A 164,776-nucleotide genomic window follows, 5' to 3' on the forward strand; every position below is an offset into this window, starting at 1 on the left:
GCCCGCCAGCGACGCTGGCGGGCCACCCGCATCTTCAGGGCCTTTAAACCATCCACGCTGATCATCAGTGAGCGACCCGTCTGGGCCACGCCGGCCCGAAACGAAGGCCAACAGGCGGGCAGCCAACACGTCCGGCTGAAACCCGACGTCGGGTTGTGGATCCCACGGACCGACTTCTGCACACTACGAACGGCGGACCGCCGGCGAACGGCTCCGCTACTACGACACGGCGATCAGCCGACTTGAGCCGCTTCCGCAGCACGTACTTCCAGTCGGTCTCAGGTGCTTTGGGGCCCCTCAGGCAACTGCCGGCCGAAGAGCGGAACCGTCTCAGAGGTCAGCCGCAACAGCACCACTCCGTCAGGCCATTTCACTCTTCAGCGCATGATGAACGGGGTCAGTCGAACTGCTCAAGCGTGCCTTGTGACGGCATCGCCGCCAAGCTGCCACATCTCATAGTTCCCACATTCTGCCGTGATCTCGGCCGTCGACTGAGCCGCAGTGACGAAGTCATCCACTACCGGTGAGGTGTGCGATGCCGCCACCGCGAGGCACACCTGTTCGGGCGCCAGATCCGGGATGGGCACATAGACGACGTCTGGATGCGAGTAGAACACGGACGCCGAACGGGCCAGGAAGGAGATGCCCCGTCCGGCCGCGACATGCTCGAGCGTCTCGTCCACCCCGCGCACCGGATACCCGGCATTGCGGAGCGGGCGCTTGGTGGGCTGCGTGCTCGGGTCACCGTGCCAGACCAGCGGTTCACCGGCCAGGTCGGCCTCGGTGACCTCCCCCTTGCCGGCAAACCGGTGTCCGGCGGGCAGTACCGCTACCCGCGGTTCGGTGTACAGCGGGGTGACGCGCAGGCCGGCCTCGTCGATGGGCAGCCGCACATAGCCGACGTCGATGCGGCCGTCGAGCAGCATCGCAGCCTGGTCATCCCCTTCGATCCGCTGCACGTCCACGACCACGTCCGGGTGCCGGTCCTCGAACGCACGGGCCGCCGGGGTGACGGCAATGCCGGCCCGGAAACCAACCATCAGCCGCCGCTTGCCGCTGGCGGCCGCGGACACCCGGCGGCGGATCGCGTGGGTTGAGGCGAGCAACGGACCGGCGTCGGCCAGCAGTTGCCGGCCCGCGTCTGTCAGCTCTACACCGTGGCGATCCCTGGTGAACAGCGAGGCGCCGAGATCCTGCTCGAGCGCGCGGATCTGCCGGCTGAGCACCGGCTGTGCGATGTGAAGCTCATCGGCGGCGCGGCCGAAATGCAGTCGGTCGGCCACGGTGACGAAGTAACGCAGTTTGCGCAGATCCAGATCCATAGAACCCCCAGCCCGGTGATACCTCCAGGGTATCACCGCGGCTTCAATAGGTCTTGGACGCCACTCAGACCCGATGGCAGCATGAAAAACAGGCGCTTAAGGGCGTCGAAGTGAATTCAGCACAAGAATTCGACACTGGAATTTGACAGCAGGGTCAAAGCCCGGAAAGCAGGAACACCGATGAGCAGCATCAGCATTATCGGACTGGGAAACATGGCCCGTGCTTTGGCCGGCCGTGCGCTCGCCGGCGATAACGCCGTCGAGATCATCGGCCGCGACCAGGCCAAGGCCAAGGAATTGGCCGCCACGCTCGGCGGCGCCACGGTCGGGATGGCCGGGGCCGCCCCGGCCGGGGACATCGTGATCCTCGCCGCGCCGTACGCCGGCGCGGCGGCGGTGGTGAGGGAGTACGGGGACGCACTGCGCGGCAAGGTCATCGTCGACATCACCAACCCCGTAGCCCCCGACCTGCAGGGCTTCGTCGTCCCCGACGGCAGTTCCGGCGCACAGGAGATCGCCAAGGCGGCTCCCGACGACGCGCATGTCGTCAAGGCGTTCAACACCGTGTTCTCCCACGTTCTGGTGGCCGGCCCGGCCGAGGACCGCTCTCTGGACGTGTTCATCGCCGGCGACGACGCGCAGGCGAAGGCACGCGTGTCGGCGTTCGTCGAGAGCCTGGGGCTGCGCCCCTGGGACACGGGGGAGCTGTCCATGGCGCGGGCACTGGAGAACGTCGGCCTGCTGGAGCTGGGCCTCATGAACCACTCCGTCAAGCACACCAATTTCTCCCTCGGCATCACCCTTCTCGGCTGAGCTCACCCCTACCACTACCTCTCGTGCCGCATTACGCCAGTTCACTTACGGCACGAAAAGACCCTGCACCTACCCTCACAAGGACAGTTAGATGCGCGTATTCGTCGCTGGGGGAACCGGCCATTCCGGTTCGTACATCATCCCCGAGCTCATCGCCGCCGGGCACGAGGTCACCGGCCTGGCCCGGTCGGACGCTTCCGCGGCGACCCTGTCCGCGCTCGGCGCGAAGGTGCGTCGCGGCGACCTTCAGGATCTCGACGGGCTCAAGGAGGCAGCCTCGGGCTCCGATGGCGTCATCCACGTCGCCCACAGGCAGGATCTGCTGCCCTCCGGCGGGATGGACGCCGTGGCCGCTGCGGAGCTCCCGATCATGCTCGCGTACGGCGAGGCACTCGCGGGAACCGGAAAGCCGCTGGTCACGGCGGGAAGCATGGGCTCGCCCGGGAACCTGGAGCGGCCGGCCACCGAGGAGGACCCGGCCCTCCCCGCCGGCGAGGAGCACAAGGGCACCCTGCGGGTCCGCAACGTCGTGGAAAGGGCCGTTGTCGACCTCGCCGAGCAGGGGGTGCGGTCTTCGGTCGTGCGGATCGCCAACATCGCGCACAGCACGACCGATCGTGTCGGCTTCCTCCCCACGCTGATCGCGCTCGCGAAGGAAAAGGGGTTCGTCGGCTACCACGGCGACGGCGCGAACCTGTGGAACGCCGTGCACATCCGCGATGCCGCCACCTTGTTCCGCCTGGCGCTGGAGAAGGGGCCGGCCGGCAAATACTGGCACGCGGTCGAGGATGGGGGCATCACGTTCCGCGACATCGCCGAGGCCATCGCCAGCCGCCTGGGCCTGCCCGCCGTGAGCGTTCCCAACGATGCCCTGATGACGCCGGGGTACTTCGGGTTCCTCACGAATATCGTCACGCAGAGCTACCCGGCGTCCAACACCATCACCCGCCGGGCCCTCGGCTGGGAACCCGCCCGGCCCGGCCTGCTCGCCGATCTGGACAACGGCCATTACTTCCCGGCCGGCTGACGGCGGGAACCCGGATCGTAACGAGCCCGGCAACCGGCAAGTTCGGCTCTTCTGAAGGACGTTGAGATTATGACGACTGTGGGATTCATCGGAAGCGGAAGCATCGGCAGGACCCTCGCGCGACTTGCTGTCGGGGCCGGGCACCGGGTGGTGCTCAGCAACTCGCGCGGTCCCGAAACGCTCGTGGACACGGCCGAGGAACTGGGGTCGCGGGCGTCCGCGGCGACGAGCGAAGAGGCCGCGGCGGCGGGTGACATTGTCGTGGCCACGGTGCCGGTCAGCGCCTTCCCCCACGTGCCCGCCGCGCCACTGGCCGGGAAGACGGTCATCGACACCTGCAACTACGGCCCCGAGCGTGACGGGCACATCCTCGAGCTCGACAGCAAGTCCCTCACCTCGAGCGAGCTGCTTCTGCGGTACGTCCCGGACGCCCTGCTCGTAAAGGCGTTCAATAACATCTTCTTCAAGCACCTGCTGTCACTCGCCCGCCCGGCAGGGGCGGCCGACCGCTCCTACCTGCCGATCGTCGGGGACTCCGCACCGGCGAAGGCGGCGGTGACCGAATTCATCGACTCCATCGGCTACAGCGTGGTAGACGCGGGAACGCTGGCCGACAGCTGGCGGCAGGCGACGGGCACGCCGGTGTGGGGAACACCGTACGGGCCGTACTCGAACGAGAAGGGCCAGCCGGTCGGCGAGGGCGCCATCCGCGCGGCACTGGCCACCGCAACGCGGTAACCGTCAATTATCGCGGACCGTGATGTGGTCCGGCCGTGCCATGCCCCCGTCCGGGGGTTACCGGGCGGGGGCATATTTCGCACGCAAAGGCGTCGAATCCAGCGAAGGGTTTGCCCCTGCGTCTCGTCGCGCGGAGTCAGGTTCGATGTCGCTGGGTCAGGTCGCGGACTGCTCCCTGGGCGGCCAACTGCCCGCGCAGATTCGTGTTGGCCTCCTTGAGCTGGTGGTTCTCGATCTCCAGGACCTGGACGATCCGGGCCAAGAGCTGCGCCTGGCTACGCAGATCGTCGCGTTCGGCGCGGACCCGGGTCAGGTCCTGCTGCTAGAACAGGTCCTTCAGGCCGGTGTGCTTGTGGGTGAGCTTGTTGCGGCGCAGGTCGGCTTCCGCGGCGAGGGAGACGATGGTCAGCTTGCCGTCGGAGTGCAGCGGGGCGCCGATCAGCAGGCGCACCATGGCGTCGGTGATGGCTCTGATCTCTGCGGCGTCCGCGTCGATCCTCGCGACCTCGGCCCGTAGGGCGGCGATCTGGCTGTCAGTGCGGCTGATGTTCACGCACGCCGGATGGCAGCGGGAGTGGTCCGGGGTATGGCGGCCGCCGTCGCGCGCTCGGTCGCGGTCGGGGGTTGCACAGGGCGGTGAACGCGTCGTGGTTGCAGGTCAGGAACGCTTTCGGGTCTTCGAAGACCTGGAGGCGAGGATTGGCAACCAGCGCGCGCAGCTCGCATTTGCCCAGGTAGGTCCCTGCATATCCGTCGGAGAACTCGGGCTCCGCTGCCGGGTGCTCTCCTTCCTCGACACCCCCTACTTCGACGACGTTCGCAAGACGAGGCCAGAGATATCTGCACCAGGCTTCGAGCTGGTCGTATTCGGTTTCCTTCAGCCGGGTTGGAAGAATGCGAGCAGTTTCTGGCCGGCGTCCGGCGACATCAGCAGTTCCTGCATGTCCGCGGACATCCGGGCGGCAGCGCCGGTGCGTTCGAACATCTCGCGTTCGTATTCTTTGACGGCGGCGGGATGGTCGTCCGGGTGCGCGGCCAGCGCGAGGCCGAGCAGAGCGCCGTCGAGCAGCGCCATGTTGGCGCCTTCCCCCACCGGGGGCATCAGGTGCGCGGCATCGCCGAGCAGCGTGACGCCCGGCGTCGACGGCCAGGTCAGGCCAGCCGGCAGAGTGCTGATCGACCGTGGCAGGACCGTGTCGTCGCAGGCTGCGATCAGTGCGGTGAACCGTGCGTCCCAGCCGCTGAGTTCCTCGATCAGCCGCGCCCGGGCGGCGGCTGGATCGTCGAACGGGATCCCGCTGGTGGCGAACCAGTCCTCGGCGGTGTTGTAGAAGCTGAGGCCGATGCGAACGCGGCCGTCGCCGTTGCGCTGCGCTGCCAGGGACTTCCCGTCGCCGAGCACCCAGTAGTTGCCGCGCCCGACCATCGCCGCGAGGTCGGGGTAGGTGCGGTCGATGTCGGGAATGCCGAGCTCGACGACGTTCTGGCCGATGTGCGCCGGTCGAGCGTCGGTGAGCAGTGCACGGACTCGGGAGCCCGCGCCGTCGGCGCCGACCAGCAGGTCATACGTCGCACTGCTGCCGCCGGCGAAGTGCAGCACGCCGTTGTCAGCGGACTCAAACGCGTGTCCCCAGCGCACCGCGTGTTCAGGAAGGGAGTCCAGCAGCAGGTTGCGCAGATCGGCACGGTCCACCTCGGGTCGCTCGAGCGGGGCGCCCTCGGGTGTGTCCTCCTGCAGCAACAGGGTGCCGTCCGGCTCCAGAAGCCGCATGTCCTGCCCCTCACCGCGGGCAATCGCGTAGAACTCGTCAATCAGACCGGCCTCGCGCAGCGCCCGCTGCCCGGAGTGGATGTCGAGCATGCCGCCCTGACCGCGCGCACCACGCGACGATTCACGTTCGTACACCACCGCGTCGATGGCGTTCACGTGCAGCACCCGGGCAAGGGCCAAGCCACCCAAGCCGGCTCCGACAATGGCGATGGTCATAGTTCCCCTCGATTCACCGTATCCATCAATACACTGTATCGCTCCTAGCACCGTATCGCTCCCAACGCTGTATTGTCGTCGGCATGTTGGTGTGGGAGCGGCCGGAGCCGCCGGATCGACCGATGCCGGCCCCGCTGAGCCGGGAGCGGATCGTCCAAGCGGCGATCCAACTCGCCGATGCGGACGGCCTGGACGCGGTGTCGCTGCGCAAGGTCGCCGCGGCGCTGAACGTCGGACCGATGCGGCTGTATGGCTACATCGCCACCAAGGAGGAGTTGCTCGACCTGATGGTCGATGCGGTCCACGCGGAGATCAGGCCGACCGGAGACGGTTGGCGAGAGGTGCTGCGTTCCCTTGCCGAAACCATCCGGCAGGCCGCCCACCAGCACGAATGGCTCGCCGACCTGCTCGGCGGGCGGCCCCAGCTCGGGCCGAACACGCTGGCCAGCGGAGAGTCCGTGCTGGCCGCGATGGGCGACGTCGACCTGGACACCGTCGTGCCGGCGGTCGCCGCGGTCAATGCGTACGTGATCGGCGCGGTACGCCGGGAGGTCACCGAGCGGCGCGCCGAGCGGGTCTCCGGGATGGACCAGAGGCAGTGGCAGGCCACCTTCGGCCCTTATCTGCAGCGGACCTTCGCCACCGGCCGATTCCCCGCGCTGGCCTCGCTCGTCCACGATGGCCCCCACCTGGGCGCCGACCAAACCTTCTGGATCGGCCTCGACTTCCTCCTCGACGGCATCGAAGCCCGCATCTCAAGCTGACGCGCGGCCGAAAGACCAGACGAGCGCCGCCCGCGGCACCAGTTCGGCGCTGACGCATTGAGACGACGCAATCCAGCCAAAACCGAAGAAATGCCACGGAACTGAGATTCAAGCCGCATTGCATCCCGTGAGGCAACCGAAGGATCCACTGGTCAGCGGAGATCAACATGTCACGCGATCTGAGGCCCTGCACCAGAGGTAGGCGGGTCGCACTCGTCGCGCCCCGCCAATAGGTCGTCACCGCTCCCGTGGTTGTGCGGTCCGGGATCTCAGGGGCTGTCGGCCTCAGAGATGTTCTTCACGACATCACCCAGGACGTCGAGGATTCCCTGGCCGAACCCGGTCGGCGCGATCAGCACGCCGAAAACCAGCACGATGGACACGGTCAGCCACTGGTCGGATCGGCTTCGGGCCTGCACACGGCGGCGTATGCGGAAGTAGATGATCACGGCAAGCAGGGCCGCCACGTTGAACGTAAGGATCACTGGGCCACCTCCCCCTCTGGTCAGGACAGTGCCGTCGGGCGGCGTGGCGGTGGGATGCGACCGAGCAGGTCCCACAGCGGCCGTGATCCGGCGGCCCACTCGCCCAGCACGCGACGGTCGACCAGGTGGATACGGTGCTCCCGGCCCCACGGGATGGCCTTCGAGGAGAAGCGGCCGTTGGTGAGGACGACCGCGATGTCCGCGCCGTGGACCTGTCGGGCAGTGCCGTTGACCTGTTGCAGCACCCCGACGCCGACGGCCGAGCCGCGGTCCCCGTCGCGGCGGTGCTTGCACTGGATTGCCCAGATGCGGCCGGCCGGGTCGGTTGCCCGTACGTCGCAGGCGTCGTCGCCGGCGCCGCCGATCTGCTCGGCCGTGCAGCCGTCTCGGCGCATCAAGTCCCTTATGGCGAACTCGAATGCGCGGTGGTCCAGGGCGTCGATCTCGGCGATGCGCATCCGCAGGGCCTGGGCGCGTACGCGTTGCCACTCGCCTCGCTGTCGGACCTGCTGGAGCCAGAAACCGCCGGCGACCGAGGCAATCACGGCCATGAGAACGAGGAGCCACCAGTGAGCGAGCAGCCACTGCACGGCGGCGACCGCCAAGCCGACCGCCACGACAGCGCCGACCAGCAGAGCGATCTGCTCGTCCTGCTTCTTGGAACGACGGGCCGCACGGCGGCGCACGGTCCGCCGTGCGGGGCGACGGCGGCTCATCTGGCCACTCCCCATGCGACCGGGGCGCCAGAAGTGGCGTTTCGTGGCAAGCACTTGGCGTCACCACTGAACCTTGGTTCGCCGCGTATGTGTGCCTTCACCTGTGCCGTCATGATCGAAATCCCCCTCTGTCCAGATGCGTTGGCATGCCCCTCGCGCAGGTCGTATGACACCACGCGTCACTGACGTGGCGTAAGGATGTGATCGCTTAGGGTGATGGGGTTTCGGTCAGTGAGTGCCGCTCATCCATCCGCCCGAATGGAAGCCACTTGCGCGTTCGATGGCAATGCCGATCAACTTCCAGCCGATTCAGCGTCCTTGAGCTGCGCCACGAATGTGTGAGCGTGACCACGATGTGTGTGAAGCGGGCGTTCAAGTACCGCTTCCATCGGACTGATGTGCAGGCGGCCGAGCTGTCGCGCACGTTCGGATGCGTACGCAAGGTCTACAGCCTCGCGCTGGTCGCCCGCACAGAGGCGTGGGCGCGCCAGGATTGGGTCAACTGCAACGCCACCTCGGCGACGCGGCGAGCGCATCCAGTTCACTGCGGCGAGCGGTGATCCGCTCCAGCTACTGAGATCACTGCGGTCTACTTCGACCCGCCTTCCGCGGGCAGGGCCTGGCCGCCCGCCTGGTCCTGGCGGTGGCCCCCGGCGTCCGTGCCCGCGACGAGAGGCCCTTCCTGCACACCTGCGCGCGCAACACCAACGCCATCCGGCTGTACGAGTCGCCGGGCTACCGGCTGCGCCACGGCACGGCGTTCCTCGCGGCGCGGGTGCCGGCGACAGCGCGGCAGCAGTAACGCAGATGTGCGGACGAGCGGTGGGCGATTGCCCTTGCGGCTGGACGTACACTCCACACATGGGTCGTACATGCGCAGTGAGGGAGTGCCTGTTCCAGGCCCCTCATGCCCTGTGCCCGTCCGCGGCGTGCGCGACGACCGTCGGCCGCGTGAACGCGCCGGCGATCTACTGTCGCGCGTTGCACGGCCACGGCTAGCGATTCCGGGTAATTCTCGGCATTTCCCAGATCATTCCGCCCCTGCAGGCGGGCCATTTTCTGCGCTGCTGCCCCTACCTCTGTAGCCGTACGGCGACGGTCCTCGCCGCAATTTCCTGCTTTGTCATCCTTTGGCGCTCTGGCGCCGCCTGCGCGCCGACCGCCGGACGACCGGCAGCCGGTGCATCTTCGAGAGGACCCTTGTGAAGTTGAGCGAGCTGCTCGCCGGGCACGATCATGAAGTCATCGAGGGCGATCCGGAGACGAGGATCACCGGAGGCACCTGCTTCGACGCCCACCGCGCCGCTCCGGGATCGCTGTTCATCGCGGTACCCGGGCATCGCGAGGGCGGCCCCGAGTCCGTCGGACCGGCTCTCGCGCGCGGCGCGGTGGCTGTACTCATCGACTCCGCGACGGCGCAACTTCCGGTCGCGACCTGGGCGTCGGCAGCTGGTGTATGCGTCGTAGCCGTCGCGGACACGCGCAAGGCGGCGGCGGTCGTCGCCTCCCGCTACCACGGGGAGCCAGGCCGGCAGATGAAGATGGTGGCCATCACGGGCACCAACGGGAAGACGTCGGTTTCCTCCATGGTGGAGTCGGTGCTGAGGGTCGCCGCGCGCGCCAGGGTGGGGGTCATCGGGACGGGCGGCAGCCGGATCGGCGACGAACTGATCCCGATGCCGCAGTCGGTACTGACCACACCGGAGTCGCCGGACTTCCAGTATCTGCTCGGGTGCATGCGCGACCGCGGTGTCGGCACCGTGGCGCTCGAAGCCACGTCGATGGGCCTGCTGACCCACCGCCTCGACCACTCGTTCATCGACGTGGGGGTGTTCACCAACCTGACGCAGGATCACCTGGACGACCACGGCACCATGGAGAACTACCGGGACGCCAAACTGCGTCTGTTCCAGGGGCTGTGCCGGCGTGCGGTGGTCAACGCCGACGACCCGGTCGGAGCCGGCATCGCGGCGATGATGCCCGGCGCGGTCGTCACGTACGGCATCGACGCGGAGGCGGACTACCGGGCGACCGACCTCACCATGGACGCCGTCGGCACCCGCTTCACCCTGCACCACGCCGGCCACAAGTATCCGGCGGCCATCCCCCTGCCTGGACGGTTCTCCGTCTCCAACGCACTGGCCACTGTCGCAGCCTGCCACCTCATCGGGCACAATCTGGCCGGACTGGTCGCCGCCCTCGAGCAGATGCCCCCGATCCCGGGAAGGTTCGAACGCTACGAGACCCCGGACGGCACGTCCGTCATCGTGGACTATGCGCACTCGCCGGACTCACTGGAGAAGGTGCTGACCACCATCCGCGGCTTCGCCTCTGGCCGGGTTGTCACGGTCTTCGGCTGCGGCGGTGACCGGGACGTCACCAAGCGCGCCCGGATGGGGGAGATCGCCGGCACCTACTCCGATCTGTGCGTTCTCACTTCGGACAATCCCCGCAACGAAGACCCCCGGGCGATCATGGATCAGATCGTCCCGGGCCTGCTCGCGAGCGGAACCACTTTCGAGCGGTTCGCAGACCGGCGCCGCGCCATCTCCTTCGCCCTGTCCGCCGCAGGGCACGGCGACGTCATCCTGATCGCGGGCAAAGGCAGCGAGCCCTACCAGATCGTCAATGAGGAACTGCTGCCGTTCAGCGACATGGCGACGGTACGCGAACTCGCCACGCGGTAGGCGTACCGGCCTTCTTGACGCCCGGCGCTGGTTGCAGTGCCGGGCACGAGGACGTGCAGTGGTACCGAGACACCCTCCGTACCCGCCGTGCTACAGCCGGGTGCGCAGGATGAAGTCCAACTCCGAGGGTGCGCGATGAATGCACCAGACGGTGGTGTGCAGTTGGGGGACCTGCGTCTTCGCCCCCTGGCCGTGGGCCGCATGGCGTCGGACGGACGGTGGCTGGACAACACCTTGAGGCTGGAGACCCAGGTGTCAACGGTGATCGCCAGTCCTGGCGTTCCCCAGTACGCGCCACACCGCAGGAAGCGCACCCATTGCCAGGGCCGCTTTGAGAGCATCGCCCACCAGATAGGGAGCGGCGCCAAGGGCCACCGCCCGGTCCAGGGAAAGATGCAGGGACAGCGCGAGATACGGCACTCCGACGGCGTACACGCACAAGGTGCCCAGGGCCATGACACCGGCCGTACGCAGCGGGCTCCGGTCGCCGCCGCGGCGGGCCAGGCCGCCCACCACGGCGGCGGCGAGAACCAGGCCGAGGACGTAGCCGAAGGTGGGTATGGCCGCGCCGGAGGTGCCCTCGGCGAACCAGGGCATGCCGCAGACGCCCACACCGGCGTAGACGGCGAGCGCCAGCGCCCCGCGCCGCGCCCCGAGGGCGATGCCGACCAGCAGAGCGGCGAAGGTCTGCCCTGTCACAGGGACCGGCGACCCGGGCACCGGCACCGCGAACTGCGCGGCGATCCCGGTCAGGGCGGCGCCGCCGAGGACCAGCGCGGCGTCGCGCGCCCCGGTCCGGGCGGCGCCGTCGGCCGACAGCAGGTCGGCGAGGACCCGTCCCGCAGGACGGGGTGTCGGCGAAGTGATGGTGGAGGCAGTGCTCACGTCAGGGGTGTCCGTTTCTGCGTGTTCTGTGGGGCTGTCGTGCGGGTACCGGTGCGCGCGGCGGCTACGGGTACGGGTAGAAGCCGCGGCCCGACTTACGGCCGAGCAGGCCTCCCTCGACCATGCGGGAGAGCAGCGGCGGAGCCGCGTAGAGGGGCTCCTTGAACTCCTCGTACAGTGCGTCGGCCACGGCCGCCACGACGTCGAGGCCCACCATGTCGGTCAGCCGCAGCGGGCCCATCGGGTGCGAGCAGCCGAGCACCATGCCCTGGTCGACGTCCTCGACGGTGGCGAAGCCCGTCTCCACCATGCGCACGGCGGACAGCAGATACGGCACCAGCAGCGCGTTGACGACGAAGCCGGCCCGGTCCTTGGAGCGGATCGGCTGCTTGCCCAGGGTCTGCGCGACCCATGACTCGGCCCTGTCCATGGTCACGTCGGACGTGTGCAGGGAGCCGACCAGTTCCACCAGGGGCATCGCCGGTACGGGGTTGAAGAAGTGGGTGCCCATGACCTGGGCCGGGCGGCCTGTGGCCCCGGCCAGCTTCATGATGGGGATCGAGGAGGTGTTGGAGGCCAGGATCGCCTCCGGGTCCTCGACCACCTTGTCGAGGGTGGCGAAGAGATCGAGCTTGAGCGTCTCCTCCTCGCGGACCGCCTCGACCACCAGCTGGCGGTCGGCCAACTCGCCCAGATCCATGGTGAATCCGATGCGGGACGCGGCCGCGTCCCGCTCGGCCGCGGTGAGCCTGCCCTTGGCGACGGCGCGGTCGAGGGAGGCGAGGATGCGGTGCCGCCCGGTGGTCAGCGACGCCTCGCGGGAGACCGCGACCAGCACGTCCATGCCTGCCAGGGCGCTCACTTCGGCGATTCCGGCGCCCATGGCGCCCGAGCCGACCACTCCGATACGACTGATGGGGCTCATCTGGTGTATCACTTCTTCCGTTTTGGTCTTGCCTTGAATGCGTGGTGCCTGGTGCCTGGATGCAGTACGGGTGCGGTGCGCGGCCGGTGCGGGTGCGCGGCTCAGGCGGCCTCTTCGCGCTGTTCCGGCGCGATGACGACGAGGACCTGGTCGGCCGAGACGATGTCGGCCAGAGCGCAGCGGACCTCCTCGACCACGCCGGAGGCGGGGGCGAGCACCCGGTTCTCCATCTTCATCGCCTCGACGATCGCCACCGTGTCGCCCTGCTGTACGAAGTCGCCCACCCTTATGGGCAGTTGGACCACGGTGCCGGGCATGGGCGAGGTGACGGCGTCGCCGCCGGCCGTACTGTCGTCCTCGCCGGCGACATCGAGCGTGAGGGTCAGCCGGCGGCCGTCGACGACGAGTTCGCAGCCGTCCGCCCGGCGCAGGCCCGTCCACAGCGCCTCGCCGACCGTGCCGCGCAGCAGCGCCCCGTCCGGCGTGCAGGTGACGGTGAGGGGTTCGCCCGCCACGGCCACCGTGAGCGCGTTCTCCCGCCGGGAGAGCAGTGCCGCTTCGAGGGGGCGGCCGCCGACCCGGCAGGCGACGCGGCCCAGCGGAGCGTGCCGGTCGAGCAGTTGCCGGTCGAGAGCGCCGAGGGAACCGCTCCACGGTGACTCCGCTCCGTGCACGGTGGGGCGGGCGGGCAGGCTCATGGCGGCCGCGCAGGCGGCCGCCACCGGCTCGAGGTCCCGCCGGTTCTCGGCGCCGCGGGCGGCGAACTCGTCCACCAGGTGGGTGTCGATCAGCCCGGCGCTGACCCGGGGGTCCCGCAGCAGATCGGCGAGGAACCCGAGGTTGGTGGTGAGGCCGAGGACGGCGGTGGAGCGTACGGCGTGCAGCAGGCGGGCGAGGGCAGCGGGGCGGGCCGGGTCGTGCGCGATGAGCTTGGCGATCATCGGGTCGTAGAAGACCGGGACGTCGCCCGCGCCGTCGAAGGCCGCGTCGACCCGCAGATCGGTGGGCCACAGGGTGGCCAGCGCCCGGCCGGGGGCGGGGCGGAAGTCCGCGTCCGGATCCTCGGCGTACACGCGGACCTCGATGGCGTGACCGGTCGTCGTGATCTCGCCCTGTGCCAGGGGGAGTTGTTCGCCCGCGGCGGTCCGCAGCTGCCATTCGACCAGGTCGAGGCCGGTGATGGCCTCGGTGACCGGGTGTTCGACCTGGAGGCGGGTGTTGACCTCCAGGAAGTAGAACCCGCCTTCGCCGTCACCGGCACTGTCGAGGATGAACTCGAAGGTGCCCGCGTTGGTGTAGCCGATGGCCTGCGCGCCGCGTACAGCGGCCGACAACAGTGCCTCCCGGACGTCCGCCGGGAGATTGGCGGCCGGCGCCTCCTCGACGATCTTCTGGTGGCGGCGCTGCAGCGAGCACTCCCGCTCGAAGAGGTGCACCACGTTGCCGTGGGTGTCGCCGAAGACCTGGACCTCGATGTGCCGGGGCCTGCGCAGATACCGCTCGACCAGCAGGCGTCCGTCGCCGAAGCTCGCGCGGGCCAGGCGGACCGCGGCCTCGACGGCGGGGGCGAGGTCGCGCTCGTGCTCGATGACCTGCATGCCCTTGCCGCCGCCTCCGGCGACGGGCTTGAGGATGACCGGGTAGCCGATACGGTCCGCGTGCGCCCGGATGTCGTCCGCCGACTCCGTGGCGTCCGCCGAGCCCGGCAGGACCGGCACGCCCGCCTCGGCCATCAGCCGCTTCGCGGTGGCCTTGTCGCCCATGGCCGCGATGGTGCTCGCGTCGGGCCCGACGAAGACCAGGCCCGCCGCTGCGGTGGCGGAGGCGAACTCCGCGTTCTCCGAGAGGAATCCGTAGCCCGGGTGGACGGCGTCGCAGCCGGTGCGCAGGGCCGCGTCGATCAGGGCGTCGGCGCGCAGGTAGCTGTCGGCCGCCGGGGAGGGGCCTATCAGGACCTGTTCGAAGGCGCCGTCCAGGTGGGCCGCGGCGCCGTCAGCCTCGGAGTGGACGGCCACGTACTCGATACCGAGGCGCCGGCAGGTGCGGGCGATACGGCGGGCGATCTCGCCCCGGTTGGCGATCAGGAGTCGTTTCACCATGACTGACCATCACATCCTGAACACGCCGAAGCGCGTCTCTCGTTGGGGCGCTGCCGCGGCCAGGGCGAGGCTCAGCGTCAGCCATTCACGGGTGTCGGTGGGGTCGACCACGGCGTCCACCCACAGGCGTGCGGCGACATAGAGGGGCTGGCCCTCGCGGTCGTAGTTGTCCCGGATCGGCTTCTTGAAAGCCTCTTCCTCCTCCGGGGTCAACGAGCGGCCCTCCTTGGCCAGTTGCTCGTTCTTGATCAGCGCCAGAACGGTCGCGGCCTGCTCTCCGCCGACCACGGACGTCTTGGCGTTGGGCCACATGGCCATCAGCTGCGGGCCGATCGAGCGGCCGCACATGGCGAGGTTGCCCGCGCCGTAGCTGCCGCCGATCAGCATGCTGAACTTCGGGACGGCGGCGCAGGACGCGGCGTTCACCATCTTGGCGCCGTGCTTGGCGATGCCGCCCGCCTCGTACTCGGCGCCGACCATGAACCCGTTGATGTTGTGCAGGAAGAGCAGCGGGATGCCGCGCTGCGAGCACAGTTCGATGAAGTTCGCGGCCTTCTGGGCACTCTCGGAGAAGAGCACGCCGTCGTTGATCAGGACGCCCACCGGGTAGCCGCCGATCCGGCCGGTGCCGCACACGATCGTCGTCCCGAACCGGGCGCGGTACTCGGTGAATTCGCTGCCGTCCAGAAGGCGGGCGAGGATCTCCCGGGCCGGGATCGGCTCGCGCGGGTTGGCGCTGACGATGCCCGGCAGTTCGGCGGGGTCGTACAGCGGCTCCGCCGGTGTCTCGGGCGGTGCGGCCGGGGTGCCCGTGCCGCTTCGGGCGGCGATCTCCCGGACCAGGGTGAGTGCGTGCTCGTCGTCGAGGGCGAGGTGGTCGGCGACGCCGCTGGTCGCGGTGTGCAGGTCGGCCCCGCCGAGGGTCTCGGCGTCGACGATCACGCCGGTCGCCGCCCGCACCAGTTGCGGACCGCCCAGGAAGATCGACCCGGTGCCCCGTACGATCACGGTCTCGTCGCACATCGCCGGGATGTACGCGCCGCCGGCGGTGCACGAGCCCATCACGGCCGCGATCTGTGGCAGGCCCATCGCGGACATCTCCGCGATGTTGCGGAAGATCTTCCCGAAGTGGTTCTCGTCCGGGAAAATGTCCTCCTGCATCGGCAGGAAGACGCCTCCGGAGTCGACCAGGTAGATGCAGGCAAGGCCGTTCTCGCGGGCGACCTGCTGGGCCCGCAGGTGCTTGCGGACCGTCAGCGGGTAGTACGTACCGCCCTTCACGGTCGCGTCGTTGGCGAACACGACCGTGGGCCGGCCCTCCACCATGCCGACGCCGGTGATGATGCCCGCCGACGGCACGGCCTGCTCGTACACCTCGTGCGCGGCGAGCTGGCCGATCTCCAGGAACGGGGTTCCCGGGTCGAGCAGCCGGGTCACTCGCTCCCGGGCGGTGAGCTTGCCGCGCTCGGCGTGCCGGGCCTGCGCCTTGGCGCCGCCGCCGGCCGTCGCGGCGGCGCGGGCCGCCGCGATCTGCTCGCGCAGCGCTCCGTAGGCCGCACTGTTGCGGCGGAACACCTCGCTGGAAGGGCTGATGTGGGAACGTAGAACCGCCATGTCACTTCCCTTCCTTGGGGACTGCCGTGGGGACGGCGATCCGGGTCAGGAGCCAGGCCGCGGCGCCCAGTGCGGCGGCGACCGTGGCCCAGGCGAGGTCGGCGTGCAGCAGCGCGGCGCCCGCCGCGGCCACGCCCGCCATGGACTGCTGGAGGAAGCCGCACAGCGAGACGGCGTAGGCGCCGTGGCCCTGCTGGCTGGTGACGGCGGTGGCCATGCTGTTGGGGAACAGCACGGACTGCCCGAACGTGGTCACGCAGTACAGCGCGACGAAGGCCACCAGAACGCCGGTGTCCGGCAGGCCGGGCACCGACCACAGCACGATCATCAGCACGCCCGCCGCGGTCATCACGATCGATCCCGCCGTCATCAGGCGGCCCGAACCGGCCCTGGCCACCAGCCGGTTGACGGTCATCGCCCCGGCGAAGTAGGCCGCGCCGAGCAGCAGTCCGAGACTTCCGTACTGATCGGTGGCGAGCCCGAAGTGCTCCTGGAAGACAAACGGGCTGACCTCCTGCAGCAGCACGATCGTGGCGAACCCCGCGCCGCCGGCCAGGGCCGGCAGCAGGAAACCGGGCTGCCTGCTGATGGTGAGGCAGATGCGCAGCACCTCGGACGGCCGCTGCACGGTACGGCCCGACTCGAACGGCACGGTGAAGGTCAGGGCTGCCGCGATCGTGCCGACCGTGGCGAGGACGACGAAGCCGGCTTCCCAGTGCGCGTACCTGCCGATCAGGCCGCCGAGGAACTGGCCGCCGCCCATCGCCGTGATGAACGCGATCGACAGAACCGAAAGGCGTCGGGCCAGCTCGTCGCCGCTCCAGCGGTCACGCACCAGGATGCGGGCGATGATCGCACTGCCTCCGGCGCCGATGCCCTGCAGCGCACGCAGCACCAACAGCCCCTCGGGGGAGCGGATCAGCGCGATCGCCGCGCTGGTGAGCACGAACAGCGCCAGCGACGTCAGCAGCGGGCCCCGCCGCCCGTACCGGTCCGCCGCCACGCCCCACAGGACCACCGGAGCCGCGGCGCCGATCACGAAGGCCGAGATGGAAAGCGCCGCATAACTGCGGGACATCCCGAAGTCGTGCGCCACGATGGGCAGCGAGGGCAGGTAGATGGTGGTCGCCATCTGGGCCATGAACACCAGGAGGCAGGAGAGCGCCATGATGCGCCGGTTCACGTGATGAAGCGTGGCCTGCTTTCCCTGGGCCATCCTGTCTTCATCTACCGTCAATGTTCTTCCGGCCTGCTGCTTTTCGTCGACCTGTTGCTTTTCATCGGCCGGAGAAGTTTTCTGCTCAGTCATTCTGGCTCCGCAGTTCATTGACCAGACGGCCGAAGTTCTCAATGTCGGTACGCGTCATGTCCGCGCGGAGCATGATGCGCAGCCCCGCCTTTCCGCGGGCGATGACGGGGAAGAAGAGGGCAGAGGTGTAATAGCCCGCGGAAAGGAGGGCCCGACCGATACGGACGGTCTTCTCCTCCGAGCCGATGTCGATGAACCGGATGGGCAGTCCGTCGCCGCGGTTGGCGGTCGCCACCAGCGCGTCGAAGCAGTCGATGTTCTCCTGCAGCCGGTGCTGGAGTTCCTTGAGCTCGGGCGAACGGTGCAAGGCGGCGGAGGCGACGATCGCCCCGAGCCCGGCCGTGTTGATCCGCTGCGACCAGGTCAGCGGACCGCCGTAGCGCAGGGCGAGATCACGGCGGTGCCGGGAGCCCTGCGGCCCGAGGAAGATCGCGCCACCGGACGCGCCGAAGCCCTTGTTCAGGGAAGTGATGATCAGCGTACGGTCGTTGATCTCGCCCATGGCGTCGAGGACGACCCCGCGCCCCTGGTCGCCGCAGGTCGACATCCCGTGCGCCTCGTCGAAGAACAGGAAGAGCCCGTACTTCTCCTGCAGCGCCAAGAGTTCGCGAACCGGCGCCTGACCGCCCGTGCTGTACACCCCGTCTGCCACATAGGCAACGTTCGGGTGGGTGCGGCAGAGCTCTTCCAGGGCGTCGAGGTCGTTGTGCGCGATGGTCCTGACCTCGGCCTCGTCGGCGACGCTCGGCTTCATCGCGTTCAGACAGAAGTGCGCATGCTTGTCGAACACCATGAGCGGCGGTACGCCGTCGGTGAAGGCGCCGGACGCCACCAGGGGCAGCGCGGACCAGGCGGCCGCGGCGCAGGAGGCGAGGGTGACCGCCTCGACCCGGAACAGGTCCGAGAGCGCGTCCTCGGCGTCCTTGAGAATCCCGAAGTGCACACGCATCCGGGAGACCGAGGTGTTCAGCGAGGCGTTCTGGGTGACGGCGTCGGCCGCCGCGCGGATCAGCGCCGGATGGGAGTCCAGGCCGAGATACGAGTACGACGACATGTTCAGGAACTCGTGGCCGTCGGCCCGGGTGGCATAGCGCCCGGCGCCGACGTTTTCGGCGACAATCCCCGCCATCCCGGAATCGGCGGTGACGTTCCAGAACTCGTTGCTTATCCCTATCGTCTTCTTGATGTTCATGAAGGCATGCAAAATAGCTCCCGAAGTATTCCTCAGTCGAGTCCGAGCCTGGAATCAAACCAGAGCGGGGCGGACGGGTTTCACCACCGTCCACTGCCATGTACTCCGCAAGCGGGAGGGGTTCCTATGGGCCCGGTCGTCACTGAGATTCGCAACTTGGCGTAGCGAAAGTCAACGGATTCGACCGGCAATGTTCTGCCGGTTGCACCCGGGCGGCAGAAAACGGACCGGCAGAAAATTGCCGGTATCCGGACCGGAAAAAATTTGCCGGTCGGCACCTGTTGAAAGCGCCGCCGGCATCGGCCAGAGTGAGAGCTCAGACGTCCAGGCGGTCGGCGCCGGTTTCCACGTCGGACCCCGGCAGCAGGCTGAGGAAGGTGAGCCGAAGACCGGGATGTCCGACGGGATGCAGTACTTGGGTGACGACGTCGACAGCGTGCGGAGCGAAGCGGGGGATGCTCAGACGGAACGTGTGCCCGTCCCGGTTGGCGATGATGACCGGGCCGTCGTCCCAGATCCGCCGGCACTGAGGGTCGGCGAGTGCCGTCAGCAGGATCTCCGCGAGTTCGGGGTGCCCCGGGTACTGCGCCATGGCGTAGCGCAGCATCGCGAGGTAGGCGCGCCCGTGCCGCGGCCAGTCGGCCAGCTGCTGCCGGGCCTCGGTGTCGGTCAGCCCCCAGCGGATCAGGTTCGCGCCGGGGACCTGCACCCACGGGAACCACTCGGCCATGGCCTCGTTGTGGGCGAGCACGTTCCACGCGTTGTCGGTGAGATAGGCGGGCTGCGTGGGCTGCAGATCGAGCAGGCGCTGCAGCGGTGTCAGATCGACGCCGTCGGCGGGCGAAACGGCGGGGAAGGGCTCCCCGCCGGCAGCGAAGAGGAACAGGGTCGCCCGCTCGTCCGCGCACAGCCGTAGCGCGTCCGCCAGCGCGGTCAGGGTCCGGGCGTCCAGGCGGGGCGTCGCCCCGCGTTCGAGGTCCCGGTACCAGCGTTCGCTCATACCGACCGCGGCGGCGACCTCCACCTGCGGAAGCGGTCTGCCAAGGCCCAGCTTGCGGCCCGCTCGCGCCCGCCACGCCCGCAGGAGTACCGCGAGCCCCACCTCTTCGTCTGGCAGATGCCCGAGGCCGGGTCGGTCTGTGAAGTTTTCGCGCTGCATGAATGGGGCCCTACTCTGGCTGCTTCCTGGTGCCGTGGCTCAGGCGGGAGCGGCCGGCGTGGAGTTCCGCATACGGGCGGCGCCCGCACTGCCACGAAAGGATCAGTGCAGGTCAGGTACCCCGGACAAGGGTAACCCGGCGTGCCCGTACTGGTTCCGCGCCAACAACCGGCCAGGTTGAAGGCATCGGCCTTCGTAGCGCATCCAATTGGCGGGCGGTGGTTCTCTACGCCGCGCACCGGGGCCACCAGCTCGCGGAACCGGGCCGCGTAGTAGTCGTTGGCCGCCGCCTTGTGGAATGTCGCCGCTCAACTTCCAACAGGCCCGTGGCTGGACGCCCGGCGCCACAGGCCGGGCCCTGCTCCCGATGACCGTCGACACGGTCATGGCCCCGTTCATCCTCTACCGTCCGCTGCCCAAGCGCTTCGGGCACCCGGTCGCGCTGGTCACCGGCTTCGTCACGATGCTGCTCGGCGCGCTTGCCCTGTACGGCACCGACACCTGGACGCCGTAGGCGCGTTCCGCCGTCGGCACCTTCCTCATCGGCGCCGGATCCACCTTCGTGCCTTCCGCAGCCGCCCCGATGGTGGTCTCCAGCACCCCCGGACAGCACCCCCGGCGAACAGGCGGGGCCCGCCTCCGGTGCAAGAACACGCTCCGCCAGAGCGGCGGAACTCATCTCCGTCGCCAGGTTCGGCTCGGTCCTCAATACCGCCGACTTCGTCGGACGGATGGGCGTGGCCCTCACTGTCATGACGGCGGCCGCGCTGCTCTGCATCGCCAGCGGGCGGGTCGCCAGCCGTCAGTCCGACTTCTGTCGAAGGACGCGGCGAGCCGCCTCGGCCTCGGCTGCCGGCGGGGACACCTCGTCGAGGACATCAAGCTCGTCATCGCCCTCCAACTCCCGTTCCCAGGCTGCGGCGAGCCGCTCCAGCTCCTCCCCGGGCCTGGCCACGACGGTCTCTCTGTCCTCAGGCGACAGGGCCGCCAGGAAGCGTGCCACTGAGTCGTTCGGCATGCTGAACACCCTTCACTGGGCACGGTGCTGGTCCGGGCTCAGCATGGTCAATCGGTCCCGCGATCGCGGCCCGACACAGCCGCAGCACACTCGGATGGCGCCATCTCGAGTGCCGAGCCTCACCCGCCCCGCACCGCCCGTACCGCCCCGCACCGCCCCGAGTACGCCCTGCAGGCGCTGTTCCTTGCTCACGCGCTCGTGCGGGCGATCGACGGGTACTCCCCAAACCTCAAGAAGAGAGTGGCGAGCCTCGATGAGACCCCCTGGCCCCGTTCTCAGCGTCCAGTGACGGACGGGCGATGCACGAGGCAATAGACGTCAGCGAACTATCACCAACACCGTAAATGCCCACGCCCTGGCCCCCCTGAGGCTGCGAGTTGTGGGCAGCATCCGATGGACGGGGGCCGCGAGCGCTTCCGGGGCTACCGCGAGGTCCTGAACCCCGGGACCGAGATGTGCATCCACGCTCACCGCAACCTCGCCCCCGGCGTCGCCGACTCCGTCGTCGCCGTGGAGAGCGGCGCGATCACCTGACCTGACCGGTTGGCTGGGTGACGGGATGCGGCAGGCTGCGGCTCGGCGGGACTGTCACCGGCTTCGTGTTCAGCGTCGGGAGCGGAACGTGTTCTGAGGGACCCTCTCCAGGTATTTACTGGTGCAGTCGGGGCACGAGCACGGCCCGGGCTCGCACCTGGCCGCGCCGTAGGCGGGCGAATGCCTCCGGTGCCGCGGAGAGCGGAAAGCGTTCCGTCTCGACCCTGACAGCTCCCGAGCGTGCCAGCGCGATGACCTCGGGGAGCTCGGGAAGAGGCCCCCAGAAGGGCAGCGAGAGCCGGAAGCCGGGGGGCAGGAATCCCGGCTTGCGTACGGTGAGTCGGCCGCCGCCGCTGCCGACCAGCGCGAGCCCGCCGCCCGGGCGCAGCGCCGCGGCGGCGAGCTCGAGGGTCGCCGTGGTGCCGGCGAAGTCGAGCACGGCGTCCACCCCCACACCGTCAGCCTGAGTGCGCAGTACACGTGCCGTGTCCGCTCGCGGCAAAGTGGCGAAGTGCGCGCCGGACCGCTCTGCGAGGGCCAGGGCCTCTTCGCGGACGTCCACCGCGAGGACGCGGCTCGGGGTCGTCGCACGCAGGATCTGGATGGCCACGTGGCCGAGCCCGCCGACGCCGATGACCGCGACCGTGGTGCCCTCGCCGAGCAGGTCCCGCAACCCGGCGATGGCGTGGTACGAGGTGAGGCCCGCATCGGAGAGCGGCGCCGCCTGATCGGCCGACAGGTCTCCGATCGGCACCAGGTGGCGTGCCGACGGCACCAGTACGTACTCGGCCATCCCGCCGTCCCGGCCGAGGCCGACCCCGTGCCAGGACAGGGTGCCGCGACGATCGCAGTAGTTGTCCTGGCCGACGGCGCAGCGCGCGCAGGACCCGCAGCCCCACGGGCCGTACACCACGAAGCGGTCACCGACGCTCAAGCCGTCGGCATCCGCGTCGGGGCCGAGTGCTTCGACCCGCCCCGCGACCTCGTGTCCGAGGGTGAACGGCGGCTCGTAGGGGAGCGTCCCCGCGGGTGCGTCGACGACATGTACGTCCGAGTGGCAGAGCCCGGCGGCCTCCACCCGGAGCAGTACCTCGGCCGCCCGGGGCACTGGTCGCTCCACCTCCGTGACCACAGGCTCCCGCTGCCAGGCCGTCAGTCGTACCGCTCTCATGTTCACCGTCCAGGCTCTTGTCAGTAGGCCGCCGGTCACGGTAACAGAGACGAAGTCAGTTCAATATCAGGCGACGACGAGGGAGTTCGGGATGAGTGGCGGTGCGTGGCAGCAGGGCCGGTTCGCGGGCAAGGTCGCGATGGTGACCGGGGCAGGATCGGGCATGGGAGCGGCGGTGGCACGGCAGTTGGCCGCCGAGGGGGCGCGGGCCGTGGTCCTGGCCGACGTCAAACCCGAGGGTGCCGAAGCCGTCGCCGAGGGGATCGGCGTCGCGAGCGCGGTCGCCCTCGACGTGGCGGACGCGGCAATGGTGGACGTGGCCGTCGAGGACGTGGTGCACCGGCACGGGCGGCTCGACGTCCTGGTGCACGCCGCGGGCGTCGACGACCCCAAGTCCAAGCAACTGATAGCGGACGCGCTGGTGGAGGGCCGTCCGCCCGAGGTGACCGACCGGCTCGAGGACGCGGACTGGCAGCGCGTCATGCGGATCAACCTGGACGGCACGTTCCACGTACTGCGCGCCGCGGTACGGGCGATGAGGCCGGAGAGGGCCGGGGCCATCGTGGTCATCGGGTCCTCGTCCGTCTTCGACACCCCCGTCGGATATCCGCACTACGCGGCGTCCAAAGCGGGTGTGCACGCGCTGAGTCAGGCCGTCGCCAAGGAGGTCATCGCCTCGGGGATCCGGGTGAACGTGGTGGCACCGGGACCGACGGAGACCGGCATGGCGGCGCGCACGCCCGCGGCGCTGCGCAGCGGATTCGCCGACCCGCGAGTACGCCCGTACGCCACGGCCGGGGAGATCGCCGACATCGCCCTGTTCCTGGCGAGCGATGCCGCGGCGAACCTGGTCGGCGCGGTGCTGCTGGCCAACGGTGGCCGGTTCACCGCCTGACCGAAGGGCTGGGTGCGGACGTGCCCGCCGGCGAAGCCGGGACTCGACGAACTCGTGCACGGGTCTTGCCCGCCGGGCCGCGGCTGCCTACGGTGCATGAATTGAGTTCAGTTTGCGATGCGCTCGTGGAGGCGCCGAGGTGCGGGGCGCGAGGGCGCCCGGTGCGAGGAGACGGTCGACGTGGATCAGTTTCTGCTCGTCCTGGTGAGCGGTCTCGCCAGTGGTGCGGTGTACGGCCTGATGGGTCTGGGGCTTGTGATCATTTATCGGGCGACGGATGTGGTCAATTTCGCGCTGGCGAGCCTGGCGACCGTCGGGCTCTACGCCGCGTTGGCGCTGTACGACAGCGGCCTGCCGCTGCTACTCGCCGCCGTGGCCGCGATCGCCGTGACCACGGCGGTCGGCCTGGCCGCCCGGGAAACGGTGATCAGGCCCCTGGCACAAGGGGAGTTGCTCTCGGCGCTCGTCATGACGATGGGCCTCTCGCTCATCGCGGAGAGCGTCATCAGCACGATCTGGGACGACCAGCCACGGCTCTTCCCGAGCCTGGTGGAGGGATCCGTAGCGATCGGTGGTTCGGCGATCCCCGCCCAGAGCCTGCTCACCCTCGCTGTCGCGGCGGTCGCGATGGCACTGGTGGCGTACCTCTTCGGACGCACGACCATCGGTTCCGCGATGCGCGCCGTCGCCGAGTCGGCCGAGACCGCGCAGATCCTCGGTCTCGGCTCGCAGCGCATCGCGCGGATCGCCTGGGCGCTCGGGCTCGGCCTGGCCGTGCTCGCCGCCGTCCTGTACGCGCCCCGCGCCGGACTCGTCCCCACCGTGCTCAGCGCGCCCCTGTTCCGGGCCTTCGCCGGGATCTTCCTCGGCGGCCTGACGAGCATGTACGGCGCCGTCGTCGGCGGCCTCACGGTCGGCGTCCTGGACAACCTGGCCGCGAGTTACGTCTCGGCCGGCTACCGGGACACCTTCGTGTTCTCGTTCACCATCCTCGTGCTGCTGATCCGCCCGCAGGGGCTGTTCGGCGTGCGCACATTCCAGCGGGTCTGAGGGAGCGCTCCATGTCCGCCATCAGTCGTTCCACCCTCGCCAGAGCGGCGCTCGGCCCACTCGCCGCGGCCGCGCTCATCGCCGTACTGAACTCCGGGGTCATCCCGCCCTACCAGGCCTACTCCGTGGGACTCGCGGCCGTCTACACCGTCCTCGTCCTCTCGGTCGGCCTGCTCGCGGGATGGGCCGGGATCTGGTCGATCGCCCATCCCGCGTTCTTCGCCCTGGGCGCCTACTTCGCCGCCTACGGCAGTGGACACGGCTGGTCGGTGGAGGCCGTGGTGCTCGGCGCGGTCGGGTGCAGCGCCGCCCTCGGAGCGTTCCTGGGCAGCGCGGGCGCCCGCTTCTCCATGCTGTACGTGGCCCTGCTGACCCTCGCGTTCACCATGGTGTCGCTGGAGGTGATGGGCCAGTGGACCGACGTGACCGGCGGTGACCAGGGCATCCCGATGACGAAGCTGCACAGCGCCCTGGGTCTCGGCACACTGGCCAGCGCGGGCACGCAGGCGCAGTACCTCGCCGTGGGCGTGGCCGGGATCGCGCTCGCGGTGGGCGCGCTGGCCCGGCCCGGCGCCCTGCGGATGCGGCTCGTAGCCGCCAAGTCCCATCCGATGGCGGCGCGTTCGATCGGGATCGCGCCGGAGGCCCAGTCGGCGCTCGCCTTCGCGGTCAGCGCCGCGTTCGCCGCCCTGGCGGGCGTCCTGCTGGCCGTGGTCGTCGGATTCGTCAGCCCCGACCCGTTCTCCCTGACGCTGGCGATCTCGCTGATCGCCGCGTGCGTCCTCGGTGGCGCCGGCACGCTCATCGGCGCGGTCGTCGGTGGCGCCTACCTGACCTGGGCGCCGACCGCCGCCGAGAGCGTGGGCGTTCCGCAGCCGATCCTTCAGGGTGTCGTGCTGATCGCGGCGCTGCTCTTCCTGCCGGGCGGCGTGGTGCTCGCCGCCGGGCGCCTTGTGCGCCGACTGCTGCGGCGGCCCGCCCGACAGGCACCGACGGCGGTGGAACTGACCGAAGCGCCCGCAAAGACCGTGCCCGCACCCTCGGCGACCGCCCCCGAACTCCTGCGCCTCGACGACGTGGCCGTCACCTTCGGCGGGCTCAAAGCACTTGAAGGCGCGTCCATGTCCGTACGGGCCGGCGAGACCGTCGCGATCATCGGCCCCAACGGAGCGGGAAAGACAACGCTGTTGAACGTCCTGTCGGGGCTCGTCGGAGGCGGACGGGTCGCGGGCGGCGCCCGCTATCAGGGCAAGCCCCTGCTGAAGAGTCGCGCCACCGCACGCCGACGGCTCGGCATCGGGCGCACCTTCCAGCACGCCGAGACCTTCCCCGAACTGACGGTCCTGGAGAACGTGCTCTGCACCCGGCGACGTATCACCGCACAGCACCGTGCCGCGGCCGCCGAACTCCTCGACCGCGTCGGCCTCGCGCACGTCGCCGACCGCTACCCGGCCGAGCTCCCGTTCGGCCTCCACAAGCGCCTCGACCTGGCCAGAGCACTGGCCGAGGAGCCCGAACTGCTCATCCTGGACGAACCGTTCGGCGGCCTCGACGCCACCGAACGCACACTCCTCGCCCGGCAGATCGTGCGCCAGCAGGAGCGCGGCACCGCGGTCGTGATCATCGACCATGTCCTCGACGACCTGTTCGCCGTCGCCCACCGCGTGGTCGCCTTCGACTTCGGGCGGCCGATCGGCGAGGGCGAGCCCGGCAAGATCCTGGACGATCCCCGGGTGCGCTCCTCGTACCTGGGCGAGGGCGGCGCCCGGGACGCACTCCCGGCCCGCGACGGCACCGAACGCGCCGCGGTACGACTCGAGGGCGTGGGCCACAGCTACGGCGGGGTCACCGCGCTGCACGGCGTCGACCTCGCCGTCCCCCAGGGCAGCGTGATCGGCGTGGTCGGCGCCAACGGTGCGGGCAAGAGCACCCTCGGCCGGATCCTGCACGGCACGCTCCCGCCCACGCTCGGCGGGCGCACGGCCGCCGAGGATCTGCGGTCGGCGCTGGTGCCCGAGGGCCGCGCCCTGTTCAAGACGCTCTCGCTGCGGGAGAACCTGGAGGTCGCCGCATACGCTGCCGGCATCAAGGGAGCGGAACTGCGGACGCGACTCGCGGGGACCGCCGAGTGGCTGCCGCCTCGGCTGCGCGAGCGGATGGGAATGGCCGCCGCCGGGCTCTCCGGCGGCGAGCAGCAGATCCTGGCGATCGCCCGCGCCCTGATGGCCCGGCCCGATCTGCTGATCGTCGACGAACCGGCGCTCGGCCTGTCCCCGGCGATGGTCGACGAGGTGTACGCGCGCCTCGGCCGCCTTGCCGACGAGGGCCTGACGGTCGTCCTCCTGGAACAGTCGCTCGGCCGCGCCGCGTCCGCCTGCCACGAGGTGATCGTCCTGCACGAGGGCGGTATCGCAGTCCGCGGCGAGCCCGCCGACCCGGTGTTCCTCGCCCGAGCCGAACAGGCCTACTTCGACGGGCAGGACGATGCCTCCGTCCCCGTCGGGCAAGGCTGAGACATCCCCGTCGGGCAAGGCCGAGACACCTCCGTCGCGCAGGGCTGAGACACCAACCCGCCACGCCCACACCTCTAGACCTCAGGAGAGCCGCATGACCACCGAAGCCGTCGACCTGCTGATCATCGGCGCGGGCATGGCGGGCCTGACCGCCGGTGCCCGCGCCGTCCGGGACGGCCTGTCCGTCGCGATCACCGAGACCGGCACGGACGTCGGCGGCTCGGCGCGCTTCGCCGGCTACGCGTGGACGGCCCCGGACCACGACGTCATGGACGAGCACAACCCGCGCGGCGACACCGCACTCAAGCGGGCCCTGGTCGACCGGTTCGCCGACGGCATCGCCTGGATCCGCTCCATCGGCGTGGAGGCGAAGGACGCACAACGCATCCTCAGCTTCGGCCGCGGGCACCAGTTCGACACCCATCACTACCTCGACACCTGTCGGCGTCTCGTTCTCGACGGCGGGGGCGAGGTGCTCCTGGAGACCGACACCGAACGCCTTGTGGTCGAGCACGGCGCCGTGGTCGGAGCGGACCTGAGGGCGGCCGACGGCACGCACCGACGGATACGGGCCCGGAGCACGCTCATCGCGACCGGCGGATTCCAGGGCGACCTCGCCCTGCGCACCGCACACGTGCACCCCCGGGCCGACCGCATGCAGCTCCGCTCCAACCCCCGCAGCACCGGCGGCGGTTACCGGCTGGCCACTCAAGCGGGCGCGGTCACCGGAGTTGACGACGCGGGCTTCTACGGACACCTCATCCCCAGCGGCATCCCCTTCGCCGACGGGGCCGACTTCGTCGACATGTCGCTCTACTACAGCGAGCACGCACTGCTGCTGAACCTGCGCGGCGAGCGGTTCGTCGACGAGACCCGGGGCGACCACCTCACCGCCATGGAACTGCTTGAACAGCCGGAGGGCCGCGGCCTCCTGATCGCCGACGCACGGGTGTTCCGCGACTGGATCGTCGGCTCCTACGTCGAAGGGGCCGTCGCCGTCGACAAGTTCGCCCTCGCGAGCAAGCGGGGCGGCCGCGTCGGACTCGCCGAGGACCTCGACGAACTGGCCTGCCTGCCCGAGGAGTGGGGCTACGACGCCGAGGCCGTCCGCGATGCCGTCGCCCTGTTCAACAAGCAGGTCGCAAAGGGGCGCGAACCGGTGCCCGGCCGGGAGCTGGACCGCCTGCCGCTCGACGAACCGCCGTACTACGTCATCGAGACGGTCCCGGCCATCACCTTCCCCTTCCACGGTGTACGCATCGATGACAGAGCCCACGTCCTGGGCCAGGACGGGCGGCCACTGGCAGGCCTGCTCGCCGCCGGATCGGACACCGGCGGCCTGTGGCACCGCGCCTACGCGGGCGGCCTCGCCTCGGCCCTCGTCTTCGGACTGACAGCGGCGGAGACCGCCGCTGAGCAGGCGCGCCGCTCGTGACGCCGCCGTCGGCCATCCGCACACCCGAGCACGTTGGAGATCCCATGCACCGCCGTCACCCTGAGATCGACCCCCAGCTGTTGTCCGAGACCGAGGAACAGCGAGAACTCCGCACCGTCCTGCGGGACTTCTTCACCGAGACGAGCGGCCCGGAGGACGTCCGCAAGCATCTCGCCACCCCGCGCGGATACGACGAGGCCCTCTGGGCGCGGCTCGCGGGTGAGATCGGTGTGCACGGTCTTGCCATTCCCGAGGAGTACGGCGGATCGGGCTACACCTTCGCCGAACTCGCCGTGGCCCTGGAGGAGTCGGGGCGCGCCCTGTACAGCGCGCCGCTGCTGCCGACGGTGGTCCTCGCCGCGCACGCCCTGCTCGCCGCCGGGGACCGGCAGGCATGCGAGCGCTACCTGCCGCGCATCGCGGACGGCACGCTCACCGCGACCGTGGCCGGCTTCCGCGACGGCGAGCCCGGCGTCAGCGCCGAGCCCACCGGAGCGGGCATGGTGCTGCGCGGCGCGGTGGACTTCGTGCTCGACGGTGCGGGTGCGGATCTGATCCTCGTACGGGCCCGAACTGCCGAAGGACCGCGGCTGTTCGCCTGCGAACCCGCCCCGGAGACCTGCGTGCGCACCCCGCACCGCGTCCTGGACGAGACGCGCCGGCAGACACGCGTGGAGTTCCACGGCGCACCGGCCACACCCATGGGGGAGTCCTGCGAGGTGGCGGCGGTGCTCGACGCGGGGCGGGCCGCACTCGCCGCCGAGCAGGTCGGCGGCAGCGGCCACGCGCTGGACGCGACGGTCGCATTCGTCGCGCAGCGCCACCAGTTCGGGCGCCCCATCGGCTCGTTCCAGGCCGTCAAACACCGGCTGGCCGATGTGCTGGTCGCACTCGAAGCGGCGCGCTCGGCAGCCACGTACGCGAGCGCCTGCATGGCCCTCGGCTCGCCCCAGCTGCCGGTGGCCGCGAGCGTCGCCGCAGCAGTCTGCTCCGAGAGCTTCCGCCTGGCCACGGCCGAGTACGTCCAGCTGCACGGCGGGATCGGCTTCACCTGGGAGCACTCCGCGCATCTGTACGTGCGGCGAGCGCGCAGCAGCGAGGTGCTGTTCGGCACGGCGGAGCAGCACCGCGCCCGGCTCGCCGGACTCGTCGATCTCGCCCCACGATCCGCCGCCTGAGACGGCAGGGAGAGCCACATGACCGAACAAGACACACCCACACTCAGCCTCGCCCACCCGTTCACGCTCGGCGGGCACACCCTTCGCAACCGCCTCGTCGCCACCGCGCACGCCACCGCGGCCGTCGCCGACGGCGCCCCCACCGACGCCGACACGGCCTACTGGCGACGCCTCGCACAGGGCGGCGCGGGCCTGGTCATCACCGGCGGAACCGCCGTTTCCCCGGAATCGACCCTGCCGCAGCGGTACTTGACCGAGGCATGGCGCCCCGAGACCAAGGACGCCGTGCGCCGCCGAGCCGAAGCCATCACCGACGGCGGCGCCGTGGCCATAGCCCAGCTCGTTCACCTGGGCCGCGAGACCCTCGGCGCGGGCACGTACTACGCGCCGGTCTCCGCGGCCGCAGTCCGCTCACCCCGCGAGGCGAGCGCACCTCACCCCCTGAGCGTCGAAGAAGTACGCCGTGTGGTCGACGCGTTCCGCATCTCGGCGGCCAACAGCGTGCAGGCCGGCTTCCACGGCGTCGAACTGCACGCGGGCCACGGCTACCTGCTCGCCCAGTTCCTCTCCAGCGTCAACAACACCCGCACCGACGAGTACGGCGACCGCATCACCCTGCTCGCCCAGATGATCGACGCGATCCGCGGCGAGATCGGTGAACTCCCCATCGGGGTACGGGTGTCGACGGAACCGGGCGAGGACTCCGGGCTCGGCCTCGACGACCTGGCCGAACTGTTGCCGCGCCTTTGCGCCGCCTCGCCCTTCTCGTACGTCAATGTCACCACCGGCGTCCGCAACACCTACGTCCCCGGCATGGCCACCACCCGCCCGCCTCTCCTTGAATCCGTGGCCCGGCTGCGCGCCGCGGTCGCGCTGCCGCTGCTCGTCAGCCAGGGATTCCGGTCGGTGGCCGACATCGAAGGGGCGCTGCGCGCGGGAGCCGATCTGGTCGGCATGGCGCGGCCGTTCATCGCCGACCCCGACTTCGCCCGCAAAGTGATCGCGGGCGACGAGCGTTCCGTACGTCCTTGCACCGGCTGCAACGAGGGCTGCCGGACGTTCGAACCCACCGGGTCGTGCTCGGTGAACCCCGAACTCGGCCCGCCAGAAGCCGAGTTCCGCCCCGCCGTGCCCCTGCGGCTCACCCCCTTGCAGATCGACCGCGCCGGCCCCGTGGCCGTGATCGGGGCTGGCCCCGCCGGCATGGAGTGCGCGATGACGCTCGCCCGCACCGGCGCCGAAGTCGTCGTCTTCGACACCGCACCGGAAGTCGGAGGCCAGGCCCGCATCGCAGCCCGCGCCGCGCACCGCTCGGGCTGGCAGAAGATCGTCGACCACCAGCGCGACCAGCTCGCCTACCTCGGCGCCCGCGTCGTGCTGGGGACGACGCCGACGCCCGCCGAACTCGCGCGGTACTCCAGGATCGTCCTCGCCACCGGCGCCCGGGAGGCGGCCGTGCCCGTACCCGGGGAACTGCGGACCCTCACCAGCACGGACTTCCTCCACCGGTATGCCGACCTCGTACCGGACGCCCCCAGGGTCGCCGTCCTCGACGACGGCTTCGGCTGGTGGCAGGGCATCAGCGCCGTGGAGAGCGCGCTGGCGGCCGGGGCCCGTGAGGTCACCCTCATCACGCCCGGCCACGGATTCGCGACCGGTCTGTCGCCGGAGAACCGCACCCAGTTGATGAACCGGCTCACCGGAGCGCCGCTGCGCGTCGTCGTGATGAACACCGTCACGGCGACGACCGCCGACGGGCTGCGACTGCGGCACGTCATGGACGGCCATGAATCGACCCTGGCCGCGGACCTCTTGGTGACCGTCGGCGAACGCCTCCCGCACCGGCCCGACATCACGCCGGCCGACGGCCAGAGTGTCCACGCCGTCGGTGACTGTGTCGTACCGCGCCGCATCGCCCACGCCATCGCGGAAGGGCGGGCGGCGGCGGAGGCCGTCGGGACCCAATCTCTGTAGGAGAAAGGACTTTCGCAGCAAACGCTGGATCAGCGCTGCCGGTACTGCCGCCTTCGGACGGACGGCTCTCCGGCGTCGGCGCTTGCACTCGCGTGTCAAGGCCATCGATGAGAAGACCTGACTCCTCGCATGCAAACCACGCTGAGGTTCGCGAGAGCCGGTCAGGCGTTCGTACGTGACAGGTGGTCGGGGAGGTCGGTGAGCCGTTCGATACGGAGCACCGTCTCATCTGACCTCTGCGATGGTCCACCGGTGACGAAGTCGACGCCGCGGTCCAACCAGATGCCGGTGAGCCCGGCGAGGGCGGCCGCGTTCACGTCGCTTTCCAGCATGTCGCCCACGTTGACCGCCTGCGCGGGGTCCGTCCGCATCCACCGGCAGGCTGTGGCGTAGGCGACGGGCTTGGCCACACCGAGCTCGGTCGGGGTCAGGACGGCTTCGAAGTATTCCAGGAGGCCGAAGCGGGCGAGCTTGGCGCGCTGCTGCTCAGGATCCCCGTTGGTGAGAACGGCCAGACGCGGTCCTCGGGAAAGCCGTTTCAGCTTCTCCAGGCAGGGCTGGACATCGGGATAGCACCGCCAAGCCTCCTCGAACACGGTGAGGTAGCGCTCGGCGATCCAGGCGTCCAGAAGGCCGGGGCTTTCCGGAACCGGCTCGCCGAGCATCGGCAGGAAGGAACGGAGCCTGCGTCGGTGATGCTCAGCGAAGGAGCACTGACCGGCCAGGTATTCCCGCATGTGGCGCCCCTCGAGCGTCCACCACAACGTCACCAGCTCCTCCGGCGGAGCCGTCGCGTTCGGCGCATCCTGGACGATCTGGCCGATCGCTTCCCAGACCGCGCTTCGATGATCGACCAGGGTGCCGTCCAGATCGAAGAAAACCACATCCGCCATAGGTTGATCATCTCGTGACACTTGTCCCCGACCCCAGAGGGATCGCAGCACCTTGGCCCCCGGTCCGGCGGACCACGCCACCTGAGGGGCTCAATCCGCCAACTGAAGTGCCGACCACAGAGCCTGCGCCGAAGAGGGTGCCATCGTCTGCCGACACTCGCGACCGTGATCACGAACCCGCAGGTGGGCAGTGTCGGTAGCGCGCGTCAGAAATCAGCGTCGGAGAAACCTACTGTCACGCCGTCGGCACCTGCCTCATGGGCGGCGAGGGCACCCCATGGCGGTCGTCGATCAGATGGGCAAAGTGCATGGCGTCGACGGGCTGTACGTCGTCGACGCGTCGATCATGCCGGACATCCCGGCGGAGCCGACCAACACCACCGTGATGATGACGGCCGAGCGCTGCGCGGACGAACTGCGCCGGAACGCCTGACCGTCGACGGTACGCACCCCCACGGCACGGCCGGCCGCCGAACCCTGGCGGCCGGCCGTGCCGTTCGCGCTCAGCTGTCGTACGGGTAGAAGCCGCGCCCGCTCTTACGCCCCAGATGCCCGGCCGCCACCATCCGCTGGAGCAGCGGGGGAGCGGCGTACAAGGGCTCCTTGAACTCCTCGTACATCGACTCGGCCACCGCCTGCGCCGTGTCCAGGCCGATCAGGTCGAGCAGTCGCAGCGGGCCCATCGGGTGGGCGCAGCCCAGTTCCATGCCGTGGTCGATGTCCTCGGGGTGGGCCGCGCCGGACTCCACCATGCGGATCGCGGCGAGCAGATACGGCACCAGCAGCGCGTTGACCACGAACCCTGAACGGTCGGGCGCATGGATGACCTCCTTGCCGAGCAGCTCGGTGGCGAACGCGCGGGCGCGGGTCACTGTGTCCGCGCTGGTGGTCAGAGCGGGGATCACCTCGACGAGCTTTTGTACCGGTACGGGGTTGAAGAAGTGCAGGCCGACGACATGGGAGGAGCGGCCGGTGGCGACGGCGAGGTCGACGACGGGGATCGAGGAGGTGTTGGTGGCGAGGACGGCGTCGGGGTCGGCGATCACCTTGTCCAGTTGGCGGAAGATGTCGAGCTTGACCTCCCGGTTCTCGGCGACGGCCTCGATGACGAACTGCCGGTCGGCCAGCTCGCCGAGATCGTGGGTGAAGGACAGCCGGGCCAGGGCCCGGTCGCGCTCGGCCTCGGTGAGCTTGCCGCGCCGCAGTCCGCGGTCCAGGGACGCGACAAGGCGGGTCCGGCCCGCGACGGCGAGCTCGGGCGTCGACTCGGCGACGGTGACGTCGAGGCCGCGCAATGCGGCGACTTCGGCGACGCCGGAGCCCATGAGCCCGCAGCCGACGACGCCCAGGCGGGAGATGTCAGTCATGAAGATCTTTTCTGAAGGAGGGACTTCACCGTTCATGGACGCCAAGGACGGTCATGCCCGCGACGTTCCGCGAGGCCGTTCCTCGATCGCGCAGCCACTCCCGGAGAGCGAACTTCTTGATCTTGCCGCTGGCCGTGTACGGCAGGGAGTCGACGACGAACAGGCTCTCGGGGATCTTCTGCGTGGCCACCTCACGGACGGTCAGGTGCGCGCCGATGTCCTGCAGGGTGAGTTCTCGCTCCCCGCCGGTCACGACGAACGCGCAGGCCCGCTCCCCGGTGCGGTCGTCGGGCCCGGCGACGACGGCGACCTCGGCGACGGCGGGATGCTCGCGCAAGAGGTTCTCCACCTCGTGGACGCTGATCTTCTCGCCCGAACGGTTGACGACGTCCTTGATGCGGCCCTTGATGTGGAGGGCGCCGTGTTCGTCGAACCGGGCCAGGTCGCCGCTGCGGAACCAGCCGTCCGGGGTGAACGCGGCCTCGTTCAGCCGCTCGTCGAGATAGCCGAGGCAGGTGTCGGGACCACGCCAGAGCACTTCGCCGAGGACGCCCGGCGGGGCCGTCCCGCCCGCCCCGTCCGAGACCACGACTTCGGTCGGGACGAGGGGCGTGCCGTCGGTACGGCTACGGACCCAGGCCGGGTCCCAGCGGTCGGCCGCGGTCACCGAGGGGCCCTCGGTCGCCCCGTACATGCGGGTCACCACACCGAGGCGATCCGCGGACCGACGTGTGAGGTCGTCGGGGATGGCCGCGCCGCCGCAGACGACGTATCGGAGTGTCGGCGCCGTCACGTCCGCGGCCTCGGCGGCGGCGAGCAGGCCCGTCAGGAAGGGCGTTGAGAAGATCGAGAAGCTCGCCCTGTTCCCGGTGATCCGGCGCAGCGCGAGCACCGGGTCCCACAGGTCCTGGAGGACCACGGGGGCGCCGAGCAGGAAGGGCAGTACGAGGGCGCAGTTGACCCCGGTGATGTGGGTGACCGGGGAGGGGTTGAAGATCACGTCCCGCTCGTTGAGAGCGAATTGGTCGATCATCGAGAAGTTCTCGAAGACCAGGGTGTTGTGGCTGTGCAGCACTCCTTTGGGGTCGGCGGTCGTGCCGGAGGTGTAGAGCAGCAGGCAGACCTGGTCGGGGTCCGGCTCGGGCAGTGCGTCCACCGCAGCCTCGGGATCAGGTCCCGCTGAGCCGAGGAGCGTCTCCCACGACGACGCTCCGTCGTCCGCGTCGCCGCCGACGACCACCACCTCCCGTAGTTCGGGGAGGTCGTCGCGCAGGCGCCGGTAGAGGTCCGGATAGTCGAAGTCCCGGTAGCGGCCCGGTACGAACGCCATCTTTGTTCGCGCCTGGCGCAGGATGAAGCGGAGCTCATGGCCCCGGTAGATCGGCACGATCGGATGGGCGACGGCGCCCACCTTCATGATCGCCTGGACGAGCACCACGGCCTCGGCCCGGTTGGGCAGTTGGAACGACACGACGTCGTCCTGGCCGATCCCACGGGCGTGCAGGGCGGCGGCCAGCGCCGTCGCCTGCCGGTCGACGTCGGCGAACGTCAGGCGCCGGTCACCGTCGACCACGGCGAGGGCGTCCGGCCACAGGGCGGCCGCGCGGCGCAGATACCCGGCGACCGGGCGGTCCCGCCAGTCTCCGCGGGCGCGGTACCGGGCGGCGAGTTCGGCCGTGGGCGGACGCGTCGGCCGCATGGATGCCTCCTGGGTTGGCTGTCTCTGGTCGGTCGGCCGGCTGCGGACGATCCGGCGTCCGGCTTGTGCACGGTGTGTCAGACGTTGCGCCGGTACGCGCCGCCCACCTCGAAGAACGCCTCGGTGATCTGCTGCAGCGAGCAGACGCGCGCGGCCTCCATCAGCACGGCGAACACGTTCTCCCCGCCGGTCGCGGCACGCCTGAGGTCGGCAAGGGCGGTGCGCGCCGCGTCCTCGTGACGGGTCTGGAAGTGGTGGACGCGGGTGAGTTGGGACTCCTTCTCCCGCTCGGTGGCGCGCGCCAGCTCGACCGTGGCCGGGGCCGTGTCCTCGGCGTGCGGCTTGCGGAAGGTGTTGACGCCGATGACGGGCAGCGTTCCGTCGTGCTTGCGCTCCTCGTACAGCATCGACTCGTCCTGGATACGGCCCCGTTGGTAGCCCGTTTCCATCGCGCCGAGCACGCCTCCGCGCTCGCTGATCCGCTCGAACTCGGTGAGGACCGCCTCCTCCAGGAGGTCGGTGAGCTCGTCGATGATGTACGAGCCCTGCAGCGGGTTCTCGTTCATCGCGAGCCCCCACTCGCGGTTGATGATCAGCTGGATGGCGAGCGCCCGCCGCACGGAGTCCTCGGTCGGGGTGGTCACCGCCTCGTCGTAGGCGTTGGTGTGCAGGCTGTTGCAGTTGTCGTAGAGCGCGATCAGCGCCTGCAGGGTGGTGCGGATGTCGTTGAAGTCCATCTCCTGGGCGTGCAGGGAGCGGCCCGAGGTCTGGACGTGGTACTTGAGCTTCTGGCTGCGCTCGTTGGCTCCGTAGCGGTCGCGCATCGCCACCGCCCAGATGCGCCGGGCCACCCGGCCGAGCACCGAGTACTCCGGGTCCATGCCGTTGGAGAAGAAGAACGACAGGTTCGGCGCGAAGTCGTCGATGTCCATGCCGCGCGCCAGGTACGACTCGACGTAGGTGAATCCGTTGGCGAGCGTGAACGCGAGCTGGCTGATGGGGTTCGCGCCGGCCTCGGCGATGTGGTAGCCGGAGATGGAGACCGAGTAGAAGTTGCGTACGTCCTGCTCGATGAACCACTCCTGGATGTCGCCCATCATGCGCAGGCTGAACTCCGTGGAGAACAGGCAGGTGTTCTGCCCCTGGTCCTCCTTGAGGATGTCGGCCTGCACGGTGCCGCGCACGCTGCTCAGCACATGGGCCCGGATCTCCCTCGCCCGTTCGGCGTCGGGCGCGTGGCCGTGTTCGGCGGTGTACGCGTCGAGTCGTTGGTCGACGGCCGTGTTCAGGAAGAACGCGAGGATCGTCGGCGCGGGCCCGTTGATCGTCATGGAGACGGAGGTGGTCGGCGCGACCAGGTCGAACCCCTCGTACAGCGCCTTCATGTCCTCCAGCGTCGCCACCGAGACACCGGAGGTGCCGACCTTGCCGTAGATGTCGGGGCGCCGGTCGGGATCGCGTCCGTAGAGGGTGACGGAGTCGAAGGCAGTGGACAGACGCGTCGCCTCGGCCCCCTGGGACAGCAGCTTGAAGCGGCGGTTGGTACGGAACGGATCGCCTTCCCCGGCGAACATCCGCGCCGGATCCTCGCCCTCCCGCTTGAAGGGAAACACTCCGGCCGTGAAGGGGAACGAGCCCGGCAGGTTCTCCGCCCGCAGATACCGCAGCAGCTCCCCGTGGTCGGTGTACCGCGGCAGTGCGACGCGGGGGATCCGGCTGCCCGACAGCGACTCGCGCACCAGAGCCGTGCGCATCTCCCGGTCGCGTACGCAGACCACCCACTCGTCACCGGAGTAGGCCTGTACGGTCCCGGGCCACTGCTCCAGGGCGCGGCGCGCGTCGTCGTCGAGTCGCTTCCGTGCCGCGGCGAGCAGATGGTCGACATCGGCCGTCGGTGCCTGGACTGCCGCCAACTCCGCGCGGACGGCGGTCAGTTGCTGGAGTCGGCGGGCGGCCTCGGTCTGGTCGAGGGTGTGCGCATGGTACGTACGCACCGTCTCGGTGATGTCGGCCAGATAGCGCGCCCGCTGCGGCGGCACGATCTGCGCCGCGCCGCTGGAATGGCGTACGGACACCGCGGGCAGCGCCCCGGCGCCGACCGGCAGGCCGCGTTCGGCGAGCAGCGTGCGCAGATGCTGGTAGAGCGCGGTCACACCGTCGTCGTGGAAGGTGGCGGCACTGGTGCCGAACACCGGCATGTCGTCGGGCCGCGACCCGAACGCCTCACGGTTGCGGACGAGTTGGCGCCCGACGTCGCGCAGGGCGTCCGCCGCTCCGCGCCGCTCGAACTTGTTGATGGCGACGACGTCCGCGAAGTCCAGCATGTCGATCTTCTCGAGCTGCGAGGCGGCGCCGAACTCGGGCGTCATCACGTACAGCGACACATCGGCGTAGGGCACGATCGCGGCGTCGCCCTGGCCGATGCCGGGTGTCTCGACGACGACCAGGTCGTAGCCGGCCGCCTTGCACGCGGTGACCGACTCGGCAAGGCCGTCGGGGAGTTCACCGCTGCCGCGGGTCGCCAGGGAGCGGAAGAAGACGCGGTCGCCGTCCAGGGAGTTCATCCGGATGCGGTCGCCGAGCAGTGCGCCTCCGCCGCGCCGTCGCGTCGGGTCCACGGCGAGGACGGCCACCCGCAGCCCGTCTCCCTGGTCGGTGCGGAGCCTGCGGACGAGCTCGTCGGTGAGCGAGGACTTGCCCGAGCCGCCCGTGCCGGTGATGCCGAGGACCGGCACCTGGCGCGCCGCGGCCGCCTTCTCCAGCGCCCGCAGGTCCGCGGCCGGCACGGCCTTGGCGGCGGCGCCGGACAACAACCGGGCCAGCGCCGGGCGTTCACCGGCGAGCACCCGGCCGAGCTCGGCCGGTGACTCCTCCCAGGGTGCGGTGTCGCACGCCTCGATCATCGACCCGATCATCCCCGCCAGGCCGAGCCGCTGCCCGTCCTCCGGCGAGAAGATGCGCACGCCGGCCCGCGCCAGTCGCTCGACCTCCTGCGGCACGATCACGCCCCCGCCGCCGCCGAACACGCGTACATGCCCGGCACCGCGCTCCCGCAGCAGCTCCATCAGGTACTCGAAGTACTCGATGTGACCGCCCTGGTAGGAGCTGACGGCCACGCCCTGGACGTCCTCCTCCAGGGCGGCGTCCACCACCTCGCCGACGGAGCGGTTGTGCCCGAGGTGGATCACTTCCACGCCCTGGGCCTGCAGGATGCGCCGCATGATGTTGATCGACGCGTCATGGCCGTCGAAGAGGCTCGAAGCGGTCACGAAGCGGACGGGATGCTGTGCGCGGTACGGCCGCGCTGCCGCGTCGCCGGCGGACATGGGCACTCCAGACTGCCCCTCCCGCGGCGGCAGGGGCGGATACGGGTGGGCGGACGCTCTCCATAGTGAACCGAAGTAGGTGCAAGTCTCAAGGAAAATATTGAAGTCAGTTCAGTTCGGTGGCAGTGTCGAAGTGTCGTACAGGAGCGATTCCTAGGAGGAACGATGCTGGCCGCCAGGCTGTACGGAGCCAAGGATCTGCGGATCGAGGACATGCCCGAACCCGAGCCGGGCCCCGGCGAGGTGAAGATCCGCGTGGTGTACGCGGGGATCTGCGGAACCGATGTGCACGAGTACTTCGAGACGCCTCGTGCCACCCACGAGCCCAACCCGCTGACCGGGGCCACCCTGCCGCAGACCCTGGGTCACGAGTTCGCCGGGACCGTGGTCGCCCGCGGAGAGGGTGTCGACCGGGTCGCGCCCGGCGACCGGGTCTGCGTCCGGCCGATCCGCACCTGCGGGGTGTGCCCGCGGTGCGCGGCCGGACTGGACCACCTGTGCGCAGCCCTTGCCGCGATCGGGGTGACCTCGCCCGGTGGTGGCCTCGCCGAGTACGTGGTCGTGCCGGCCGGGTCCGTGCACCGGCTGCCCGACGGGCTCTCGCTGGAACAGGGCGCCCTGGTCGAGCCCATGGCCGTGGCCCTGAACGCCGTGGAACGCGCCGGCGTGCACGGCGGCAGCGCGCTGGTGACGGGCGCGGGCGCGGTCGGCATGGGGGCGTTGTTCGCGCTGAAGGCGAACGGGGTCGACGACGTGCTCGTGGTGGAACCCTCGCCGTCCCGCCGGGCCGCAGCCGAGCGGCACGGCGCCCGCGTGCTCGATCCGGGAGCGGTCGACGTGGTCGATGAAGTCATGCGGCACACCGGCGGCCGGGGCGTCGACGCCGCCATCGAGTGCGCTGGTCGGCCCGACGCGCTGAACACCGCCATCCGCTCGCTCGCCGCCCGGGCGCCGGTCGTGATGGTCGCCTTGTACTCGGGCCCGGTCGCGATCGACGCCTCTGTCGTGCGCCTGGCCGAACTCGCGCTGCTCGGCTCCGAGGCGTACCCCGACGGCGTCTTCGAACGGGTCCTCGCGCACATGGCCGACGGCCGTTTCCCGACGGACGGCTGGCTGGAGCACATTCCCCTCACCGACGCCGTCGCGGGACTGCATGACGTGCGCGACGCGCGGCGGACCAAGGTGCTCGTCGACATCCCCGCGGGCAGCGGCAGCTGACCCGACGCGAAGTCGGCCTGATTCCACTGAACCAGTTTCGAAGTGGGCCTTGACAGTGGATCACCAGCTCCGCAAACTCGTAATGAATTCAGTTCAGTTTGGAACCGGAGGGATCAGAGATGGCAGTGGAAGACGAGATCCAGTTCGAGCGTGACGGTCATGTCGCCCGCGTCTGGCTCAACCGCCCGTGGAAGAAGAACTGCGTCACGGTGCAGATCCTGGACCGCCTCGACGAGATCATCACCGAGGTCGACGAGGACCCCGAGCTGCGCGTCCTGGTGTTCCGCGGCCGCGGCGGCACCTTCTGCTCGGGCTTCGACCTCGACAGCCTCAAGGCGGACTTCGTCGGCAAGTCGAACGCTATCGACGTCGCGGTCAAGTCCGCGAAGGTGTGCGACCGGCTGTACTCGATGAAGACCCCCTCGGTCGCGGTCCTGGAGGGGCACGTCACCGCGGGCGGCTTCGAGATCATGATCTCCTGCGACTTCGCGATCGCCGCGGACGACGCACAGATCGGTGACTTCCACATCCGCCGCGCGCTGTTCGGCGGAGCGGGACCGATCTACCGGGTGCCGCGCATGATCGGCATCCGCAAGACCAAGGAGCTGATGCTCACCGGCAAGCTGCTCTCCGGCATCGAGGCAACCGAGTTCGGCCTGATCAACGACCACGCGCCGACGGAGAAGCTGGACGAGACGGTCGAGGAGTTCATCTCCCACCTCACCGACAAGAGCCCGTTCACGATGTGGCTCACCAAGATGACGATCGACCGCAGCCTCGACGCCGACACCCAGTCGCTGATGGTCATGGAGCACCTCGCCGTCGGTGTGGCGCTCAACTCCGAAGACGCCAACGAAGGTGTCTCGGCGTTCCTGGAGAAGCGCGAACCCAAGTGGACGGGGCGCTGATCCGGATGACCACGCTTCCGCGGAGTCCGGCCGCCGGACTCCAGGGCTCGCACTGCTCCGGCTGCTCGGTGACCGTGTACCCCGCGGACGAGTCGTGCCCGCGCTGCGGAGGGCCGGCCGTCGCGGCGGCCCTGTCCGGCGCGGGCACGCTGTGGACCTGGACGGTGCAGCGGTACGCGCCCAAGTCACCGCCGTACAAGGAACCGCCCGGCGGCTTCGTGCCGTTCGCCCTCGGCTACGTGGAGCTGACCGAGGGCGTGCGGGTGGCCGCGGTGCTCGACGTCGACGACCTCGACGAGGTCCGGATCGGCATGCCCCTCACCGTGAGCGCAGGCGACGGGGTGCCGCGGGCCCGGCCCGTCAACACCCGAGAGGAGGCCTCATGAGTGGCGGCGACGTCCTGATCTGCGGTGCCGGACGCACCCCGTTCGGCCGGTCGGAGGCCAGTGGCCGGCAGCTGGCCGTCAGTGCGGTGGGCGCCGCGCTCGCGGACGCCGGGATCGAGTGGTCGCGGGTGCGGGCCGCGTTCGGCGGCAGTGACAGCGCCGGGCTCGCCGACACCCTGGTGGCCCAACTCGGCCTGACCGGGCTGCCGTTCGTGAATGTCAAGAACGGCTGCGCGACCGGCGGCAGCGCGCTGATCTCCGCCGTGAACGCCATCCGCTCCGGCATGGCCGACGTCGTCCTCGCCGTCGGCTTCGACAAACACCCGCGCGGCGCCTTCGACCCGCGGCCCGAGGACTGGGGCCTGGGCGAGGAGTACGGCCGCGACGGCCTGATGGTCACCACGCAGTTCTTCGGCATGAAGATCCAGCGCTATATGCACGACCACGGGATCACCCCGCACACCCTCGCGCTGATCGCCGAGAAGGCGTACCGCAACGGCGCCCGCACCCCCGAGGCCTGGCGCCGCAAGCCCGTGTCCGCCGCGGAGATCCTGGACTCCGGCATGGTCAGTGATCCGCTGACCCGCTACATGTTCTGCTCCCCGGGCGCGGGCGCCGCGGCCCTCGTGCTCTGTTCGCCCGAGGTGGCCCGGACCCTGGACGCCCCCTCGGTGACCCTGCGTTCGGCGGCGGTACGCACCCGGCGCTTCGGCTCGTTCGAGGTGTTCAGCCCCTGGATCCCCGGGGGCGCGCTGACCAGTGTCAGCCGCGACGCCTCGGCCGCCGCCTTCGAGGAGGCGGGGATCGGCCCCGGCGACGTCGACGTCTGCCAGTTGCAGGACACCGAGAGCGGCGCCGAGGTCATGCACCTGGCCGAGTGCGGCTTCTGCGAGGACGGCGAACAGGAGCGGCTGATCGCCGCCGGCACCACGGAGATCGGCGGGCCGCTGCCGGTCAACACTGACGGCGGCTGTATCGCCAACGGCGAACCCATCGGCGCGTCCGGCCTTCGCCAGGTCTACGAAGTCGTCCAGCAGTTGCGGGGAGCGGCGGGCGAACGCCAGGTGCCCGGCGCGCCCAGGGTCGGCTTCACCCATGTGTACGGCGCCCCGGGCGTGAGCGCCTGCACCGTGCTGTCCCGCTGAACGGAGGTGAGGAAGACATGACGGGAATCCCCGAACCCGAGGAGTTCCGCGCGCAGGCCCGGCAGTGGCTCGCCACGGTCGCCCGGCCGCGCGCCGCCGACGGCGCCTGGGGCAGTGGCTCCGACTCGGTCGCCGTGTTCGAGAACCGGACCGACGAGCAGGAGCGCGAGCACACCGCCCGCACCCAGGAATGGGAGCGCACCCGCTACGACCAGGGGTGGGGGGCCCTCAACTGGCAGGCGGCGTACGGGGGTCGCGGCCTGCCTGCGCACTACGAGCAGCTCTACCGCTCCGAGGAAGCGGCCTTCGACGTGCCGCACCGCACCGAGATCTTCCCTGTGACACAGCAGCTCGTCGCGCCGGCGATCGGCATCTGGGGCACGGAGGAGCAGAAGCAGCGGTGGCTGCCCCCGATGCTGCGCGCCGACGAGCTGGCCTGTCAGCTCTTCTCGGAGACCGAGGCGGGATCCGACCTGGCCGCGGTGCGCACCAAGGCGGTGCGCGACGGCGACACCTGGGTCCTCGACGGGCACAAGGTGTGGACCTCCGGGGCGACCGTCGCGACCTGGGGTGTGGCGGTGTGCCGCACCGACCCCGACGTACGCAAGCACGCGGGCATCACCGTCTTCCTCGTCCGCATGGACGCGCCGGGTGTGACCGTGCGGCCCATCCGGCAGATGACCGGGGGTGCCAGCTTCAACGAGGTCTACCTCGACGGCGTCGTCGTCCCCGACACCGACCGGCTGGGCCCGGTGGGCGAGGGCTGGCGGGTCACGCTCAGCGTGCTCGCCGCCGAACGCCTCGACTCCGGCAACCTCGGCCTGGGCAACGCCGACCGGGCCCTGGACCTGGCGCGGCACCTGCCCCGCCCCCTCACCGGCGGCGAACAGCAGCGGGCCGCGGACCTCTACGCACGCGCCCTCGTGCAGCGGCTGATCGGGCTACGGGTGACCGGTGCCCTCGTCGCCGGACGCGAACCCGGCGCGGAGGCCTCGGTCGGCAAGCTGTACGCCACCGAGACGATGCGGCGCACCAGTGATCTGGTGTCGGACCTGCTCGGCCCCTCCCTCGTCGCCGACACGGGGGAGTGGGGCACGTACGCCTGGACGGAGCATCTGCTCGGCGCGCCCGGATACAGCATCGCGGGCGGCACCGACGAGATCCAGCACACCATCCTCGCCGAGCGCGTGCTCGGCCTGCCCAAGGAGCCCGTCCGATGAGCACGGCCACCCCCGTAGCCGCACTCGCCCTGCGCGTCCGTGACCGGCTCGCGGCATGTCATCCTGGCGTGTCCGTCGGGGAGCTGGCGACGCTGCCGGGCGGACACTCCGGGCTGACGTACTCGGTCACGGCGGGCGAAGCGAAGTACGTCGTCAAGGCGGTGCCTCCGGGGCAGCGGCCGATCGGGCGCAACGACGTGCTGCGCCAGGCACGGGTGCTGCGTGCCCTCTCCGGCTCGGCCGTGCCTGTGCCGGGTGTCGCCGCCGTCGACGAGATCCAACCCGCATGGTTCGCCATGGAGTTCGCCGCCGGTGAGGCCGTCGAGCCCGTGCTCGACGAGCCCGAGGTGCCCGGCGCGACGGCGCGGGCGCGGATGCTGGACAGCGCCCGCGTCCTGCGCAAACTGCATGACACCGACGTAAAGGGACCTGCTCTGGAGGCACCCGAACCCCTGGATGCCGCCGGTGAATTGGAGCGGTGGAGCCGCACGATGCACGCCGTCCCGGCCGAACTTCGGCCGGGCGGTGAGGAGTTGCTCACGCGTTTCGCCGAGGAGGTGCCCGACGGCCTCCCGCCCGTGCTGCTGCACGGCGACTTCCGGCTCGGCAACGTGCTGTACGTCGACGAGCGCGCCGTCGCCGTCGTCGACTGGGAGATCTGGAGCGTGGGAGACCCGCGCATCGACCTCGGCTGGTTCCTGCTTTTCGCCGACCACCACAACTTCCCGCAGCTGGGGCGGGCGGTGCCCGGCCTGCCCACCGAGGCCGAACTCCTCGACGCCTACCGCGACGGCGGGCCCGAGCTGCCCGCGATGAGCTGGTTCCGGGCACTCGGCCGCATGAAGATGGCCGCGATCATGGGCCACAACCTGCGCCGGCACCGCGAGGGCAAGCACCACGACCCGGACCAGGAGCGACTGCCGCCGACCATCGCCGCGATGATCCGCACGGCGCGCGACCTCCTCGACTGACCCAAGCGGCCCCGGGGAGGTCCAGGCACGCCCCCACGCCGCCCGGCACGCACGCTCGCCGCACCGGCCAAAGGCACGAGCAGCTCCGCTACCAGGACCTACGTCCGGCACTCTCCCAGCCTTCGGCCGGGGGACCCCCAGAGCACGCACCGAACGACGCGGGAACGCACCTGGACCTCCCCGGACCCGCTCAGACCCACAACAGGAGCCATCGTGGACTTCGGATTCTCGCCGCGCGCGAGTGAACTCCAGGACCGCATGCGGTCGTTCATGGAGCAGTACGTCTTTCCCGCGGAAGCGGTGTACGACCGGCAGCTCGCCGAGGCGGACGACCCGCACGCGCTGCCGCCGGTGATGACCGAGCTGAAGGAGAAGGCCCGCGCCGAGGGCCTGTGGAACCTCTTCATGGCGCACGGCGACTGGGGCGCCGGACTCACCAACCTCGAATACGCGCCACTCATGGAGCTGGCCGGGCGCTCCATCATCGGGCCCGAGGTGTTCAACTGCTCGGCGCCCGACACCGGCAACATGGAGCTGCTCGCCCTGTACGGCACCCCAGAACAGCAACAACAGTGGCTGCGGCCCCTGCTGGACGCGGAGATCCGTTCCTGCTTCGCCATGACCGAGCCCGAGGTCGCCAGTTCCGACGCCCGCAACATCCGTACCCGCATCACGCGCGATGGCGACGAGTACGTCGTCAACGGCCGCAAGTGGTACACCTCCGGGATCCTCGACCCCGACTGCCGGCTGATCATCCTGATGGGCAAGACCGACCCGGACGCGCCCGCCTACCGGCAACAGAGCATGCTGCTCGTCCCCCGGGACACCCCGGGCGTCACCGTCCTGCGTGACCTGCCGATGTTCGGCTACACCGACCGGCTCGGCCACGGCGACGTGCTCTTCGAGAACGTCCGCGTGCCCGTGGGGAACATCCTCGGAGGCGAGGGCGAGGGGTTCGCGCTCGCGCAGGGGCGGCTCGGCCCGGGACGCATGCACTACGCGATGCGCGCCGTCGGATTCGCCGAGCGCGCCCTGCAGTTGATGTGCGAACGCGTCACCGAGCGCGAGGCCTTCGGCGGGCCACTCGCTGATCAGGGCGTGGTGCGCGAGTGGGTCGCCCGCAGCCGCATCGAGATCGAGCAACTGCGGCTCCTGGTCCTCAAGTCGGCCTGGCTGATGGACACCGTCGGCAACGCCGCCGCCCGCATGGAGGTCGCCGCGATCAAGGTGGCGGCACTGGAGGTCGCTCACCAGGTCGTCGACCGCGCGGTCCAGGCCCACGGCGCGGCCGGGGTGAGCGACGACACCGTACTGGCACGGCTGTACTCCATCACACGGGCCCTGAAGATCGCCGACGGCCCCGACGAGGTGCATCTGCGGACCGTGGCCCGCCAGGAACTCGCCCCGTACAAGAAGTACAAGAAGAAGTCCGAGACGCAGGCTCCGACGCATTCCCAGACGAAGGCAGGTGCGGCGTGAGCGCCCACACCCTCGACGGCAAGGTGGCCGTCATCACCGGCGGGTCCCGCGGCATCGGCCTCGGCATCGCCACCGCCTACCGCGCGGCCGGCGCCCACGTGGTGATCGCGGCCCGCAAAGCACCCGGACTCGACGCGGCGCGCGAGGAGTTGCTGCGCGTCAAGGGCGACGGCGACCTCCACACCGTGGTCGCCAACGCCGGTGAGCCCGACCAGGCCGAGGCCTGCATCGACGAGACCATGACCCGCTTCGGCCGGGTCGACATCCTCGTCAACAACGCGGCGACCAACCCCTACAACGGCGACCTCATCGACCTGGACCTGCCGCGCGCGGAGAAGACCGTGCGCGTCAACCAGTACGGCATGCTCGCCTGGACCCGCTACGCGTGGCGGGCCTGGATGGCCGAACACGGGGGAGCGGTCGTGAACATCGCCTCCGTCGGCGGACTGATCGTCGACCCGCACATCGGCTACTACAACGCCACCAAGGCCGCCATGCTGCACATGACCCGGCAGCTCGCCTACGAACTCGGGCCGCGGGCACGGGTGAACGCCATCGCGCCCGGCCTGATCAAGACGGAGCTGGCGCGGGCGGTGTGGGAGGTCCGCGAGCCGCTCCTCACCGCCAAGCTGCCGATGCGGCGCCTCGGCACGGTCGAGGACGTGGCGAACGCCGCCCTTTTCCTCGCCTCCGACGCCTCGTCCTGGATGACCGGCCAGACCCTCGTCCTCGACGGCGGCGCGACCGCACTGCCGATCGGGGTGGACGAATGAGCGCGCCGCCCCCCGCCGCCGAACTGTTCTCCCTGGAGGGCCGGACCGCCCTCGTCACGGGCGCCTCCGCCGGGCTCGGCGCACGGTTCGCCGCCGTCCTCGCGCAGGCGGGTGCCACCGTGTTCGCCGCCGCACGGCGCATCGACCGGCTGAAGGAGCTCGCCGACTCCGATGCGCGCATCCGCCCCGTGGCCTGCGACGTCTCGCGGGAAGCCGACCGTACGAGGCTGGTGGACACGGCGCTGGCCGCCACCGGACGCATCGACATCCTGGTCAACAACGCGGCCACGTCCGGCGAGACGCGCGCCGAGGACGAACCCCCGGACGCCTTCGCCGACGTCCTCGACGTGAACCTCACCGCACCGTTCCACCTGGCCCGCCTGATCGCCGAAGCCCCCGCCCCCGCCCCCACCAAGGGATCCCCGGCGGGCCGGAGCATTGTCAACATCTCCTCCATCCTCGGCCTGGTCTCCGCAGCGCCCCTGGGTGGCGCGAGCTACGCGGCGTCCAAGGCCGGACTGATCGGCCTGACACGGGAGTTGGCCGGGCAGTGGGGCCGCGCCGGTACCCGCGTCAACGCGCTCGCCCCGGGTTGGTTCCGCACCGAGATGACCGCGGACCTCTTCGGCGACGAGCGCTCCAGCCGCTGGGTCGACCGCAACACCCTGCTCGGGCGCGGCGGCGAGGCCCAGGAACTCGACGGCGCTCTGCTGTTCCTCGCCTCGGACGCCTCCACGTACTGCACCGGACAGGTCCTGACCGTCGACGGCGGATGGACCGCGCGATGACGGTCACCGCGGAGATCGACGACGACGGCCTCGCCCATGTCACCCTGCGCCGGGGCGAGGCCGGCAACGCCATCGGCCTGGAGACCGCGCGCGGACTCCTCGACGCGGCACGGGCCTGCGAGCGCGCGTCCGTACGAGCCGTCCTGCTCACTGCCGAAGGCAAGTCCTTCTGCGTCGGCGGCGACCTCAGGGAGTTCTCCGTACTCTCCGGCGAGGCACTGGAGAAGCACCTCATCGCGGTCACGGACGCGCTGCACGAGGCACTGCGCACGTTCGCCGCGCTCGACGCGCCGATGGTGGCCGCCGTGCAGGGCGCGGTCGCGGGCGCGGGCATCGGCCTGGCCGCGGCGGCCGATGTGACGCTCGCCGCCGACAGCGCCTCGTTCACCGCGGCGTACACCGGGATCGGCTACTCGCCGGACGCCGGAGTGAGCTGGTTCCTGCCACGTCTGCTCGGCCCCAAGCGAGCCCTTGACCTGCTGCTGACGAACCGTCGGACATCGGCCGCCGAAGCCGCCGCGCTCGGCCTGGTGAGCCGCGTCGTCCCCGCCGGACACCTGCCCGAGGAGGCCGCGCGGACGGCCGAGGTCCTGCGCCGTGGACCCACCGCCGCCTTCGGCGCCACCCGGCGGCTCGTCGCCGCCGGGCTGACGTCGCCGCTGGGCCCGCACCTGGACCGCGAGGCCCGCGCGCTCGCCGCCGCGGCCGCCTCCGACGAGGGCCGCGAGGGCGTCGCCGCCTTCCTCGGCAAGCGGACACCCGACTTCACGCGCGCCGCGTCCGGCACCTGATGCCATCCCCTGTCCCCATTGACGTCGAGAACTTCGTGGAGCCCACCATGTCGGAAGCATTCATCGTCGACGCCGTCCGCACCCCGGTCGGCCGCCGCAAGGGCACACTCAGCGGTGTACACCCCGCCGACCTCGGCGCACACGTGCTGCGCGCCCTACTGGAACGCACCGGCGTCGACCCGGCGGCCGTCGACGACGTGTACTTCGGGTGCGTCAGCCAGATAGGCGCCCAGAGCGGGAACATCGCCCGCACCGCCTGGCTGTCGGCGGGGCTGCCGCAGCACGTGCCCGGCACCACCATCGACCGGCAGTGCGGATCGTCCCAGCAGGCCGTCCACTTCGCGGCCCAGGCTGTCGGATCGGGGGCCGCCGACCTGGTGGTCGCGGGCGGGGTGGAGGTGATGAGTCTGGTGCCCATCGCCAGCCCCATGTACCTCGGTGAACAGGCGGGCCTCGGCAGCCCGTTCGCGGGCGAGGGCTGGCGCGAGAACTTCGGGGAGCAGGAGGTGTCGCAGTTCCGCGGGGCCGAGCTGATCGCCGAGAAGTGGGGTATCACCCGCGAGGACATGGAGCGGTTCGCGCTCGGCAGCCACCAGCGGGCGCTCGCCTCCCAGGCGGCCGGCGACTTCGACGACGAGATCGTGTCGGCCTTCGGGCTCACCGCTGACGAGGGCCCGCGCGCCGACACCACCCTGGAGAAGATGGCGGGCCTGAGGCCCCTCACCGAGGACGGACGGCTGACCGCCGCCGTCTCCAGCCAGATCTCGGATGGCGCCGCCGCCCTCCTGATCGCCTCCGGGGAAGCCGTGCGCCGCCACGGTCTGACCCCGCTCGCGCGGGTGCACAGCATGGCCGTGGTCGGCTCCGACCCGATCCACATGCTGACCGGCCCGATCCCCGCCACCGAGAAGGTCCTCGACCGGGCCGGTCTGACGATCGACCGGATCGACCTGATGGAGATCAACGAGGCCTTCGCCTCCGTCGTCCTCGCCTGGCAGAAGGAGATAGGTGCTCCCCACGAGCTGGTCAACGCCTTCGGCGGGGCGATCGCGCTCGGGCATCCGCTCGGCGCCACGGGCGCCCGGCTCATGACCACACTGGTTCACCAGCTGCGCAGGACCGGCGGTCGCTATGGTCTGCAGACGATGTGCGAGGGCGGCGGCATGGCGAACGCAACCGTGCTCGAACGGGGATGAGCCATTCGGTTGGCAACTGAGTTCAACTTGGGTTTACTCTCGGGTACGACCACGGTGGGTGACGGCCAGGAGAGAAGTAATGACAAGGATCGTTGAACCGGAGGCGGGACCCCGGTCCAAGCGTGCCGCCATCCTCACGGCCGCTGTGGACTGTTTCGGGGAGGCCGGCTACGAGGCCACCAAGTGGTCCACCGTGGCGGAGCGGGTCGGTATCGGCCAGACCGCCCTCTATCACTACTTCGAGTCGAAGACCCACTGCCTGCTCACGATCATGCGGCTCGAACTGGAGCGCTCGCACGACCGGTTCGTCGAGGCGACCAAGGACGTGGAGGATCCCGTCGAGGCGCTGCGGACGGCGGTCCGCGCGGCGTACGACGTCTCCCCGCACGAGGTCCTGCAGATGCGCATCCTGCAGAACCACATGGATCTGCTCTCGGGTTCCCGCAGGTCCAAGCGCGAGGAGGCCGAGCGGGTGGCGGCCCGGCAGCTGGTCCAGGTCGTCGAGAGGGACTGGACGAACCTGCTGGTGAAGGGCATGTCCCAGGGCTCCTTCCCGCTGCGGGACGCGCAGCTCCTCGGTTCGAGCGTGCTCGGCCTGATCGTCAGCGTGTGGCGGTGGTACCGGCCGTCGGGACCGACACCACTGTCGGAGATCAGCGAGCTGATCGAGGGCGCCTGCGTACGCATGGTCGCTTCCTGACGCCGATATCGATGCGGAACCGCTGAGCGGTCCCGCCCTGCGCGGCCCCCTGACGGACATCCGTCAGGGGGCCGCGCTGTTGTCTCGGGTCACCCCGACTGGAGCGTGGTTGATCGGTACGTGACCGGCCATTGCCAGGTGCGTTTCCCCGGGATTAACATCCGAACTGAATTGAACTTAACTCAGGTTGATCTGAGGGAGGGGTCATGCGACGACGCACGACTCGCGCGCTCATCGCCGCGCTGGCCGCCACGCTCGCCCTGATGGCGAACGCCTGCGGCACGGAAAGCCCCTCTGCGGGCGACGACAAGGTCATCAAAATCGGTGCGTGGTACCCGCTCACCGGCCCCCTGGCATCCTTCGGGATCCCCGAAAGGGCAGGAGCCGACGCCTACTTCAAATCGGTCAACGCGCAGGGCGGGATCAACGGCCGCAAGATCGACTGGGTCGTCAAGGACAACGCCAACGATCCGCAGCAGACCGTCCAGATCGCCCGTCGACTCGTGGACCAGGACGGGGTCGTGGCGATCGTCGCGACCAACGGCACCTCCCAGACCCAGGCCACGTTCCCCTTCGTCCTCGAGCAGTCGAAGGTGCCGGTCCTCAACACGCTCGGCGGCGACGCGTCCTGGTACGAGCCGGCCCGCGACGGGCTGTTCGGTCTGCAGACGCTGTACGAGGACCAGGCCGCCGCCCTCGGACAGTGGGTGGTGCGGGACGGCGCCAAGAAGGTGGTCGTCGTGCACAGTGATCCGGCGGCGTTCGTGAACGTGGGCAAGCAGATCGAGCCCGCCGCCCGCAAGGCCGATCCGTCGGTACAGGTGAAACGGCTGACGGTGAAATACCAGACCACCGACTACAGCCCGGTGATCAGCAAGGTCAAGGCCCAGAAGCCCGACGCCGTCGTGCTGATCCTCACCGCCGCCGAGACCGCCTCCTACCTCAAGGAGGCGCGGCTCCAGCGGCTCACCGCCCCGGTGTACGGCTACGCGCCCGTGGCGGCACAGGCCACGCTGACGCTGGCCGGCAATGCGGCCGAAGGGCTCAAGGCGCTGCAGCTGGTCAAGTCGCCGCATGACGACGACCCGGCCATCAAGGAGTTCCGCACGGCGATGGCGAAGTACGAGCGGGGGCGGCCGGCCGACTTCATCGCCCTGTGGGGCTGGGAAGCGGCCAAGGCCTTCGTGGAGATAGCCAAGACCATCGACGGGCCGGTCACCAGCGAGTCGCTGACCCGGGCCTTCGCGAACGCGCGCCACGTCGACACGGGCGTCGGGCCGGTCCTCGACTTCAGTGCCGGCCGCCACCTCGGCACCCGTGACCTGCAAAAGGTCGTCGTCAAGAACGGCCGCTGGGAGTCGCAGGGCGACTTCTTCACCCCGGCGACCCGCGACTGACATCCCTCGTGTCGCGCACGGCTCCCACCCTCAACGAGAGGACCACCCATGGCCGACGTACTGCTCGCTTACATGGCACGCATGGACAGCGAGGACCCCGAGCAGGCGCTCGACCTCCTCGAACCGGACTTCCGCTACCTCATCGCCCTGCCGGGCCGCGAGGCGACGGGACGGTCCAAGGCGGACTTCGCCGCCTACATTGCGGGCCGCAACGCCGTGGAGAGGGAGCACAAGATCCTCCGGCACAGCTCCGACGGCGATCTGGAGACCGTGTACGGGGTCGTGACCGAGTCCGGGAAGGCCGTCGGGTCCTTCCTGTCGGCGGCCGTGGTCACGCCCGGGGGGCGGATGGCCCGCTACCAGTCGTACTTCACCACGACGTACGACCTCATCGACCTGCCGGAGTAGCCGCGTACGCGGCTACCGACACCGAGCCGAAAGGAACCCGACATGACGGAGACGACGACCGCCGCCACGGCGCCCGCCCCCTTTCTCACCGCCTGGTTCGAGATCCTCGACAGTGACACGCCGAACAGGATCCTCGATTTGATCAGTGACGACTTCGAACTCTCCATCCTGTTCTCCACTGGCGACGGCAAAGCGACCGACTTCGCCGGGGACCGCGCCGCGCTGGTCGGCTATCTGGAACAACGCGAGCGGGGAACGCGTACCCACCATCTCCTGTCCGCGACCACGCTCGGCCAGGACGAGCTCTTCCTCGGCGAGGTGCGCCGCGCAGGTGTCCCCGAGGCGAGTTTCGTCGCCGCCGGACGCGTGGACGACAAGAACCGGCTGCAGCGGCTGCTGATCGGCCGGTCGTCCGAGATCCGCTTCGAATGACCCCGTCGCCCCTCAACTGACTCTGTTTGGAGAGTGGTTATGTACAACCTCGTCCTGCTGGCAGCCCGGCCTCCGGAGTGGACGCACGAACGGTTCATCGACTGGTGGCGTGGCGACCACGCCGAACTCACCTACCGCCTTCCTGGGTTGCGCGCCTGGCGGCACACCGAGATCGACCAGGCCCTGGAGCCGCGCTCCGAGGGCTGGGACGGAATCTCCGTGCTCAGCTTCGACTCCCCGGAGGAGCTGAAGAAGGCTCTGGAGAGCCAGGAGTGGGCGGACGCCATCGCGCAGGTGGGGGACATGAAGGGACGCCGTATCGCGGTGATGGGCCATGAGGCGGAGATGTTCACCGGCTGAGGCCTGCCCGTATTTCGGCAGTACAGCACCAGGCACCACAGCACCAACACACCACAGCACCAACGCACGACGGCACCACAGCACGCGCCACACGGTCATCACGGAGTTCGGTACAGCGTAGCGAGGAAGCGGGATGCGACAGGTAGTGCGGGAGTTCCAACACAGGGCCGAGCGGGAGGACTTCGTCGCTGTCATCGACGACACGGGCCCCCATACGGCGCGCGAGCTGCTCGCCGAGGCGGCCCGGCTCGCCGAGGCGATGTTCCCCGGGGGAGGCGAAGGGGCGGGCGGCACCGTCGCGCTGCAGGCCGACAACTCATGGCGCACCGTCGCCGGCAGCCTCGCCGTGGGCCTGACGGGAGGTGTCCTCGCAGTGGTCAACCGGCACACCACGCGTGCGGAGTTCGCCGCGGCCTGCGAGGACATCCGACCGGACACCGTGATCGCCGAGCCCTCGGCGATGGAGGAGTGGGGGGTGTCCGACCTGGTTCCGGAGGGCCGGGCGGGCACGGTGCTCGAGGGCTGGGCCTGCCGTTCGGCGCCCGGACCGTACGACGTGGCGCGCTGGTCGGGTGGCGCCCTCATCGGACTGACGTCCGGTTCGACCGGGCGGCCCAAGGGAGTCGTACAGTCCGAGGCCGCCCTGCGCTACGCCGGTACGAGCACCATCGAGATCAACGGCCTGGCGCGCGGGGACGCGGTGGCCGCGATCGTGCCGCTGTCGTCGACGGCCGCGTACTGCTTCGGCGTCTACCTCTCCCTTCTGCTGGGCGGCCCGCTCGTGCTGACGGCGAAGTGGGACCGGGCCGTGGCGTTGCGGCGGATGGCCGAGACCGGGGTCCGCTGGACCATGTGTGTCCCGACGATGGCACTCCAGTTGGGCGCCGAGGCGGCTGGTTCCGGCGCCCTCGGGGGAGTGCGCGCCATCACGGTCGGCGGCGGACCGATGGACCGCGGAGCCCTCGCCCGCGCCGAACAATCCCTGGGGACGAAGATCCTGCGCGTCTTCGGCATGTCCGAGTGCCTCGGACACACCTCCCCGAGCCCCGACGACCCCGAGGAGATCCGGCTCGGTAGGGACGGCCGCCCCTTCCCCGGCACGGACCTCCGCGCGCTCACCCCCGACGGCGCCCAGGCGGCACCGGGTGTGTCCGGGCGGGCGCAGGTCCGCGGCCCGTCCCTCTTCCTCGGCTACGCCCGCGACGGCCGGGTCGAGCCGCCGGAGCTGACGGACGACGGCTACTTCCCCACCGGCGACCTGCTGATGACCCACGAGGACGGCACCGTCACCATCATGGGCCGCGAGAAGGACATCATCATCCGCGGCGGCCGCAACATCGACATCACCGAGATCGAGCGGGCGGTGGCCGCCTACCCGCGCGTGGCCAGGGCCTGCGTCGCCGCCGTCCCCGACGAGGTGCTCGGCGAGCGGATCGCGCTGCTCGTCGTCACCGAGGACGGCGGCGCCATCGACCTGGCGGAGATCACCGCACACCTCGAACACCTAGGCCTCTCCAAGAGCAAATGGCCCGAATTCGTCTACGGCATCGAGGAGTTGCCCCAGACCAAGGTCGGCAAGCTCGACCGGTCCGGGGCCGGTGAACTGGCCCGCAGGCTGCGTACGCGCACCCCCGACCCGGCCTGACCCGGCGGCATTACCGAGGGCCGCGCCGCCACGCGACCGGCGCGGCCCGCACCACGAAGGACAACCGACAACGGCACAACAGCCGGCAAGGGAGAGTCATGACACCGCGGTTCGACCAGGGCCCATGGGCCGCAGCCGGAGTCCAGACCGTGCAGCCCGGGGTGCACCGCGTTCCGCTGCCGCTGCCCAACGACGGTCTGCACGCCGTCAACGTCTATCTGCTGGAGAACCTGGCGGAGGACGACGGCATCGTCATGATCGACGGCGGCTGGGCGATCCCCGAGGCCCGCAAGGCGCTCGAAGAAGCCCTCGCCGCCATCGGCCGCGACCTCGGCGACATCCGCCACATCCTCGTCACGCACGTCCACCGCGACCACTACACGAACGCGGTGGAGCTGCGCCGACTGCTGGGCTCGCGCGTGTACCTGGGCGCGGGCGAGCGGCCGGGCCTGGAGATGCTCGACCGGCTGCGCAGCGACGAACCCGCGGGTTCCCTGGAGACGCTGCGCCGGGCGGGCGCCGGTGAACTGGCCGACCACGTCCAGGCGATGGACCACGGCGGCTACGACCCGAGCATGTGGGAGGCCCCGGACCGCTGGCTCGGAGCGGAGACTCTGCGCTTCGGCGACCGCGAGCTGCGCGTCGTACCAACTCCCGGACACACCAAGGGACATGTGGTCTACCTCGACGAACAGCGCGGGCTGCTGTTCTCGGGGGACCACGTGCTGCCGCACATCACTCCGTCCATCGGTTTCGAGCTGACCGAACCCGGCGGACGCCCCCTCGCCGACTACCTGGACTCGCTGCGGCTCATGACCCGGTACGCCGACACGCGGCTGCTGCCCGCCCACGGGCCGGTCGCCGACAGCTCCCACACGCGCGTCGCCGAGCTGCTCACGCACCACGACGACCGGCTGGCCAAAAGCCTGGCAGCCTTGGGGGACGCCACACTCGACGCCCACGCGGTGGCGCGCGCCCTGGGCTGGACGCGCCGGGAAGTGCCGTTCGGTGACCTCAGCGCCTTCAACCAGATGCTTGCGGTCAACGAGACGGCGGCCCACCTGGACGTCCTGGTGCTGCGGGGGCGGGTCGCGGTGAAGGTCGTGGGCGGGGTGAACCAGTACACGCGGGTGCGCTGACGGGTAACGACCGCAGGGGGCGCGGCAGTTGCCGCGCCCCCTGCGCGTGTCAGCGGGCCGTCCAGCCGCCGTCCACGTACAGCTCGGAACCGGTCACGAAGCTGGAGTCCGGCGAGGCGAGGAAGGCGACCGCGCCCGCGACCTCGTCGGGCCGGCCGAGCCGCGCCATGGGGGTGCCCTCGACCATCGCGGTGTGCCGGGGCGTGCCGCGCCGCAGCTCGCGCGAGAGCGGCGTCTCGATGAAGCCGGGATGGAGGGAGTTGACGCGGACGCCACGGGTGGCCCAGTGCAGCGCGGCGTTCTTCGTCATCAGCCGGACCGCGCCCTTCGCCGCGTGATACGAGAACTGGCTGCCGAAGCCGCCGACCGTGCCGAAGATCGACGCGATGTTCACGATCGAGCCGCCGCCGGAGCGCTCGATCGCGGGCCCGCCGTGCTTCATGCCGAGCCACACACCGCCCTGCGTGACACCGATGACCTTGTCCCATGACTCCTGGGTCTCGGTCTCCACGGTCCGCATCTCGGCGATCCCCGCGTTGTTGACGAGGACGGACAGGCCGCCCAGCTCGGCCACCACGCGCTCGATCGCTGCGCGCCAGGCCTCCTCGTCGCTCACGTCAAGGGCGAGGCCCAGCGCCTGCACCCCGTCGGCGGAGAGCTCCTTCGCGAGTTCCGTACAGCGGTCGGCGTCGACGTCGGTGACCACCACGGTGGCGCCCTCGGCGGCGAGCCGCCGTGAGACGGCATCGCCGATGCCTCCGGTCGCGCCGGTTACCAGGGCGATCATTCCGGACAGTCGGTCTCGCACGGTCTCTCCTTCGTTCGCGGGTGCGGTGGTCACGACAGCAGCTCCAACCCCGAGCGCAGCAGCGCGGGGACCGCGGAGCCGACCTGCTCGAATCCGGTGCCGACGGTGCGGCCCGCGAGATAGCGGGCGTGGATGCCCTCCGCGATCACGGCGAGCTTGAAACAGGCCAGGGCCTGGTAGAAGGGCAGCGCGGTGATGTCCCGGCCGGAGCGCGCGGCGTACCGCTCGGCCAGCTCGTGGCCGACGGGGAAGGCCGGATGGGCCGTCGGTACGTGGCGCGCCCCGAGCACCGGTTCGCAGGTCGGGTCCCAGTACATGAGGAGCATGCCGAGGTCGGCGAGCGGATCGCCGAGTGTGGCCATCTCCCAGTCGACGATGGCGGCGATCCGCCCGAAGTCGCCGGGCGCTAGGATCGTGTTGTCCAGGCGGTAGTCGCCGTGCACGATCGCCGGTACGCCGCTCGCGGGCACGGTGCGGGCGAGAGCGCCGTGCAGAGCGTCGAGGTCGGGCAGCGCCCGCGTCGCGACCTTGTCCCACTGGCCGCGCCAGCGTCGCACCTGCCGTTCCAGATAGCCGTCCGGGCGGCCGAAGTCGCCGAGTCCGACGGCCGCGGCGTCGACCGCGTGCAGGGCCACCAGGGCGTCGACAAGTGCGTCGGCGGATCCCCGTACGTCCGCGGACGGCAGCGCCGCGACCTCGTCACCGTCGCGCAGCACCGCCCCCTCCACGAAGTCCACGACGCAGAACGGCGCTCCGATGACGTCCGGGTCCGTGCACGACAGGACGGCCCCGGCGACCGGCACCCCGGTGCCGCCGAGCGCGGCGACCACGCGGTACTCGCGGTCCATGTCGTGCGCGGTCGGCGTCAGCACGCCCAGCGGTGGCCGGCGCAGCACCCACCGGTGCGTTCGGTCGGTCACGCGGTACGTCAGGTTGGAGCGCCCGCCGTGCAGCAGCTCGATCCCGAGAGGGCCCGCGCACTGGGGGACATGGCGCTCGAAGTACCGCTGCAGCGCGGGCACATCGACGCCGACGACGGCTGCCTCGGGCGCGGTCACAGCGCGGCCCGCCGCTCCCGCGCCGCGCGCACCGCGCGCTTGGCGATGGCCCAGCGGTGCGTCTCGGACGGCCCGTCGTAGATACGGAACGGCCGCACTTCTCGGTACAGGCGCGACAGTGGGGCGTCCCCGGAGATGCCGAGCGCGCCGCACACCTGCACGGCCCGGTCGACCACCCGGTTGACCGCCTCCGACACGTACGTCTTGGCGATCGAGGTGTGCTGGGCGGCCGAGCGGCCCTGGTCCAGTTCCCAGCAGGCCCGCCACAGCACCGCCCGGCTGGTCTCGATGTCGATCTCGGAATCGGCCAACAGCTGCTGCACCATGCCCAGTTCGGCCAGCGGCTTACCGAAGGCCGAGCGGTCCGCCGCACGTTCCAGGGCGATGTCCTGTGCCCGGCGCGCCACTCCGAGCCAGCGCATGCAGTGGGTCATCCGCGCGGGTCCGAGGCGTACCTGGGCATAGGTGAAGCCCTCGTCGACCGTGCCCAGCACGGCGTCGTCGCCGACCTCGCAGTCCTCGAAGACGACCTCGCTGTGCCCGCCGAACAGCCCCTGGTCCAGCGTGTCGATGTTCCGGACGATCTTCATGCCCGGGTTGTCGGCCTCGACGAGGAACATCGTCGCGCCGCCGGCGTCTCCTGCCTCGCCGCGGGTGCGGGCCATGACGATGGCGAAGGCGGCCCCGTCGGCGCCGCTGATGAACCACTTGCGGCCGTCGATCCGCCAGCCGCCGTCGATCCTCGTGGCGGTCGTGGCAAGCGCCCGGGGATCGGATCCGGCGCCGGGCGCGGGCTCGGTCATCGCGAAGCACGAGCGCACCTCACCGGCCGCAAGCGGGCGGAGGAAGCGCTCCTTCTGCTCCTCGGTGGCGACCACTTCGAGCAGATGCGTATTGCCCTCGTCGGGCGCCGCGCAGTTGAGCGCGAGCGGCCCGAGCAGCGAGTACCCGGCCGCCTCGAACACCACCGCCTGCCCGCACAGATCAAGGCCGAGCCCACCCCACTCGGCGCCGACGTGCGGGGCGAACACCCCCGCCGTGCGTGCCGCCTCCTGAAGCCGACGGCGCAGCGGCTCCGGCCCGTCGTGGACGTTCCCGTCGCACGCCTGCTCCTCGGAGATCACCACATCCCGTACGAACTCCGCGGTGCGCCGCGCGACGTCGGCCACCCTCTCGTCGATCTCGAATCCGATGGACACGCTCACTCCCGAGTTCGGCTAATGACCATTAGCCATCAGAGAGGGGGAGGGGGTGATGTGTCAAGGGCGCGACCGCTATCCTTATGGAAGGAGAGGTCAGATGGCTGCGTTGAGTAACACTCAGTCGGCTAACCATGAGTAGCTTCGGAGGGGTGGCGTGGGCGTAGTACACGATGGGCAGGACGGTCGCTACGAGCGTGCTCACCGTCCCGCACGATCCGAGGAGGGGTCTCCGGCGGACCGCCGGTCGGGGATCCGCCTGGCAGCGCTGCGACTCTTCGCGGCACAGGGCTACCGGTCCACGACCATGACAGACATCGGCGCCGCCGTCGGCATCCGCGGCCCGAGCCTGTACAAGCACGTGGCCTCGAAGCACGAACTGCTGGCCGAGATCATGATCGGCACGATGGAGCAGCTCATCGCGGACAACATCGCGGCCGTCAGCGGCACGGACGATGTACGCGAACAGCTCCGCCGCTCGGTGGAGGCACACATCCGCTACCACGCCCGCCATCGCCTCGAGGCCTTCGTCGGCAACCGTGAGATCGGCAACCTGGAGCCGCCGGACCAGGAGCGTGTCCTCAGCCGCCGCAGCGACTACGAGCGCCGCTACCGCGAACTCATCGAACGGGGCGCGGCCGAGGGCGCCTTCGAGGTCCGGTCGGCCAGGATCGCCTCGTACTCGATCCTGGACATGGGCATCGGCGTGGCCAGCTGGTTCCACGAGGGTGGCGAGTTCTCCGTCGACCAACTCGCTTACCAGTACGGCGATATCGCCCTGCGCATCGTGAACGCTTACTGAGTTTCCGGTCGTGGTGTCGTGGTGTCGTGAGAGCCGACGGGCGTCGATCCTCGCGGTCGTCGTACGCGGGTGTCATGAGGTATCGGGGAGTCGGAAAGTCGTCGCTGCAGGTCATGAGGCGTAGCGGTATTCGGTGAGGTGCCGCCGAGGACTTGGGTGCGGAGGGATTTACGGGGTGTCGGGGTCGTACACGGCTGACGGCTGATGGCGGGCGTCGGGCGGTAGGTGTGAACGGTCTGCGGGTCTGTAGTGGACCCGGCGATCTGACGACGCAGCACAGCGTTCTCGTGCCGCAACGCGAGAACCGCCGGCAGTTGGCCGACGGTGGCCGCGGCGCTGTCCAGGTTGCGTCCACTGGGCGACCAGTTCGCGGGTCGGGCCGCGGTCGCGCTGGACGTGGAGATGGAACCAGAACGGGGACGTTCCAGTGCCGGCGAGGTCACGCCGAGACACGCTCGATTCCATATGGCCGGTGTCGAAGCACGAACTGATCGTGCTCGGCAATCATGAAGCGAGTGTTGATGAAGAATGTATCTGGACAGCGGCAGGGGACTTCTGTCGTGGGGCTGTCAAAGTTCATGCATCTGCAATGAATCCTCGGTCGTGTGCCTGCTAGACATGGGCAGGTGAGCCAAAGCCCTCAAGCGCTGTACCGCAGGTTGTACGTGGATCTGGCACGTGTGGACTCGTCCACGTGTCGATGCTTTTGACGTTCCCTCACCATCCGTCGAGGTGTGAGGCGACGACCCGCGTCATTCCCGTACGGCGCCCGGTCCATCGCATCTCGATGCCTGCTCACGCATCACGAAAGGCCTCTGTTCCGTGGCGTATCCGATCGACGTTCGTGGCGACGGAGCCGCGATCACCCCGAACACACGACATCTGGACAACGCCGTTTGGGCCGCACTGACCGGACCGCACATCCACTTCGCCGAGAGGCTGGGCAGGGCCGCCCGTTATCCGGCGGACATGTACGGGTTCGCCGCGCTCGCCGATCCCGCGGACCCGGCCGCCTGGGCGGATCTGCACGCGCTCGCCGGACCGTCGACGACCGTGCGTGTGAAGGGGGTTGACCGGGTTCCGTCGGGGTGGGAGGTGGTCGGCGGCGGGCGCGGAGTCCAGCTGGTCGATGTGTCCCTCCGGCCCGAGCACGCGCCCGAGGCGGTGCGGCTTGGGCCCGGTGACGTACCGGCGATCCTTGAGCTGGTCGCCCGCACCCGACCGGGGCCGTTCCTCGCGCGGACCGTGGAGCTCGGCACCTACCTGGGCATCAGGCAGCAGGGGCGGCTGATCGCAATGGCCGGTGAACGGCTGCGGCTGCCCGGCTGGACGGAGATCAGCGCGGTCTGCACCGACCCGGCCCACCGCGGGCGGGGCCTCGCGACGCGACTGGTACGCGCGGTCGCGGCGGGCATCAGAGAACGCGGGGAGACACCGTTCCTGCATGCCGCGGCCACCAACAAGACGGCGATCCGCCTGTACCGGTCGATCGGCTTCACCCTGCGCACCCGCACCCGGATCCTTCAGGTGCGCACGCCAGGAACAGACGGCGGGCCGAGGCCTTTGTGATGGACGACGACCGGCGGCGCACGGCGCCGTCCAGGTCGGCCCGTTCGTCGCCCAGTCCGACGGCCGGCTGCGCGGGGTGGCCGGCGCGGACCTCGCCCGGCCGGTCCAGGCGGTGCGGGAACTGCGCCGAGCCGTCGAGGAACTCGGCTTCGTGGCCCTGCGGATCGTGCCCTGGCGGTGGCGGCTCCCGCCCACCGACCGGCTGTACTACCCGCTGTACGCCGCCTGCGTCGAACTCGGCACCCCCTTCTGTACCCAGGTCGGGCACACCGGTCCACTGCGCCCGTCCGAGACCGGCCGCCCCATCCCCTCCATCGATCAGATCGCCCTCGACTTCCCCGAGCTGACCATCGTGTGCGGACACATCGGCCACTCGTGGACCACGGCTGGTCGACTACATGGTGCGGCCGCGGCCGCACCAAGGTGCTGTTCGGCACGACCTACCCCATGATCACCCCCGCCCATGCGCTGGAACACCTCGGGGAACTGGGCCCGGACGAGGAGGCCACCGAGCTGTTCCTGTCCGGCAACGCACGACGGATCTTCCGTCTCCGACCGCTCCCCGCTGCGTCCCTTGAGCGTGTGCGGTGTGTCATTGGACGGGCGTTCCTGCAGCTCGGTGCAAGGGTGACAGCACGGCCCTGAACGGCCAGCAATGCGAAACCGGGTAAATAATGTGACTCGGTTGCGTTATTCTCGACGTAGTGACAACACCTGATCCCGCCCTCGACGTGATGCGCTTTCTGAGCCACGGCGAGGCGGACGGACGTACGGGAGGTCCTGGTGACCAGCAGTGCACAACAGGCCGACGACGAGCTAAGCAAGATGAAACCCGTCCTGGTGACCGGAGCCACGGGCCGAATCGGGCGCGCGGTGATCGCCGAGCTCTTGGCTGCGGGCGTGCCGGTACGGGCGCTCACGCGCACACCTGCGGCGGCCGGGCTTCCGGCGAACGTCGAGGTCGTTGCGGGCGACTTCGCCGAGCCCGAGTCGCTCGACCCCGCGCTGCGGGGTGTGGGCTCGGTGTTCCTCCTGTGGACCGCGCCGCCCGCCACCGCTGAGGCCGTAGTCGAACGGCTTGCGTCGAACACGCGGCGGGTCGTCTTCCTCTCCTCGCCGCACCAGACACCGCACCCGTTCTTCGAGCAGCCGAACCCCATGGCCCGGTTGCACGCCGAGATCGAGCGCCTGATCACGGCCGCCGGACTCGAGTCGACCTTCATCCGGCCCGGGATGTTCAACTCGAACGCGCAGTTCTGGTGGGCGCCCACGATCCGCGACGGCGGCGTCATCCGGTGGCCCTACGGCGCAGCCGAGACCGCACCGGTCGACGAGCGTGACCTCGCGGCTGTCGCGGCACGCACCCTGTTCGAGGAAGGGCACTCCGGCGGCGACTACGTCCTCACCGGCCCCGAGTCGCTGAGCCAGGCGGAGCAAGTGGGCGTGATCGGAGACGTCCTCGGCCGCCAGATCCCGTTCGAGGAGCTCTCGCCTGAAGAGTTCCGGCGTGCGACGGAAGGTGTCTGGCCGGGTCCGGCCGTGGAGATGCTGCTCGACGCGTGGGGTGCGACGGTCGGACGCCCGGCGTACGTGACGTCGACTGTGGCCGACGTCGTCGGTGCACCGGCACGGACGTTTCGTCAGTGGGTCTCCGAGCACGCCGACGCGTTTCGGAAATCCCCGTCTTGATGCTCCGTCCCTTCCGCAAGCCCTCACGGCATCGGCCAGTTCACGATTCTTGAACGCGCTCGACTTACGGGATCGGCGTCATGTGCCGGCGCTGTCCGGCCCCGGAGGTGCGCAGGCGAGGGCAACGCGGACAGCCGCGAGGAGCTCGTCGGCGCCTACCCCCAGGCGGCGGCCGGTCGCGACATAGGCATCGGCGGCCTCAGCGAGCTGCGACCCCGGGGTGCGCGCAGGGCCCGGAGTGGCGCGGGTTCCTGCTCCACGTCGACTGATGACCACGCGGGGAGTTCTCTGCCGTACGTTCCGCTATCGGTCGACGACGGTCAGTTCCCTTGGGTGGGGCGAGAGCCCGGATTCGGTGAATCTGCACATTGAATGCGCAACTGCGGCACGAGTGCGTTGGTTTCGCCCAAGTGACTGCCGGATGATGCCCTGTTGGTGCGGAGTGTCCCGTTCGGGCTCACCGTGGCATTATCTTCACCTCCTGGTGCGTTGCGGCATGTGGAGAAGCTGCCCCCAATTCGTGCTCGGGCCCGCACGGATGAGTAGCCAGGGCATTCAACTGCTATGGCAGGAGCGCCGATTGATTGGGTGCCGGCGCGTTCCGTGGTTTGATCCTTTGCGCCGCCGGGCTCGCGCGAAGGTTTCCGAAATCGGATGTTGCGCGCCCGCGGTAGCGGCCCGCCGTCTGTCCCCAGCGGGGGCCGCTCCCCTTGTAGAACACCCATGCGAAGGGAAGTTTCATCATGAACTCCGCTCCCCAGGTTCAGACCGTTGAGATCTCCGATGCCGAACTCGCCAACGTCTCCGGCGGCCTGAGCCCGCACGCCAGCCTCACCGCCGGCCCTGCGACGGTCAGCGACGCGAGTGTCCTGGCTCAGCTCGGCACAGTCCAGAACGAGGCCCTGGGCGCCATCGGCCAGTACCACCAGGCGGGCGTCAGCGTCTCCTTCTGATCGGCCGCCTGCCCGTCGATCGGTGAGGTCCCTTCCGGCCCAACGGCGTGGTCGGCGGGGCAAGGCCTGCGCAGGCTGAGTGGTACGACAAGCTCCTGGCGGGCACGGGTTCTCGATCAAGATTGCCTGTGCCTGTCAGGAGCTTCGCGTTCTCGTGCACCTGCGGCCGTTGGTAAGGGGCCGCAGGTCGGAGGCCGTTCTCTGGTGATCGAGAGGGCGGCCTTTTGTGTGTCCGGGGGCGTGGCGGTCTGTGTGGTCGCATGCCCCGGCCGGGGCCCGTCCCGCGCGCGTTGCCCTGCCCATCGCCGCTGGTCACCCGGCCAGGCCGAGTTCTGGAATCCCACAGGGTTGCGAAGACGTCCGCGCCGCCACCCTCGAGTGTCTGGGCAGCTGCGTGTCGGTTGCCGATGCACGACCATGGAGGTACAGGACCAGCCGGTCCTGTAGTTTCCCGGCCCGCATACTGCCGTGGCGCGCCGAGGACTGCGCGCGGAGGGAGTTCGTTGTGGACCCGCCCGCCGCCTCCGGTCCGGCCGGGCATGGCCGGCACCAGTCGAGCGGCCCTTTGGACGATGCCGAACGAGCGGAGTACGAGCGACTCCGGCGCGCTGTCGGCATGCGACACCGTCGCTTGCGCCTCTGTGCAGCGTCCCTGCTCCTCGTGCTGGCTGTTCTGCTGGCGCCCATCAGCGTCGTCGCCACCTGGGTGAATTCCGAGGTCACCGATATTGATCGGTATGAGCAGACCGTCGCACCGCTCGCCAGAGACCCTGCCGTCCAGGCCCTGATGATCAATCGTGTTACGGACGAGCTGGTCGACAGGATTGACGTTCGCAAGATCACCGACACACTCGCCGACACTCTGGCCGCCCATGATGCACCCCGCTTCCTTGTCGACGCGGCGAGGTCGATGGACGATCAGCTCAAGGGCGGACTGAGGACCGGCGTGCGCTACGCGGTTGCAAAGGTGGTGACGAGTGACGCCTTTGCCAAGGCGTGGGACAGCATCAACCGCGGTGCGCACACCGCCGCGACGAATGTGCTCACCGGGGAGGGCGGCGGAGCGCTCGAGGTCAAGGGCGACACCATCACGCTGAACGTCGGCACCGTGACCGAGCAACTGCAGAAGCAGCTGATCGGTGTGACCCTGGTCGGCGCAGAAGACATTCCCGGGGCCGACAAGCCGATCGTGCTGGTGCGGAACGAGCATCTGAGTGAGGCCCGTGATGCTGCCCGCTGGCTCGGCGTCGTCGGCCCGTGGTTGCCTTTGGCGGTGGTCGTGCTCGCCGGGCTGGGCATCTGGGCGGCACCTTCACGCCGGGTTGCGCTGATGGCCGCCGGCATCGGCATCGGCGTCATGATGTGCGGGCTGCTTGTCGGACTCTCCGTCATGCGCCAGATCTGTCTGGATGCGCTGCCTGCGGCAGCCCAGTCGCAGGACGCCGCAGCAGCCGTATACGACACCCTGATCAGGTTCCTCCGTCAGGCCATCTACACCGCGCTCCTCACCGCCCTACTCACTGTGATCGTGGGGTACCTGTACGGACTCGGCCGCGGTGCCGTCGCCGTGCGCTCGGTCGCGGCTCGAAGTACCGACACCGCCGGGCAAGCGCTCGCCCGGAGGGGCTTGAAGCCAGGTGCCGTCGGTCAGTGGCTGCGTACGCACCGGCCCCTGACCACTGGCGCCGTCTTCGGGGCCGGGGGCCTCGCCGTCCTTCTGTGGAACTACCCCACGCCCGCCTCCGTGGCCGTTGTGGTCCTGCTCGTCGTGGTTGTCCTGGTGATCCTGGGCGTCCTTGCCGCTGCGGCCGGAGCGGAGCAACGCTGACGGATGCGCCCCTGTGACTGGGTGCCGTGAGGTCCACCCATTCCTGCAGATCATGCAGCTTGCCGACTACAAGGGCCTGGCCCTGGCCCCGCACTTCGTCATGGAGATCCGCTCCCACCTTGCCGCCGCCTACCCGAGTACCGCGTGGGTGGAGCACTTCGAGTGACTGGAGCCGATGTTCAACGAGCGCCTGGAGATCGCAGACGGCCGTCTCGTCTTCCCGAACCGACGGGGGTTCGGCCTGTCCCTCAGCGATCAGAGGGCGGCGTGGACGGTGGATTCGATCCGGATCGGCTGAGTTGGAACCTTCGGCCTCTCATGATGTCGTCTCTGTGGCGCCGCTGGGATCGGTGCTGTGGAGACGATGCCGCCCCGGCAACCTACGCTTCGGCGATATCCGCAAGGCGGTGGTCTGACGGCCGGAACAAGAGCCTCGGGCGAAGGTGGTCTTCGGTACCCGTTGTGATGGCGTACCGTTGGGTTCACCGACGCGGGGTGGAGCAGCTCGGTAGCTCGCTGGGCTCATAACCCAGAGGTCGCAGGTTCAAATCCTGTCCCCGCTACTGCCGTTCAGGGCCCGGATCCGCTTGGATTCGGGCCCTGACGTGTCTGTGCCACGGAGGGCCGGGCGGCTGTGCCCACGTCAGCCGTCCGACGCCGTGTCCGCGATGTGGTGTCCAGCGCCAAGAGGCCCTCTGAATCTGCTTCCGCGAACGCGGCGATCGCCTCGTTGTGCCGACTCGGTACCCACACCATCGACCGCAGCCCTGCCAGGGGCGCGTCCTGCAGCGGCCGCCACACCAGCCCGTCGGCGAGAGGTGTCGCGGGGGCCGGGATCGGGCCCTCGGTTCGTCCGGCGACCGTGACGTCGATGGGCTCGCTGAGCCGGTCGGGCGGCGGCCGGACGCGGCCCTTGCCGCCCTTGCGGCGCAGGGCCAACTGCCGTTGCCTGTCATGGGACTTCAGGTGATGTATCTGCGCGGTGGAGAACTGGGCGACCCGGCCGGCCAGGGTGTAGATGAGCACGGGCACCACGGCCTGCCGCGGGGTCTCGGCGGCGGGCGCGACGGCCTGGAACTTCGGCATCGCCAGGATCGGGGTGGCGGTGGTCTCGTCGCGCGGATGTGCTCGCGGCGGCTCGTCATTTTCCTTACCGTTTGGAATCTGACGTTCACCAACTGGAAGGGGAGGCCGCTTAGTTGAAAGGGGACGGAGGCTACCAGGCCGAGTCGTCCCACTGATCCAGAAGAGCTTCGTCCGTGACATCGGACAGGGGCTGGGCGCCAGGCGTCAGTGACTGTTCGGTCCAGATGATCTTGCCCCGTTTCGTATAGCGCGTGCCCCACCGTTCGGCGAATTGGGAAACGAGGTAGAGCCCGCGGCCGCCTTCGTCCGTCGCCGCGGCTCGGCGCAGGTGCGGGGCCGTGCTGCTGCCGTCCGTCACCTCGCAGATCAGGCTGCGGGCATGCAGCAGCCGGACCGTGATGGGCCCGGTTCCGTAGCGGATGGCATTGGTGACCAGCTCGCTGAGGATGAGTTCGGTGGCGAAGCTGAGCTCCGCCAGGCCCCAGGCGGTGAGCCGGCCGGTCACCTCGGTACGGATCCGTGCAACTTCGGCCGGGTCGCGGTCCACGGCCCACTTCGCGATGCGCTCGGCATCCAGCCGACGGGTGCGGGCAACGAGCAAGGCGACGTCGTCGCTCGGTTGTGGCGGCAGTACCGCGTCGAGTACACCCTGGCAGGTCTCGTCCGGAGTCCGGCCGGGCAGCCGGGCCAGCGCTGTGCGCAGCTGGTCCAGGCCAGTGTCGATGTCCCGATGCCGGTCGGCGACCAGGCCGTCGGTGAACAGGACCAGTCGGCTGCCTTCGAGCAGCTCCAGCCTGGCGGTCTCATACGGTTCGCCGCCGAGCCCGAGGGGCGGTGATACGGGGATGCCGGGGAAGGACACCGTGCCGTCGGGCCGTACGAGCGCGGGGCCCGGGTGGCCTTTCGTCGCTGTCGTGCAGTACCCGGTGGTCGGGTCGTAGATGGCGTACAGGCATGTCGCGCCCGAGATTTCGGCCGCACCGGCGCCGAGGCTCTCGTCGATCGTGGTGACCAGTTCGTCGAGGTAGCTCAGCAGCTCGTCCGGCGGCAGGTCCAGTGCGGAGAAGTTGTGGACGGCGGTGCGCAGCCGGCCCATCGTGGCGGCCGCGTGCAGGCCGTGTCCGACGACGTCCCCGACGACCAGCGCGACCCGTGCGCCGGGCAGCGCAATGACGTCGAACCAGTCGCCACCGACCTCGGCCGCTTCGGCCTGCGTGGGCAGATACCGATAGGCCGCATCCACCGCGTCCTGGTCCGGCAGCGCTTCGGGCAGCAGGCTGCGCTGCAGCGTCACGGCAGTGGCGTGGGCGTGGGTGAAGCGGCGGGCGTTGTCGATGCAGACGCCCGCCCGGCCTATCAGCTCCTCGGCCAGGGAGAGATCATCCTCGTCGAACGGATCGGACTCCTGGTAGCGCCAGAAGTTGGCCACCCCCAGCACCACGCCGCGGGCCCGGACTGGAACGGTGATGAGGGATCGTAGCGCCGACTCGTGGATGTGCCCGGCCTGCTGACCTGAGTGCTCCGAGCATGCACAGGTGTCGGCGAGAACGGGAGCGAGCACGGCTTCACGGGTCTCCAGCGCTTGCGCCTGGGGGGTGGGTGGGGCGTAGGTGACCAGCTCGTCCGTGGGGAAGCAGGTGGGGGAGGCGGCGGCTTCTTGCCGTGGGCTGTCGCCGGTGGGGGAGGCGTCGGAAGCAGGCACACCACCCCCATGACCGCCGGTGGCGTGCTGCTCGCTCGCAGCGTGCTCGTCGGCCGACGCCCCAGTGCTCGTCCTCCTGCCGCGATGCGGCGGCGCAACGCTGACTGCCACGCGGCGCAGCGGCCCGCCCAAAGCCGTCGGCTCGTCGCCCTGCAGTACCGGGACCGCCAGCTCGAGCGTGACGAGGTCGGCGAACCCGGGAACGGCGACGTCGGTCATCTCCTGGGCGGTCCGGCGCACGTCCAGTGTCGTGCCCACCCGCGCGCCGGCGTCGTGGAGCAGGCGCAGCCGCTCTCCGGCGGCCTCCGCCCGGCCTGCGAGCGCGCGCAGCTCCGTGGTGTCGCGCAGGGTTGCCACGCTGCCCGCCGGGCCGCTGGGCACGTCTGTGGGCCGGACATTGATCGCCAGCAGCCGGTCGCCGGCCGGGCACACGGCGTCCGAGACGACGCGGCCGGAGGTCAGCAGCTCGACGGTCAGCGGGTCCACCCCCAGGTCGGTGGCCAGCTTGCCCTCGGCGTCGGGCCCCAGATCCAGCAGGCGCCGCGCTTCGTCGTTCGTCAGCAGCAGGCGATGGTCGGCATCCATGATCAGTACGCCCTCGCGGACCGAGTGCAGCACCGCGTCGTGATGCTCGTACATCCGTGTCATCCCGGCCGGGCCCAGGCCATGCGTCTGCCGCCGCAGCCGCCGGGCGAGCAGCACCGTACTGCCCGCGGAGAGGATGAGGGCACCGGCCGCGCCACCCAGCATCAGTGGCAGCAGGGCCCATGCGGTGTTCTGGACCCGTTTGACCGTGATCCCCACCGAGACCAGCCCGGCGACCGTACCGTTGTCCCGGGTGACCGGCGCGATCGAGATCACCGTGGTGCCGGTGCTCGCCGTGAAGGTGCGGGTGAACGTTCCTTGCGTCAGGGCCTGTTTGTACGGGCCGACCACGTGTTTGCCGATCAGCTTCGGGTCGGGGTGGGTGTACCGGATTCCCTGAGGACTGAACACCACCACCGCGTCGACATCCGTCCGGCGCCGGATCTGTTCAGCCTTCGGCTGGAGGACCGCGGTGGGATCGGGCCCGTCCAGTGTCTGCACCATGCCGGGCGCTTCCGCCACGGCTTCGGCCACCGCCCGTGTACGGTGCTCCGCCTCCTGAGTGGCCGCGCTGCGCGACTGGAACACCAGCGTCACCACCGCGACGGTGACGAGTACCACCACCAGCCCCAGCTGCACCCACATCGATTGGCCGGCGAAGCTGTGCAGGCCCAGGGGCGGGAGAGCTCGCCGCGGTGCTGGGTCTGCTGCCTGGTGGCCGCGCTTGCGCATTCGGCCTCCTCGACTGTCACGACACCCGCGACTGCCCTTCGGCCTACTGCCCTTCGGCGACCGAATTGGGACAGCCGGATCGCGGCAAAAACTTGCCTATATATATCTTGCCGTTCTTGCGTTACTTACGTCGTATGCCCTCTGTTGGGCCTTACATCCGAAATAATTCAACAGAATGTCAATATTCGTCGACTTGCTTTGGTTTCGTTGACATTCCACTGAGCGGCGCGTTGACTTCACCATAGCGGAAAGAAACTTCCACATGGCGGATGTTGTGCGGCTCGCACGCTCCGTCTTCCGCTGGGGCCTTGAATGCCGGGCCACAGGCGTCGGGATGTACTCATGCATCGGCGGCGTTCCCCCGCTCCACCCGCGGGTGCCGGCGTACGGCTCAGCCATCGACCGCACCCGCAGTTCCGGCCATGCCGCTTGCTCATGCGGTCGTCCGCGACTGCATGACCGACCCGACGCACTGGCAAGATCCGCAGCGTCGCATGCGGGCGAACCACACCCCCGACATTGCGCACGCCCGCCGCGGGATCTTCCAGGTTCCGACCGGTGCGCCCCCGCGTCTCGACGTCGACAGCCTGCGCCAACTCCGCCTGCCTGGTCCTGACCCGGACAGCATCACCGTGGTCCAGCTCCACCAGGCTGTACACACCGCCACCCGCATCGGGCCATGGCGCACCTGGTGCGAACAAGACCACCTGTCGCTCCAAGACATCGCCGACCGCGAAGGGAGAGCCTGGCCACGGTGCGCTTCGCGCTGCTCAAGTACGGCGTCGTACTCCCGCCCCGCCGTGTCCCAACCGGGCCGTCCGAGAAGAAGGTGACCCGACACTGAGCACCGGATCTGCAGCAGGACTCGAGCACGGAGGCGAGCCAGAACGGCTCGGTGCCAGCCGCTCTCGACCATGTCTCGCCCGACCACTGACGTCCGCCTCGGCCTGGATGACGCCCCGGCAGGCGGGCGCACGTCGGCAGCACGGCGAGGCCCCGGCCTGCCATGGCGCAGGCCGGGACTAGGGGGGCGTGGGGTCAGTTGATGGCGCCCGCGGCTGCTTCGACGAGGCGGGCGGTGACGGCCGGGTGGCTGATCATGACGACGTGGGATGCGTTGGGGACCTCAACCCTGGCACACCATCCCCTCCTGGGGACTGGTGGCCGGTACCGACAAGGCTATCCCGCCCGCCCTGGAACGCTTCTTCTACCACCGCGCGGGCGCCCACCAGGTCCGGTGGTGACGTCGGTAAAGCAAGCGGCGCTGAACGGCCGCTGCGTGGCCTGCATCAGGCGGGTGGTGGCGACAGGCAGGTCGGCGGCGAACGCGGCACGGAATTTGTCGGCCTGCAGATACAGGTCGGTGCCCGTGGTGCCGTCGGGGCCCGTGTACGGCACCGGCCGGGTTGCGGCCTGGATGATGCTGCCGGGGTACTTGTCGATCAATACGCCGAGTTGCTCTCCCTCGTCGGGGACGAAGGCGGCGATGTAGACCAGGGCCTTGATGTTGGGCAGGCCGGCCGCGGCGTTGGTGATGACGGCGCCGCCGTAGGAGTGGCCGACCAGCACGATCGGGCCGCTGATCGACTTGAGGACGCTGTTGAGGTAGGCGGCGTCGGTGGGCAGGCTGCGCAGCGGGTTGGCGGGAGCGATGGTCGGATACCCGGCGCGCTGGAGTCGCTCGATGACGCCGTTCCAGCAGGACGCGTCGGCGAACCCGCCGTGGACCAGCACGATGGTCGCTCTGCTGCGGGCGGAACGGTCGGCGGCGGAGGCGGTCGAGGAGAGGGGGCCCGTCATCGTTGCCGTTCCTGCGACGGCGGCGCCGGTGGCGAGCAAGCGGCGCCGGGTGAGCTCAGGGCCCATGAGGGGTTCCTTCCACAATGGCTCGGGAGGGGAGAAGCGGCTCGCCCGGCTCCGGGCCGGGCGAGTTGTTGCGGTGGCGCGGTGTGGCTTCCTCGGGCTATGCCTGGCCATTGGCGCCGGTGGCGGCTTGGGCGATGACGGCGGCCACGACGGCCGGGCGGGAGACGTAGACGGCGTGGCTGCCAGGGGTCTCGGTGACGGTGGCCTTGGCCCGCTCGGACATGGCGCGCTGGGCGGGTGGCGGGATCATGTGGTCGTCCGTGGCGACCAGGTACCAGGCGGGCTTGGTCTGCCAGGCCGGTTCGGAGACGGCGCCTTCGAGGGCCTCGACGCCCCAGGGGACCTGCGAGTCGGCCATGAACGCAGCCTGCTGCTCGGGCACGTCGGCGGCGAAGGAGGCCGCGAACCTGGCCCGGTCCAGGAACAGGAACCCGTCCCGGGGCGGCAGGATCGGCGGGACCGGAGCACCGGGCGGCGGGTCGGCGATCAGGGAGCTGACCGACTCCCCCTTGTCCGGCGCGAACGCGGCGATGTAGGCGAGCGCCGCAACGTTGGGGTGACTGCCGGCCTCGGTGATGACGACGCCGCCGTAGGAGTGGCCGACCAGTACGGCCGGGCCGTCGAGGGAGTCGAGGATCTGACGGGTGGCGGCGACGTCACCGGCCAGCGACAGCGTGGGGTTCTGCACGACGGCCACCTGGTATCCGTCCTCGCTCAGGTGGTCATAGACCCCCTGCCAGCCTGATCCGTCCACGAAGCCGCCGTGCACGAGCACGATGTTCTTGATGGGTGCCATGGTCACTCCTGACCTGGAGGGACAGCGCCTGGGCGGCTGCCCCGGTGGCACGCAAGTCAACCCGTGGCAGGGGCGGGGGGACCACGCAGAACAGCACGCAGAAGTAGTCCGCCTGCACTCCATAGGCCGACGCTCTGGAGGTGGTCAACAGGTGGCTTCCGCCCGGGAGATGCAGCGACCGCTCGCCCCGGTGTCACCGATCGCTTCGAAGACCTGCGCCGCGCGCAGGTAAGCGCGGCGGCTCTCGTCGGTCCTGCCTTCCTCGGCCAGCAGGCCGGCCCATGTCTCCAGGGCGCCGGCCTGCCGGTAGTCGGCCATGCGGAGCGTGGCCATGAGGTCGATTCCCTCGCCGAGCACGGTGATCGCCTCCGCACGGCGGTCGAGGTGTCCAAGACACGTGCCGATGCGGATCAGCGCGACGGGCCGGCAGTGAGCCGCGACACTCGGGGTCATCCCCGAACCCGGATCATCCAGCACAGCCAGCAGGCCCAGGGTCTGCTCCAATGCCTCGGCGTAACACCCCTCGTCCAGACGGTACTTCGCTATCGCCGCACGGGCCTGGACGTAGGAATCGATGTCGCCGACGCTCTTGAACATCTTGGCGGCCCGGGTGGAGGATCCGACGGCTTCGGCGCCCTGGCCGAGCAGCCCCAGCGCCGTAGAGGTGTACTCGTGCGCCCAGGCGATCTGCAGAGTGGCGTCGGCCCGGGTGGCCAGCTCCAGGGCCTGAGCCGCGTACCGCAGGACGGCCTCGGGGGTGCTGGGCGGCACCGAATGAACCCAGGCCAGATAGTTCAGTTGGGTCGCCTGCTGCGTCAGGTCGCCCAAGGCGGCGGCGGCCTCGGCTCCCCGTGCGAAGACCTCCCGCCAGTGCGGACTGTGCGCCCACCGTTCGGAGAACCAGTGCATCGACTCGGCGCAATCGAGCACGAGGGAGTGCCGCCCGCTGTCTGCTGCGGCGCTCATGGCGCCCAGCCAGTTGTCCGCGTTCGACCGCAGCCACCCGTCGGCCTCCCCCGCCGTGGAGGGCACGGCGAGGTCGATGTCGGGCCGCACGGGGCGGCCGTAGCCGGGCTCGAACCACCTCCCGCACGATGTGGCCATCCGCAGCAGCCACGACGCCACCCTCACCGCCAGCGCCTCGCGCTCGACCGCGGACTCCTCCTCATGAAGCCGGTCGCGAGCGAACAGCCGAACCAGGTCATGGAAGCGGTAACGGCCCGCGGCGCTGTCGTGGAGGAGGCCGAGATCGACCAGGTCGTCGAGCGCCTCCCACGCGTCTTTGCTCGACACTCCTCCGGCAACAACGGCCAGGGCTGCGTCGAAGTCCTGCCCCGGCACCACGGCGAGCCGCCGGAACATCCGCCGCGCAGCATCGGAGAGTTGTGCGTACGACATCCCGAACGCGTTGGCGATCTTGAGGTCGCCGGCCGTGAACTGATCCAGCCTGCGCTCCTCGTCGGCCAGCCGGGCGGCCAGTTCGGCGGCGTCCCATCCGGGCCGGCTGACCAGCCGGTTCCCGATGATCCGCAGGGCCAAGGGCAGGCCACCGCACAGGCTGGCCAACCGCGTGAGCGCCAACTCCCCGTCGAGTGCGGCGCGTTCGCCCAAGATCCCGGTCAGGAGCGCTCGGGCCTCCGGCAACGGCAAGGGTCCCAGGACGAGCCTGCGCACTCCCTCCAAACCTGCCAGCAAACGCCGGGTGGTGATCAACGCCCGGCCCGCGCCGCCTCCCGGCAGCAGCGGGCGCACTTGTTCCTCCGACCCGGCGTTGTCGAGGACGACCAGGACACGCTTGTCCCGCAGCAGGGCGCGGTACAGGGAGGCGCGCCCCTGGGTGTCGCCCGGCATCTGCTGGTCGGTGGCACCGAGCGCGCGCAGCATTAGCCGTAAGGCGTCTTCGGCGGGCAGGGGACGTTGGGACATGCCGAGCAGATCGACGAACAACACTCCGTCGGGAAAGCTCGCTCGTACCGAATGAGCCGCGCGGACGGCGAATGTGGTCTTCCCCAGGCCTGCGGAGCCGGTGACGAGCCCGACCACGCCGACCCCCGGCGAACTCTCGGCGTACACCAGCTCGCTCACCCAGACCAGTTCCGCGGCCCGGCCAGTGAAGTCAGCGACCGAACGCGGCAGTTCGCACAGACCTGTCGGCCGCGTCCAGTGATCCCGCAACCGGCCCTCGCGCGCCAGCTCGACCAACTGCTCGCGCTCATCCCCCTCAAGAGCGAGCGCGCCTGCCAAAGCCGTCACGGTCCGCTGCTGAGGCCCCCTGCTTCGCCCGCGCTCCATGTCCGACAGCGTTCGAGCGCTCACCCCCGACGCCTCGGCCAACTGCTCCAACGTCAGACGCGCCGCGCGCCGATGACCACGTAACACCTCGCCGAAACCGAGACGTCCAGAGATGACGGCACCCCCTCACCGGCCAAGTTCCCACCCGCCGCAACGATCCGCAATCCCGCTCAGACCATCCGTTACGGCACGTTCTACCATGGCCGCCTCACCGGGAGGAGTGCGCCGTCGAGGCACTGGGGACCTGCCTCTCGAAGGTCGCAGTCTTCCGCTGGATCACCCGCTACAACACCAGGAGAAGGCCCTCAGCGAACGGCGAGGTCAGCCCGATCGCTTTCGAGCAGCGAACCCGATTCCCCACCCTCCACCGATCCGGACGTCAACGTCTGCCTGTCGCAAAAGAGTTAGAACAAACAGCACGTCGTCAGATGCGGACTAGAAGCGTCCGCCTGTGGTAACGAACGAATTCCATGTCCCCCGCTACGTCGTAGACAGCACACCCGGCCTCCAGGGGAGCGGGGGAGTAACGCGGTGTGCGGCCCCGGCGCGACCGGGCCCGCACACCGTGCTCTCAGCAGGCAGACAGCGAACGTCAGTAGCCGCCGTAGCCGCCGTAGCCGCCGTAGTCGCCGCCGCCGTAGCCGCCGTAGCCGCCGTAGTCGCCGCCGCCGTAGCCGCCGCCGTAGCCGCCGTAGCCGCCGTGTCCGTAGCCGCCGTAGCCGCCGTAGCCGCCGTAGCCGCCGTAGCCGCCGTAGCCGCCGTGTCCGTAGCCGCCGTAGTTGTAGTAGCCGCGGCCGTAGTTACCGTGTCGGTTGTAGCAGCCGTGGTTCCAGTTCCAGTTCCAGCCGCGGTTGTAGCAATCGCGGTATCCGGAGTCGTGGTAGTTCGAGCCCGAGGCCGAGGCCGAGGCCGTCCCGGCTGAGCCGATCGCAGCGCCACCAGCCATCAGAAGTCCGGTGGTGGTCACCGCGAAGATGCGCTTCACGCGAAGTGCTCGCATGGGACCTTTCTCCCTTCCATCGTCTCGCGCACTCGAGCGCAAGGTGGATGGCCGCGCACGCAAGAAGGACAGGGCGCGCGGTCGAAATGTCACCGCTTTGGAAATTGAGAGACACGCCGTGGCCATCCACCGGCCGTGCCGGCCAAGTACGGCTCCACGCGCGAACCCCGCAGCAGCAGTCGTGCTGCCCACCGCGAGAAGACTTCGCCAATGTGGCGTGTCCCGGTTTGCGGTCTCAGTAATAAACGCTACTCCCTATCCGCTATACGTCATCTTGAGAGGGCACTCATCTCGGCACCGAACCCGGTCGACCGGCGTCTCACGGCGTCTCGCGGCGGGCAAACCCGCTGGTGGCACAGCCTTCTGAGCGCTCACCTGATGTTCCGGCCGCTGCAGCGACACAGCCTCACGCCAGCGGAGCTGAAGGGAATGAATTGCCCCGAACTCCAACCGTTGCCGCCTTCTCGGAGTCCGGGGCACCGCTTCCTGCGAACCCTGCCCGACAGCAGTGACCCAAGAGATGCACACGCTGACCGTCAGCCACCGAACCCCGCGTCAGGCGTCACCATGTGTCGTCGCCGGCCGTGGCGACGCCGGCTGCTGCGCTGCTGGCGATGGCGGTGAAGCGCGCGGCGAGCACTTCCGCGGCTGCGTGTTGGTGGGCCCGCACCGCTGTTGAGTCCACCGACCCCTTGCAGGCCCAGTCGCCTCATCGTCTGTCCGGCTCGGGCGGTGGGACGATGTCCCGTTTGAGGATCTTGCCGGTGGGTCCCTTCGGCAGCGCGTCCGCGATCCATACCTTCCGCGGATACTTGTAGGCGGCGACCTGACGTTTGACGTATTCACGCAGCTCCTCGGCTGTCGTTCGGGCGCCAGGCTTGAGAACGACCGCCGCGCCGACCTCCTCACCGAGGTCAGGGTTGGGGAGGCCGATGACTGCGGCGTCGGCGACCGCAGGGTGCTCGTACAGCACATCTTCGACTTCGTGGGGGTACACGTTGTACCCGCCCCGAATGATCACGTCCTTCATCCGTCCGACGATCCAGAAGTAGCCGTCCTGATCGACCCGGCCGAGGTCGCCGGTGTAGAACCAACCGTCCCGGATCGCGGCGGCGGTCTCCTCGGGGCGTTGCCAATACCGCTTCATCACGTTGTGCCCGCGGATCGCGATCTCGCCGGTTTCCCCGTGCGGTACCTCCGTGCCGTTGTCGACCACCCGCATCTCGACGCCCCGGATCGGGGTGCCGACCGAACCGGGCTTGGGTCCGGCCTGCAGGGTGTTGAACGAGGCGACGGGCGAGGTCTCCGACAGTCCGTACCCTTCAAGCACAACGCAGTTGAACGCGGCCTGGAAGTCGTGCAGCACCTGGAGGGGCATCGCAGAGCCGCCCGCGAGGGACACGCGGAGCCGGGAGTCGTCGTAGGCGTCGCGGTCGGGCTGCCGCAACAGCCTGCTGAATACCGTCGGCACCCCGGCGAAGACGGTCACCCCTTGCTTGTCGAGGATTCCTAGCGCCTTGCCGGCGTCGAAGCGCGGCAGCAGTGTGAGGCACGCGCCGCAGGCGACGGCGGCGTTGAGGGTGCAGGTCTGTCCGAACGCGTGGAACAGTGGCAGCCCACCGAAGATCACATCGTCGGCGGTGAGCTGGAGCAGCTCGGTGGCTACGATGTCGCAGTTGCGGGTGAGGTTGGCGTGGGTCAGTTCGGCGCCCTTCGGGTGACCGGTCGTCCCCGAGGTGTAGAGGATCACCGCCGTGTCGTCCTCGTGCCGGTCGGTCAGATCCTCGACGGGTGGGGCGGACTCCAGCAGCTCGTCGAATGCGCCGGGACTGACGACGACCACCTCGGCCTCGGCCTGCTGCGCACCGGTCCGTGCCTCGTCGGCGAAGGCGTGCCAGGCGAACAGGAGCCGGGCGCCCGAGTTGCCGAGGTAGTAGGCGACCTCGCGGGACTTGAGCAGGGGATTCATCGGGACGACGATGCCGCCGGCCCGGAGTACGCCGAAGTAGGCGAGGGCGAACTCGGGCACGTTGGGCAGCATGATCGCCACTCGGTCGCCGGGCTTCACACCACGGTCGTGGAGCAGTCCGGCCATGCGGGCACTGCCCTGGTCGAGCATGCGATAGGACACGGCGGCGTCCTCGAGACGGAGCGCGGCACGATCCGGATATGTCCGAGCGCTGCTCACCATGTGCGATGCGAGGTTCATGTCGGCTCCTCTCCTCGACTTTGTGGGTCTTTCGGCCACGGAGCCCCATCGGGGTCGGGACGGATGCCGGTGTCGCCCTCGACGGGCATGGGCAGATCTTGTTCCGCCCGGACGACCTTGCCGCCTCTTGTCCAGCGGCAGCCCCACCTTCGCGACAGCTGGGAGACGAGGAGGATGCCGCGGCCGGCCTCGTCTGTGCTGCGGGTGTGGCGAAGGCGTGGGCAGGTCCTGCCGGCTCCGGTGACTTCGCAGCTCAGCAGCTGATGTTGATCAGACACAAGGCAGTGGGCCCGGCGCCGTGACAGATCGCGTTGGTGACCGGTTCGCCGGCGATCAGGGCCGTGTCGGTGACCAGACTCTCCAGTCCCCACCGGATCAGTTGCCAGGTCACCAAACGGCGGGCACACCTCACGACGGCCGGGTCCCGGGGCCGGTAGTTGCCAGATGCTTCGGAGAGAGGGCAGCACGGACGGGGCGGGCCTGCCCAGCATCTCCCCAGCCGCGTAACCGACAAGCCGCTGCGCGGTGTTCGTCCAACCGGCCACCGCCTCCGCGCCGTCGATCATCGCCATCGCAGAGTCGGGCACTTCTTCAGGGCCCAGCGCCTCTGTGAGGCTGTATCGGAAGGTATCGGTCAACGCCGATCACCCCTAGGACGTTTCTGAAGAACGGCTTGAAGGCGAGTTGCCCCCCAGGTCGCGCGCCGAAGGGTCCCGTCGGTAACCAGAGGCTAGACGTGGACCGCACGACAACCACTGGGCTCGCGGTACGACCTTCGGGTGGGAATTGGTGCCGATGCACCAACCCGTCGGCGGAATTCGTGCCGGCTCGCCGGAGTGCGGTCTGTCGCGTCCCGAAAAATCTGATGGGCCACGGACCACCCCGGTAGGATCGAGATATGGCTGCGGAGCATCCAGAGGCCGCAAAACAACTTTCCGTGGTCGCGGAGAACATAGGGTCACGCCTCCCGGAGGTCAGCCGCGACGTAGGGGACTATGTTCTTTCCGAGATCTCGGAGCTCAGGGGCGACGCAACCGTCATTAAGATCCTGCAGGCGAGCGTCGCGGAAAATGTCGCTACGTTGCTGCACATTTTCGAGAACGACATATCTCTGGACCAGATCGAGGCGCCCGCGGCTGCTCTCGAGTACGCGAGGAGGCTGGCTCAGAGGGGTATGCCCCTCAGCGCGATGGTCAGGGCCTACAGGATCGGCCATTGGCGTTTTCTGCAGTGGTGTTTGGACGAACTCAACCGGCAGGACGCCCACGAGGATCTCGCCACCGCGACCAACCGGCGCATGCTGCAGGTGAGCTTCGGTTACATCGACCGCGTAACCGAGCATGTCATCGTGGTCTACCAACAGGAACGCGATCACTGGGTGCTCAGCCAGACCGCGGCGCGTGCGGCGCGCGTGCGAGACATCCTCGCCGAGAAGGACGTCGACCTCAACTGGGCTGAACCAGCCCTTGGTTACCGGCTCCGGCAGCATCACCTCGGGCTCGTGGCCTGGCTGCCCACGCTGACCGGTGAGGGAGAGGGTGAGGGACTTGCCCGACTCCACCGGATCACCGATGAGATCGGCCGGGAGCTCGACTGCCCCGCCAGGCCGCTGTTCGTCGCCCGAGACGCAGTCTTGTCCTGGGCTTGGCTGCCGCTCGGCTCGCGCAACGACGTTTCCTGGGAACAGCTTTCGAATGTGGTTGAGCGCAGTGACCCTTCCGTGCACGTGTGCGCCGGGTCCGTGGGGTGCGGCGTCGAGGGATTCCGGTCCACGCATCGGCAGGCAGTGCGCACGCAGGAACTTGCGGCAGTGGCCAAGCCGGCCCCCCAGTTCACAAACTTCTCCCGTGTCGGTCCTCTCGCCTTGATGGCTACGAACGTCGGCGACATGCGTGCTTGGGTGTGGGGCGTCCTGGGTCCGTTGGCCGTCGATGACGAACACAGCGCACGGCTTCGGGAGACCGTACAGATATTCCTGGGCACCGGCTGCAGTTACACCGCCACCGCCAGCGCTCAAATTCTCCACAAGAACACCGTGCAGTACCGCATTCGGAAAGCCGAAGAAATGCTGGGATACAGCGTCCAGCAAGAGCACGCCGATCTGGAAGTCGCACTGCTCGCCGTTGAGTACCTCGGCTCGACGCTCCTTCGCGTCAGCCCCGCATGAAATGCATCGGTAATGGGCTCGTGCCCTACAACATGGCTGTCTGGGGCTGTGTGGGGACTACCAGGACGGTGGTGGTGTCCGCGGTCAGGGCCGCCTTGAACTCCCGCTCCAGATCCTCGGTGGTCTCCACGTCGACCGCACGGCATCCGAAGCCGCGGGCTACGGCGGCGATGTCGATCCCGGGCAGGTCGAGTCCCGGAACGCCTGGCGTTTCCTCGAGTACCGCGAACGACTTGAGGATGGAGTACTCCTGGTTACGCATGACCACATACACGATCGGGAGGTTGTGCTGGGCCGCCGTCCAGATGGCCTGTACGGAGTACTGGAAGGAACCGTCGCCGATCAGGCCGACCACCGGCCGTTCGACGCCCCTGTCCCGGTCGCCCAGCGCGACCCCCACCGCGGCCGGGGTGCCCCATCCGATGCCCCCACTTGCCGTGGCGAAGAACGATCCGGACCTGACCGTGGGAAGCCACTCGACCTGTTGCGCCATCGTGGAGGTCGATTCGTTGACGATGGCCGCGTCGGGCGGCCGCACCCTGCTCAGGGCGGCATAGACCTCCGGTGGGGTGAGTGGGCTGTTCGGCACCTGCGGCAGCTCACGGGGCCGCGCCATCGGCTCGGGCATGGTGCGTGCGGATCCCTCCGTGACCGTGTCCAGGAGCAGCTCGATCGCCGTCGCGGGATCGCCCAGGAGGCTGTCGCCCACACGAGCCGCCGCGGCAACCCCCGGATCGCTGGTGATCTGCAGGAGCTCCGTACCTTCGGGAAGGTAGTCGCCGGGCACGTAGGGGTAGTACCGGAACACCTCCGCGCCGACCACGACCACCAGGTCGTGTCCCGCCAGCCGGTCGCCGACGGTCTTCACCGACATCCCGAGCGGGCCGCCGAAGAGCGGGTGGTCCTCCGGGAAGGAGGCCCGGTCCAGCAGCGGGGCACCGTAGACGGAAGCGCGCAGCTTCTCCGCCAGTGCGACGGCCGCGTCCCAGCCGCCGCTGCGGTCGACCTCCGGCCCAAAGACCAGTGCGGGACGTCGGCTGGCGGAGATGCGATCGGCGAACAGCCGCAGGCGCTGCGCGTCGGGGGCGACGCGGTCGGTGACGGTCCGGATCCGGGTGAAGCCGGACAGCGGCCGCTTCCAGTCGTCCATGGCGATCGACAGGTACACCGGTCCCGCCGGCGGCTGCAGCGCCTCCGCGTAGGCCCGCATGAAGGCCTCGGGGACGTCTTCGGCGCGGGCCGGCTCATAGGACCACTTCACCCACGGCTTCGGCAGCGTGGTGGACTCCCGGTTGCCGAGATACGGCTCACCGATCACCAGTTCACGGTGCTGCTGTCCCGAGGTGATGATCAGGGGAGTGTTTCCGTGGTAGGCCGCCACCAGGTTGCCCACGGCGTTTCCCAGTCCGGCCGATGAGTGCACGTTGACCAGTGCGGGTCGGCGGGTTACCTGGGCGTAGGCGTCGGCCATCGCCACGACGGACGCCTCCTGCAGCGCCAGGACGTAGGTGAAGTCCTCTGGAAAATCCTGCAGGAATGGCTGTTCGGTGGAGCCGGGATTGCCGAAGACCGTGGTGAGGTTGAGGGTCCGCAGCAGATCGTAGGTCACGCTGCGGACGGTGGGTTGCTCGGTCATCGTTGGTCGCCCTCTCTTGCGGCGCGGAGGTGGCTGTGCCCGAGCGGCGGCCCTGGGCGGGGCTCAGGCACCGGCCGGGCGGGGCTGGTTCAGGTGCCCTGCCAGTGCGGTTGGCGCTTTTCCGCGAAGGCGTGGGCGCCCTCCTGTGCGTCGTGGGACGCCAGAACCGGTGCGACGATCCGGTCCTGCTCGACGAAGGCGTCCTGGTCGCTGAACGCGTGCCGCTCGTTGACGACGCGTTTGATCGCTGCCACGGCCAGGGGCGCGTTACGCGCGATGCTGGTGGCCAGTTCCAGGGCCCGTTCCAGGGCCTGGCCCGGTTCTGTGAGGTAGTTGACCAGGCCCAATCGCTCGGCGCGCTCGGCGGGCAGTGGCTCGCCGGTGAGCAGAAGCTCCAGGGCGATGTTGCGCGGGATGCGCTCGGGCAGGCGCACCATGCCTCCTTCGGGCGGCACGATGCCGTAGTGGACCTCGGTCTGGCCGAAGGTGGCGTTCCGGGCGGCCACGATCATGTCGCAGGCGAGGGCCATCTCGGTTCCGCCGCCCAGCGCATAGCCCTCGACGGCGGCGATGAGCGGGGTCTTGATCTGGGCGCGGGTGATCCCCGCGAAGCCCCGTCCTTCGACGATGGGCTTGTCCCCGGCCGCGAAGGCCTTGAGGTCCATGCCGGCGCTGAAGACGCCGCCGGCACCGGTGAGGATGCCGACCAGGAGGTCGTCGCGGGCCTCGAGGCGGTCGACGGCGGCGGCCAGGGCTCGGGCGGTGGCCCCGTCGATGGCGTTGCGGGCCTGCGGCCGGTCGATCGTGATCACGAAGATGCCGTCGCGCTCCTCGGTCCGTACAGTCGGCGTATCTGAAGCCGTGGTCATGATGGTGGTTCCCTTCTTCCCTGGCGCGGCTGAGCCGTCGCTTCAGCCGATGGCTTCGGCCTTGCGCAGCTCCTCGATTCCGGCGGCGTCGAAGCCGAGGTCGCGGAGCACGGACTCGGTGTGTTCGCCCAGGTCGGGAGCCGGGCCCGGACGGACCTTCGGTTCCTGGACCAGTTGGACGGGGCTGTCGATGGTCAGGTGCGGGTCGTCGCTGCCGTCGTCGATCGACACGAACACCCGGTTGGCGAGCAGCTGGGGATCCTGGGAACACTCTGCGAGCGTCTGGACGACTCCGTACGTGAGGCCCGCGGTGTCGAGCACCTCGCGCCACTCGGCCAGGGGACGGGTCGCGAACGTCTTGTCCAGCAGGGCGACGATCTCGCCGGCGTGGGCGCGGCGGCTCGGGGTGTCGGCGTAGCGCGGGTTCTGTGCTGCCTCGGGATGACCGATGGCCTTGAGGAAGGGCGGGACCTGCTTGTCCTCGTTGGCGAAGCCGAGGACGATCCAGCGGTCGTCCGCCGTCCGGTACATGTTCACGAGTGCGTTGGGCGGGTCGGACCGGTCGATGGGGCGAGGGGGCTTCGCCCCGACCAGTACAGCCTGCAACCACATGCTCGCCGCCCAGGCGCCTTCGGCGAGCAGCGAGGCCGTGACGCGTGCGCCCTGGCCGGTCTTCTCCCGCCGGTACAGCGCGGTCATGATCCCGGCGAACAGGGTGATCGCCGTGGAGTGATCGCCCGATCCGAACGCGTTCGTGGCCGGCGGCACGTCCCTTTGGCGTGTGAGGTCCATCAGGCCGCTGCGCGCCCAGTACGCCGTCACGTCGAAGCCGGGCAGATGCGCATCCGGACCTTCCTCGCCGAAGCCGGTGACATCGGCGTAGATCAGCCGGGGATTCAGGGGGGCCAGAGCGTCGTATTCCAGGCCCAGCTTCTCGCGTGTATGCGGCGGGAAGTTGGTCACCAGCACATCGGCCCACCGCACCAGGCTCTCGAGCACGGGCCGGGCGCCGGGCGACTTGAGGTTGAGCGCAATGCTGCGCTTGTTGCGGTTGTCCAGCTGCCAGGGGTAGTTGACCCCTTCGACATGGGGGTTGGGAGGGATGCGGCTGAGCGAACGGTATGCGTCGCCCACGTGCGGTGGTTCCACCTTGACGACGTCCGCACCGAAGTCACCGAGGACGGTGGCCGCGGCGGGCCCGGCGATGAAGCTCGCGAGATCGACGACGTGCAGTCCCTCCAGGAGGGGTGGGTTGCTCATGACTGTTCCTTGTCCTCAGTGGGGTCGCGCGCGGCGCCCGAGGGTGACCCGCTGTTACGGGGCGCCGCGATACGCGCCGGGGTCAGTGGCTGCTCGGCGCCATCGGCACGAAGGCGCTGTAGCCAGTGATGTCACGGCCGACGATGAGCGCCTGAACGGTGTCGGTGCCCTCGTACGTGTCGATCGCCTCGATGTCGCAGAGGTGCCGGGCGACGTGGTAGTCGAGCAGGATCCCGTTGCCGCCGAGCATGTCGCGAGCATCGGCGAGGATGGCCCGCGCGCGTTCGGTGTAGTGCATCTTGGCCAGCGCGACCCGCGGCATCGAGTACTCGCCCTCGTCCAGGAGCTGGCTGAGCCGGTACTGCATGCACAGCATGTCGGTGATGTCCGCCAGCATCCGGGAGAGCCGGTACTGGATGAGCTGGAAGGCGGCCAGCGGCATCCCGAACTGCTTGCGCTGCTTGGCGTAGGCCAGAGCCGTCTCGTAGCCCGCGATGGCGGCGCCGACCGATTCCCAGGCGACGCAGAAGCGCGAGGCCAGCAGGACCTTCTCGGTATCGCGGAAGGTGTGCACGTTCGCCAGCCGGTTCTCGGCGGACACCCGGACGTCGGTGAGGGAGATCTGCGCGTTCTGGACACAGCGCAGAGCCATCTTGCCCTTGATGACCTGGGCGTCGAACCCGGGTGTGCCCTTCTCGACCACGTAGCCGCCCACATGCCCGTCTTCCCCGCGGGCCCAGACGATCACGTAGTCGGCGAAGGTCGCGTTGCCGATCCACCTCTTGTAGCCGTTGAGGACGTAGGAATCACCGTCCCGGCGCGCGGTCGCCTCCAGCTTGACCACGTCCGTGCCGTGCGCGGGCTCCGTCAGGCCAAAGGCGCCGATCTTCTCCAGACGTGCCATCGGCGGCAAGAAGCGCTGCTTCTGCTCCTCGGAGCCCAGCAGTGCGATCGACATCATGGCCAGGGCCGAGTGGACCCCCGCGAACGTCGACATGCTCAGATCACCCCGGGCCAGCTCGAGAATCACCAGGCCGGCCGTCACATTGCTCATCCCCGGGCAGCCGTAACCGGAAATCTGAAAGCCCGCGATGTCCAGCTGCCCCAGCTTGGGCACCAGCTCGAAGGGGAATTCCGCCCGCTCCCAATACGGGTTGATGATCGGGGTGACCTCCTCGTCCATGAACTCGCGGACCTTCTCGCGAAGGGCCCGCTGCTCGTCGGTGAGCAGGTTGTCCATCAGGTAGTAGTCGGTGTGCTCCGGTCCGCCCAGTACCGGCGGCTCCACCCCGGCGTGTCCGTTACCGCTCGCGAAAGCGCCGTTCGGCACGGTCTGGCCCAGGCCGGCTGCTGTGCCATGTGTCGCGTTCATGTTCCGCTCCTTCCGATCGCAGATCCGATTGCGTCAGTGAGAACGACGCTAGGAGCGAGCAGCGGCACGGCCATCGTGCGCGGAACACCACATTCGGTTTCACCTTGGTGCCCCTGGCCCAATTCGCCCGGTGGTGCCTGCGCGTCAGCCTTGGACCACGGCTCGGGGAGAGCCGCGGCGCCGCCTCGGCTGCCCGAGCTGACCCGAGCCTGCCGGTACCAACCATGACTCGCCAGCGGTCCGGGCCGGCACGACCTGAAGTCGCAAGTGCGGGGAAACCGGCTCCCCAGTGGTCCCCCGAGATGCCCCGGATGGATAAGCGCCACACCCTGGAACGGAGCCACACGAGTCAGGCGGGCCGCCGTTCGCCAAGTCCTCGTGCCAGCCCACACGAATGCACGAGGGGGGAAGAGGTCGGTGGGCGGGCCCGGGCCACATGTACTGACCGCGCGAGAGAAGGGAGAACCGCAACGTCCGTGAGCTCCGGCTCCCTCAGGCCCTACCGTCGCGCCACCGTCGTCAGGTTCAGTGTCATCGAGCTTCTCCCCGCCTTGCGCTTCGAGGCCGATCCACTCGCAGCCGTCGCCGATGTCGCCGATGTCGACGTCGTCCAGGAGCTGACAATTAGTGAACGCGTAGTGAACGCTCGCCCAGACGCGCCACGGACAACGCGAGCAGCGCGCGAGCCGACAACGTGACCGACGCAGTACGGCCGCGCCGTCCTGGCCTCTGGCCACCTGGCCGTGATTCCCCTCGCCCGCAGGCGCCCGATACCCAGGAGCAACGACAGCCATGAACGCGTACAAACCCGTCCATCGCATAGCGATCGTCGGCACTGGCACCATCGGAGCAAGCTGGGCGACGCACTATCTCGCTCGGGGCTTCGACGTCACAGCAACGGACCCTGCCCCCGCCGCGGAGAAGGCTCTCAGGTCGTACGTGGACGCAGCTTGGGATGCGGCAGCCACGCTCGGGGCCGAACCCGGAGCCACACCCGATCGCCTGAGGTTCACCACCGACATGCGACAGGCCGTCGCGGACGCCGATTTCGTGCAGGAGAACGCGCCGGAGCGCCCGGAGCTGAAGGTCAAGCTGTTCGCCGACATCGACGACGCCACGCCACCGGACTCGATCATCGCGTCGAGTTCGTCGGGCATCACGATGAGTGTCATCCAGGCCGAGTGCCAGCGGCCAGAGCGCACTCTCATCGGGCACCCCTTCAACCCGCCGCACATCATCCCGCTGGTCGAAGTCGTCGGCGGCACGAAGACCGCCCCGGAGACGATCCGGGACGCAATGTCCTTCTACGCCGCGATCGGCAAGAAGCCGATTCACCTCAAGAAGGAGCTCCCCGGGCACGTCGCCAACCGTCTCCAGGCCGCGCTGTATCGCGAGGTCGTCCACCTGATCGAGCAGGGTGTGCTCGATGTCGCGGACTCCGACGACGCGGTGTCCTGGGGTCCAGGACTCAGGTGGGGTGTCATGGGACCCAATCTGCTGTGGCATCTCGGCGGCGGCGAGGGCGGCATCCGGCACTTCATGGACACCCTCATGCCTCGGTTGACCGGGATGTGGCAGGACCTGGGCACCCCGGAGCTCACACCCGAACTCAGAGAGAAGATCGTCGACGGCGTCCTGGAAGAGGCGAACGGCCACTCGGTCGACGAACTGGCCACTCAGCGTGACGCGATGCTGCTCAGTCTGCTGGCCGTGCGCGCCGCATCCGGCCCGCACAGCGACACAGCCGGCCGGGCATGAGACAGCACCCGTGGCACTGGGTTCTCACCCGAGAGGAGAGACGGTGACACAACGACAGGAAAGACTGTTCGTGCTGGAACTCAGCGGTGACGGCCGCGTGTTCTGCGTGAACCCCGACGGTTCCGACAAGAAGGTCATCGTCACCGGATGCAGATACCCGGATGGTGTGTCCGTCGATGTCGGGGCAGGTCACATCTACTGGACGAACATGGGGTCTCCGCCGGTGAACGACGGCTCGATCGAGCGCGTCGACCTGGACGGAAGCAATAGGACGACGATCGTTCCCAGCGGCGGAACGCACACGCCGAAGCAGCTGCACTTCGAGGCCGCCGGCCGAAAGCTCTACTGGGGCGATCGCGAAGGAATGCGCGTCATGCGCTGCGACCTCGATGGGTCGAACGTCGAGACGCTCGTACAGACAGGGCAGGGAGACGACGACTGCCGCGACCAGACCAAATGGTGCGTCGGAGTCGCCGTCGACCCTGGTGGCGGGCACCTGTACTGGACACAGAAGGGCCCGAGCGATGCGGGACTGGGGAAGATCCTGCGGGCCGGAATCGACTTGCCCGCCAGCGAAACCCCGGCCGACCGCAGCGACATCGAGGTGCTGCTCCAGGGGCTGCCGGAGCCGATCGACCTGCAGCTCGACCTCGCTGAGCGCATGCTGTACTGGACCGACCGAGGGGACCCGCCGCGAGGCAACTCCGTGAATCGCACCCCATTGGATCCGCCGGACGGGCAGCGAGAGCCCGAGATCCTGTGGACCCACCTGATGGAAGGTATCGGCATCGCTCTCGATCTGGACGGCGGCCGTATGTTCGTGACCGACATGGCCGGGACCGTCTACGCGGCGGATCTCGACGGATCGAACCGGCGGGAGATCCTCATTGCGCAGGGCAACCTCACCGGGATCGCCCATGCCCTGATTCCCGCCGAGGAGCCGTAGGAACGACAGCTGCCGCAATGTGTTCCACCTACTGCTACAGGCTGTATCTGGATCACAGAGGCGCTTGCAGCGGCGAGAGTGGCGGCGTCGGGCTTCCGCTTGCTGCGCTCGTCGTGGGGCTGCCCAGTGGTTGCTTTTGAAGTGGAGGCTCCCAGTGGCCTTGCTGTGTGACGGCGGGGGCATCCCGGCGGACGCCCTCGGTCCACGGCAGTACGGCGCGAGTTCCCCCGTACGGGGCTTCGACTCCACGCGCCGGACACCGGACCGTGCCGTGACCGTCTTCGAGGAGTACCCACAGATCGCGCTGCTCGGCACGGTGAAGGACACTCCGGCGGACTGGCTACGGGCCGGGCAAGCGATGCAGCGGGTGCTCCTTCAGGCCACCCTCGAGTGGCTGGAGCCGATGTTCAACGAGCGCCTGGAGATCGCAGACTCTCGTCATGCCGAACCGATCGGGGCTCGGCTTGTCCCTCAGCGAACAGACGGCGGCCTGGGCGGTGGATTCGATCAGGATCGGCCGAGTTGGAACCGTCGGCCTCTCATGATGTCGTCTCTGTGGCGCCGCTGGGATCGGTGCTGTGGAGACGATGTCACCCCGGCAACCTACGCTTCGGCGATATCCGCAAGGCGGTGGTCTGACGGCCGGAACAAGAGCCTCGGGCGAAGGTGGTCTTCGGTACCCGTTGTGATGGCGTACCGTTGGGTTCACCGACGCGGGGTGGAGCAGCTCGGTAGCTCGCTGGGCTCATAACCCAGAGGTCGCAGGTTCAAATCCTGTCCCCGCTACTGCCGTTCAGGGCCCGGATCCGCTTGGATTCGGGCCCTGACGTGTCTGTGCCACGGAGGGCCGGGCGGCTGTGCCCACGTCAGCCGTCCGACGCCGTGTCCGCGATGTGGTGTCCAGCTGCCACGAGGCCCTCTGAAACTGCTTCCGCGAACGCGGCGATCGCCTCGTTGTGCCGACTCGGTACCCACACCATCGACGTCAGTCATGCCAGGGGCGCGTCCTGTAGCGGTCGCCACACCAGCCCGTCGGCGAGAGGTGTGGCGGGGGCCGAGTTGAGGTGGATGCCGTGGCCCGCGAGTACCAGGTCGTGGACGAAATCCGGACGCGCGTGTCTGGTGGAGCCGGGCAGGAACCCCTCGTCACGGCAGATGGTCAGCATGTGGTCGTACAGGCGCGGTGCCATCGTGCGCGGGAAGATCACAAGCGGAGCTCCGTCGAGGTGCCGCAGCCGGACGGGGCCGCCGGGCGCCGCCGCGGCCTGGTCCGACCGGAGGATCACGCCCAGTTCGCGCCGCGCCACGGGCCCTGACTCCAGACCCACCGTCTCCGGCGGGTGGCGCAGCACGCCCGCGTCCAGCTCGCCCTCGCGTAACCGGGTCAACTGCTCGTCCGTGGTGAGCTCGTGGAGGTCGATCAATACGTCGGGCACGCGGTCGGTGAAACCCGCGGTCAGGTTCCCCAGACCGCCAGACCGCCAGACCGCCGATCACAAGCGGTGTGGTCAGCGGACTGGCAAGTGCGGATCCCAACACCGCGACAACCATGGTCGGTTGGTCGCCGGAGCCTTTGGCCGTCCACACAGTGACATCGGCTGCCACCGGCATCAGCACCATCGCCGTGACGATGCCGCTGCCGTGGTCGGAATCCGGCGCCTTGAGACGTCGGTCAGCCAGCTGCTCATCGGCTTCCACAGCCCGGCCCAGAACATTGCCGATGTGCGTGGTGGCCGTGAGCCCGTCGTCCTTGTTGTATCCCTCCTCCCAGGGCATGGTGGGAGCTATCTGGCTGAGGCGGTCGTATTCCTTCTTCAGGTTCTGCCGGTCGGTGGCCAGCGAAATCGCCGAGTCAGTCTGGACTCCGGTCTCCGACGGCGTTGGCCTGCGCCGGTCATCGCTAGTCTCGATATCGGTCTCGCTCTGAAGCAGGCCCTTCCGGCAACCGGCCACGTCGCTCCTGTCCTGGTCAGCGGCCTGATCCAGCACCGAGGCATCACCAGGAACTGCCGGTCCTGCTTGCCCCGGCGACCAGGACGGTGCCGACCAAGCCGGGGCGCCCGGCGGCGACGATCGTGCCAGCACCGGCGAGGCCCTCTGCGACGACGGCGGGTCCAAGGGGGCGAAGGTCATCGACTCGATCGAGATCGGCGAGCATCGCGGCGGCGGCCTCCCGTTCCCAAGCACTGCGGGCTCGTTCCTCACGGAGCTCCCCGCCCAGCGAGCCTGCCGCGATCTCCCCACTCCCGCCGCTTATGAGAGTCGCCTTGGGTGACTCAGAGAGCTGTCAGCGCCTCGATGAACGATTCCGATCCAATCGAGGTCTGCCAGTCGTCCGTCAGGGGGAAGCAGGATCGCTATCAGGTCTGCCTCAGTTGGCGCGCCTCAAACCATCGATACCTTGCCTGCGCAGTCGGCAGGCGGGCCACGGTCATGCGGCGGCCCCACGGAGTACCGCACGAGAGCGGAAACGGAATGGCAATCCCACGTATCAGGACGGCCGCACGCCTTGGCCTCTGCGCCGCCATGGCGACCGTCTGGCAATTGGTGCCGCTGTCGGCCCAAGCGAAGCCGTCGCACGAGCTGGTGGTCCCCAAGAGCTACCCCACAATTCAGGCCGCAGTCGATGCCGCCCAGCCCGGGGACCGGATCAAAGTCAGGCCGGGCGTGTACCGGGAGCAGGTGGTGATCGGCAAGAATGTGTCGATCACCGGCTCGGGCGCCCGGAAGACGACGATCCTGGCTCCGCAGACCCTGGTCGCAGGCGAGGACGGCGGTACCTCGATCGTCGAGATCCACAACGGCGCGTCCGTCGCGCTGTCGCAGCTCGCTGTCAGCGGGCCGGGCTCGGGGACGTGTGAGAGCGGCGCACTGGGCTCCGGTATCCGAGTACTGGGAGATGCCCGGCTCGACCTCGGTCACGCCCGCGTCACCCACATCACCGACACACCCGCGGCGCCCTGCTCCCACAGCGCGGTCGCCGTCTTCGTCGGCGACCTCCCAACCGGAACGGGTTCGGTGACGATCCACGACACCAAGATCTCGGACTACCAGGGCTCGGGCGTCACCGTCCTCAACGAGGGGTCGAGCGCCACGATCGTCGACAGTGCCGTCACTGGGCACCCGCGCCTGTCGACCGACGGGATCGGGTTCGTCGCGGGCGCGGTCGGGCGCGTCACCCGGAGCACCGTCAGCGACAACGACTGCCGGGAACCGGATCCGCTCTGCGGCCCGGACTTCTTCGGCGAGACCCAGCATGTGGGCATCTTGGCCGGTTCAGCGGGCACGGTGGTGAAGGGCAACCGGCTCGCGGGCAACCACATCGGGATCTACGCCGTCGGTGGATCAGACAGCATCGGGCACAACGACATCACGCGGAGCTCATACTTCGGCATGGCCTTGCAGGATGGTTCGTTCACGGTCCGCAAGGACCGGATCGAAGGTGGTGTCGCGGTAGTCGCCGCTTCGGCCGACACGAAGGCGTTGCTCGACGGGGTGCGCATCAAGCGGACATCCGGGGCGCAGGTACGGATCTTCGAGTGCTGCGGCTTCACCGCCACCGTGACGAAGGGCCGGTGAGGTAGCGAACCCTGATGCCGATGCTGCTGACGCCACCGCTCGTCCTGCTTGGGCGGCCTGGCCGAAGCCCTCGGCGGTCGGGTTCTCGTCTCGGAGCGCGGTGAAGTCCATGTCCAGCTTGGCGTCGTACGCCTCGGGCTGGACGCCGAGCCCATCCAGAACCGCTACTCGTGAAGGGGGCCAGGGCGCCGAAGACCGCGTAGACCAGTGGGCCGGACAGCCCACCGAGCCCGTCGGTGATCGTGTTCATGTGTGGTCGTCCGGGTCATGGGAGGGGTGCGGCGCCGACTCCGGTGCCGACGGCGTCCCTGAGTTCGTACAGGCCGGCGCCGGTCAGGTCGGGGATGCCCAGGAAGAAGGAGAGGCGCGTCGCGGCGACCCCGAGGACGACACCACCTTCAAGGACGCCATGCTGGTGGGCTGTTCGCAGAGGCTGGCGCTGCTCTTCCCCGGCTTCTCCCGCTCGGGGGCGACCATGTCCACCGCTCTCATCCTCGACCTGGACCGGCGCGGTGCGCTGACTCTGTCGGCCGGAGTCGGAGCGCATCCGCCGGTGCGGCGCGGTCGGGGGCGCCTACTGGGCGGAGTCCTCGCGGTGTACGGGGACGAGCAGCGTGAAGGTCGTGGGGCGCCTGCTCGACACGACCATTCGGCCGCCCAGGGAAACGGCCAGATCGCGGGCGAGGGCGAGGCCGATCCCTGTGCCAGCGTTGTCGGAACCTGTGTGTCCGCGGTCGAAGAGGAGGGCCGGCTCGACGCCCAGGGTGCCCTCGTCGGACACGTCGAAGGCAAGGGCGTCATCGAGATCTCGGACGGCGACGCGGACGCTGCCGTGGCCGTGCGTGCGCGCGTTGTCCAGGAGGACGCCGAAGATCTCCGCGACGGGCCCGCCTGGGACGCGCACGTCGGCGGGAGCGTCCTGGACGGCGAATTCCAGACGTCTTCCGTCCTGGGCGAAGAGGCCGTGCCATCGCTGTTCGGTCTCCTGCAGAAGCTGGGTGACCAGTCGGTCAGGCACCGCCCGGCGCGCCGGTTCGGGCGAGCCCGCCAGGCGGAGTACCTCCTCGACCGTGTGATGCAGCCGCCGTGTCGACGTCAGCGCCTCCTCCAGGACGCGACGCAGCTGGGCGTCGTTCTGTTCGAGGCCCGATTCCAGGGTGAGCTGGAGGCCGGTCAGCGGGGTGCGCAGCTGGTGCGATGCGTTGGTGGTGAAGTCCCGTTCGTGACGCAGGAGTTCCGAGAGGCTGTGCAGCATGTCGTTGTGCGTCCGGGCGACCTGGTCGATCTCGGGGATGGTGCTGGGGGCCGCGCGGGCCGTCAGATCGCCTTCGATGACCGCGCGGCTGTGCCGGGACAGATCTTCGAGTGGCGCGGCGAGCGCCCGTGCCTGACGGCGGGCGACGAGGACGGCGACGGTGAGGGCGAGTACGGCCACGCCGAGCAGGGCTGCCCAGCCGAGCAGCACGCGGTTGCGGACGGCCGACACGGCTGAGGAGGCTCGGACGACGCCGATGACTTTCTCGTCGTGCGGGACGGGTACGGCGACGACGAGGTCACCGCCGGTCTGTGTCCGCGCGACCAGCCCGCGAAGCGCCCGCCGGACCGCCACGTCGCCGTTGGAGGGTCCGTTGCCCGCGTGCAGGGTCAGCTGCGGGTCGTACAGGCCGAGGCTTTCGCCGGTCGCGGGTGGCGGCAGCTCCGCCGGGTCACCGCTGCGGTAGTCCGGGTTCACGTGGACGGCGGCGGCCAGGGCTGCCCGCTCGAGGGTGTCTCGCTGGTCGGCGTACAGGGAGGACCGGATGGCGAGGGCAAGCGGGACGGCGAGGAGGACCAGCGCGACCAGCACCGCAGTGACGGCCACCCGCACGACACGCTGTCTCATGCCCTCATCATGCGGGCCATCCGCCAGGTTGCACGTAGCCCGCCACGCGCTTTTGCCGTCGTCTAACCCTCGCCGAGCCAGGCGTTAACCGGCCGGTTCCTAGCGTCGGTGGCATGACCGTCCGGTCACCTCAGCAGAGTAATCAGGAGGGCAGTGGCCATGGCACGCGTACAGACCATCGGTGTTGTCGGGCTCGTACTCACCGCGGCGCTGACCGCAGGGTGTTCCGGCGCAGGCGGGGCCACGGGAGCGGGCTCGAGCTCCGGGGGTTCCGCCGCACACAGCGGCGGCACCACTCCGGTCCCCACCGAGTCGAACCCTCCCGGTGACATCCCCGACAACCAGGCCTACGTCACCTACAAGCCGCTCGGCGGTGGCTTCACGGTGAAGGTGCCGGAAGGGTGGGCGCGCACCGACAAGGGCGGCACCACGACCTTCACGGACAAGCTGAACCAGGTCCAGATCTCCGCCGCGACCACCTCGTCAGCGCCCACGGCTACCTCTGTCACATCCAAAGTCGTCCCCCAACTGCGCCGCCAGGTGAATAAGTTCGCCGATCCGAAGGTGTCGCAGGCGGCACGGAAGGCGGGACCCGTCGTCCTGCTGAAGTACCGGGGTGACTCCGCTGCGGACCCGGTCACCGGCAAGGTCGTGCGGGACGCGTTCGAGCGGTACGCGTTCTATCAGCACGGCCGAGAGGTGGACCTCACCCTGTCCGGGCCGGTCAACGCCGACAACGTAGACCCCTGGCGCATCGTCAGCGACTCCTTCGCGTGGAAGTGAGGCGCGGGATGCTGAGCGCTCCGCAGAGTCCCGTCAGTGCCGCACGCGAATCCGCGTCGCAGGCCACGGCGGCCGAAAGCGCCCTCTCCGCACGGGAGCTGTACCGCTTCTTCCGGTCGGGGGAGGAGGAGACACTCGCGCTGCGCGGTGTGTCCCTGAGAGTGGGGCGCGGCGAGACAGTCGCCGTCGTCGGTCCGTCCGGGGCGGGCAAGTCCACGCTGCTGTCCTGCCTGGCCGGTCTCGACGAGCCCTCGGGGGGTGAGGTGCGGGTCGGAGGTGTTCGCATCAGCCACCGGCCTGAGACCGAGCGCGCCCGGCTGCGGGCCCGCCACATCGGTGTGCTCCTGCAGACCAGCAATCTCGTCGCGCATCTCAGCGTGCGCGACAACGTGCGCCTCGCGCACAGTGCGGTGCGCGGTCACCCGGCTGTACCCGCACAGGACTTGCTCGAGCAGCTCGGGCTGGCGCAGCGTGTCCACGCGCTGCCCCGCCAGCTCTCCGGCGGTGAGCTGGCGCGGGCGGGGCTGGCCGTCGCGCTCGCCAACTCACCCGGCGTTCTGCTCGCCGACGAACCCACCGGCGAGCTCGACGGCGACACCGAACGCGTGATCCTCCAGATGCTGCGCGACCGTGCCGCTGCGGGTTGCGCGGTACTGATCGTCACGCACAGCGCGGAAGCGGTCCGGGTCGCCGACCGGGTGATCGCCCTGGACGACGGAAAGGCCAGCGATGTCTGAGCATGAGGACAGGGCGCCCTCGAGCGAACCCGCAACGACTCGGGGCGAACCCGGAACGCCCGCCCGCGCGTCCGTGAGCACCCGCCAACAGCCTGTGCCGCCGCACCGCGAGACCGCGCGGGCCTCGGCCGAGCGCGCGGTGTCACCCGGCGACCTCTCGGCGGCCGCTGCACGGCTCACCAGGGCCCAAGAAGCGTCTGATTCGTCCTCCATCGGGCCCTGCACACCTCATGACGAGCCCGTCTCGCAGTCAGGGGAGCCTTCCGCGACGCCGGGCGATGTCCTGGTCGCCTGCGAGGACGCCGCCCTCACCTTCGGCCGCGGTGCGGGCGCAGTGGTAGCCGTCCACGGCGCGAGTCTGCAGGTGCGGGCCGGGGACAGGCTCGCGGTCGTCGGGCCCTCTGGGTCGGGCAAGTCCTCGCTGCTGCACCTGCTGGCCGGGCTGGAGCAGCCCACCAGCGGCATCGTCGTGTGGCCCGCTCTCGGTGGCCCGCGCGACATCGGGCTCGTCTTCCAGGGAGACAGCCTGATCCCCGCCCTGGACGTCGCCGAAAACACTGCGCTGCCACTCGTCCTCGCCGGGATGCCGGACGCCCGAGCGCGGGAAGCGGCCGAAGCCGCGCTCGCCCTCGTACACGCGGCCGACCTGGCCGACCGGCTACCAGAGGAGATCTCCGGCGGCCAAGCACAGCGTGCCGCGGCCGCCCGGGTGATCGCCCAGGCTCCCCGGTTGATCCTTGCCGACGAGCCCACCGGCCGGCTCGACCACACCACCGGCGGCCTCGTCCTGGACGCCCTGCTCGCGGCGGCCGACCGCACCGGCGCGGCCCTCGTGGTCACCACGCACGACCCGGTCGTCGCCGCTCGTCTCGACATCCGGCTGACCATGTGTGACGGCCGTCTGTCCAACACCACGGCGAGCGCCACGGCCCCGAAGGAAGCGTCATGAACACTGCATGGGCGGGCGGCCTGGCCCGACACCGCACCGGGCGGCTCCTCGCGGCCCTCGCTGGAATCGCGCTGGCCGTCGCGCTCATCGCATCGCTCGGATCCTTCCTCACCGCGTCGAAGGCGACCATGACGCAGCGCGCCGTGCGGTCGGTCGCCGTCGACTGGCAGGTCGAGGTCCAACAGGGCACCGACCCGAACACACTGCTCTCGCTGGTGCGCAAGACGCCCGGCGTCCAGTCGGCACTCCCGGTCGGATTCGCCCACAGCAGCTCGTACACCGCTCGAGCACAGGGCACCGTGCAGACGACCGGGCCCGGCGTGGTCCTCGGCCTGCCAGACGGCTACCAAAAGCTGTTCCCAGGCGAGATCCGGTCGCTGACGGGAAGCACCAGCGGCGTGCTGCTGGCTCAGCAGACCGCGTCCAACCTGCATGTCGCCCCCGGCGACACGATCAGCGTCCAACTCCCTGGGACAGGCGCGCACCAGGTCCGCGTTGCCGGAGTCGTCGACCTCCCGCAGGCCGACTCCCTGTTCCAAAAGGTGGGAGCCCCCAGCCAGACCCAGCCCACCGCGCCACCGGACAACGTGCTGCTGGTCCCCACCGCAACCTTCTCCTCCCTGACCGCACACGCGTCAGGTGCCGCCGTCACCACCCAGATCCACGCAGCACGTGACGCCAAGCTGCCCACCGACCCTGCCTCCGCGTTCGACAGCGTGACCCGCGCCGCCCACAACCTGGAGGCCCGCGCCTCAGGCCAAGCCGTCGTGGGGAACAACCTCGGCGCCGCCCTCGACTCCGCACGCCAGGACGCGCTGTACGCCCAGATCCTCTTCCTCTTCCTAGGCGTCCCGGGCGCGGTGCTAGCCGGCGCGCTCACCGCCGCGGTGGCCGCCGCGGGCGGGGAGCGGCGAGGCCGCGAACAGGGCCTGCTGAGGCTGCGCGGGCTGCGGCCCCGGCGGATCGCCTCCTTGTCCGGCCTGGAAGCCGCGATGGTAGGCGTCACCGGCGGCGCCGTGGGGCTCGTTGCCGCCGCGCTGACGGGCCGGATCGCCTTCGGATCGGCCTCCTTCGGGACGAGTACCGGCCAGTGGATCGCCTGGTACGTCCTTGCCTTCGCACTCGGTGCCGCGGTGGCCACGGCCGCGGTCCTCATCCCCGCGCTGCGCGATCTGCGCACCGTCACCGTTGCCGACACGCACCGCACCGAGCGTCGCACGGGCTTCCCGTGGGTCCTGCGTTATGGGCTCGACTTCGTGCTGCTGATCGGCTCCTGGCTCATATTCCGGGCCTCGTCCGGCAACCAGTACGCGCTGGTCCTTGCCCCGGAGGGCGTGCCGAGCATCTCCGTGTCCTACTGGGCCTTCCTCGGCCCTGCTCTGCTGTGGATCGGCTCTGCGCTACTGCTGTGGCGGCTCACGCTGCTGGCTCTCACACACGCACGCCCGATCCTGACCCGGCTGTCGCGGCCGCTGGCGTCCAGCCTGGCCGGGACGACGGCCGCGGTGCTCTCCCGGCGCCGGCGCCCGCTGGCGCGTTCGGTGGTGCTGCTCGCCCTCGCGGTGTCGTTCGCGGTGTCGACGGCAACCTTCAACGCGACGTACCAGCAGCAGGCCGAGGTCGACGCCCGGCTCACCAACGGAGCCGACGTCACAGTCACCGAGCCGCCCGGGGCTCAGACGCCGGCAAGCGCCGGAAGCGCCTTGCGGGTCTCCGGAGTCCGTCATGTCGAGCCCATCCAGCACCGGTTCGCATACGTGGGCTCCGACCTCCAGGACCTCTACGGTGTGCGCCCGGCCACGGTCGCCTCGGCCACTTCGCTGCAGGACGCGTACTTCTCCGGAGGCAGCGCTGCCACACTCATGAAACGGCTGGCTCACCAGCCCGACGGACTGCTGGTGAGCGCGGAGACCGTCCACGACTTCCAGCTCACACCCGGCGACACGGTCAACCTGCGGATCCAGGACGCACACACCAAGGCACTGCGCACGGTGCCGTTCCACTACGTGGGTGTCGCCAAGGAGTTCCCGACCGCGCCCAAAGACAGCTTCTTCGTCGCCAACGCCGCCTATGTAGCCAAGGCAACCGGCAGCGACGCGGTCGGCGCGTTCTTGCTGGACACCGCAGGCACTCATCAGAAGCAGATCGCGGAGCGGCTGCGCCATCAGCTGGGCACCAGTGCCACGGTCACCGACCTCACACAGACCCGCGGCACCGTGGGAACCAGCCTGACCTCCGTGGACCTGGCCGGGCTCACCCGGATCGAGCTGGCCTTCGCGGTACTCCTCGCGGCCGGAGCGGGCGGACTCGTCCTCGCGCTCGGGCTCGCGGAACGACGGCGCACCTTCGCCATCGCCAGCGTGCTGGGTGCCACACCACGTCAGCTGCGCGGCATGGTCCTCACGGAGGCTCTCCTGCTGACCGCGGGCGGCCTCGCCGGTGGCGCGCTGATCGGTTGGGCGCTGTCGGAGATGCTGGTCAAGGTCCTGACCGGGGTGTTTGATCCGCCACCGGCAGCCCTCTCGGTGCCCGGCAGCTATCTGGTGTTGACCGCGCTCGCGGCGACGCTCGCCATCTTGGCCGCAGCCCTGAACGGGGTACGCCGGGCCGCCCGACCCGCCGTCGAGGAACTCCGGGATCTGTGAACACCCGCTCCCGCTCTACGCTGCCCCTCATGCGCACGCCCGCACCTGCCCCCGCCCGGTTCCGGATCCTTGTCGTCGAAGACGACGACACCATCGGCCGTCACCTGGAATCCGGACTGCGCAGCAACGGCTACGCGCCGGCGTGGAGCCGGACCGGAGCGGGCGCGCTCACCGAGGCCGCGCAGTCCCGGTACGACGTGCTGCTCCTGGATCTCGGTCTGCCCGACATGGACGGACTCGACGTCGCCCGCCAATTGCGAGCCCGCTTTCCCGACCTGCTGATTCTCATCCTCACCGCCCGCACCGACGACATCGACGTCATCGCGGGGCTCGACGCCGGAGCGGACGACTACCTGGTCAAACCCTTCAGCCTGACCGTGCTGCTGGCCAGACTGCGAGCCCATCTGCGACGCCGGACCATCGCGGCACCTCCCCAGGAGCCGCTCCGGGCCGGCGATGTCGTCATCGACGTCACCGCGCGCCGGTGCACCCTGCACGATCAGGAAATCGAGCTGCGCCCCAAGGAGTTCGAGCTGCTCGCCGTGCTCGCCCGGCACGCAGGCGAGGCCGTGTCCCGCGAGACGCTGATGGCCGAGGTGTGGGACGAGAACTGGTTCGGCTCGACGAAGACACTCGACGTCACCATGGCGGGGCTCCGACGACGTCTGACCGACGTGATGGTGCGGCCGCACGGAGTATCACCCCCGTACCGGATGCCGCGCATCACCACCTTGCGAGGGCACGGGTACCGGCTCGAACTCTGACCACAGCTGTCCGTAGACGTCGATCAAGCTCACAACCGGCCTCCTGCGAGCGGGAATTGAGGCATCCATGGGGCCGTCGGGGACAGCTGCGATATCGCCCTCGCGGAAAATCTCTGGATGCTGATCAAGACCGAATGCGTCCGCGGCCGGATCTTCGCCACACATGCCGAGGCGAACCTCGCCCTCTTCACGTACATCGACGGCTTCTACAACAGCCGGCGCGTCCAGCAACGACTCGGCTACCTGAGCCCCATCGAGTTCGAGGAGAAGTACTACGCCGGGCAGGCGACGACCGAACCAGATGAGCTCCGCTCTGGCCTGCGTCGACAGCTCGTCGAGTCGGCGGAGCAGGGCGATGTTCGTCCGTGGTGAGGTGAGAGGGGTGCGCAGCTCGTGCCTGGCGCGGGCCGGACTGCCCAGCATGTCGTCGGAAGCGCGCCCGCGCCGTCTCGCTTCGTCCGGGCCGCAGACTGGCACGGCCAGTTCGAGCCGCGATGATCCGTCTTGCGAGCCACCAGCTGACCGGGGCTGTGGCCGGCAGGACCGTGAGCGTGAGCACGGTCGTGCAGCGTTGCCGACAACGGGACCGACGCTTCTCACTCAGCTCTCACTGTCACCACGGCGTCGGCTTACCTCCGTTCGTCAGCGTAGTGACGGCCGCCGCGCCCGCGTGGCCCCGAGCAGTACGTCTGGGTGAGCCGCATGCCATAGACGCTGCCCCGAAGGGAGACATGACCAGGCTGACGTCCATCACACGTGACTGTGACGAGTCCGACGACGCCCTGAGCGACCTGACGGATTCACTGCCAGAGAATGAGGATGAGGGTCCGGACGGGGACACGGACGACGACGCTGAGACGTCCCTCGTCGAGACGCTGCGAGCCTACTTCGAGTAGGCATGGCGACGAGCGCGGTGGTAACGAGCACGATGCAGTCGAGGAGAAGAGCACACCTCGCGTATGAGTACAGCGGACCACCGCCACGCACCGCCCGCCCGCATCGCCCGGCGCCTCCACCACTATCTCGACCCACCGGACTATGTCTCTCCGGTCGGCTGCCGCCTGCGTGCGGTGGACGGGCTTCGACTGGTCGCCGCTTTGCTGGTGGTCGCATACCACTTCGTCGCCTCCGGCGCCGGGAGCACACGGGGCGCCTGGGAGACGCCCACCACCAAGGTGTTCCCGGCAGCGCACCACCTCGCGCAGTACGGGTACCTCGGCGTCGAGATCTTCTTCGCCGTCAGCGGGTTCGCGATCTGCTTGTCGGGGTGGGGGCGTACCATGCGCCAGTTCACTGCCTCTCGTATCTCGCGCCTTTATCCGGCGTACTGGCTGGGCGTGCTGGTCACCACGGCCGTGCTCACCGTGTGCCCCACCGTCAACAAGCCGAAGTCGCACCGGGCTGTTCTGGTCAACCTGACCATGTTCGAAAGACCTCTGGGAGTTTCCGAGGTCAGCGGCGTGTACTGGACGCTGTGGTCGGAGATGCGGTTCTACCTGCTGTTCGCAGTGGTGCTCTTCTTCGGCGCGACGTACCGGCGGGTGCTGTTGTTCTGCCTGGCGTGGACGCTGGTGTCGATCCCGGCAGAGCTCTCTGGCTCCGCGTTGTGGGACGCGGTCTTCGAGCCGTCGTACAGCCAGCCGTTCATCATGGGCGTCTGCCTGTATCTCATCCATCGCTTCGGTTCGCGTGCCGAGACGTGGGCAGTCTTCGGCTTCTCCTGGCTGGTCGAGGTCCACGAGCTGGCCCGCCGCTCCACGTGGGCCTCCAACGCCCTGGGCTGGCACGTCTCCTGGCTCGGCTCGGTCGCGGTCTTCACCGTGCTGTTGACGCTGCTCGTGCTCTCGGTCATCGGCCCGCTCGCCCGTCTCGATGTGCGCTGGCTCAGCACGGCGGGTGCCATGACGTACCCGCTGTACGTGCTCCACGACGAGATCGGGTACACCGCGATCCGGGCGTTCCGCCACGACGTTCCGCGGTGGCCGCTGCTGATCGCGCTGCTGGTCGTGTTGCTGGCGCTGTCCCACGCGGTGGCCCGATGGGTGGAGAAGCCGGTGGGCAGGCGGCTGCGCCGCTTTCTGGAGACCGCCCGCTGCCGCTGACCGCTCGCGCCCGTAACTGACCCAGGGACCGGCGGCATTCAACTGGGCCCGCCCCACGGACAGTACGCCAGCAGCTCGTTGTGCGGGCTGGTTACGACGCCTGCACGCCACACGGTCGCGTTCCCACCGCGCTCTAGCTTGTTTCGCGTCCTGCTCTTACATCGCGAGGCAAAGCTGGGGCGAGTCCTGGCGAGTACCCGCGGACCGTCGGCGTATGACGTCGCCCTCTCCGGTCACGAGGTCTCGCATTCACTCGACCCCGGGGTCCGCATGAAGCTCGATTTCCAGCCGCGCCACGCCCTCGGCGCGATCAGCACCGACATCAGCCTCGCAGCTCTCTCGGCGGTTTCATCGTGATGCGCGACAGCACAGCGCGTGGCGCTGAGGTCCCCGTACGGAACCGTTCCGGTCGAGCATGCACGACCACCGGGCACGTCAGTGTCGTGGTGATCGTTTACAACGACGCGGAGCACGTACCCGACGCGGTGCGTTCGGCGCTCGCTCAGGGAGAGACGGTGGCCGAGGTCATCGTCGTCGACGACGCGTCGGTCGACGGGACACGGGACGCATTGCTCGTCTTCGCCGACGACGACCGGGTGCGGGTGCTGTCAAGGGAGCGCAACAGTGGCGGCTGTGGAACCCCGCGCAACGACGGCATGGCTACCGCACGTTCCGAGTACGTGATGTTCCTCGACAGCGACGACATGTTCCTGCCCGGCGCCGTCGACGCGCTGCTGGCGGCCGCGGACGCTCATGACGCCGATGTCGTGGCGGGCCAGTGCCTGCGCCGTGAACTCCCCGACGGTCGGACCACGGGGTGGCAGCCCCAACTCTTCGACCGGTCTGCCGGCGCTGAACTGCCGGGACAGGTACTCGAAGGGATCGGACAGCAGCCTGGGCTCCTGTGGGACACCCTGTCGGTGAACAAGCTCTACCGCCAGGATTTTCTCGCCGAACACAACGTCAGGTTTCCGAGTGGTGCCTTCCACTACGAGGACTTCGTCTTCACCGCCCGGCTCTACGCCGCCGAGCCGCGGCTCGCGATCGTGGACACCCCGGTCTACGTCTGGCACGTGCGCAGGCAGGCGCCGAGTCTGTCCATCTCTTTGCGCCGCGCGGTGATCTCCAACTGGGAGCACCGGGTGGCTGCCCACCGGCAGGCCGTGGAGGTTTTGCGGACAGCCGGACACCCGGATCTGGTGGCCGCCGCGCAAGGCAAGTTCCTCGACTACGACGTGGCCATGTACACACGAGAACTGCCACTGCGTACCAGGGAGTATCAGGAGAACTGGTGGAGGGTGACCGGTGGATACCTCAGGACCTTCGGCGCCGCCGGCTACGCCGCCGCACGCGTGCCTTCCCAGTGGCTCGGCCGTGTTCTGGAGGCACTGCCCGAGCCCGCGGAGACCGGCCGCCTGGTGGAGCTGGCGGCCCGGCCGCCGCGCCTGGCGCCGCCGTACAGCACCGACGGCGCCACGCCCGTGTTCGGGCCGGGCCCGGCGTCCGTTCCCCTGGAAGGACTCGACCAACTGGCCCCCCGCGAACTGCCGATAGCGATCGACGGGCGGGTGACAACAGGTCGGGTCACCCGGCTCACCCTGCGGGTGCATGACCTGTACGGCAGGCTTGCCGCTCTCGCCCCGCAGACTGTACGCGTCGTCTTTCGGGAACGATCCGGGACATGTGCCGATCGCGTCACCGAGGTTCCGCTGGTCCCGGGTGAACAGGGCTGGGCCGCGGAGGCCCGGCTGCGCACCAGTGAACTGACCGGTCCGGCGGACCTGATGGCCTGGGGCATCACGGCCGAAGTACGTTGTGCCGGAGGCGAGGCCGTGCAGGCCGAGGTGCGCGCGTCGGGGGCCGAGCAGGCATGCCGCCGGACCGTCGTACGTCTGGGACGCCCACTGTTTGTGCAGGCACATGTGACGCCGGGATCGGCCCTGAGGCTACGTGTGGTGGACAGTGTCCGTGGGCTGAGGCGCATCGCCGGGGGGCGAGCCCGCAGGCTGATCCGGCGGTTCGGGTAGCTCACGCGGTACGCGTCGCCGGCGCATGGCCACGCAGGATGAAGCTCCCGCTGCGGCAGAGCCTGCTTCCTCTGTGCCGTGGCGGCCCACCAGCACACCGGCATCCCTTACGCGGCCGTTTCCGCGCTGATCTGTCATGGCGCGCATCACCGCACCTTCCGTCAATCCCCGTAGCACTTCGAAGTCTTCGCAAGACAGGAGATAGTCAGTGGAAGCCATCCTCTTGGTCGGCGGGAAGGGGTCGCGCCTGTACCCGGTCACGGAACACACACCGAAGCCGATGGTCCCGACCGCCGGGGTGCCTTTCCTTGCACACCAGCTCGGCCGGGCGCGGGCCGCGGGCGTCGGCCACGTGGTGCTCGCCACCTCCTATCTGGCCGAGGTCTTCGAGCCGTACTTCGGTGACGGCGCGGACTTCGGCCTTCGCATCACGTACGTGCACGAGACTGAACCGCTTGGCACCGGCGGCGCGATCCGCAACGCCGCCACGGTGCTGAGCTGCGGCCCCGACGAGCCGGTGCTGGTCTTCAACGGCGACATTCTCACCGGGCTCGACATCGCTGCTCTGGTGGAGCACCACCGCGTCGCGCGCGCCGACGTCTCGCTCCACCTCACCCGGGTCGAGGACCCCAGTGCGTTCGGCCTGGTCCCGACCGACGCAGCCGGGCGTGTGCTGGCCTTCACCGAGAAGCCCGATCGCCCCGAGGAGATCGTCACCGATCAGGTCAACGCCGGGTGCTATGTCTTCCGTCGCTCGGTCATCGCCACCATCCCGGCCGGCCGGCCGGTTTCGGTGGAGCGGGAGACCTTTCCCGGGCTGCTCGCCTCCGGGGCACTGTTGCACGGGGTGGTCGACCAGACGTACTGGCTCGACCTGGGCCGGCCTGCGGCGCTGATCCAGGCTTCCGCCGACCTGGTGCGCGGAGTTGTCCCCTCCCCGGTGCTGCCCGGCCGGGTGGGCGAGTACCTGATTCTGCCTGGGGCGCACGTCGACGACGGCGCCAAGCTCTTGGGCGGCACGGTGGTCGGCGAGGGGGCCCACATCGCCGCCGGTGCGGTGGTCGATGGTTCGATCGTGCTCGACGGCGCACGGATCGAGGCGGGTGCGTGCGTACGCTCCAGCCTGGTCGGTTCGGGAGCGCGCGTCGGTTCGCGCACCGTGCTGGAGAACGCCGTGATCGGAGACCAGGCCGAGATCGGCGGGGACAACGAACTGCTCGCCGGAGTACGTGTGAGGGGCCGCGCGTCGATCCCGGACGGCACCATCCGCTTCTCGTCGAACTCCTGATGGCAGCGGCCCAACCGACCGAGAGGAGAGAAGGCACTGATGAGGGTGTTGGCGAGACCAGATTCCGACGATGCGGCCGCAGCCTTGCGCCGTCCTCGCCCGCTCCCCACGCTGCGGAGCGGCATCCCCCTCACCATGGTGATGCCGACGTACAACGCGGCCGAGAACCTGCCGAAGATGGCAGAGGCACTCATGGCGCTGGAGCTGTCGGGGCTGGGGCCGCTGGTGGTGGACGACAACAGCCCGGACGGGACCGGAGACGTCGCCTAGGCGCTGGCCGAGCGGTTCAACGAGCCGGGCCGCCCGCGGATATCGGTGCTCCTGCGCACCGGCAAGGATGGGCTCGGCCGGGCCTGGGCGATGCCGCACTCACGGCGCGGTTCCGGTGTGAGCGGCTCGATCCGCTGGTGATCTTCTTCGCCCTCGGCGCGGTGGTCTACGTGGCGGGCGGTGTCACCGACCACTGGTCAGGGGGCCGAGTACTGCCCGCAGTCTTCGTCTCTGCACAGATCGCGCTCGCGGTGGAGGTGGCGCCGCGTACGACTCGTACACCGTCGCCGCGGGCTACCCCGAATACTTCCTGCCGAACGAAGCGCGGCGCGCGGACCTCGCGGTCCGGCAGGTCGCCACCAGCCCCAGTGGCGACGTCATGCTCCGGGTCAGCGACTCCTGAGACGTCGTACGCTCCCCGGCCTCTCGCATGTTGCGGAGCTCGGGGGCGTTGCCGAGGTGCAGGGGAGGCCGCTGTGTCCCAGCGGCGCCGACCGCCTCACACGGGTTCGACGCGCGAAGCGGCACGTCATCACCGTGCCTGGGGCTGCTGCTGGTGGTCACACTCGGAAAGAGACCGGCTACCTATTTCACCAGACCGCGGATCACACCGCGCGCTTGGCGCAGGCCGGGACCCACGACTTTGCGCAGCGTCGGCAGGTGCGGTTCGGCCTTCGCCAGCAGTCCCGCGCGCTCCCATGTGATCTTGAGACGGCCGCCGCCGTGGCCCTCGGGCTCGATGGTGACGTAGTGCTCGGCCATGCCGCGGCGGTGGGTGACCTTCTTGCTCAGCCGGAGAAAGTTCAGCGGGGCGAGCAGCACGCCGGTGTTCTGCTGGCGGTGCCGGGAGATGGTGAGCACCGGATGGCGCACCCCGGAGAAGCCTTGCAGCGGAAACGGGACTGCACCGAGATCGATGGTGACGGTGCCCTCGAAGAGCCCCGGGTGGACCGGGTCGAGCCGGAAGGAGGTGCTGAGTCGTTTCCTTGCGGGCGCGAGGTGGATCGTCGCCACGACCGGGCCCATCGGCAACTGGTTTCCCGGGTCGTAGGTGCGCACGTCCAAGGTGATGCGGGAGCCGGAGGCCGGCGTGACCCGGGTGATCTCGTGTCGCAGCAGGGCGTTGCGGAACGGCCGGCTACGCGGCGCCAGATCGGTGATCTCCAGCTCGCGGGCGGAATCCGGGTCAGCGGGGATCACCGAACCCCAGTAGACGCGCCCTGCGGCGTCCTCCGTGACTTCACGCGGTCCGGCCGCCCGGTCCATGCCGCGGGCCGCCAGCTGAGCCTCCTCGTACCGCCCTTCGCGCACCAGCTGGATGACGACCCGCTGATCTCGCGGCAGGCGTTGGAACGCCTCGGGGGCGAGGGTATCGAGGTACGGCGAGACCTCGTCGCTGAACTGCTTGATCCAGTCGTGCGTGCGGTACGGCAGGTCACCGGTGTACATCCGCAGGTCGTGCCTGAGGAACTTGAAGTCCTTGTCGGTCTTGATCTCCTGGTGACCGCTGTCGACCAGGAAGTCGTCGATGAGCTTCGCGACATCGACCCGGTCGCGGACATTCTCGATGCGGTGGCGCTGGTTGGAGATGGACAGCGCGTCAGCGGCGTCGAACGGTGATATGTACCAGCGGTAGACCGGGTCCGGGACGATGGTGAAGGCGCGGGCTAGGCAGTACGCCTGCGCCGAGAACAGCTGGTCCTCGTAATGGATGCCGAGCGGGAAGCGCAGCGTGTGCCGGTCGATGAACTCCCGGCGGTACATCTTGTTGGTCGACAGGTGCTCAAACAGCACGCTGGGCTCGCGCCGGATGCCACGCACCGTGCGCTTGCGCTCGAACAGGTGCGGGTGCCAGTAGGAAAGGGCCCCAGTGTCGGTGCGGACCCGCTCGACGGCACCCATCGCGAAGTCAACCTCACTGTCGGCGCGCAGCGCCTCCAGCAGGGTCTCGCAGGCCCGCTCGGGGAGTGTGTCGTCGCTGTCGAGGAACATCAGGTACGGCGCCCTGGCGATCTCCATCGCCGCGTTGCGCGGGGCACTGCACCCGCCGCTGTTCTCCGGCAGGCGGTGGTAGATGATGCGGTCGTCCTGAGCCGCCAATGCCCGTGCCACTTCGGGGGTGTTGTCAGCGGAATGGTCGTCACTGATGATGATCTCGATGTTGCGCAGACTCTGGCGGCGCAATGACTCCACCGCGCGCGGCAGTCGCTCGGCGTCGTTGTACCCGATCACTGTGACGGTGACGTCGGGGGTCGCCGTGGCCATGGATCCTCCGGTGGGAACTGCTCGGTGAGTGGAGTCGTGGACGAAGCTGGTCACGGGCGTCACCTATGGGGACGGCACGGCGGCGGCCGCCTCGGGGGTCGGGGCAGGCACGCGCCGGCCGAGCGGAATGACCGGCGGGACAGCCTCCTGCCCGAGGAAGACGTGGCGCGCGACCCGCTCGGCGGCATGCCCGTCGTCGAACTCACAGAACCTGCGCCGGAATTCGGCCCGCTTGGCTGCTGTGGCATCGTCCCGCCAGCTGCCGTCCAGGAAGAACCGCTCGATATCGGCCTGGCTCAGGGCGACCGCGCCGGGGGCTTGCTCGGTGAGGTCGAAGTAGACGCCACGGGTGACGGAATAGGTCACCCAGTCATCGGCGAACACCACGATCGGGCGGTCCAGGTTGGCGTAGTCGAACATCACCGAGGAGTAGTCGGTGATCAGCGCGTCGGACGCCAGGCACAACTCCTCGACGGAGTCGTACCTGGAGACGTCAATGATCAGTTCGCGCCGGTGCAGCTCCTGCAGCGGGGACAGGCCGCGGTCGTAGAAGTAGTGGCCGCGCACCAGCAGGACGAAATCGTCGCCGAGGGTCTTCGCCAACCGCTCCAGGTCGAGCCGCGGAGTCCAGGCGGCCTCGTAGTCCCGGTGCGTCGGCGCGTACAGCAGTGCCTTCTTGCCGGGCGCGATGCCGAGCCGCTCGCGGATGCCCAGCACGTCCTCAGCGGTCGCGGTGTAGTAGAGGTCGTTGCGCGGGTAGCCGTAGTCGAGCGAGGTGAACGGTACTGGGTAGGCGCGTGACCAGGTCTCGGTGGAATGCCGGTTGGCGGAGACGCTGTAGTCCCAGCGGGCGCACCGCTCCAGCAACGCCTCGTAGTCCACGCCACGGGAGGTGGCCCGGTACGGGATCTGGTCGGTGCCCATCCGCTTCAGTGGCGTGCCGTGGTGGGTCTGCACATGGATCTGGCCCGGTCGCTTGATCACCGAGTCGGGGAAGTTGACGTTGTTGACCAGGTACTTGGCGCGCGCCAGCACGCTCCAGTACCTGTGCGAGCCGGGCACCACGTAGTCGATCCCGGCCGGAACCAGCGGCACGTCGTCGCGCCGGACCACCCACACCTGGCGGATTTGCGGGGCGAGTTCGCCGAGCTTGGCGGAGATCGCGCCGGGGTTGCAGGTGACGCCGCGGTCCCAGTATGCAGAGAAGACGGCGAGGTCTTCCTCGATCGGGTGGCGCAACTGCTCGCGGTACGCGCCCTCCTTCGCCACCTCGGCGGCCTTCTTCCTCGCCTTGGCTGCGAGGGTGCGCATGCTGCGGCGCTTGCGGTTGGCGAGCTGCAATGCACGGTAACCGGAGTAGGAGCCGCGCTCCAGCATGGCGTGGCGCACCCCGTTGAGGTTGGCGGGCCGCTGGTAGTCGGCGGGCTTGTAGCGCAGAAAGTGCGCGGAGGCGCGGTGGAAGAACTTCGCCTGGTGCCGGTCGGATGTCCCCGGCAGGGTGAGCACCTTCAGGTAGCGGCGGACCATGCCGCTGAAGACGATCCGAGCGGCCTCGGTCATCGCCGGCCCGGAGCCGAGCAGCTTCCACAGCGCCTCGTACTGTGGGAAGAGGTTGGAGTGTCCTTCCTCGCCCAGCGGTACCTCGCGCGCATTGCGGCGCACCAGCACCGCCTCGGTGATCGCGATCCGTTCGGCGGCGAGCAGCGAGCCGATGGCCGGGAGCACCTCGGTGTATTCGTCCTGGCCGAACAACGCCTGGTGCGCGGCGTAGAAGTCGGCGCGCAGCACGCGATTGGCGATCGTCGGCGTCAGGTTCAGCATCTTCTGCTGCGCCTCGATAGTGAAGACCTCGCTGCCGGGGGCGATGAACAACCGCCCGTCGCCGCTGCCGATCGCGGAGTCGGACCAGGTCGAACTGACGTGGTCGAAGACGATCACGTCGGGCCGTCCGGTCTCTTCGGCGCGGCGGGCCAGCGTCACGAGCGCATCCGGCATGAGGGAGTCGTGTCCCTCCAGGAACAACACGTAGTCGCCGCCGACCTGCTGGGCTCCGGCCACCCGCGCGGCACCGGCCGGCAGTCGACGTGGCAGGCGCACGGCCCGCACCCGCTCGTCCCGTTCGGCGTACTCGTCGATGATGGCTCTGCTGGCGTCTGTCGAGGCGTTGTCGACGACGACGACCTCGACCTCGGTGTCAGCAGCCGCCCCGTTCAGGGCGCTCTCGAGACACTCCCGGAGGTAGCCCTGCGCATCGAGGGCGGTAACGACAACGCTGAACAAGGTCATGAAGTGACTTTCCCTGATGAAGACGGGACCAATACGGGTGATGTTGCGAGAGGCAATGAGATCTCGAATGTTCAAGTGCTGAAATCCTGCGGCCGCGTATGCCGATGGACACACCTGTGTGCCGCGCGGCCCACACCGTCCTGAACACGCTACGCAACAACCCACAAAGACCAGGTGAGAGAGAGGAAAGAAAAAGGGAAGCGAAAGGCAGGAGATCAACGAGATACGTCACGCGGCTTCCTACCGTGTCGCTCCCCGTCGTTAGGGTGGCGCTCATGACGACGTGGTTGATCACAGGCGGAGCGGGCTACATCGGGGCGCACGTCGCGCGTGCCATGACGGAAGCCGGAGAGCGGGTGGTCGTCTTCGACGACCTCTCCACCGGCATCCCCGAGCGGCTGCCGCGGGAGATACCGCTGGTGAAGGGCTCCACGCTGGACCGCGCGGCGCTTGATGCGGCCATCACGGAGCACGGCGTGACGGGTATGGTCCACCTCGCCGCGAAGAAGCAGGTGCCCGAGTCAGTCGCGCAGCCACTCTTCTACTATCGGGAGAACGTGCAGGGCTTGGAGGTCCTGCTGGGCGCCTGCGCGGCGGCGGGTGTCCAGCACTTCGTCTTCTCCTCTTCCGCGGCGGTGTACGGCATGCCGGATGTGGACCTCATCACGGAGGACACTCCCTGCGCGCCGATCAATCCGTACGGCGAGACCAAGCTCGCCGGCGAGTGGCTGGTCCGCGCGGCCGGTGCGGCGTACGGCATCGACACGGTCTGCCTGCGCTACTTCAACGTGGCCGGGGCGGCCGCGCCCGAGCTCGCCGACGTCGGCGTCTTCAACCTGGTTCCGATGGTCTTCGAAAAGTTGGACGCGGGCGAGTCACCGCGGATCTTCGGTGACGACTACGCCACCCCCGACGGCACGTGCGTACGCGACTTCATCCACGTCCAGGACATCGCCTCCGCCCACCTCGCCGCCGCGCGCCGTCTCGCCACGAACTGCGCGAGCGGCTCTGCGGGGGACCTGACAATGAACATCGGCCGCGGTGAAGGGGTCTCCGTCGCCGAGATGGTCGACCGCATCCGCGCCCACACCGGCCGCGCCGGTCTTCTCCCGAAGACCGAGCCCCGCCGCCCCGGCGACCCCGCGCGGGTCGTCGCCTCCGCGGACCTGATCGTCAAGGAACTGGGGTGGTCCTCGCGGCACGATGTCGACGAGATGATCGCCTCGGCGTGGGCGGGCTGGCGCCTCCGCCACGGTGGAGCTTGACGGCCGGGCGCGGCGGTGCCGGTGCTATCTGCCGCTCGTCGGGCGCCGGAGGCAGACTGCCGGGTGCGGTCATCGCGCTGATCTGACCCTCGTAGCGATATTCCCGAACTGCGGGCCGGCGAAGTCATGGACGTGCACCGGCACTGGGTCTGCGGGTGTCGACAATTCATTCGCCCAGCTCAGGCTGCATGTTGGTACTCGTGAAGGGCTCCGCCGAGTCGGTCTCGTCGGCGGATCGCCTGGTGCGCGATCTGTCCTGGCTCGGTGATCGGTTCGGGCAGCGGGCGGAGCGGGGTGGCTTGATCCAGGGCCCGGTGTGGCTGATGCCCTGTCGTGCACCTCGAACTCGCGGAGCACGTGCAGGAGATGGCTGTGGTTCCACACATCGGCAACAGGCGCAGCAGGGCGTGGGTGTTGGGTGCGGCGAGGTAGGCCAGGCGCGGCAGCACGACAGGTCATGATGCCGTCCCCGGTAGCGAACCGGGAGGAGGACGTGGAGATACGGGCACTGCGGCACCAACTACTGTCCTGCAACGCCAGGTCGGCAGGCCCACGTTCACCGACATCGACCGCACCGTCTCGCCGGCCTGCTCCACCACCTGCCGGTGGAGATGCTGCGGCACCTCCTGCTGCCGGCAACCACCGCGTCCACCTGGGTGTGCGCGGAGAGAGGCGACTTGCCGGACCCGCTGGGGCCGATGGCCGCCAGGAGCGTGCCGGGCAGCGGGGCGAGCGCGAGTTGACCGCGTTCTGAGGGTGGGGCGTGTCCGGACTGAGGTTGATGGGCTCTACGTTTGTGGGGGAGCGGCTTACAACTCGCCGCTCCACTGCTCGTGTTCCTCGGCGAGTAGCGTCTCGTCGGTCTTCTGGTGTCGTACGGACTCGACCCAGGCCGCGACGAGTGCGCCGAACGTCTCGATGTTGTTGATGCCGAGCGTCTCGTCGACGGCGAACAGCGCCAGTAGTTCGTCTGCGGCCGGGTCTCCCCGGTCGCACTCTGGGCACAGCGCTGCCTCGCGTAGCCCGGACGTGGCCTCGCCGTGCATGTTCTTCCACGTGTGGACGAAGCTGGCTTTGAGCACGCTCTGTTCGCCGCAGGCCGGGCACGCGTCCATGTCGTCGAGTTGGATGATGACGTCGTTTTCGTCAGCCGGTTCGGTCACGCCATGCCCTGCCAGATGTCCAGGCCGAAACTGCCCTTGATGTCGGACGCGATCGTGCCGGCGTTCACCGTTTCCTGCAGGACATAGACGGTGGTCTTGCGGGGTCCTTGGATGGCCAGGCGGACCGGGTTGGGGCCGGGGTGGGCGAGGAGGATGCGCTTGAGCTCGCGTACGGACGGATCGTTGACCCGGTGGTAGGGCAGATGGAGTTGGATCGGTGCGACGCCGCTGCGTTCGGCGGAAGTCACATCGAGGACCTGGAGCTCCTGCCCGGCGAGGTTGATGGTGCCGTCACGGTCATTGAGGCGACCCAGGACAGAGACCACACTGTCCGGGACGAGTGCCCCCATGACGAGCTGGTAGGTGGCGGGGAAGAACAGTACTTCCAGCTGGCCGTCCCGATCCGCGAGGTTGACGATGGCCCACGAGTTGCCCTGCTTGGTCATCTTCGGCTGCACGCTGGTGATGAGCCCGGCCAGCCGCACGACGCCTTCGGTACGGCCGGAGGCGATCAAGTCGGGGATCGTGGTGTCGCGATTGCCCGCCAGGATGCTCTCTGTGCCGTCCAGGGGGTGCGCGGAGACGTACATGCCGAGCATCTCCCGCTCGGTCGACAGGAGTTGCTTACGAGGCCATTCGCCTTCGTCGATCTTGATGTCGACACCGAACGCCTCAGTTCCGTCGTCGCCTCCGTCTGCGCCCAGGCCGGCGAACAAGTCGTCCTGCCCGTACGCGGCGGCCTTCTTGACGGGTACGACCGCGTCGATGGCGTATTCGTGGGCCGCGGTGAGGCCCTTGCGGGTATGGCCGAGCGAGTCGAAGGCGCCTGCCTTGATGAGCGATTCGATGGCCCGCTTGTTGAGGGCGGGCAGGTCGACCTTGTCGAGGAAGTCGGCGAAGTTGCCGAACCTTCCGCCCGCCTTGCGGCCCGCGACGATCGACTCGATGACGTTGTCACCCACGTTGCGGACGGAGCGCAGGCCGAAGCGGACGTCGTCGCCGATGGCCGCGAACTCGGCGACGGATTCATTGACGTCCGGCTGCAGGACGGTGACCCCCATCTTGCGGGCGTCCGCCAGGTAGATGCCGGCCTTGTCCTTGTCGTCGCCGACGGAGGTCAGCAGCGCGGCCATGTACTCGGCCGGGTAGTTGGCCTTCAGATATGCGGTCCAGTACGAGACGAGCCCGTATCCGGCGGTGTGGGACTTGTTGAACGCATAGCCGGAGAAGGGGAGCATGACGTCCCACAGCGCCTTGATGGACTCTTCCGAGTAGCCGTTGCCCTGCATGCCGGCGTGGAACTTCTCCCACTCGGCGGCCAGGACCTCGGGCTTCTTCTTGCCCATGGCGCGGCGTAGCAGGTCGGCGCCGCCCAGGGTGTAGCCGGCGAGCTGACGGGCGATCGCCATGATCTGCTCTTGGTAGATGAGCAGATGGAAGGTGTTGCCGAGGATCGGCTCCAGGGCCTTCTCCAGCTCGGGGTGGATCGGCTGGATCTCCTGGCGCCCGGTCTTGCGGTGTGCGTAGTTCATGTGCGCGTTCGCGGCCATCGGGCCGGGACGGTACAGGGCGAGGGCGGCCGCGATGTCTTCGAACCGGGTCGGCTCCATGGCCTTGAGGAGGGTGCGCATGCCGCCGCCGTCGAGCTGGAAGACGCCGAAGGTGTCGCCCGAGGCGAGCAGTTCGTACGTGTTCTTGTCGTCGAGCGGGATGACGACCTGGTCCGTGACGTCGCCGTTGCCCGGGTCGACGGTGGCCAGATGGACACCGCGGTTCTCACGGATGTTCTGGATGGCGTGGTCGATGACGCCCAGGTTCCGCAGGCCCAGGAAGTCCATCTTGACCAGCCCCATGTTTTCGCAACTGGGGTAGTCGAAGCCGGTGATCTTGACGCCGTCCTTGGCCCGCATGTGCAGCGGGATCCGGTCGGTCAGTCTGGTCTTGGAGAGGATGACCGCGGCCGCGTGCACGCCGGTGCCGCGGGTCAGGCCCTCGACGCCCTTGGCCGTGTCGATGACCTTCTTGACGTCGGGCTCGTTCTCGTACATCGCCCGGATCTCGCCGCACTCGCCGTGGCGGGGGTGCGTGGAGTCGAAGATGCCGTCCAGGGGGATGGACTTGCCCATGATGTCGTCGGGCAGGGCCTTGGTGATGCGCTCGCCGTGCTGGAAGGGATAGCCCAGAATGCGCGAGCTGTCCTTGATCGCGTTCTTGGCCTTGATCTTGCCGAACGTGTTCACCATCGCGGTGTACTCGTCGCCGTACTTCTCGACGACGTAGCGGACCATGAAGTCGCGCTGACGGTCGTCGAAGTCGAGGTCGACGTCCGGAGGGTTGATCCGCTCTGGATTCAGGAACCGCTCGAACAGCAGGCCGTGCTCCAGCGGGCACAGCTCGGTGATGCGGGTCGCGTACGCCACGATCGAACCGGTGGCCGATCCACGGCCCGGACCGACCGGCACCTTGTTGTCGCGGGCGTACTTGCAGATGTCGGCGACCACGAGGAAGTAGGAGGAGAACCCCATCGGCCCGATGACCGTCATCTCGGTCTCGAACCGCTCCAGGACCTCGGCCGGGATCGGGTCGCCGTAGCGCATGACGAGGCCCTTCATGACCTCCTTGCGCAGCCACGACTCCTGCGTCTCCCCGTCGGGGACATCAGGGAACTGCGGCATCTCGTCGATATTGTCGAAAACCTCGTCGTACGACTCGACGCGCTCCGCGATCAGCAGGGTGTTGTCACACGCCTCGGGCATCTCGGAGAACAGACCGCGCATCTCGTCCGCGGTCTTGAGGTAGTAGTCGTTGCCCGAGAACCGGAACCGCTTCTCGTCGGCCTTGTTCTTGCCCACGCCGATGCACAGCAGGTTGTCGTGCGCGTCCGCCTGGTCCGCGTGGACGTAGTGCGCATCGTTGGTGGCCAGGAGCGGAATGTTCAGATCCTTGGCCAGGCGCAGCAGCCCGTCCCGCACATCCCGCTCGATGGACAGACCGTGATCCATCAGCTCGAGGAAATAGTTCTCCCGGCCGAAAACGTCCTGATACGAGGCCGCGACCTGCCGGGCCTCGTCGTACTGCTTCAGCCTCAGACGGGTCTGGACCGCACCGGAGGGGCACCCGGTCGTCGCAATGATCCCGTCCGCGTGCTCGCTGATCAACTCCATGTCCATACGGGGCTTGCCGGCCGGGAACTGCCCCGTATAGCTGGCTTCCGTCGACAGGTGGAAGAGGTTGCGTAGGCCCCTCACGTTCTGCGCCCACATCGTCACGTGCGTGAAACGGCCGCCGCCCGAGACGTCCTTGGACCCTTCACCGTCATCCGACATGGCCCGCTGCCCACCGGGCCCCCAGAACTCCTGCTTCCGGTTACGACGCGAGGACGGGGCGACGTACGCCTCGATCCCGATGATCGGCTTGACGCCGTCAAAGCCCTTGGACACCTGATGGAACTCGTACGCACCGAACATGTTGCCGTGGTCACTCATCGCGACCGCGGGCATGCCCTGACGCTCGACTTCGGCGAACATCGGCTTGAGCTTCTGAGCCCCGTCAAGCATCGAGTACTCGGTGTGATTGTGCAGGTGAACAAAGCTGTCAGCCACCGGGCGGGCACCTCCGAAGGGGGTCGCGGGAAGCCCTCACCCTAGCCCTCACGCCAAGATCAAATTCGGCTTCGCTGCCCCTTCAAGACCCTCACCGAACGACGCGGCCGCGATGGCCTCGCGGTATGACCGAGAGAGACATTTAGACTCCGGGGCGTGGCGCCGAACCATGCCGGAAGTCCCGCCTCGGGCTTGCCTAATTGACCAGGGCAGCTGCCCGAGGTGCGGGTGAAGGGGATGCCTCCGGGAGGAGCGCTCAGGCTCCGAGATGGCGGGGGCTCCGTATGCGGGTGCCGGCCGGTGGGGTGCTGAGGCGGGGACTCCCATCCCGTCCGCCATCGACCCAGGACAAGCCGAGCAGACACGGCACCGGGCGTCCAGGTCCTTCGTACAGTGGCGCGCTCCACCTGGACGCTCGGCATCGCGCCCGCTCCACATACGTGTGGGTCGACGGCAGACGGGATGGGAGCGGGGTAGGCGGTGGGTCGATGGGGGGCAGGCGAGCCGACGAACTTTGGGAGGCTGGTCGGTGCCTTTCCCCGTTGAAGGGGCTGTTCCGTAGCGCGCAGGCCGCAGCCAGTTCGGGGCGTCGCTACTCTGCCTCGGCGTGTCCCTCACCGAGGCATGCACCGGCGCTGTTTGAATCGTCATATGACTAAGCGTGACGACGCGGCCCTGTTCGGCAACCGATTCTTGACCGTGCCCGCCCCCTCGGAGACCTTCCCGGAGGAAGGCATGGCTGCGACGGACGCAATGAGACTGCTGGATGTGGACCTCGCCATGGAGGGGGACCCGCAGCGGAACCTCGCCACGTTTGTCACTACTTGGATGGAGCCAGAGGCGCAACGGATCATCGCCGAGAATCTCCACCGCAATTTCATCGACCATGCGGAGTACCCGATTTCCGCCGAGATCGAGCAGCGTTGCGTGCGCATGCTCGCCGACCTCTTCAACGCGCCGGGCAAGACAACCGGATGCCGGACCCAGGGCTCGTCCGAGGCGATCATGCTCGGGGCGCTATCGCTGAAGTGGAAGTGGCGGGAGCGCCGCCAGGCGGCCAATCTGTCGGTCGACCGACCCAACTTGATCTTCGGCGGGGACGTCCACGTCGTGTGGGAGAAGTTCTGCCGCTACTTCGACGTCGAGCCGCGGATCGTGCCGCTTGCCGAGGGCAAGTACACGATCGGCCCGGAGGACGTGGAGCCTCACCTCGACGGGAACACGATCGGCGTCGTCGCCGTCCTCGGCACCACGTTCACCGGCCACAAGGACGACGTCGTCGGGATCGACAAACTCCTGCGGGACGTCCGCAAGGAGCGGGACCTCGACATCCCGATCCACGTTGACGGAGCAAGCGGCGCATTCGTGTGGCCCTTCCTCTACCCGGACTCGAAATGGGACTTCCGGCTGGAGCAGGTCCGTTCGATCAACGTCTCGGGACACAAGTACGGCCTGGTCTACCCCGGCATCGGCTGGCTGGTCTTCCGCGAGGAGTCCGACCTGCCCAAGGACCTCGTGTTCCACGAGAACTACTTGGGCAAGACCGACGCGACGTTCACGCTGAACTTCTCTACCGGCGCGTCGATGGTGCTCGCGCAGTACTACAACTTCGTCCGGCTCGGTCGCCAGGGCTACACCTACGTCATGAAGATGTTGCAGGAGAACGCCCACGCGTTGGCGGACAACCTGCGTAGCACCGGCCGCTTCGAAGTGATCGGGGGCGACCTCGAGCAACTGCCGCTGGTCGCTTTCCGTCTCGCCGGCAAGCACGCCTACGACGAGTCCGACGTCGCCTGGCAGCTCGCGGCCGAGCGCGGCTGGATGGTGCCGGCGTACACGCTCCCGCCCAACGCGGAGCGGGTGAAGATCATGCGTGCCCTGGTCAAGGAGACCCTGAGCCGCGAGCAGATCGATCGCCTGAGCCAGGACATTGCCGACGCGTGTCGCACTTTGGACGACAAGGGTGCGACCCATGCGGTCGAGCGGGCCCAGGTCAAGCGCGGCACCGGCTACTGACGCACCTCTGGGGGGCAGTTTTGATCCGCGGGGGAGTCACCCGTCGCCGACAAACGCGCCATGCGGCGCAGAGTTGAGGGATATCTATTTCAGGATGACGAAATGGCCACTGGCATGGCCAGCTGCATCTCCCTCGGTTGACCGCTTGCCGGCCCGTGAAAGGGTCTCCCGCCGGCCCCAGTAGGGGTCGCGGACCGCGCTTTTGACGCCGCGGTAGGCCTTTTCGGCCCAGCACGCGAGGTCAGCTGCAGCCAGGGTGTCGGCGATGCTGCGCTCGCGGGCTGCGTGGTCATCGTGGACGGCTTCGGGTGGGGCCGGTGAGGCCCGCAACAGAGCTGGGCGTAGGGCTGGCCGTTGCGGAGATAGGCGAGTATGAGGAGGGCCTACCGGCGAGAGAACCCGCGCAATCAAAAGAGAATAAGAATGCCGTGTTTCTCACCCGCGGGGGTGGATTCCGGCGGCCGGTGAGCGCAACGCGGCCCAGCGGCGAACGGAATGTTGTGTGTCCGGCGCAAAGCTGCGGCCCATGTTGATCTCTCATCTGCGACCGGCGTTGTGCCGATACTGGGGAAGACGCCGCCGGTCACGGGCGGCCCGGGCTGTGGTCGTGGCGGCCACCGGTCTGGCCCTCGTTCTGGCCCTGCCCGGCACCGCGGCCGCTGCCCCGGGCGCCCTCGATCCCACCTTCAGCGGCGACGGCAGGGTGCTCACCAGCTTCGCCGACGACGATCAAGCCAACGACGTGGCGGTGCAGCCCGACGGCAAGATCGTCTCTGTCGGCGCTTCCGCCGACTATTCGGTGTTGGAGAGCGACTTCGCGCTGGCCCGTCACAACGCCGATGGCACCCCGGACACCAGTTTCGGTGGCGACGGTACCGTGACGACCGCCATCAACAACATGAACCCAGACTTCCAGTGGAGCGAGGCCCACGCCGTGGCGCTGCAGCCCGACGGCAAGATCGTCGCGGTGGGCAGCAGCTGGCGAGGGTACGAGAACTGCTGCTGGTTCACGGTGGCTCGCTATAACACCAATGGCACCCTGGACCAGAGTTTCGGCGGCGGCGACGGCAGGGTATTCACCGACTTCGGCAGCCCGGACGAGGCCCGGGACGTGGCGGTGCAGCCCGACGGCAAGATCGTCGCCCTCGGCACCAGCGGTGGCAATGCCGCACTGGCCCGCTACAACGCCGATGGCACCCCGGACACAAGTTTCGGCGGCGGCGACGGCAAGCTGACCACCGACCCGGCGCCCGAGTCGCTGGAGGAGGGCGGCGATGCGCGCGCCCTGGCGCTGCAGCCCGACGGCAAGATCGTTGTCGGGGGTCAGGTCGGGACGACCCGCTTCGACTTCGTCCTCCTCCGCTACAACGCGAACGGCACATTGGACACGAGTTTCAGCGGCGACGGCATCGAGCGCACCGATTTCGGTGACTACGAGTCCGTGGAGGGGCTGGCGGTCCGGCCCGACGGCAGAATCGTCGCGGCCGGGGGAAGCAGCGGCAGGTTCGCGCTGGCCCGCTACAACGTCAACGGCAGCTTGGACACCACCTTCGGCAATGCCGGCCGGGTCCTCACCTCCGGTGGCGGCGGGGCCCAGGACGTCGTGCTGCAGCCCGACGGGAGGATCGTCGTCGACGGCAGCAACGGGCCCGGCGGCGACTTCGCGGTCCTGCGGTACAACACCAACGGCAGCCTGGACAGTGGCTTCGGCACCGGCGGCCTGGTGACCACCGACCTCGGCGGCAGCGATCAGGCTCGCGGCGTGGCGCTCCAGCCCGACGGCAAGATCGTCGCCGCCGGTCAGGGCGGCCCGAACAACGACTTCGCCCTGGCCCGCTACGAGGGCGGCCTCGGCACACCGCCCCCGCCGCCCTCCGGCGTGGACCTGTCGGTCACCAAGGCCGGCCCCGCCACGGTCAGCATCGGCGACCGCGCCACCTACACCGTGACCGTCAACAACAGCACCACCACCTCCGCCACCGGCGTCTCCCTCTCCGACACGCTCACCGGACCCGCCGCGTCGGTGGTCTCGGCCACCCCGAGCCAGGGCAGCTGCACCACCACCGCGACGAGCGTGAGCTGCTCCCTGGGCACTCTCGCCCCCGGCGCCCACCCCATGGTGACGGTCGTGGTCGAGCCCCGCGCCGCCGGCACCCTCACCAACAAGGCCACGGTCACCGCCACCCAGACCGACCCGAACCCCGGCAACAACACCGCCACCGCGACCACCACCGTGAACAACAGCCGCGGCTGCACGATCGTCGGCACCAGCGGCAACGACACCCTCAGCGGCGGCTACGGCAACGACGTGATCTGCGCCCTCGGAGGAGACGACAGCGTCAACGCAAGCTACGGCAACGACACCGTGTACGGCGGCTACGGCAACGACCGTCTCGACGGCGGCTTCGGCAACGACACCCTGAACGGCGGACCCGGCAACGACAACCTGATCGGCAACTACGGCACCGACAACCTCAACACCGTCGACAACATCTCCGGCAACGACACCGCCAACGGCGGCTACGACACGGACACCTGCACGACGGACACGGGCGACACCCGGATCAGCTGCCCCTGACCACCACAAGGGGCTCCCCGACGAAGGCCGTCACCAGCACCGGTGGCGGCCTTCTGCGCAGGCACCTCGCTGAGCGTCGCACCACTGCCGCACCACAGGCGCATCAGATCGAGCGGGGGACAACGGGGAATCACGGGGAAACCAGCCCAGCCCGACGAGGCCACGAACCGGCCACTCACCCAGGTCAGCGCTCCAACGGTCCCCTAAGACGTCATCTCATTTGGTAAGTCTGCGGTAGCAGATCAGGGTGCAGGCAATGCTGGTGAAGGCGAGGAAGTGGTCGGCTTTCCGTTCGTAGCGGCGGTGCAGACGTCTGCATCCGGCGAGCCAGGCCATGGTGCGTTCGATGGTCCAGCGGTGGCGGCCGAGTCGTTGCGAGGTCTCGATGCCCTTGCGGGCGATACGGTGCCGGATACCTCGGTCGGATAACCATCGCCGCAGGTGGTTGTAGTCGTAACCCTTGTCGGCGTGAAGTTTGTGGGGCCTGCGCCGTCGGCGTCCCCGGCGGGAGCGGATCGGTGGTATGCCCTTCACCAGTGGGATCAGTGCCTGGCTGTCGTGGGTGTTGGCGCCCGAGATGCCGATGGACAGGGGCAGGCCGGTCCGTTCCGTGATCAAGTGGATCTTCGACCCGTACTTGCCCCGATCTACAGGATTCGGGCCTGTCAGCTCCCCCTTTTAAGGGCCCGCATGTTGACCGAGTCGATCGCGCACCGGGACCAGTCCAGTTCGCCGCGGGATCCGAGTTCGTCGAGGACCAAGCGGTGGAGCTTGGCCCACACGCGGGCTTTCGTCCACTCGGTGAAGCGTCGGTGAGCAGTCGCGCCGGAGGGTCCGAACGAAGCGGTCGGCAACTGCTGCCACGTGCAGCCCGGGGTCGCCACGAAGACGATTGCGGCCAGCACTTCGCGGTCGCCGTGCCGACGCCGGCCACCGCCCTGGGGTCGCGACGGCGCCTCCGGCACCACCCGCTGGAACAACTGCCACAACTCGTCCGGCACCAGCCGCTCAACGATCGCCACGCCGGCAGGCTACCGACATCAAGGACAAGCCCGCAGTCAGCGGCCCATTCGGCGCTGCTCGTCGAACCGAAGCAGCACCCGTACCAGACGCCACATTCCGGCCGTCGCTCCGAGCAGTGCACCCCCCACCAACACGCCCTTCTTCCCTGAACCAGAGATGCCAAAGACTAGTGCGAGAGTCAGAGCGACGGCGAAGACCGCCGCAGCCAGCGCGACGGCAGTCACCAGGGCGAAAACGATCTCCACCGTCATTGCGTCCTTTTCCCACCGCGACTCTCGCCCCATGTCCATGCTGCAAGTCTCACATCACGGTCAAGCCATGGCGCTTGGGCCGGACAGCCTGACTCTCACGTGCGGAGGCGCACCCACCAATTGAGATGACTTCTAAGTGACGCAGCTACCTGCGCTGAGGCCTCACGGTCGACCTTCTCCCAGTCGATAACGATGGCTCGGGACCTGCCGCCTATCCAGCGAGGTTCAGGTTGTGCAGGCGGGCGATGTCCAGCACGGCGTGACGGGGCAGGTTGTCACGGCTTCAGGATGCGGGAGGTGCGTCGAAGCTGGCGAAGTAGGCGGCAGCCATGTCCTCGTCAGCATGTCCGGCCGCGGCGGCGCGCTCCAGGCGGTCGGCGCCCGCGGCGGCGAGGTCGAGCCGGACGCCGTACCGGCGTCCGGCCTCGACGATGAGGCGGGCGTCCTTGGCAGCGGTGCTCACGGTGAACTGGGCCGGGGACAGCTGGCCATTCAGGACGAGGCCGGCCTTGGCGCGCAGGTACGGCATGTCGAGGCCGCCGCCCGCGATGGCGCCGAAGAAGCTCTGCGGGTCCACGCCGAGGGCCTTCGACAGGGCAAGGACCTCGCCGGCCGCGTTGGTAGCAGCGATAACCCAGCTGTTGGCCACAAGCTTCAGCCGGGTGGCGCAGCACCCCGCTGGCAGGCACAGGTGGATGGCGCTTCGGCGCCCGACGATCTCTGCGCAGCACTCAAGGACATCCCGCTCGTCACCTACGCGGAGGGCCTGCCCATCGTTCGCCGATACTGGCGGCTCGCCTTCGGCAAACAGCTCACCACCCATGCCGCCGTCACCGTGCCCAACCTGTCCGCCGTCGTCTCCGCGGTCGCCGCCGGCTGCGGCTACAGCGTCTTGCCCCGCTCCCTGTGCCAGGACCACCTCACCGCCGGCACCCTGGCCCTCCTCCACGACCCAGACGAACCCCCCTCAACACCCTCTTCCTCGTCCAGCGCCCCGGCACCGAAGCCAATCCCGACGTCATCCGCGTCCGCGACACCCTCCGCCACGCAGCCCTCACCTGGTAGGAGCCGCTGGCTGGCCGGTGCAGGTCGGTGAGCCAGCCCCGTACGGCCGCGGGGTCGGCGCCGCGCGGCGCGCAGTTTCGCAATCGGTTCCCGGGCGCATGCGTCTAAAGAGGTCCTAACAAAGCCGTTGGATGTGGCGGTGGGTGATGAGGCAGGTGGCGAGGCCGAGGAAGGCTTCGTGGATGTCGTCGCGTCGTTCCCAGCGGATGCGTAGGCGGCGGAAGCCGTGCAGCCAGGAGATGGTGTGTTCGACGACCCCTGGAGGGAAACCCGTACCGTCAGAGGTCCGTGACCTGGGCGTTCGCTATCCGCGCCCGCAGGTGACCTGTCACTGGTTGTCGCCGTAGGTCGCTACCGAGCGGCCTCGCGCGGCCCAGGGGCGGCCCAGGGATGCCGTCCGGACCTACCGGGACCAGGTCAGTCGGAGGCAGACGATCCCTTTGGTGAAGGCGTCTGCGTCAGCATTTCGCACCACGCGGTCTTGCCGGTCGCCGTACGGGTGCTGCCCCAGGCGTCCGCGAGCAGGTCGAGGAGTTCCGTGCCGCGTCCGCCTTCTGCGTCGGCGTCGACGACGCGGCGTACGGGGCCGGCGGGGTCAGTGTCCTCGACCTCGCACCGCAGCCGGGAGCCGCACACCTGCAAGTTGAGCCGCAGAGGGCCGCGCGTGTGACGCAGGGCGTTGGTGACCAGTTCGCTGACCAAGAGCTCGGCGGTGTCTGTGAGGTCCTCCAGATTCCAGTCGCCCAGTTGGGCGGTCACCAGGCGCCGGGCCTGGCGGACCGAGGTCAGTTCCCGCGGTATAGGCCATGAGGAGTCCCAGGCGGTTGCGCGGGCGCGGGGCCTGTCAAGCGGCCGCAGGGGCTCCAGGGTGCGCGACCAGAGAGCCCGGTTCCGGGCGACCCACGATGTGTCTGCGCCCTCCGGAGACGGACCTTCCCCCTGTGCCGGGTCCGCGGCGCCCTTCCGCCCTGACTCCTCAAGTCGGCGGCGGTAAAACCGGGCAAAGCAGCCCCGGCGAGAGGTCGTGGAGAGGTCGATGGCCCGGGAGGTCACGCGAATCAGTCCCTTCTGAAGCCCTGGCGGCCATGGCCGCCAGGGCGGCGGAGGTCCGTCGATGACCGGGCCGGGCATGCACCAGGTCCTGCGTCACGTAGCACTCGCTACGCTTACAAATATACACGTAGCGGGTGCTACAGTAAATACCTGAACGAACACCAATGAATCAGACATGTGGGACTGGTCCGTCTCGCGCAGCTGCAGCTGGGAGCCTTCATGCCGCGCCCGCCCGACCCAGCCAAACGACGCGACCTGCTGAACCGGGTCCGTGAGTACGTGATCCGCAACGGCCTGGCCGACCTTTCCCTCCGCCCACTGGCCCGGGCCCTGGGCACCAGCGACCGCATGCTCTTGTATTACTTCGGAACCAAGGAACGCATGGTCGCCGAGGCACTCGCCCTCGACGAGAGGCGCCCGCTCCTGCGCGCCCGGGATCTGCTCGACCCCACCGCCTCCCCCAAGAACCCTGCGGAGCTCCGCCGCTTCGTGGAGCAAACCTGGCAGCAACTCAGCACCCCGAACCTGCGCGCCTGGCTCCCCCTCTACCTCGAGATCATGACGGCCAGCCTGCTCCATCCCGACCGGTACGGGCCCGTCATGCGCGACGTGCTCACCGAGTGGACGGGCCTGCTCATCTCCGTCTTCCGCGGCCTAGGCATGACCGAGGCCCGAGCCCGAACGGAGGCCGCCCTCCTGGTCGACGCGTTCCTCGGCCTGCTCATCGCACCCCTGGCCGACGGCGACTGGGACCGAGCCGACGCAGCCCTGCACACCCTTCTCGACCGCCTCGAACCCGGCTGGCACAACACCTAGAAATACTCAGGCCGGCAGCTTAGGTCTGGAGCGCTCGAATTCCTCCTGGGTGATCGTCCATCGCTATCTGTCCCACGACCTCTCCGTCCCGAAGCGACTTGGGATGCTCGCTGCCCTTGGCCTGCCGTGCCTGTCACCTGCGCTGATGGTCCGCTGACGGCCACGGTTGTTCGCGAGTGTGCGGCGCGGTTGTCACGCAGTTAGACACTCACCGCTGAGGCGGTGATGCCGGAGCCCTCAACCTCCGGAACGGTTACGCAGGTCAGTCGTGACACTCGACATGATGCTCATTGCCTGGTGCGGAGAGGTCTCTGCCAACGGCATCTCAACCTGGGGGTCATAGGCCGTCAGGCCGGTCTCCTTCTCCACAAGCGCGCAGAGGGAGAAAAGCTTGCCGAGCACTCTTACAGCGCCATCACCGTTGTGCCGGTAGAGCACCGTGATGCTGACCTCGTCACCGAATACGGACAGGTCGATACCGGTGTCGGAGTGGCTGAGGTCGCGTGATCCCTGCTCGTACTCCGTGATGTCCACATCGCCGAGCAGCGCGCGGGCCTGCGGCCTATTCGCTGCCACGCTTCGAGGAGCTCGGCGGGGATCGGCTCGCTGTCTTCGGCCACGCCCTCGGCGGCCTCCAGGACGTCGTCCCAGGACTGCCCCTCGTCTCGGCTCAGAAAGTAGATGTCGTAGCTCATCGCGGGATCGTTATGATCCGAGCCATGGAGTGCGTTGCCGCTTGGCGTACGCGGGGCTGAGGGCCTGGCTCACCGCCGATTCACTCGGTCGGGAGCGGGCTGACCCATGCCCAGGTTTTCCCTTGGGTCTCAACCCCTAGGCATGAAAGGCGCACTTCGATGCGTATTCGCGCATTCGTCCCCAGCGACCTGGCTTCACTCACCGAACTGACCATTGAGACGTTCCGGCCGTTCTACGAGGAGGCCTTCCGCCCCTTGATGGGCGAGGTCGTCTTCGCCATCCAGCATGGCAACTGGCGCGAGGACTACCGACAACAGGTCGCCGGACTCTACGCACCCGAGCGTCACGCATACGTCGCGGTCGCTGAATCAGAAGACGGCATCGCGGGTTACGTGGCTTGGAGCGTCGATCTGGATCGCAGGCACGGCCGAGTCGTGATCCTTGCAGTCTCGTCCCAACATCGCCGACACCACGTAGGTACCACTCTGTGTGAACACGCCTTCGAGCAGATGCGCTTGCTCGGAGCAGAGATCGTTGAGATCGGGACCGGAGGGGATGCCTTTCATGCACCCGCTAGGGCTCTGTACGAGCAGCTCGGGTGCACTCCGCTCCCGGTAGCCGTCTACTTCCGGCAGCTCTGACGCCGTGGTTGTGCGGGAAGTGGAGCCGTGCGGTGCATGGCTTGCTGCCCCTCAGTCACCATTTTCCCCAGCTCCCATCCCGTCCGCCGTCGACCCACACACCGTGGAGCGGGCGTGGTTCATGGCGTCTAGGTGGAGCGCGCCACTTTACGGACGACCTGGACGACCTGGACGCCATGGGCCGCGTCTGCTGAGGTTCTCTCGTTGCTCGGGAGTCGCCGATCAGCTGGTCAGAACGGGTTGACGGGTGTTCAGGTTCGTTGGTTCGGTCGTCGCCTGGTCGGCGTGGTACTTCTCCTCGAACTCGATCGGACTGAGGAAACCGAGCAGAAACGAGTTGCGTAGAGAAGGCTCGCGGCGGCCGTCGACAGCCGATGCCGGCCGTGCGCCCTTACGGTCGCCGGTGGCACAGGAAGGAGCGCCGTCCCCGAACGCCGTCAGGGCGCGGGGTGCCTCAGCCGGCGGCCCAGGAGGATGGTTCCTGCGCCCGCGATCAACGAGGCGGCGGCGATGCCGGTCAGTGCGGTCTCGGCCCGGGCGTCATGAGTGGTTCCGGTGGCGGCCAGCGCAGGCCGGGCGGAATCGGCCGCCGTGGCGGCTTGGAGGACGAGGTCGGTGACCGCATCCGGGTGGCTGATCATGGCCACATGAGAGGAGTTGATCTCCACCGTGTGTGAACCCGCGCGCTTGGCCTCGAAGCGTTCCTGGTCGGGGTTGATGGTCTTGTCCTGCTTCGCGACGAGGAACCACGACGGGATGTGCTTCCAGGCGGCCACCTTGGCCTTCTCTGAGAACGCGGTCGTAGCCGCGGGTCGTTGGGTGACCGCCATGACCCGCGTGGTGCTTTCCGGCAGGTCGGCGGCGAAGACCTGGTGGAGCTTGTCGGGCTTGAGGTAGAGGTCGGTCCCGCTGACGCCGTCGGCCCGGTAGGGAACGGACTTCGTGGCGGTGCCGAGTTCGCTGGGGAACTTGGCCCCCAGGGTCATTCCGGTCTCGCCCACGTCCGGCATCAGCGCCGATACGTACACCAGGGACTTCACCTGCGGGTTGTCCGCGGCGGCCGTGCTGATCAGGGCGCCGCCGTACGAGTGGCCCACCAGCACGATCGGGCCCTTGATGCTGTCCAGCACGGAGGCGATGTAGGCGGAGTCGCTGTACAGCCCGCGTAGCGGGTTGGCGGGGGCGATGACGGTGTAGCCACGCTGTTCAAGCCGTTCGACGACCCCGTTCCAGCTGGAGGCGTCCGCGAACGCCCCGTGCACCAGCACGATGGTGGGTTTGGCCGCGGTTGTGCCGCCGTCCGCGGCAGCAGGGGCTGCCACGCCCGTGCAAAGGGCCACGGCGCACCCGGCCGCGATGACGTGTGCGCGCCGTATTCGGCACCGTGAGCCGGGGACCGGAAATACCGTCATGTCATTCTCCTTTTCCGTGACACCTACGGCACCTGAGTGTTCACCCATCTGCACCGACAGACGCGGCCACGCACTCCAACCGGGTCACAGAAGAGGGCCATCGGAGTGAATGCCGGAGTCAACGAGTTTCGGAGGAGTCACGGGTGCAGACCGTGGTCCCCGATGGAGAGCAGCCGCTCCGGAGGCCTGCCGCGTAGACAGGCTGGGGGCGTGTGGCCGGTGTACGGTCGCAATACGGCGTAAGTGCGTGGGCTTCGCGGCCGGCGGATAGGCCGGTGGCCGACACGCGCACGAGGAGTGCCTATGTCCCAGCAAACAAACATCGCCGCGCAGACTGCTTTCGGAGAGGCGGTCATCACCGGCAACCTCGACGCTCTCGACGAGATCGTCGCACCCGACTCGATCGACCATGATCCTGCCCCAGGACAGGTGTCGGGGCCCGAAGGATATAAGGCCATGTTCGGCGAGTTGCGAGCAGCCTTTCCCGACTTGCACGTCGAGGTGGAGCATCTGGTGGCTAATGACGACGAGTTGGCCTTCGCCTACACCATCACCGGGACGCATCTGGGGCCGCTGATGGGGCAACCGGCGACCGGCAAGAAGGTGAGCTACCGAGGCATGCAGATCAGCCGCTTCGACAGCGACGGCAAGCTCGTCGAACGCTGGGGCAGCAGCGACGAACTCGGCATGCTGCGTCAACTCGGCCTCGCCGAGGTATGACCCCGTGAGCGGACGTTCTCGACGATCTCGATCCAGGCCCTAGATCTACGCCAGACATTGAGCCTTTTCCATCCTCACTCTTCACCTGACCTGCTCAAACTGAGGATGGATAAGGCTCACTGACTGCGCTTCGCTTTGCGGGAGACGCACTGTTGACCCCTGAGGGGGTCCCGCCTCCGTAATCGCCTCTGGCCGAGGCGGGCACGCGAAGCCCGCTGTCATTTACCCGTGGCTCCGCCGTTAGATGACATCCGCCCGGCTGCGGGAAAATGGTCGACGTCCACGACGGCCCGCGCGAAGTCGCGGGGCGCTTCCTGGGGAAGATTGTGACCGATACCCTTCAGGGTTCGGTGCGCATAGTGACCGGTGAATTTATCGCGATAGGAAGAGCCGCCGCCCGCAGGCGTGAAGGGATCGGCCTCGCCGTCGAGGGTGATCGTGGGCACGGTGATGACGGGACTTGCGGCGAGCCGCTTTTCGAGGTCGTCGTAACGGGGGTCGCCCTTGGCCAGGCTCAGCCGCCAGCGATAATTGTCGATCACGATGCTGACGTAATCCGGATTGCGGAACGCTGCCGCGGTGCGATCGAACGTGGCGTCATCAAAATCCCATGTAGGGGAGTTGAACTTCCAGATCTGCTTCGCCAGATCATGCCGGTTCTGTTCGAGGCCGAGCCGGCCCCTCTCCGTGGCAAAGTAGAACTGATACCACCACGCCCACTCGAGCTTCGGCGGCAACGGCTTCTTGTTGGCTTCCAGGTTCGTGATCAGATAGCCGCTCACGGAGACCAAGCCCTTGACCCGCTCCGGCCAGAGCGCGGCAATGATGTCCGCCGTCCGCGACCCCCAGTCGTAGCCTGCGAGGATCGCCTTGTCGATCCGCAGCGCATCCATCAAGGCGATGATGTCGAGAGCAAATACCGACTGCTGAGCGTTCCGGAACGTCCCGCTCGAAAGGAAGCGCGTCGTGCCATGGCCCCGCAAATACGGAACGATGACCCGGTATCCCTTTTCCGCCAGCAACGGCGCGACAGCGACGTAACTGTGAATGTCGTAAGGCCAACCGTGCAGGAGAACGACGACCGGTCCATGGGCCGGGCCCAATTCGGCGTATCCCACATTCAGGACGCCAGCCTTGACCTGCTTCAATGAGCCGAACCCCGAGTTTTCCTTCACCTGCTCGACCGTCTGCGGAAAATTATTGTTTTCGCCGGACACGGCAGTCGAGCATGCCACGGAAAGGCCGGCCGTCGAGGCCGCAACCGCCCCCGTACCGACGGCCTTTCCGAAGGTTCGTCTGCTGATCATCTCCATACTTCCCGTGAAACCGCGGCCGCCCGGTAGCCGAGTTGCATCGACGGTGAACGCACCAATTCCCTACCCGGTCCGGCAGCCGTCACCTCGCCGGTCACGGGAACGTCAGGCCATCGGCCGAAGGCTGCGCGACTGCGCAAGGGGCCGGCGGCGGCGGATCCGGGTGGCCGTGATTGGGGGGCTGCTTGCTGAGAGCGCGGCACGGACCGCGGCCGGGCTGGAGCGGGGCGGGAGCCGGAACGGTGGCCAGGCGTAGTGGCCTAACCTCGACTCGTGAGGGGTCGTCAGTTTGCTGACGGCCCCTTTTTGTTCGGTCGAAGCAGTGAGCTCCTTCAGCGTTGCACTCCATGGTGAGAATGGCCGAGCGGACAACGTCCTGGCTGAGCGGTTACCGCAGACTCAACCACCGCTACGAGCGTCACCCGGGCAACTACCCGGCCTTTCTCGGGGTGGCGGCCGCCCTCTGCTGCTACGAACGCTTTCGCAACCTCACCATGTAGGGCCACGCTCCTACGAGCCTTGCTCTGGGAGTGTGACCTTCCGGCCGGTCCGTGCCGCCTCTCGGATCGCTTCCAGTATGCCGTGCCGCCGGACCGCGTGTTGGAAGTCGGGAACGCCGTCCGTGTCCGGCGCAAGGCTCCCGGTGATCTGGTCGCGCAGAAGCGCGTACTCGTGGGCGACGTTGTAGGCAGGCTCGGCCGATCGCTCCGTCCAGTGCGTCAGCGACCGCTGGTAGCGGGCGGGAACCGGGAGTTCGGTCAAGACGCCGTCGCTCCCTCGGGCGCCGTACAACCGCAGCCGCCCCGACCACCACTGAGCCTGGTCGGCCTTGACGACGAGATCGCCATCCGTGCCGTTGATCTCCCAGTGGAACACGGTTGCGCGGGACTCGCCGCCACGCAAGTGCATAGCGGCCACGGCCCCCGATTCGAGCAGACCGGTGACGGCGATCTGGTCCTCGGAACTCTTGGCCGCGACCGCCCCGCTCGTCACGTGGGTGACCTCGGGCCGCACGTTCGCCATGTGGGCCGACACCTCGCGGAACTCCCCAAGCACCATGGCCAGTGCGTCGACCGAGTGCCCAAAGGGGATCGACAGCAGCGTGGCGCCGCTCGTGACATCCAGCAGGTACGCATGACTATCGTCGTACGCGGCGCCCCAAAAGCCACCCGACCCGAGCATGCTGGTCGACAGCACCCGCCCCACATAGCCCTCGGCGACCAGGTCCCGCAGATACCGAAGCGGCGGAGCCGACCGGGCCTGCAGGCCCACGGCCGTCAGCAACCCCCTGCGATGCGCGAGGTCCGCCAGTTCCTCGGCCTGCGCGAGGTCGGCACCCAGCGGCCACTCGCTGAACACCGTCTTCCCCGCTTCGAGCGCAGGCCGGATGAGCTCCAGGTGCTGTGGAACCCTCACCGTCACGACCACGAGATCGACTTCCTCGCTGCGGGCCAGGTCCTCCACGCTGCTGAAGGTCAGCGGCACCGCATACTTTTCGCCTGCCGCACGCGCCGACTCGTCGCTGCTGCCGCTGAGCGCCAGCAACTCGTATCCGTCGAGCCCGGCCAGTGCCGGCACATGGGCGGTAGCCGCCCACCCGCCGCTTGCGCTCAGACCTACGACACCGACACGAATCGGTCCCTGACGAGAGGAAGCGGACGTCATATGCACACCCCACACGTTCGCGGCCGCCTGCTCTCTCGCCAACGATCAACAGTCATGTCGGACACGATCCAAGTGGTGAGTCGCGCCTTCGCTCCTCCCCAACCCACCATCCTCCCCAGCTCCCACTCTGTCTGCCGTCGGCCCACACCCGTCGAGCGGGCGTGATTCCTGGCGTCTCGATGACAGGAGCGGCCTGGTCGAACAGGGTTCCTGATCGAGTGATCGCGCAGGAGTCGGCGCGTGGCAGCAGGGCCTCCTGGCAGTTCAGGGCACCTCAGTCGTATCTCGCCGGTACGCGCGGACAGTTCAAGGCGGTCGGCCCAGGTCCACGGATGGTCATCGCCGTGGATCCGCGCAGGCGCAAGTCAGCCGGTGGTCAGCACCATGCGGAAGCGAGCGGAGCCGGAGAGCATCTTCCGGTAGGCCGCGTCGGCGTCACTCAGTGGCATCGTCTCGACGATGGGACGGATACCGTGCAGGGCGCTGAACGCCATGGTGTCCTGCACGTCCTGAGCGGTACCGGCCGGGTGTCCTCGAAGGGTTCGGCCCCGCAGGATGAGCTGAAGTGGGCTGATGCCGAGGGGGTCGGGTGAAACTCCTATGACCACGAGTTCACCACGGTGCGTCAAGCCGTCGACAGTTGCCGCGATGGCCTCGGAGCTGCCAGCAGTAGCCAGTACGGCCTTCGCGCCTCCCAGAGACTGCAGGGCTTCCGCGACCGAGGTCGCCCCCGTGCTGTCGACGTAGTGATGGGCCCCGAGGTCCTTGGCGGTGTCGGCCTTCTCGGACCCACGGGCGATTGCCACGGTTTCGAAACCCATGGCCACTGCATACTGCACACCGAGGTGGCCGAGCCCACCCAAGCCCAGAACCGCTACCAGGTCTCCGGGACGTGCGGAGCTGCGCCGCAGCCCGTTGTAGGTAGTGACTCCCGCGCAAGCCATGGGGCCCGCGTCGGTCGCCGAAAGGGCGTCGGGTATCCGCGCCAGGGCATCAATCGGCGCGATCATGCTTTCAGCGTAGCCACCGTCGTATGTCGGACCGGGAATTTTGAGGTTGTCGCAGAGCATGAAGTCGCCCTGCCTGCAAGGGATGCAGTGTCCGCAACTGCCTCCGAACCACCCCACGGTCACGCGGTCTCCCACGTTCCAACTGTTGCTCTGGGCTCCTTCGCCGAGTTCTGCGATACGCCCGGCGATCTCATGCCCGGGAACCAGCGGGAACTGCACTCCGGGCATGCCGGCACTGACGAACACATCGTCGCTGTGGCAGATCCCGCATGCTTCGACGGCCAGCCGCACATGCCGGGGACCTGGGTGTGGCACCTCGCGCTCGACGATCTCGAAGCGCCCGTTCGGGGTCGCGACCTGCGCGGCTCGATAGGTGGTCATGCCTGTCTCCGTACTGCCGGAGCGGCCGACCCACGGATCGACCGCAGTCTGCATGACGGGATTGAGTGGGCCCCGCAATCGACTCCTCCCTCGGTCGACACGAGAGCACATCCATCCCACCACTGCCTGGTCGCCCAGGCAACAGATGCCGCTGGTCCTCCGTGCGGAATCATGCTGGCTCTCCGGCAAGGGCGCGCGCCTTTACGTAAACGCACTCCGGGTGGTGATGGACAGCCGTGCGAGGTACGTTCGGAAAGGGTGGAGACGTTTGCGTGGAGCATCGCGGAACGAGCGACCCGCAGCCCTTCAATCGCCCTGCGGGAAAGGTGTCCCATGAAGATTGACGGGTCCGTTGCATTTGTCACGGGTGCCAACCGAGGGCTGGGGGAGCAGTTTGTGCGAGCCCTTTTCGAGGCTGGAGCAGCCAAGGTCTATGCGGGAGCCCGCGACCCCGCAAAGGTCACGGTGCCGGAAGCCGTCCCGGTGGCCGTCGACCTCACCGACCACGAGTCGGTGAGGGCAGCCAGTGCCCAGGCACAGGACGTGACACTCCTCATCAACAACGCCGGATCCACCACCCGTGCCAACATCCTCACGTCCGACCTCGACGCATTCCGGACGGAGTTCGAAACGCATGTGCTCGGCACGCTAGCTATGAGCAGAGCTTTCGCCCCCGTACTCGAGCGCAATGGCGGCGGAGCACTGGTCAACGTTCTCTCTGTGCTGTCATGGGTGTCGATCCCGGTCAGCGCCGGATACGCCGCAGCCAAGTCCGCCGAATGGTCAGTGACCAACGCCCTGCGCGTCGCCCTCGCGGAACAGGGCACGCAGGTCACCGCACTGCATGTCAGCTACCTGGCGACCGGCATGGCTGCGAATGTGCACGGCCCGAAAGCCGATCCCGGCGAAGTCGCCCGTACGGCGCTCATCGGCGTCGAGGCCGGACGCCACGAGGTGCTCGCCGACGAGGTCAGCAAGCAGGTTCAGGCCGCTCTGCCTGGGGGACCGGACGAGCTGTATCCACAACTGCACGGTGGGCCATCGCTGGTCTGACGCACCGGGGAGGCACAGCCCTCCCGTGCCGTCGTCTCGTTGATTGGACAGTCCCCCCGGGGCGTTCACGCCCGGGAGGAAGTGCTTCTCTGGACTGCTGTGACCCGCAGGTTTCCACGGGTCCGCACGGTTGACCTCAGCCGGGACGTTTCTGGTTGTCGATGTACTCCTTGTTGATCGACAGCGGGGCGCCCCCGCACGAGGCGGCAAAGTACGAGGGCGACCAGAAGTGGTCACCCCACAGGTACTTGCAGATATGTCCGGGAAACTCCTGGCGGAGCCTGCGGGCACAGACGCCCTTGAGGGAGCCGGCCAGCCGGGATGGGGAGACCTTCGGCGGGTAGTGCACCAGCAGGTGCACGTGATCGGTCTCGCCGTTGAACTCGACCAGCTCTGTTTCGAAGTCCGCGCAGACGGCGTGCATGACTTTCTCGCAGCGTCGAGGGATCTCGTCGGTGAACGGTCCGTGCCGGTATTTGGGTGTGAAGACCAAGTGGGCGTGGAGGGTGTGGACGACCGTGCGACCCCTGCGAATATGGGGGTTTGGCTCCCAGCGTGGTGACATACGTCGATACGATCACCCGCGTGAAGACCGTCGTGCAAGTGAAGCTGATGCCGCAGGCCGAGCAGGCCGCCGCGCTGTCGGTGACGCTGCACACGGTCAACGAGGCCGCGAACTGGGTGTCGGCGGTGGCGTTCGAGCACGGTGTCCCGCGTGAGTACGAGCTGCGCAAGCACACTTATGGCGAACTGCGGGCGCGGGGACTGGGGGCGCAGGCCGCCCAGCACATCATCAAGAAGACCCGCGATGCCTACACGACGCTCAAGGCCAACATCCGCGCCGGGAATCTCGGCAAGGAAGGCTCTCAGCGTCGCCGCAAGGCGGAGTCCAAGCCGATCACGTTTCGGCCCCGGGCTGCGCAGCCGTATGACGACCGGTGTTTGAGCTGGCAGTACGACGCGCAGACGGTGAGCATCTGGACAACCTCCGGGCGCATCAAGAACGTCCGCTTCGCCTGCTCGCCTGACGCACTCAAGACGCTCCGGGACCACCGGCAGGGCGAATCGGACCTGATCGAACGCGACGGCGTGTTCTACCTGATCGCGACCTGCGACGTTGCTGAGGCCGAGCAGTACGAGCCCGGCCACTTCATCGGCGTGGACCTTGGAATCGCCAACATCGCCACCACATCCACCGGCCGCAAAACTGCCGGGCGTGGCCTGAATCGCCACCGCAAGCGGCAACTCGACCTGCGCAGGAAACTCCAGGCCAAGGGCACCAAGTCCGCGAAGCGGCTGTTGAAGAAGCGCAACCGGCGCGAACAGCGCCACGCGAAGAACCAGAACCACATCATCGCCAAGACGATCGTGACCGAGGCTGAACGCACCTCGGCCGGAATCTCCCTGGAAGAACTCAGGGGAATCCGGCAGAGGGTACGGCTCCGCAAGCCCCAACGGGTCGCACTCCACTCCTGGGCCTTTGCCCAGCTCGCAGACTTCATCCTCTACAAGGCCCGCAGGGCCGGCGTCCCCGTGGTCTTCGTCGATCCCGCCTACACCTCGCAGCAGTGCTGCGAGTGCGGCCACATCGACAAGAAGAACCGGGCAAGCCAGGCCCGCTTCACCTGCCGGAACTGCGGGGTCGTTGCCCACGCAGACCGGAACGCTTCCCACAACATCGCCCGCAAGGGCGAGGCTGTGTGGACTGCGGGGCGTGAGTCACGCGTCCCTGCCACCCCATAAGGGTGACTGGACGGAGGAGCCCACCCAACAGCCAGTCGGGCGCTACCTCCAAACCCGGCCCTTCAGGGCCGGGCCAAGTTGACTGACTTGCCCTACGCGGTCGACCACGTCATATCGACAGCCGGTGGCCCGTTGTACGCGCCCCTGGCCGACATGGACGTGGCGGAGACCAGTCGGCACTTCGGCGAACGCCTCGCCATGACGCTCGGGATAGCCAAGTACAGCCAGGGCAGGATCCGGGACGCAGGAACGCTGTTGTTCATCGGTGGCACGGGCGGTCGCCGCCCCGGCATCGGCAGGGCCGTCACCTCAGCGCTCACCGCGGCGCTTCCCGCCCTCACCGCGAACCTGGCACTCGAACTGGCGCCGGTCCGGGTGAACCTCATCGCTGCCGGATTCGTCGACACGCCTTTGTCAGCCTCACTCCTGGGCAATCAGATCGATGCACGGCGTGAAGAACTCCGCGCCTCGCTCCCCATCCGACGGGTCGTCGTCCCGGAGGACGTCGCTGCTCTGGCCGTACACATCATGTGCAACGAGGCATTGACGGGCGCGACGTACGACATTGACGGCGGTCAGCAGCTGTTGTCTCAATGATGAGCAGAACCACCGCTGTACCTCGCAACTCTTCTTCGCCACCTGTGGTGGCAGCATTTGGGGATCCGGTTCGCTGTTGAGGATGCCGAGATCTCTGCCTTGTAAGTTCGATCTGTCTTCTCCCTGTCGCGCTCCACCCGCGCGCACTTGGGCCGTTCGCGACCGCTGAACGGTGCGGCTGTCCATAGCCGTTGATGTCAACGCTGGATGTCAGCGGAACAGCTCCGGCATCGGGCAGACCTCCAACGGCTCATCCGGTCGGTCAGCCCATCTCCACCACACATGGCGACTGGTGCCCATACTCCATGCGGGTGGTGTGGGCTCTGGGGAGTCACCGTCGAAGAGGGACGGCGTCAGGGGGACGTCATGGCTCGGCCCTGACCGCCAACCGCTGACCTGCGGAATTGAGCAGACTTCTACTCAAGATGCTGGAGAGGGTATGTGCTACTAACGTGAATTCTGTGAGACGCAACCGGGGCACGGCCCGGGCGGCAAGATTCCGGAAGGACCGGAACCAATGAGCGGCGAGACGTGCTCCCGCTTGGAGCTGTGACCTCTGCGAACCGCACCGTATGTTCTGCATGCGCTGTGGCCACCGCCTTCGAACTTCGGTGGCGGAAGGAAAGGTAGAGACTCATGCGAGCACCTCATATCAAGCGTTCCCTCGCTGTAGCCGCCGCCGGTGTGATGCTGGCTGGTGGCGCCGGTGTTGGTGCCGCAGGGGCGGCTGCGGCTGCCCCTGCCCACGCGACCTCCGCGGCCAGCCACTTCTCCGGCGGGTGCGGCTGGTGGGATGACTGCTACGGCTACGGGTACGACAGCGGGTACGGGTACGACAGCGGGTACGGGTACGGCTACGACAACGGGTACGGCTACAACGGCTACGGCGGCGTAGCCATTATCGTGGTGGGCGGTTACGGCGGTTACGGCGGTTACGGCGGTTACGGCGGTTACTGAGCCCACTCGGGGAGAGGTGAACTAGTGCCGCATCAGGCAACGTTCGCCCTGTGGAAAACTCGTCGGAATGGTCTGTAGGGCGTGGCCGAGGATGGTCCTTCGGGCTGCTAGCGGTTCTGCGCCGGCTCTCCCACACGCTGAAGCGGGAACGGCGCGGGCGCACCAGCGGCGACGCCACCCTCTTCATGATCGAGTTAGTGGCACGGAGGCGCCGCCGACCGCCGACCTCCTCGCGGTCCTTGACTGAGCGCCCGCGCGTCAGGCCCGATCACGTCGTCGACGACAAGGGCTACAGCTCGAAGGCGATGCGCACCTGGCTGCGACCCCAACCCACCCCTCACCCCCAGGTTCTATCCGTCCGCCTTCGGCCCACACATCGTGGAGCGGGCGTGGTTCAGGGCGTCAAGGTGGAGCGCACCATGTACGAACGACCTTGACGCCCTGGGCTGCGACTGCTCGGTTCTGTCTTGGGTGACACGACGGCCGGACATGACGCTGGGGTGCGTCTCGGTGCGGCGTCGTTGATGTCAGCCGTAGATGTCAGAGACCTTCTGATCCGTAGCTCTATGTGGACCGGTCAACGGCAGCCATGGCGGTCGCGTCGCAGTGGCCAAGGGACTACAGGCCGTGGGTCATTGCTGGGGTTGCCGTACTCCGCTGCTGTACCGCAACCGAGCTCCGTCGCCCCGTCTTCACGGGCGGCTGTCTGTCGTTTCCAGCGTGTTCCCTGCCGCCGTCACTCGACGCAGCCGGTCAGACACACCCTCCATCGAGACATCTCGGCAAAATGCGCGAAAATGACTGAACGGGCTGTTTTGGCATTTGCCAGGGAGTCACAGATGGACGCCTCGGACGAACTCCTTCGAGGGGCTGACCCGGCGGCTCTTCTGACGCTGGACGGCGCTATCCGCAGCCTCAACGCCGCGATGGCCACAGCGCTGGGCAGGTCTGCGGAGCAGTGCCTGGGACGTGACTTCGGTGATCTGTGGCCCGCAGGCCAGCGGATGTCGGCCGAGAGTCTCGTGGCCCACGCCGTCAAGACGAAGACGGTCGCGATGCGGGTGCTGGACTTCCCCGCGCGAGGCGGAGCACCCGTTGCCAGCTTGATCGAGGCGCGGTCGGTCAAGGATCCCACCGATGACGAGCAACTGGTCTGGGTGCACGCCCTGGATGCGCGAAACGACCTGGCCAGCCTGCTGATCCCGTTCCGGATGGCCACCACGGCCGCCCACCTCGGCCTGTGGATGTATTCACCCAATGATCACCAGCTGGAGTGGCTCGGTGGCGCACCCGCCGTGGCCGCGCTCTTCCCGGATCCCACTACGTCGCTTTCCACAGTGATATCGGCGGTGCACCCTGACGACCATGAGGCTTTGCGGCAGCTCGTGCGCTCGGCCTCCACCCGGCAGTCCCTCTGGGTGAGGTTGCGGTACCTCCCCCCGCACGAGGGCTGGCACCAACTGGCCGCCCAGACCCGTCGGCTCCAGTTGGGATATGGCGGCCCCGAGCGGATCTTCGGGCTGGTCCGCGACGACACCAAGCAGGAGAAGCGCAAGGAGAAGGCGCAGGCCGCACTGACTGCCGAGCGACAACGCGCCAAAGACATCGCCGACTTCTCTTCCGCCTTGATCACCGCAGCCACGGAGCAGGAGTTGCAGCAGGTCGCCCTGACCCGGCTCGCCGCAACCTTCGGCGCCAGCGGCGCCCTGCTCGCACTCGTCGACGAAGGCCGCCTGCGCGTCTCCACCGATGCCGGGATAGCCATGTGGGAGGCCGACGTCCTGGACGGCCTGCCGCTGGACCATCCGAGCGCCCTGCCCGAGTCGATCCGCACCGGCAAGCCGCAGTTCATCCCCGACCGGAAGGACTACATCCACCGCTGGCCGCACGGGGCCGAATTTCCGCGGCTCGGCCGACTCGGCTCCGACTACGCCACCTCGATCACCCCCCTCAGCGAGGCAGGCAATCAACCGCTCGGGGCGTGGCTGGTGACCTACGGCAGCGGATACCGGCCGTCCTTGGACGAGATGACCCTCATGGGTACTCTGGCCGACCTGGCAGGCCAGGCACTGAGGCGCATCAGGTTGCAGCAGGCACGAGTCGAGTTGGCCACGGCGCTGCAGAAGACCATGCTTCCCACGCTGCCCGAGCATCTCGCGGGCCTGGAGGTCGCCGCCCGCTACCGACCAAGCCGCGATGGGCTGGACATCGGCGGAGACTGGTACGACGCCTTCGCGATGCCCGACGGCACGGTCGCAATAGAGATCGGCGACGCCCAAGGGCACGACGTGGACGCCGCCGCAGTTATGGGACAGGTACGTGCCTCCATGCGTGCGATCGCCGCCCACGAACCGGATCCCGCAACCGTGCTGACGCGCACCAACGAGCTGCTTGTCACGATGGGCGCGACACGATTCGCCAGCTGCACCATGCTGCACATCGACCCAGGCGATGGACAGGTCACCGGCGCCAGCGCCGGCCATGTGCCGGTGCTGTGCGTGCGCAAGGACGGCAGCCACAGCATCCACGAGCTGCCGGGCGGGCCGGTCCTGGGAGTCGTGCCCGACATCGAGTACCGCGAGGAGATCTTCACCCTGGACGCGGACAGCGCGCTGCTCATGGTCACCGACGGCGTGGTCGAGGGACCGGGCCTCACGTTGGAAGCCGGACTGGAACGAGCCGGAACACTGGCCGGCGCAGCCCTCCACGACGGACTGAACGCCGAGGAGACCGCCGACCGCGTCCTCGACGCCGCGGTCGCGGTAGACCATCTCGACGACGTGGCCGTGCTGGTCATCCGACGCACATGAAGGCACCCTCGCCCTCACGCACCCTCTTTACGGTCCCCCGAGCCAGCCTCGGAAGGACCCTCCGGCCCCAGTCACCCAGAGCCCCAGTTCGGAAGGTCGCGCATGCGGGTGCGGGCTGAGCTGGCAAGACGCTGACCTGTACGTTCGGGGTTTCGCTGACCAGCGTTCCCCGCTGTTCCCCGACAGTCGCCGCCTCATCGGGCACGAGAGGGGCACGCATGGCCTCTCGCGGTTTCGCAGGCCCGCATGGCCCGGCGGGGCCGCCAAGTTCCCCAAGGCTGCCGCCCACTTGGACGCTGCCCAGCACGAACTCCTGGCGTTCACTGCATTCCCACGTGAGATCTGGCGGCAGATCTGGTCCAACAACCCGCAAGAACGGCTGAACAAGGAGATCCGCCGCCGCACCGACGTGGTCGGGATCTTTCCCGACCGAACCGCCCTGATCCGGCTGGTCAGCGCGGTGCTGGCCGAGCACAACGACGAATGGATGGCAGCCCGCCGCTACATGGGCATCGATGAGGCCTGGCTCAGTGCGCGTCGCGGTCGACGCGGCGGCGCATTTCGCGATCCGGGACGCCGCACAGCGGGCCCCGCCTGCCGCGCTCACATAGGACGCCCGGCACCGTTTCGGCGCTCCGCCGATACCCCTACCGATTGCTCTGCCCAGACGGACTTCCCTGCGGCTTGGTAGCGGGTGCCCCACTGGTCCGCGACGCTCGCGACGATGAACAGCCCTCGGCCTGTCTCGTCGATGGTGAACGCCGTTTCCTCGTCCACGCCCCAAGCCTCCAGTCGGCGGCGGGCCGCTGCGCGAACCCCATCCCGACAGTCGCAGAGCCCGGACCGGTAGGGCGCGAGCGATTGCTGATGCGGTCCCACCCGGCTCCGAGGTCCAGAGGCATTCAGCCAGCAGCTCTCGCGCCTCGCGGGTGCCGTGACCAAACCCGCTGGTGCTCGGGCCTACTTATTGTCGATTCTTCCAGTGAACTCCAGGATTGTGGCCGCGAGTGCTTCAGGAGCTTCCTGCGCGATGAGGTGGCCGACCCCCTCAAGATGCACCGCGGTGACCTCACCGGCGGATACCTGACGGAAGGTCATCTCGGTGATCCTTCCGTGGCCGGCACCCTCAACGGTGAGTACCGGCACGGCGATCGGGTGTGACTCGGCCAGAGCCTTGGTTGCGCCTTCGTCGGAGAAAAGGCCTCGGTAAAGGCCCTCCGTACCTCGCCAGGCGTTCGGACGTGCGTAGCTTCGAACGAACTCGTCGACGTCGCTTTCGCCTATGGAACCCTCCGTCCCGTTCATCAGCGGAAAGGCCCAGTCGGCCAGGAGTTCGCGCTCGTGACCCGGAAGGAGCATTCCGGGTATGCCCGGAGCGCCGAGGAACCCGACATGCCAAGAACCGTGGTTGTTCACGTCGGCAAGAGCCTCGAATCCGAAACCGGCCAGAGCCGTCTCGATTCCGGTGAAGCTGATGACGTCCTCGGGGCGCGTTGCCGCGAAGCGGAAGCCTGTGCCGCCGCTGATGTCCTGGCAAAGGATGTGAACGGGGCCCGCGCCGATGTGCTCGACGAGATGGTGCAGATCCTCGGCTGCGACCGCCTCACCGTACTCGGTGTCGGCGTTGCTGGAGTCGCCGAACCCGCGAAGGTCGAGGGCGAAGACCCGGTGAGTCTCCGCGAGCAGCGGAATCAGCTTGCGGAACGCCCACCAAGTCTCCGGCCAGCCGTGCACCAGCAGGATCGGAGAGCCGTTGGTGCCGGCGGAGACGTAGTGCAGTTGCGTTCCGTTGACGTCGGCCAGGTGATGCGTGACGCCGGGAAGGGTTGCGCCGGAGGGCGTGGTTGTGGTCACGAGAAGCTCCCAAATAGGCAACCTGGTTGCCAATCAAGATAGGCAACCAGGTTGCCCTTGTCAAAGGTGATCGTATGCTGGCTGCATGTCCAGATCAGGCGCCGATCTCGCCCTGCTCCTGCTCGCCAGCTTCCGGACTCTGGCGGATCGAGCCACCGCCGCGCTCGCCGAGCGCGGGTACGAAGACGTACGGCCGGTGCACGACTTTGCCCTCCACTCGATCTTGTCCGGCGCCGACAGCGCCTCCGAACTCGCCCGCAGAATGTCGGTGACGAGACAAGCAGCCGCGAAGACGATCGCCGCACTGGAGGAACGCAATTACGTAGCGCGCCAACCTGACTCGGCCGACGGTCGACGGACGCGACTTCGCGTCACCGAGCACGGACTCGCAATGTTGCAACAGGGCGAAGCGATCTTTGACGAGCTGCGTGAGCAGTGGGAGAAACAGGTGGGTGCAGCGTCGCTCTCAGCACTCGAGGAAACACTCCGATCGCTCGTTGGGGACAGTGCGATCCGGCTCGATTCACCAGGCTGGATCGCGCGCGACCCGGACGTGCAGTAGGCCCTTCTGCGCCTCCCGCACCACTGCTCGAAGTGAACGGACAAACGAAAAATCCGTCCTCGGCGCGCTTGCGGCGGAGGATCAAGTCCTTCTCGATTTAGACGTCATCTCATTTGGTAAGTCTGCGGTAGCAGATCAGGGTGCAGGCAATGCTGGTGATGGCGAGGAAGTGGTCGGCTTTCCGTTCGTAGCGGCGGTGCAGACGTCTGCATCCGGCGAGCCAGGCCATGGTGCGTTCGATGGTCCAGCGGTGGCGGCCGAGTCGTTGCGAGGTCTCGATGCCCTTGCGGGCGATACGGTGCCGGATACCTCGGTCGGATAACCATCGCCGCAGGTGGTTGTAGTCGTAATCCTTGTCGGCGTGAAGTTTGTGGGGCCTGCGCCGTCGGCGTCCCCGGCGGGAGCGGATCGGTGGTATGCCCTTCACCAGTGGGATCAGTGCCTGGCTGTCGTGGGTGTTGGCGCCCGAGATGCCGATGGACAGGGGCAGGCCGGTCCGTTCCGTGATCAAGTGGATTTTCGACCCGTACTTGCCCCGATCTACAGGATTCGGGCCTGTCAGTTCCCCCTTTTAAGGGCCCGCATGTTGACCGTGTCGATCGCGCACCGGGACCAGTCCAGTTCTCCGCGGGATCCGAGTTCGTCGAGGACCAAGCGGTGGAGCTTGGCCCACACGCGGGCTTTCGTCCACTCGGTGAAGCGTCGGTGAGCAGTCGCGCCGGAGGGTCCGAACGAGGCGGTCGGCAACTGCTGCCACGTGCAGCCTGAGGTCGCCACGAAGACGATTGCGGCCAGCACTTCGCGGTCGCCGTGCCGACGCCGGCCACCGCCCTGGGGTCGCGACGGCGCCTCCGGCACCACCCGCTGGAACAACTGCCACAACTCGTCCGGCACCAGCCGCTCAACGATCCCCACGCCGGCAGGCTACCGACATCAAGGAGAAGCCCGCAGTCAGCGGCCCATTCGGCGCTGCTCGTCGAACCGAAGCAGCACCCGTACCAGACGCCACATTCCGGCCGTCGCTCCGAGCAGTGCACCCCCCACCAACACGCCCTTCTTCGCTGAACCAGAGATGCCAAAGGCTAGTGCGAGAGTCAGAGCGACGGCGAAGACCGCCGCAGCCAGCGCGACGGCAGTCACCAGGGCGAAAACGATCTCCACCGTCATTGCGTCCTTTTCCCACCGCGACTCTCGCCCCATGTCCATGCTGCAAGTCTCACATCACGGTCAAGCCATGGCGCTTGGGCCGGACAGCCTGACTCTCACGTGCGGAGGCGCAGCCACCAATTGAGATGACTTCTTAGGCGAGTCGGGGCAGCATTTTCGGGTTGACCTGCAGCATCGGGCATCGGATGCATGCGTGCTCATGCTGGCAGGGTGATCCGTAAGGGCGAGCGCAGTGGCCGAGCTCGACCTTGCGCTTGTCGAAGTGCTCCTCGAACTCCCCCCATTCTTCGGCCGTGACGTCGACGTACTCGCCTTCGGGACGGAGGGCTCGGCGGTTGTTGAGGAACTCCTGGTAGTGCTTGACGATGCCCTCGGCGAAGATCGCGACGTAACCCTGTGTGGTCTGAAGGTTCCGATGTCCGAGCAGGGCCGTGCCGATGTGGTGGGCAGGCTGCCGTTGACGATGTCGGTCGCGAAGAGCCGGCGGAAGTCGTGCGGGGTGAACTTGGTGCCGGCGAAGGCCGGGTTCGTCTTGGCGATCTCCTCGCAGCTGCGTCCGATCATGTTGAGCGTCGCCCGGTCTCAGGGAGTGCCAAGGAACCACAACAGCCGGAACCAGCGCTGGAGATCGAACGCGTAGCTCCTGACGGTCAACGGCCGGTTGTCGTCCAGGGTGAGACCCCGGAGGTACGGAACGACGGGGGGCGACGACGATTCCGTCACCGTCCAGGACGGCGTACAGCGGTATGGATTCCAGTTCAACGACCGAACCGACACGGGGCACATCGGCCTGGCCCTCGATCAACTGGCGATGCACGTCCTGCAATACACACTTCCTTGCAGGCGTAGATCATCTCGCTCCATGATCAGAGACGATGGTGCAGTCAACACACCTCCCCTGCCGGCCGGTCCCCCTGGGCTGAGGTGGTGAGCAGCGTTCACGGCCCTATCGCAGGTCTATCGCGATCAGCGCGCAACAACGACAAAGAGCGGGACCCAGCGAGACTGGTTCCCGCTCTCTCATGTCGGCATCCGCCCTGGTCAGCACTAGGTTTCTGCTGATCCTGGGCGAGTGCCCCCGGCAGCATTCGAACCTGCGCACACGGCTCCGGGGGCCCTTTGGGCCTGTGGCGTCGCTGCTGGTCGCAGGGCCGCTTCTGCGTACTCGACGGTTCCCTGTCGACGGATAGTCCACGGGCACTGATGCCTACCCACATGCGCCGGACCGGTGCTGTGGGACGAGTCGGGGCGGGGGCTGCTGCTGGTGGAGGTACTCGCGGAGAGGTGTGTCGTAGGGGAGCGCGAACTCGGCGGGATCGTGAGGTGCAAGTTCGCCCTGGTGGACGGGGGGCCACCCGTACGCGCGCGTGACGCGACACGCCAGGCGTCGGTTCCCGATTCAACGATTTTTCGCTACATAAGGCGTCCTTGCTGGCGAGTCGGACGTAACGGTGGATTGTGGACGCGAACATGGATGTGTCCGACCCAGGCAGGCGCATTAGGCACCTGCCGTGAAAGGAGCATGGAATGCAGGTTTCCCGTTTTGCCGCCGCGCTGGGAGTGGCGGGCGCCATCCTGGTGGGCGGCGCCACTGGCGCCAGCGCCGCCGCCGCGCCTTCGGTGGTAACTCATGCCACGCACGACCGTGGTAACGACCACGGTGACGACTACAGGCGCGGCGACCACGACGGCCACTGGGGTCACCACCGTGACGGCCGCTGGGGTCACCACCGTGACGGCCGCTGGGGTCACCACCGTGACGGCGGCTGGGGTCACCACCGTGACGGCCGCTGGGGTCACGACCGCGACGACCGTGACGGCCGCTGGGGTCACGACCGCTACGACCACCGCTGACCGTCCTTGGGGGTGCCCTTCCGCTGTTGGGGGAGGGCACCCCTTCCGCGTCCTCCGCATGCCTTCGGCCGCATAGACACCCGCGGCTGGCCGAGATCTACGATCCGCTCGATTCCGACCGCAGGGATCTGGGTTCGCACATGGGTGTCGTGCAGGAGTTCAATGCCCGCCGGGTGCTGGACATCGCCTGCAGGGACGGGTGCGCGACACCGGCTTTAGACGGTGTCCTACATGGTGAGTTTGAGGAGCCGTCTGTAGCAGCAGAGGGCTGCGGCGAGGCTGAGAAATGCCAGGTAGTTGGCGGGTTGGCGCTCGTAACGGGGGCTGAGTCTGCGGTAGCCCGTCAGCCACGACATCGTCCGCGCTATCGAGGTGTTGCGACGACCGATTGAATCCGCCCAGTGCACCGATCAGCAATTCGCCGCCCTGGCAGCCGAGTTCGAAATCCAACTCTCGGTCGGCCGCACCGGCTAATGCTGGGACAACACACTCGCCGAGTCCTTCTTCGCCACCATCAAAAGCGAGTTGCTCGACACCACCGTGTGGCCCAGCAGGGCCGCCGCCCGCACGACGATCTTCGATTTCATCGAGAGCTGGTACAACTTGCGCCGACTGCACAGCAGCCTCGGTTACCGCAGTCCCGCCGGCTACGTGACCGAACACGCCGCCCGACCACCACGCCGATGGTGTCCGCCAAAGCGGAACAAGCTCAGTACGTCGCGAACCTAGCGTCGAGGTCAAGCCTGCGTACGACATGACAGCGCTCGCGAGGGAGCGCAAGCTGGGGGAGTGGAGGGGTGACACCTGGCGTTCGATCAGGCGAGGCGAGCTGTACATATGGCGTCGAGATCCGCCGGAGGTTGCGTCGTTCCGCTCCTGGCCGGAACGTCCGCCGAGTTCGTGGGGTGCTGAGAGGAACGGTCACTCATGCCGCAATCCATGCGCGCGCTCGTAGCCGGAGAGGTTGGCGAGCCGGACATTGTCCTTCGGCTGGAATCCCGGCCTGTTCCCACGCCAGAAGCCGGCCAGGCGTTGATCCGTGTGAAGGCGACTCCGATTCACGCCAGCGATCTGCACGTGTTGCGTGGTCGGTACGGTTTCTCCCCCGAGTTTCCCACTGTGGGGGGTCACATGGAATGCGTGGGCCGTATTGAGGCACTGGGGCCGGATACCGAGGGACTGAAGATTGGCGAGCGTGTGGTGGCCGTTGCTGTCCCGGCGGTACCCGGGCCACGTGTGGCCGGCACCTGGCAGGAATATCTTGTTGCCGATATGCATAGGCTTCTGCGGGTCCCCGATCGTCTGAGCGACTCCAGCGCCTGTCAGCTCGCTGTCAACCCGTTGACTGCGCTGCTCCTGGTGGCTCGCGAACTCGACGTACAGCCGGGGGAGTGGTTGTTGCAGACGGCGGCGGGCTCTACCGTCGGGCGACTCGTTATTCAGCTGGCCAGGCATCTGGGTATTCGCACGATCAATGTGGTGCGGCGGCGCGATGCCGTTGAGGAGATCAAGGCGTTTGGTGGCGACGAGGTCATTTGCACTGAGGACGAGGACTTGTTGCAGCGTGTGACTGAGATTGCAGGACCGGCTGGCGTGCACAAAGCCATCGACTGTGTCGCGGGACACGTAGGTGCCCAGGTGTTCCAGGCATTGGCTCCGGGAGGGGAGCTCGTCGTCTACGGCGCGCTCTCTACGCATCGGCAGACTGACCCGGCGGCGCTGACGATTCCGCTGCTGTCGCGCTCGGTCATCTACGAGACCAAAGCAGTTCGTGGCTTCTGGCTGAACCGCTGGTTCGGCACTGCCTCACCTACGGATGCGCTGCGCGCGCTGTCCGAGGTTCGGAGCCTCGTCGCTGATGAAGTGCTGAGCATCCCCCAAGGCCAGCCGTTCCCGCTCGAACGCTTCGCTGAAGCCATCTCATTCGCCGAAACACCCGCTCATGGCGCCAAACCGCTCCTCGTCTTCGAAGATGGCCGGGACAAAGAAGACGAGTAGGACGCGATAATCCGATAGCGGCAGCCTGCAGCGGAAGTGCAGAGGAGCATCTGATCCGTAGCTCTCGCCGGAGCGGTCAACGACGGCCATACCGGCGCCGCTACGAGGCCCCTCAAGGGCGTTACCGGACGGCGCGGTTGCTGGGGTTGCGGTACGGCACTGCTGTACAGCTGAGGGGGCCGTCCTTCAACGGGATGCCGCTCTCTCCTGCTTGTCTATCGCGGCGGCAAGTGCAAGGAGCGCCTCAACCTGGGCCATCCGTACCCGGGTCTCGGCGGAGAGTCGCCCCTTCTCCCCTCGCTCAGCTGCTTCAAGCAACTCCTGAGCCTTGTGCGCGTGCGCGGCATAGTCAGCCACGAGAGATCCCCTCGTCGTCGAGACGTCCACCGTAGCGATCACTTTGGGGCGTTGGAGTCTCATTGCCCGACTCGAGCCAAGCGGCCTCTTCGACGAGGAGGGCCCACTGGCCTGGTCGCGGGATGTGAACCTGTGGACTCATCCTTGTCAGGTCGATCAACGCGGGCTCTCGCCGCTGATGTTCGGCCGTCGAATGGCACCTGAGTGATCGCGGGGGGCCGCCCGGATCCGCCCTCGTCCACCGCTGTTGGTGTCAGGCGTTGATGTCAGACATCAACGGCCACTTGACAGTGACTGATATGGGAGTGGAGGCACCCTCGAAACCGCACCTATCAAGGCTCTTGCGGCTCGCCCACGGCAGTATCAACCGCGGAACTTCCGCGGCCTCGCCTGGTTGCCCGAATTCGGTCGATGATGAGTCCCGCAAGTCCAGCCAGGAAACAGATCGCCCCTATGCCCAGGCCCAACCGCAGCAGTGGCGGTCGGCCACCACCCAACGCACGGGCGCCGGCCCAGACCGCTCCGGCCGTGAGCCCGAGACCCTGCAGCCACCATCGATCTTCCTTGGTGTTCGTCATGTCCTCCCCCAGCCTTATACGTGATGATCCCACTCACCCCAGCTCCCATCCGTCCGCCTTCGGCCCACACATCGTGGAGCGGGCGTGGTTCATGGCGTCCAGGTGGAGCGCGCCACTGTACGAACGACCTTGACGCCCTGGGCCGCGACTGCTCGGTTCTGCCTGGGTCGATGGTGGACGGGATGGGAGCCCACGACGCTCGCCACGAACCGGCCGGCACTCGCGCACGGCGCCCCTAGATGATCGATTCCAAGGGGTCAGCGGTCATAGGCGGTCCGTGAGCGCAGGACGGGCTGTCCTGTGTGGTCGTTGTGCCAGATCGCGGCGGTCAGCGCGAGGGCACGCCGGAAGGACGCGCCGGCCGCCCGGATGGAAGTGAAGCAGCTCACCTGGGCGGCTTCGGAGCGGAAGGTCCGGCCTCGCAGGCCCGAAGCCCGCCGTGAGCCCGTGAGCCCGCGAGCCCGTGAGCGCGCCCCGAGCGACGCGCGCCTCTCCCGCTTGACCTGAGTAGACCTGTCTGTCTAATCTAGCTCCTGATTAGACAGACAGGTCTACTCATACTTCGGACGGGAATGGTCATGACGAATCTCTCGGTCGTCCCGGCGTCCAAACCGGCGCGCACCTCGGATGCGGCGCACGCCGACGCCGGATCCGCTTCCGGATCCGACCCCGCTGCCGTATCCGCGCGGGGCCGGCGGCTGCCGCCGAACGTGGCGCTGTACGTACTCGCCTCGATCACCATCTCGTTCCTGGCGGCCTCCAGCGCGCCGACCCCGCTCTACGCGGTCTACCAGGCCGAATGGGGCTTCGACCCGATCACCACCACCGTGGTCTTCGGCGTCTACGCGGTGGCCGTGCTGCTCGGGCTGCTCACCATGGGCAAGCTCTCCGACCACGTCGGCAGGCGGCCGGTGCTGCTGGCCGCGCTGGCGGCACAGGCCGGCTCGATGGTCGTGTTCGCCACCGCCGACGGCGTGTCGGGGCTGATGGTCGCCCGGATCGTCCAGGGACTGTCGACCGGCGCCGCGCTCGGCGCGATCGGGGCGGGGATGATGGACATCGACCGGCCGCGCGGCACGATCACCAACGCGGTCGTCCCGGGCATCGGCACGGCGACCGGCGCGCTGGTCTCCGGCCTCGTCGTCCAGTTCCTGCCCGCCCCCACGCATCTGGTCTACCTCGGGCTGCTGGCGGTATTCGTCCTCCAGGCCGTCGCCGTCGCGCTGATGGCGGAGACGGCGATCCGCAAGCCGGGGGCGGTGGCCAGCCTGGCGCCGGAGATCAAGCTGCCGCGCGCCGTACGCCGCCCGATGCTGGTGGCCGCGCCGGTGCTGTTCGCCGTCTGGGCGCTGGCCGGGCTGTACGGGTCCCTCGGCCCGTCCCTCGCACGGCAGTTGACCGGTTCCAGGTCCGAAGTCCTCGGCGGGCTGAGTCTGTTCGTGCTCGCCGGGGTGGCCGCCGTCTCGGTGCTGGTCCTGCGGAAGGCGGCGACCCGGACGGTGATGCTCACCGGCATCCTCGCGCTGATCGCCGGGGTGGCCCTCACCCTCGTCTCGATCCGCGGCTCCTCCTCCACAGGCTTCTTCGTCGGCACCGCCATCGCGGGCGTCGGCTTCGGCAGCGGGTTCCAGGGCGGCATCCGTACGGTGATGCCGCTGACCCGGCCGCACGAGAGCTCCGGGGTGCTGTCGCTGCTCTTCGTCGTCTCCTACCTGGGCATGGGTGTGCCCGCCGTGATCGCCGGGTTCCTCGTCGTCCACGCGGGCGGACTGACCGCCACCGCGCAGGAGTACGGCGTCGCCCTGATCGTCCTCGCGGCGTTCGCGCTGCTCGGGCTGCTGCGCGGCGGCCGGGACGGGGCGGCGGTCCTGCCGGTCGAGCGGGTCGGCGGCAACGCCTGAGGGGTGGCCTGCGGCTGGGACTCGGTTGGGACTCGGCCGGAGGGGCGCGGCCGGGGGCATAATGTAGACAGGTCTGTCTGAAGGAGTGACCGTCATGGCGAGTGTCCAGAGCACCGCGAAGCCGTCGGCGCGTGAGCGCCTGCTCGCCGCCGCGAACGAGCTGTTCTACGCCGAGGGCGTGCAGAGCGTCGGGATCGACCGGGTCATCGAGCACGCGGGCGTGGCCAAGGCGTCGCTGTACAACACCTTCGGCGGCAAGGAGCAGCTCGTCCGGGCGTACCTCGACACCCGGCACGCGGGCACCGCCGACCGGATCACCCGGGCCGTCGCGGAGCGCGACACGCCCCGCGAGCAGATGCTGGCGGTCTTCGAGTCCCAGGGGCGGCAGTTCGACCGGCCCGACTTCCACGGCTGCGCCTTCATCCGCGCCGGCGCCGAGGCCGGCCCCGGCGGGCTGGTCCAGGAAGCGGCGAACGCCTTCCGCGGCTGGATGCGCGAACTCTTCACCCGCCTCGCCGCCGAGGCCGGAGCCGCCGACCCCGACGCCCTGGGCCACCAGCTCCAACTCCTCTACGACGGCGCCGGCATCTCCGCCCTGATGGACCACGACTCCACGGTGGCCGCGGCCTCCCGCGCGGCGGCGACCGCCCTGATCGCGGCGGCGACGGGCGCATCCGCCGAGGCATGAGCGGCGTTCGGCACGCACGCGGGCCGGGACCGCGGGCGTGAACCACGAGGTGCGCCAGGGCTACTGACGCGGCGTCGCTAGAGCGGCCCGGGCCGACGCACCGGGCCGCCCGGCTCCGGTCGGTCCCGATCCGCGGACGGTGCGCCTCAGCCCGCTCGGCCGACGTCTGTCCGCTGGTTTCCCGACGCAGCACCACTAGGTGATCGATTCCAAGGGATCGGCTGCGCGCATGGGACGAGGGCATCCAACGTCAGTGTGTGAAGCCAGAGTTGGACACCCTAGCGACCGCACTCCATGCGAAGACAGATGACCTGCTGAAGGCGTCTCCGCATCTCGCGCCCTGGCGGCCGGCCGTGGGGATCGCCCCGCAGCTCACCGACGCCGAGCTGGTCACACTGGCAGTGGTGCAGGCCATGCTCGGCTTCACCTCGGAGGCCAGATGGCTCCGCCACGCCCGTTCCCACCTGAGGCATCTCTTGCCGTACCTGCCCAAGCAGCCCGGCTACAACAAAGCGGCTGCGCAAGAGCGCCGAACTGCTCCGCCGGGTCACCCGGCTGCCGGCCGCCGACACCTCGGTGTGGAGCGACGACGTGTGGATCGTCGACTCCGCACCGGTCGAATGCGGCCGCTCCCTCGAGACCGTGAAACTCTCCGACCTGGCCGGGTGGGCCGAGTACGGGTACTGCGCCAGTCACAGCCGGTTCTCTTGAGGGCTGCGGCTGCACCTGGTGTGCACCCTCCAGGGGCTTCCCGTCGCGTTCGCGCTGACCGGCGCCAAGGCACACGAGCGCGAGACTCTGCTGGACCTCCTGGCCGCCGAAGCGGGCCTCGTTGCCGCACGTCCCGCCCTGGCGCTGATCGGCGACAAGAACTACTTCGGACGGGGCTTCGAACACGAACTGGCCGAGTAGGACATCCGGCTGCTCCGGCCAGCCCGCAAGGGCGAGCCGGAACGGCCCGGAGCACCACTGTTCAAGCCATTGCGGCAGATCAGCGAGTCGGTCAACGAAACTTTCAAGGGTCAACTCGATCTCGAACAGCACCGAGGGCGCACGCCCGGCGGTGTCGTCGCCCGCGTCATGCAGCGCATCCTCGCGCTGACCGCCACGATCTGGCACAACGACCACACAGGACAGCCCGTCCTGCGCTCACTGACCGCCTATGACCACTGACCCCTTGGAATCGATCACCTGGTGGTGCCTGCTGCTCCTCGCTGTTCCCCGCGGGTCCCCGCTCGATCTGGCACCGCTGCCGTGCGCTGTAGATTCGACGCCTCCACCACACACGGAGGCCCTCGCCTTCTTCAAGGCCCGCGCGTGTCAACAACGCTCATGCTCAATACATCTAGCCGCGGATCGTAGGCAGCAATACGCTGCGCCCATGAACCTGGGGGATATGGGGCGTGGGATCTTCGCTGTTGGACACGGCGGGTTGGCGCCCCTCAAGCGTCACACAAGCGCGGGATGGTCGTCCGGAATCTGGGGACTGATCGCGGTCCTGGTCATCCTGACGCTTGTGGCGGTCTTGGTGTTCTCCGTACGACGGGGCTCCTCGTCGGATGACGAAGACTGACGCTTAGCAGAGCGCGAACAGCGAGATCACTGCTGTTCCGGTGTACGCGCAACACGCGGTCGACGTAGCGGCCTTGGGCCGGCACGTGTTCCCGCCCCTCGCCCTGCACCTTCACCGCGGCGAGTGGACGACACGTGCCTGGTTGGCTCCGCCTGCGGAGGGCGGGTGCTACGACAGGTTCCATGAACGAAAGTGAAGGGCGGCCATTCGGCCAACCCGAGGTGGATCTTGTATCGAAGGGCAGGATGCTCGCTCTCACCGACGGTGTGGTGGCCATCGCCATGACGTTGCTCGTGCTGGACATCAAGCTGCCCGAGGGGCTTCGCGGGGCGGAACTGCACCAGGCACTGGAGGAAGTCCAGTCGCAGGCGGGCGCCTTCCTGCTGAGTGCGGTGGTGATCGCGCTGTTCTGGCGGGCCCACCACGCGGCGCTGCGGAACGCGGGGCCGATCGACTCGTACCTGTTCTGGCTCAACGTGACATTCCTGTTGCTGGTGTCGTCGATTCCCTTTCCCACCAAAGTTCTTGAGGACTACGGCGACCAGTTCCTCGGTCCGGGTTTGTACGGGGCCGTCATCGGCACGGCCGCACTGGTGCTCTATGCGATGGAACTGCGCACCAGCCACTCCGTCGGCGCGCCCTGGCGCCGCGTCCCACTCCCTGCTCAGGCCGTCGTGTTTCTGCTCTCGGTGGGGATCGCACGAGTCTCGCCCGCCGTTGCGATCTACAGCTGGGCCGCGGCCGTGCCTCTCTCCATGGTGGCCGACCGGATCGCGGCACGGGGTCGCTGACCGGATGTTCCAGTCGAGGGAACGAGCTGTGTCGTGCCGGGAGGTGCAGGCGGCGCGGGCCATACGGTCAGCTGGCATGACCCACGAATCGCAGGACGCATCCCACCTGAGCCGGCGCACCGCCCTCGCCGGGCTCGTCGGTGGGGCCGGGGTCGCGCTGGCTGCCGGTTGCACCTCCTCGAACAGAACCTCCGCACAAGGGGTCGCACCCAGGCCCACGGCGTCGGCCACCGGCTCGTCGGCGGGTGCCACGCCCGGGGTGATGACGCTCTTCCGGGACCCGGCGTTCAACTTCAGTGGCCTCTGGGCCCTCGGCGGGGCCGGGTTCGGCGGCAGCGAGGTGGGCGAGGTGCTCACCGCCGTGAACACGATCAACAAGGCCGGCCTCTCCGCGCAGACGTACGTCGAGACCTTCAAGAAGCTCGGCGACCAGCTGATGGAGGCGCCCGAGGGCAGCAAGCCCGACCGGCAGACCAGGCGCCTGCGCGCTCTGCGGGCGGCGCAGTACTACGCCCAGGCTCTGTTCTTCGTCCTCGGCTCCGACACCCCCGAGACTGAGGAGCAGCTGTACAGGGCCGGGCGCGGCGCCTGGGACAAGTTCTGTGAGCTGTGCGACCCAGCGCCGGTGGCGGCGGACATCCCCTACGGGAAGACCCCGCTGCCTGTGTGGTTCTTCCGCCCTGACGACTCCGGAAAACAGCGCCCCACCGTGATCCTCACGAACGGCAGCGACGGGCAGAACGTCGACATGTGGGCCTACGGCGTTTCGGCCGCCCTGGAGCGTGACTGGAACGCCCTCGTGTACGACGGGCCGGGCCAGGGGCAATTGCTCTTTGTGGACCGGGTGGTTTTCACACCGCGCTGGGAGACGGTGGTCACGCCGCTCGTCGACTGGCTGGTCGCCCGTTCCGACGTGGACGCCGACAGGATCGCCCTGACCGGGCTGAGCATGGCGGGCAACCTGGCCCCCCGGGCCGCGGCCTTCGAGAAGCGCATCGCTGCCCTGGTGGCGATGCCCGGATGCCTGGAACCCTGGCTGGGTTTCCCGCCGGAGATTCGGAAGATCCTCACCCCGAACAAGGCGCAGACCAACAACATCTGGAACAAAGAAGTCGTCCCCGACCTGCCTGCGGCCGCTGCCGCGACGATGAAGAAGCGCTTCGAGCCCTTCTCCATCCCGGCGATGCTCGCTGCCCGCGAGGGCAGAGTCTTCACGGACTTCTACACCCCCGCCAAAAGCATCGAGTCACTGACCATCACGAGCGTGGTAGACCGCATCACGATGCCCACCCTGGTCCTTGACTACGAGGACGAGCAGTTCTATCCCGGACAGCCACGGACGATGTTCGACAAACTGACGTCCCCCAAGGACTACGTGAAGCTCACCGCGGCCACCGGCGCGCAGCTGCACTGTTCCCCGATGGCCCCACAGCAGCACTGCGACGTCGTCTTCGACTGGCTGCAGGAGACGCTGCCGGGACGCTGATAGCCAGGTTCCAGCCGCTCGCCGAACGGTGATCGGCGAGACAAGACAGACGACCGACGTCATCACATATGGTGCTCGACTTCCTGGTGACGGCTCAAGGCGAGTCGGTGAAGATCGAGGTCATGGTGAGGACTTGGGACGGTGACGGTCTTGACGTCTTCCTTGCTGGGCTGGCAGAAGAGTTCCGAGGATGGGACGGAACTAGGGCATGGCGCTCTCTTGAGGATGACCTGACGCTGGCGGCCGAGCATGCAGGCTCACACGTCCGGTTGAGGTGGGCGCTACACGACCGATTCCCTGACGAAGAATGGCGCTTCGAGGCGACGACCAGCCACGCTCCCGGAGAAGACATGCGCCGTCTCGCCGTCGAGATGCGTACCTTTCTGGAATCTGAGCCCCTGCAATGAGCGGACAGCTCGTCGGTCATCTATGACCGACATAACGAGTCGAGTTGTCGATGTGTGATAGCGCCAGTCGCCGTTATAGGGGGCGTGCCCGGGCTGCGGTCCGGCACCTCCGCCCTCGAGGGTCGGCAGGCTCACGGGCGTTGGCAGCCAGGTCGTCAAAATGCAGTAAGCGTTGGCTCGCCCTACCAGCACACTGGACGACATGGATGGACTGTATGTGGTCAGGCGTGAGCCGACCTGGCGCGAGGAGCCGGAGTCGGACGACGAGTACGACAACGGCACGGATCACAAGACCCTGTATGCCCTCTTCGGGCTGGCCATCTACAAGGCCAACGTCCTCGAACACTCTCTCGTCAATGCTCTCGCGCTCACCAAGCTCGTTACGGCGAGGGAGCAGGGAGAGCAGCTCATGCGCGATCCCTGGGCTCAAGGCTTCAAGGACATGATGGGGAAACTCATCAAGCGCGTCGAGGCGCACACCAGCGTTTACCCGGAGGTCGGCAACGACCTCACCAGGAGCTTGAAGCGGCGTAACGACCTGGTTCACAACTTTTGGCGCGAGCGCATCCAAGAGACGATCACCGAGGCGAGCCGGGCCAAGCTGTGCGCAGACCTGAAAACGGACTGCCAACTGTTCACTCAGACGGACGAACGCTTCAGCGAGAGGGTCCTAAACCCCATCATGGCGAAGATCGGGGTCACGCCCGAGGACGTCGAAGCCCAGTACTTGAAGGAGCGCCGCGAGGCGATGGCGCGCTACGAGACCGAGGCGTTCACGGCCGAAAAGAACCCGACCTGACCTCGCGCTCAGCTCGCCCGACTCATCGGGCCGCCGAGTTGCTGGTGTGCGGCGTCCAGTAGGTGTGCGTAGTCGGTCTCGGTGAAGCCCTTGTGCCGGCTCTTGGCGGGGCCGCGGTCGAGGTGGATGCGATAGATGAGCCGGGTCCGGTGGCTGGACTTGGTGCAGATCAGGGCGGCCATGGAGACGCGTTTGGTGCCGCGGCGGTGACGCGCACGACGGGTGTGTGGCCTCGTCGGCCCCAGGTTCGGCCTTTGGGCGGCCTCAGCCCCTGGCCGGCTTCGTCCTCGAAGCAGAGCCGGGCGCCCAGGTCCGTCGCCGTCTTTTTATGACGGGCCACTGCTCGTCCTTCCAGGTGGCGGTCTTCGCCTCGTCGCGCTCGGTGGCCTTGCGGGAGGGGACCTGCACGCTCCAGCCGATGCGGTACAGCAGCAGGTCCATCCCGGCCAGGGTGTACTCGACGCTGAATCGGTGTCGCACGACCTCGGTGATCCTTGCCGGGGTCCAGCACTGGTCGCTCCAGCCCGCGGCTGCCGGGCCGGCATCCAACACCGCTTCCAGTGCACGCAGTTGACTCGCATCGAGTTTGCAGCGGGCGCCGCCGGGGCCCTTGGAGACCAGTGCCTGTCGCCCGCCCGCAGCCAACGCCCGCCGCCAGCGGTTCGCCGACATCCGGGTCACTCTGAACTGCCGGGCCACCTCCCGGTCACTGGCCCCCGCTTCGATCAGATCAGCGGCCGCCAACCGGACCTGCGCACGCCGAACCCGCTCCTCAGCCGTCAGCCCTCCGCCATCGGGATACCTCATTCCTCCGGCATAGCGCAGCCCACGCCAGCCGTCACGACCCCACATAACCCACATCCTTAAGGATCTCTAGGCGTCCACGGGCTCGTATCCGTTTATCTCTGCTGTGAGGCCCCATGGCTCGTGACCAGTGATCATTGCTTGGACTGTCTCGCCTTGGTGAAGCTCGCTGAGGGGACGTCTTGACTTATCTGCCATGGCGGCATCAAGTCGCGTCCTTCGAGAGTGTTGCTGTCGACGTTCTGCTCGACGGCCTGGATGCGGATACCGCGGCCTCGTAGTTCGATGCCCACGATGATGAGGTTCTGGACGGAGTGGAAGAGCCGGTCGAGCCGGGTGACTGTGATGGTGCCTGAGGAGCACGACTCGGCTCAACTCATCCATTCCGCCTCGTACTTGGCGTACGTCCCGTCGTGCGTCGCCAGATGCACGAACTGGGTCACGTACTCCTGGAAGGCGCTGTCGCCGCGCGGCGTCGCGTACGCCTTCTCGGCGAACGTGAACGGCTTGTCGGGGTGGACCGAGCACAGCTCGGGGTGGAGCTTCGACTGGTAGAGCGTCTCGCTCGCGTCGGTCATCATCACGTCCGCCCGGCCCGCCACGATCTCGTCGAAGATCGTGGTGTTGTCCGGGTGGACCTTGATGGTGGCCTGTTTGATGTTCGCGCGGGCGAACTGCTCGTTCGTGCCACCCGGGTTGACGACCACGGTCGTCCCGGCCTGGTCGATGTCCTTGAGCGTCTGGTACTTGTCCTTGTCCGCGCAGCGCACGATCGGCGTCTTGCCGTCCTCGCGGGTCGGTTCGCTGAAGTACACCTGGCGGGCGCGGGGAAGCGTGATCGAGACGCCGCCGACGCCGATTTCGCACTTCCCGCCCGCCAGGTCCTTCGTGAGATTCGCCCATGTGGTGTCCACGAAACGGGCCTTGGCGTCCAGGCTCTTCGCGAGGTCCTGGGCCATGTCGATGTCGATGCCGCTGTACGAACCGTCCTTCGGGTCCTTGTACGTGAACGGTCGGTAGTCGCCCGTGGTGCACACGCGCAGCACCTTGGACTTCGGCACGGTGTCCAGCAGGCTCTCCTGCTGCTTCTTCGCGGGGCGGTCCACCCCCGACGGCTCGGCGGGCGCGGCGGCGGTCACGGCCAGCAGGCAGACCAGGGCGGACAGGGTGGCAGTACGTTGTCTGGACGCACGGCGGCTCATCGCGACTCCTCGGCACAATGGTTGCAGGATGAAGTGATCACCCTGGCAGAAGAGTTCACGCAGGTGAAGACGGTGTCCACGGGTCGGGAAGGCTGAGCCGTGCGGGACGCGTCCTACCTGGGACGGAGAAGCATGACGCGCATGGAGGCGCCGTTACTGCACACACCGCGCCGACGGACACCTCACCGGCATCGACAACCTCCACGCCCGGTCCGCGCCGCTTTGACCTCGACCCCGCAGGCTGCGTCACCGCTGTGCGCGCGGCGAACTGGAGCGAGACCTGAGCCTACGACGCGATGGGCAACCAGGCCGACGCCACCTGGCCCGCCCGCCACGCCGGACAGGACGCCACCTTCTAGCGTCAACGCAGCCCCATCGCATTCGGGCGATGGGGGCCGTTTCGTCATGCCCGCTCGGCCAGCCCCCGCGCGGCCGCAAGCGCCGCATCCCACGGGTATGCCTTCGGCTTCCCGGATCCTGCCGGGTTGGGCTCGAACCCGCCAGCGCCGTACAGGACCGTGACGCCCTGCTCGCGCAGTTCGGTGACGCTTCGGTCGAGCTGCCGGTGTTGGGCGTACGCGGCATTCACACACGGCATCGTCACTGTCGGAATGCCCTTGCCGATGCCTTCGGCGACGACGCCGACCACGAACGACGACGTGATGCCGAGCGCCCACGAGTTGATGCTGTTGAAGGTAGCTGGGGCGAACAGGATGACGTCGGCTTCGGGCCAGACATCCGGCTGATCCGGCAACTTGTACTCGCTACGGACCGGGTGACCGGTCATTGCTGCGAGTCCGTCGAGGCTCTCGTCGAGCCAACGCGCTGCGGTCGGCGTCAGCCCGAGGCAGACGTCCCACCCGTCGGCCTGCGCCGTCTCGATGACCCGCGCCACGTCGAACGCAGGGGGCGCGGCTGACGCGAACAGGTACAAGGTCCGTGAGGTCATGCCCTCATCTCATCCCGCACCGTTGATCACACGCAACCGCCCCCGCTCCGAGGGGAACGAGGGCGATTGCCGGTCCAGCGCCAGGGAGCGAGCGCGAGTACCGTTCCAAATGGTGAGTCAGGAACGGAGTTCCAGTATGCCCAGAGACGACCACGCAGGGGCCCCCGCATCGCAGAAGCCCGCAAGCTCGGCGGATACACGCAACGTGGATTCGCCGGCGCGATCGGCTTCTCCCACAGCCTGCTCCACCAAGTCGAGGGCGGCCACAAGCCGGCGTCCCCCGACTTCATCGCGGCATGCGCCAGGGCACTGCGCGTCGACGTCACAGCCCTGACAGGGCAGCCGTACATGACCGAGCTGCAACGGGATCGCCTCGCTGAGCTGATCCGTCCCATCCGTGAGTCACTCGACCTGTACGGCCTCGGCGCCGACCCCGACGTCACGGCCCGCTCGGCGTACGAACTCACTGTCGGCGCCGACCTGTTGTGCCAGCACGTCCGGGCAGCCTGCGAGGACGTGCTCGGCGCCGAGGGCCGCGTCGCCGTTCCACCGGAACTGTCCGCGCTGCGTCACTCGGCATTCACCTCCGTACTGGCCGGCACGGGCAGACCCGACGCGGTGTGCTGTGCGGTGCTGATGGCGGTGGTGCGGCGCCCGCCGGGGAGCGTGAGGCCTGAACCGGGCGGGCAGTCGACGCCGGGCGCGGCAATGATCTGCGCGGTGGATACGACCTCGGCGCCGGTCCGGTCGCGCACTTGCCGCACGGTCTCGTCGACCAGGGCGCGGGCAGCGGTGACGGGCGGCCCGTAGCGGGGCCGGTACGCCGACGTACCGAGGTACGGCTCGAGGTCACCTCGTGCCGCAACAGCCATCCGGGGACTCTCACCAGATCACCCCGGCAGCAATTCGGCGCGGCGCAACCAGCGCTGCGCCCGCGGGGCGAGGTCGAGGCCGGTCGGCCCCGGCGTCGTGTCGGACCGGCCGGACAGGGACGCAGGCCCGATGGACACGGAGTCCCATCGGCCCGCGGCCCCGGTCCCGTCGTCCCCGGTTGCCTGCTGGTACTCGATCTGCGTGCACGTAGCGTCGGCAAGGGGCGAGGCGACGTCGGGGTCGGTCGGCATACCTGCGTCGTCGACGCAGTAGACGGCCGTCAACAGGGCGTCGTCGATGTCCTCGGACGCGTGGGTGAGCAGCCGGTCGGCGTCCGACGGGGCAGGCTTTCCGGTCCACGCGGCGAGTTGGTCGGCGGTGGCATACGCGATGCGCAAAAGGGTTCCTCCATTGCTCTCGGCCCTGCTTCAATGCGCGCATGGATCAGATTCCGGTGTTCTTCGGCTTGTTCGCCGGTGGTGCAGGGCTTGCTGCCTCGCACCTCAGTCGGCAGCAACGCAAGATCACCAGTCACCTCATCGATGGACGGCGCATCAAGGTCGTCTGTGTCCTGAAAGACCCTCAAGCGCCCAGATGGACACGCGGGCACTTTGTGATCGAGTCCGGGGCTTGGTCCTGGGAGCCTCGTCCGCGTCAAAAGAACCCGTTGATGTTGCCCCCTGATCTGGAAGTGGCACGTGTACGGGAACTGGGGCTGAAGGAGAGCACACGTCTCAATGGCCGCTTCTTGGTCATGGAGTGCACATCGGCCCAGGGCGAGGTGCTTGTTGCGGCACTGCATGGGCACGCCGAGCACGTGATCATGGCTCTAAGCGGCCCCTGACGCCACTGCCCGCCTCTATCTCGTGGTGTCTTCGATGAGACCGGCGGTGACGCTCGCCCCGGTCGACCAGTCGCAGTACACGAACCCGTCGACCTGCAACGCCCCGGGCCCCTCGGGGATATAGGCGGTGGCGCCGGCCGCGACGCTCACCGTGCGGTCCGGCACGGTAAGGCCACCGACCCGCGTATTACTGCGGATGGTGACCGTGATCGCCGAGGCAGCGGCGTTACGCACGATGAGCTTGCGGCGGCCCGTGTAGCGCCACTGGTTGCCGTTGGTGCTGTCGACCGCGCCCAGGGTCACCGCGGCAAGCGGCACCGCGGCGGACACGGCCTGCGCCGTGATCTCGGTACGGGGGATCAGGCATCACCCTTCTTACGCGGCGAACGCCCCGCGGGCTTGGCCTGCGGGGCGTCCTCGGTGGTGTCCGGCTCGGTGGTGTCCGGCTCTTCGTCGGTGTCATGGTAGCGGCGCAACAGCAACCCGCCCCTCCTTAGGTGAGTTGAGGCGTGCTGCTGATCAGGTCGCAGAGAGGGTGCCGACGCAGACACCCTTGTCGTCGAGGCGCTTCACGGCGTAGTGAAGGTTCGTCGTGACGACGGTCGTGCGCTTGAGAATGTCGCGATCGGTCTCGACGATCGGCCGGCGCTTGTAGAGCAGGCCCATCGAGTTGTTCTTGAGAAGCAGGAACTTGCCCGCGGTGATCCGGTTCGTGACGATGACCGGCAGACCCGCGACGGCGCCGATCTGACCAGTGGTCACCGGGGTCTGGGCGCGGGAGTAGGCCGGGATCGCTCGGGGGTTGGAGTGCACAGTGACCTGTTCGAGTCCGAGCCCCGCTGCACTCCTCATCTGGCTCCGTTCATGACCGGCGCGACGGAGACCCACGGCGGCTCATTTGCCGCCGGGCCTCGGTGGAGTCGCTGGGGCACAACGGCGTTGCCTCAGGCCATGATTGACCACTAGGGTCGGGTGGGTGACTGCCGGGTCGGCCATGGGCCATTCACGAGTGAGGTTCCCGGCCTCGGCGTGAGCGCGAGGCGGGCGAGAGGCCCGCCCCCTTCTCCGCGTCTTTGCATCGGCGCCCGCATGCGGCGCCCCATCCCAGCGGATCCAAAGACCCGGAGACACCACTGATGTCATACGACCAGCAGCACCCGAACGAATCCGCGCTGCCGGCGACCGCCGTCCAGCTGAACCACACCGCCATCTACGCCAGGGACCGGCACCTGTCGGCCGAGTTCATCACCGCGATCCTGGGGCTGAAGGTCGGTGCTCCGTTCGGGCCCTTCCTGCCCGTCGACCTCGGCAACGGCGTGACGCTCGACTACTACGAGAAGCGGGACGAGCCGATCCAGTCGCAGCACTACGCATTCCTCGTGCCCGACGAGCAGTTCGACGCCATGATCGCCCGCCTGGAGGCGGTTGGGGTCACCTACTACGCCGACCCCAGCCACACCGAACCCGGCCAGATCAACCGTCTTTTCGGCGGTCGCGGCGCGTACTTCGAGGACCCGGACGGCCACAACATGGAGATCATGACCCGGCCCTACATCCGCCCCTAGCGGACCGCCTGGCGGCAGTCCGAGGAGCCCTCCTCGCCGGCTGGCTCTTCAACTTGGAAACCTGGGCCAAACGCCTGGGCCAGCGGGGTGAGCCGCTTGGCGAGGAGGTGATGAATGCATGACCGGGGTGACGCATTACCTGTTCGAGGAGACACGGGCTACAAAGGTTGTCCTACCTTCTTGGCGTGGGCCTGCTCTGGTCGTTCGTAGGATCGGAGGGCCCGGGGGCTTCGGGTATGGCTGTAAAGGTTGAGCCGCTGGATGGCTTACGGGACTTGGCCGCCCGAAGCCCCACGACGACCCGACCGCCAATTGGGATACGCGACTTGATCGCTGCTGTAGGACAACGCCGGCGCGGTCGTCTGCGGGTTCCATGTGCGACGAGCTGGCGGAGGGAAACGTGCCCGACATCTGGGCCGGTGTGGACATCGGCAAGACACATCACCACGCCGTGGCGATCAACGCGGAGGGCAAGCGGCTGCTGTCCCGCCGGATCCGCAATGACGAGACCGAACTGCTGACACTGCTCGGCGACGTGTTGGCGATATCCGATGACGTGTTGTGGGCCGTCGACCTTAACCATGGCGGTGCTGCTCTCCTGATCGGTCTGCTCACCGCTCACGGCCAGTCTGTCGCCTACCTCACCGGCCTGACAGTGCACCGCGCCTCGGCAACCTACCGGGGCGAGGGAAAGACCGACGCGAAGGACGCCTTCGTCATCGCCGACCAGGCACGCATCCGCCGGGACCTGGGACTGCTCAGGCCCGGCGACGAGATCGCCATCGATCTGCGCACGCTGACGACCAGACGTCTGGACCTCGTCTTCGATCGCACCCGTCAGATCAACCGGCTCCGCGCCCAACTGCTGGAGATCTTCCCCGCGTTGGAGCGGGCACTGGATTTGACCAACAAAGGTCCGGTGATGCTGCTGACGGGATACCAGACTCCGGCAGCAATCAGACGAGCAGGCACGAAGCGGATCGAGACCTGGCTCAAGAACCGCAAAGTTAAAGGTGCCGCTGCACTGGCTCACGCGGTGGTGGAAGCCGCCCAGGCTCAGCACGCCGCGCTGCCCGGCGAGACGGTGGCCGCAGCGATGGTGGTTCGCCTCGCGAGGGCAGTGATGGCCCTCGAGGAGGAGATCGCGGAACTCGACGCCCTCATCGAAGCCCGGTTTCACGAACATCCGCTGGCCGACGTGATCCTCAGCCTGCCCGGCATGGGCACCAGGCTCGGCGCGGAGTTCATCGCCGCAACGGGCGGCGACATGGACGCCTTCGGCAGTGCCGACCGCCTGGCCGGCTTCGCCGGTCTGGCCCCGCAGCCCCGAGACTCGGGCCGTGTCAGCGGCAACCTGCGCAGACCCCGCCGCTATCACCGCGGTCTACTCCGGACCATGTACTTGTCGGCGATGGCCAGCCTCAAGTCCTGTCCTGACTCCAAGGTGTACTACCAACGCAAGCGGCGGGAAGGGAAAGGCCACAAGCAGGCTTTGCTTGCCCTGGCTCGTCGTCGCGTCAACGTTCTGTGGGCGATGATCCGTGACGGAGTGTGCTATCAGCACTCACTTCCAGTTGCGGCTGCGGGTTGACATCAGCATTGGGAAGTCCCGTAATTGATCTCCCCGAGCCCGGACAGCAGCTCTGTGCGTCCTGGCTCCGTGTTCAGCCGGCGAGGTTGAGGTTGTGGAGGTGGGCGATGCCGAGCATGGCGTGGTGGACGCCGTCGCCCTTGAGGCGGCAGTCGCGGAGGATCTTCCAGGTCTTCATGCGGGCGAAGACGTGCTCGACGCGGGCGCGGACTTGTTTGTGCGAGTGGTTATGCTCCTGCTTCCATGCGGGCAACTCCTCGCCCGGGGTGCGGCGGTGGGGCATGAGGAGCCCGGTGCCCGGATAGCCGCCGTCGGCCATCGTCAGGGACTTACCCACGGCGGCCTTCGCGCCGGACTCCTCCCACGCCTTGCAGTCGTTGCGGTTGCCGGGCAGCGGACGGCCGACCACGACAACCAGGCGGGTGTCGGCGTCGATGACGACCTGGTGGTTGGTGGAGTATCGGTAGTTCTTGGACTGCTCGGCGACCGCGTGGTCGCGGGTGGGAACCAGGGTGCCGTCCACGATGAGGACGGTGTCCTTGGCGAACCGCTTGCGCTGCCGCTAGGGCGATCTTCGGGCCGAGGTGGTCGATGACCCGGTTGGCGGAGGACTTTGACACCCCGAACAGTGGGGCCAATTGTCGCAGAGTGAGGTTGGTGCGCCAGTATGCGGCTACCGGCAGCACGCGATCCTCCAGCGGCAGCTTCCATGGCCGCCCCGGGCCGGGGTGTCGGCATTCTCTTGGCGCAGCTGCTTCACCAACTTCCCGAAGACCCGCGAACTCAGCCCGGTGAACGGGGCTATCCAAGTCGGCTCAGACGCCGTGATCACACCGGCCACAGCAAGATCGTCTCACTGGGGCCGACTCGAGCTCGATCTCCTGGCCTTCAATGAGTACCTTGGCGTACCAGTGATCCGCCTTGCCATGCCCTTCGTATGGCGCGGTCTCCTTGTAGCCGTGCCTGATGTACAAAGCTCGTGCCTCAGCAAGTTGGGTGTTGGTCTCACACACAATCCTGGTGGCACCGAGCCTCGCAGCAGATTCCTCGACGGCGAGGAGGAGGCCGCGGCCCAATCCTGCTCCCCGCCCGGCGGGGCGCACGTACATCCGCTTGAGCTCCGCAGTCTCAGGATCACTCCTCAGCAGTCGCAACCCTGCGCAGCCCAGGAACTCGCCCTCACCGTTGCGTGCTACGAGAAACTCGCCGGCAGGCGGGCTGAGGTCATGGTGAGGGTCCTCAACAAGCACCGCTCGAAGCTCTGCCTCTGTGGCTGAACGCTCCAGCACCCGCCGCCCCATCTCGGTGAAGTACTGACGCGTCACCTCGTCGACATCCGTGCCAATGACGGGCTCCGCCTTGATAGTCCAGGTTGACATGCAGGCCATGGTCCCGGACTCACCCGTGGCCGTCCACGGTCCTACCGACAGGTTTCCGTCCAGCCCACACCACGGAGATCGTTACGGGACTTCCCAATGCTGATGTCAACCCGCAGCCGCAACTGGAAGTGACTGCTGGTAGCACACTCCGTCACGGATCATCGCCCACAGAACGTTGACGCGACGACGAGCCAGGGCAAGCAAAGCCTGCTTGTGGCCTTTCCCTTCCCGCCG

The 164,776-nt window shown here is 68.5% G+C and carries 138 protein-coding genes, 2 tRNA genes and 16 pseudogenes; 88 read left to right on the top strand and 68 right to left on the bottom strand.

The window, feature by feature from the left end; genetic code table 11:
* Positions 1-410: 410 nt before the first annotated feature.
* On the bottom strand, positions 411-1,322 hold the full coding sequence (locus ACWFR4_RS33535) for a LysR family transcriptional regulator (RefSeq protein ID WP_453655869.1): 912 nt from the start codon (positions 1,320-1,322) through the stop codon (positions 411-413).
* A gap of 180 nt (positions 1,323-1,502) precedes the next feature.
* Between ACWFR4_RS33535 and ACWFR4_RS33540 the strand changes: the two genes are divergently transcribed.
* The 3 genes from ACWFR4_RS33540 (at position 1,503) to ACWFR4_RS33550 (ending at position 3,900) form a co-directional block, all read left to right on the top strand.
* Positions 1,503-2,135: an NADPH-dependent F420 reductase gene (locus ACWFR4_RS33540; protein ID WP_453467693.1), complete on the top strand. Its 633-nt coding sequence runs from the start codon at positions 1,503-1,505 to the stop codon at positions 2,133-2,135.
* Between the two features lie 91 nt (positions 2,136-2,226).
* The gene (locus ACWFR4_RS33545) at positions 2,227-3,162 is read left to right on the top strand and encodes an SDR family oxidoreductase (protein WP_453655870.1); all 936 of its coding nucleotides are present in this window, start codon (positions 2,227-2,229) and stop codon (positions 3,160-3,162) included.
* A 78-nt stretch (positions 3,163-3,240) separates the two neighbouring features.
* Positions 3,241-3,900: an NADPH-dependent F420 reductase gene (locus ACWFR4_RS33550; protein ID WP_453655964.1), complete on the top strand. Its 660-nt coding sequence runs from the start codon at positions 3,241-3,243 to the stop codon at positions 3,898-3,900.
* A gap of 136 nt (positions 3,901-4,036) precedes the next feature.
* Here ACWFR4_RS33550 and ACWFR4_RS33555 read toward each other — a convergent pair whose 3' ends face one another.
* From ACWFR4_RS33555 to ACWFR4_RS33565, 3 genes are all read right to left on the bottom strand, one after another.
* Complete coding sequence (locus ACWFR4_RS33555; protein ID WP_453467690.1) at positions 4,037-4,162, bottom strand: hypothetical protein; 126 nt, start codon at positions 4,160-4,162, stop codon at positions 4,037-4,039.
* A 60-nt stretch (positions 4,163-4,222) separates the two neighbouring features.
* Positions 4,223-4,453, bottom strand: coding sequence for a hypothetical protein (locus ACWFR4_RS33560; RefSeq protein ID WP_453655871.1), 231 nt, complete (start codon positions 4,451-4,453; stop codon positions 4,223-4,225).
* Positions 4,454-4,777: 324 nt separating this feature from the next.
* On the bottom strand, positions 4,778-5,887 hold the full coding sequence (locus ACWFR4_RS33565; RefSeq protein WP_453467687.1) for an FAD-dependent oxidoreductase: 1,110 nt from the start codon (positions 5,885-5,887) through the stop codon (positions 4,778-4,780).
* Between the two features lie 122 nt (positions 5,888-6,009).
* Between ACWFR4_RS33565 and ACWFR4_RS33570 the strand changes: the two genes are divergently transcribed.
* The gene (locus tag ACWFR4_RS33570; RefSeq protein WP_453655872.1) at positions 6,010-6,651 is read left to right on the top strand and encodes a TetR/AcrR family transcriptional regulator; all 642 of its coding nucleotides are present in this window, start codon (positions 6,010-6,012) and stop codon (positions 6,649-6,651) included.
* A gap of 269 nt (positions 6,652-6,920) precedes the next feature.
* Here ACWFR4_RS33570 and ACWFR4_RS33575 read toward each other — a convergent pair whose 3' ends face one another.
* Both ACWFR4_RS33575 and ACWFR4_RS33580 read right to left on the bottom strand, forming a co-directional pair.
* Positions 6,921-7,136 carry a hypothetical protein gene (locus tag ACWFR4_RS33575; protein WP_453655873.1) on the bottom strand — a complete coding sequence of 72 codons (216 nt, stop codon included), beginning with the start codon at positions 7,134-7,136 and terminating at the stop codon, positions 6,921-6,923.
* Between the two features lie 20 nt (positions 7,137-7,156).
* Complete coding sequence (locus ACWFR4_RS33580; RefSeq protein ID WP_453655874.1) at positions 7,157-7,852, bottom strand: restriction endonuclease; 696 nt, start codon at positions 7,850-7,852, stop codon at positions 7,157-7,159.
* 338 nt (positions 7,853-8,190) lie between these two features.
* Between ACWFR4_RS33580 and ACWFR4_RS33585 the strand changes: the two are divergent.
* From ACWFR4_RS33585 to ACWFR4_RS33595, 3 genes and pseudogenes are all read left to right on the top strand, one after another.
* Positions 8,191-8,373 (top strand): annotated as a pseudogene (locus ACWFR4_RS33585) (helix-turn-helix domain-containing protein); the annotation flags it as partial.
* Between the two features lie 77 nt (positions 8,374-8,450).
* Positions 8,451-8,654: pseudogene (locus ACWFR4_RS33590) on the top strand (GNAT family N-acetyltransferase); the annotation flags it as partial.
* Between the two features lie 400 nt (positions 8,655-9,054).
* The gene (locus tag ACWFR4_RS33595; RefSeq protein ID WP_453655875.1) at positions 9,055-10,539 is read left to right on the top strand and encodes a UDP-N-acetylmuramoyl-L-alanyl-D-glutamate--2,6-diaminopimelate ligase; all 1,485 of its coding nucleotides are present in this window, start codon (positions 9,055-9,057) and stop codon (positions 10,537-10,539) included.
* A gap of 255 nt (positions 10,540-10,794) precedes the next feature.
* On the opposite strand, the gene ACWFR4_RS33600 is transcribed toward ACWFR4_RS33595, so the two are convergent.
* The 7 genes from ACWFR4_RS33600 to ACWFR4_RS33630 form a co-directional block, all read right to left on the bottom strand.
* Complete coding sequence (locus ACWFR4_RS33600) at positions 10,795-11,424, bottom strand: biotin transporter BioY (protein WP_453655876.1); 630 nt, start codon at positions 11,422-11,424, stop codon at positions 10,795-10,797.
* A 64-nt stretch (positions 11,425-11,488) separates the two neighbouring features.
* Entirely contained in the window at positions 11,489-12,349 is an 861-nt protein-coding gene (locus ACWFR4_RS33605; protein WP_453655877.1) for a 3-hydroxybutyryl-CoA dehydrogenase, read from the bottom strand.
* A gap of 101 nt (positions 12,350-12,450) precedes the next feature.
* Positions 12,451-14,448 carry an acetyl/propionyl/methylcrotonyl-CoA carboxylase subunit alpha gene (locus tag ACWFR4_RS33610; RefSeq protein WP_453655878.1) on the bottom strand — a complete coding sequence of 666 codons (1,998 nt, stop codon included), beginning with the start codon at positions 14,446-14,448 and terminating at the stop codon, positions 12,451-12,453.
* 9 nt (positions 14,449-14,457) lie between these two features.
* Positions 14,458-16,062 (bottom strand): carboxyl transferase domain-containing protein, encoded by a 1,605-nt coding sequence (locus ACWFR4_RS33615; protein WP_453655879.1) that lies wholly within the window; start codon positions 16,060-16,062, stop codon positions 14,458-14,460.
* 1 nt (position 16,063) lies between these two features.
* Complete coding sequence (locus ACWFR4_RS33620) at positions 16,064-17,245, bottom strand: MFS transporter (protein ID WP_453465648.1); 1,182 nt, start codon at positions 17,243-17,245, stop codon at positions 16,064-16,066.
* Between the two features lie 118 nt (positions 17,246-17,363).
* Positions 17,364-18,563, bottom strand: a complete 1,200-nt coding sequence (locus tag ACWFR4_RS33625) for an 8-amino-7-oxononanoate synthase family protein (protein WP_453655880.1) — start codon at positions 18,561-18,563, stop codon at positions 17,364-17,366.
* Positions 18,564-18,879: 316 nt separating this feature from the next.
* Positions 18,880-19,722, bottom strand: a complete 843-nt coding sequence (locus ACWFR4_RS33630; protein ID WP_453655881.1) for a helix-turn-helix transcriptional regulator — start codon at positions 19,720-19,722, stop codon at positions 18,880-18,882.
* A 298-nt stretch (positions 19,723-20,020) separates the two neighbouring features.
* Between ACWFR4_RS33630 and ACWFR4_RS33635 the strand changes: the two genes are divergently transcribed.
* Positions 20,021-20,236, top strand: coding sequence for a hypothetical protein (locus ACWFR4_RS33635; RefSeq protein ID WP_453655882.1), 216 nt, complete (start codon positions 20,021-20,023; stop codon positions 20,234-20,236).
* A gap of 288 nt (positions 20,237-20,524) precedes the next feature.
* On the opposite strand, the gene ACWFR4_RS33640 is transcribed toward ACWFR4_RS33635, so the two are convergent.
* Complete coding sequence (locus tag ACWFR4_RS33640; protein ID WP_453465640.1) at positions 20,525-20,740, bottom strand: hypothetical protein; 216 nt, start codon at positions 20,738-20,740, stop codon at positions 20,525-20,527.
* Between the two features lie 393 nt (positions 20,741-21,133).
* Here ACWFR4_RS33640 and ACWFR4_RS33645 point away from each other — a divergent pair, with 393 nt between their 5' ends.
* A complete protein-coding gene (locus tag ACWFR4_RS33645) occupies positions 21,134-21,274 on the top strand; it encodes a hypothetical protein (protein WP_453655883.1) in 141 nt (46 codons plus the stop codon).
* A 115-nt stretch (positions 21,275-21,389) separates the two neighbouring features.
* Here the strand turns inward: ACWFR4_RS33645 and ACWFR4_RS33650 are convergent, their stop codons facing one another.
* Entirely contained in the window at positions 21,390-22,445 is a 1,056-nt protein-coding gene (locus tag ACWFR4_RS33650) for an NAD(P)-dependent alcohol dehydrogenase (RefSeq protein WP_453655884.1), read from the bottom strand.
* A gap of 91 nt (positions 22,446-22,536) precedes the next feature.
* Between ACWFR4_RS33650 and ACWFR4_RS33655 the strand changes: the two genes are divergently transcribed.
* The 6 genes from ACWFR4_RS33655 to ACWFR4_RS33680 all read left to right on the top strand — a co-directional run bounded on the left by ACWFR4_RS33655 (position 22,537) and on the right by ACWFR4_RS33680 (position 31,490).
* Positions 22,537-23,340 carry an SDR family NAD(P)-dependent oxidoreductase gene (locus ACWFR4_RS33655; RefSeq protein WP_453655885.1) on the top strand — a complete coding sequence of 268 codons (804 nt, stop codon included), beginning with the start codon at positions 22,537-22,539 and terminating at the stop codon, positions 23,338-23,340.
* Positions 23,341-23,520: 180 nt separating this feature from the next.
* Positions 23,521-24,390, top strand: a complete 870-nt coding sequence (locus ACWFR4_RS33660; protein ID WP_453465634.1) for a branched-chain amino acid ABC transporter permease — start codon at positions 23,521-23,523, stop codon at positions 24,388-24,390.
* Positions 24,391-24,401: 11 nt separating this feature from the next.
* The gene (locus ACWFR4_RS33665) at positions 24,402-26,903 is read left to right on the top strand and encodes a branched-chain amino acid ABC transporter ATP-binding protein/permease (protein ID WP_453655886.1); all 2,502 of its coding nucleotides are present in this window, start codon (positions 24,402-24,404) and stop codon (positions 26,901-26,903) included.
* A 94-nt stretch (positions 26,904-26,997) separates the two neighbouring features.
* On the top strand, positions 26,998-28,338 hold the full coding sequence (locus tag ACWFR4_RS33670; RefSeq protein WP_453655887.1) for an FAD-dependent oxidoreductase: 1,341 nt from the start codon (positions 26,998-27,000) through the stop codon (positions 28,336-28,338).
* 44 nt (positions 28,339-28,382) lie between these two features.
* On the top strand, positions 28,383-29,516 hold the full coding sequence (locus ACWFR4_RS33675; protein ID WP_453655888.1) for an acyl-CoA dehydrogenase family protein: 1,134 nt from the start codon (positions 28,383-28,385) through the stop codon (positions 29,514-29,516).
* 18 nt (positions 29,517-29,534) lie between these two features.
* Positions 29,535-31,490, top strand: coding sequence for an oxidoreductase (locus ACWFR4_RS33680; protein WP_453655889.1), 1,956 nt, complete (start codon positions 29,535-29,537; stop codon positions 31,488-31,490).
* A 161-nt stretch (positions 31,491-31,651) separates the two neighbouring features.
* Here ACWFR4_RS33680 and ACWFR4_RS33685 read toward each other — a convergent pair whose 3' ends face one another.
* Positions 31,652-32,464, bottom strand: a complete 813-nt coding sequence (locus tag ACWFR4_RS33685) for an HAD family hydrolase (protein WP_453655890.1) — start codon at positions 32,462-32,464, stop codon at positions 31,652-31,654.
* A 196-nt stretch (positions 32,465-32,660) separates the two neighbouring features.
* Between ACWFR4_RS33685 and ACWFR4_RS33690 the strand changes: the two genes are divergently transcribed.
* A complete protein-coding gene (locus ACWFR4_RS33690; protein WP_453655891.1) occupies positions 32,661-32,816 on the top strand; it encodes a GMC oxidoreductase in 156 nt (51 codons plus the stop codon).
* A gap of 70 nt (positions 32,817-32,886) precedes the next feature.
* Here ACWFR4_RS33690 and ACWFR4_RS33695 read toward each other — a convergent pair whose 3' ends face one another.
* The 3 genes from ACWFR4_RS33695 to icmF form a co-directional block, all read right to left on the bottom strand.
* Entirely contained in the window at positions 32,887-33,750 is an 864-nt protein-coding gene (locus ACWFR4_RS33695) for a 3-hydroxybutyryl-CoA dehydrogenase (RefSeq protein ID WP_453655892.1), read from the bottom strand.
* A 25-nt stretch (positions 33,751-33,775) separates the two neighbouring features.
* Positions 33,776-35,449, bottom strand: a complete 1,674-nt coding sequence (locus ACWFR4_RS33700; protein WP_453655893.1) for an AMP-binding protein — start codon at positions 35,447-35,449, stop codon at positions 33,776-33,778.
* 77 nt (positions 35,450-35,526) lie between these two features.
* Complete coding sequence (gene icmF / locus ACWFR4_RS33705; protein ID WP_453655894.1) at positions 35,527-38,775, bottom strand: fused isobutyryl-CoA mutase/GTPase IcmF; 3,249 nt, start codon at positions 38,773-38,775, stop codon at positions 35,527-35,529.
* Between the two features lie 165 nt (positions 38,776-38,940).
* Here icmF and ACWFR4_RS33710 point away from each other — a divergent pair, with 165 nt between their 5' ends.
* The 18 genes from ACWFR4_RS33710 (at position 38,941) to ACWFR4_RS33795 (ending at position 55,731) form a co-directional block, all read left to right on the top strand.
* Entirely contained in the window at positions 38,941-39,993 is a 1,053-nt protein-coding gene (locus ACWFR4_RS33710) for a 2,3-butanediol dehydrogenase (RefSeq protein ID WP_453466426.1), read from the top strand.
* A 119-nt stretch (positions 39,994-40,112) separates the two neighbouring features.
* A complete protein-coding gene (locus ACWFR4_RS33715; RefSeq protein WP_453655895.1) occupies positions 40,113-40,901 on the top strand; it encodes an enoyl-CoA hydratase/isomerase family protein in 789 nt (262 codons plus the stop codon).
* A gap of 5 nt (positions 40,902-40,906) precedes the next feature.
* Positions 40,907-41,287 carry a Zn-ribbon domain-containing OB-fold protein gene (locus ACWFR4_RS33720; RefSeq protein ID WP_453466429.1) on the top strand — a complete coding sequence of 127 codons (381 nt, stop codon included), beginning with the start codon at positions 40,907-40,909 and terminating at the stop codon, positions 41,285-41,287.
* Entirely contained in the window at positions 41,284-42,432 is a 1,149-nt protein-coding gene (locus ACWFR4_RS33725; protein WP_453655896.1) for a thiolase family protein, read from the top strand. Before ACWFR4_RS33720 ends, ACWFR4_RS33725 begins: the two co-directional genes overlap by 4 nt.
* Before the next feature lie 17 nt (positions 42,433-42,449).
* Positions 42,450-43,652, top strand: coding sequence for an acyl-CoA dehydrogenase family protein (locus ACWFR4_RS33730; RefSeq protein ID WP_453655897.1), 1,203 nt, complete (start codon positions 42,450-42,452; stop codon positions 43,650-43,652).
* Positions 43,649-44,623, top strand: a complete 975-nt coding sequence (locus tag ACWFR4_RS33735) for a phosphotransferase family protein (RefSeq protein ID WP_453655898.1) — start codon at positions 43,649-43,651, stop codon at positions 44,621-44,623. The genes ACWFR4_RS33730 and ACWFR4_RS33735 overlap by 4 nt, the downstream gene beginning before the upstream one ends.
* A 213-nt stretch (positions 44,624-44,836) precedes the next feature.
* Positions 44,837-46,102 (top strand): acyl-CoA dehydrogenase family protein, encoded by a 1,266-nt coding sequence (locus ACWFR4_RS33740; protein WP_453655899.1) that lies wholly within the window; start codon positions 44,837-44,839, stop codon positions 46,100-46,102.
* On the top strand, positions 46,099-46,875 hold the full coding sequence (locus ACWFR4_RS33745) for an SDR family oxidoreductase (RefSeq protein WP_453466438.1): 777 nt from the start codon (positions 46,099-46,101) through the stop codon (positions 46,873-46,875). Before ACWFR4_RS33740 ends, ACWFR4_RS33745 begins: the two co-directional genes overlap by 4 nt.
* Positions 46,872-47,663 (top strand): SDR family NAD(P)-dependent oxidoreductase, encoded by a 792-nt coding sequence (locus ACWFR4_RS33750; RefSeq protein WP_453655900.1) that lies wholly within the window; start codon positions 46,872-46,874, stop codon positions 47,661-47,663. Before ACWFR4_RS33745 ends, ACWFR4_RS33750 begins: the two co-directional genes overlap by 4 nt.
* Positions 47,660-48,454 (top strand): enoyl-CoA hydratase/isomerase family protein, encoded by a 795-nt coding sequence (locus ACWFR4_RS33755; RefSeq protein ID WP_453655901.1) that lies wholly within the window; start codon positions 47,660-47,662, stop codon positions 48,452-48,454. Before ACWFR4_RS33750 ends, ACWFR4_RS33755 begins: the two co-directional genes overlap by 4 nt.
* Positions 48,455-48,501: 47 nt before the next feature.
* Entirely contained in the window at positions 48,502-49,650 is a 1,149-nt protein-coding gene (locus tag ACWFR4_RS33760) for an acetyl-CoA C-acetyltransferase (protein ID WP_453655902.1), read from the top strand.
* Positions 49,651-49,729: 79 nt separating this feature from the next.
* On the top strand, positions 49,730-50,350 hold the full coding sequence (locus ACWFR4_RS33765) for a TetR/AcrR family transcriptional regulator (protein WP_453466445.1): 621 nt from the start codon (positions 49,730-49,732) through the stop codon (positions 50,348-50,350).
* Between the two features lie 206 nt (positions 50,351-50,556).
* Complete coding sequence (locus tag ACWFR4_RS33770) at positions 50,557-51,747, top strand: ABC transporter substrate-binding protein (protein WP_453467045.1); 1,191 nt, start codon at positions 50,557-50,559, stop codon at positions 51,745-51,747.
* Positions 51,748-51,795: 48 nt separating this feature from the next.
* On the top strand, positions 51,796-52,155 hold the full coding sequence (locus tag ACWFR4_RS33775; protein WP_453655903.1) for a nuclear transport factor 2 family protein: 360 nt from the start codon (positions 51,796-51,798) through the stop codon (positions 52,153-52,155).
* Between the two features lie 42 nt (positions 52,156-52,197).
* On the top strand, positions 52,198-52,587 hold the full coding sequence (locus ACWFR4_RS33780; RefSeq protein ID WP_453655904.1) for a hypothetical protein: 390 nt from the start codon (positions 52,198-52,200) through the stop codon (positions 52,585-52,587).
* Between the two features lie 39 nt (positions 52,588-52,626).
* Positions 52,627-52,947 (top strand): EthD domain-containing protein, encoded by a 321-nt coding sequence (locus ACWFR4_RS33785; protein WP_453467051.1) that lies wholly within the window; start codon positions 52,627-52,629, stop codon positions 52,945-52,947.
* 133 nt (positions 52,948-53,080) lie between these two features.
* Positions 53,081-54,592, top strand: coding sequence for a class I adenylate-forming enzyme family protein (locus tag ACWFR4_RS33790; protein ID WP_453655905.1), 1,512 nt, complete (start codon positions 53,081-53,083; stop codon positions 54,590-54,592).
* A 98-nt stretch (positions 54,593-54,690) separates the two neighbouring features.
* The gene (locus ACWFR4_RS33795; RefSeq protein ID WP_453655906.1) at positions 54,691-55,731 is read left to right on the top strand and encodes an MBL fold metallo-hydrolase; all 1,041 of its coding nucleotides are present in this window, start codon (positions 54,691-54,693) and stop codon (positions 55,729-55,731) included.
* Between the two features lie 49 nt (positions 55,732-55,780).
* Here the strand turns inward: ACWFR4_RS33795 and ACWFR4_RS33800 are convergent, their stop codons facing one another.
* The 3 genes from ACWFR4_RS33800 to ACWFR4_RS33810 are packed head-to-tail and all read right to left on the bottom strand — an operon-like array spanning position 55,781 to position 58,796.
* Positions 55,781-56,539, bottom strand: coding sequence for an SDR family NAD(P)-dependent oxidoreductase (locus ACWFR4_RS33800; RefSeq protein WP_453655907.1), 759 nt, complete (start codon positions 56,537-56,539; stop codon positions 55,781-55,783).
* 29 nt (positions 56,540-56,568) lie between these two features.
* Entirely contained in the window at positions 56,569-57,597 is a 1,029-nt protein-coding gene (locus ACWFR4_RS33805; RefSeq protein ID WP_453467058.1) for a phosphotransferase family protein, read from the bottom strand.
* Positions 57,594-58,796: an acyl-CoA dehydrogenase family protein gene (locus ACWFR4_RS33810; protein WP_453655908.1), complete on the bottom strand. Its 1,203-nt coding sequence runs from the start codon at positions 58,794-58,796 to the stop codon at positions 57,594-57,596. Before ACWFR4_RS33810 ends, ACWFR4_RS33805 begins: the two co-directional genes overlap by 4 nt.
* Before the next feature lie 268 nt (positions 58,797-59,064).
* Here ACWFR4_RS33810 and ACWFR4_RS33815 point away from each other — a divergent pair, with 268 nt between their 5' ends.
* From ACWFR4_RS33815 to ACWFR4_RS33845, 7 genes are all read left to right on the top strand, one after another.
* On the top strand, positions 59,065-59,598 hold the full coding sequence (locus ACWFR4_RS33815; protein WP_453655965.1) for a TetR/AcrR family transcriptional regulator: 534 nt from the start codon (positions 59,065-59,067) through the stop codon (positions 59,596-59,598).
* 822 nt (positions 59,599-60,420) lie between these two features.
* Positions 60,421-61,167: a GNAT family N-acetyltransferase gene (locus tag ACWFR4_RS33820; protein WP_453655909.1), complete on the top strand. Its 747-nt coding sequence runs from the start codon at positions 60,421-60,423 to the stop codon at positions 61,165-61,167.
* Positions 61,168-61,243: 76 nt separating this feature from the next.
* Complete coding sequence (locus tag ACWFR4_RS33825) at positions 61,244-61,618, top strand: amidohydrolase family protein (RefSeq protein ID WP_453655910.1); 375 nt, start codon at positions 61,244-61,246, stop codon at positions 61,616-61,618.
* A 332-nt stretch (positions 61,619-61,950) separates the two neighbouring features.
* Positions 61,951-62,856 (top strand): NmrA family NAD(P)-binding protein, encoded by a 906-nt coding sequence (locus ACWFR4_RS33830; protein ID WP_453655911.1) that lies wholly within the window; start codon positions 61,951-61,953, stop codon positions 62,854-62,856.
* A 743-nt stretch (positions 62,857-63,599) separates the two neighbouring features.
* A complete protein-coding gene (locus tag ACWFR4_RS33835; RefSeq protein ID WP_453467068.1) occupies positions 63,600-63,809 on the top strand; it encodes a hypothetical protein in 210 nt (69 codons plus the stop codon).
* Positions 63,810-64,314: 505 nt separating this feature from the next.
* Entirely contained in the window at positions 64,315-65,637 is a 1,323-nt protein-coding gene (locus tag ACWFR4_RS33840; protein WP_453655912.1) for a hypothetical protein, read from the top strand.
* 489 nt (positions 65,638-66,126) lie between these two features.
* Positions 66,127-66,200 (top strand) — tRNA-Met (locus ACWFR4_RS33845).
* Between the two features lie 7 nt (positions 66,201-66,207).
* Here the strand turns inward: ACWFR4_RS33845 and ACWFR4_RS33850 are convergent.
* The 9 genes from ACWFR4_RS33850 to ACWFR4_RS33890 form a co-directional block, all read right to left on the bottom strand.
* Entirely contained in the window at positions 66,208-66,723 is a 516-nt protein-coding gene (locus tag ACWFR4_RS33850) for a hypothetical protein (protein WP_453655913.1), read from the bottom strand.
* Positions 66,724-66,853: 130 nt separating this feature from the next.
* Positions 66,854-69,742: a SpoIIE family protein phosphatase gene (locus tag ACWFR4_RS33855; protein WP_453655914.1), complete on the bottom strand. Its 2,889-nt coding sequence runs from the start codon at positions 69,740-69,742 to the stop codon at positions 66,854-66,856.
* Between the two features lie 1,179 nt (positions 69,743-70,921).
* Positions 70,922-71,608, bottom strand: a complete 687-nt coding sequence (locus ACWFR4_RS33860; protein WP_453655915.1) for an alpha/beta fold hydrolase — start codon at positions 71,606-71,608, stop codon at positions 70,922-70,924.
* Positions 71,609-71,705: 97 nt separating this feature from the next.
* Positions 71,706-72,404, bottom strand: coding sequence for an alpha/beta fold hydrolase (locus ACWFR4_RS33865; RefSeq protein ID WP_453655916.1), 699 nt, complete (start codon positions 72,402-72,404; stop codon positions 71,706-71,708).
* Positions 72,405-72,548: 144 nt separating this feature from the next.
* Positions 72,549-74,783 (bottom strand): helix-turn-helix domain-containing protein, encoded by a 2,235-nt coding sequence (locus ACWFR4_RS33870; RefSeq protein ID WP_453655917.1) that lies wholly within the window; start codon positions 74,781-74,783, stop codon positions 72,549-72,551.
* A 505-nt stretch (positions 74,784-75,288) separates the two neighbouring features.
* Positions 75,289-75,696, bottom strand: coding sequence for a hypothetical protein (locus ACWFR4_RS33875; RefSeq protein ID WP_453655918.1), 408 nt, complete (start codon positions 75,694-75,696; stop codon positions 75,289-75,291).
* Positions 75,697-76,258: 562 nt separating this feature from the next.
* Positions 76,259-76,381, bottom strand: a complete 123-nt coding sequence (locus ACWFR4_RS33880; RefSeq protein ID WP_453465033.1) for a hypothetical protein — start codon at positions 76,379-76,381, stop codon at positions 76,259-76,261.
* 24 nt (positions 76,382-76,405) lie between these two features.
* Complete coding sequence (locus tag ACWFR4_RS33885) at positions 76,406-77,905, bottom strand: long-chain-fatty-acid--CoA ligase (RefSeq protein ID WP_453655919.1); 1,500 nt, start codon at positions 77,903-77,905, stop codon at positions 76,406-76,408.
* A 253-nt stretch (positions 77,906-78,158) separates the two neighbouring features.
* On the bottom strand, positions 78,159-78,296 hold the full coding sequence (locus ACWFR4_RS33890) for a hypothetical protein (protein WP_453655920.1): 138 nt from the start codon (positions 78,294-78,296) through the stop codon (positions 78,159-78,161).
* A gap of 507 nt (positions 78,297-78,803) precedes the next feature.
* Between ACWFR4_RS33890 and ACWFR4_RS33895 the strand changes: the two genes are divergently transcribed.
* Complete coding sequence (locus ACWFR4_RS33895) at positions 78,804-80,072, top strand: PucR family transcriptional regulator (RefSeq protein WP_453465039.1); 1,269 nt, start codon at positions 78,804-78,806, stop codon at positions 80,070-80,072.
* A 25-nt stretch (positions 80,073-80,097) separates the two neighbouring features.
* On the opposite strand, the gene mdlC is transcribed toward ACWFR4_RS33895, so the two are convergent.
* From mdlC to ACWFR4_RS33915, 4 genes are all read right to left on the bottom strand, one after another.
* A complete protein-coding gene (gene mdlC, locus ACWFR4_RS33900) occupies positions 80,098-81,708 on the bottom strand; it encodes a benzoylformate decarboxylase (protein WP_453655921.1) in 1,611 nt (536 codons plus the stop codon).
* Positions 81,709-81,797: 89 nt separating this feature from the next.
* Positions 81,798-82,577 (bottom strand): crotonase/enoyl-CoA hydratase family protein, encoded by a 780-nt coding sequence (locus tag ACWFR4_RS33905; RefSeq protein WP_453465046.1) that lies wholly within the window; start codon positions 82,575-82,577, stop codon positions 81,798-81,800.
* A 42-nt stretch (positions 82,578-82,619) separates the two neighbouring features.
* Entirely contained in the window at positions 82,620-83,837 is a 1,218-nt protein-coding gene (locus ACWFR4_RS33910; RefSeq protein WP_453655922.1) for a CaiB/BaiF CoA transferase family protein, read from the bottom strand.
* Between the two features lie 82 nt (positions 83,838-83,919).
* The gene (locus ACWFR4_RS33915; RefSeq protein WP_453655923.1) at positions 83,920-85,209 is read right to left on the bottom strand and encodes an acyl-CoA dehydrogenase family protein; all 1,290 of its coding nucleotides are present in this window, start codon (positions 85,207-85,209) and stop codon (positions 83,920-83,922) included.
* A 792-nt stretch (positions 85,210-86,001) separates the two neighbouring features.
* Between ACWFR4_RS33915 and ACWFR4_RS33920 the strand changes: the two genes are divergently transcribed.
* The 3 genes from ACWFR4_RS33920 to ACWFR4_RS33930 all read left to right on the top strand — a co-directional run bounded on the left by ACWFR4_RS33920 (position 86,002) and on the right by ACWFR4_RS33930 (position 88,699).
* Positions 86,002-86,967 (top strand): 3-hydroxyacyl-CoA dehydrogenase NAD-binding domain-containing protein, encoded by a 966-nt coding sequence (locus ACWFR4_RS33920; RefSeq protein WP_453465055.1) that lies wholly within the window; start codon positions 86,002-86,004, stop codon positions 86,965-86,967.
* Between the two features lie 43 nt (positions 86,968-87,010).
* Positions 87,011-87,913, top strand: a complete 903-nt coding sequence (locus tag ACWFR4_RS33925) for a 3-hydroxyacyl-CoA dehydrogenase (RefSeq protein ID WP_453465058.1) — start codon at positions 87,011-87,013, stop codon at positions 87,911-87,913.
* Between the two features lie 712 nt (positions 87,914-88,625).
* Positions 88,626-88,699, top strand: a tRNA-Met gene (locus ACWFR4_RS33930).
* Positions 88,700-88,902: 203 nt separating this feature from the next.
* Here ACWFR4_RS33930 and ACWFR4_RS33935 read toward each other — a convergent pair.
* Positions 88,903-89,382 carry a LysR family substrate-binding domain-containing protein gene (locus ACWFR4_RS33935; RefSeq protein WP_453466889.1) on the bottom strand — a complete coding sequence of 160 codons (480 nt, stop codon included), beginning with the start codon at positions 89,380-89,382 and terminating at the stop codon, positions 88,903-88,905.
* 1,006 nt (positions 89,383-90,388) lie between these two features.
* On the opposite strand from ACWFR4_RS33935, the gene ACWFR4_RS33940 reads away from it, so the two are divergent.
* Positions 90,389-91,492 (top strand): hypothetical protein, encoded by a 1,104-nt coding sequence (locus ACWFR4_RS33940; protein WP_453466867.1) that lies wholly within the window; start codon positions 90,389-90,391, stop codon positions 91,490-91,492.
* 325 nt (positions 91,493-91,817) lie between these two features.
* Positions 91,818-92,063, top strand: a pseudogene (locus ACWFR4_RS33945) (undecaprenyl-diphosphate phosphatase); the annotation flags it as partial.
* Between the two features lie 3 nt (positions 92,064-92,066).
* On the opposite strand, the gene ACWFR4_RS33950 reads toward ACWFR4_RS33945, so the two are convergent.
* Complete coding sequence (locus ACWFR4_RS33950) at positions 92,067-93,374, bottom strand: sensor histidine kinase (RefSeq protein ID WP_453466869.1); 1,308 nt, start codon at positions 93,372-93,374, stop codon at positions 92,067-92,069.
* 159 nt (positions 93,375-93,533) lie between these two features.
* Here ACWFR4_RS33950 and ACWFR4_RS33955 point away from each other — a divergent pair, with 159 nt between their 5' ends.
* From ACWFR4_RS33955 to ACWFR4_RS34005, 11 genes and pseudogenes are all read left to right on the top strand, one after another.
* Positions 93,534-94,157, top strand: a complete 624-nt coding sequence (locus ACWFR4_RS33955) for a hypothetical protein (RefSeq protein ID WP_453655924.1) — start codon at positions 93,534-93,536, stop codon at positions 94,155-94,157.
* An 8-nt stretch (positions 94,158-94,165) separates the two neighbouring features.
* The gene (locus tag ACWFR4_RS33960; RefSeq protein WP_453655925.1) at positions 94,166-94,894 is read left to right on the top strand and encodes an ABC transporter ATP-binding protein; all 729 of its coding nucleotides are present in this window, start codon (positions 94,166-94,168) and stop codon (positions 94,892-94,894) included.
* A 73-nt stretch (positions 94,895-94,967) separates the two neighbouring features.
* Positions 94,968-95,843, top strand: coding sequence for an ATP-binding cassette domain-containing protein (locus tag ACWFR4_RS33965; RefSeq protein WP_453655926.1), 876 nt, complete (start codon positions 94,968-94,970; stop codon positions 95,841-95,843).
* A complete protein-coding gene (locus ACWFR4_RS33970; RefSeq protein ID WP_453655927.1) occupies positions 95,840-98,488 on the top strand; it encodes an FtsX-like permease family protein in 2,649 nt (882 codons plus the stop codon). Before ACWFR4_RS33965 ends, ACWFR4_RS33970 begins: the two co-directional genes overlap by 4 nt.
* 29 nt (positions 98,489-98,517) lie before the next feature.
* Positions 98,518-99,252 carry a response regulator transcription factor gene (locus tag ACWFR4_RS33975; RefSeq protein ID WP_453466877.1) on the top strand — a complete coding sequence of 245 codons (735 nt, stop codon included), beginning with the start codon at positions 98,518-98,520 and terminating at the stop codon, positions 99,250-99,252.
* A 117-nt stretch (positions 99,253-99,369) separates the two neighbouring features.
* The gene (locus tag ACWFR4_RS33980) at positions 99,370-99,624 is read left to right on the top strand and encodes an IS3 family transposase (RefSeq protein WP_453466879.1); all 255 of its coding nucleotides are present in this window, start codon (positions 99,370-99,372) and stop codon (positions 99,622-99,624) included.
* A 359-nt stretch (positions 99,625-99,983) separates the two neighbouring features.
* Positions 99,984-100,148 carry a hypothetical protein gene (locus tag ACWFR4_RS33985; RefSeq protein ID WP_453466881.1) on the top strand — a complete coding sequence of 55 codons (165 nt, stop codon included), beginning with the start codon at positions 99,984-99,986 and terminating at the stop codon, positions 100,146-100,148.
* A 63-nt stretch (positions 100,149-100,211) separates the two neighbouring features.
* On the top strand, positions 100,212-101,354 hold the full coding sequence (locus tag ACWFR4_RS33990; RefSeq protein WP_453655928.1) for an acyltransferase family protein: 1,143 nt from the start codon (positions 100,212-100,214) through the stop codon (positions 101,352-101,354).
* Between the two features lie 446 nt (positions 101,355-101,800).
* Positions 101,801-103,381, top strand: coding sequence for a glycosyltransferase family 2 protein (locus ACWFR4_RS33995; protein WP_453655929.1), 1,581 nt, complete (start codon positions 101,801-101,803; stop codon positions 103,379-103,381).
* Positions 103,382-103,589: 208 nt separating this feature from the next.
* On the top strand, positions 103,590-104,669 hold the full coding sequence (locus tag ACWFR4_RS34000) for a sugar phosphate nucleotidyltransferase (RefSeq protein ID WP_453655930.1): 1,080 nt from the start codon (positions 103,590-103,592) through the stop codon (positions 104,667-104,669).
* A 135-nt stretch (positions 104,670-104,804) separates the two neighbouring features.
* Positions 104,805-105,026: pseudogene (locus ACWFR4_RS34005) on the top strand (glycosyltransferase); the annotation flags it as partial.
* A 498-nt stretch (positions 105,027-105,524) separates the two neighbouring features.
* Here the strand turns inward: ACWFR4_RS34005 and ACWFR4_RS34010 are convergent.
* Positions 105,525-107,204 (bottom strand): glycosyltransferase family 2 protein, encoded by a 1,680-nt coding sequence (locus tag ACWFR4_RS34010; RefSeq protein ID WP_453655966.1) that lies wholly within the window; start codon positions 107,202-107,204, stop codon positions 105,525-105,527.
* Positions 107,205-107,267: 63 nt separating this feature from the next.
* The gene (locus ACWFR4_RS34015) at positions 107,268-109,490 is read right to left on the bottom strand and encodes a bifunctional glycosyltransferase/CDP-glycerol:glycerophosphate glycerophosphotransferase (RefSeq protein ID WP_453463248.1); all 2,223 of its coding nucleotides are present in this window, start codon (positions 109,488-109,490) and stop codon (positions 107,268-107,270) included.
* Positions 109,491-109,765: 275 nt separating this feature from the next.
* Here ACWFR4_RS34015 and galE point away from each other — a divergent pair, with 275 nt between their 5' ends.
* Positions 109,766-110,755, top strand: coding sequence for a UDP-glucose 4-epimerase GalE (gene galE / locus ACWFR4_RS34020; protein ID WP_453463245.1), 990 nt, complete (start codon positions 109,766-109,768; stop codon positions 110,753-110,755).
* A gap of 809 nt (positions 110,756-111,564) precedes the next feature.
* Here the strand turns inward: galE and ACWFR4_RS34025 are convergent.
* Both ACWFR4_RS34025 and dnaE read right to left on the bottom strand, forming a co-directional pair.
* Complete coding sequence (locus tag ACWFR4_RS34025) at positions 111,565-111,918, bottom strand: DUF6300 family protein (RefSeq protein ID WP_453463240.1); 354 nt, start codon at positions 111,916-111,918, stop codon at positions 111,565-111,567.
* A complete protein-coding gene (dnaE, locus tag ACWFR4_RS34030) occupies positions 111,915-115,520 on the bottom strand; it encodes a DNA polymerase III subunit alpha (RefSeq protein ID WP_453655931.1) in 3,606 nt (1,201 codons plus the stop codon). Before dnaE ends, ACWFR4_RS34025 begins: the two co-directional genes overlap by 4 nt.
* Positions 115,521-116,171: 651 nt before the next feature.
* Between dnaE and ACWFR4_RS34035 the strand changes: the two genes are divergently transcribed.
* Together ACWFR4_RS34035 and ACWFR4_RS34040 are read left to right on the top strand one after the other, a co-directional pair.
* Positions 116,172-117,536: a glutamate decarboxylase gene (locus tag ACWFR4_RS34035; RefSeq protein WP_453463236.1), complete on the top strand. Its 1,365-nt coding sequence runs from the start codon at positions 116,172-116,174 to the stop codon at positions 117,534-117,536.
* Positions 117,537-118,143: 607 nt separating this feature from the next.
* Entirely contained in the window at positions 118,144-120,114 is a 1,971-nt protein-coding gene (locus ACWFR4_RS34040; protein WP_453655932.1) for a calcium-binding protein, read from the top strand.
* A 216-nt stretch (positions 120,115-120,330) separates the two neighbouring features.
* Here ACWFR4_RS34040 and ACWFR4_RS34045 read toward each other — a convergent pair.
* From ACWFR4_RS34045 to ACWFR4_RS34055, 3 genes and pseudogenes are all read right to left on the bottom strand, one after another.
* Positions 120,331-121,130, bottom strand: a protein-coding gene (locus ACWFR4_RS34045) for an IS5 family transposase (protein WP_453655967.1) whose coding sequence is annotated in 2 segments (ribosomal slippage) — positions 120,331-120,792 and positions 120,795-121,130 — 798 coding nt in all. Because the reading frame shifts where the segments join, the coding sequence is not laid out codon by codon here.
* Between the two features lie 42 nt (positions 121,131-121,172).
* The gene (locus ACWFR4_RS34050; RefSeq protein WP_453655933.1) at positions 121,173-121,427 is read right to left on the bottom strand and encodes a DUF6332 family protein; all 255 of its coding nucleotides are present in this window, start codon (positions 121,425-121,427) and stop codon (positions 121,173-121,175) included.
* 244 nt (positions 121,428-121,671) lie between these two features.
* Positions 121,672-122,061 (bottom strand): annotated as a pseudogene (locus tag ACWFR4_RS34055) (NAD-binding protein); the annotation flags it as partial.
* An 18-nt stretch (positions 122,062-122,079) separates the two neighbouring features.
* Here ACWFR4_RS34055 and ACWFR4_RS34060 point away from each other — a divergent pair.
* The gene (locus ACWFR4_RS34060) at positions 122,080-122,484 is read left to right on the top strand and encodes a LysR substrate-binding domain-containing protein (RefSeq protein ID WP_453655934.1); all 405 of its coding nucleotides are present in this window, start codon (positions 122,080-122,082) and stop codon (positions 122,482-122,484) included.
* Between the two features lie 84 nt (positions 122,485-122,568).
* On the opposite strand, the pseudogene ACWFR4_RS34065 reads toward ACWFR4_RS34060, so the two are convergent.
* Positions 122,569-122,709, bottom strand: a pseudogene (locus tag ACWFR4_RS34065) (transposase); the annotation flags it as partial.
* Between the two features lie 161 nt (positions 122,710-122,870).
* Positions 122,871-123,506, bottom strand: coding sequence for an ATP-binding protein (locus ACWFR4_RS34070; protein ID WP_453655935.1), 636 nt, complete (start codon positions 123,504-123,506; stop codon positions 122,871-122,873).
* A gap of 219 nt (positions 123,507-123,725) precedes the next feature.
* Between ACWFR4_RS34070 and ACWFR4_RS34075 the strand changes: the two genes are divergently transcribed.
* Positions 123,726-124,322 (top strand): TetR/AcrR family transcriptional regulator, encoded by a 597-nt coding sequence (locus tag ACWFR4_RS34075; protein WP_453655936.1) that lies wholly within the window; start codon positions 123,726-123,728, stop codon positions 124,320-124,322.
* Positions 124,323-124,559: 237 nt separating this feature from the next.
* On the opposite strand, the gene ACWFR4_RS34080 is transcribed toward ACWFR4_RS34075, so the two are convergent.
* A complete protein-coding gene (locus ACWFR4_RS34080; protein ID WP_453655937.1) occupies positions 124,560-124,856 on the bottom strand; it encodes a hypothetical protein in 297 nt (98 codons plus the stop codon).
* A gap of 320 nt (positions 124,857-125,176) precedes the next feature.
* Between ACWFR4_RS34080 and ACWFR4_RS34085 the strand changes: the two genes are divergently transcribed.
* Positions 125,177-125,659: an N-acetyltransferase family protein gene (locus tag ACWFR4_RS34085; protein WP_453463221.1), complete on the top strand. Its 483-nt coding sequence runs from the start codon at positions 125,177-125,179 to the stop codon at positions 125,657-125,659.
* Positions 125,660-126,096: 437 nt separating this feature from the next.
* On the opposite strand, the gene ACWFR4_RS34090 is transcribed toward ACWFR4_RS34085, so the two are convergent.
* Positions 126,097-127,071 (bottom strand): alpha/beta fold hydrolase, encoded by a 975-nt coding sequence (locus tag ACWFR4_RS34090; protein WP_453655938.1) that lies wholly within the window; start codon positions 127,069-127,071, stop codon positions 126,097-126,099.
* 303 nt (positions 127,072-127,374) lie between these two features.
* Here ACWFR4_RS34090 and ACWFR4_RS34095 point away from each other — a divergent pair, with 303 nt between their 5' ends.
* Positions 127,375-127,791 carry an ester cyclase gene (locus ACWFR4_RS34095; protein WP_453655939.1) on the top strand — a complete coding sequence of 139 codons (417 nt, stop codon included), beginning with the start codon at positions 127,375-127,377 and terminating at the stop codon, positions 127,789-127,791.
* 218 nt (positions 127,792-128,009) lie between these two features.
* Here the strand turns inward: ACWFR4_RS34095 and ACWFR4_RS34100 are convergent, their stop codons facing one another.
* Complete coding sequence (locus ACWFR4_RS34100) at positions 128,010-129,098, bottom strand: alpha/beta fold hydrolase (protein ID WP_453655940.1); 1,089 nt, start codon at positions 129,096-129,098, stop codon at positions 128,010-128,012.
* Between the two features lie 368 nt (positions 129,099-129,466).
* Here ACWFR4_RS34100 and ACWFR4_RS34105 point away from each other — a divergent pair.
* Positions 129,467-129,604 (top strand): annotated as a pseudogene (locus ACWFR4_RS34105) (IS5/IS1182 family transposase); the annotation flags it as partial.
* Between the two features lie 10 nt (positions 129,605-129,614).
* On the opposite strand, the gene ACWFR4_RS34110 reads toward ACWFR4_RS34105, so the two are convergent.
* Both ACWFR4_RS34110 and ACWFR4_RS34115 read right to left on the bottom strand, forming a co-directional pair.
* Entirely contained in the window at positions 129,615-130,769 is a 1,155-nt protein-coding gene (locus ACWFR4_RS34110; protein WP_453655941.1) for a Gfo/Idh/MocA family protein, read from the bottom strand.
* 365 nt (positions 130,770-131,134) lie between these two features.
* Complete coding sequence (locus ACWFR4_RS34115) at positions 131,135-132,160, bottom strand: alcohol dehydrogenase (protein ID WP_453655942.1); 1,026 nt, start codon at positions 132,158-132,160, stop codon at positions 131,135-131,137.
* A gap of 333 nt (positions 132,161-132,493) precedes the next feature.
* Here ACWFR4_RS34115 and ACWFR4_RS34120 point away from each other — a divergent pair, with 333 nt between their 5' ends.
* Positions 132,494-133,213 (top strand): SDR family oxidoreductase, encoded by a 720-nt coding sequence (locus tag ACWFR4_RS34120; RefSeq protein WP_453655943.1) that lies wholly within the window; start codon positions 132,494-132,496, stop codon positions 133,211-133,213.
* 136 nt (positions 133,214-133,349) lie between these two features.
* On the opposite strand, the gene tnpA is transcribed toward ACWFR4_RS34120, so the two are convergent.
* A complete protein-coding gene (tnpA, locus tag ACWFR4_RS34125) occupies positions 133,350-133,778 on the bottom strand; it encodes an IS200/IS605 family transposase (protein WP_453655944.1) in 429 nt (142 codons plus the stop codon).
* A 20-nt stretch (positions 133,779-133,798) separates the two neighbouring features.
* Between tnpA and ACWFR4_RS34130 the strand changes: the two genes are divergently transcribed.
* From ACWFR4_RS34130 to ACWFR4_RS34150, 5 genes and pseudogenes are all read left to right on the top strand, one after another.
* The gene (locus ACWFR4_RS34130; protein ID WP_453655945.1) at positions 133,799-134,956 is read left to right on the top strand and encodes an RNA-guided endonuclease InsQ/TnpB family protein; all 1,158 of its coding nucleotides are present in this window, start codon (positions 133,799-133,801) and stop codon (positions 134,954-134,956) included.
* 78 nt (positions 134,957-135,034) lie between these two features.
* Entirely contained in the window at positions 135,035-135,553 is a 519-nt protein-coding gene (locus ACWFR4_RS34135) for an SDR family oxidoreductase (RefSeq protein WP_453655946.1), read from the top strand.
* A 636-nt stretch (positions 135,554-136,189) separates the two neighbouring features.
* Positions 136,190-136,510, top strand: a complete 321-nt coding sequence (locus ACWFR4_RS34140) for a hypothetical protein (RefSeq protein ID WP_453655947.1) — start codon at positions 136,190-136,192, stop codon at positions 136,508-136,510.
* An 839-nt stretch (positions 136,511-137,349) separates the two neighbouring features.
* On the top strand, positions 137,350-139,320 hold the full coding sequence (locus ACWFR4_RS34145; RefSeq protein WP_453655948.1) for a SpoIIE family protein phosphatase: 1,971 nt from the start codon (positions 137,350-137,352) through the stop codon (positions 139,318-139,320).
* A gap of 265 nt (positions 139,321-139,585) precedes the next feature.
* Positions 139,586-139,837 (top strand): annotated as a pseudogene (locus ACWFR4_RS34150) (transposase); the annotation flags it as partial.
* 443 nt (positions 139,838-140,280) lie between these two features.
* On the opposite strand, the gene ACWFR4_RS34155 reads toward ACWFR4_RS34150, so the two are convergent.
* On the bottom strand, positions 140,281-141,174 hold the full coding sequence (locus tag ACWFR4_RS34155; protein WP_453655949.1) for an alpha/beta fold hydrolase: 894 nt from the start codon (positions 141,172-141,174) through the stop codon (positions 140,281-140,283).
* Between the two features lie 85 nt (positions 141,175-141,259).
* Between ACWFR4_RS34155 and ACWFR4_RS34160 the strand changes: the two genes are divergently transcribed.
* Complete coding sequence (locus ACWFR4_RS34160; protein WP_453655950.1) at positions 141,260-141,736, top strand: MarR family winged helix-turn-helix transcriptional regulator; 477 nt, start codon at positions 141,260-141,262, stop codon at positions 141,734-141,736.
* Between the two features lie 109 nt (positions 141,737-141,845).
* On the opposite strand, the gene ACWFR4_RS34165 is transcribed toward ACWFR4_RS34160, so the two are convergent.
* Together ACWFR4_RS34165 and ACWFR4_RS34170 are read right to left on the bottom strand one after the other, a co-directional pair.
* A protein-coding gene (locus ACWFR4_RS34165; RefSeq protein WP_453468203.1) for an IS5 family transposase occupies positions 141,846-142,645 on the bottom strand; the annotation gives its coding sequence in 2 pieces (ribosomal slippage) (positions 141,846-142,307 and positions 142,310-142,645; 798 coding nt in all).
* Positions 142,646-142,687: 42 nt separating this feature from the next.
* Positions 142,688-142,942, bottom strand: coding sequence for a DUF6332 family protein (locus tag ACWFR4_RS34170; RefSeq protein ID WP_383095873.1), 255 nt, complete (start codon positions 142,940-142,942; stop codon positions 142,688-142,690).
* Positions 142,943-143,135: 193 nt separating this feature from the next.
* Between ACWFR4_RS34170 and ACWFR4_RS34175 the strand changes: the two genes are divergently transcribed.
* Together ACWFR4_RS34175 and ACWFR4_RS34180 are read left to right on the top strand one after the other, a co-directional pair.
* Complete coding sequence (locus ACWFR4_RS34175) at positions 143,136-143,543, top strand: hypothetical protein (protein WP_453468197.1); 408 nt, start codon at positions 143,136-143,138, stop codon at positions 143,541-143,543.
* 887 nt (positions 143,544-144,430) lie between these two features.
* On the top strand, positions 144,431-144,757 hold the full coding sequence (locus tag ACWFR4_RS34180; RefSeq protein ID WP_453655951.1) for a hypothetical protein: 327 nt from the start codon (positions 144,431-144,433) through the stop codon (positions 144,755-144,757).
* A 227-nt stretch (positions 144,758-144,984) separates the two neighbouring features.
* Here ACWFR4_RS34180 and ACWFR4_RS34185 read toward each other — a convergent pair.
* A pseudogene (locus ACWFR4_RS34185) lies at positions 144,985-145,155 on the bottom strand (IS5/IS1182 family transposase); the annotation flags it as partial.
* Positions 145,156-145,225: 70 nt separating this feature from the next.
* On the opposite strand from ACWFR4_RS34185, the pseudogene ACWFR4_RS34190 reads away from it, so the two are divergent.
* A pseudogene (locus ACWFR4_RS34190) lies at positions 145,226-145,486 on the top strand (integrase core domain-containing protein); the annotation flags it as partial.
* Between the two features lie 198 nt (positions 145,487-145,684).
* Positions 145,685-146,755: a zinc-dependent alcohol dehydrogenase family protein gene (locus ACWFR4_RS34195; RefSeq protein ID WP_453655952.1), complete on the top strand. Its 1,071-nt coding sequence runs from the start codon at positions 145,685-145,687 to the stop codon at positions 146,753-146,755.
* Between the two features lie 1,192 nt (positions 146,756-147,947).
* Here the strand turns inward: ACWFR4_RS34195 and ACWFR4_RS34200 are convergent.
* Entirely contained in the window at positions 147,948-148,079 is a 132-nt protein-coding gene (locus ACWFR4_RS34200) for a hypothetical protein (protein WP_453655968.1), read from the bottom strand.
* Between the two features lie 189 nt (positions 148,080-148,268).
* Here ACWFR4_RS34200 and ACWFR4_RS34205 point away from each other — a divergent pair, with 189 nt between their 5' ends.
* From ACWFR4_RS34205 to ACWFR4_RS34235, 7 genes and pseudogenes are all read left to right on the top strand, one after another.
* A complete protein-coding gene (locus ACWFR4_RS34205; protein WP_453655953.1) occupies positions 148,269-149,591 on the top strand; it encodes an MFS transporter in 1,323 nt (440 codons plus the stop codon).
* A gap of 94 nt (positions 149,592-149,685) precedes the next feature.
* Complete coding sequence (locus tag ACWFR4_RS34210) at positions 149,686-150,279, top strand: TetR/AcrR family transcriptional regulator (RefSeq protein ID WP_453655954.1); 594 nt, start codon at positions 149,686-149,688, stop codon at positions 150,277-150,279.
* Positions 150,280-150,536: 257 nt separating this feature from the next.
* A pseudogene (locus ACWFR4_RS34215) lies at positions 150,537-151,452 on the top strand (IS982 family transposase).
* Positions 151,453-152,034: 582 nt separating this feature from the next.
* On the top strand, positions 152,035-152,643 hold the full coding sequence (locus ACWFR4_RS34220; protein ID WP_453465786.1) for a TMEM175 family protein: 609 nt from the start codon (positions 152,035-152,037) through the stop codon (positions 152,641-152,643).
* A 76-nt stretch (positions 152,644-152,719) separates the two neighbouring features.
* Positions 152,720-154,129, top strand: coding sequence for an alpha/beta hydrolase family protein (locus ACWFR4_RS34225; RefSeq protein WP_453655955.1), 1,410 nt, complete (start codon positions 152,720-152,722; stop codon positions 154,127-154,129).
* A 65-nt stretch (positions 154,130-154,194) separates the two neighbouring features.
* A pseudogene (locus tag ACWFR4_RS34230) lies at positions 154,195-154,536 on the top strand (DUF6228 family protein); the annotation flags it as partial.
* Between the two features lie 202 nt (positions 154,537-154,738).
* On the top strand, positions 154,739-155,335 hold the full coding sequence (locus ACWFR4_RS34235) for a hypothetical protein (protein ID WP_453655956.1): 597 nt from the start codon (positions 154,739-154,741) through the stop codon (positions 155,333-155,335).
* Between the two features lie 23 nt (positions 155,336-155,358).
* Here ACWFR4_RS34235 and ACWFR4_RS34240 read toward each other — a convergent pair.
* The 3 genes and pseudogenes from ACWFR4_RS34240 to ACWFR4_RS34250 form a co-directional block, all read right to left on the bottom strand.
* Positions 155,359-156,142, bottom strand: a pseudogene (locus tag ACWFR4_RS34240) (winged helix-turn-helix domain-containing protein); the annotation flags it as partial.
* A gap of 368 nt (positions 156,143-156,510) precedes the next feature.
* Positions 156,511-157,341 (bottom strand): transporter substrate-binding domain-containing protein, encoded by an 831-nt coding sequence (locus ACWFR4_RS34245; protein WP_453655957.1) that lies wholly within the window; start codon positions 157,339-157,341, stop codon positions 156,511-156,513.
* A 403-nt stretch (positions 157,342-157,744) separates the two neighbouring features.
* Positions 157,745-158,290, bottom strand: a complete 546-nt coding sequence (locus ACWFR4_RS34250; RefSeq protein ID WP_453655958.1) for a flavoprotein — start codon at positions 158,288-158,290, stop codon at positions 157,745-157,747.
* A 66-nt stretch (positions 158,291-158,356) separates the two neighbouring features.
* On the opposite strand from ACWFR4_RS34250, the pseudogene ACWFR4_RS34255 reads away from it, so the two are divergent.
* A pseudogene (locus ACWFR4_RS34255) lies at positions 158,357-158,557 on the top strand (hypothetical protein); the annotation flags it as partial.
* A 135-nt stretch (positions 158,558-158,692) separates the two neighbouring features.
* Here the strand turns inward: ACWFR4_RS34255 and ACWFR4_RS34260 are convergent.
* From ACWFR4_RS34260 to ACWFR4_RS34270, 3 genes are read right to left on the bottom strand one after another with little or no spacing between them, the layout of a single operon-like run.
* Positions 158,693-158,863, bottom strand: a complete 171-nt coding sequence (locus ACWFR4_RS34260; RefSeq protein ID WP_453465809.1) for a hypothetical protein — start codon at positions 158,861-158,863, stop codon at positions 158,693-158,695.
* Positions 158,860-159,162 carry a hypothetical protein gene (locus tag ACWFR4_RS34265; RefSeq protein WP_453655969.1) on the bottom strand — a complete coding sequence of 101 codons (303 nt, stop codon included), beginning with the start codon at positions 159,160-159,162 and terminating at the stop codon, positions 158,860-158,862. The genes ACWFR4_RS34260 and ACWFR4_RS34265 overlap by 4 nt, the downstream gene beginning before the upstream one ends.
* Before the next feature lie 18 nt (positions 159,163-159,180).
* Positions 159,181-159,561 (bottom strand): hypothetical protein, encoded by a 381-nt coding sequence (locus ACWFR4_RS34270; protein WP_453655959.1) that lies wholly within the window; start codon positions 159,559-159,561, stop codon positions 159,181-159,183.
* Positions 159,562-159,602: 41 nt separating this feature from the next.
* On the opposite strand from ACWFR4_RS34270, the gene ACWFR4_RS34275 reads away from it, so the two are divergent.
* Positions 159,603-160,007: a hypothetical protein gene (locus tag ACWFR4_RS34275; RefSeq protein ID WP_453655960.1), complete on the top strand. Its 405-nt coding sequence runs from the start codon at positions 159,603-159,605 to the stop codon at positions 160,005-160,007.
* Between the two features lie 15 nt (positions 160,008-160,022).
* Here ACWFR4_RS34275 and ACWFR4_RS34280 read toward each other — a convergent pair whose 3' ends face one another.
* Together ACWFR4_RS34280 and ACWFR4_RS34285 are read right to left on the bottom strand one after the other, a co-directional pair.
* Complete coding sequence (locus ACWFR4_RS34280; RefSeq protein ID WP_453465796.1) at positions 160,023-160,337, bottom strand: hypothetical protein; 315 nt, start codon at positions 160,335-160,337, stop codon at positions 160,023-160,025.
* Between the two features lie 189 nt (positions 160,338-160,526).
* The gene (locus ACWFR4_RS34285; RefSeq protein ID WP_453655961.1) at positions 160,527-160,859 is read right to left on the bottom strand and encodes a hypothetical protein; all 333 of its coding nucleotides are present in this window, start codon (positions 160,857-160,859) and stop codon (positions 160,527-160,529) included.
* Between the two features lie 284 nt (positions 160,860-161,143).
* Here ACWFR4_RS34285 and ACWFR4_RS34290 point away from each other — a divergent pair, with 284 nt between their 5' ends.
* A complete protein-coding gene (locus tag ACWFR4_RS34290; protein WP_453465801.1) occupies positions 161,144-161,572 on the top strand; it encodes a VOC family protein in 429 nt (142 codons plus the stop codon).
* A 373-nt stretch (positions 161,573-161,945) separates the two neighbouring features.
* Positions 161,946-163,163 carry an IS110 family transposase gene (locus tag ACWFR4_RS34295; RefSeq protein WP_453655962.1) on the top strand — a complete coding sequence of 406 codons (1,218 nt, stop codon included), beginning with the start codon at positions 161,946-161,948 and terminating at the stop codon, positions 163,161-163,163.
* A 73-nt stretch (positions 163,164-163,236) separates the two neighbouring features.
* On the opposite strand, the pseudogene ACWFR4_RS34300 reads toward ACWFR4_RS34295, so the two are convergent.
* The 3 genes and pseudogenes from ACWFR4_RS34300 to ACWFR4_RS34310 form a co-directional block, all read right to left on the bottom strand.
* Positions 163,237-164,004, bottom strand: a pseudogene (locus ACWFR4_RS34300) (transposase).
* Positions 163,979-164,542 (bottom strand): GNAT family N-acetyltransferase, encoded by a 564-nt coding sequence (locus ACWFR4_RS34305; RefSeq protein ID WP_453655963.1) that lies wholly within the window; start codon positions 164,540-164,542, stop codon positions 163,979-163,981. Before ACWFR4_RS34305 ends, ACWFR4_RS34300 begins: the two are co-directional and overlap by 26 nt.
* A 105-nt stretch (positions 164,543-164,647) precedes the next feature.
* A pseudogene (locus ACWFR4_RS34310) lies at positions 164,648-164,776 on the bottom strand (IS110 family transposase); the annotation flags it as partial.

This window comes from Streptomyces sp. NPDC055140 (assembly GCF_053607285.1).

Excerpts from the sequence above, each read along its gene's own strand:
- ACWFR4_RS33535 (WP_453655869.1), bottom strand. The coding sequence starts at position 1,322 with ATGGATCTGGATCTGCGCAAACTGCGTTACTTCGTCACCGTGGCCGAC.
- ACWFR4_RS33540 (WP_453467693.1), top strand. The coding sequence starts at position 1,503 with ATGAGCAGCATCAGCATTATCGGACTGGGAAACATGGCCCGTGCTTTG.
- ACWFR4_RS33545 (WP_453655870.1), top strand. The coding sequence starts at position 2,227 with ATGCGCGTATTCGTCGCTGGGGGAACCGGCCATTCCGGTTCGTACATC.
- ACWFR4_RS33565 (WP_453467687.1), bottom strand. The coding sequence starts at position 5,887 with ATGACCATCGCCATTGTCGGAGCCGGCTTGGGTGGCTTGGCCCTTGCC.
- ACWFR4_RS33570 (WP_453655872.1), top strand. The coding sequence starts at position 6,010 with ATGCCGGCCCCGCTGAGCCGGGAGCGGATCGTCCAAGCGGCGATCCAA.
- ACWFR4_RS33580 (WP_453655874.1), bottom strand. The coding sequence starts at position 7,852 with ATGAGCCGCCGTCGCCCCGCACGGCGGACCGTGCGCCGCCGTGCGGCC.
- ACWFR4_RS33605 (WP_453655877.1), bottom strand. The coding sequence starts at position 12,349 with ATGAGCCCCATCAGTCGTATCGGAGTGGTCGGCTCGGGCGCCATGGGC.
- ACWFR4_RS33610 (WP_453655878.1), bottom strand. The coding sequence starts at position 14,448 with ATGGTGAAACGACTCCTGATCGCCAACCGGGGCGAGATCGCCCGCCGT.
- ACWFR4_RS33615 (WP_453655879.1), bottom strand. The coding sequence starts at position 16,062 with ATGGCGGTTCTACGTTCCCACATCAGCCCTTCCAGCGAGGTGTTCCGC.
- ACWFR4_RS33625 (WP_453655880.1), bottom strand. The coding sequence starts at position 18,563 with ATGAACATCAAGAAGACGATAGGGATAAGCAACGAGTTCTGGAACGTC.
- ACWFR4_RS33630 (WP_453655881.1), bottom strand. The coding sequence starts at position 19,722 with ATGCAGCGCGAAAACTTCACAGACCGACCCGGCCTCGGGCATCTGCCA.
- ACWFR4_RS33635 (WP_453655882.1), top strand. The coding sequence starts at position 20,021 with ATGTCGCCGCTCAACTTCCAACAGGCCCGTGGCTGGACGCCCGGCGCC.
- ACWFR4_RS33640 (WP_453465640.1), bottom strand. The coding sequence starts at position 20,740 with ATGCCGAACGACTCAGTGGCACGCTTCCTGGCGGCCCTGTCGCCTGAG.
- ACWFR4_RS33645 (WP_453655883.1), top strand. The coding sequence starts at position 21,134 with ATGGACGGGGGCCGCGAGCGCTTCCGGGGCTACCGCGAGGTCCTGAAC.
- ACWFR4_RS33650 (WP_453655884.1), bottom strand. The coding sequence starts at position 22,445 with ATGAGAGCGGTACGACTGACGGCCTGGCAGCGGGAGCCTGTGGTCACG.
- ACWFR4_RS33655 (WP_453655885.1), top strand. The coding sequence starts at position 22,537 with ATGAGTGGCGGTGCGTGGCAGCAGGGCCGGTTCGCGGGCAAGGTCGCG.
- ACWFR4_RS33665 (WP_453655886.1), top strand. The coding sequence starts at position 24,402 with ATGTCCGCCATCAGTCGTTCCACCCTCGCCAGAGCGGCGCTCGGCCCA.
- ACWFR4_RS33670 (WP_453655887.1), top strand. The coding sequence starts at position 26,998 with ATGACCACCGAAGCCGTCGACCTGCTGATCATCGGCGCGGGCATGGCG.
- ACWFR4_RS33675 (WP_453655888.1), top strand. The coding sequence starts at position 28,383 with ATGCACCGCCGTCACCCTGAGATCGACCCCCAGCTGTTGTCCGAGACC.
- ACWFR4_RS33680 (WP_453655889.1), top strand. The coding sequence starts at position 29,535 with ATGACCGAACAAGACACACCCACACTCAGCCTCGCCCACCCGTTCACG.
- ACWFR4_RS33690 (WP_453655891.1), top strand. The coding sequence starts at position 32,661 with ATGGCGGTCGTCGATCAGATGGGCAAAGTGCATGGCGTCGACGGGCTG.
- ACWFR4_RS33695 (WP_453655892.1), bottom strand. The coding sequence starts at position 33,750 with ATGACTGACATCTCCCGCCTGGGCGTCGTCGGCTGCGGGCTCATGGGC.
- ACWFR4_RS33700 (WP_453655893.1), bottom strand. The coding sequence starts at position 35,449 with ATGCGGCCGACGCGTCCGCCCACGGCCGAACTCGCCGCCCGGTACCGC.
- icmF (WP_453655894.1), bottom strand. The coding sequence starts at position 38,775 with ATGTCCGCCGGCGACGCGGCAGCGCGGCCGTACCGCGCACAGCATCCC.
- ACWFR4_RS33710 (WP_453466426.1), top strand. The coding sequence starts at position 38,941 with ATGCTGGCCGCCAGGCTGTACGGAGCCAAGGATCTGCGGATCGAGGAC.
- ACWFR4_RS33715 (WP_453655895.1), top strand. The coding sequence starts at position 40,113 with ATGGCAGTGGAAGACGAGATCCAGTTCGAGCGTGACGGTCATGTCGCC.
- ACWFR4_RS33720 (WP_453466429.1), top strand. The coding sequence starts at position 40,907 with ATGACCACGCTTCCGCGGAGTCCGGCCGCCGGACTCCAGGGCTCGCAC.
- ACWFR4_RS33725 (WP_453655896.1), top strand. The coding sequence starts at position 41,284 with ATGAGTGGCGGCGACGTCCTGATCTGCGGTGCCGGACGCACCCCGTTC.
- ACWFR4_RS33730 (WP_453655897.1), top strand. The coding sequence starts at position 42,450 with ATGACGGGAATCCCCGAACCCGAGGAGTTCCGCGCGCAGGCCCGGCAG.
- ACWFR4_RS33735 (WP_453655898.1), top strand. The coding sequence starts at position 43,649 with ATGAGCACGGCCACCCCCGTAGCCGCACTCGCCCTGCGCGTCCGTGAC.
- ACWFR4_RS33750 (WP_453655900.1), top strand. The coding sequence starts at position 46,872 with ATGAGCGCGCCGCCCCCCGCCGCCGAACTGTTCTCCCTGGAGGGCCGG.
- ACWFR4_RS33755 (WP_453655901.1), top strand. The coding sequence starts at position 47,660 with ATGACGGTCACCGCGGAGATCGACGACGACGGCCTCGCCCATGTCACC.
- ACWFR4_RS33760 (WP_453655902.1), top strand. The coding sequence starts at position 48,502 with ATGTCGGAAGCATTCATCGTCGACGCCGTCCGCACCCCGGTCGGCCGC.
- ACWFR4_RS33765 (WP_453466445.1), top strand. The coding sequence starts at position 49,730 with ATGACAAGGATCGTTGAACCGGAGGCGGGACCCCGGTCCAAGCGTGCC.
- ACWFR4_RS33770 (WP_453467045.1), top strand. The coding sequence starts at position 50,557 with ATGCGACGACGCACGACTCGCGCGCTCATCGCCGCGCTGGCCGCCACG.
- ACWFR4_RS33775 (WP_453655903.1), top strand. The coding sequence starts at position 51,796 with ATGGCCGACGTACTGCTCGCTTACATGGCACGCATGGACAGCGAGGAC.
- ACWFR4_RS33780 (WP_453655904.1), top strand. The coding sequence starts at position 52,198 with ATGACGGAGACGACGACCGCCGCCACGGCGCCCGCCCCCTTTCTCACC.
- ACWFR4_RS33785 (WP_453467051.1), top strand. The coding sequence starts at position 52,627 with ATGTACAACCTCGTCCTGCTGGCAGCCCGGCCTCCGGAGTGGACGCAC.
- ACWFR4_RS33790 (WP_453655905.1), top strand. The coding sequence starts at position 53,081 with ATGCGACAGGTAGTGCGGGAGTTCCAACACAGGGCCGAGCGGGAGGAC.
- ACWFR4_RS33795 (WP_453655906.1), top strand. The coding sequence starts at position 54,691 with ATGACACCGCGGTTCGACCAGGGCCCATGGGCCGCAGCCGGAGTCCAG.
- ACWFR4_RS33835 (WP_453467068.1), top strand. The coding sequence starts at position 63,600 with ATGAACTCCGCTCCCCAGGTTCAGACCGTTGAGATCTCCGATGCCGAA.
- ACWFR4_RS33850 (WP_453655913.1), bottom strand. The coding sequence starts at position 66,723 with ATGCCGAAGTTCCAGGCCGTCGCGCCCGCCGCCGAGACCCCGCGGCAG.
- ACWFR4_RS33855 (WP_453655914.1), bottom strand. The coding sequence starts at position 69,742 with ATGCGCAAGCGCGGCCACCAGGCAGCAGACCCAGCACCGCGGCGAGCT.
- ACWFR4_RS33860 (WP_453655915.1), bottom strand. The coding sequence starts at position 71,608 with ATGGGCCCTGAGCTCACCCGGCGCCGCTTGCTCGCCACCGGCGCCGCC.
- ACWFR4_RS33865 (WP_453655916.1), bottom strand. The coding sequence starts at position 72,404 with ATGGCACCCATCAAGAACATCGTGCTCGTGCACGGCGGCTTCGTGGAC.
- ACWFR4_RS33875 (WP_453655918.1), bottom strand. The coding sequence starts at position 75,696 with ATGCGAGCACTTCGCGTGAAGCGCATCTTCGCGGTGACCACCACCGGA.
- ACWFR4_RS33885 (WP_453655919.1), bottom strand. The coding sequence starts at position 77,905 with ATGAACCTCGCATCGCACATGGTGAGCAGCGCTCGGACATATCCGGAT.
- ACWFR4_RS33895 (WP_453465039.1), top strand. The coding sequence starts at position 78,804 with ATGGCTGCGGAGCATCCAGAGGCCGCAAAACAACTTTCCGTGGTCGCG.
- mdlC (WP_453655921.1), bottom strand. The coding sequence starts at position 81,708 with ATGACCGAGCAACCCACCGTCCGCAGCGTGACCTACGATCTGCTGCGG.
- ACWFR4_RS33905 (WP_453465046.1), bottom strand. The coding sequence starts at position 82,577 with ATGACCACGGCTTCAGATACGCCGACTGTACGGACCGAGGAGCGCGAC.
- ACWFR4_RS33910 (WP_453655922.1), bottom strand. The coding sequence starts at position 83,837 with ATGAGCAACCCACCCCTCCTGGAGGGACTGCACGTCGTCGATCTCGCG.
- ACWFR4_RS33915 (WP_453655923.1), bottom strand. The coding sequence starts at position 85,209 with ATGAACGCGACACATGGCACAGCAGCCGGCCTGGGCCAGACCGTGCCG.
- ACWFR4_RS33920 (WP_453465055.1), top strand. The coding sequence starts at position 86,002 with ATGAACGCGTACAAACCCGTCCATCGCATAGCGATCGTCGGCACTGGC.
- ACWFR4_RS33940 (WP_453466867.1), top strand. The coding sequence starts at position 90,389 with ATGGCAATCCCACGTATCAGGACGGCCGCACGCCTTGGCCTCTGCGCC.
- ACWFR4_RS33950 (WP_453466869.1), bottom strand. The coding sequence starts at position 93,374 with ATGAGACAGCGTGTCGTGCGGGTGGCCGTCACTGCGGTGCTGGTCGCG.
- ACWFR4_RS33955 (WP_453655924.1), top strand. The coding sequence starts at position 93,534 with ATGGCACGCGTACAGACCATCGGTGTTGTCGGGCTCGTACTCACCGCG.
- ACWFR4_RS33960 (WP_453655925.1), top strand. The coding sequence starts at position 94,166 with ATGCTGAGCGCTCCGCAGAGTCCCGTCAGTGCCGCACGCGAATCCGCG.
- ACWFR4_RS33970 (WP_453655927.1), top strand. The coding sequence starts at position 95,840 with ATGAACACTGCATGGGCGGGCGGCCTGGCCCGACACCGCACCGGGCGG.
- ACWFR4_RS33975 (WP_453466877.1), top strand. The coding sequence starts at position 98,518 with ATGCGCACGCCCGCACCTGCCCCCGCCCGGTTCCGGATCCTTGTCGTC.
- ACWFR4_RS33980 (WP_453466879.1), top strand. The coding sequence starts at position 99,370 with ATGCTGATCAAGACCGAATGCGTCCGCGGCCGGATCTTCGCCACACAT.
- ACWFR4_RS33985 (WP_453466881.1), top strand. The coding sequence starts at position 99,984 with ATGACCAGGCTGACGTCCATCACACGTGACTGTGACGAGTCCGACGAC.
- ACWFR4_RS33990 (WP_453655928.1), top strand. The coding sequence starts at position 100,212 with ATGAGTACAGCGGACCACCGCCACGCACCGCCCGCCCGCATCGCCCGG.
- ACWFR4_RS34010 (WP_453655966.1), bottom strand. The coding sequence starts at position 107,204 with ATGGCCACGGCGACCCCCGACGTCACCGTCACAGTGATCGGGTACAAC.
- ACWFR4_RS34015 (WP_453463248.1), bottom strand. The coding sequence starts at position 109,490 with ATGACCTTGTTCAGCGTTGTCGTTACCGCCCTCGATGCGCAGGGCTAC.
- galE (WP_453463245.1), top strand. The coding sequence starts at position 109,766 with ATGACGACGTGGTTGATCACAGGCGGAGCGGGCTACATCGGGGCGCAC.
- ACWFR4_RS34035 (WP_453463236.1), top strand. The coding sequence starts at position 116,172 with ATGACTAAGCGTGACGACGCGGCCCTGTTCGGCAACCGATTCTTGACC.
- ACWFR4_RS34050 (WP_453655933.1), bottom strand. The coding sequence starts at position 121,427 with ATGGACATGGGGCGAGAGTCGCGGTGGGAAAAGGACGCAATGACGGTG.
- ACWFR4_RS34075 (WP_453655936.1), top strand. The coding sequence starts at position 123,726 with ATGCCGCGCCCGCCCGACCCAGCCAAACGACGCGACCTGCTGAACCGG.
- ACWFR4_RS34085 (WP_453463221.1), top strand. The coding sequence starts at position 125,177 with ATGCGTATTCGCGCATTCGTCCCCAGCGACCTGGCTTCACTCACCGAA.
- ACWFR4_RS34090 (WP_453655938.1), bottom strand. The coding sequence starts at position 127,071 with ATGACGGTATTTCCGGTCCCCGGCTCACGGTGCCGAATACGGCGCGCA.
- ACWFR4_RS34095 (WP_453655939.1), top strand. The coding sequence starts at position 127,375 with ATGTCCCAGCAAACAAACATCGCCGCGCAGACTGCTTTCGGAGAGGCG.
- ACWFR4_RS34100 (WP_453655940.1), bottom strand. The coding sequence starts at position 129,098 with ATGATCAGCAGACGAACCTTCGGAAAGGCCGTCGGTACGGGGGCGGTT.
- ACWFR4_RS34110 (WP_453655941.1), bottom strand. The coding sequence starts at position 130,769 with ATGACGTCCGCTTCCTCTCGTCAGGGACCGATTCGTGTCGGTGTCGTA.
- ACWFR4_RS34115 (WP_453655942.1), bottom strand. The coding sequence starts at position 132,160 with ATGACCACCTATCGAGCCGCGCAGGTCGCGACCCCGAACGGGCGCTTC.
- ACWFR4_RS34120 (WP_453655943.1), top strand. The coding sequence starts at position 132,494 with ATGAAGATTGACGGGTCCGTTGCATTTGTCACGGGTGCCAACCGAGGG.
- tnpA (WP_453655944.1), bottom strand. The coding sequence starts at position 133,778 with ATGTCACCACGCTGGGAGCCAAACCCCCATATTCGCAGGGGTCGCACG.
- ACWFR4_RS34140 (WP_453655947.1), top strand. The coding sequence starts at position 136,190 with ATGCGAGCACCTCATATCAAGCGTTCCCTCGCTGTAGCCGCCGCCGGT.
- ACWFR4_RS34145 (WP_453655948.1), top strand. The coding sequence starts at position 137,350 with ATGGACGCCTCGGACGAACTCCTTCGAGGGGCTGACCCGGCGGCTCTT.
- ACWFR4_RS34160 (WP_453655950.1), top strand. The coding sequence starts at position 141,260 with ATGTCCAGATCAGGCGCCGATCTCGCCCTGCTCCTGCTCGCCAGCTTC.
- ACWFR4_RS34170 (WP_383095873.1), bottom strand. The coding sequence starts at position 142,942 with ATGGACATGGGGCGAGAGTCGCGGTGGGAAAAGGACGCAATGACGGTG.
- ACWFR4_RS34180 (WP_453655951.1), top strand. The coding sequence starts at position 144,431 with ATGCAGGTTTCCCGTTTTGCCGCCGCGCTGGGAGTGGCGGGCGCCATC.
- ACWFR4_RS34195 (WP_453655952.1), top strand. The coding sequence starts at position 145,685 with ATGCCGCAATCCATGCGCGCGCTCGTAGCCGGAGAGGTTGGCGAGCCG.
- ACWFR4_RS34205 (WP_453655953.1), top strand. The coding sequence starts at position 148,269 with ATGACGAATCTCTCGGTCGTCCCGGCGTCCAAACCGGCGCGCACCTCG.
- ACWFR4_RS34210 (WP_453655954.1), top strand. The coding sequence starts at position 149,686 with ATGGCGAGTGTCCAGAGCACCGCGAAGCCGTCGGCGCGTGAGCGCCTG.
- ACWFR4_RS34220 (WP_453465786.1), top strand. The coding sequence starts at position 152,035 with ATGAACGAAAGTGAAGGGCGGCCATTCGGCCAACCCGAGGTGGATCTT.
- ACWFR4_RS34225 (WP_453655955.1), top strand. The coding sequence starts at position 152,720 with ATGACCCACGAATCGCAGGACGCATCCCACCTGAGCCGGCGCACCGCC.
- ACWFR4_RS34235 (WP_453655956.1), top strand. The coding sequence starts at position 154,739 with ATGGATGGACTGTATGTGGTCAGGCGTGAGCCGACCTGGCGCGAGGAG.
- ACWFR4_RS34245 (WP_453655957.1), bottom strand. The coding sequence starts at position 157,341 with ATGAGCCGCCGTGCGTCCAGACAACGTACTGCCACCCTGTCCGCCCTG.
- ACWFR4_RS34250 (WP_453655958.1), bottom strand. The coding sequence starts at position 158,290 with ATGACCTCACGGACCTTGTACCTGTTCGCGTCAGCCGCGCCCCCTGCG.
- ACWFR4_RS34265 (WP_453655969.1), bottom strand. The coding sequence starts at position 159,162 with ATGGCTGTTGCGGCACGAGGTGACCTCGAGCCGTACCTCGGTACGTCG.
- ACWFR4_RS34275 (WP_453655960.1), top strand. The coding sequence starts at position 159,603 with ATGGATCAGATTCCGGTGTTCTTCGGCTTGTTCGCCGGTGGTGCAGGG.
- ACWFR4_RS34285 (WP_453655961.1), bottom strand. The coding sequence starts at position 160,859 with ATGAGGAGTGCAGCGGGGCTCGGACTCGAACAGGTCACTGTGCACTCC.
- ACWFR4_RS34290 (WP_453465801.1), top strand. The coding sequence starts at position 161,144 with ATGTCATACGACCAGCAGCACCCGAACGAATCCGCGCTGCCGGCGACC.
- ACWFR4_RS34295 (WP_453655962.1), top strand. The coding sequence starts at position 161,946 with ATGTGCGACGAGCTGGCGGAGGGAAACGTGCCCGACATCTGGGCCGGT.
- ACWFR4_RS34305 (WP_453655963.1), bottom strand. The coding sequence starts at position 164,542 with ATGTCAACCTGGACTATCAAGGCGGAGCCCGTCATTGGCACGGATGTC.